A 230,686-nucleotide genomic window follows, 5' to 3' on the forward strand; every position below is an offset into this window, starting at 1 on the left:
TTTTTAAAAAAACCACCATTTTTTTTTAGAAAATGGTGGTTTTTAACATTTTTGCGAATGAAATCAACTAAACTTGTGTTTTCCACGATTTTCTTCTCCTTCGTTATAAGAGTATATCTGCCTGATTATATCAGCATATTTTTTGTAAAGAACTCTTCTGCGTAGTTTCAATGTTGGCGACAATTCTCCCGATTGTGCTGTCCATGCCTCATGAACCAGTCTGAATCTGCTGAGTTGCTCAAATTTCCCAAGCTGTTTGTTATAATGGTCAATTTCCTGTTGGAATCTTTTTTGCACGGCACTGAGTGAAATTAGTTCCATGTTGTCGCGGAAATGTATGCGTCGATCATGCGCCCATAAATGCAGATATTCAAAATTTGGAAGTATCAGTGCACTGGCAAATTTTTCATTCTCACCCACCACCATGGCTTGTTCAATGAAAAATGACTCTTTCAGCATGTTCTCAATAACCTGGGGTGCGATGTATTTTCCACTCGATGTTTTAAACATCTCTTTTTTGCGGTCGGTGATTTTGAGAAATCTGTTATCGATGAGTATTCCAATGTCACCGGTATGCAACCAACCATTCTCATCAATGACTTCGGAAGTGTTTTTTTCGTCCTTGTAGTAGCCTTTCATTATGTGTGGCCCTTTTGTCAGTATTTCCCCGTCTTCATCTATTTTTACTTCAACGTTTTCAATTACAGAGCCAACAGTGCCAATCAACAGGCTGTTTGGTTTGTTAAGATGATTTACTGCAATTACCGGAGAAGTCTCAGTCAGTCCGTAACCTTCCAGTAGCGGAATTCCTGCTGCAAAGAATAGCCTGCTTAGACGAGGCTGAAGCGCTGCCCCTCCGGACACTACAAACCTCAGTTTTCCTCCAAATGCTTTTTGCCACTTCGAGAATACCAGCTTGCGTGCCAGCCACAATCGAAGTCCATACCAAGGGTTGTGTTTCCCGTTATAGCGGTATTTTTCACCAAGTTTTAGCGATTGAAAGAATATGACTTTTTTGAGTCCGGTTAAGTCTTCACCTTTGGATACGATGCGGTCATAAATGCGCTCTATTACCCGCGGAACAGTGGCAAATGCGTTTGCCTGGATTTCCACCATGTTTTGCGCTATGGTTCCCAGATTTTCTGCATAATAAATGGCGCAGCCTTTGTATTGAAACAGGTAGTTTACCATTCGCTCAAAAACATGGCATATTGGCAGAAAGCTAAGAATGCGGTCGCCTGCTCTCAGGTCGAATAGTTCAGCACACGCTTTTACGTTGCTGATGAAGTTATTATGTGTAAGCATTACCCCCTTGGGCATGCCGGTGGTTCCGGAGGTATAAATGATGGAAACGACATCGTCAGGGGATATCTCTTTTCTGATTTTCATAAGCGTTTCCTTAAATTTCACCCGGCTTTCCTCACCTTGCTTGGTAATTGAGCTCCAGTGAGGAATGTCCTGATAGAAATTAAAGGTTAAAACTTCCTCAATATTCTCCAGTTCATCGGCAATGGGCTTCAGCCTGTTGTATAAAGCCAAATCGGACACAATAAGAATTTTGGCATCAGAATGTGCCAAGATGTGTTTGTATTCGTCATCGCCTATGGTTGGGTAAATGGGTACATGAATGACACCGGCCATGGCCATTCCCATATCTGCAATGTTCCATTCCGGCCGGTTGTTGGATACCGTTGCGATTTTGTCCCCCTTGTTAAATCCCCTGGCCAATAAACCGTAGCTGAAATGTTTGGAGGTTCGGTTGTAGTCGTCGGCGCTGAAGTTCACCCACTGTCCTTCGCGTTTGGCCATTAATATGTCCGGCCTGTTGTGGTTTTGCTTGATGTTATCAAGCAAATCAAATGTCCGTTCAATTTGCATATTAAGTTTCTTGTTCAGTAATGGTTTTCAAAACTAAAGGTAAAAAAAGAATATAAAACGTGCGAAAGGATCAGGTATGTTTTAAAACTGCCATCTATTTTTTACAGATTAGGGTGATTCCGTCTCTTACTGGCAATATGGTTTTTTCAACACGCGTGTCTTCTTTAACCATACAGTTAAAGTCCATTATGCCTTTGGTGTAGGCATCATCGGGCATGTTGGGTTTTGCTACTTTGCCATCCCACAAAATATTGTCGGCCAAAATAAATCCGCCTGGTTTTGTTTTAGGCAATACAGCTTTGTAATATTCGGGATATTGTCGTTTGTCCCCATCAATAAATATCAGGTCAAACTCTATGTTTAATCTCTCTATAATTTTTATAGCGTCGCCAATATGAAGTGTGATTTTATTCTCAACTCCTGCTTTCTTATGGAATTTGCGAATGATGTGTTCCAGCTCGTCGTTGATTTCGATGGTGTGTATATGTGCTGAGTCAGCACATCCATATGCCATGCATATGGATGAATATCCGGTGTAGGTGCCAATTTCCAGTATGTTAGCCGGCTTTATCATCCGACAAAGCATTGTTAACAACGAACCCTGTAAATGACCTGACAGCATCCGCGGGCGCAAAACGTGAAGGTACGTGTAACGCTCCAATTCTTTAAGAACCGGATTTTCATCATTAATGTGGTCAAGTATATATTGTTCTAGTTTTTTTTGCATCAACTTTGTCTGTAAATCAGATAGGATAACTGTTCGGGTGCAAATATCTCATTGGCTGTTTCTAAAAGCTTTTCGGCAGTAATGTTGTCTAATTTGTCATATATTTCCTCTATTGTATCCACTTTATTGTACAGCATAAAACTTTTTCCGATGGAAAGCATCAGGTGTTCCCTGTTTTCGTTGGCAATGGTGATCTGGCCTTTCAATTGTCGGCGAGCATTGTGAATCTGGAGTTTGCCAAGCTTTTTCTCGCGCAGTTTTTTAAGCTCTTTGTGCACAATTTTTATGCTGCGTTTAAGATTTTCTTCATCTGTTCCAAAATAGATGCTGAAAACCCCGGTTCCAAAATAGGGGGTGTAGATGGATTCAATGTTATATGCAATTCCATTTTTCTCTCTCAACGACATGTTGAGACGGCTGTTCATTCCCGGCCCTCCAAGAATGTTGTTGAGCAGTAAGAGATTCAGCCTGTTTGGATGATTCAGATCGTAGGCCACGTTGCCAATGGCCACATGGCTTTGAAAAGTATCCATGGTTTTTTCCACTGTTTGTGGCAGGTAGGGTGAAATGGGTTGACGTTTTACTTGACGCAAGTTGGTTGGGATACTTCCAAAATATTGAGTTGCAATTTTCATGATTTTACCGGGAGGAATTTGTCCCACGGTACAAATTACCATTTGGTCGGTATGGTAGTTTTCGGCCATGAATTTTCTAATATCCTTCTGTCCAAATTTTGAGATTGTCTCAGGAGTGCCAAGAATGTTCCTTCCAATGGCATCTTTTGAAAAAACCAACTCTTCAAAGTCGTCCAAAATCAGGTCGGCCGGACTGTCTTTGTAAGAATTTATTTCATCAATAATGACCTCCTTCTCTTTTTCAATCTCCTTAACCGGGAAGGTTGAATTGAATGCAATGTCGTGAATTAACTCCATGGCACGATTGAAATCCTGTTTTAGAAAAGAGGCGTAAATGCAGGTCTCCTCTTTTGTGGTGTAGGCATTAAGTTCTCCGCCAACATCGTCGATTCGGCTGAGGATGTGATAGGTTTTGCGTTTTTTTGTGCCTTTAAAAAATACGTGTTCAATAAAATGAGCCATTCCGTGTTCATTCTCTTTCTCGTCTCTGGATCCGGTGTTGATGATGAGTCCGCAGTGACCCACCGGTGAATCTACAGGATGATGAATCAAACGTATTCCGTTTGGCAATGTATGTGAAAAAAGTAGCATTTCTTGTTTTAAAAATGAGTGCGCAAAATTAGTAAAATAAACGGGGATAAACATGATTACTCTTTGGTAATGCATTGCAATGTGTGCGGATTCTGTAATCGACTGAAAAATATTTTTCAATTTAAAGTTATTGAAATACAGGTTTGTATACGTTTTTGATGGTTTGCCATGTTAATAAAAATTATAGAGTGGTTTTGAAGAAAGAAATCTTTACGTATATTTGCACCGCGTTTTCGCAAGGTACCATAGCTCAGTTGGTAGAGCAACGGACTGAAAATCCGTGTGTCCCTGGTTCGATTCCAGGTGGTACCACAGAATTTAATGTTTTAAAGGTGCATTAAATTTAATTCAGGTTTGATTATTTTGAAAGGTTTTCTACCTGAGGATTTTAAGGGTTAATTGATTTTGGGTATTTGTTATTTTTGCAACAGTAAAAATAACAATCCGGTACCATAGCTCAGTTGGTAGAGCAACGGACTGAAAATCCGTGTGTCCCTGGTTCGATTCCAGGTGGTACCACAAAAAAATAGCCGACCGGTTTGGTCGGCTATTTTTGTTTTCAATTTTCTTATTTAGAATGAATTAACACTTTTCAGTAAAGAGTTAGGGTAAAAATAGGTAATTTTGCATGGTTTGATTAAAACGAGCAAAACACTGAACACAAGTTCTATTCGAACTGTTATTTCTATAAAATATTGTAATACTACTATTTCATGGACAAAAAGACCATACTAATTATTCTTGATGGTTGGGGTTACGGCAACAAGTCGGATTCTGACGTGATATTTAAAGGGGATACACCATATTTTGATTCTTTGGTAGCAAAATATCCCAACTCTCAACTTGCAGCATCCGGCGAAAACGTTGGATTGCCCGACGGACAAATGGGAAATTCCGAAGTTGGTCACCTTAACATTGGTGCGGGACGTGTTGTTTACCAGGATTTGGTTAAAATTAACCTGGCTATTCGTGATAACTCAATTTCTCAGAACCCTGAATTGGTTAAAGCTTTGAATTATGCCAAAGAGAATGGCAAGCAGGTTCATTTTCTGGGTTTGGTTTCAAAAGGAGGCGTTCACAGCAGCCAGGAACATTTATATAAGCTGACTGACGTGGCCACCGAATTTGGTCTGGATAAAATATTTGTTCACGCATTTATGGATGGTCGCGATACCGATCCAAAAAGCGGAAAGGGTTACGTTACCGAATTGCTGGAACATTTGAAAAATAATAACGGAGAAGTCGCTTCAGTTATCGGACGTTATTATGCCATGGATCGCGACAAAAGATGGGAGCGCGTTAAAGAAGCTTATGATTTAATGGTTAAGGGTGTTGGCACACCGGTTACTGATGTGGTTTCTGCAATTCAGGATTCATACAACAATAATGTGACCGATGAATTTATTAAACCCATCGTGAAAGTTGATGCCGACGGAAAGCCTGTTGGAAACATTCAGGAAGGTGATGTCATTATTTTCTTTAATTTCCGCAACGACCGTGCCAGGGAATTAACTGAGGTGCTGACTCAAAGAGACATGCCTGAGTATGATATGAAAACTCTTCCATTGTACTATTGCACCATGACTCCATATGATGCAACATATAAAGGAATGCATGTGTTGTTCGATAAAGATAATGTTACCAATACCATTGGAGAAGTTGTTGCAGCAAACGGATTGTCTCAGTTGCGCATGGCTGAAACAGAAAAGTATGCGCATGTAACATTCTTCTTTTCGGGAGGCCGTGAAGAGGTGTTTGCCAACGAGGAGAGAATTCTTGTTAACAGCCCTAAGGTACCAACTTACGACCATCAGCCTGAAATGAGTGCCTACGAAGTTAGGGATGAGGTTGTGGCAGCATTAAATAAAAAGAAGTTTGACTTTATTTGCCTGAACTATGCCAATGGCGATATGGTTGGACATACCGGCGATTACAATGCCATTTTAAAAGCTGTAAAGGCTGTTGATGAATGCTTGCGTGATACCGTTGAAGCAGCAAAATCCAACGGGTATGAAGCAATTATTATTGCCGACCACGGGAATGCCGATAATGCCGTTAACGAAGATGGTTCGCCCAACACGGCTCACTCTCTGAACCCTGTTCCATTTATTTGGGTAACCGAGCGCAAAGGCAGTGTTACCGATGGGATTTTGGCCGATGTTGCTCCTTCAATTCTTAATATCATGGGAGTTGAAAAGCCGGCAGAGATGACAGGGAAGAACCTGATTACAATCGATTAATTTTCGTGAAAATATTGTTTCTTTGTGCAGCAATTTCCCGATGAAATTGCTGCATTTTTTTGTATGATATGGTACAGATAGATGATAAACTGATCAGCCTGAATTTATTTGAGAAGCATTTTATATGCGATTTGCCAAAATGCCTTGGAGCATGCTGTGTGGAGGGAGAGTCCGGAGCACCATTGGAGGAGGAAGAGACCATCATATTGGAGGAAATTTTGCCTATAGTAAAACCGATGTTGTCGGAGAAGGCGCAAGCCGAGATTGACAAAAAGGGTGCCTGGGAAGTGGATGGCGACGGAGACATGGTAACCCCGATCATTAACGGACGGGAGTGTGTATATGCTCTGTTTGATGAGAATGGGATTTGCAAATGTGCCATAGAGCAAGCGTACAACGAAGGTGAAATTGAGTTCCGGAAACCCGTGTCATGTCATTTATACCCCATCAGAATCAATAAGTATAAGGATTTTGAAGCCATAAATTATCATCAATGGCATATTTGTGAGGTTGCTCGTTTGTTAGGGGAGAAAGAACAGGTTCCTATTTTTCGATTTCTTAAAGATGCCATTACCAGAAAATATGGAGAACTGTTTTATAATGAAATGGAAGAGGCCGCTAAGTTGTTGGAAGAAAATCCTCCGGATTCAATGTAATATTCCGAAATGCTACTGACCGGTTATTTAATTTAGATTTCTCGCTATGCTCGAAATGACAAAGCTTTCAGGAGGTCAAGGTAGGTGAAGGGGTTATTGGGGCGTATTCTCAATTACCCCTTCACCTCTCGAAACGTAAAAGTATGTCATTTAGAGCGAAGCGAGAAATCTATTATATGATTATCATTATAAAAAAAATCTTAGTCGGACAGCAGTGGTTCCGAAACAAGAATTTTAGTTTAAACTAAAAATCTATCAAAACTTTGAAGTTTTGAATTCAATAAATATTTTAAATTTGCAAACCAAATTATTATTTGATTCATCCATTAACACATTAATCTATACTTAAAAATGGGACGCGCTTTTGAATATAGAAAAGCCAGAAAACTCAAGAGATGGGGAACCATGGCTAAAACCTTCACGAAAATAGGACGTGAAATCGTTATTGCTGTAAAAAGTGGAGGTCCCGATCCGGTTGCCAATCCTCGTTTACGCGTATTGATGCAGAATGCCAAAGCGGCAAATATGCCCAAAGATAACGTGGAGCGCGCCATTAAAAAGGCTACTTCAAAAGATCAGGCCGACTACAAGGAGGTGGTTTATGAAGGTTATGGTCCTTATGGTATTGCTGTTATGGTAGAAACAGCTACCGACAATCCAACGCGTACTGTAGCCAATGTGCGGAGTTATTTTAATAAGCACAACGGCTCATTGGGAACTTCAGGAAGTGTTGACTACATGTTCGACCATAAATGCAGCTTTAAAGTGAAAATGAAAGATGGGGTAGATGTTGAAGAACTTGAACTTGAACTGATTGATTTTGGCGTTCAGGAAGTGTTTGTTGAAGAGGAGCACATGATGGTATATGGAGAATTTGAGGCATTTGGACCGGTTCAGAAATACCTCGAAGAGAACGGTTTTGAAATTCTTAACGCAGAGTTTGAAAGAATTCCTCACGATACCAAAACATTAAGCGAAGAACAGGTGGCTGATGTTGAAAAACTTCTGTCAAAATTTGAAGAGGATGATGATGTAACCAATGTGTTTCATAATATGGCTTAGATTGGTTTATAACGTTTTAAAAAGACACCGGCCTGTTCAAATCATGATTTAAACAGGTCGGTGTCTTTTCAGATATTTCAGTTAATGATTATTTGTTACTCTTCTATGGTTAAGGAGTTTATGGCAGCATCCAGCTTGCCTGCCAACTCAGATGTGTTAGATACATACATTGACATTTGCAAGATTGAAGAATTGACATTGTTTGCCTCAGCCGATTGAACCTGAATTGACTGGTTGATTTCTGAGATAGTGGTTACAATTCCGGAAACAACTTTGTTAAGTTGGATGATCTTGTCATTCGCTTCCTGTGACAGAATTTGCCCATGTTCAGATAGTTTTCGAATATTCATGGCCACTTCAGAAGATTGGTCTGCAAGTTTTTTTACCTGAGAAGCAACAACAGCAAAGCTTCTGCCATGTTCTCCGGCTCTTGCGGCCTCAATAGCAGCATTTAATGAAAGCAAGTTAGTCATTCTTGCAAAATCTGAAACAAACCCAATGCTTTCAGAGATGTTATTGATAGAGTTTAGAGTGTTGGAGACAATTTTAACACTTTCTTCAGATTCTCCCTCAACTTGTTTAACCTTTTCAAGCATTTGAAGCATATTGCTTGCATTTTCCGCCATTTCACTGGTGATTTCTTCCATTGAGGCTGAAATTTCTTCTGCCGTAGAAGCCTGACGGTTGCTTGCTTCAAGCAGTTCTTCTGATGCTTTGCCCAATTCGCTTTTAACATCATCCATAATGCGTGTTAGTTTTGTCTGAGCCTCTTGAAGTTTGGAGTTTTGAGCAGTCACCTTATCGGTTGCCTCTTTAACTTTTAATTCAAGCGTTCTTTGATTTTCTTTTAAGCGTTTTGTTTTATAAGAAATAAACCAATAAACAAGTCCGACAATCACTACAATCATCAACAATCTGAACCAGATGGTTGCCCACCAGGGAGGCCGAATAACAATTGTTAATATTGTCCCCTCTTCATTCCATACACCATCATTGTTTGTGGCTCTTACTCTAAACGTATAGGTGCCGGGATTAAGATTGGTGTAGGTTGCGCTTCGATTCATGGTATAAACCCAATCTTCGTCAAGGTTTTCCAGATAATAAGCATACTGATTGCTCGAAGGATTTGCATAGTGTAATCCGGCAAAATGAAGAACAATCATATTGTTCCTATGGGATAGGGAAATGGAGGAGGTCATGTGTATTGGTTTTGAAATAACCACTTCGCCATTTATTTCCTGACCAGGACTTACCGATCTGTTTGAGATTTGGATATCCGTTAAAACTACATCGGGTAAAAACGGGTTAGTCATAATGTTTTCAGGGTAAAACGCGTTAAAACCATTTGGGCCTCCAAAGAAAATTCGTCCTTCGGAGTTAATGAAATATGCATTCTCCCTAAATTCATTGCTTTGTAAGCCATCGCTCTCAAAGTAATTGATGAATGTATTGTCGGAAACATTAAGCCTGCTGATTCCGTTCGTAGTACTCATCCAAAAGTTACCCGTTTTATCCTCAACAACGCCAAGTATCCCGTTAGCGGGTAGGCCATCTTCCATTAAGTAATGGTCAAAATTAAGCATGCTGTTTGTCGTGATATTTTCCAGCAAATTGTTTTCATCAACCATTTTGTTTAAACCTCTGCCTGTTGCTAACCATATGGTTCCGGATGGGTCACAGTATATGGCGTTAACGGTATTATTACTGAGACTATTATTGTCGTCTTGGTTGTGGCGGAAATTTACGAATTGAGGTCGTTCTTTATCCCGTTCCCTGTTGGGTAAAATGCTTAGTCCATTAGAATGTCCCCCCACCCACAAATTTCCATGTTTGTCTTCACCTATTGACCATATGATGTTGTCACATAAGCTGTTTGGATCATTGGGGTCGTTGGTGTAAAAAGTAAACTCCTGAGTAGCCTCGTCAAAGCGCCATAAACCTCCATCCCATGTACCACCCCATAAAATACCTTTACTGTCTTCAAATAGATTAAAAGTCCATACCTGCATTGGGTATCTTGTAACTTGTGGACTTCTAGCTGAGCCAGGTGATTCAGGAATCAGTTTTGTGACATATCCTTGTGAACCAATCCATACTTCACCGTTCCTGCGCTGTAGTAGACTTAGGCAGCTGATGCCAAGAATGTTGTTGGGGTCATTCGGGTTATTGAGGTAATGATATACTTTGGGTTCGTTATTCCCATTGAAAACAAATCTGTTGAGACCTTCTCCATCACGGGTGCCAACCCATAATTCATTTGCATTGATACTGGAAATTCCAGATATGGTATTTCCGCTCATAGAATTTGTGTTACCCGGGATTGATGAGAAGTGGGCGAAATCTTTTCTGTATAAGTCAACTTTATTAAGCCCCTGGCTGTAGGTTCCAACCCATAAAACCCCAGTACGGTCAACATGCATCGAAAATACATTTGCATCGCTGATGGCGTTCGGGTTCAATCTATCAGGCAGGAATCTGTTTAATTCGTCTGTTTCAGGATTGTAGCGAAATAATCCTCTGGTTTCAGTCCCAATCCAAACAATTCCAAAATCATCAATAGCAACAGAACTGCGGTTAGATGGTGCAGGGTTGATTCTTGAATTATCACCAAGTCGATAGCTTGAACTACGTTCGTCCCATTCGAGTTTGAAGACTCCTTGAGCAAATGTACCTACAAGTAGATCTCCGTTTTTATCTTCTGCGTAGGAAATAACACGATTGGCTGGAAGTCCAAAGGCGCGTGCAACGGTCTTCGTTTCTCTGTCGAAATAAAATAGAGAGCTACCCATTAATAGAAAATTACCTTTCGAGTCTTCGTAGGCTCTTGTGAAATTGTGTTCTGGAGGATTGGTAAATCGTTGGAAACTAACTTTGGCTTCTCTGTCTTTACTATCCTGAACGACCAAGTTAAGGGTATTGTCGGCACACACCCAAATGTTGCCCTCATTATCCTGCATTACATGATGTACCGTGTTGCTGCTTATGCTGTTTGGGTCGTCCGGATCATGTCGGATTCGAAGGAAGTTTTCTGTTTGTGGATCAAATCTGTCTAATCCTTCGTTCCCATTGTGCACTATCCAAATAAAGCCATCCCTGTCTTCGAATAATAGCTCATTATTGTTGTTTCCAAGACTTGTATTGTCGTTAACCTCATTTTGATAAACTGTAAAGGAGTATCCATCATATTTATTAAGGCCGCCATAGGTCGCAAACCACATAAATCCATGTCTATCCTGAATAATATAATTTACCGTTGATTGTGAGAGCCCGTCTCTAATTGTAACCTTGTCAAATGCTACACTAGATATTTGAGAATAAGTATGATTAAGATTAACTATTGTTAAGTTAATTGTCCAAGCCAAGTATAATAGAAACTTATGCGTTTTCATAGATTGTAATTAGTGTTTATAGTTGTGTGTAATTTTTGATATCCCTCTATTTGTTTTTATTGGGGAATTCAATGATTTCTTTTTTATATGTACCTCTCTATTATTATTCCAGGCATAGAACTTAATAAAGTCTTTTATATGTGGTCAGTAATTCTGCATTATATCAGATAGATAAGTGCTTTGTGTGTTGACAATGTTATCTTGAAAAACGATAAATTGCTATAAATGTTATTTTAACTTTAATAGTGTTGTTATTTGTTACGAATATTTTAAAAATAAGTTACAAAATTCTTAAACGCTTGATAGGGCTGAGATAGATAGAAATTGAAATATTGGATAATTATGTTTATTAAGAAGTCGAATAAGATTAGATGGTTATAAAACAAATAATAAAAAGCTAAACATACTATTTTGTGTTAAAAAAAATGAAAGAAAAGATTATTTGTAGGAAAAACTTGGATTTAAGGGATATTCATGATTATAACAGAAGTTGTTGATACATATGTTGTATGCTTGGATAAGCTTACTAACTCGATAAAAATGCATTTCTAAATATTGGAGAGCCTTCCCATTTTTCGTAAATTGCATTTTAATCTTTTAATGCAACGTCTTAATGAGACCATATAAAGAAGCCGGTGTTTGGTTATTATCATTAATTCTTTTCTTTCTGATCAGTGGATGTAAAAGTGAACAGCCCGACTATGAAGCGCAGGTTAGGGAAGGGTACAATAGTTTTGTGACACTTGTAGAGGCTGGTGTGAACGCCATGTTAATCTTTCGGTTGGAAGATGACGGAACGTTAACAGCCCGGATAGAGAGACCAACGCAAGATGATCTGGAAAGTTTTTATATTGAGTTTATGGAGCGCCCTTTATGTGAGAGTCTGTCTGAGACTGATGAAATCGTAGCATGTCTTCTGAATCATATCTTGGAACATGGATGCGTAAGAATAACCACTTGCTCATCATGCATGCACGCTTGTCCTGAATGAATTTCTTATTTATACTCCTTAATGTGTTTTGGCAAATCCTTATTTATATCATAAAACGAGGAGATGTTTTTTTGTACCTTTAAATCTTTTAAATTTCAATTTGGTGTTTGAGTATTATAGATTTGGATATTTAAACAGTTACGAAAACATTGTGTTGTTAAGAGGCACTTGCCTAAATGCTTTGAAATTACCTCACTCTTAATTCTATAACTATAATAATTCGTTAATATTTTTTATTTGCCTAATAATCAAATGTTTATAAATCTGTTGCGAGAATATTTAATCAGCTGGTAATAAGAAGCTTACTTGTGTCTTATGTCTAATAATCTAAAAGTCTAACGATCTATTGTATAAGATCTGTATTTAAAAATAAATGAATATTTATGAGCGATTTAAAAGAATATATTTCAGAAAATAAAGAGCGGTTTCTTAGTGAGTTGTTCGAATTGTTACGAATTCCGTCTATCAGCTCACAATCTGAACATAAGGATGACATGCGTCGTGCAGCTGAGTTGTGGAAAAAGCTACTGCTTGAGGCAGGAGCCGATAAGGCAGAAGTGATGGAGACCAATGGTAACCCTGTTACTTTTGCAGAGAAAACAATCGATGAGAAGTTTCCCACAGTTTTGGTTTATGGACACATGGATGTGATGCCGGTTGATCCGGTAAGTTTATGGGACACCCCTCCGTTTGAGCCGGTTATAAAGGATGGAAAAATTTACGGTCGGGGTGCCGATGATGACAAAGGTCAGGGGTTTATTCACGCAAAGGTTTTTGAGTATTTAGTAGCTTCTGGTAAACTAAATTGCAACATCAAGTTCCTTATCGAGGGGGAAGAAGAGATTGGTTCTCCCAATCTTATGGCATTTTGTGAAGAGAATAAAGATCTGCTGAGTTGTGATGTTATACTGGTTTCAGATACTTCTGTGATTTCTCCCGAAATACCTTCAATTACCACCGGTCTGAGGGGGCTTGCTTATTGGGAGGTGGAACTTACCGGGCCTAATCGTGATTTGCATTCCGGGTTGTTTGGCGGAGCTGTGGCTAATCCCATCAATGTATTGTGCAAAATGATTGCTCAAATGACCGATGGCGATGGACGAATCACCATACCCGGATTTTATGATGATGTGCTTGAGGTAAGTCCGGAGGAAAGAACAAAAATGGCAGAGGCTCCGTTTGATGAGACTGCTTATAAAAAGGCGATTGGAGTGAAGGCTTTACAGGGTGAAACGGGCTATTCCACATCTGAACGTACTGGTATTCGACCTTCTTTTGATATATGTGGTATATGGGGAGGTTATACCGGTGAGGGAGCGAAAACTGTATTGCCATCAAAAGCCTATGCTAAAGTTTCCAGCCGATTGGTTCCAAACCAGGATCATGTGAAAATTGCCGTGTTGTTTAAGAATTATTTCGAAGGCATCGCACCTGAAAGCGTTTCGGTAAAAGTTACTCCACTACAGGGTGGTTATGGTTACGTTTGTCCAATAGATATCCCGGCATATAAAGCAGCTGAAGAGGCTTACGAGGCGGTTTTTGGCAAAATTCCGATTCCTGTTCGCAGTGGTGGCTCTATTCCTATTATATCTTCATTTGAGCAGATATTGGGTGTGAAATCCGTGTTGATGGGATTTGGTCTGGAGTCGGATGCCATTCACGGACCCAATGAAAATTTTCCATTAGAGCAATTTTTTAAAGGAATTGAGACGGTGGGGAGGTTTTATGATTATTACAAAGGTTAAGGGTGTCCTATTTTTAAATCAAGCAAAAAATGACGGGATCGTATAGTGTGTTTGGCGTTCCCCCTAGGTAAGAGGTGAGCGAGAGAGATTATTCAGATTTGACACATATATTTAAGATAACAAAAGCCATCGCATCGCGATGGCTTTTGACTTTTAAATAATGAACAATGGCTATCGATTTACTGATAATTTAAAATTTAAAAGAAAACCCGGAACAGAGCAACCAGGTAAAGCTCTGTTTCCGGATTTCTCAGGTTTAGGAACGGATAGGATTAGGTTTGGTTTAGGTTTAACCAGGTATTAGGAAAATTTAGGTATATATAAGTAATTAGGTCTCAGTTTGGCTATTCTCCACTTTTACCATAGTTTGGTAGAATTCTTGCGCTTGGATCGTTTACATTACAATGTTCCCACTCTTTGTTCGGCATCCAGAAGTCTTTAATCAACTCTGCTCTTCCCGGGAAGTGTCCTTCATAAATTTCTCTGTACATCAGAGACTCTTTCGAAATAGGTGGCGCATGTGTGAATTTTTTCTGTGCCAATACCAGATCTTCGTCGGAATACATCTCTTCTGCATAGGCTTTCAGATAATCCACTACACTATGCCCAACTGCATCAGAAAACGCAGCTTTCTCTCGGTATAGAATATCATGAGGCAAATAGTTGTCCTCAAAGGCTTTTCTCAAAAGATACTTGCCAATTCCGGTGAAATTCATTTTTTTCTCGGGAGATATTGCCATGACATATTTTACAAAATCCAAATCCCCGAAAGGAACCCTCGCTTCAAGTCCGTTGGATGAGATGCACCTATCGGCTCTTAATACGTCGTACATGTATATTTCACGAATTCGTTTCTCAGCCTCTTTTTGAAAAGCATCCGGAGTGGGTGCGAAATCGGTGTACTTGTAACCAAATATTTCATCACTGATCTCCCCTGTCAACAGAACTTTTACGTCTGTTTTTTCATGTATATACTTACAAAGTATATACATACCCATGGAGGCACGAATGGTGGTGATATCCCAGGTTTCGGTATTATATATAAGAGTGCTTAAGGAATCAAAGATCTCTTGTCTCGAAAACAGAACCTCGGTATGATCTGTTTTTAAATAATCAGCCACAATTCTTGCATACTTTGTATCAATTGGGCCATCCTCAATACCTACCGCAAAGGTTTTTATTGGTTTGTCGGTAAGTCTGGCTGCAATGGCACAAACAAGACTTGAATCCAATCCTCCGCTGCAAAGAAATCCCACAGGGGCATCAGCATCCATTCTCTTCTCTACTGCTTTTGTAAAAAGGTCATTTATATTTTTAAAAATCTCTTCCTGCTCGTCCTTATGAAATTTTTCTACTTTTGAGATGTCTGCATATTGTACCAGTTTTTCTCCATCATAACAATATCCAGGTGGGAAAGGGTATACTTTGTCACAAATTTTATGGAGGCTTTTCATTTCGCTGGCAAAGCATATTTCACCTGATTCATCATATCCATAAAACATAGGCCTGATTCCAATGGGATCCCTGGCTGCAAAATACTTTTTCTGAATATCGTCATAAATAACACAAACATATTCGGCATCCAATTCTTTTGCCATTCCTACAATTCCTTTTTCCAGAAAAAGGGGCAGCATGACCTCGCAATCACTTTCAGATTGAAATTCAAAACCGGATTCATATTTCTTTTTCAGTTCTCTAAAGTTATAAACCTCTCCATTGCAAACCAGATGGATATTATTATGAGTCAACGGCTGATTTCCTGCATCCGACAGATCCATAATTTTTAATCGGTGGAAACCCATCCATCCTTCTTCTCCAAAATCCCTGATGATGGTGTTGTCGGGTCCCCTGTACTGGATTTTCTCAAATTCGTGGGCTATGTCAAGCTTCAGCTTCTTATCCCCGCCTGTATAAACTGCAAATCCACACATGGTTAAACTTTTTTAATTAGTAATTCGATGATGATTTGATTGTGATTTCGATACAAAAATACGGAATTGTAATTAAAACGCAAACAAAAGTGATAAAATATTGCATAAATTTTATTATTCGTTTTATTTTGATATTTTTGTGGTGTCTAATTGTATAGATTTCACTTTGTCTATAGACTATTAAATGCTGAGTTTAATATTAAGAGGTGAGTATTGTTGATTTGAAACTGTAAGTGTATGTGATTATGTTGCTGAGAGTGTGATGTTGGATGGTTTTTATTGGTTGTAGTAAAAAATGTTAACTGATTAATATATTACGTTGTCAGGTTTCATTTTGAAATAAAAAGAATTAAATTTGTAATGTTTATTAATTCCAAGCCATGAATTAATTCAGTTATGTAACTAAACCGTTCCGAGTGTCAATTGTTACATCACATATACCCTAGAGTTACTACTATAATAATGTAATGTATATAGCTTAGCCGAATTAAATTTCGGAAAAGCCAATAACCTAAATTTTGATCGAATGGAAATGCAACAAAGACTTCCAAAAGCCCAGGGCTTGTATGACCCGGCCAATGAACATGAGAATTGTGGGATAGGATTCGTAGCGAATATTAAGGGTGTAAAGTCCAATGAAATAGTGCGCAGAGGATTAGAGGTGCTTGTGAACATGACCCATCGTGGTGCTGAAAGTTCTGATAATAAATCCGGCGATGGAGCCGGAATTCTGATGCAGGTTCCGCATGATCTGTTTTCTACGTTTGATTTTAATCTTCCTCAGGCCGGTAGGTACGGTACTGGTTTAATCTTTCTTCCACGGAATGAGAAGGAGCAGATGTTTTGTGTGTCTGAGCTAAACCGCTGTTTGCAGGAGGAAGGTTTGGATTTGATAGGATACCGGGATGTTCCTGTGAATAATAAGGTGCTGGGCGAGATAGCAAAGAGCAATGAACCTGTTGTTCGTCAGGTGTTTGTTCAGGGCGATTACGAGCAGGATGTTTTAGAAAGGAAACTGTTTTTGGCTCGAAAGGTTACCGAGAATGCCATCAGAATTTCCTCCCTGAAGCAGAAAGAACATTTTTATATCGTCAGTCTGTCAAGTAAGGTATTTATATATAAAGGAATGTTGACGCCTGACCAACTGGGAGAGTATTTCCTTGATTTGAAGCATCCGGGCATTTCCAGTGCGATCTCACTGGTTCACTCCCGCTTTAGTACCAATACATTTCCTACATGGGATTTGGCACAACCTTTCCGTATGCTTGCGCATAACGGAGAGATCAACACCATAAAGGGGAACCGGCTTTGGATGGAGGCAAGAGAGGGCTTGCTGGAGTCAGATCTTTTTGGTGACGACCTGAAAAAGCTGTTTCCTGTCATTGAGCCTCATAAGAGTGACTCAGCATCGCTGGATAATGTACTGGAGTTCCTGTTTATGACCGGTAGAACGCTCCCTCATGCACTGACGATGCTAATTCCCGAATCGTGGAACGATAAAAACCCGATTCCTCCCAGCTTGAAAGCTTATTACGAATACCATAGTACCATTATGGAACCTTGGGACGGTCCGGCATCCATTGTTTTTTCAGATGGACGATACATTGGTGGTACATTGGATAGAAACGGTTTGCGTCCCTCAAGATATGTCATAACAAAAAATGACATGATTGTGATGGGGTCTGAGGTGGGTGTTCAGACTTTCCCTGCTGAAGAGATTGTTGTTAAGGGACGTTTACGTCCCGGAAAACTTTTGTTGGTAGACACTCAACTTGGCATCATTATTCCTGATGAAGAGATTAAATCTCAATTATCAAGATTACATCCATATGAAAACTGGTTGAAAGAAAACCGAATCAGTCTGAATGATATTGATGTAAAGCAACGAGTTTCATCATCGTTGGGGAATAAATTTGATACTTATTTAAAAGCATTTGGATATAATAAAGAAGATTTTGAACAGATTATTTTCCCGATGGCTAATTCAGCCAATGAACCGGTAGGTTCAATGGGTAATGACACACCTATGGCAGCTTTGTCAGATAAGCCACAGAGGTTGTTCTCTTATTTCCGGCAGCTATTTGCACAGGTAACCAACCCTGCCATCGACCCCATCAGAGAGGGTTTAGTGATGGCCTTAACCAGTTATATCGGGTCTGTTTCAAAAAATCTTCTCATCGAAACTCCAGCACAGTGTCGTTCCATAAAATTTGCTTCTCCAATTGTATCCAATACAGATTTAGGCAAGATAAAGGATTACAGGCGAGAGGAGTTTACGCATGTTACCATTCCTATGACATTTACCGCCGATCAGGGTGGGGAAGGTCTTAAAAAAGCATTGATAACCATATGTAAAACGGCTGAAAAGGCCGTTGATGACGGTAATAATTATGTGATTCTTAGCGATAGAAACATCTCTTCCAAAGAGGTGGCTATTCCTTCATTATTGGCAACAGCAGCTGTTCATCATCATTTGGTGAAAGCCAAAAAACGGATGCAAATCGGGTTGATTGTAGAGACCGGAGAAGCACGTGAAGTGATGCATTTTGCCTTATTGTTGGGTTATGGAGCCAGTGTGATAAACCCATATGTAAGCTTTGCCGTGATTGATGAAATGGTGAAAAAAGGGGTAATAAAAATGGATTATCATGAGGCTCGTGAGAATTATGTGAAATCTATTAATAAGGGGCTCCTAAAAGTACTTTCTAAGATGGGTATTAGTACTCTAAGGAGTTACCATGGTGCACAGATGTTTGAAGCAGTGGGTGTCTCCCAAGAGGTGATATCAACTTATTTCACCGGAACTTCATCACGAATTGGTGGCGTAGGATATGAAGAGCTTGCAAAAGAAGCACTCTTGTTCCACGAAAAAGCGTTTGCAGATGATAAGAGTGAAGGTCCTTTTGACAGCTTTGGAACATACGCTTTCAGAAAATATGGCGAAAAACATGGTTGGAACCCTGAGACCATCGGATTACTTCAATGGGCTACAGCTGAGAACGATTATTCAAAGTTTAAGGAATACTCAAAAAGGGTTGACCATGACAACCAGACACCACTCTTTTTACGTGGATTTTTAAAGGTTAAAACAGGAAAATCCATTGACATAAGTGAAGTAGAGCCGGTAGAGTCTATTATGAAAAGATTTGTAACCGGGGCAATGTCCTACGGTTCTATATCAAAGGAGGCGCACGAGGCTTTGGCTTTAGCCATGAATAAGATTGGCGGACGAAGCAACACAGGAGAAGGAGGAGAGGACGCTTCCCGATTTAAGTCCAATGCACGCAGTGCTATTAAGCAGGTTGCCAGTGGCCGATTTGGTGTAACCAATAATTATCTGGTAAATGCTGATGAACTACAGATTAAAATAGCTCAGGGGGCTAAACCGGGAGAAGGTGGTCAGTTGCCGGGTTATAAAGTTGATAAAGTAATAGCCAAATTACGTAATTCCACTCCGGGAATTACGTTGATATCACCACCACCGCATCACGATATCTACTCCATTGAAGATCTAGCTCAATTAATATTCGACTTGAAATGTACCAATCCATCAGCTAAAATCAGTGTAAAACTGGTTTCTGAAACCGGAGTTGGAACTGTTGCGGCAGGTGTGGCTAAAGCTCATGCCGATCTTATAACCATAAGCGGGACCGAGGGTGGAACCGGTGCTAGTCCGGTTAGTTCAATCAAGCATGCAGGTCTTCCTGTTGAACTTGGATTGGCAGAGGTGCAGCAAACTCTGGTGTTAAACAACCTGCGCGGACGAGTAAAGATTCAGACCGACGGGCAGTTAAAAACAGGGCTTGATGTTATTAAAATGGCGCTTATGGGTGCGGAAGAGTATGGCTTTGCAACTGCCGGTTTGGTTGTGCTTGGTTGTATTATGATGCGTAAATGTCATTTAAATACTTGTCCCGCCGGAATTGCCACTCAGGATGAGGAACTTCGCAAGCGTTTCATAGGAAAGCATAAACATCTGGTTAACTTCTTTACATTTATTGCAACAGAGGTGCGTGAGCATCTTGCTGCAATGGGCGTTAAATCCATGGATGAAATCATAGGTCGTGCTGATCTGTTAGAGCAAAACAAAGAGGTTGGCAACTGGAAAACTTCAGGACTTGACTTATCTGCTTTAACCTACTTCCCTAAAGAGGGACGTAAATATCCCATTCGTCAGACCCTGGTTCAAAAGCACAAGGTTGACCAGGTGCTGGATCATGAATTAATTCGCCAGGCCAGACCTGCCATTCAAAATAAAACCAAGGTCTGGATAGCTCACCCAATTGCTAATACCGACAGAACAGTAGGAGCCATGTTGTCCGGTGAGGTTTCAAAGGTTTATGGTGAAGAGGGTTTACCACCAAGTACCATTAACTGCACATTCACAGGTTCGGCAGGACAAAGTTTGGGAGCTTTTCTAGTAAAAGGTGTCAGCATTCGTTTGGAAGGTGATGCCAACGACTATCTGGGTAAAGGTTTGTCGGGTGGAGAAATCGTGGTTGTACCGCCCAAAGGGTCTTCATTTAAACCTGAGGAAAATATCATTATTGGAAATACTGTATTATATGGTGCTACCTCAGGAAGTCTTTACGTACATGGCGTGGCAGGTGAAAGGTTTGCAGTCAGGAATTCAGGAGCTAATGCTGTAGTTGAAGGAGTTGGAGATCATTGCTGTGAGTATATGACCGGAGGTAGAGTGGTTGTAATTGGACCAACCGGAAGAAATTTTGCTGCCGGAATGAGTGGAGGAATAGCTTATGTGCTGGATGAAAGTGGTAAGCTTGATTATTTCTGTAATAAAGGTTTGGTTGAGCTGAATCCGGTTCACGACTACGATGATGTTAAAGAGCTTCAGGAGCTGTTAAATAACCATCTGTTGCATACAAACAGTGCTAAAGCAAGAGAAGTTCTTGTTAATTGGGATTACTATCTTCCGAAGTTTGTAAAAATAATTCCTTTCGAATATAAAAAGGTTCTTCAACAACAAAAATTAATGGAGCTGGAGCAGAAGCTTAAAGAGACGGAAGATGCTCCTTACATCAGAGAGTAGTTGTTTATTTAACTTAAGTAGTACTTTGGCCATTCCGGTAAAACGCCGGATGGCTGAATAATAAAATAGAATTATGGGAAATCCAAGAGGTTTTATAGAGGTGCCGCAAAAATTCAGTGGAAACAGACCGGTCAATGAGCGAGTTGATGATTATGGTGAAGTAGAGCAGGTGTTGAATGATCAGGATCGCCGGTTACAAGCGTCCCGCTGCATGGATTGCGGCATTCCGTTTTGTCATTGGGCGTGTCCTGTAGGAAGTAAGATTCCAGAGTGGCAGGACGCTTTATATAAAGGTGATTATGATGAGGCGTATAAAATTCTTCACTCAACAAACAGTTTTCCTGAATTTACCGGGAGAGTATGTCCGGCACCATGTGAAAAGTCATGTGTGTTGGCTATCCATGAAGAGGCTGTGACCATTCGGGAGAATGAGTCTTCAACTGTGGAGAAAGCTTTTGAGCTTGGTGTGATCAAGCCACGTATACCAAAGAAGCGCACCGGGAAAAAAGTTGCAGTGATTGGTTCAGGGCCTGCGGGGTTATCTGTGGCTGATTTATTGAATCAGGCCGGACATTCAGTTACTGTATTTGAGCGTGATGATGCTGTCGGCGGTTTATTGCGTTATGGTATTCCGGATTTTAAGCTAAATAAAAAGGTGATAGACCGAAGAATTCAGATTTTTGAAACAGAAGGGATAGAGTTTAAGACGAATACGTCCGTTGGTGAGAATATTACCGGAAAGGAGATACTGAAGAAATATGATGCAGTAGTGTTGGCAATTGGCGCTATGAAACCTAGAGATCTGGCGGTTGAAGGGCGCGAATTGAAAGGTGTCTATTTTGCAATGGAGTATCTGACTCAGCAGAATAAAGTCAACCGGGGTGTTACTTTCAACGGTGAAAGAATTGAAGCGAAAGGGAAAAAGATTCTGGTAATTGGAGGTGGCGATACCGGAAGCGATTGCGTAGGGACAGCAAACCGTCAAAAAGCCTCATGGGTTGGTCAGTTAGAAATTCTTCCAAAACCTCCGGCTAAACGCAGGCCAGGTAACCCTTGGCCATATTGGCCAAATGTACTAAAGACATCCTCATCTCATGAAGAGGGGTGTGAAAGAATGTGGAGTTTGGCCACCCGTAAATTTTTAGGTAAAGATGGGGTTGTTACCGGTGTTGAAGTGGCGGAGGTTGAGTGGGCCAACGAAAATGGAAATTGGAAGATGAACGAAAAGCCTGATACGGTGAGAGTGATTGAGGCTGATATGGTTTTTCTCTCAATGGGTTTTGTTCATCCAGTTCATGAAGGATTAATAAAAGAACTTAATCTGGAGTTGGATCCAAGAGGTAATGTTAAGATAGATGATAACTATTCAACCAGTATGGATGGGGTCTTTGCTGCGGGTGACGCAGCAAACGGAGCCAGTTTGGTGGTGACTGCTATTGCCAAGGGTCGGGAAGCAGCAGAAAAAGTTCATGAATACCTAAGTAAAAAATAAGGGGTAGCTTCCTTTTTTAATGCAAATGGATGCGTTGAGTGTGTTTAAAAAGGGGGTGGAGTTATAAAAAAGAATGTTATTTATATTTTTTAACATGAATATGTAAGGGGGTTTAATAAAAAAGTTACATATTTGTAGTGTCTAACTCTCTAAATAAACAATTTGATATGGCAACATTAAGATTTATGGCATTGAAGGAGCTTCTGAAAAGGAAGCCCATGTACATTGATGAACTGGGTAGAGCTACCTCAGAGTATTATGGCAAGCAGGTTTTCGATAAACCTAAAATGAAAAAATATCTTTCTAAAGATGCCTATGAGCATATAATGGAAGCTATTAATAAAGGTACCCGAATCGATCGTAAAATGGCAGACCAGATTGCTTTGGGAATGAAAGCTTGGGCTACCGAGAACGGGGCTACCCATTATACACACTGGTTTCACCCTCTTACGGATGCCACTGCTGAAAAGCATGATGCATTTATTGTGACTGATTCAGTCAGCAATGGTGTGGTAGAAAGCTTCAGTGGAAAACTTCTGGTTCAACAGGAACCTGATGCATCCAGTCTTCCTTCAGGAGGCTTACGAAACACTTTCGAAGCTCGTGGATATACAGCTTGGGATGTATCCTCCCCTGCGTTTATCGTAGGTACAACATTGTGTCTTCCAACCATCTTTATTTCCTATACCGGAGAGGCTCTGGATTACAAAATGCCATTGTTGAAAGCTCTTGGAGCCGTTGATAAGGCGGCTGTGGATGTTTGTCAGTATTTTGATAAAAACGTAAGCAAAGTATCAAGTAATCTTGGATGGGAGCAGGAGTACTTCTTAGTTGATGAAGGACTCTTTATGGCACGTCCGGATCTTATGTTGACTGAAAGAACCCTTATGGGACACTCCTCGAGTAAAGATCAACAGTTAGAAGATCATTATTTCAGCAGCATTCCTGAAAGAGTTATTGCATACATGGAAGACTTCGAACACGAGGCTTACCTACTTGGAATTCCTGTGAAAACCAGGCACAATGAGGTAGCACCAAACCAGTTTGAGGTAGCTCCTATCTTTGAAGAGTGTAACCTGGCCAACGATCACAACCAGTTAATCATGGATGTGATGAAAAGAATTGCTCGTAAACATGGTTTCCGAATTCTTTTCCATGAAAAACCATTTAAAGGAATTAATGGATCAGGAAAACATAACAACTGGTCGCTAAGCACAGATACAGGTGTTAACCTGTTGTCCCCAGGAAAGAATCCACGTACCAACATGCAGTTTTTGACATTCCTACTGAATGTAATGAAGGCTGTATACGAGCATCAGGATTTGCTACTCGGAAGTATTTTGACTGCTAGTAATATGCACCGATTAGGTGCTAACGAAGCACCTCCGTCAATTATCTCGGTATTCCTTGGTCACGAGTTAAACCGTGTGTTGGACGAGCTTGAGGAAACTGTACCAGATAAGAAGATGACGCCTGATGAAAAGACTTCCATCAAGCTGAATATTGGTAAAATTCCAGAAATTCTTCTCGATAATACCGATCGTAACCGTACATCACCTTTTGCTTTCACAGGAAACAGGTTTGAATACAGAGCTGTTGGTTCTTCTGCAAACTGTGCATCAGCAATGATTGTGCTGAACACCATTGTTGCAGAGCAGCTGAAGAAATTCAAATCAGAGGTAGATGGCTTAATTGAGAAAGGCGTTAAAAAGGATGAGGCCATTCTTCAAACATTGAAACGCTACATCAAAGAGACTAAGAAAATTCGTTTTGATGGAAACGGGTACAGTCCGGAATGGGTTGAGGAAGCAGCTCGAAGAGGTTTATATAACATCTCGAATGCTCCTGAAGCTTTACATGCCTATCTTACTGATAAATCTAAAGCTCTGTTTGCTGCCAACGGTGTGTTTGATCCCAAAGAATTAGAAGCTCGCGTTGAGGTGGAGATGGAGAAATATATGAAAAAGATTCAGATTGAATCTCGTGTGTTGGGTGATATAGCCATCAACCATATCGTTCCTACCGGTGTTAAGTACATGAACACTCTAATCACCAACGTTCAAGGATTGAAAGATGTATTTGGTGATACAGCTGATTTCAATGAACTTGCCGGGGATCGTGTCGATTTGATTAAAAAGACTTCATACCATATTCAGAACATTAAAAACAAAGTTCATGAAATGGTTGAAGCAAGAAAAGTGGCTAATAAAGAAGAGGATGCGCATAAAGCAGCCGAACTTTATGATAAAACTGTTCGTCCATATCTGGATGATATTCGTTACCACATTGATAAGCTTGAGCTTATTGTGGATAATGAAATGTGGCCACTACCTAAATATCGCGAACTCTTGTTTGCACGATAGTTTGATTTTAAGGTTATTAAAGGGGGAAAACGGGTCTGCTTCAAAAGTGAAGCAGGCCCGTTTCGTTTTTAATTTATTTTGTTTGTGAAAGAGGTGCTTTTTTATATCTTTCAAAATCTATTGTTATTGAAGAGATAATTATGGACGATTTTGAACAGGGAAGAGATGGTGTACATATGCCACGGGTAATTGGTCCAATGGCAGGTTTTACTGTGGTTGCAGGCTCCATGTTGGGAGTTGGTATTTTCCTTTTCCCATCTGCAGTTGCTTTTGAAACAGGTTCCCTTCTGATGTTTTTTCTGATTTGGCTTCTGGGTGGATTTTTTGCCTATTCAGGGGCTGTTGCGTGTGGCGAATTGGGAGCAATGCTCCCAAAAGCCGGAGGGGATTATGTTTTCCAGAAAGAAGCTTACGGTGATTCCGTTGCTTTTGCCTCCGGTTGGGTTTTGTTTGTCACCATTTTTGGCGGCTCAATTGCCGGAATGGCTGTGGCGGTTTTTCAGTATCAGATATCTGCTCTATCCGGTTTGGATATGATGGCCAATATTGCACCGGGTATTCCTCTGCCAAAAGCTAATTTTTTCGCAGTATTATTAATTCTTTTGATTACTGCCATAAATTATGCCGGAACTCGAATTGCAGCACGAACACAAATTCTTTTTACCCTTATCCCGATTCTTTTCCTAATCTTTCTTGGTGGTTACGCTGTGTTAAGTGGATGGAGCATCAGGCCGGATCAACCTGTTCAGGTTTGGGATTCATCGCTTTCAGCCGGAGGCGTCATTACTGCTTTTCTATTTGTGAATTTTGCATATTCCGGATGGCTTAATATTATTTATGTTGCAGGTGAAGTAAAAGATCCCGGTCGTAACATCCCAAAATCCATGACCTGGGCTACGGCTGTTGTTACTGTTCTCTATATTTTGATGTGTGCTGCTTTTGTATTGTCTCTTGGTTTTGAGGGATTGTCATCCCTCAAAAATATGGATGCGGGAACTGCCATGGCCAGAGCACTAAACAGTCCAATTATGGCAAATTTGGTTTTAATCACCATCACCATTGCCATTGTAACTTCATTAAATGCCACAATATTGACCAGTGCGCGTGTGGCATTTGCCATGGCAAAAGAGAGGGCTTTTTGGACGGGAGCTGCACGACTTAATAAAATGAAAGTCCCGGGAAGAGCCTTATGGGTTCAGGCAATCTTCGCAGTTTTTTTGGTTCTTACCGGTAGCTTTTATGCCATTATAGAGATGGCCAGTATTGCCATGTTCATAACCGGCTCTTTGACTGTTTTGGCCCTATTTGTTTTAAGAGCAAAGCAACCCAATAGGTTCAGACCTTATAAAGCAACAGGATACCCATGGTTGCCTGTTATTTATCTTCTCTTTTCTGCAATAGCCTTGCTTGGTGCGGTTCGTCAGGCCTTTTGGTCCGATGGGTTTTCAGGGTTTTATTCTTTTATGGGAGTGGCTGTCCTTATACTTGCTTATATCGGTCATCGGTTTATGTCAAATAGAGGGATGGTTTAATCTGTAATTTAGAGTGGTTTTATATAGTGTTTGTACTATTTTATATGCCATTTATCATCTATTTTTATGCTTTCATCATATAATTGAAACCAGTTATGTGAATTGCGTATAAAATAATTAGTTTATAGTTTCTTTGTATGAACCTTCCTAACCCATAACAAAAGCTCATTAAAATTTAAACCAAAAAGCAACTGTTTTATGAAAAAGTTTCTACACTTTGTTGGGGGACGTGCGTCTGTATTATTAGTTCATCTTCTTCTTTTTCTCTCCTTGTCACTGCATGCGCAGGTCTCATTTACTCACACCAGTAATGATGATTTTAATATCGGTAATTTCAATGATTTACTGGTTGGTTCCAATGCCATTGGCTTGCCTTTTCAGGCATTGTCTATGGGCAACTGGGTCACGACTACAGTTATTCCTCAAACGCTGAGTGGTCATCAGGCGGCTACCTGGAATAATCGTTTTGTATATCTATCCGGTGGTTTTAATGGAACCAATAACTCGGCACAAGTTTATCGGGCTGCTTTGCAAGCTTCGGGAATTAGTGGCTGGACAACGGTGTCGGCTCTTCCCAAAGGGGTTAGAAACCATGCCATGGTCATTGGAGACAATACCATTTATGTGTTAGGTGGTGCTACAGACGATGAGGTGAGTGACAGAATTTTTTATGCCTCCATGAGTTTGAATGGAAATATTGGACAATGGCAAGAGATGGAAATTCGTTTGCCATCATCATTGCATGGGCACACTGCTGTGTTTTGTAACGGATATGTCTATGTTACCGGTGGAAGCTCTCAACTTTCAAATGGTAGTGGAACTTCTGAAGTATGGGTGGCACAAGTATTGGCTAACGGTAAATTATCAGAGTTTGAAGTAACAACTGTTCTGCCTGTGGAGGTGAGAAATCATACCATGGTGGTAGATGGTGAAGATGTTATTGTGATAGGCGGTGTTAATAATGATGATGAAAAACTCAATACTGTATTCCGTAATTCTTCTCAGTCAGATGGCAATTTGGGAGGATGGGTTTCTGAAACAAACCTCCCTCAGGCTGTTAGTCATCACTCATCTTTTATTGCCAATGGGCTTTTGGTGGTGATGGGAGGCGAGAATTCGACTTCTATTACCAACAGTGTTGCTTTTGCTGACGTAACAACCACTCCACTGGTTTGGAGTTCCTCTACGGGGATGGTTGATTATGTAAAGGATTTTGTGGCATTTGGAGCAAACGGACAAGTGGTGTATAGCGGAGGAACCAATCTTTCAGGGGTTCCGATTGTAAATGCGAGGTATAGTTTACTAACGCTTTCAACCAATCGAAAAAGTAAAGGTTTGTTTATTTCAACCAAGTTTGATGAGCTTGGTGCCGAGCGTACCATTAGCGAACTCTCCTTCGCAAGAAGCATAGCAGATGGTGCAGGATTGGAAGTATCCTATAGAATTGCCGGTAATGATGGAGTATGGAGTAGTTGGAACACTTATCAGGATATAAGTCCCATTGAAATTGAAGAAACCGCGAGATACCTGCAATACAAAGTTAAGTTTTTCAATGATAAAACAGCTGCGCAGGCTACTTTGAGTAGTGTTACCATGCGAACGCCCGGTAGTCAGTTAAGCGGAAACCTCAGTGGAAATGTTACCTATACTAAAGCTGCAAGCCCATATTGGGTGACCGAAAACATTACTTTTACCGGTGGAACCCATACATTTGAAGCAGGAACACAACTTTTGTTTTTACCTGAGGTAACCATGGAGGTTCGACAGGCTAATATTGTTTGTAACGGACTGGAAGGTGATTCTGTATATTTTACCGGTTATCTTGATGAAGAGGGGCTTTGGGGAGGAATTTGGTTCAGTGCGAACAGTAACAACGGGGTGTCTTCTCAATTTAATTATGTGGTGATATCAAACGCAGGACATGGAACCAATAATGCGAACCTGCGTTGCAGCGACACTACCGAGCCTATGTTGAATAATTCTGTGATCAGGAATTCTACAGGTAGAGGAATTCGTTTGCAAAATGCAAATATTAATATTGAGAATACTCACGTGATAAATAATGCGTCGCATGGGATTAGCTTGCAATCATCTTCTCCAACATTTATCAATACAGACATTAGCAATAATGGAGATGCCGGGGTTATGATGACTGGTTTTGACTCCAACCCAACTTTTACCACTACAACCATTAGTGAAAATAAGTATGGAATATATTACAATACCCCCAATACCAGCATCAGGCAGCCTGGGGGGAGTCCCATACTGGTTGATAACGAGTTTAATGGCATTGTTCTGCCGGAGGGGGATATCACAAACGATCAAACATGGTTTACCATTGATTATGATATTATTCTGTTGGGTCAATTAACAGTTCGAGCTAACAGACGTTTAACCATAGAGCCCGGAAACACCATTAAAGCTTTAGAAGGTGCTAGCATGTATTTTAGCACATCATCTGTTAATTTTGGTGAATTATATGCTGTAGGAACTGAAGAGCAACCCATAAAATTCACCTCCTTTAACGGAGAGCCTGGAGGATGGGATGGTATTCATCTTAGATTAAATATATCTGGGCAAGCTCCTTCAGAATTAGCATATTGTGTTGTAGAGAATGGAAGGCTTTACAATATTTATGCTGAAGGATCAGTTGTTAATATTGTCAATAGTATCATACGAAATTCTGAAGGTGATGGCATTCGCTATAGTAACGGTCGTGGAGAATTAAGCCATTCTCAAGTGTTAAATAATGGAGAGAACGGGGTTGTAATTAGCGGTTCAAATACACCGGTTATAAATAATACCATCTTTTCTAACAATGAAGAGTATCCAATAGTGGTATCAGCATGGAATAGCATTCCAATTATAGAAAATAACAGTTATGAAGGTAATGGATTGCAATTTATATCGCTAAGCGGTGGTAGTTTCACGAGTGATGTTACTTATGTTAACGATGGGATACCTTATCACGTGACAAGTGATATTGTTTTGCGCGGTGACAGGAATAATGTTGATTTAACCATTGAGCCTGGCGTTGAAATGCACTTTAGTCCAGGTGTTTCACTTAATGTGGGAGAGGAAAATAGCACTCGGTATGTAGGAAGTTTATTGGCCGTTGGAACTGAAGATGCTCCAATTGTTTTTACTGCTTATAAAGCTGCTGAAGGCTGGAGTGGCATTAATTTTAATATTGGAAGTGATTTGTATGCGGCTTCTTCAGAGATGAAGCATTGTATTGTTGAGTATGGAACCGAATATAATATATTCTGCGACAGAACAACCACACCTGTATTGGAAAATGTTACAATCAGAAATGCTGCTCAGAGTGGTGTTTATTTAAATGCTGCTTCCCCTGTGATTGAACAATGTCAAATATTGAATAATGGGGAGCACGGGATTTTTGTCACAGGAGCCAGTACGCCATCTATAAGTAATAGTTCCTTTGTTGGAAATGGAGAGTATCCATTGTTCTTAGCTGCATGGAATAGTCTTCCTGTTCTTGAAAGCAACAGTTATGAAGACAATGGAATGCAATTTATATCTTTAAGTGGTGGTAATTTTGCAAGTGATGGGACTTATGTAAACGATGGAATTCCTTATCATGTAACGGGCGATATCGTTTTGCGCGGTGACAGGAATAATGTTGATTTAACCATTGAGCCTGGCGTTGAAATGCACTTTAGTCCAGGTGTTTCACTTAATGTGGGAGAGGAAAATAGCACTCGGTATGTAGGAAGTTTATTGGCCGTTGGAACTGAAGATGCTCCAATTGTTTTTACTGCTTATAAAGCTGCTGAAGGCTGGGGTGGCATTAATTTTAATATTGGAAGTAATTTGTATGAGGCTTCTTCCGAGATGAAATATTGCATTATTGAACATGGAACAGAATACAATATATTCTTTGACAGAACCACCGAGCCCACTTTTAACAACAATACGGTTCGTAATTCAGCAGGTTATGGCATGAGGCTTTGGAACTCACAGCCTGATACGCTACGGAATAATACTTTCGCCAACAATCAGGCATCATCCATCTATTTGGATGGCAACAGCAATGTGGTACTTGGTGGGAAACCTAAATATGTCAATAATTTTTATGGTATTTCCGATTTTGCTGTTTATAATAACACTACGATTGATGTTGATGCCCGCTACAACTTTTGGAGTGCAGCCGATTCGGCCATGATTTCAAATGTGGTATATGATGTTTTTAATCAATCCAATCGGGGTAAAGTTAATTTTGTAGAGTTTGCCCAACTCCCTTGGGTTGAAAGCGACGAGATTGTTCTAACCGGAGAACTGTTTTATGGCAATTCCACTTCAACTCCAATGAGCGAGGCGGTGGTAAGTATTGTTGATTTTGCCGGAGGGGTCATTTCTCAGCAGACAGTTTCTGAAACCGGGGCTTTTGCATTTGCTCCATTTGCAACGGGAGGTTATCGAATGGTGGTTGAGCCTGCTGAACCATGGGGTGGAGTAAATGCAACAGATGCTTTGTTGGTTTTGAATCATTTTACCCGCAAGGAACTACTTACCGGGCTAAGTCTTGCAGCAGCAGATGTAAATCTGAGCGGAAGTGTTAATGGAACCGATGCACTCTTTATGTTGAAACGATATGCCGGATTGATTGACGAGTTTCCATCAGGCGATTTTCTATATCATTACGATGATTATTTAGTGGATGGGAACTCCATTTTAAGTGTTCTGAGAGTTTTATGTTTTGGCGATGTTAACGGTTCATACAGCCTCTTGAAGAGCCTGAAAACAGGACAAGGAATTACCCCTTCGGGAGAAGTGGTTGTAACATCATACAATGAATTTGAATTGCCTTTCGATTTTGATATTGATGAAAATGCTGGTGCCATCTCCTTTGGGTTTTATTATCCTGAGGATATGATGAAAGTGAAAGGCGTGCGTTTTGATGGTGGAAATGGGTTTGTACATAGTGCACAAAACGGATTATTCCGTTTTGCATGGGCAGGAACTGAACCGATTCAAACGAATCAGGGACAACCTCTGCGCATTGTTGTAGAGATGGAAGCATTGGATTTTGCCCCAACTTCTGAATCTGTATTGCCAGAATTGTACGAGCACATTGAAATCGCCAATCAGTGGGGAGAACCTTTAAGAGCTAATATATCTGCTCCCGAGTTAAGAACGGTAGCAACATCTCTGGATAAAAACAATATTAAGACATCATCGCTGGTAGTGTATCCTAATCCGGTAAAAGAGAGTGCAACAGTAAGTTTTGCCCTCGAAAGTGACGCTAAGGTTTCATTTGAGTTGGTTAACGCTGCCGGTACATCGGTTTATCAGTCAGATGAGCAGTCTTTTATGCCTGGCAGTCATCAGTATAGTATGGATGCTTCTTTGTTAGCGAATGGTGTTTATATGCTGAATATGAGGGTTAATACAAATTATAGTGAAAGCATTAAAGTTGTAAAAATTGTTGTGTCCAAATAGATAATTATGAGAAATTGCATTAAAGAATTAATCGTTCTTTCTCTTATTGTACTTTTTGGGCAGCAAGCACTCTTTTCGGAAAACGCAGTTGTCAAAATAGGAACAGTCACCGACTGTTCCTATGAAATCGCAGTGCCGGTAGAAGTTTCTAACTTTAATAATGTAGGAGCCATATCTCTGGTACTTGAGTACAATGAGGAAGAATTTACATATGTCAATTACCAAAACAGACATGCCGATATTGGTAGTGGTATGCTGATTGTTAATGGTGGCAATGGACGTGTGATGATAAGTTGGATTGACACCAATCCAGTAAGTATTGATGACGGTGTGCTGCTTGAATTGGAATTTGAGGTTCTGAAATATGGAAGCAGTTCACTGGGTTGGGATCTTGCAACCCCCGGAAATTGCGAAATAAGCAATGATTCCGGAGAGGTTTTGGATGTATCTTTTCAAGGAGGCTCTGTTACGTTATTGCAGCCACCTTCAATAACTCTTCAGCCCACTACGCAAAGTATTCTGGAAAACGGTACCGCTGTTTTTTCTGTTTCAGCACAGGGTACTCAGTTGAGTTACCAATGGCAGGTGAGCGAAGATGGGGGAGAAACGTTTTCAGATTTATCAAACGCAGCGCCTTATTCCAATGTGACCACTGCCAATCTGAGGGTAACCAATGCGTCAATCGGATTAAGCGGCAACCTTTATCGTTGTCATGTTTCGGGCACATGCTCCCCTTCAGTTTTTTCTAATAATGTTTTGCTGGAAGTTATAAAGCCGGTTATAGCATCTATGCCCTCTTTAAATATTTGTCCGGGAACACATTCAATACCTATTGAAACGGAGGGTTTCATCGATGTATCTTCTTTTTCGTTAGCTATAGGTTTTAATGCGGATGTGGTTGAATTTTTAGATGTTGATAATTTCCATCCTGATTTTAACAATGCCGTTGTAGTAAACCAGGAGGATGGGATTGTTTATCTTTCATGGGCTGCCTTGGAGCCCATGACGATTATTGATGAGCCACTATTTGAATTGTTGGTTAATGTTGAGCCTGGAAACAGCCAATTGCAATGGCAGGTTGAATCAAATGAGTTTTTTAGTTCATTCATGAATGAAATTCCCGGTGTATATAACAACGGCAGTTTGCAAGTAAATTCTTTGCCCCAGATTACGAATCAACCACCCGACAGGGTGATTGCAGAGAATCAAAATGTTACATTCCCGCTATCAGCAACCGGAACCGGCTTGTCATACCGTTGGCAGATAAGCACCGATGGCGGAGAAACTTTCACCGACCTGAATAATGGCAGCGGGTATTCGGGTGTAACAACTGCTACTTTATCAATATCTTCTGTCGGAATAGATCTGGATGAAAACGTTTATCGTTGCCGGATAACAGGAGCTTGCGAGCCAACGTTACATAGTAGGGAAGCCACGCTTACTGTCTTGCCTAACATTTCCACTTCATTGGGTACATCAACTATATGTCCCGGGGAAATTGCAATTCCTGTCAGGGTAAGCAGTTTCTCAAGAGTCGGAGCCTTTTCTCTTGCACTTGAATATAATGATGAGGTATTGGAGTTTACCGGATACAGTAGTTTGCACGAGAGTCTGAGAGACGGCATGTTTGCGGTAAATGCCGATGAGGGGGTGTTATATCTCAGTTGGGTGGGCACCACCGCGGCCTCCATTCCCGATAATGGAGTGTTAGTAGAGTTTGAATTTGATGGTGTTCCTGGGAGTTCTCCTCTTAACTGGAGGGCAGGTTCTGAGTATGTTAATATTAACGGATTAGATATCTTTTCGTCCTATCAAAACGGGAATATTAATGTTCCTCAAAATCCTGTTATAAATTCGCACCCTGAAGATCAAAGTATTTATGGAACCGGAAGCGTGCAGTTTGCTGTGCAGGCTTCAGGGGCAGGGTTGTCGTACCAATGGCAGGAGAGTACAGATAGTGGCGAAAACTGGAGCGATTTATCCAATGGTGGGCATTATAGCGGGGTAACCAGCACTCAATTAACCTTAAGTAATGTGACATCCGAAATGCAAGGCAACTTATATCGATGTAAAATTTCTGGAAGTTGTCCTCCTGTGGTTTTCTCAAATGCAGGTAAGTTGGAGGTCACAACCCCCTTGATTTCTGTCTCGTTTGATCATAACACGGGATTATGTGCTGGGATGCTTTATTTACCTATAAAGGTCACCAATGCCAATAATTTGGGAGCCATATCTCTTGTTGTTGCTTTTGATTCAGATGATGTGGATTTTTATGGGTATGATTGGGTACACAGTGAGATGGAAGATGGCGTATTATCAGTAAATCAAATCGGTGATTTGATTTATATTTCCTGGGCTTCAGCTGAGCCTGCTAATGTTGGTGATGATATGCTTATCGAGTTGCGATTTGATGCTGATCTTGGAGTTTCTACCTCCTTTTCATGGGTGGATGAGGAGGTTGAATTCAGTGATTTCAATGGAAATCAAATTCCTTTTAATCTGGGGAATCAATCAATAAGTATTTCACATGAGCATGAGAATTACTTCGAAACTGATGAAGATGAGCTATGTCAAGGTGATGTTTATTATTTTGGAAGACAAAACCTTACTGAGCCAGGTACCTATACCGAAATGTTTAAGGCCTACAATGGCTGTGATTCCACAGTTTTGTTGACTTTGGTTGTGCTTCCATCTCCTGAAGTTACAATGCCCGATGATGAGGTGTTATGTATTAATGATGTCCCATTAGTGTTATCCGGGGCCTTGCCCGTCGGTGGAGTATTCTCAGGCTCTGGAGTTCAGGAAGGCATTTTTGATCCGCAGGAATCAGGAGTAGGTGTTCATGAGATTGAATACCTTTATACATCTGAAAATGGATGTAAAAGTATTGGGGTGTTTATTGCAGAGGTGTTTCCGCTCTCTGAGATCGTGATGCCGTCTGATCTGCAGTTGTGTTTGAATGATGCGCCGCTGGAACTGCCGGAGGCACTGCCTGTTGGTGGTATCTATTCGGGTTCCGGTGTTTACGAAGGGTTTCTTAATCCACGTGAATCAGGAATAGGTGTTCATGAGATTGAATATCTATACACAGACGAAAATGGTTGTACAAGTACCGGAGTTTTCTCAGCAGAAGTGTTTACATATCCTGAAATCGTAATGCCTCCTGATCTGACCTTATGCACAAATGATTCACCCATAGAGTTGTCGGGTGCGACTCCGGTTGGTGGTCAGTATTCTGGTTTAGGGGTTATGGATGGCTCTTTTGATCCGCAAATATCAGGAGACGGATTGTTTGATGTTGAGTATTTTTACACTGATGGAAATGGTTGTATTGGTGAAGGAGTTATGCAGATAACCGTTGAGGTCTGTACTGGGTTCAATTCTCACGAATTGAAAGATATGAAAGTATGGCCAAATCCCGCAAAAGAAGAGATCTTTATTGATGCCTCTCGATTTTTGAGTGTTATTATTTATGATATTACGGGGCGTGAGGTGATTGTTACTACCGTTGATGTCCTGAATCAGAAAATAGATGTATCCGGCTTGCCAATTGGAGTTTACGTTGTAAACTTATGCTCGGATGAAGGCTGTGAGAGTCTTAAGCTGATCATCCAAAGGTGAACTTGTTGAAAATGTATGTTTTAAAAGTCCTGTGCAGCACGCTGCACAGGACTTTTGATTTTTAATGCCAATAAATGATCAGATAGGTTCTCCAGAATATTCATAGATAAGGAATCATTTCCTCCTTGGCGAAAAGTTTTATTTATGGTTTGATGGTTACACTAGTTTCATCTTTTATTTCTACGAAGCTATTTAAGTGTTCATTTTCGACTTTTGTTAAAATTGACCCAGTCGGTTTGTTTCAAACTATCTAATATGTGTGTGTATGTTGCCAAAACTTTTTTAATTAATAACTAGTCACACTTATTCAGATAAAATGTGACAACTTTTATTCACGTTTTTATAAGATATTTGTGATAAAGAATAATTCGACTATACTTAATATGACATTCTATGAGATTTTATTTATCTGACATTCGGATGAGGTTGGTGCAAAAGTCAAAGTTTGGATTACTTAGCATTATCCTTGTAACTTTTTTTGGAACTGTAGCATGTGCACAGGTGAAACCTGTGGCAACAATTCCTTATGAGATTGCTCCTATTGTGGCGCCATTTGAAATGATTCAATTGGAAAGACCCACGTTTCCTGATCGCGTATTTAATATTGTCGATTTTGGAGCCAAAGAAATGGGAAGCGATAAGTCTTTTAAATCCACAGAGGCCATTCATCGCGCCATTGATGCTGCACATGCAGTTGGTGGAGGAAAAGTATTAATACCTGCCGGAAACTGGTTAACCGGACCGATTCACCTGAGAAGTAATATTCATTTACACATTTCTGAAGGAAGTACAGTGTACTTCAGTGAAGATAAAGAGGACTACCTGCCTGTAGTTATTCAGCGATACGAAGGTGTTGAAGTATATAACTACTCTCCTCTTATTTATGCTTACAGAGTGAGAAATGTTGCAATTACCGGGAAAGGAGTTCTTGACGGACAGGCTGGTCATTGGCTGGCAGACTGGACTGTTCAGCCCAGGGCAGAAGCAACCAAAGTTCCTTTGTCAAGAAGAACAAATTTTGGAAAAGGTTCAGGTACAGAGGGGATGCGACCAAATTTTGTTGTTTTCTGGGAGTCTGAAGATCTGTTGATTGAAGGAATTACCGTTAATAACGGGCCGATGTGGAACCTACATTTGGTTTATTCGCAACGTGCCATCATACGTGATGTCACCATCAATAGCCGGGATTCTCATAATGGTGATGGAATTGTGATTGACTCATCAAGAGACGTTTTGGTTGAGCATACTACCTTAAGTACGGGAGATGACGCCATTGTTATCAAATCTGGTTTTAACGAAGAAGGATTGGAAATCAATATTCCGACAGAAAATGTTGTGATTCGTCATTTCCATGCCTACAGAGTGGTTACCGGTAGTGGAGGTGTAGTGTTTGGAAGTGAAACTTCGGGAGGTATTCGAAACGTTTATGTTCACAATGCATTGTTCGAAGATTGTGATCGTGGGATCCGATTTAAAACTGCCCGTGGTAGGGGAAATGTTACTGAGAATATATATATCAGAGATATAGAGGTGATTAATTCTACATATGAAGCTCTTAACTTCAATACATTTTACACAGGAGCTGGAGTTGGCCCTGCTCCACTGTTAAGAAACATCGACATCAGAAACATACGAATTGACGGAGTCCCCAGAGCAATAGTTTTAAATGGTCTGCCTGAAAAATGGCTTGAGGATATCTATCTGGAGAATATTGAAGTGGTAAATGCCCGCGAAGGAATTCGTCTTCACAGAGTGAAAAACCTCAATATGAGAAATGTTTCGATTCAATCAGAAGAGAGAGCGATGGTAGCACACGATGTGTATGAGCTATATCTTGACAATGTTTCTTTGTCTGATAAAAAAGGAGAAGAGCCCATTCGTTTGGAAGGAAAATATACTGGCGTTGTGGTGATGCCTGACTATGAGCCGGGAATGGTAAGTTTTGACAGGGACGTGAAAGAAGATGTTATCAGAAAGGAACTTCCTACTGCAGCTTGGTAGAGATTAAAACTCTTTGAGTTTATTTTATTGATGAAAGCCATGCAAAACCTATATTGGTTTTGCATGGCTTTTTGTGCAAATATTTCTGTGGAAAATTAAAAGCCTTGAGATATTTACTTTTAATGCTATGCTACATAATTATTTGAGCAGGTTGTTTTTTTTTATTTACTTTTGGCAAATGTATTTGGTAATTATTACATTGTAGGATGTAACGCATGTAAGCGTGTTTTTTTATGGATAGATTAAAACAAATAATTCAAAATATTTCAGAGAATAAACTCATAAGAGTTTATTCAGTTTTGATTTTGTTTGTTTCAGCTCAATTCATAGTAAATGCGGAAACTTTTCGAGTAGGGATATATCCGAATCCTCCAAAACTCTATTTTAATGATGCGGGAGAACCTGTTGGTTTTTTTGTAGATATATTGAATGAGATTGCCAAAAATGAGGGGTGGAAGCTGGATTATGTGGAAGGAGAGTGGGAAGATTTTTATTTAGATATTCAGGGAGGGAAAATAGACATACTTCCTGATGTTGCGTACTCTTCAGGTCGCGATACCATTTTTCACTTTAACCAGATACCAGTTATAGAATCCTGGTTGGAGATTTTTTCAATGGGGGAAATTATCTCATCTGTTGCAGATTTGGATGGGACTAGGATTGGTGTTTTGCGTGGTTCAATACAGGAATTATATTTAAGAGATGATCTGCCAAATTCTTTTCAATTGGAATATGAAGTAATTGGTTACAGAAACTATCCTGAATTGGCTCAGGCTCTGGCTAAGAATGAAGTCGATTTTATTATTGCCGATCGCTTTTTCTATTTTTCCGGACTGTTTGATTCTGATTTTGTCTCTTCTCCGGTAGTTCTTCGTCCTTCTAAGTTACATTTTGTGTTTTCTCCGAATATTGACTTATCAACTATCGAAAAAGTTGATCAACGACTTCGGGTTATGATCAATGATCCACAGTCTGTTTATTTCCGATCTTTGCGTCAATGGCTTGAACGTGATCAGGCCGACGGAATTCCCGGATATGTTTTTTTGTTGATCTATATATTGTTGGGTGTAATCATGTTGTTTGTGGTGTTTACACTATTATTAAGAAGTGCCGTTAAAAGTCACACACAACTTTTAGGAGAAAAGAACTCAGAATTGGAGCAGGTAAAGAACGAGCTGGAAGATCAAATGACTTTTCTAACCAGCGTTGTACAGGCTGTTCCATCAGGTATATACCGGATTAAGATGAAGGCGGGAAGCGTTTATCACGAGTCAGGCATGCCTATTATCAATGTGTTGTACTGCAACGAGCTGTTTGCCAAAATGGTAGGGACAACTGTTGATGAACTCAAGGCTAATCCATATATCCCAATAAATGCCATTCATCCCGAAGATAGACAGAGTTTTCTGGAGGCCAATCAAAGAGCGTACGATAGAAAAGAGAAATTTATTTGGGAAGGACGACTAATAACAAATGAGAACGAGCGATGGCACAGGGACGAGTCTATTCCTTATATTCTTCCAAATGGAGATGTAATCTGGACAGGATCCATGCAGGATATTCATTTTAGAAAAGAAAAGGAAGAAAGACTATTCGAAAGTGAGAAGTTGTTCCATAAATTGGCTGAAATATCTCCGGTGGGAATATTCCGTACCAGGGCAAATGGATATACCACATATGTGAATCCACGTTGGACTGAACTTTCGGGTCTGAGTTTTAGTGAAGCACTTGGAGATGGTTGGTTGAGGGCTGTTCATCCTGAAGATCTCAACAGAGTTGTTTCCGGATGGAAACAACGTACTCTTGACCAGCAGCCTTCATCAGTGGAGTATCGTTTTCTCAAACCTGACAGGACGGTGGTCTGGGTTCTTGGTTTCGCAGTTCCTGAAAAAAATGACGATGTTTTTGAAGGTTACATTGGTACCATCACAGATATCACTGAAAGAAAAATAAATGAACTCATTTTGGAACAAAAAAACAATGAGTTAACCAAAGCAAAGGAAAAGGCAGAGGAGAGTGATCGTTTAAAATCAGCATTTTTGGCAAATATGAGCCACGAGATTCGTACTCCGATGAATGCGATATATGGGTTTTCAGAACTTTTACGCACGGCTGAAGGCGATGCCGAACGTGAGGAGTTTATCACGATAATTAAAGAAAATAGTCATCTGCTTCTGGGTATTATCAGTGATATTCTTGATGTTTCCAGAATTGAGGCGGGTCAAATCACGGTGTCGTTAACAGAATTCTCTCTTAATGAGGTGTTTGATTCGGTTTTTGCACTGTTTAAAACCCGTGTAAAAGCTGGAAAAGCAGAATTGTTAATAGAAAAGGGAGCAGTGACACCATCTGATATGATATATTCTGATGAGGTTAAACTGCGTCAGATTTTGAATAATCTGCTATCGAATGCGGTTAAATTTACCCCGGAGGGAAAGATTATAGCCGGTTACCAATTTAAATCAGACCATATTGAGCTTTATGTGAAAGATACCGGCGTAGGAATTCCTGAAAATTGTTTTTATCAGGTATTTGAACGCTTTCAACAGGTCAATAACTCACTCACTCATTCCTTAAAAGGAACAGGTTTAGGACTGTCAATAGCCAAAGCGTACGTTGAAATGTTAGGTGGGAAGATTTGGTTTGAATCGCAGGAAGGGAGAGGAACGAGTTTTTATTTTACGTTGCCGGTAAAATAAAAACCACTCCGAAGCTTAACTCCGGAGTGGTTAGACAAACCATTTTGAAGGAATGGTTATTTGTTTATGGTGATGATATTATAATCCCATGGTTTCAATGTTAATGACTCAAATGGAAGAGTCATGCTTTTCTTTGAAAAGTATTCCTGATACTCTCCGGAAATTCCAACAGAGGCATCTAGTACAATTTCTTGTGGAGAAAGATTAAAAAGGGCAACAACTTTGTTGTTGTCTTTTTCCCTTTTAAATAGGAAGATCTCTTCCGGATACTCGGTGGTTATGATGGTCATTTCTCCACCGGCTTTACCGTTCCATAAAGCTCTGTTTTCTTTCTTTAACCTGATAAGAGATTGGTAGAACGGCGTCATATTCATAGGATCGCTCCAATCTACTTCATCTTTCTCAAAGAATTCCAGCATGTGATCCATTCCAACTTCCTGACCGGTATAAATCAGAGGCATCCCTTCAATAGCGAAAGTCAGCGTGGCAAAAGTTTTTACTGCGTCACCCATTCTTTCAAACTCGGTTGATGCCCAACTGTTCTCGTCATGGTTTGTGATGAATTGCATGGGGTAAGTCCCTAGAGGATAAGTTTCGTAGAGATTTTCGAAATATTCCACAACATGCGTCACATTCTGCTCTCCGGCTGCCACGGCATTCATGATGTGATGGAACGACCAACCATAATTTGAGTTAAAGGCTTTGTTCAAGAGTGCGGTTTCATCTTCGTCTTCAGCTAAAAGATAAACAGGTTTAATTTTGTCCAGTGCTACCCTTGCATCCTCCCAAAAGTCCACAGGAACCAGCCCGGCCACATCGCAGCGATAGCCATCAATATTTGCCTCCCGTACCCAGAACTCAAGCGCATCAATCATGGCAGCCCTCATTTCATGGTTGTTGTAATCAAGCTGCGCTACGTCTGTCCAGTCGTAAGGAGCAAACATGTTTCCCAATGAGTCACGATCGTACCATTCAGGATGTTTTTCAACCCATGGGTGATCCCACGCTGAATGATTGGCCACCCAGTCGAGAAATACTTTCATTCCCAAATCGTGCGCTTGATTAACAATGGCTTTGAAGTCTTCAAAAGTGCCAAATTCGGGATTGACACCTTTGTAGTCTTTAATGGAGTAGTAGGAACCAAGTGTTCCTTTTCGTTCTTTTTCGCCAATGGGATGGATGGGCATAAACCATAAAAAATCAACTCCCAGTTCATTCAGTCGCGGCAGATGCTCTGCAAATGCCTCAAAAGTACCTTCAGGAGTAAACTGACGTACATTTACCTCGTAAATTACCGCGTTATGACTCCAATCCGGGATTGGAACCTTGCTGACAGGTCTTTGTTTTTTAGATATTTCTTGTTGAGTCTGCGTACCACAGGCCGATATAAGGCCAATCAGGGCAAACAGAAAAATAAATTTCTTCATTTTATTCTATTTTGATGTTTGTATTGTTTTAATTAATTATAAATAGGTCTCTTATGTGGTTTAGTCAAGTCTGAAAGGGTTCAATCCCGTTCGGGATTGAAATTTTTGGGTCTGTTTTAACCGTAAGTTTTACTTACGGTTATTCAGATTTAATCCCTATCGGGATTAATTGAATTTCCCACAATCTTAACTAAACGATCTTAGTCAAACTCTATTCTATTTTTGAGAGCACAGAGTCTTATTTTTTTCTAATACTTATTTTCTTATTACTATTTCTACTTTTTCCGTTCCCCTGTTAAATGGGATGATTAGTTTTGAACCGTTTATATCATACGAGAAGTCTGTTCTTCTTCCGTTTATGTTGACTCTTCTTGGCTCTTTCTCTAAATTGTGTATTGTAACAATATAGTGTCTTTGCTCCGGTTTTCCGTAATAATTGCCCTTGTTGCAATTCATTTCAATTCTTAACTGTCGCCCGGTGTTGGTTGCTTTGTAAGACACCAACTCATACTCATCATTCTCAAGAGATGTCGGATTTTTGCCGTCATCCATGAACATCTGCCCATGTCCATTTTCTGTTTTGGGATGGTGGTAATAACTTACCAAAAGAGTGTCTGTTGAGAAAAAGTCGGTGGACATGATCGGTTTAGCTTTCGTAATGAAACTACCTGCTTTCACAAATACAGGTATGTTCTCAAAGGGCGTTTCAACAGAAATGGTTTGTCCTCCACTGTAAATTTGATTGTTGAAAAGGTGAATCCAGTAGCCTTCAGGCATTGTAACATCGCGGGAACGAATGCCTGGCTCTAGTACCGGCGCAACCAAAAGGTTGTCGCCCCAGTAGTAGGTATCATAAATGTCGAAATAATCAGAATTGTTCGGGTGCTCATAGAAAAGTGGACGGGCAAGAGGGGTCCCCTCTGTTGTTTGTTGCCAACTCATGGTGTATAGGTATGGCAACAGTTCATACCTTAGTTTTATAAACTCCCTGGTAACATCTTGCGATTTCTGACTGAAATAGATGGGCTCTGAAGGAACGCTTTCACCATGGGGACGATAAATGGGGTTGAATACTCCAAATTGCATCCATCTGGTATATAACTCATCATCTTTTTCTCCGGCGGCAAATCCTCCCAAATCGGAGTGCATGTATGGGATTCCACTCACCGACATGCCCAACATAATGGGAAGTTGTGCCCTAAATCCATCCCAACATCTGGATACATCTCCCGACCATGGAAAAACGGAATACCTCTGGCTCCCTGCATATCCTGCCCGGTTTAGGAAAAACAACCTTTGATCGGGATAATGCTCGCGGTATTTATCATGCAGCATTTTACTCCAGTAGTGTCCGTAGATGTTATGTATCTCATCAGACATCCCTGCTTTGTAGTAAATTCCCGATGGATGTTTTTCAGGTTCACCCAAATCACCCCACCATCCAGCGATTCCTTTCTCTATGTGCGGCACATGTTTATTCCAAAACCATTCCATGGCGTCGGGGTTAAATACATCGATTAATGATGCAGGCCCAAACCAAAAATCGTCAATAACAAATGCGTTTCCTGTGCTGTCCTTTCCAAAGTATCCCTTTTGAGCCATTTCATCGTAATGGTCTGAATCAGTCAGGAAAAAAGGCTCTGTGATTAGGATGGTTTTGACTCCGTTATCCAAAAAATGATCAATCATTTTTTGAGGCTCAGGCCAGTTCTCTTTTTCCCATGTTAGATTTCCCATTCTGAAATCGCCAATTCCTTTTCCAAACCAATAGAGATCCATAATCATGGCATCCAATGGAAATCCGGCCATGATGGTGGAGTCGGCTACATTTACCGCGTGTTCCTGCGAAGTATATCCAAATCGACTTTGTAAGTGACCCAGTGCCCAGATAGGGGGGAGTGGCTGAGTGCCTGTCAATAGTGTGTATTCCTTTAAAGTTTCTTTGTGGTTGTTTCCGGTAACAATATATACAGTGAAGTTTTCCATGTTGGATTCCAGTCTGAATATATTTTCATCGCTGTATCCAATATCGGCTGTAGCTCGTTGAGGTGAGTCAAAAAATATTAGATATGGGCGATCGGATACAAAAACAGGAACGGAATAGTTGAGGTTTTCTGCACCCCATGCGTAACCCCAGTGTGGCTCGTTGTTGAGTTTTAACTGGTAGCCTCGTCTATCCATCGGGATGGCGCGACTTCCACCTCCGGTTACTCGCTCTCCAGGCTGCAATTGAATTGAAACACCGGTTGAGTTCCCATTTTGCATACTTCCATGAATCAGAATGGTTTCCTGGTGCTGAGATCCGGTGCGTAAACTTATTTCAAAGGGCTTTTTTTGGATGGTGACTTGATTTTGACCCATTCTGGCCATAATTCTGGAGTCTTGTTCCTGAACAATTAAGGGTTGTGATCCGGGATGTGCAATCAGCGCATCACTTGGATTACTGAAAATTGAATCTCTGCAAAAAGAGATCATGATGCTGTTTGGGGTTACAGCGGCCATTCGTATATGACCTTCGTTGGTGGTTAAGACCAGACAATCCCTGGTTTGGGAGTGGTTAATTAAACTGACTTTGGAGTTATTCCCGGCTGGCGAGCCCCAGAGGGCTGCCAGAGGAATAATCAGGAGAATTTGGGGAATAATAAACCTGAATTTTAACATGGTATAGCTATTTAAGTTCGATAATCAAGGCTGATTTTGCCGGAACGGTTATTTTGTCCAGTTTTTCATATCTCTTTCCTGTGACTATCTCTCTTCCGCCTGAATAGTTGGCCAAAATTTCATTGAAGCGGCTCATGTCCACCTCGGTATTGTTTTCATCATTATTGTTCATCATTACCATGATGGCTTCTCCGTCTAAATATCTGAAATAGACATATACTTCGTTTTGAGGAACAAAATGCAGCGTGTTTCCGTGATGAATGACATGGCTGTTTTTACGGTAGTTGAGCACGGTGGTCAGGTAGTCAAACACCTCGTTTTGCTCTGCTGTTCTTCCTTCGCGGGTAAAGGCGTCCACTTCATCGCCGGGCCATCCTCCCGGATAGTTTTGACGAATGGCACCATGACTTAGACCTCCATCTTCGCCCATCAAAATTTCACTACCATAGTACCATTGAGGAATACCTCTCACTGTACCCAAAAATGCAATGGCCAGTTTCATTTTGTTGATATCGTAGTTAAAGAAGTGCATCATTCTGCCGAAATCATGATTTTCGGCAAATACTACCAGGTGTTTTGGATAACGGTAAAGATGATCGTCAGCTAATACATCGTAAAGACGCTGCAATCCACTGTCCCATCCTTCACCTTCGTTAAATGCACTGCTGATGGCGTAGGCCAATGGGAAATCAAACAGGTTCTTGATGTAGGAATTGTATCCATCCTGATTCGGAAAGTCCTTTTGCCAGTAAGCCAGTTGCGAAGTGTTGCCAATCCATGACTCACCAACAATTGAGAAGTCGGGGTACTCTCTTTTTACGCGAAGAACCCAGTCCGCCATTGCGTCTTTGTCGGGATAAGGATAAGTATCCATTCTGATGCCCTGTAGTCCGGCATACTCAATCCACCAGATGCTTTTTTGGGTCAGATAGTTGAGAACAAGTTCATTTTTCAGGTTCATATCCGGCATGGTTGTGTCGAACCAGCCACGAACGGTCAGATCAAAATCAGCTTTTGATGCATATGGGTCCGAAACCGTGCTCAAACGATAGTTTGAGCGCGTGAACTCAGGGTATTGATGCACCCAGTCTTCCGTTGGTAAATCGTTCATCCACCAATGCTTGCTCCCACAATGGTTGAAAATCATATCCATGATAATTTTGATGCCTCTTTCGCGACTTGCATCCACCAGAGCCTTAAATTCCTCATTGGTTCCCAGTCTGCGATCGATTTTATAATAATCTGTAGTGGCATATCCATGGTAAGATGCTACCGGTTGATCATTTTCAAGAACAGGGTTTAACCAAATGGCAGTAAATCCCATATCGCTAATGAAATCCAGACGCTCTTTAATTCCTTGTAAATCGCCCCCGTGACGTCCATATGGCTCGTCCCGGTTTGGCTTTTCAAGCATTCCGGGAATCATGTCGTTATCGGGGTTGGCATTTGCAAACCTGTCGGGCATAATCAGGTAAATGGCATCCGACTGATTAAACCCTTCCCTTTCGGCTGAGCCTTCTTCGCGGGTTAAGAGTTCAAATGTTCTGGTGGTACGAACTCTGCGTCCGTCTCTGAACCTGATCTCCAATTTTCCGGGATTGGCATCCTTACTGATATTTACATCGATGAAAAGATAGTTTGGATTTTCAACCGCGATGATTCTTTCAATGGAAACACCTGGATAATCAATTTCCGGTCTTAGTAACGCGATGTCTTTACCGTATGCCATTAACTGAACGGTTGGGTTTTGAAATCCAATCCACCAGGAAGCGGGCTCGAGTCTCTCTTTTATGTTTGATGCAAAACTCTGATTTCCGTTCCCAACCAACAATGTGGCCAGGAGCATAAGAATGATAAATCTACTCTTTTTAAGCATAGTATGTAGGTTTTAATGATAGTGTGACAGATTCTGATGGTTTTACGGTTACTTTTTCGTTGTAAACCATTAGGGTTGCTTCATTACTGGCATGAGAGATGATCTCAATATTTTTCTGGCTTACCTTGACCTCCAGATAGTTCCCTCTGAATACCACCATGAATGCATAGGATTTCCATTGTTGCGGAATGATTGGGTTCAAATGGAGTTTTCCATCTTTTACCCGTTTTCCTCCAAAACCTTCTACAATCGACATCCATGTTCCGGCCATACTGGTGATGTGAAGGCCCTCATGAACTTCGTTGTTGTAGTCATCCAAATCCAGGCGGCTGGTGCGCAGATAGAGTTCGTATGCTTTCTCCTGTTTGCCAAGACGTGCTGCAAGCACGACGTGAACGCAAGGCGAGAGCGATGATTCATGCACAGTGCGAGGTTCGTAGAAATCGAAATGTCGACGAATGGTGTCTGTATCAAATTCTTCCTCAAATACATAAATGCCTTGAAGTGTGTCGGCTTGTTTTATGAAGCATGAACGCAGGATTCTGTCCCATGACCAATGCTGGTTGATTGGCCGGGTGGATGCCGGCAGGTCATCTGCCATCATCTGTTCCTTGTCCATGAAACCATCCTGCTGCATAAAGATGTTTAGATCCGTATTAAATGGGAAATGCATCTGCTCACATATTTCTGCCCATTTAGCAGTCTCCTCAGCATATTTAAAATCGATGTTTTCTAAAATGGCCTGATAACGGGAGGGGTTCATGGTTTCCACAATTTTTAGTGCCTTGGCTGCGTAAGTCATACACCAAACGGCCATTTTGTTGGTGTACCAGTTGTTGTTGATGTTGTTTTCGTATTCGTTTGGCCCAGTAACGCCCAAAATGACATATTTCTGTTTTTCTCCCGACCAATTGGCTCGCTGGGCCCAGAATCTTGCAATCCCAATCAAAACCTCCAGGCCATATTCTTCCAGGTATTTTTCATCACCTGTATGGCGGATGTAGTTGTAAATGGCAAATGCTATGGCTCCGTTTCGGTGAATCTCCTCAAAGGTAATTTCCCATTCATTATGGCACTCTTCTCCGTTGATGGTAACCATGGGGTAAAGTGCAGCACCACCTGTGAATCCAAGTTTCTCCGCATTCTCAATGGCTTTCTGAAGGTGTTTGTAACGATACACAAGCAGGTTTCTGGTAACATGCTGCGGTGCAGTAGCCAAAAAGAACGGAATACAATATGCTTCAGTGTCCCAGTAGGTTGTTCCGCCGTATTTTTCGCCTGTGAACCCTTTGGGTCCCACGTTCAGCCTTTCATCATCGCCGGTGTAGGTCTGGTTCAGCTGGAAAATGTTAAAGCGGATTCCCTGCTGGGCTGCTACGTCTCCTTCAATCTTGATGTCGCTGTGTTCCCAAATGGTGGCCCAATGATTGATCTGGATTTTCAGCATTTTGTCAAATCCTACTGTTTTAGCCTGCAACGCTCTTTGTTGAGCCTTGCTAATAAGTTGCTCGTTTTGATGATTTAAAGAACTGGTAACGCCTATGAATTTGTCGAAAACGATGGTTTCGTTTTCAGAGGCTTTAATTTCTACTCTGTTTGATGTTCTAACAGCATTGTGTGAAGAGGAAACTTTGTGATTTCGTGTGTTGATGTCCCAATTCATGGCATATGCAACCCTGAAATCCAGTTTCTTCGTCTGAGCCATCAGTTCACCTTCTCCATCTTTGCTGTTGGTGCTTAAAATGTTCCAGAATTTCTCATCATAGTTGGAGTCTTCGTTTTCCACATCACCATCAATATATGGCTCAAAGGCCACTTGCCCGGTGAAATTGAGAGGAGTTAAAGCGTACCTGATAAATGCACATTCAGGTTCAGACATGCTAAGAAACCGTGTTGCTTCTACTTTAACTTGTTTCCCACTGTTTAAAGTCGCTTTGAATTCTCTGGATAAAATGCCCTTTTGCATATCGAGGGTACGCACAAAACCTTCGGTTTTGCACATAAATAGATCCAGTTGTTCACCTTCAATCTCAACGTTGATTCCTATGTAATTGGGAGAATTCAGGACCTTGGCAAAATACTCAGGGTATCCGTTTTTCCACCATCCAACTCTTGTTTTATCGGGATAGTACACCCCGGCAATATAGCTTCCCTGAAGGGTTGATCCGCTGTATGTTTCTTCAAAGTTGGCTCTTTGTCCCATTTTACCGTTTCCGAGACTGAATATGCTCTCGGAAGCTCGCTGGTAATCAGGATTAAAACCTTCTTCAATTATTCTCCACTCATCGTGCTTCAAATATTGTCTCATCTTACTGTCAGTTATTGGAGTTTAATAATGTCCTGCAATTTAATTTTGTCCAGCCCGCTTACTACCATGTTGGCTTTTGAAAGAATTGAAGGTGAACCAATGCCCACGCATTTCATTCCTGCAGATATGGCTGCTTCCACCCCGGCTTCGGCGTCTTCAAAAACAACGCACGTGCTGGCCGGAACGTTAAGCGCTTCAGCTCCTTTCAGAAATACTTCAGGATCTGGTTTTGCCTTGGTTGTATTGGTTCCATCAATAATGGCGTCAAAATACTTGGTTAGTTCCAGGCGTTCCAAAATGGTCATGGCATTTTTACTTGCCGATCCCAAAGCTGTCGCAATCCCATTTTTCTTACATTCTGTCAGGAACTCTTTTGCTCCCGGTAAAATCTCATCGGGTTTCATTTGCAGTATAAATGAGAGGTAATGCTCATTTTTGCGATCTGCAAGCTCTTCCTTCTCTTGGGTGGATTTAGTTACTCCTCCAATTTCAAGAAGAATATCAAGTGAAGCCATTCGGCTTACACCTTTAAGGCGTTCATTGTGTTCAAGGGTGAATTCAAATCCCATCTCACTTGCCAGTTCCTTCCAGGCGATGTAGTGATACTTGGCGGTATCAACTATCACTCCGTCGAGGTCAAACAAACAGGCTTTTATCATGCTTTTTAGTTTTAATATGTTCTTTCGGTTCCGCTTTGCGGAATTCCATTCACTACACTTCCAGTCTCCTGTTTCCGATTTCCGATTTCCAGTCTCCGGTCTCCGGTTTCCGGTCTCCGTCCTACCCTTCTTTCTCCATTTTATCTTCAACAAATACCACCGAAATAGCAGCGATTAAAAGACTGACTCCGGCAATAATTAAAGCGTAAATGGCCTGTGAGTCGAAAACACGCTTAATGATTGGTCCGCCAAATATTCCGTTTACAATTTGCGGCATGGTAATGAAAAAGTTAAACAGCCCCATGTAAATTCCATATTTGGCTGCCGGTAAAGCGCTGGATAAGATTGCGTAAGGCATTGATAGAATACTTGCCCATGCAATACCAATGGCAATCATTGGAACAATTAGCATGGTAGGACTTTGAATAAAATAGATAGAAATTAATCCAACTGCTCCAATTGCCAATGCAGCAGCATGTGTTCCCTTGCGCGAAATTTTCTTTGCTAAGAATGGTAATGTAAATGCAAAAATTGCGGCAACACCATTATAAACACCAAATAGAACTCCTACCCAGTTAGCTGCATTGTTGTATTCAGCAGATGCAGTGTCGTTTGGCGCCAATCCATAAATATGTTGTGCAATTGCCGGTGTGGTGAAAACCCACATTCCAAAAAGCGCAAGCCATGAGAAGAACTGAACCAGACCAAGTTGCTTCATGGTTTTTGGCATTGCTGCAAAGTCCTTGAAAATTTGCATAAATCCGGCATCTTTCTCCTTCGTGTCATCGGTCTCTTCAGCCACTCCAAACTCTTTAAGCTCTTTTGCCGAGTACTCTTTGGTTGTTACTACCGTCCATATGATGGCTCCTACCAATACGGCGGCACCAACATAAAAGGAGTAGATAACATTGGAAGGTACAATTCCCGGATCGGCGGTTTTGGAAACACCCAACCATTCTGCCAGAACGTAAGTAATAAGTGACCCGACAACTGCACCAATCCCAATTAGTGTTGCTTGCACCGAGAAGCCTCTGGCTCGCTGTTCATTGGGAAGTTTGTCTGCAACCAGAGCTCTAAAAGGTTCCATGGCTACATTGAATGATGCATCCATAACCATCAGCATCCCTGCTCCAATAAGCATAGGCGGAATAAATAATGTTAATGATCCTGAGTTGGGCATAAAAATCAATGCTATGGCAGCGAAGATTGCCCCTGCCAGGAAGAAGGGTCTGCGTCGTCCCAAGCGGGTCCAGGTGCGATCACTGTAATGCCCCACTATGGGTTGTACAAGCATGCCGGTTATTGGAGCTGCAAGCCAAAACCATGAAAGGTGTTCAACATTGGCTCCAAATGTTTGTAAAATACGACTTGCATTGGCATTTTGCAGGGCAAAACCAAACTGGATTCCCAAAAAGCCTACGCTCATGTTCCAAATTTGTGCTGTTGACAGCCGAGGTAATTGCTTCATCTGTTTTAGATATTAATTCGTGTGATTCATGAACCATTCCTTCAAAAGTTCCTCTGCTCACGAAAAGGTTAATTAATAGTTTATAGAATGTTTAATACTTGTTTTATTCAATACGCTAAATAAATTAGCCATGTTCTATATGATTGTACTCTCTCTTGCTTCTAATTCTCTGCGCTGCTTCTTTCTTAAGTGAAAAATATGGGCAACTTCTGTTAGAATATTATAAAAAGAGTACAATATCACCTGCTATTACTCGTGTATCGTTAATCGACACAGTAATTTGTAATAAAAAATGCAATAGTTTGATTTAAGTAAAAGCGAACCTGTCTGGCAGGTAAAAGAAAGTTGTTGTGGTAATTTCTAAATTGTAAATTTCCCGTTTACAAAGACAAATATAGGAGGTTTTTAATCTAATGTAAATAAAGCAAAGATTTTTTTTATTTGTGTTTATTGCAGGTATGCAGTGAGTTGCCTTATTGCAATCGTTTGCGAAGGGTTTGCTCTAATTTGTTAAATTCTAGAAAGATGCTTGATTTACTTTGTTCGCAATCGTTTTCGAAGATTTAAATTCTATGTTGAACTTCTCTTTTTTAATGTTGGGGTAATTATTTTGGTTTGGTAATTGATTGGTGCTGTGGGGTTCTCCAATCGTTGAATAAGCATTCGCACGGCCTCACGTCCCATTTCATATCCTTTTTGTTCTACAGTAGAAAGCGGCGGCGAAGCGATGGTTGCATTGGGTCCGTCTCCAAAACCGATAACTTTAATTTGTTCAGGAATTTTATATCCATTTTGCTGTAATACTTGCATGATAGCAATGGCAGTACTATCATTGACGGCAAAAACGCCGTCAATTTCAGGAGCAATGTCCAGAAGGTGCTGTCGCATGGTAAGAACTTCCTCTCTGGTATCACATTTTAATGTGAACTCTTCTTTTATCTCGATATTATGACTTTTTAAAGCATGGCAATACCCTTCATATCTTTTCTTCCCAATTAACAGATGTTTGGGAGCTGCCAGATGGAGAATTTTTTTGCATCCGCATTCTATAAGGTGTTCGGTTGCTACGCGGGCACCTTCAAAATCATCGGTAATGACTCTGTCGGTTTCAATTTCGTCGCATATTCTGTCAAAAAACACGACTGGTGTTCCATTGTCAATAGCTGTTTGCAGATGGTTGAACTCTTTCGTTGTTTTGCTTATGGAAACCAGCAACCCGTCTACTCTGTGATCCAAAAGTGCTTGGGTATTGATCACTTCCCGATAATAATTTTCGTTGGATTGGCATATCATCATATGGTAACCTTCTCCATAGGCCAGATCTTCCATCCCACTAATGACCGATGAGAAAAAGTGGTGAACGATTTCGGGAATAATCAGGCCTAAAGTATTGGTTTTTTGTTTTCGAAGACTTAGTGCTAAAGCATTTGGCCGGTATTTTACTTTTTCTGCAAATGTTTTTACCAGGTTACGGGTCTCTTCACTGATGTCCGGATGGTCTTTTAATGCTCTTGAAACAGTAGAAGGGGAAACCCCTAAAATTCGTGCAATATCTTTTATGGTGATGTGTGAAGGTTTCATATACTCTAAGTTCTGTGGTGTTTTTTTGTTACTGATTTAAAATTAATAAAAAAAAGGAATGTCTTGTTAAAAGATCCCGCAAAATGCTCTTTTTAGTGCTTGAAGAGTAAGTTGTCAGGTTAACTAAAATAGTTGATGTAATTATATGTGGTTTTAAATTGAAAGTTAGGATTGCTTAATGTTTATATGGAGTTTGGTGATTGTATATTCGTATAGAGTAAGAATTACTTATAAAAATTTAAATCGTTTGCGGAAGATGTCTAAAACATGTTATAAAACATATGGGATTTTCGCAATCGTAACCGCAAACGTTTGCGGTTACGATTGCGAAAAATATCCTGCAAAAAACTGGCTATCAATGTTAAAACATGTTTACAATTCTTTCTGTTTGCTCTATATTTGTTGCAATGATTTTTGATTTCAGATTGAAGCGAAAAGTTGTTAATTCATTTTTATTTCCCCGTTTATAAGATTTTGTCATGCTAACGAGCATCAGAATCTTACGCCAAAAACTTTTATAAAAATTAACTAAATCATGTTTTTATGAAGAAGATGTTATTAAAACAAAAATTCCTGATGCTTTTATTGGGCTGCCTTATTCCCTTGGGAGTATCTGCTCAGCAGGTAAACGTTACGGGTCGGGTCACAGATAGTGCTAATGGAGAACCTGTTCCAGGAGTAACTATTGTGATTGCCGGAACGCCAACAGGAACAATTACTTCTATTGATGGAACCTATTCAATTAATGCCAATGTAGGGGATATGTTACAATTTTCTTTTATTGGCTACGATACAGAAAGACGAAATGTTTCTGCCGACGCAGCAGTTCTTAACGTTGTTATGCAGCCGAGTGTATTTGGAGTAGATGAGGTGGTCGTTATTGGATATGGACAAATACGTAAGTCTGACGCTACTGGTTCAGTGAATGTAATTGGAGCGGATGACTTCAACCGCGGTCCAATTACCACGCCACAAGGATTGATTACGGGACGTATTCCTGGTGTAATGGTTACACAAGGCAGTGGAGCACCCGGATCCGGATCAACGATCCGAATCAGGGGAGGGTCTTCATTATCAGCCTCAAATGATCCGCTTATTGTTATTGATGGGTTCCCCGTTGATAATAGCGGAGTAGAAGGATTGGCTAACCCCCTTTCTACCATAAATCCTAATGATATCGAGTCAATGACTGTTCTAAAGGATGCTTCTGCAACTGCCATTTACGGATCACGGGCTTCGAATGGTGTAATTATTATTACAACCAAAAGGGGAACAAAGGACGGTCTGAATATTAACTATACCGGAAATGTTTCAGTTGGACAATTGGTTAAATATCATGATGTTTTTGACGGGAATGAGTTTCGTGATTTAGTTGCCGATCGCGTTGCCAATCATGGCATGGATCCTGTAGCATTAACCAGATTGGGACAAGCTAATACTGATTGGCAGGATGAAATTTACAGAACTGCAGTTTCTACAGACCACAACGTGAGTTTTTACGGACGCTACAATGATATTCCATTTAGAGCTTCTATTGGACACACCATAGAAAATGGTATTCTTAAGGAATCAAGTTTGTCAAGAACAACTCTTGCTGTGACTGCAAATCCTTCTTTCTTTGATGATCAACTTAGGGTTACCATTAACCTGAAAGGGATGGACATTCATAATAATTTCTCTAATCAGGATGCGATTTCTTCAGCCTTTCAGTTTGACCCATCGCAGCCAATCAGAAATGATAACACCAGATATGGTGGTTATTTTACATGGATTGAATTGGCTCAGGCTGATCAATTGAATGGAAACCCCATAAATATTGCGACTCACAACCCATTGGCCCGCTTAGCCTATAGGGATGACCAATCAGATGTTCAGTCAGCAATTGGTAATATTCAGTTCGATTATGCTGTTCCATTTTTGGAAGGGCTAAGAGCTAATTTGAACATGGGTATGGAAATTTCTGAGGGAGAGGGTAACAATAATACCGATCCACGAGCTTCATGGAGTTTACGTGAACCTTCATTTAACGTGCAAAGTTACAGAGGAACACGCAAGAATCAATTGCTTGATTTTTATCTGAATTACATGGCCGAAGTTGGAGACCACAGATTTGATGCTACAGCTGGTTATGGATGGCAGTATTTTTACCGCTCAGGCAGTTCACGCAACAGATCCTGGGAAATGGGTGATGATGGCGAGTACATCGGAGCCGGTTCTCGTTCTTATAAGAATGAAAACTATTTGGTGTCTTTCTTTGGACGTTTGAATTATGCTTTTATGGACAGATACCTGGTAACTGCTACATTAAGAAATGACGGTTCTTCCAGATTTGGAAAAGACAATCGTTGGGGATTGTTCCCCGCTTTTGCTTTGGCATGGAAGATAAATGAAGAGTCTTTCCTTGAGAACGCTGATTTCCTTTCTGAATTAAAGTTGCGTTTAGGTTATGGAGTGACAGGCCAGCAGGATATTGGTACAAATTATTACCCATATATCCCAATTTACAGGGAAAGTGAGCAAGGTGCCTATTATCGATTTGGCGATACCTATTATTCAACTCTGAGACCAAATCCATATGATGCTAATCTTAAGTGGGAAGAGACAACGACCTATAACCTTGGTTTAGATTTCGGATTCCTGAATAACCGGTTCCAGGGTTCAGTAGATGTTTATCACCGAGAAACAGTTGATCTTATAAGTAATGTTCCAATTGCAGCAGGTACTAATTTTTCTAACTATCTGACTACTAATGTTGGCTCTCTTGAAAATCAGGGGGTTGAAATCGGTTTGACCTATCGTGCCATATCAAGATTGGATTTGAGTTGGAGTATAGGAGCAAATTTTGCTGCCAACAGAAATGAAATTACTTCTCTTTCTAATCTTGACACAGAAGATGCAGGTGTAGGATATCCTCTTGGAGGTATTTCAGGAGGAACAGGAAACACAGTTATGTGGAACCGTGTAGGGCAAGCAGCCAATACTTTCTTCCTGTTCCAGCAGGTTTATGATACCAACGGAATGCCGATTGAAGGATTGTATGTAGATAAAACCGGAGAAGGTGGTAATGTTGCCGGAAATAATGACAACAAATACTTTATGGGAACGCCAACTCCCGATTTCTTGATTGGTATTTCTTCTGACCTCAAATACAGAAACTGGGACTTTTCGTTTGCCGGAAGATTAAGTATTGGAAATGAGGTGTATAACAATAACTGGTCAGACAGAGCTATTTATCAGGAGCTTTACAACCAGTCTGGTTACCTTTCAAACATTCCAAAGGCTGTGCAGAGAACCAATTTCACAAATGCACAATATTGGTCTAGCGTTTATTTAGAAGATGCTTCATTTTTCAGAATGGATCATATCACGCTGGGATATTCATTCGAAAGATTGTTGACTGAGAGATTAAGTGGTCGTGTTACTGCTTCGGTACAGAATGCATTTGTTATTACTGATTATTCCGGATTAGATCCTGAGGTTTCCGGAGGAATTGATAACAATATTTATCCCAGACCAAGGACATTTATGTTGGGAGTGAATGTAAACTTCTAAAATGATCACTTCTTAAAAGATTATAGAATATGAGACATATTAAATTTCTATCAATATTTGCAATTGCTGTGATGGTAGCCTTTACAGCATGCATAAACGATTTGGATGTAGAGCCTATTGACCCTAATGAGGCAACTGCAACAAATGTATTTTCTGATGAGTTATCATATAAACGTGCATTGGCACGTGTATATGCAACCTATGCCATCAGTGGTCAACGTGGTGGAGGTGGTGGTCTGCCTGATATCGAAGGGATTGATGAAGGCTTTGGTAACTACCTGCGTTTATACTGGAATTTACAACAGTTGCCAACAGATGAGACCGTGATGGCTTGGGATGATGCCAGTATTAAAGATTTTCATTGGCACACCTGGTCTCCAAATGATGTGTTTATTGGTGCTATGTACTCACGTATATTTTATGCCATTACATTGGCAAATGAATTCATCAGGACTTCTGAAGAAGCTATGGGTAGTGCAACAGGTGATTTTCTTGAAGATCTTAGACTATATCAGGCAGAATCTCGTTTCTTAAGAGCTTTTTCTTATTGGCATGCCATTGATATGTTTGGAAACGTATCTTTTGTAACAGAAGAAGATCCGATTGGGGCATTTTTCCCTCAACGAATCACACGTGCCGATCTTTTCGATTACATCGAGCAGGAGCTTATTGATTTAGAAGGCGAGCTTGCCGCGCCTGGTACCAATGAATATGCTCGTGTTGATAGAGTTGCTGCGTGGATGTTGCTTTCTAAATTGTATCTTAATGCACAGGTTTATATTGGAGAATCAAAATATACTGAAGCGTTAACCTACCTCAATAAAGTGATTAATGAAGGAGGTTATTCAATTGATCCAAACTACATCAGAATGTTTAGGGTAGATAATGACCAGAGTCCGGAAATCATTTTCCCAATTTCTTTTAATGCTCAAAATACTCAGCAATATGGTGGTATGACATTTATTACCAATGCATCAAGAGGTGGAAATATGTTGCCAAATGGTGTTGGTGCATGGGGTGGAATCAGAGGAATCAAAGAGCTTGTAGAGATTTTTGGGTTTAATGAAAGCGATTTTACTACTGAAGATCCTGTATTTAGTGCCAGAGAAGATCAGCGAGCTCAGTTCTTCTTCGATCCTGAAAGTTGGTCATGGGAAGTAGAAAATGTTGGTTTGTTCACTCATGGTATTGGTGTCTCCAAGTTCACAAATTTAAGATCTGACGGGGAACCAGACCCAATGGCAGAGGGAGACTTTGCCAGCACTGACTTCCCAATGTTCCGTTTAGGCGATGCTTATCTTATGTATGCCGAAGCTGTGCTAAGAGGAGGACAAGGTGGAAGCAGAGCTACTGCTCTACAATTGGTTAATGAACTACGTGACCGTGCTTTCGGAAACACCAACCATCGAATCACTGATTCTGAACTTACTTTGGATTTTATTTTGGATGAACGTGCAAGAGAACTTTATTGGGAAGCACATAGAAGAACTGACCTGATTCGTTTTGGTAAACTCACAGGTGGCGATTATATCTGGACATGGAAAGGAAACGTTCCCGAGGGACGTTCTACAGGAGCGTTTAGAGACTTATATCCAATTCCGGTGAATGATTTGGATACAAATCCTAATTTGATACAAAATACCGGTTATTCAAATTAATCTGTTCGGTTTTTGCCCAAAGGCACTCTTTAAAGTGCCTTTGGTAAAAATTCAAAAACTGTTTAAATAATTATCTCTATGAAGAAGTTAAGATTTTTAATAATAGCTATTCTGGGTCTGGCTGTTTTTGCTGCTTGCGAAGACGAGTTTAAACCCACATTGGATTTGGATGCGTCAACACCCCCTGCTTTGACAAGTCCAACTCATGATCAATCTTTTCAATTGCTGGAAGAGGATGCCTCACAACCTATGGTGTTTTCATTCTCAAAGGCTCTGTTTGATGTAAATGTTTCAGAGGAATATTTGATTGAAGTTTCTAAGGCGGCTGATTTTTCTGCTCCACGCACTTTGTCAGGCACTGAAAACCGGACTGAGGGAACATTTACCTCGACTGTATTAACGTTTAATCAAACGTTGATTGCTCTGGGATATGAAGTTGGCGAAGATGCTTATGCATACATCAGAGTCAGAGCCAGACTTATTGGTACCAGTATTAATGTTCCTTCTGAGATTGTCAGAATTGTTGTAAACCCATTTATGTCTGATGGGCCAGCGGCAGAAAGATGGACCGTTATTGGTAGCGCTGTAGGCGGATGGACCGATGCTGATGAGAGAACAATGAGTTATAATGCAGAAACAGGATTATATTCTCTTACTGTTGATATGACCCCTGGAGATTTCAAATTCCGTGCTCCTGAGAAAGACCCGTCTAATGCGTGGGCGCACAACTTAGGTTTGGTTGGTGATAAGCGTACTGTTGTAGAGGAGGCCAATGTTGCACTGGAAGCTGATGGAGCAGATATTAATACCCCGGGAGGAAACTACACAATTACTCTGGATGTTGAAAATCTGAGATTTACAATTGTTCAAAATGAAGCAGCTGATTTAACCGATTGGGATGGCGTTGTAGTAGAATTGGTTGGTGCTGCCATCAGTTCAGAAAACGAAGGTGCAGAACCAGATCAGGCATGGATTTGGGGTAATGTATTGTTGGCAGATAATGCAGGTGTTCCTTCGCATTCTGAAGGTAAATATACCTGGACTTGGGAGAAAGTGGTCATTGATGCAGACGCAGGGTTTAAAATCCGTACGCTAAATGGCGTGGCTGCACCTCAGAACGATATCAATTTCGATGCTGGATATGATAATCTTGATGCAGCCAATAGTTCAAGTCTGGTCATTAATGATGATGGCAATTTGATGGTAACCGAAACAGGTGAATTCACCATTGTGTTTATGATTGATGCTGTTAATGCAAATGAAATGACCATTACCATCCAAGAATACAAAGAGTTTCCAGAAAATGTTTACATGATTGGAACCGATTTTGGAGATTGGAATTGGGAGTCTGATGGTATAGTGGAGATGCTTCCATTCCCGGGACAAGAGGGAGAATTCTGGATCATTCGTCATTTTAATGCTGCTAATGGATTCAAATGGAACACCGAAAAAGGTTGGGGCGGTGACTTTGAACAACTAGGTGAATCTGTTGGATTTACGACTGATGCTGGTAATGCTTTTGTCCCTGAGGACGGTCTTTATATGGTTCGCATTAACTATGCTGAAGATAGAATTACAATAGAACCTTTTAGTGAATTGTATTTAACCGGATCGGCAACGCACGGATGGAGCTGGGATGAGCCTGTTACCACAATTACCTGGACCAGTGAAAATAGATTGGAAGGTGAAATCAACTTTAATAAAAATGAGCATTTCCGATTGTTTGCGCAAAAGGATTGGGGTCCACTTAGCATGGGGCACGACATCATTACAGATTTTGATACTTCGGTAATTATCGTTGCTGAAGGTCATGGAGATCCAAACTGGGAGTTTGTTGCCGAAAGCGGTACATATCATTTTGTTCTTGATTTGGGAAGTAGTTCTATTGTAATTACACCAATTGAAGACTAGAACCAAACATACCAGTTTATAATTTATACACTTTACACTCACCCGATGATTTTTTCATCGGGTGAGTATTTGCTTGTTTATTAAAACATCATCTGATGCTGTTGTATGAGTTGTTCATATAGAGATGAATCTTATTCGTTATGAACGAATAAGGAGAATTGAGAATGACTCACGAGGAAATATCATGCCAGATATTTGTTTATTTTTTTAAAAAAAACTCTAAGGGTTTTAGCGTATGAAGTATTTACTACAAATAATTCTTCTTTTCATATTCATAGGTGGAGTGCAATCTCAGGTTGTTACTACAGAGCCGGTTATAGTTACAGAAGATGAGTCGGTTACAATAACATTTTATGCCGACAGGGGATCAAGAGGATTGGTGAATTTTACCGGAGAAATCTACGCACACACAGGAGTCATAACCAATGAGAGTACGGGAAGCTCAGATTGGCGATATGTGATTGCTGAGTGGGGCGAAAATATCCCCAAAGCAAAATTAACCATGGTTGCCTACAACAGGCATCAACTGGTTATCGATAACATCAGGGAATACTACGGTGTTCCTGCCGAAGAAGAGATTCTTCAAATGGCCTTTGTTTTCAGAAGTGCCACACAAATAAACGGAAGTTGGAGAGAAGGCAAAGATACCGATGGCAGCGACATTTTTATAGATGTATTTAAGCCTGAACTTGCAGTTGTTTTTCAGTCGCCACAGGACGATATGCTTGTTTTGGCCAATGAGGAGATTACTGTTGTGGGACATTCTATGAATGCAGATGGAATGAAACTGTACCTGAATGAGGATGTCATACACGAAACATCTTCTTCAACATTGGAGCACACTTTTGCGGCACCAGCCTCTGGAGTACATGAATTAAAACTTGAAGCATTTGATCAGGACAACTCAGTTTTCCAAACCCGGTCTTTATTCATTCGGCAGGAAACGGTAGAGGAACCAAAGCCAGAAGGATTACGTTTGGGAGCCAATGTCATTGATGAAGAAACAGTAACGTTTGTTCTGCAGGCACCCTTTAAGGAATATGTATATCTTATAGGTGATTTCAATGATTGGGAGCCAAATCCAGATTCTCAAATGAAGCGGGATGGTGAGTTCTACTGGTTAACCATCAATGATCTTGAGCCAGGGGTGGAATATGCTTACCAATATTTTATAGACGGTTCTCTTCGGCTTGCCGATGCATATACAAACAAGGTGCTTGATCCATGGAATGATCATTATATCCCGGATAGAATTTACCCAAATTTAAAACCATTTCCGGCCGATAAAACAACCGGTTTGGCTGCGGTGGTAAATACTGCTCCCGAAGTTTACCCGTGGCAGGTAGTAGATTTTTCACCCCCTGCAAACGAAGATCTTGTGATTTATGAGGTTCTGATCAGGGACTTTACAAGCAATCAGGACATTAAAACCATTACAGATACGCTTGATTATTTTGTGAGATTAGGTGTGAATGCCATTCAATTAATGCCTTTTAATCAATTTGAAGGAAATGAGAGTTGGGGATATAATCCTTCTTTCTTTTTTGCCACCGATAAGGCTTATGGAACAGCCAATGACTATAAGGCATTTATAGATGCATGCCACGAACGTGGCATTGCAGTGATCATGGACATTGTTCTGAATCATACATTTAGTCAGTCACCTCTTTTGCAAATGTATTTTCAGGGTGGACGAGCTGCTTCTAATAACCCATGGTATTTAAGAGATAATAACATTCAGAATCCGCATTTACAATGGGGGTTCCCTCTAAATCACGAAAGTGAGTATACCCAGGCTTTGGTTGATAGTGTTCTCTCTTTTTGGGTAACGGAGTTTAATATTGATGGATACCGGTTCGATTTTACCAAAGGATTTACGAACACGCCATACGGACCCAACTCATGGGCCAGCGAGTATGATGCCAGCCGGGTCGCTATTTTAAAGAGAATGGTTGATAATCTTCGTGAAGTTAAGGATGATGCCATCATTATTTTTGAGCATTTGGCCGATAACTCTGAAGAGACAGTTCTGGCAGACTACGGTATTCTACTCTGGGGAAATATGAATTACTCTTTTAGTGAGGCTGTAATGGGCTATCATGATGGTGGAAAATCAGATTTCTCCTGGGCGTCATATTCCAACAGGGGCTGGAGCAATCCAAACCTTATAGCCTACATGGAAAGCCATGATGAAGAGCGGGTTATGTTCCGTGCACTGAACTATGGAGCAGAAGTTCCTGGTTATTCAGTTAAAAATCTCCGGAACGCACTGAACAGGAAAAAGGCTGCGGCAGCATTTTTATTTTCTATCCCGGGGCCTAAAATGATCTGGCAGTTCGGGGAATTAGGATTTGACTACAGCATTGATGATTTTGGTGGCCGTTTGGCACCAAAACCGCCAAAATGGGATTATCTTGAAAACGCTGATCGTAAACGTTTATGGAATGTTTATTCGCAAATGATTCATTTGAAAAGGGAAGAGGCTGTCTTTTCTACCACTGATTATAATATGAATGTTGCAGGAGCTGTTAAGCATATAGCACTTAACCACGAGAGCAACGACATTCGTCTTGTCGGTAATTTTGACACTCAAACACGGACTGTCGCACCACAGTTTAGTTCAACCGGTTGGTGGTACAATCACTTTAAAGGTGACAGTATTTATGTTGAAGATCTGTCATTGGAAGTTGAGCTGGCTCCGGGAGCATTTACTCTGTTTTCTTCCACCAAAATGTTTGGATTTGATCCGACAACTTCTATACGTGATTTGCAGAAATCGGCGGTAAATATAGAGATGTATCCGATTCCGGTAAATGATAAGCTTTATGTGCAGTCACCTTATGTGATTTCATCTGTGTATGTTTTTGATGCCAATGGACGACAATTATTGCAACGTATAGTCGATGATCATGATCTTGAATTAGAAACATCCCATCTGTCTGCCGGTTTTTACTTTATTCAAGTGGTGCATCAGAATGGAATTGTGAGTAGGAGAAAGTTCTTGAAATAGAAATATATTAACTCAATATTTCAATTAGGTGGTATTTGCCTTTTGGGTAAGTACCACCGTTTTTTATATATCACACTTTGATACTGGCTGATGATTCGTTTGGATCTATTATTTGTTCAGGTATTTTTAAGTTGATGGTTTCTGGTTGAAACGATTTCGTACAACCTGTCTGAAGAAAATCTTTTTCAAAATATAGACAAATGTACTTCCGATAATTTTTAGATCGGCGATGATTGAAAGGTTATTTATGTATATGACATCGTAAATCAGTCTTTCTGTCATTTCATTCACATTGTGAGCATACCCATATTTTATCATACCTAACGATGTTAGTCCGGGCTTTACCTGTAAAATGAATTTATAGTATGGAGTCTCTTTTTCCAACTGAGATGCAAAGTAAGCCCTTTCGGGACGAGGTCCCACCAGGGACATTTCACCTTTAAGAATATTCCAGAATTGAGGAAGTTCGTCCATATGAGTTTGTCTTAAAAAGCGCCCTATTTCGGTAATTCTTCTGTCATCGCCTTTGGCAGCCAGCTGAGGGCCGTTTTCTTCAGCATTTACATGCATTGTACGAAACTTGTACATGGTAAATTGTTTCCCGTTTTTCCCCAACCTTTGCTGCTTAAAAAGAACCGGGCCTGGCGAGTTTCTTCTGATTTTCCATGAGAGAAAGGGATAGGTAATAGCGGTAAATATTAACCCTGGTATAGCCACCGAAATATCCAGTATTCTCTTAATCAGTTTATATCCCAAGTTGATGCTCCGTGGTCGTATACAAACAACCGGGATTTCAGTCAGATGTGATAGCCCAATCTGAATCGGAATGGATTCTATTGAGCCTGGCGCCAGTCTTACTAAAACCTCTTCTGTGTTTATTTCTGTCAGTATTTTTTCTGTTTGCCTGGTTTTCTGGGAGTGGTTGAATATGATTACTTCATCAATAGAGTATTCTTTAACAATGTCAGGTGCATTGTAAAATCTTCCAAGACAGGGAATTTCAGGGTGAAAATCGGGTTTTATTTTTTCTGTTCCACAATAACCTGACAAAGTCAGGTTATTCACGCTTATGTAGCGTAAAAACTCTTTAAAATAAGCGTTGCTTGGAAAATTATGAAATACAAGTAGTACTTTGTGCGATAATATATTTGTTTTAAGCAACATGGTAAATATCAGATGAATCAGCAACCTGTTAATTGAGATGGTTGCGGCATAAATAAGTGTTACCACGAGAACCTTCAGCAAAAAACGCGAAGGAACACCACTTGTTGGTTCAAAATATGTAATGGCTACAAGAGTTGTGAGATAAAAGAGACCGAGGATCACCAATGGGCGTTTGATGGAAACTTGTCCTACAATGGAAGTGTCGGTTTTATAACTCCCAAAAATTGAGAAGACAACAATAAAGGTAAATGGTATCCATATTTTAGGACTTACATCAATTGGCAGACTATTGTCTGTGAGATTTGTAGATATAACCAGGGCAGTGAAAATGTTGAGAATTAAAACCCCGGTCAGAAAGTCTGTTACCAGCGTTATTAAACCTGGTAATCCCCGTTTGATGAATTTTTTTGAGAACATTTAAATCTTGTAAATCTTGTCAATAATATTGGCTTTAATGTGTTTGCAGGGTTAATTGTGCTGTGGTCTGTTTTTCAAAGATGTAACAGCAAACTGATACGTTAAGTTGTTGTCTTAAAAATGAACTTTCGGGATGTAATATATCTTGAAAATAACAATAATGTACTATTATTGGTCGAAGATATCACAAATTTAAACGTTGTTTTTTGATTAATATTATACTAAATAGCTGTTTAAATTTACCTTTTTAATTAGGAAGATATCCAGCATATTTTCTCTTAAAGCCGAAATAAAGTTTTCGCAAAAAAACTTTATTCTTTTTGATGGGATTAGCTTTTCAAATCAATTGTTCTTTATCTACCTTATATCAATAAATTCTATTAAGTTTTACCAAAATGAATATCCTCTGGTGCTATATCCTTCATGGAACAAGGTGTTGAGGGGGTGCTGTTGATGTTGGTTTTATGAAGGTTGGGTTCGCAGTGTGGCGTTATTTTTAGTCGATGTAAGATTAGATTGATGTGCAATCATTCATCTTTGATGAATTATTCATGGTAGTTCTAAAAAGTCGATTAATTTTGTCCTTATGCTAGAAGATTCATTCCGACATAAAGGGTTGCGTGCTCGTCTGGTTGACGAAGTCCGAAAAAAGGGGATTTCTGATGAAAAAGTCCTGGAAGCCATTGGTTCGGTGCCCAGGCATGTTTTTCTTGATAGTTCCTTTGTAAAATATGCCTACAAAGATATGGCTTTCCCAATCGGAGCTGGCCAAACCATTTCGCAACCTTCCACCGTTGCACTTCAAACAAGTTTATTAAAAGTAAAACCCGGACAAAAAATACTGGAGGTTGGCACAGGCTCAGGATATCAGGCGGCTGTGCTTTGCGAGATGGGAGTTCACCTTTTTTCTATTGAGCGTCAGCCCGAATTATATAGCAAAACAAAGATTGCATTGACCGGTTTTAAGTATCGAAAATTGCGACTTTATTTGGGCGATGGATACGAGGGATTGCCCGCATTTGCTCCATTTGACGGCATACTTGTAACTGCAGGTGCTTCAGAAGTACCTCCTTCGCTTCTGATGCAATTAAAAACCGGAGGGATTATGGTTATCCCTGTTGGAACAAGTACTCAGGTCATGTCCAGAATCATACGTATCAGTGATCAGGAATTTGAAAAGGAGGAATTTGGAAAATGTGCATTTGTACCAATGTTAAGTGGCGTTGCACAAAAACAATTATAGGCTATTATCGTTAGAAATTAGAAAAACTTAAACAGGAAGATATGATACAAGTAAAGAATTTAGTTTATAATCCGTTTCAGGAAAATACCTATATCGTTTATGACGAAAGCAAGGAGTGCGTAATCTTTGACCCGGGTATGTTGAGTGACCAGGAGTGTCAGCATTTTTCTGATGAAATTGAGAGTCTCGGTGTTAAACCGGTAAAGCTGTTGCAAACTCATTTGCATTTGGATCATGTGTTTGGAACATCATATGTGTCCAAAACTTATGAACTTGATCCGGTTTCACATAAAGATGATCTTTTTTTTCTGGAACAAACCCAGGATTATGCGTTGCAATTTGGTTTGGAAGTTAAAGAAAAGCCTCCTGTACCAAAGGAATTCCTGACGGAAGGTGATGAGGTTCGATTTGGAAATACTGTTTTTAAAGTCATTCATATTCCCGGTCACTCTCCTGGTGGAATTCTGTTTTATAATGAAGAAAGCAAAACTCTGTTTTCAGGAGATGTGCTTTTTCAGGGAAGTGTTGGGCGTAGTGACTTGCCGGGAGGCAATCACGAGAGTTTAATAAAAGGTATTCAAGAGAAATTGATGGTTTTACCCGATGATGTGGTTGTATACAGTGGTCACGGCCCTTCCACAACCATCGGTAAAGAGCGCTATAATAATCCCTTTTTGTAATTGATAAATATCATCCTGATATTGGATGGATAATTGACATATTTGTGTTAATTTGAGTACCTGAATAATGAAGGTTTATTAATTTTCTGCCCTATGAGTTTTTCCCCGTTTGTAGCCAGACATATTGGCCCCCAAAATCAAGATGTTGAAAAGATGCTCTCGGAACTGGGAGTGGAGTCACTTGATGAATTGCTTTCACTTTCGGTTCCTGATTCTATTAGAACTCACGAGGAGTTAAGCATAGGTAGGGGAATTAGTGAGTCAGATTATCTTGATAAAATTCGCAAAATAGCATCAAAAAACAGGCTGCTCAAAACATATATCGGCATGGGGTATTATAACACACATACGCCATCTGTAATAGTTCGCAATGTGCTGGAAAACCCGGTTTGGTATACTTCTTATACTCCCTATCAGGCTGAAATTTCTCAGGGGCGTCTGGAAGCTTTACTCAACTTCCAGACCATGGTTTCAGAGCTCACTTCAATGGAGGTAGCAAATGCCTCTCTACTTGATGAGGCCTCTGCTGTGGCTGAAGCCATGATTATGATGTTTAACACCCGTTCCAGAGACCAGGTGAAAACTGGTGTAAATGTTTGCGTCGTGGATAATGCAATTTGGCCACAAACCCGGTCGGTGATTGAAACACGAGCATTAGGATTAGGAATAGAACTTGAATTTGTTGATTTTAATGAAATAAATTATTCAGGTGAAAAGCATTTTGGTGCCATTTTTCAATATCCAAATGCATTGGGAGAAATCAATGATTATGAATCACTGGTTACAGTGATTCATCAGCAAGAGGGGAAAGTTGCCGTAGCATCAGATCTTTTGTCGCTCACCTTGTTAAAGCCTCCCGGCGAATGGGGTGCTGATATTGTTGTGGGGTCAACACAGCGAATGGGCGTTCCTATGGCTTATGGCGGACCACACGCAGGTTATTTCGCCACTCGTGAAGAGTTCAAAAGATTTGTGCCTGGTAGAATCATTGGAGTTACCCGCGATGTGAAAGGAAAGCGTGCCTTGCGCATGGCTTTGCAAACCAGAGAGCAGCATATAAAACGAGAAAAAGCCACCTCTAATATTTGTACTGCACAGGCTTTGCTTGCTACAATGGCAGGTTTTTACGCTGTTTATCATGGTCCTGATGGATTAAAAACAAAGGCTTTAAGAATTCACGATCTGACAACATCATTGGGTTTAACTTTAAAAAAAATAGGAGTTAGCCCGCTTAATAAATCTTGGTTTGATACCTTGCGGTTTCGTTTACCCGATGGGGTAAACTGTGAAAAGTTGAGAGCAGTTGCACTTCAAAACGGGGTAAATTTTCTTTACAGAGGGGTGCGGGATTTTGGAATAAGTCTGGATGAAACCACTACAACTCCGGATATAAAGAAAATCGTTGAAATAGTTGCCACAGCGATTGGTGTTTCCACAATCGAAGTTGAAAAGCGCGGAAGTGATGTCATTCCCCAATCATTGAAGCGTTCATCGGAGTTTATGAAACAGGAAGTGTTTCATAAATACAGGTCGGAAACAGAGATGATGCGTTACATAAAACTTCTGGAGAGAAAGGATATTTCCCTGGCGCATTCTATGATTTCTCTGGGTTCATGCACCATGAAGCTTAATGCTGCTTCTGAAATGTTTCCTATTACATGGCCTGAATTTGCAGGTTTACACCCATTTGTTCCTACGGAACAGGCGGCCGGATATCATGAAATGATGAATGAATTGCGCTCTGATTTAGCAAAAGTAACAGGATTTGCAGACGTGAGTCTGCAACCCAATTCAGGAGCGTCAGGAGAGTATGCCGGGTTAATGGTTATTCGAGCATATCATGAAAGCAAAGGTGAAGGACACCGTAATGTAGCCTTGATTCCCTCATCAGCTCACGGAACCAATCCGGCAAGTGCAGTTATGGCGGGGTTAAAGGTGATTGTAGTTAAATGCGATGAAAATGGAAATATTGATGTTGCCGATCTTAAAGAAAAAGCTAAGGAGCACCGAAATAATTTATCCTGTTTAATGGTTACCTATCCTTCAACTCATGGGGTTTTTGAGGCAAGCATAAAAGATGTTTGCAAAATAATACATGACAATGGCGGTCAGGTTTACATGGATGGAGCAAATATGAATGCTCAGGTTGGTATTACCAATCCCGGAATTATTGGTGCTGATGTTTGTCATTTGAATCTACATAAAACCTTCGCCATTCCCCATGGTGGAGGAGGTCCTGGTGTTGGCCCCATTGGTGTGGCAAAGCATTTGATCGAATTTTTGCCCGGCCATCCGGTTATTGATAATAAACGCCATGGTGTTATGACCATTTCGGCGGCTCCCTGGGGAAGCGCCGGTGTGCTGCCTATCACTTACGGGTATATTAAAATGATGGGAGCAGAAGGATTAACATATGCGACCAAAATTGCCATTCTAAATGCCAACTACATTGCTAAAAAACTCGAAGAAGATTACAATATTCTTTATAAAGGAGAAAAAGGCTATGTAGCGCATGAGTTGATTCTGGAGTGCAGAAACTTTAAGAACAGTTCGGGTGTTACTGAGACGGATATTGCAAAGCGTTTAATAGATTACGGCTTCCATGCGCCAACACTCTCCTTCCCGGTATCCGGCACTTTAATGGTTGAACCCACCGAAAGTGAATCTTTGGCGGAACTGGACAGGTTTATCGAGGCCATGAAGGCAATTAGGGATGAAATTAAAGAGATAGAAAAAGGTGAGACTGACAAAGAAGACAACTTATTAAAAAACTCTCCGCATGCCGACTATGAGCTCACCTCAGATGATTGGACTCATCCCTATTCACGGGAACGTGCAGGCTTTCCATTAAGCTGGGTGAGGGAACGAAAATTTTGGATCTCCGTTGGAAGGGTTGACAATGCCTGGGGCGACAGAAACCTGATTTGTACCTGTGACCCGGTGGATGCGTATCAATAGTGCTTATTTCTTTTTCAGCCTGTAAAGGCACTGTTTTTCGCTGATGTCCATTTCCAGGATGTTCATCACCAGTAAATTAATGATGATTTTTTCAGCTGACCAGCGATTGATTCCGGCAATTTTTTGAAAACCCGGTAAAGAGATGCTTTCGTTTGTCTCAAAATACTTTAAAAGAGTATTCTCGGCTTGGGTTAATTTGAGAAATGTTCCGGTTTTTCTTTTTTGTCGGGCCCATACTTTTAATAAAACACCATTGGCCAGGATGTTTTGGTCGTTTACACGAACATAGACTTTGTAATCACCATCTTTTGTAGGTGCCTTGTGGGGTTTCTTACTGCTCTTGGGAACAATTACCTCAAGTACGGTTTTAGAATCTTCTTCCCATATTTTTGTTTCGAAAGAGACCGGAGGCTTACAGTACATGTTTGCTGCCGCCTCAACCATATAATACTCTTCATCAGAAGCCACGCCCGCAATTCTCCCGTTATCTTTTACACCAACCAACAAGCTGCCACCATCTGTATTAGCAAAAGCAGCCAATGAACGGGCTATCTTTTTTGAATCGGTAATGGCGTATTTAAAATCCTGGGTTTGGTGTTCTCCCTCTGCAATGATATCTCTTAGCTTTTTCTTCACTGTTCTGTTTTTTCGTAATACAAATTAAAGAAATATCCGTGATTTTGGAAACTTAGACTGAGAATGATAATCTCGATTTGAATTGTCGTGGATTTATGATTTGTGATGTTAGATTGTCCTACAAAATCGAATAAAATCAACACAGGTTGGGGTTGTTTTTTTAATATCTTTAAACAATAGTTTGAATGTTTTGGTATTTGAAGATTGATAAAAAGAATTTTGATTATGGATAGAAGAAAATTTTTAGCAAGTACAGGTTTGGCCGCCGGATCATTATTAATGAATCCGGTGAACAGTTCCGCTGCCCGCCGTTCGCGTGGAAAAAAAAGAAAAATGGCTCTAGTAGGCACAGGCATCCGTGGTGTAAATATGTTTGGTCGTGATCTGCTTAGGCAATATGGTGAATATGTTGAATTGGTAGGTCTTTGTGATATTAACCCCGGGCGACTCAGGTATGCCGATGGTTATATTGGCGCTAATTGTCCCACCTTTACCGATTTAGAGGAGATGATTCGGAAGCAAAAACCCGAAGTTATCATTGTTACTTCTGAAGATTCATCTCACCATACTGTAATTATCAAAGCCATGGAAATGGGATGTGATATCATCACAGAAAAACCACTTACCATTGATGAAGATAAAGCACAGGAAATTCTTGACGCACAGAAACGTACCGGGCGTGAAATAATAGTGACGTTCAACTATCGTTATCCACCCTACAGAGCCAAGATGAAACAACTGATAAATGATGGTCTCATTGGAGATATCAATACAGTTGAGTTTCATTGGAATATTGACCACAGCCATTTAACCCGGTATATGCAAAGATGGCATGGGTATAAAGACCATGGAGGAACGTTGTGGGTTCATAAATCAACACACCATTTCGATATGGTAAACTGGTTCCTGGACTCTGAACCTAAGGAAGTTTTCGCCTACGCTTCACTGGATCGATATGGAAAGAATGGTAATTTCCGGGGAGAGAATTGTCGGAATTGTGCGCATACCGCCAAATGTCCCTATTACTGGGATATAAATAAAAACCCTCACCTTAAGGCTTTGTATGCTGACAATGAGCACCACGATGGTTATATTCGTGACAATTGCGTATTCCGCGAAGATATTGATATATATGAGCATCACTCTGCGGTTGTTAAATATATGAATGGCACTGTTTTAAACTATTCTCTTACAGGGGATACCGATTATGAAGGGTATTGGATTGCCTTTAATGGTACAAAGGGGCGATTGGAAGCCCGCATTGAAGGCTATCCGCAAAAAGATTATGCTGAGATTACATTTACTCCAATTGACAGATACACTGATGATAAACCAAGAATTTTCAGAGTGGATTATACACGTTCCGGTCATTGGGGGGGTGATGTTTTAATGATGGATAAATTGTTCAAAGATCCTGATATGCCGGATCCACTTCGACAACAAGCTACTTTGCGCGATGGTGTCATGTCAATACTGACCGGTGTGGCGGCTCGTCAAAGTGCCGAATCGGGAAAATCAGTTCAGATTAAAGATCTTACTACTTTAAAGCCTCAAGCGAAGGTAGGATAGTAATTTTTCGAAATAGTATATCAAAAAAGCCGGTGAAAGCCGGCTTTTTTTGTTTTATTAGTCGATACTACTATTTTTGCGGGCTTCAAACTTCTACCTTCGTTTGTTCCCAAAATGATAAAATACTTGAGTTGTCGGGTTGTAAATTTTTTTGATACGTTTAATCTTAAGAAAAAATGAGCAAAAAGTATAGGATTGATGTCGTTGATGCGTTGCGGGGTTTCGCAATAATGGCCATTTTATTTGTTCATGCAGTAGAACATTTTCATTTTTTTGTATACCCAGATTCGGCTGCCAATCCAAATTGGTTGAACGTATTGAACCAGGGTGTATCCAAGATTACATTTAATTTATTCGCAGGTAAGGCATATGCAATCTTTGCTCTTTTATTTGGGTTTTCATTTTTTATACAATTTTATAATCGTCAGAAAGAAGGAGAGGACTATGGGTATCGGTTTTTGTGGCGTCTTCTAATATTGGTTCTTTTTGCCACTCTTAACGCAATTCTGTATCCGGCAGGAGATATTTTATTACTATATGCTATTGTCGGATTATTTCTCTTTGTTGTGCGACATTGGAGCAATAAAGCTATTTTTTGTACAGCACTATTCTTTCTTCTTCAACCAGCAGAGTGGTTTCATTATATAGCCAGTCTTTTTAATCCTGACTATAAATTGCCTGACTTCCGCATAGGACAATTGTTTGGAGAGGTTTTTAGATATATCTCAGGAGGTAACTTGCGAGAGTTTATTATAGGAAATTTAACTGTGGGACAAAAGGCTAGCCTTTCATGGGCTATAGGAGCCGGACGTTTTTCTCAAACAATAGGACTTTTCTTGCTGGGATATTATATCGGGAGAAAACAGTATTTTAACGATACTCCCCAAAACTATAATTTTTGGGTGAAGGTTCTTGTATTCAGTGCCGTGTTATTTGCTCCTTTATATATGTTAAAAGTAGAGCTATACGATAATGCTTCAGTTGCGTTAATAAGAAACACGGTAGGGACGGCTTTCGATATGTGGCAAAAGTTCGTTTTTATGATGGTTTTGATTGCCGCATTTGTATTACTTTACAGATTCCCCAAAACTCTGAAAATACTATCTAAGCTTCGGAATTACGGAAAAATGAGCTTAACAAATTATATTTCTCAGTCTTTAATTGGTGCCTTGATTTTTTTTCCAATAGGGCTTAACCTTGCTCAATATTCCGGGTACGCATTGAGTTTTATGATCGGGATATGTGTTTTTATTTTTCAGTTGGCTTTTAGTAATTGGTGGATGTCGAAGTATAAGAAAGGCCCTTTGGAACAGTTATGGCGTAATCTGGTCTGGATAGGCAGGAACAAATAAGTTTAAATCTTTTTTTATCCAAACTACAAAAGCAGGAATGCTTTTTAGTTCTGTTTTTGGTTTTCCATTTTCTAAAGTCCTTCTTAAATTTTATATAAAGATAAAAGAGTCTTTATATGTGTTTTATTCGTAAATTGCTCAAAATATTTAAACCATATAGATTCAGATTGTAAGCAATTGCAAGTTGTAATAAAATCACTAACTTGTATAATGTATTTGTGCCAAGATCTTTAGGAGAGTCTTGATTCTGCTTTGTCACTCAAAAAAACATACATAAAACTTTCATCTATGAGCGAATTAATAAATAATTCTGAAAAGAGAAAAGAGATGCTCAAGCACATGATTCTTGAGCTGCATAGCGGACAGGCTCCTGAACAGGTTAAGAAACGACTGGCCGAACTTTTGAAAAACATCCCTTACGACGAAGTGGTTGAAGTTGAACAGGAATTGATTTCTGAAGGCTTACCTGTGGAAGAGGTTTTAAAGTTGTGTGATGTTCATACTCAGGTATTGGACGGACATATTGATCAAAGCGCAGCCAAACCGGTGCCTGCAGGTCACCCGGTTGATCTGTTTAAGCAGGAAAACAGGGAATTGGAAAAGGTGACGGATGATTTGAAAAAAATGTTTCAGGAATCATCAGGCATCAAATCCGAAGAGATGGAAAAATGGCTCATTGGTGCGCATCGCCATTTTAACAGTCTGATGGATGTTGACAAACACTATTTGCGCAAAGAGTATCTTCTATTTCCTTTTCTTGAAAGCCACGGCATTACGGGGCCTCCGAAAGTAATGTGGGGAAAACACGACGAAACCAGGGAGTTGCTGAAAACAGCTATAGATGCAGTCAGTTCTCATGCAGGTATCAGTCCTGATGAACTTCCACTGTTGATTGATGGAGTTTTGCAGCCTGCTGCACAATCGGTTTTGGATATGATTATGAAGGAGGAGGAGATTCTGCTACCCATGAGTATGGATACACTCACCGATGAAGAGTGGTATCAGGTGCATCAGCAAACCCCTGAGTATGGATTCTGCCTGGTTGATCCGGATGTGGATTGGAAACCCGAAGGCGTTAATATCAGTGAGGTGGAGTATGGTGTGGATAACAGCGTGAGACTGCCAACCGGAGCATTCAATATAGATGAATTGGCCGCACTTTTTACCACCCTGCCAATTGATCTTACCTATGTTGACAAGGACGACAAGGTAAAGTTCTTTTCCCATGGACCAAACAGGATTTTTGCACGCAATCGTGCCATATTGGGGCGCGATGTTCGCATGTGTCACCCACCGGGAAGCGTTCATATTGTGGATCAGATTGTGGAAGATTTTAAAAGTGGAAAAGAGAGCAGTGCTGCCTTTTGGATAAATTTTCAGGAGAGATTTATTTATATCGAGTACTTCGCGGTAAGGGGAAAAGATGGTGAATACCTCGGTGTGGTTGAATTTACTCAGGATTTAACCAAACTTAGAAAACTTGAAGGAGAACAGCGATTACTGAATTACTCGAAAGAGTAATTCAGTGCGTTACAAATATTTATTTTGCTGTAAATATGGACAATAAACAGTTGGTTATCACTCCAAAAACAAAGGTGGGGGAGTTGCTTGATATATATCCGCAATTAGAGGATATTCTGATTGGAATGGCTCCTGCTTTTGAAAAACTTAAAAATCCCATTCTTAGACGAACTGTTGCCAAAGTTGCCACATTACATCAGGTTGCCGGTATTGGCAACCTGGATGTTGATGTGGTGGTCAATAATCTTCGAAAAGCAGTCGGACAAAGTACCGACTCATTTTCCAATGGCGATTCAGAGTATATTCAAAATAAATTGCCCGATTGGGTTAGTGAAGGTCAAATCGTACAGCGATTTGACGCTACAATCATGATAAATGCCGGAGAGAATCCCATGCAAGCCATTCTTAAATACACAAACGAATTAAATGCGGGTGAAATTTTTGAATTGACAACACCCTTTATTCCGGCTCCAATACTCGATATTTTAAAAGAGAAGGGATTTACTGCGTGTTCTGTAAAGTGCGAAGATGGGTTTAGGAATTATTTTGTGAAATAGGTTTATTGGTTGTTTCTCAACCGGATGCTTGTTTGCGTTAGTTTCAAAAATGTGGTAAGTTTATGGAAGACTCTTAATAACGTACCCTTAAATTTAAAACATTAATTGTTTAACACATGAAACGAGCCATGTTGAATACTTCGACACACAGGAGAATGATTATTGGCGAGTTCCATCTATCCTATAAAAAACAAATTATAAACAGATGAAACAAGCTTTTGAAGTACTGAATCCGGATTTTGAATTAAGCCCTTTAACAGGGATGACCCGCCAGCACTACATTGAATGTGCGAAATATCTGCTTGAGCGTGCTTTTACGCATATAAATTCTATTGATGAGCATCTGACATTCCCAAGGGTTCCGGGTAAAACATATCCGCAACCCAATGCACCGGAGTGGCGCTATCGTTCGGCTGATTTTGAAGCGTTGGAACGAACTTTTACCTTAGCAGGACCGCTTATACTCAACGATCCGGATGTGACTATTAAAGGTATTAAGCTTAGAGATTACTACAGTTTACATTTCTATAGAGCATTCACGCCTGGGCATGCCAATTCTTTACCTTTACCCGAAGATTTGCCCGATTCAAATTATCAGTTTACATGTGAATTTGGCGGATTGTTTAAGACTCTTTTATTGATGCCTGATACCATTTGGTCTCAATACACAGAAGAGCAAAAAAATGAAATGGTTAAAACCATTTCAAAATGGGGACACCACCGTACAACACAAAACAATTGGCGCATTTTTAATATCACCACCCTTTCTTTTCTTAAAAAACATGGATATGAGATTGATGATGAGTTATTGAAAAGTCATCTTTTATGGGTCGCTTCTTACCATTCCGGCAACGGTTGGTATCTTGAACAGACTTATAATTATTACTCAATAAGTCTCTTCATCGTTTATACCACCATTTGGAATCGGGCTTTTGGAGACGAGTATTATCCTGAAATTGCCGATATAATTGAGCGCTCAGCTCAAAAATTGATGGAGTCTTTGCCCAGTTTTTTTGGCCGTGATGGATACATTAATATGTGGTCGCGAAGTATTTGTTATCGTACTTGGGTTTCCGGTGCATTCCCGGTTGCTTTTATGCTCAAAAAGCAAAATTTATTAGATGCAGGATGGGCTCGGAGGTTGTGCTCCGGTTCTTTATTGCAATTTGTAACTCGTGAAGATTTTTATGATAATGAAATCCCAAGTCTTGGCTTTTATGGTACACGCGAATACATGGTTCAAAACTACAGCTGTCCCGGAAGTCCGTATCTGATGTTTTTGCCGTTTATCTGTCTTGCCCTACCTGAGGACTCTCCATTTTGGACAGCTAAAGAAAACGATGGATTTTGGGAGAATCTTGGAAACGATTCAAAGAAAGTCATTTTGGACAATCCCGGTTTGGTTCTCGTCAACCATGGAAAAACAGGAACCTCAGAAATCATCCCCGGAAAGGTTTATTACGATGATCCAAATTATTCGAAGCTGGCATACAACACTCATTTCCCTTGGGAAGATCACGATCCCGATGGCGGAACCTCTATGGAGTATAGTTTCCGGAGTCTCGATCCGAGAGATTTAAGGGGCGATGATGTTAATTTTTATCTGACAGGACTTACGGTTGATAACGATGCTTTAATAAATCAAAAGTTCACCATTTCGCAAAGCATGCTCTACAATGGTGTAATTGATGACGTGCTATACCGACAAGCCATAATGAGGAACCCCCCTAATAATGGAGTTGGTTATATTATTGATTTGGCCGAAATAACCTTGCCGGCCGGAGTCATTCGCATAGACCGAACCCGTTTGGCTTTTGAGTATGAAATTACTCTGGGGCACTTTGGTTTGCCTCATTATAATGGTAAGAGTGCTGTGATAGAGCAATTTGAAGAGGGTGAGAAGATGGTTATAACCGCTTCCATTCCCGGACGTAGTGTGGCTTTAATAGCCTATAAAGGCTGGGATCAGTTGGAGAGTAAAGTTCATTCCAATATGAATGCCGAAACAGATGATAGCACGGTGATTTTTGCTCGTAAAATGAGGCTGGAAAAGAACCCTCCAATGGAGTTGCTTATTTCGGTAATGCTTCATAAAATGGATGATAAACCCTGGACTAAAGCGGAGTTGGATCCTGTGAAAAAGATTGAGATCGTTGAAGTTACATCTACCTATTCAACTCTTGGTGCGGTCTTGACTTTGGCAGACAACCGAAAGTTTACCGTTGACTTTAAAGATATTGACGGGCGAAGAAGTTGTTGATTATTCGTTTTTCTTAGTGAGCTAAAGATAAAAGGGGGGCAGAATTTAAGTTCTGCACCCCTTTTGTATTTCATCTTAAAGTTTTATTGTTCTGTTTTTTGAGATTTTATAGAGTTTAATCAGGGGTTCTAAGTAGCATATAAACAATAGTTAATATGTTTATGAAGTACGAAAGAAGTAGGCGTGGTTTTGGATGACGAAACTTAGGAGTAACACTTTTCTTTGTTCCGGATTGGGTTTGGATTTATTTTGCTTTCACACAATTTTGCTGTTGTTAACATTTTGCAGTTGATTAAGATTATGAGCATCATTGGCATTTGTTAATAGGAAATTAGGTAAGGTGAATTTCAAACTAAATTTTTATGGAAGAAATGAAAAAAAAATGGTTAACCAAAAGCTCAATTAAGAGCACTGTTTTATCCTGTATGCTATTTATGGGCGGCCTTTTCGGTCTTTTTGCACAGGATGTAACTGTAAGGGGGACGGTTACGGATTCGTTTTCTGAACCTCTTCCCGGTGCATCGGTATTAGTGAAAGGAACTACTCAGGGTATTGTAACCGATATTAACGGGGAGTTTGTTTTAAATGCTCCTGTAAATGCAATTCTGGTTTTCTCCTTTATAGGGATGGAAACAGTTGAGGTTGAGGTAGGTGGTAGGAGTGTGGTTGATGTTGTATTGCATGAAGAATATTCAATCCTTGAAGAATTAGTGGTCGTCGGTTACGGATCAGTTGCAAGAAGAGATGTTACCACATCAATATCCTCAGTTTCGACTGATGATTTAGAAAGAACACCTGTTACGAATATTGCACAGGCTATGCAAGGACGCGCTGCCGGGGTGTCTGTTATCCGACCAAGCGGGTCTCCAGATACTGATATGGTTGTGCGAATAAGGGGTACAACTTCCATGAACGCGAGTAATGACCCTCTATACGTGGTGGATGGGGTGCCAATGACAGATATTCGGTTTTTGTCGGCCAACGATATTGAAAGCATTCAAATTTTGAAAGACGCTTCATCTGCTGCAATTTATGGTTCTCGTGCCGCAAATGGCGTTGTAATGATTACTACCAAATCGGGAACTGCAGGCCATTCAAGAATTTCGTTTAACGGACATGTAGGTGTTACAGAGCTAACGAACAGAATAAGACCGCTAAATATGTCTCAATACCGTGAATATATTGATGACCTGGGTGTTAATATTACTTTGCCTGATCATCTCACTGACCAAACGGACTGGTATGATGAAACATATAGAGCCGGGGTTGTACAAAGCTATCAGCTTTCTGCTTCTAACTCTGTGGATAATTTGAGTTATTACATATCTGGGGGATATACCCGCGAAACCGGTGTTATTCAGGTCTCGTTTTTTGAGCGTTATAATTTTCGTGCCAATGTGGAAAATCAAATCCGACCCTGGTTAAACCTGAGTACCAATGTTGCTTACTCAGATTATACAGGCAATGGAATTATCTCCGGACAGGGGTCAAACAGAGCCGGCGTTGTTTTGTCTGTTGTTAATACGCCTACCTATGCACCGGTTTGGGACGAGAATAACCCGGGACAATATTACAATAATTTCTATGGTGTAAACATTACGCACCCTGTTGAAAATATGTCCCGTAGTGAAGACAACAGAAACAACAACCAAAGGTTGTTGGCTACCGGAAAGACAGTTGTTTCATTTTCTGATAACTTGAATTTGTCTTCCTCAGTGACTTTAGATCGGCATCATAACCATAACACATCTTTTCTTGATCCCATAAAAACATCTTACGGAAGATCCAATTATGGTCAGGCCAGTGATAACCGTTCAACCGGCACTGTAATGATATATGATAATGTTTTGGATTATAACACCTCAAGAGGTTTTCACCGATTTGACGTAATGGCAGGGAGTTCCGGAACGACATCTTTTTGGACACAAAGCTATCAAAGTGCGTCTCACTTTCGTGATGGAAAAATTCAGACACTAAATGCAGCGAATCGGATATCTCCAGGTAATGGAACCTTTGAGTCTGATTGGTCCATTATGTCCTATTTTGGACGGGTTGCATACAATTATGACAGCCGATATCTGATCACAGCAAACATGCGTGCGGATGGATCTTCAAAGTTGCATCCTGATCATCGTTGGGGATACTTTCCTTCTGTTTCAGGTGCTTGGCGATTATCATCTGAACCTTTTTTGGCAGATGTGTTTTGGATGGATGATTTTAAAATCCGGGGAGGCTGGGGACAAACCGGAAATCAATCCGGGCTGGGAGATTACGCTTACCTTGAAAGATATAATATACAACGCCAAAATTGGTGGGAACCTGGAAATGCCAATGCCTTGATAATGTTAAACCAGGCAAATCTTAGAGCAACCGATTTGAAATGGGAAACCACAACTCAGACCAATATTGGGATAGACCTGACTGTTTTAAACAACAGAATAACCATGGCCATGGATTGGTATTACAAACTCACAACTGATATGCTCATGCATGTTACTTTGCCATCGGGATCTGCTGCTGCCAACTCAATCCAGAGAAATGAAGGTGAGATGGTTAATAAAGGATTTGAATTTATGATTGATTCACGTAATATTAGAAACCGACAGTTAACGTGGGATACTAATTTTAATATATCCTTTAACAGAAATGAGCTTAAGTCTCTTGAACTTACCAAAGTGTATTACCACGCCAATACCAGCGACCACGTAAACCAATATATCGTTCGCAATGAGCCCGGACGTCCCTTGGGAGGTTTTTACGGATATGTTAGTGATGGTGTTGATCCTGAAACCGGAGACTTGATATATCGTGATTTTGATGATAAAGGTTTTGTGTCCACATCAGACCGAAGATATATTGGCGACCCGAATCCTGACTTTATTTTTGGGCTAAGGAATTCTTTCTCATACAGAGGTTTTTCTCTTAATGTGTTGATTCAGGGAAGTTATGGTAATGATATTTTCAATGCGTCACGCATTGAAACTGAAGGGATGTATGATGCCAAAAATCAGAGCCGGGCAGTGTTGGATCGTTGGAGAATTCCGGGACAAATTACAGACATGCCACGAGCAGGGTTTGAAATCCTCCCTTCGTCATACTTTATTGAAGATGGTAGCTATCTGAGGGTAAAAGACGTCTCTCTTTCATACAGCATAAATCCAAATGTTCTGAGTCGGTGGGGGATTGCAAGACTGGAACCGTATGTCACAGCATCCAATCTTCTTACATGGACAAACTACTCCGGGATGGATCCGGAAGTCAACCAATGGGGTGGCAGTGGTGCCGTTCAGGGAATTGATTGGGGAACCTACCCGCAGACCAAATCTTTCATTTTCGGGGTAAATGTTGAATTCTAAAGGTAATAATATGAGATTAAATATGAAAAATACAGTTTTATCATTGTTGATGCTTGGCGTGTTGGCTGCCTGCTCACTGGATAAAGACCCTTTGTCTGAATATTCTGAGGTAATACTTGGAAGAACCGATGAGGATGGAGATCGAATAAGATTTGAAAATCGTGGTGAAGTGCTTGCGCAGTACGAAAGTATGTATAATCGATTTCGCGATAGACAGGAGCACTGGTATCTCGACTATCTTCTTATCAATGAAGCTAGAGCCGATAATGCGTATGCCGGAACCACCGGTGCCGAAGTGGTTCCATTTGAGAATAATTCCCTCAATGCAGGTAACAGCGTGATCAGCAGAGACTGGAATAACTATATGGCTGATATGGCTCATGCTACCCAAATCATTGAAAATATTGATTTGGTTCCGGATCCCGGATTTTCTCAGTCAGAGAGAGCTCAATGGAAAGCTGAAGCAAAAATTTTCAGAGCCATGATTATGTTGGATATGGCGCGGTTGTGGGGTAACTTTCCGGTAATTACAAAAGTTCCTGAGGATATTACATCAGAGAATATCACAGAAGTGTGGCCGGCTTATTTTCCACCACAAAGTTCTCAGGAGGAAGCTTTTCTGCAAATAGTAGAAGATTTAAAGGCAGCAATACCTCATGCTCCTGCTGCAGGTAGTGATAAAACCCGTTTAACCAAAGCGGTAGCGCGATCTTTGCTGGCTAAAGCTTATGCAGAGAAGCCGATACAGGATTACGCCAAAGTTATTGAGTATAGCGATGCTGTTATTAATGACGGATTTTCGCTGGTTGAGGATTATTCCATGCTTTTTGGAATGAATGAGGCCGTAACCGACATCATGGCTAGAAATACTTCTGAGTCTATTTTTGAAACTCACTTTTATACTGGAAGTGGAAACTGGGTGTCATGGATGTTTGGAAGGGATTTGCTTAATTGGGATACACAGTTTTCTTGGGCTAAATGGGTTACCCCGTCACGCGACTTAATTTCTGCCTTTCAGGCTGAGGGAGATGATATCAGGTACAGTGAATCAATTGTCTATTATGAGGCAGGTTGGAGCAATTATTACCCCGCTGATAATTATCCTTTCATGTTTAAAATGAGATCTGCAAATAACAGTATCATCAGGTTGAGATTGGCCGATATCATGTTGCTAAAAGCAGAAGCGTTAGCATGGACTGGAGATTTAAACGGCGCCGCTGACATTGTTGATCAGATCCGGGCGAGAGTAAACCTTTCTCCACTACCTGCTTCTGTAAGAGGATCCCAGGATCAGATGATTGATGCGGTGTTGCATGAAAGAAGGCTTGAGCTTGCTTTTGAGGGGCAGCGTTTGTTTGATCTAATTCGGAACAACAAACTTCAGGAGGTAATGAACACCATTAATCAAAGAGATAGTGGCCGTTTGCCACAAGTGCGTCCATTTGATGAAAATTCGGAATTGTTACCGATTCCTCAAACTGTTTTAGATGCGAACAGTAACCTGATTCAGAATCCGGGATATTAATATGGTTAAAACCTGCGGCCTCGCTTGAGGCCGCAGAAATATAGGAATTTTAAAAAATATGAATATGATTAAAAGAGTGATTTATTCAGTGATGTTGGGTTTCCTGTCTTTTTCTTGTGTTGCATCATGCAGCAAAGACAGCGGATTAAAAGAGGAGGTAATTAAGGATATACCCGAAGGTGATGTAACGGTGTTTGTAACATCCTCAAATCGTGCATATGATTTTGAAAGGATGGCATTGGACTTCAGTTCAACTTCAAACATGTCCCCTACCACCATAACTCTTAATCCTGAGGTACGTTATCAGCAGATTCACGGTTTTGGTGCTGCGGTTACTGGTTCATCAAGCTATAATTTATTGCAAATGACCCGGGAAGATCGAGCCAGATTTTTAACAGAAACATTTTGCCACGATAAAGGAATGGGTTTCAGCTATACCAGAATCTCAATCGGCGCATCTGACTTTTCTTTAAGTGAATATACGCTTTGCGATACTCCGGGTATTGAAAATTTTAGTCTTCAGCATGAAGAACTGGAGTACATTATTCCTGTTTTGAAAGAGATTCTGGAAATCAATCCAGGTTTGAAAATTATGGGTTCACCCTGGACTCCTCCGCGCTGGATGAAAGTGAATAACCTGAATGATTTGCAACCTCATAACTCATGGACTGGTGGCAGATTGAATCCAGTCTATTATGAGGATTATGCTGCATATTTTGTGAAATGGATTCAGGCCTTTGCCGATCACGGTATCGAAATTACCTCAGTTACACCGCAAAACGAACCTCTCCATCCTGGTAATTCAGTATCTCTGTATATGACATGGCAGGAGCAACGGGAGTTTGTGAAATATATGGGCAGAGCATTCCAGGAAGCCGGATTGAGTACCAAAATTTATGTGTTTGATCACAACTATAACTATGACAATATTGCTGATCAGGTTAATTATCCCATACATATATACAGCGATGAAGAAGCCCGCCAGTTTGTAGCAGGTGCTGCTTATCATGATTATGGAGGTCATCACGATGAATTATTAAATATTCATTCACAAGCTCCTGATATGGAGTTGGTATTTACTGAATCCTCAATCGGAACCTGGAATGATGGGCGTAATCTTTCTCACCGTTTAATGGCAGATGTTGAAAACATAGGGCTTTCTGTGGTAAATAAATGGGGTAGAGCAGTAATTGTGTGGAACTTAATGTTAGATATGAACCGAGGGCCCAACAGACCTGGTGGTTGCACCACTTGTTTTGGAACTGTAGACATCAGCAATGACTACAGTTCAATCACCCGAAATTCCCATTACTATATGCTTGGACATTTATCTTCTGTTATTAAACCGGGTGCAACACGTATAGGTACGTCAGGTTTTTCTGATGCCGGTATAAATTATACTGCCGTAGAGAATATTGATGGAACCTATGGTTTTGTAATTAAAAATGATACGGCAGAGGCTCGTTCAATAACAATCAGTGATGGTGAAAAACACTTTACATACAGGATTCCTGCACGTTCAGTGGCCTCATATCGTTGGGAAAAGTAGGTTTGATGGCTATAAATAAGCCTTAATAATGCTTTTGTTTGATTTTTGATATTTGCGATGGCAAATATCACGGTAGTTAATCAATTTAAAACAAATCAATATGATACGAAACATATTAAAAGCCGGAGCTTTATTCTTCTCATTAATGATTTTAACATCATGTGATGATGATAAGGAAGTGGCAGGAAATCCGGAGCTTACTGTCAATACTGAAATAGTCTCGGCTCATTTTGGTGACAGTATTCAATTTAATGTTACTGTAAATGATGATGAGGTGCCCCTTTCAACGGTTAAGGCTCAACTCTTTTTCGGTGACGAGATGGTTGAAGAAACCGTCATTAGAACAAAGGAAAATGGTCAATACCACGGGGTGATTTTTGTTCCGTTTTTAAAGAATATTCCAAATGGCACAGCAACCATGCGTTTTGTTTTACAGAATATTCGGTTTGCAGTGGCGCAACAATCATTTGACGTGGCATTAACACGGGCAGATTATCCCTATCTTACTCTGATAACTGATGATCAGGAGTACGAGATGTCACGTGTTGGCCTATATCAATATGCTGCCAGCGCTTCTTTTCCCCAAAAGGTGAGTGGGTATATTAAAGCCCCGGTGGTGTCAGAATGGGGTAATGAAATTACTTTTGGGTGGAGCAATGGAGAAATCTCCGAAGGAGTGACTAATCTGATTCATTTTTCAAATTATGCTGCAGGAGAATATGATATTGAATTCAATACCTTTACTTATGCTGCTGCTCCATTTATCTCACTCGAATTTGCCGGTATTGAAATGGCTATGATAGATGAGGATAATTATCGTGTTGAGTTAAATCTTGACCAGAATCAGGATATTGAATTAGGCGGTATTGCAGATATCGAGGAGTGGTGGATTGATGAGGATTTCTTTACTCTGAATTCAGACAATACGCTTACATTTTTGCCGGTGTCCGGTCGATACCGTGTGACGGCTAATTTTAACCGTCGGTATTTCATTGTTGAAGCCATGACTGGAAACAATCTTTCAACCTTACAAGCTGATGGAGGCGGAGCTATTTGGATAATTGGAACTGATATTGGCAAGCCGTCATTGTCTAATGAAGTTGGATGGAATACCGATAAAGCTTTGTGTATGGCTCAGGTTTCACCTAATGTTTATCAAGTAACTGTAGTTGCTGGTGAATCTATGAATAATGAGAGCATTAATTTCAAGTTTTTCCATCAAAAGGGATGGGGAGGTGAGTTTTCCAATACTACCCTTACAACTGAAAGTGACATCATTTTTGTAGGTGATGGTGAAAATGGCAGAGACCCTGGGAATCTTGGATTGATGGAAGGGGTGATTTTGCCATCTGGAAACACTTATGTTATTACAATTGATGTAAATGAAGGGATTGAAAATGCTGTTATGTACGTAACAGAGAAGTAATAAGGTTTTTCACACCTGACAACCATCATGCAGGTAGATTGGAAACAGGTTCCTTTACTACCTGCATGATTTTTTGAAGTTTTGTTTTTGCAAATTTTAGAGATTTATACAATCGTCAAATATGGCCTCTGGCCAATAATATCGAAAATAGTAAGGAGTATGAAGTATACGTTAATGACTGTTAAAGCAGTTCTGTTCGGCTTGGTTATGTCAATCTCAGCTCAGGAGATACCAATATATTTAGATGATTCATTTCCAATAGAAGAAAGGGTGGAAGATGCGTTATCTCGGCTAACTACACAAGAGAAAGTCGCACTTCTCCATGCACAATCAAAATTTAGCTCTGCAGGTGTTGCGCGTCTGGGAATCCCTGAAGTATGGATGACCGATGGACCACATGGTATTCGACCAGAGGTGTTATGGGATGAATGGTCTCAGGCCGAATGGACTAACGATTCATGCATCGCTTTCCCGGCACTTACAGCACTGGCTGCTACCTGGAATTTGGAAATGAGCAGGAAGTACGGTGAAGCCATTGGTGCAGAGGCTCGGTATCGCAAAAAAACAGTCCTCTTAGGACCCGGTGTGAACATCTACCGCACACCCCTAAATGGGCGGAACTTTGAGTATATGGGAGAAGACCCGTTTCTTGCCTCTAAAATGGTGGTGCCCTACATTCAGGGCGTTCAATCCAATGGTGTAGCCGCTTGTGTTAAGCACTTTGCTGTAAACAACCAGGAAGTCGAACGTGGTACTATAGATGTCCAAGTGGATGAACGTACCCTTAGAGAGATTTATCTTCCAGCATTTAAAGCAGCTGTGCAGGAAGGAAATGTCTGGGCCATTATGGGTGCATATAACAAATTCAGAGGCGAACATTGCTGCCACAATGACTATCTTCTCAATAAGATTTTACGGGAAGAGTGGGGTTTTGATGGCGTGGTAGTTTCAGACTGGGGTGGTGTTCACGATACCCGGGAGGCAATTTTTAAAGGCTTGGATATGGAATTTGGCACATGGACTGATGGCCTTTCATGGGGAGCCAGTAATGCTTACGCCAATTACTATCTGGCACAACCCTATCTTAAGTTGATCAAATCCGGAGAAGTAGGAACAGAGGAATTGGATGCGAAGGCCAGAAATGTACTACGTTTGATTTTTCGTACCGAAATGGATCGCAACCGACCATTTGGCTCTTTTGGTACTGAGGAACACGGCATGATTGCCCGTGAAATAGCACAGGAAGGTATTGTGCTTCTTAAAAATGATGGCAATATTCTGCCCATCAATCCTGGCAGAACAAATAGAATTGCGGTTATTGGCGAAAATGCCATCAAAATGATGACTGTAGGAGGTGGTAGCTCATCGCTTAAAGCTAAATATGAAATCTCTCCTTTGGATGGTTTGCGTCAGCGTTTAGAACCCAACGTGGAAGTGGTTTACGCACGGGGCTATGTAGGAGACGTGGGTGGTACTTATAACAACGTTTCAACAGGTCAGGATTTGAATGATGACCGCTCTGAGGAGGAGCTGATGGCCGAAGCCATTCAGGTAGCCCAAGAAGCCGACTATGTTATTTTCATTGGAGGACTCAATAAAAGTGAACATCAGGATAGTGAGGGTACAGACCGATTAAGTATGGATCTTCCCTATAACCAGGATGTTCTTATAGCTGAACTGGCCAAAGTAAATGCTAATTTTGTTGTTGTAAATGTTTCAGGTAATGCTGTAACTATGCCCTGGATAAATGATACACCTGCTGTTGTGCAGAGTTGGTATCTGGGTTCAGAAACAGGTACTGCATTAGCCGCCATATTGGTCGGCGATGTGAACCCTTCTGGTAAACTACCCTTTTCATATCCGGTTAAGCTTTCAGACAATTCGGCTCATGCTTTTGGCGAATATCCAGGTAGCAATGGCGTTGTGAGGTATAACGAAGGTTTATTGGTGGGTTATCGATGGCACGATAAAATGAGTGTAGAACCTCTTTTTAGTTTTGGGCATGGGTTAAGTTATACCACTTTTGCTTATGGCAAGGCTCAACTTAGTGACAAAACCTTGTTGAGAGATGGAAAGATAACTTGTTCAGTAGCGATTACCAATACCGGGGATAGAGCTGGAAGCGAAATTGTTCAACTTTATATTTCGGATAAGAAATCATCTCTTCCCCGTCCGGTTAAGGAACTTAAAGGGTTTAAAAAAGTTAAAGTTGAGCCAGGCGAAACTGTTGTAGTTGATTTTTTAATTGATGTTTCTCTGCTGCAATTTTATGATGATCGAAAGTCTCAATGGGTTGCAGAATCCGGAAAGTTTGATGTTTTAATTGGAGCATCCTCTTCTGATATTCAAACCACAACCTCATTTACTTTGAAATAAATAACCATTCTTAAAAAAGTTAGTTGTTTTATTAACTCCAAATACGAGACTTTGTCTCGTGTTTGGAGTTTTAATTTAATAATAGGGAGCTTCTTTTGTGACAAAGCTCTCTCTCATTTTTTTATGCTTAATCTCTTACGGGTGTATAAATTGCCTGTCCTGGTGTAACTATAGAATATATCCTTACAACTTTGTTTAAAAGAAATATCATGTGTATTAAGAGACTGTTTAAATTTATAATTAATCTGCATTGAAGACTTTTAGATGTTAGACATCTAGACTGATAGACAAGATTAAATTGAAAATAAGATAAATCTAATCATCTTTCTAAACTACTCTATCTGTCTTATCCCGAAGCCTCGGGATAAAGATCTATAATCTATAGAATTCTTATAACCTAAATTTAAACAGTTACTAATACAAATGTATTATTCTGTCTAGGACATATTTTTGCTCTTTTCTATCAATTCATCTATTTCAGGATAGTTCTTTCTCAATCTGTAACGAGCAGTCTCCAATCCCCTAACCGAGATGTTAAGGACACTAGCCATTTCCTTGTTTGTTAATTCCATTTTAATAAATGCACAAAGTCTTAGATCCTTAGATGACATGTCAGGGTAATGGCTTTTTATCAGGTCAAATAAGTCTTTATGCACTCGCTCCAAATTTGAGTCGAAAAGTTTAAACTGTTGTTGGTTATTAAGATTAACTGAGATGGTTCTGGTTAAATTTAATATTTTTGAACGAATATTGTCGCTTTTAGCCTGTTGCCTTATATTGTTTAGCTCATCTTGTAATTCTATCAGCAATTCTTGCTTTTTAGCTATAAACATAGTGTAATTGGCTAAGTCCTTACTCTTTTCTACTACATCAGACTCTAATTGCTCCTTGTCTTTTAGAATCTCTTTTCGTTCCTGTTCAAGTTTTATTTTCTCCAGTTCTATCTCTAATATCCTTTGGTGTTTTTTCTCTTCAAGTTGAGTTTTTGCTTTCTCTTTTTTGACGATAATTCGCACCCATAAAACAATCAGGTAGATGACGGTTATGCCACTTAATGTCCAGATAATAAGGAAGATTCTTGACGCATACCACACCGGCTCCACTAAAAGTGAAATGACAGCGGTGTTGGTTATTTCTCCTGATAAGCTCCGCCCTTTTACATGAAACAGGTATTCCCCACTTTTTAAATGAGGGTATATAACCGAAGCTTCACTTTGCCAGTTTGTCCATTGATGTGATTGCCCCTCAAGCCAATACGAGTATTGGATGGTTGCTTTATCACGGATAAAAGGAGCGTTAAAAAAGAACTGTATGTTTGTGGCCTTATGCGGAATTGTTATTGTGTTTAAGGGGTCAGGAATATGGTGAATTATTAATGAATCTTCAATTTGAAATATTAATCTGGATATGGTTATTCCTGGTTGAATGGTGGTTGTTTTCTCATATTTCTCTATGTCAAATGAATAGAGGCCGAATGAGGTTCCGATTAAGACCCCTTTGTTTGAGTATGGAACGAGGCATTCCATACTCTGGTTGAGTGTGCCTTTAAGCGACAAAAATGGGTCTCGAATCACACTATCCATCTTCTCTGTTTTGAAGAATGCAATCTCATCATCAATTACACACCAAGAAATACCATCTTTATCGATGATTTGTCTGATGTTAAGATCATCGCCGAGCAGGGCATTTAGTTTTTCGTGTCTTTTAAATCTGTTTGTTTCTTTGTCAAAAAAATAAATGCCATGATTAGTCGTAAAAACAACCTGATTATTCCACCAATGAGCATTAATGTTAAAGGTTGAAGGTAATCCATCTTGTTCAGAAAAATGTTCAACTCCTACAATTCTTCTATTGTTTGAACTTGTTTTTATTCGATATACCCCTTTGTAGCCATGGCAAACCCAGTATGAATGAGATTCGTCAGTCAGAATGTCTCTTGTGGACTCCTCAAAACCCGGTAACTGAAATTCAATGGGATTTATTTCCCCGTCGATAATGGATATTAATCCCATTCCATTGTAGAGATTCACGAAGTATTCATTTTTACTGTTCACTACCGGGTAGAGTTTCCAAACACCTGAAAATCCCGGGATTTTCTGTGCAATCCCGTTTGAGATGGTATATAATCCATTATCGTGACCACATAGTAATATGCCATTAACGACTTGCAGACTCCATGCCTGGCCTTCAGTGTTCGCAACTTTTTTGAACTGAATTTGATTAATGGAGTTGTTGCTCTGTTTTTCCGAAGACCTAAAAACACCTTCATTTGTGGCGAGATACATTCTGTTTTCAAAAATTACAACGTCATACACTGAGGAACCCTTGAAAATGTTTGTTAAGAATGAATTAGGGTCAAAATAGTCCAGTCCTTTATCCAGTAATGCCCATATTGTTTCTTCCTTGCTTTCAAAAATTGACAATACGGTATTGTCCTGAAGGTTTGAGTAATGTCTTGCCGGGGTGTAATATTCCCCATTCGGTATCCATGAGTGCATTTTATGACTTAAAGACCCGATGAATAATTTGCCATTTTTGGATTGAACGGCACTGATGTAGGGCGGTTGAAAAGTTTGAGTGGCTAATTTCTGGATAAATGAACTGTTATTGAATTTGAGATTAACCAAGTAAAGAGATCCCTGCCGGGTTAAAAGATGGATTTCTGTGGTTTGTGATGTGGGCAGAATTTTGAGAATTTCTTCATTGTTTATTTCCGAGAGGGATAGTACGATCTCCGTTTGTAGGGTGTTTATATTTATTATTTGTAGTTGATTACTGTCAACTACAAATAATAAATCATTGCAAATTCCACCAAATTGAAATTGGTCATCAGCTTCAATAATTGCCATTCTTCCTTCTTGGTAAATAAAAAGATAAGAAAAGCTTCTGAAAATAAAGGTGTTGTTTATTTCATGAATGCCCCATAAATTGCCAAAGTTTCTGTATTCTGCCGGAATCAATTCCATCATTGATTCGTAGTAATATCCCTTACTATTGTGGCGTATATTACCTATTTCGTTAAAAGCACCTGCAAAAATACGATGATCAGATGTAGCTAGCAGACTTCTTACCCCACTGTGATTTGGAATTTTCACATGATCCCATCTGGCTCCGTCAAAAATTAAAATCCCATTGTTGTTGCCAAAAAAAACATTTCCATTCTGATCCTGACAGGCATCCCAAAATTGTGATGCATTTTTATAATCGTTTCTTGTAAAATGAGTGATAGGTGGGTTGCCTAATATGTCATAAGAGTTTGTGGAAATGGCAATGATTATTGATGTCAGTATAAAATTTACTATAAGCCTATGCTTCATTATTTTATCTTTTTGATCTTGCAGCCAGATATATTTTAAGGTTAAATGCAATGGGTGTATGATATAATTGTATCTGTTAAATTATTAAACAAATGTAGCTATAAAATTTGTGCTGTGGCGATTCTTACTTTCTAATTTATTGTTTTCTGTCTATTTTATTGGCAGGGTTTCATAGTTGAATATCAGATTTATATGACTTTTTGACGTAAAAAAGAAGTACTCCCCAACAGCTAGGGATGTAGTTTAGGAGTGCCCATATATTTGAGTAATGTTGTTAATAACTATTAATTCGTAGTGGTTGAAATTACTTTTTATTAACAACTCAGGTTGATTTTTTGCTATTGTTTAACTTAAATTTTAAAAGATGAAAAAGAACTACTTTTTTGCTGTTGCAATTGCGATGGTTAGTATGTACACCACTGCTCAGGTAAATATCTTGTCCGGCAGCACCATGGAAGCAGACGATGAGAATGCCTGGAACTTTTCTACTCTAAACACAGATGCAGGCAACACTTCTGATTACGTTTTTGGTTACACTGACGAGATACCTGATGGAGGTGAGGCTGGTGCTCTTAAAATGACTGTTACAAATACTGGTGGAGGCGTTCAGCTTATGGTTTATCAGGCAGTTACAGTGAAACCTGGTGTTAATTACGCGATTGATTTTGATATTAAGTCGCTTGATGGTACTACTTTGCATCAATTTTGGGTTGAAACCTACGTTGGTCTTGTTGAACCAGCTGCTGGAGCTGATTACTCCGGTAACGAAACTACCTACATGTTAGGCGGATTTAAGTATCAGGGATGGGCAGGGGACTGTCCGACGGAATTAAATACTTCCTTATTAGCAAATGAGAGCTGCATATCAGGTGATGTAACCGATGGTAAAGATGCCTCTTCATTTTCTATTGATTTTATTAGTGAAGAGACCACTGTGTATGTTGGTTTGAAAGTTGGTTCATGGGATGGTGGCGGAACCATGAGTCTTGTCATTGATAACTTTGTAATGATGGAACTTAGTGCGTCCTCTTTGTTTTCGGGACAGGCTTCACCGATTTCAAAAATTGATGTATGGCCAAATCCTGTTAAGGATGTGCTAAACCTGACAAGTGATATTATTATTAACGATGTTAGTATATTCAATGTTATGGGACAAGAAATGACAGCTCCTCGTTTTAATGATAGCATGATAGAGGTGTCTTCACTCGGTAAAGGTGTATACTTTGTAAAGGTAATTGATGCCAATGGCAATGCCTACGTCAGTAAGTTTACTAAAGAGTAGCGGATAAATAAACAAATATTAAGTTTTATATTAATTGCAGGCACTTTGTATTTATACGAAGTGCCTGCTTTTTTATTTAGATCCGACTAGTTCATTCAAACCATCAATATTGGAATACTCTTTCTTAGGACTAAAAGGGACTGTTTCTAAGAACTATTTATATTTCTACGGTAATGGTTAGGAAATGAGTATTATGGAATTTCGGAAACTGTATCATGACACAACTTAACGATTCTGATATTTTTACCCGAACCTTATTCCTTCCTCCGGGTAGAGTAATTGGTCATAAATTTTTTAATGGAGACATTACAGGGAATCAGTGGGATGGAAATGAAGAACTGGAGGGGATGGAATGTGTTGATGAATAGAATAACAGAGTACTGTTGCTTCCTGAAAGTGAATATTCGGCTAAACATATTTTTAACAGTTGTGAGGTTCCAACATCATTAATTATTCCATCTGCTCCTGGAATTCGTGTGTCCCCTAATCCATTTGTTGAGATGGTATTTATTGAAGGGGGTGATTCTTTGAATAAGATTGAAGTAATTAAACTTAAGTGGTGTTGTTATGGGTTCATATAATGATGCTGCAAACGCTATTGATTTGGGATATCTCAGCAGCTGAGTATATTGGTTGAGAATTCATTCAGCAACAGAGGTTGCTGTTGTCCCAATTTTAAAGAAATAAGAGGTTTTCTATTTTCTGTCATTATTTAAAAGCAAAAGTCAGGTAAATATTTTACCTGACTTTTTGCTTATTCTATCAGTTTGTCACAATCACAGTCGCCAACGACTGTTTTTTGTTATTGATTCTTACAATACAACCGGCTTCGCACCTTTTTACATGCTCATAGTCAATTCTTATTTTTTCTCCGTGATCCACTACGTGTGAAAAATTTGCTATGGGGCGACTGAATGTGTCAAATATTTCAATGTCGACCAATCCTGTGATATTTCCCGCTACATAAAGAGGCTGACCAGGCTTTATCGGGTTAGGATATATTTTAATTTCTGAGAAGTTATCGAAACTTTTATTTTCAGTGGTCTTAAGTTCGACAGTCGTTTTTAATCCGTTGTTGTTAATATAATCTGATGAAAGAACATAAATGGCATAACTTCTTGCAGGAGCCTCAACCCATACGCGACCATCTCCATAAACCTGGGTAGAAATGTTGTTGTTAAAAGCGTTAACCAGTGTTTGGTTGCTCCAGTTTGACCATCCACTTGGCGTTGCATCTACCCAAAGCCCTTTGGTTGTATTTGAATTGTTTAGAACGATGATGGCTCCGTCTTTTACTCCATTTCCCTGACGACGTGCGACATAGACATCGTTGGTGTTAGATGCGGGATATGGGTTTCCGGTTTGACTCAATACGGATATGACGCCATCCAAATAGGTTTTTCTGACGTCAATCAGTTTAATAATTTCGTCCTGTACCCACGCAGGAGTGGTTACCTGCTTTGAGGCATCGTCTTTGTCTAAAAGTGTAACGCCATACAGGTGAGGATAAAACAGGCAGGGACGTCCTTCGTGGGTCAGAATATAAGCATAACCTAAATGCCAATCTTTGGTTACCCATTTATCGTGTTCTTTCCCGGTGTCATGATTCTCTAAAAAGGTCACGACAGATGTCCCGGGTAGATGGTTCCCATCGTTGTTTCTGACTATGCCTGCATGGTTTAACCAGTTCATGTTGAAGCTTGCATCTCCGTTACACATGTCTGTTAAAGTCGCTTTAAGGGGAAAGTCAAACGCATCGGTGGCAGCTCCATATGAACCTACGTTATTTACCCAACTGTTTATGGCTGCTGCCGATCCCCAATACTCGCCTACAATGTATCTCTGCTCACCGTTCAGTAGCGGTAGACTATTAATCCACGATGCCACATACGACTCCTGAAAACCCCTCACAAAATCAAGCCTGAAACCATCAAAATTTATTACATCAGCCATCCATGCTCCCCATTCATTCATCCGTTGCTGTATGGCCGGATCAAAGGTGTTCAAATCGTTTCCAAACCCTTTTGTGTTTGTTATAATCTCATCACCCATGCCCCAATCTCCCAACCAGTCGAATTCATCAACCGGATGAAAATGAGTATAATTCCAAGTCCAGTTTTGTTCGCCAACTCCGGTTTTGTGAGGAAAAGATAGGCCGGTGTTGGTTACAGCCTGAAGTTGTGTTGATGCAATGTTTTGACCGTTAAACCAAATCTCAAAAGGGTAGTAACCTCTTGTCTGGTCTCCCCAGTACCAGTTTTCACCTGATTGAATCCGGGACGTTAGTTTTATGATAATGTCTTTGTTTCCCGGCGCAGTTACTCTGAATTCGTCAATATCACCTTCATAATTTATAAAAGCTCGAACAGTATTACCCGAACCCGGAAATACATTGAAATCACCACCGCCATTATTGGGTTCAGTTTCCCAGCTATAGTTGTTGTTGAATCCACTGTCGTTGTAATCAATTTGGATGTCATACGCACGATTTTGATATGAAGTGTTGTAATTCAGATAATAACCTTTGATTTTAATGTAGTAGTCTCCAGCCTGTGCGTTTGGAATTACCCAGGTAATTTCATTGGTTGGATAGGGGACGTATTGTTGCCCGTTTCTATAAGCTTCATCAAACACATACTGTTTAACAGCCGGGTTTACCTCGGCATCATCATCGCCGGAGTATATATGGTTAAGAATGATGTCTGCATATACATCAACCTTTGGCAATCCATTGGATGTATCATGCATAGTAGCAATCATGTTTTCAAGTTCAGCACGACTCCCGAAACGGGTCTCCACTGAACCCTTTTGATAATAGTTGCCCAAATCATAATGATCATAAATGCCGTACCCCATATCAATAATGCCCCAGTTGCCTTTGGATGGTGAAGGCACCCATATACCGGTAATTCCCCAATTTTTAAAATCGATGGATTTATTGCTGAGATTGTTCCACCATAGTCCTTTTTTTTTCTCTGCGTCGACCGGCACATCCCAATAAAAAGCCTGAAGCATAACATCATTTTGTGCCGCCAATGGCTTTACCATAGAAACAAGAAGCAGTGAAAACATAATATAGACACCTGCTTTTTGCATTTTCTGAATGAATGATTTTTTCTTCGATTTCATTTTGTCAGATTTTTTGAATTTAGTTAAAGAATAATTTTGGAGATTAAAATCGAAGCAATATTCATAAATAGAGGCACAAAAAGCGACCTGCTTTTTGTTTTAGGACTTTTTTATTTTCAAGTATTGGTCTGGATTTTTAAAATAGGACTTTGTAAATAATATAAAATCAGTCATTAAATTGGTTTTGTTTGAAATACTCTCTGGGAGATAAACCTGTACTTTTTTTAAATGCTAAATTAAAAGTAGATTTTGAATTAAATCCGGCCTCATGTGCCAGGGATAGATAAGTGAGATTTTTATTCCGGTTTTTATTTATCATGTTTATAAAATCACTGATTCGGAATTGATTTATAAAATCTCTAAAGTTATGATGAAAGCCTTCATTTATTGCTTTCGATAGGATGTGTGGTTTTGAATTGAGTAATTCTGAAAAATGAGACAATGTGAGTTCCGGATTTTTATAGGGTTTTTGGCTGTTCATAATCTCTTTGATATTTTCAAGCAGCAATATGTCATTGCTGCTTAATGTGCTGAATTGTTCTGTTTTAGTTGTGAAGAGAATCGACTTCTGATTTATGATATAGTAAAATGCCCAAAATATTTGTAAGGGTAAAAAAATGAAAAGTGCGCTTATAAGATATTCCTGTGAGACAAATTTTCCATAAAAATATAAAGCCACTGCAACAATGGCCTTTATTACCAATATCAGGTTAAAACAAACAAGAATAAGAATGAATGTTTTTGCATAATTGTTCTTGTGTTTTAATTCGTTTACTCCACTCATAATAATATTCATTTCAGGAAAAAGTTTGTTCCAATAATAGTTGGAATATGCTTGCTGATTCCATCTCTTTATTATGATTTTTATGAGTGTAAAAATCAGGTATATAAGCAATGAGCTGGTAGTTATCATCAAAAGTGAAAAGTCGAAATAGTAGAGAAAGAGATCAACATCTCTTTCTGGAAAAAGTATTGGAAACAGGTTTGTAATTCTAATGGCAATAACAACGATCAAGATTAAAGGAAACCAAAAATGATTGGTTATGCTTTTCTCGGTGATGTCCATGAAACGGTGTGCAAGATTCATTATTAAAGGACCCGCCAAAGAAAATATAACAGGCAAAAGAAGGGATATTCGCAATCTCTGGACTGGATCTGAAAATTCATAGATGATGGTGCCTGTAAATGTCAGAATGAGAAAAGTTTCCCAGATTATGATATTCATGACTTTTTGTTGATCAGTTATTTTTATTCTCAGGAGAATAAAAATAAGTAGCAGCCCATTTAATATTCCGGCTGAAAGAACAAAAATATAAAGAGGGATGGCTTTCCTGCCTCCAACATCCTGCCAGTTTATAATTGAGACAAATTCAGAGTCCTGATTCCTGTTAATTATAGTTCGGTTCGGCAGATATGTATTGTCGGAGCCAGTTTCAATTTTCATCCAGCTTCCTCTGGAAAACTTATATTCTAAAGTATCTGACATGAACGGAATTTTTACAACCAACTTTCCATTGGTTCGGGGACGTAGAATATAATCAGGGTCATTAATCTGCCAATTGTTAAAGTTCCCGCAAATGTAAATGGAGTCTTTTTTAGGAGTATTAACAGGAAGAGATTCAACGATTATGTTTATATATGAAATTTCCTCAGAATATACATTGTTCCAGCCAAATGATATAAATAGCGTAAGCTGGAAGACGTGTTTTAGTTTGGCTCGAAATAACTGCCCTATTGGATTAGTACATACCATTGGTGTCCGGTTGAAATTTACATGACGATTAATTGCAAGATTCCTATTGGATCAAACCTTGCTTTCGCTGAATCCCAAAAAGTGATAATCAAAAGAATATTTTCCCCGGAGAATAATCTATACGAAGATAATAAAATGATTTGGTATTTAAGAGAGTGTGTCGATGTTAATGTTTTTTGCACGGCCAAAGGAATGTATCTAAGTAGAATAATTATAAATAGAACATAGGTGCACAAAACATGACAAAAGTCATAAAAAGGAAATTTAGGATTATTGTAACTTATATAAAGAAAAAAGTCTCTAATTGTATCACCTTAAATCTCAGTGCTTATGTCACCAATCCAGGAAATAATTCAAAAGGTTTCTGCCAGTCATGGAACTGAGAGGATAGCATTGCTTCCCATTTTACAGGCTATTTATAAAAATAACCACGTTCTCACAGAAGAGGATATGATTGAAGTAGCCCGGGAATTGGATATCTCTGCTGCACATGTATATGGAACTGCTACATTTTACAGTTTTCTTGAAACCCAAAAAAGTGGAAAATATATCATACGGTTGTGCAAAACCATTACCTGTATGATGCATGGAAAAAATATCATCTTGCAAGAACTGGAACGGTTACTGAAAATCAAACCAGGACAAACAACCCCTGACGGTATTTTCACCCTCACCGAAACCAACTGTTTAGGTCAGTGCCATAAAGGGCCTGCCATGCTGGTTAACGATACTCCTCATACAGACCTGACTCCTGAAAACATCAGGGAGATAATAGATAAATACAGACGAGAAGCATTGCAGTAATTTATGTTGTTGCAAATGAAATATTTTTTGAGTTGATTCTCACAGTTTTAAAACCAGATCATTATGACAAAAAATCTGAAACGACTCGACTTAATATTCAAAAACGAAGGGGACTCTGAAGTTATCCTGGGTAAAACATTAGCCAGGAGCAATGAAGAGTTGATTAGCGATTTAATTGCTTCGGGTTTAAAGGGCAGAGGTGGAGCCGGTTTTCCAACCGGTTTAAAATGGAGATTGGCTGCTGATGATAAGGCTGATGAAAAGTTTATTATTTGTAATGCCGATGAAGGCGAGCCCGGTACCTTTAAAGACAGAGAAATACTGACAAGTGTTCCACACAAGGTGCTTACCGGGATGGCCGTTTGTGCACGCATTATAAATTGTAGGCAGGGATTTATTTATCTCAGGCAGGAATATACTTACCTGATTCCCCATCTTAACAATGCCATTGAAGAGTTTCATCAGCTGATGAAGAAATTCAAAGTGGATTTTGAGGTTAAGATTTTTATGGGTTCGGGCGCATACATCTGTGGTGAAGAAACGGCTCTATTTGAAAGTATGGAAGGAAAACGGGGAGAACCTCGCAACAAACCTCCTTATCCAACCAATTTTGGATACAAAGGAAAACCCACAGTCATAAATAATGTTGAAACCCTGGCCCATACCTACTCCATATTTAAGTATGGTCCTGAAAAATTCAGAGATTTAGGAGTTAAGGACAGCAGGGGAAGCAAAGTGTTTTCTGTTTCAGGGGACACACCCATACCGGGGATTTACGAACTGGAATTTGGTATGACGCTTCAAAAGTTTGTGGATGATTTTGGGGATGGAGATGCTAAAGCGGTACAGGTTGGCGGTGCTGCCGGTTTTTGCGTTCCCCGCAAAAAATTCGAAAAAACAATCATTGGTTACCAAGGAAAGCTTACAGGAGTATCTCTACCAACGGGAGGTTCCATGATGATTTTTAACTCCTCAAGATCTATGTACAATGTTCTGCATAATTACCTCGATTTCTTTGTGGAGGAGAGTTGCGGACAATGTACTCCCTGCAGGGTTGGGACTCAACAGTTGTTAATGGGAATTCAAGCCGTAAAACGAGGAGAGCGACCCTCTACATATCTCGATAAACTATTGGAACTTACAGAGGTGATGCGGGTAACAGCCAAATGCGGACTTGGACAGTCGGTAGCAAATTCTTTTTCTTCAATAGTTGAGAATTTTAAGGAAGAGATGATCTATTGATTATGTGAGAGGCATTTAAGTCTCTGTTTAAATTTAGTTTATAAAGAATTCTATAGATTATAGATCGATAGAAATTAGACAGATAGAATAGTTAAGAAAGATGAAACTCGTCCCGAGACCTCGGGAGCCTATAAAAACAATTTATAAACAGATGAAACATCCATGTTGAGGAATCTTATCACACAGGCGGATGATTATTCATGGATGTTCTCCCGAGTACTCGGGAGCAACTTAAAGACAAATTATAAACAGATGAATAGGCACAACTGGTTTTCTAATTTGTCTTGTCTATCGGTCTAGCATCTAATATCTAAAAATCTATTTAATTTATCTGATATGGATTAAATAGTCTCTAAGTTCAGTTATTTGCTTTGTTTGAGAGTTGAATCGGTATAGCCAAATCTGTTAAAAATTAAAATTTTATAAGCATATGAGTAGCCAGGTAACTTTAAAAATCGACAGCATATCTGTTAGTGTTAAGCAGGGTACTTCATTGCTTGATGCAGCACGATCAATTAATATTAAAATTCCCACACTATGTCATCACGAAGATTTGTGTGTGGCAGGTAACTGCCGGGTTTGCGTGGTTGAGCAAACAGGTTCTGACCGCTTGTTGCCGGCATGTGCCATTCCGGCATCAGATGGGATGGAAATCCATACCAACAGCATGAAGGTTCGTAGTTCCCGAAAGCAAATTCTTGAACTTTTGGTTTCCGAGCATCGCGCTGAATGTACCACTTGCTACAAAAGTGGTAATTGTGAATTACAGGAATTGTCACATGAATACATTCTCGGGGAGAATGCATTCATAAATCTGGTCCCATTTAAGGAATATACCATCGATTATTATTCTCCTTCCATCATTAAAGACGATAGTAAATGTATTCGTTGTCAGAGATGTGTCCGCACCTGTGATCAGCTGCAGAATATTGGTGCCTTAACAGTCTCCAAAAAAGGAAGTGAAATGAAAATTTCCACATTCTTTGAGAAGCCTATTTACCAGGTTGTGTGTACCAATTGCGGACAGTGTGTTAATCGTTGCCCAACAGGGGCACTCACTGAGAAAAACTATGTTGAGGAGGTTTGGTCGGCTATTAATGATGTTAAAAAATATGTGGTGGTGCAAACAGCTCCCGCTGTTCGCATTGCACTGGGCGAAGCTCTTGGAGTTGATCCCGGAGAAATTGTTACTGGGAAAATGGTGGCTGCTCTGCGGCGGTTGGGTTTTAATTCGGTTCTGGATACCGATTTTACTGCCGATTTAACCATAATTGAAGAGGGGCATGAGCTTCTTCAGCGCCTTAAAAAAGCGCTGAAAGAGAAGGATAAGAATGTTCGGTTGCCTATGACAACCAGCTGTTCGCCGGGGTGGATTAAATTTATTGAGCATATATTCCCTGATTTTCTGCCAAATCTTTCTTCCGCAAAATCTCCACAGCAAATGTTTGGCGCATTGGCTAAAACGTTTTTCGCCAATAAAATCGGGGTTGATCCCGCTTCCATGGTCAGTGTATCGGTAATGCCATGTACGGCTAAAAAATTTGAAGCCAACAGGCCGGAGATGTTTTCAAGCGGATATCAGGATGTGGACTATGTTTTAACCACTCGGGAGTTGGCGCTTATGATTAAACAGGCCGGCATAGATTTTAAATCATTGGCCGATGATACCTACGACAGTATTATGGGAGAGAGTTCAGGAGCAGCTGTAATATTCGGAGCCACCGGTGGTGTAATGGAGGCCGCTTTAAGGACAGTTTATGAAGTAGTTACCGGTAGGGAGGTCCCGTTTGAAGGACTAAACATTACTCCGGTCAGGGGAATGGAAGGCGTTCGAGAAGCTACCGTCAAAATTGAGAAAACTCTGCCGGAATGGGATTTCCTTGAAGGGGTGGAGGTGAAAACCTGTGTGGCGCATGGACTCGCCAACGCAAAAAAAGTAATGGAGTCGGTAAAAGATGGTTCTGCAAACTATCATTTTATTGAGATCATGGCTTGTCCCGGTGGATGTCTTGGGGGAGGCGGACAACCAATCCCAACCTCTCCAGAAATCAGGAAGGTTAGATCTTCTGCCATTTATCGGGAAGATACGCATAAAACCATCAGGAAATCCCATGAAAACCCGGAAGTGGTTAAGGTTTATAAGGAGTTTCTTGGCGAACCGTTGGGGCACGAGTCGCATCGGCTACTCCATACACATTATACACCAAGAGAGCGGTATTGAATCTATTTGCATAAAACATAAGCATTTTTGACCGGATTAACGCATAAAACCGGGATTGCTGATTTGTTTTTAATGATGTGGAGTTCATCAGGTCCGGTTATATAATGACCTGCACCATAATGCTTGGTGGTGCTTAGCACCACCAAACTGTTTCCGGATTCATCAGCAAGTTTGATGGCCTCCTTTGGTAATCGTCCTGATCCGGTACTGCTCTCATGCAATACGTATTGTGTGCCGGTTTCTTTAAATAATTTATCAACAAAGCGAATGTTTAAGTCTGTATTGTTCTTTGCCCATTGTTCTTTTTCATTTGCTTTGAGCACAATAATGCGACTGCCTGAAAATCTACCAAAATATGAAGCCCAAATGGCAGTCTCTTTATCCGTACGATCATAGCCAATTGGTATAATGACTGTGCTGGGAAACCAGTTGTCATAAGCAAATTTGGGTAAAATCATATAGGGAAGCCTTAACTTTCGGGTTTTCAACATAAATCTGAGTTCTTTCAATGGCCTTGGAAAACCGCTTGGAAGCTCAGGGAATATTATCATAATCGCCTCCTCATTATGGCTGTTCTTTCCCATTAGCTGGTTGTAATTGAAGTTGTATGGGAATGAGATAAATCTGAATGCCGGAAGTGATCTGAGAGTAGATTTTTTAGTTGTTAAGCTTTTCTCAACATATTCTGTTGAGAATTGGTCGTTCATTAACAGAAACGTGACAGATGCTCCGAATACCTTTGCAATTGGGAATACTATACCTCTCAATGTTTGTAAATCTGGAGGTTTAGCACAAGCCACTATGATGGTGGTTTGAATGTTTGGAAGCATTTTGTTTATTGATTTAGTTCTGAAAAATACAATATTTTTTAAATTTTGAGTTATTTTGTTTAAATTCATACCAAATCATAGGTGAAATTAATTCGGATACCCAATGAATCAGGAGCATAGAGTTACTATTTGTCTTGGAAGTTCTTGTTTTTCAAGAGGGAACAAACATGTTTTAGAGATTGTGAAGAGTTATTTAAAGGAGCACAATCTTGAGCCAACTGTTTTTTTTAGTGGGGAGTTATGTACCGGTTTGTGTGAGGAGGGTCCTGTACTTAAAATTGATGGTAATTTATATAAAGCGGTGTCATCTGAGAATATTTACGAAATACTCGATGAGTATTTCGGTCATTCGTAGTGTTTTCGGAAATTACCAAAGGAAATAAGCATTATTATGAGGCAATTGGTCGTAGTTGATCCGGAAAAGTGTAATCTTAGTCTGGCATGTATCAGAACATGCCCCACCAAAGCGATAAAAATTGAGGAGACCCATGCAACCATCGTTCCGGGTCGCTGTATTGGTTGTGGACATTGCGTGATGGTTTGTTCTCAAAATGCCATTTCCTATAGGGATGAGAAGCAGATAGTAAAGGATTTTCTTGCTTCGGGCTCCAAAGTCGCTATTATTTGCGATCCCTCCATTTCCGGAGAGTTTGTAGATATTACTGACCATCGCAAATTTGTTGCAATGATTCGCGGATTGGGTTTTAATTATGTGCTTGAAATGGCCTTCGGGATTGATTTACTTGCTTTCAGATACCGCGATTTACTTCATAATTTCCATGGAAAATACTACATACACACTGTTTGTCCACCCGTAGCAGCTTATGTGGAAAAGTTTGAGCCGGAGCTGGTTGAAAACCTGGCGCGAATGGTTCCGCCATACGTGGTGATGGCTAAAGTGGTTCGAGAGTATTACGGAGATGATTTAAAACTTGTGTATGCCACGGCTTGTGTGGCAGCCAAAGACGATGCCCGCATGCATAAGGATGATGGTCGGATTGATGGCGTCCTTACTTTTATTGAGTTGCGTGAACTTTTTAAGGAGTTTAAAATTACAGAGAACAATGTTGAATACAGTGAGTTTGATCCCCCAATTGGCCGCAAAGGGGGACTCTATCCCATTCGTCGGGGAATGCTTCAGGCAGTGGACATCAACCAGGAATTACTTTCCGGAGATATCATCAGTGCCAACGGACAATTTGACTTTAAGGAGTCTCTGTCAGAATTTAAAAGTCAGACAGGCTTGAAACAGCACCTTGACCTGTTTTATTGTGAGGGCTGCGTGATGGGCCCCGGAATGAGTCCGGGAGGTAAGAAGTTTATGCGACGATCAGAGGTTATCAAATATGTAAACAAGCGTTTGAAGGGTTTGGATTTGGTCAACTGGCATGAACAAATTGAGCAGTTTAAGGATCTGGATGTTTCCCGGACATTTAAAGCTCAGGACAGACGACTTCCCATGCCACCCGATAGCGAAATCCGGCGAGTGTTGCACGAAATGGGCAAAAGTAAAGCTGAGGACCAACTGGGGTGCGGTGCCTGCGGTTACCCATCATGTCGAGAGTTTGCCATCGCATATTGTCAAGGGCTCACCAACTATGAGATGTGCTATAGTTATTCAATTAACAAACTTCATACTTTTATCAATAAAGTAAATGCCACGAATGAAAAGCTGAAAAAAACCAAGGAGGCTCTTAAAGATAGTGAAGAAAAAGCCAGAGCAGGCGAAATGGCAGCACTTGAAGCAGCTGAAGTTACCACAATCATGTTGGACAAAATAAATGCCGGAGTTGTAGTCGTAGATGAAAACCTGAAAATTATGGAGTCAAATCATGTATTTGTTGAGATGTTGGGTGAGGATGCTCAAACCATAAACGATACCATTCCAGGCTTGAAAGGGGCAGAACTTTCTGCTCTTGTTCCGTTCCATCGTCTGTTTGCCTCTGTTTTACAATCCGGACAGGACATGTTAAATCGCGATACACCTTTTGGTAATTCAATTTTCAATGTCTCTGTATTCACCATTAAAAAACATAAAGCGGTTGGTGGTATCATTCGTGATCTCACCTCTCCAAATGTACGGAGGGAAGAGGTAATTAACCGGGCAAGAACCGTTATCCGTGAAAACCTTGAAACAGTTCAGCAAATTGCCTTTTTGTTGGGAGAAAGTGCATCAAAAACCGAAAAAATACTTTCCTCCATCATCGACGCTCAAAAATTAGGAACAGATACCACTAGTTCTGAAGAAAAAACAGACTCATAAAGAAATAGAATGCTGGTACCCGAAAGTCATATATACATCGATATTTTTTGTCATCAGGCCAATCATGTGGGCGAGGAGATTTGTGGTGATGTGTTTTTATCCAGAAGAATAAAGGAAGAGGGACGCACCATTGTGGTGCTTTCCGATGGCATGGGGTCAGGTATTAAAGCAAACGTGCTGGCTTCATTAACAGCCTCAATGGCTGTTAATTTTACCATGGAACACCGTGAAGTTAAGAAAAGTGCAGAAATCATCATGAATACCCTTCCGGTTTGTTCTGTCCGCAAAATCAGCTATTCAACCTTTACCATCATCGACATAGAAGATGACGGTTTTACAACCATTGTTGAGTATGATAATCCGGATTGTGTTATTCTGAGAGGGGAGGAGGTATTTGATCCACTATGGGAAACCATTCAGTTGGATGACGAGAAGTATAAGGATAAAGAGATCAGAACCTGCAGCTTCAGGGCAGAAATGGAAGATCGAATTCTCTTTTTGAGCGATGGGGTTGTGCAGTCCGGAATGGGAACCAGAGCCTTCCCATTTGGATGGGGACGGGACGGAGTGATTGAACAGGTTAAAAAACTATTACAAAACACTCCTTTTATATCCTCTGCAAAGTTGGCAAGAAAGATAGTCAGTTTATCAATGAAACACGATGGAGGAATCGCAAAAGATGATACCTCCTTTGGAGTTATTTACTTCAGAGAACCACGCAAAATGCTGTTGGTCTCCGGCCCTCCATTTGATGAGCGTAATGATTTGGATTTTGCACTAAAAGTGCAGCGTTTTTCTGGTAAAAAGATCATCTCAGGAGGCACCACTGCAGAAATTATTGCGAGGGAATTGGCTTTGCGTTTCGATGCAGGTATGGATCAGTCTGATCCTGAGCTTCCACCAGCCTCATACGTGGAAGGGATGAATTTGGTCACTGAAGGAATTCTTACGTTAGGAAAAGCTGCCCGCATCCTTGAAAATCTCAAAAAGGATGAGAAAATTGGCACCGGACCTGCAGATCTCATAGTTAAATATCTTTTGGAGAGCGACCGCATTCATATCATCAATGGAACACGAATCAATGTGGCGCATCAGGATCCCAATCTGCCGGTTGAACTAGAAATACGCAGGTCGGTTGTGAAAAGAATAGTAAGGGTTCTGGAAGATAAATTCCTCAAGGAAGTGACCGTGGAATACATATAATCCTTCAGGCATTATCGCATGTCATTATGGATAGATCATGTTTTTTGTAGAATATTTTAACAAATTCGACACAAATTGCGCGCTTGTTAATTTAGACTGTTTATATATTACTGTAAGCCACGTCAATAAACCCTTTTAATATTTTTAAGGATTGTACTTTCCGTGTATCTTAACATCTGAAAATCCATGCGATTATTCTGATTTGTTTATATGTTTGATATTTAGTAATATAATATTTTTATGAATATAAGTACGGTTGTGGAACTTTTGGAGGCCAGGTTGATTTGTGGCGATGTAAATCAGGAAAGGGAATTTTTGTATGGATTTGCCAGCGATTTAATGAGCGATGTTTTAACTCTGGATTCTGACAACCTGATTCTGATAACAGGTCTGACCAATACGCAGGTTATAAGAACTGCTGAAATGGCTGACATCCATTGTGTTGTCCTGGTTAGAGGGAAGAAAGTGTCAGCCGAAATGATAAATTTAGCTGAAGAAAACCACATTACCTTAATTGAAACCCCGTTTTCTATGTTTAGAACAGTTTCTGTTCTTTACGAAGCGGGTTTAAAACCGGTTTACTAACCGCGAAAACCCTATTGAAAATGGAGTTCAGGTACGAAGTAGAAGGTGGAAATTTTTCCCGGGCCGGCCATGCCAGCAGTGCGGTAAAAAAAATATTGAAGCAATTAAATGTCGACAATCGCATCATTAAAAGAATTGTGGTAGCGCTTTATGAAGGAGAAGTAAATGTGGTGGCACATGCGCATAAGGGAAACATATTGGTTTACATTGATGAGCAAAAAATAAATATTAAGATAGAAGACGAAGGACCCGGTATTCCCGATATAGATCTTGCTATGCAGGCCGGATACTCTACCGCATCTGCCGCAGTGCGCGAAATGGGGTTTGGAGCTGGGATGGGACTTCCGAATATTAAAAAGAACACCGATGAGTTAAAAATTGCCTCAGACGTGGGAAAAGGAACAACGTTGGAAATGATCACTTATTTGCAATAAAATCAGGTTGTAAACATGGCAAATGACCAGTTTTATCATGCTTTAAAAGTTGACGAATCGCTCTGCTACGGATGTACTCATTGTATGAATGTATGTCCTACCGGGGCTATCCGAATCCGGAATGGTAAGGCTTCCATTCGTAAAAACTGGTGTGTTGACTGTGGTGATTGTATGAAGGTATGTCCTGTAAATGCTTTTTATGTTGAACAGGACGATTTCGATAAAATATATGATTATAAATATAGGGTGGCGCTGGTGCCTGCCGTCATGATAGGTCAGTTTCCGTCAAATATTTCTGAATCTCAAATATTCTCCGTGATGCGGGAACTGGGGTTCACGCACGTGTTTCAGACGGAACATACTGTGGACATCATCAATGATGCCATGATTGAAGCTGCCCGGAAGCAGACAGAGAAACCCTTAATTTCTTCTTTTTGTCCGGCAGTTGTTAGATTGATACAGGTGAAATTTCCGGCTTTGGTTGATCAGATTCTTTTGGTGAAACCACCCATCGATGCGTCTGCCATTTTCTTTAGAAAGAAGTTGCAGGATGAAGGTATCCCCGACGAGGAGATAGGCATTTTCTTTGTTACCCCATGTGCGGCCAAAATTGCTGCGGTTAAAAGTCCGGTTGGTGAAACCAAATCTCCTGTTAACGGGGTCATTAACATGGATTTTATGTACAATAAAGTGTATCACGGAATCAAAAATCGCAGCGGTTCCGGAGTCCGTTCACCCGGTGAAAATCTGCCCAACTTAGGGCCTAAACATATTAAATGGACGCTTACAAATGGTGAGGCTACGCATATGCGGGGCCGTTGTCTGGCAATTGATGAAATACATAATGTAATAGACATACTTGAAAAGGTAGAGAATGATGAGATTCCGGATTTGGATTTTCTTGAACTCAGAGCATGTGACGAGAGTTGCGCAGGAGGCGTTCTGGTAGTAGGAAATCGTTTTCTAACCGTTGAACGGTTAAGAAAACGAGCTGAACTTTTCAAGGACATACATGGGATACCCGAAGATTTGGCATCGTATGTGGATTTTATGAAAACCCGCCTGCCACTTAAGCCATTGGAGCCACGGTCTATGTTGAAACTTGATGAGGATATGACCGTTGCTCTCAGAAAGATGCAGCAGGTAAGGAAGTTGATGTGTTATCTGCCCGGAATTGATTGCGGAGCCTGTGGCGCACCAAACTGCCTGAGCCTTGCACAGGATATTGTTCAAAAGGAGGCTCAACTCTCCAGTTGCGTGTTTATTCAGAGAACGATGGAAAAACATAAGAAGCTTCACAGCGACCATGCCATCAGGATTATTGATAAAGTTTGGGGTAAAGACAGATTAGATAAAGATTGTACAAAATTAGGAGCTAAAGATGAAGGTACGTGATATGGTTCAAAAATTGGGGCTGAAGGTTTTTTCAGGAGAATCTGGCCTCGAAAATGAGATAGCCGGGGGCTATGTTTCCGATTTGTTGAGTGATGTCATGGGAAATACAGATGAAAATTTTGTGTGGATGACTCTTCAAACCCATAAGAACATTATGGCCGTGGCATCACTGAAAGAACTTGCGGCAATTATCATTGTAAAGGGATTGCAACCAGATGAGGATACCATCGCCCACAGCAACGAGGAGGGGGTTCCTTTGCTTGGGACTGATATGGAAACCTTTGAAATTTCAGGTAAATTGTATGGTTTTCTAAACAATTGAAATGGATTAACAACCGGAAATGATGAAGTGGTATCGGGCTGATTTGCATATTCACACCGTTCTTTCACCTTGTGGAGGTCTGGATATGACGCCCGAACGGATTGTTCATGAGGCGCTCAAAAAAAAGCTGGACATCATTGCAATAACCGACCATAACTCTACCAAACAATGCATAGAAGTCATGGAAGTAGGTGAAGAGAAGGGATTGGTGGTCATCGGCGGATCAGAAATCAACAGCCGGGAGGAGGTTCATTGTGTAACGCTCTTTGAATCGATTGAAAATCTTAAAGAATTTCAGGTGTTTCTGGATGCCAAATTGCCTGAGATTCTGAATAAGCCTGAAAAGTTTGGTCATCAGGTATGGGTCAACAGGCATGAAGAGATTATAGGAGAGGAGCCCAGATTGCTATGGAGTGCATTAAATGCATCCATAGATGAGATTGCAAGCGAAGTACATCGGCTCAACGGACTGTTTTTCCCGGCACACATTGATCGTATGATCAATGGGATGTTGCGTCAGCTGGGGTTTGTTCCGCCTGATTTACAGGCCGATGCTCTTGAAGTTTTGTTTCTTAATGAGCCAAGAATTGCAGAGGTTAAAAATCAGAATAGTAGTTTCTCAATCATAACCAATTCTGATGCCCACGAACCTGAACATATTGGAAGGCGGTTCACATGGCTCAAGATGAAGGAGCTCACATTTGAAGAGATCAGGATGGCTTTGAATCATCAGGATGGCAGAGAAGCTAAAGCCGGGAATGATTAATTATGAAGGACATCTCTATGCATATGATGGATATAGCACGAAACTCTGTGAGAGCCGGAGCAAAAGTCGTGGAAATATCCTTGAATTTTCACTCAATTGATAATTCCATGGAATTATCAATATTGGATGATGGATGTGGCATGGATCAGGAAACGGTTAGCAAGGTAACAGATCCGTTTGTCTCCTCCAGAACCAAACGAAAAGTGGGGTTGGGACTGCCTTTTTTGAAGATGAATGCTGAACAAACCGGAGGATCAATATCGATTGATTCTGAAACCGGAAAAGGAACCCTGGTAAAGGCCGGGTTTTTACGTGGACACATTGATTGCATTCCATTGGGAGATATCGCAGGCACTGTGGCTCTTCTTATTTGTGGTACGCCCGATGTGGATTTCATTATCCACATCACACAGGATGAAAAGAGATTCAATCTGAATTCAAAAGAGGTGAAGGAAGAACTGGGGGATGTTGGTGTATACAATCCTGAAGTAGTCAATTTTTTGCGCGAAATGGTAAAAGAGAATATGGACGAGATGAATATTAAATAAAAAACCCAAAATATTAAAACATCCAATAACTATGGCAAAAGTTAAGACATTGGCCGACCTTCGGAAAATGAAGGACGAACTCAGGAGCAAAATTTCGCTCAGAGAAAATAGTGACAATCCTGAGAGTATGGTGCAGATAAAGGTCTCAATGGCTACCTGTGGTATAGCTTCAGGTGCAAAAGAGGTGATGAACCATCTCATTAATGAGTTGGACAGCGAGAACATCCCCTCTGTTGTTACGCAAACGGGATGTATGGGATACTGCTATGCAGAGCCTACCATCGAGGTGATTAAGCCCGGTGAACAACCGCTGGTGTTTGGTGATGTAACTCTCAAAAAAGCATCCGAAATCATAGAAAAATATATTAAGGGTGGTGAGCTGGTTGATGGCATCATCCCTGATAGTTACGAAACAATAGAGTAATAAACTGATAACCCTCTTGAATGTTATGGGAAAATATAAAAGTCATATTTTAGTATGTGCAGGCACAGGATGTCGCGCCTCAGACTGCGAAGGCATTGTGTCTAACCTTGAATCTGCGCTGGAAGAGAACAACCTCAATGAAGATGTGCAGGTTGTACGAACCGGGTGTTTTGGTTTTTGCGAAAAGGGGCCGGTTGTAAAAATGGTGCCGGATAACACTTTTTATGTAGAAGTGACTCCTGATGACGCTGGCGAACTTGTTTTGGAACATCTGGTAAAAGGACGAAAAGTTGAGAGACTTCTTTACATTGATCCTGATACCAAGGAGCGCATTTCCGACTCCAAACACATGGGATTTTATAAGAAGCAGTACCGCATTGCCTTGCGCAATTGCGGATTCATCGATCCTGAGAATATTGATGAATACATTGCCCGTGATGGTTATGCTGCTATGGGGAAAATTCTGGAAAGCATGACGCCCGAAGAAGCAACTGCAATCATAAAGGAGTCCGGACTGAGAGGTCGGGGTGGAGGTGGGTTCCCCACCGGCCTTAAGTGGGAGTTTACCAGAAAAGCTCAGGCTGACAAAAAATACGTGGTATGTAATGCCGATGAGGGTGACCCGGGTGCGTTTATGGACAGGTCGATTCTTGAAGGTGACCCACACTCGGTACTTGAAGCAATGGCTATATGCGGATTTTGCATCGGAGCCGATACTGGTTTGATCTACATCAGAGCAGAGTACCCGCTGGCCATCAACAGATTGAAGACGGCCATAAATCAGGCTCGGGAATATGGCCTTATCGGGAAAGATATTTTAGGAACAGGATTTAACTTTGATGTAGAAATACGGCTGGGTGCGGGCGCTTTTGTATGCGGAGAGGAAACAGCACTGATTCACTCCATGGAGGGACTCAGAGGTGAGCCCACCGTTAAGCCACCTTTTCCAGCGGAAAAAGGTTACAATGGAAAACCAACCAACGTTAACAATGTAGAGACTTTTGCCAATATACCTCCCATTATTCTCAAAGGAAGTAAGTGGTTTTCAGAAATTGGCACAGAGAAAAGCAAGGGAACCAAAGTGTTTGCTCTGGCCGGAAAGGTCAACAATGTTGGACTCATTGAAGTGCCAATGGGGATTACCTTGCGCGAAGTCATATTTGATATCGGTGGAGGAATAAAGGGTGGTAAAAAGTTTAAAGCCGTTCAAACCGGTGGTCCTTCCGGTGGTTGTCTTACCGAAAAACATCTGGATATACCCATCGACTACGAAAACCTTCTGCAATGTGGTTCCATGATGGGGTCGGGAGGGATGATTGTTATGGACGAGGACGATTGTATGGTTTCTGTGGCCAAGTTCTACCTTGATTTTACTGTGGAAGAGAGCTGTGGTAAATGTGCTCCGTGTCGTATCGGGAACAAAAGATTGTATGAGATGCTCGATAAAATTTCATTGGGCAAATCAAGTGAGGAAGACTTGGGGATGCTGCGAAACCTTGCCAACGTAATTAAAGACACCTCCTTGTGTGGACTGGGTCAAACATCACCAAACCCGGTGTTATCAACCATGGATAATTTTCATGAAGAGTATCTGGCTCATGTTGCAGATGGCAAGTGTCCGGCCGGACAATGTAAAGCGCTGATGCATTATATCATTGACTCTCATCTCTGTGTGGGATGTACGTTGTGCAACAGAGTGTGTCCGGTGGATGCCATATCAGGTGAAAAAAAGACTCCGCATGTCATTGATAGCAGTATCTGTATAAAATGTGGAGCTTGTCTGGAAAAATGCAAGTTTGGAGCCATTAGTGTACAGTAATTCCAAATTGTTGGTAACCAAAAAATCTTAAAAGAATGGATATTGTAAAATTAACCATAGATGATAAGCCGGTAGTGGTTGAGAGGGGAACAACTCTTTTGGAAGCTGCCAAATCAATAGGGATTAATATTCCCACACTTTGTTATATGAAGCTGGAAGATCTCAACTTCGAGAACAAACCCGGCGGATGCCGTGTTTGCGTTGTCGAAGTAGAGGGACGCAGGAATTTGGCTCCGGCCTGTAAAACTGAGTGCAGTGAAGGCATGGTGGTTCATTCTCACACGGTGAGGGTAATCAACGCTCGTCGCACAGTTATGGAGTTGATTCTCTCTGATCATCCGGCAGAGTGTCTAACCTGTGCAAAATCCGGGAATTGCGATCTGCAATCCATGGCTCAGAAGCTTGGTATTCGCGAACTGCACTATAAAGGTGAGCAATCCCGATATAAAGGAGATAAGTCACCAGCCATCATTCGCGAAATGGATAAGTGTATCATGTGCCGTAGGTGCGAAACAGCTTGTAATGATGTTCAAACGGTTGGCGTTTTATCTGCCATCAACCGGGGGTTTGAATCGGTTGTAGCACCGGCATTTGAAATGGATCTGGATAAATCTTCCTGTACTTACTGCGGCCAATGTGTGGCTGTTTGTCCAACTGCTGCACTTACCGAAAGGGACTCTACCTGGAAAGTGGTGGAGGCCATTGTGAATCCTCAAAAAACCGTGATAGTTCAAACGGCTCCTGCTGTTCGGGCTGCATTGGGTGAGGCTTTTGGTATGGAGCCTGGAACCCTGGTGACCGGTAAAATGGTTGCAGCCCTTAAAAAACTCGGGTTTGATTATGTGTTTGATACCGATTTTGCTGCCGACCTTACCATCATGGAAGAGGGAGCTGAGATCCTCGATCGTTTGTCGCGCCATCTTAATGGCGATAAAGAGGTTAAGTTGCCTATTTTAACCAGTTGCTGCCCGGGTTGGGTGAAGTTTTTTGAACATCATTTCCCTGAAATGATTGATATTCCTTCCACAGCCAAATCACCGCAGCAGATGTTCGGAGCCATTGCCAAATCTTATTTTGCGCAGCAATTAAAGAAAAAGCGTGAAGATTTGGTTGTCGTTTCTGTTATGCCATGTCTGGCGAAAAAGTATGAATGCACCCGTGAAGAGTTTCAGGTTAATGGCGATCCGGATGTCAATTTGTCTATTTCTACCCGTGAGTTGGCAAATCTCATTCGAAATGCCAATCTCGATTTTGGTAAACTGACGGATGAGGATTTTGATAATCCGCTTGGTGAATCCACAGGTGCATCGGTGATTTTTGGAACTACTGGTGGTGTTATTGAAGCAGCAGTGAGAAGTGCTTATGAAATGTTTACCGAAAAGAAACTCGAAAAGGTAGATTTCATGGAATTGCGTGGAATGGACGGCATCCGAAAGGCCTCTGTTGATTTTGACGGCCTGCCCATCAACATTGGAATTGCTCATGGATTAGGGAATGCCAGAAAACTCCTTGAGGATATAAAGGCCGGAAAGTCAGAGTTTCATGCCATCGAGATTATGGCATGTCCCGGTGGATGTATCGGCGGAGGAGGCCAGCCTTACCATCACGGTGACGTGGAAATATTAAAGAAAAGACAAAAAGCCATATATGCAGAAGATGCAGGGAAGCCCATCAGGAAATCACATGAAAATCCTTATATCCAAAAATTGTATAAGGAGTTTCTGGGCAAACCTCTCAGCGATAAGTCTCATGAACTTTTGCATACACATTATTTCGATAGAAAAAGTAAGATTGAGATTAATCAAGAATAATCCTGATACTCTATCGATCCAATTATTAACAGATATTAAACAACAAAGATATGGCAAGTGTCAAATTACCTGAGAGTAAGATTCAGGAGTTAAAAGAGGTCTGTCAGAAATATGACAACAAGGGCAGTGAACTGATCAATGTTTTGCATGGAGCGCAGGAGTTGTTCGGCTATCTGCCGGCAGAAGTGCAGGAAATTATTGCCGATGAGTTGAACGTTTCTGTGGCTCATGTATACGGTGTGGTGACTTTCTACTCTTTCTTTAGTATGTTGCCCAAGGGACGGAACCCTATTTCTATTTGTATGGGGACGGCATGTTACGTGAGAGGTGCCGAAAAGGTGCTGGATGAGTTTAAGCGTATTTTAAATGTAAAAGTAGGCGAAACTACAGGAGATGGAAAATTCTCTCTTAGTTGCCTCAGATGTGTTGGCGCATGCGGACTTGCTCCGGTAGTCACCATCGGTGAGCGGGTTTATGGAAGGGTCTCTGCCGACGATGTAAAGAAAATATTATCGGAATACGCCTGAATGAGACTGTCTCAAAAGTCGAATTATATATATTAAATACATATAATTCGTAAGCAATCACAATTTCACCTCTCCAAACCTCCCCCAAGTGGGAGGCTTAAAGTCCTCCAAGGATTCAGGAGGAGAATTTTAATACGGATTTTTTGATTTGATAGAGAAGGATTGTTGAAATTTTATTTTGAGACAACCTCATAAGAAAATTAACCACAAAGTTCACAAAGTTTTTTTGCGTGTTTTAACAATTCTCTTTGTGTACGTTGTGAAAACTTTGTGAGCCTTGTGGTTTTGTTTTACCGTTTATTTGATAAGTTTCTTGATCCTGTTTTTCTATTGGTTTTCGAACAGAGCCATAACCTGAAATGCAACCTTCCGGTTGTATTCCGTTGCCAGAGATTTATGGTTAATTAGGTCAACAATGGTTCCAATAAAACAGAATCCCATGGTGAAAAAGTATAACACCCCCATCCCAATCTGATTTATTAGGAACCTTTGAATGCCGGCAAAACCTAAAAATCCAATCAAGGTTGTGAGTAAAATAATTTGCGGATCGCGTCGTCTCGAACGATAGATGTACAGAATATTTCTGAACTCCTCGTCCGGTTTGTCTTTTAAGAGTGAGTTTAGAAACTGAGCTTCTTCCAGTTCTGCTTCAGGTAAATAGTTGAAGATTTTTTGCATGGTGTCTGATTTAGTAGCGATTATTCAATAAAGTATATATTCTGTGTGTTAATATTATCATTGTAGGGATTCCTAATGGATGGCTGTGAATCGACTTTATAATCTCTCCCCTGAAAAGCCATGATATTGAGCGTCCCAAACCGCAACCGGGACAAAACCCCATATCTAAATTATGCAACAGACATAATGAAAAATGTGCATGACTGGTTGGATTGTTAATGGCCAATAAAAATAACGCCAGCAACCATGTTGCGGCTTCAAAATATTTGGCTTTATAGCTCAAGATAGACCTAAATGAGATCATTTATGAATTGATTATCAATGTCGTTTAGTTAAGCGAAATAAACTGACAGGTTTTTTCCGGTCACTATTGATATTATTTCTTTTATCATCCTGTCCTAATAAGAATATCGAAACCTGTCAGATCTTAACTAAACGATATTGAATTGATTATGTATGTATAAATTTAATTCTTTTTGATTAGAAATAAGCATTTTATTTTTATCATTGTATAAAAAATACGAATCAATTAAGTCATCAAAATTGTATGATACCTTTCAAATTGTATCCGTCGCTTGTTGCCATTTTATTGATGGCTCTTTTTTCGAATGTAAATGGTCAGGCATTAACAGTCCGCGACAGCACACGAATTGAGCGTGCAGAGATAAAAGTTGAGCGTGCACTGGCTTCGCATAAACGGCATGAAAACAGGATTGTAGAAGGGGATTCGCTGATACAGGTGGGGTTGGAGATAAATGAAGCAGCAGTGGCGAAAATTGACAGTCTTTCATTGGAGATGCAAAAGCGAATGGATGAGTATCATGCCAAAGAGAGACAACTGAGGCGACAAATGCGTAATTCAAGTGAGGCAGAGAGCAGAACTATTCGAAATACATTGCGTGATATGGACCGAGATCACAGAGCTACAGTGAGAGAAGACGATGCGAAAATCAGAAACTGGCTAAGGGATGCCACTCAGGGGGCACGGCTGGTTGAAAGAGGAGAGAAGATGAAAAAGGATGCCAACAAGGCAATGAGATCTACCCAACGCAATCTGAACCGTGCAAAAAAAGAACATTCCGATCTGCTCAACGAGCTAAATCTTGACGCTGCATTCACCGTCCGGTAATATATCCCAATTTCAAACCCCTCCACCTTCTCACCCTTCTACCATTTGACCTTTCTACCTTTCCACCATCTTTCATGACTATTGTTATGGTTTTTCAATGCATACTTTATTAACTTTAAGAAAAAGGAGCATTATGACAAGACCATTCATCAAACCCGAATCTCTTATGCAGTCTCATGGCTACGATTCCAGAGACTACTCAGGTGCAGTTAAGTGTCCCTTGTTTCAAACATCCACTTTCGCCTTTCATTCATCCGAAGAGGGAAAGTCTTTCTTTGAGTTGGCCTATGGGTTAAGAGAACCAAAACCCGGAGAGGAGCAGAAAATGATTTACAGTCGTTTGAATCATCCCAATCTTGAACTTATAGAAAAACGTCTTGCCGCATTGGAAAAATGTGACGATGCCGCATTTTTTACCAGCGGAATGGCTGCTATTTCAGCGGTGATGTTTGCTTGGCTGCGTCCCGGAGATTTATTGCTATATGGTGCTCCGGTTTATGGCGGAACGGATCATCTCATCAACCATGTTCTGCCACTTTTCGGAATCAATTCAGTTAGGTTTACAGCAAGTGATTCTATGGATAGGATAATGAGTATTATAAGAGAGTGTTATCCCGGGAAAGTGCCATCTGTAATTTTTATAGAAGTGCCGGGAAACCCCGTAAACTCTCTGATAGACATAGAAATGTGCAGTTCAATGGCTGCGAAACTTGAGCGACTTGGGAAAAAACCGGTGCTGGTTGTTGATAACACTTTTTTAGGGCCTGTTTATCAAAAACCATTAGAATTCGGCGCTGATATTTCCCTCTATTCGGCAACCAAATTTATAGGCGGGCACAGTGATTTAATCGCCGGAGCTTGTGCAGGCAGTTCACAATTGATTGCTCAACTCAAGCAACTGCGCACGTTTTTTGGATCAACACTTGATTCTCACACCTGTTGGATGATCTCAAGAAGCCTTGAAACGCTGCATGTAAGAGTGAAGCAGCAGGTTGAAAATGCTGTTCAGGTGGCTCATTATCTTAAAAATGAGCCGAAGATTCAAAGAGTTAATTATCCCGGGCTTTTGGAAGATGATCACCCCCAGCGGGAGATTTATAATCGTCAGTGTTTATCTCCCGGATCAATGATTGCCTTTGAAATTAAAGGAGGGGAGGAAGAAGCGTTCAGGTTTTTAAATAACTTACGGCTATTTAAAATAGCCGTAAGTCTTGGTTCCACTGAAAGTCTTGCTGAGCATCCTGCCACCATGACACATGTGGACGTGGCCTATGATGATCGGATTTTGTATGGCATCAGCGATCAGCTTATTCGCCTTAGTATTGGTCTGGAAAACTCTGAAGACCTTATAAATGATATCAAACAGGCGCTTGATCAAGCAGTTCTGGATTAAAAACTGAATGGTTATTTTTTATGACCAACAGATTGCCCGTACAATGGTCGTTTCATTTGATCAAGTTCCAGGAATTCGTGAATTTCATCGGCATCTATCCAGGCTCTGATAACACTTCCCAGCCCTTTGGATGCAGCTACCAGGTATACATTTTGTGCCATGAAGCCTGAGTTGGCATGCGATGGAATCAGACTCTCTGGTGTGATCTCATCGGGTGAATCCAGACCAGCTTTTTTCATGTCAGCAACAAAAACAAGATTTACTGCTGCATCAGCAACAAAATCCTGTAAACCTGCAACGCTTCTGTGATCTCCTTTTTTTATCAGTTGCAGTTTATGCTCTTCAGCATTATATAGATATACTCCCTTCTTTAGAAAAACGTACAACAACATCTCCTGTTTGTTCATCGATGAGGGGGCAGTTCTTTTATCTTCACGATTAAAACCCCAGGCAGCCCAACAGATATCGGATAAATCCTGAAGAGACAAATCTTTATCTGCAAACTCCCGTGTTGTCTGACGATCATTTAATGCCTGCATTAATGGTATTCCACCTGTTTTGTCGGGGGATGGAAGTTGTATGTCCTGAGCGCAAGCGCCATTGAAAATGGAAATAAATAAAAGTGGTAAGATAATACGTTGCATACTAAATGGTTTTAGTTGATTAATAGATATCCAAAAATAACAAAAAGCAAATTAAGAGATCAGCAACAGAGAAGAATTTTATTCTTGTTTTTAATGTCTGATGTCAGATGTCTTGTTGTTATTGGGGTTTCTGGATTGGCATGGTTGATTTGGGATTAGTAATGAGGTGATTGTGCGTTCGTCAGGTATATTTTTACGTTCGTCATAAAAAATTAACCATTTATCACATATTAGTAACCAATTGACTGTTATCTGTTCAGCTATATATATCTTAGTTGCATTCAAACCTAAACAGCCATTAGACATGAAAAATGTAACATTCAAATTCCGAAAAGAATTCCTTCTTGTTTTAGTCGTTCTGTTTGTGTTACCGGTTGCATTGATTGCCGGGACTTCTAGTTCTGAAAACAATCCAACGGACAGACGCATTCAAAATGTTAAACAACAGCATGAAAGATATCAGTCGAGACTTGAAATGGCAGATTCTTTAATTACCACAGGCGATACCATCAGAGAGAGAACTTCTATTGAAATAAGGATAGCTACAGACAGAATGCACGAAAGAGCAAGAGCATATACTCAGGAAAGACGTGAATTGGAGAAATTGATGAGAAATGCAACCCGAGAAGAGTTAACCGAACTGAGACTTCAGTTAAGAAATTTTGATCAGGCCTACCGTCAGGAGTTGAATGCTTATGATGAGTTTATGCGAGAGGTTATTCGCGAATCCGAAATAGGAACCCGAGATTTTGAGCGGGGACGTGAATTAAAGCGTGAAGCAGAAAGAGGGTTACGTGAAGCCACCAGATTGTTGGCAGAATTGCAACAAGAGATTGGGGGCGGTGAAAGTAGAGAGGTTGATGTGGCGACTAATTAATGACTGAAAGGATTTAAAGATGTCTTTCAATTTCTTATGAGACCCAATTAAATTATGATAGAACGAGCTATCTGCTTATGCAGATAGCTTTTTTTATATCTCTCTGGAATTGACGTCCAACTTGATTTATTCTCATTTTATTACCTTTGTACAATAGGGTGCTGTTTTCTGTATTTTAAAATTGAGTTTTTATTTATGGAGGAGAAGAATAAACAAGAAAATATATATGAGGAAGTATCCATCCCTGTTGAGGAGGCTGCGCGATGGGTTATGCGTAATGTAATTCCTTTCTCACTGATTGCTTTGGTTCCTTTTTTTATGGTTTTTGGATTTGGCGTGTTTAGCGGAGTTTCTTTGGTAAGTGTTATCCTATTTATCGTGTTGGTATTGTTTGGCCTGGTTTTTCATGAACTCCTACATGCTTTAGTTTTTGTGATTTTTTCCAGAAATGGAATTCGTAACGTTTCTTTTGGTATTGAACCGAAAACTCGCTCTCCATGGTGTCATTTTAAAGGGGAAATGTCAGTTCTGTTGTATCGTGTAGGGGCATTAACTCCATTTTTTGTTATGGGTTTGTTCCCATTAATTTATGCCTGGTTCAATCAGTCTCCCGGATGGCTCTTTTTTGGATACATTTTTAGTGTAGGAGGTGGTGGCGACTGGGTCTCATTTTTTCTTACACGAAACCTAAAATGGAGTGACAAGATTAAGGATCATCCCTCAAAATTGGGTTTTTATATTGTGAAATCCTCAGAAAGATAAATTGTTACATTTTTTTTGTTGTCTAAAAAAACTTCTTTATTTTTAATTGAGATGCGATTTAATTTGTTTTAGACCATGATTTATCCGCTTTGTGAGTTTTTTTTTAGTTTTTTTTCAACAGTTTAATAAATTTGTTGAGAATGTTAATTATTAAGGGTTTCCATCGGTTATTTAGAATGTGTTTATATAAGATTCGATGGTGTACGCTGTTCATTTTCTTGTACAGCTTCTAGGAATAGTTTATTTTTACGTGTTTGGTTGAAGAAAATCAAGGCAATATATTTATGAGAAATGCTTTACCGGTATCGGTTAAACTGCACATACACTAAAGAGGGTTTACAGGCGATAACATCGTCTGTAAACCCTTTTTTTATATCAATTTTTAACAAAATAAACAATTAAATACTTGCAACAGCGTCAAAAATGAAATGTTATGCAAACAAAAATTCAGGAGTTAACTGAAAAAATTTATAATGAGGGCGTTGAGAAGGCCCGGCAGGAGGCAGAAGCCATCATTAATGAGGCAAAAGAAAAAGCTGCTTCTCTCGAAAAGGATGCCCGAAAAAGTGCTGAATCCATTGTTAAGGAGGCTGAGGAGAAAGCTGAAACACTTAAAAAGCATGTGGAATCTGAACTTAAAATGTCCATTAATCAGGCTGTAGCTGCATTAAAGCAGGATTTGGCATCGCTGGTCACCATGAAAGCTGTTCAACCAGGAGTAAAAGAACTGTTCAATAATATTGACTTTCTTCAGGAGGTGGTTGTACAGATGGTTAAAGGCTGGGCTGAAAAAGAAAGTCTGGATATCAAGGTGGTGTTGTCCGAAAAGAATCAAAAGGAGTTGGAGAAACATTTCAAAAACCAGTTGGCCGATGAATTAAACAAAGGTTTGGAACTTGCATTTTCTGATGGTGTAAAATCCGGATTTAAGGTTGGTCCTGCTGACGGAAGTTATCAAATCAGCTTTAGTGATCAGGATTTTATCAACTTCTTTAAAACCTATTTGCGTCCCAAAACCAGTGAACTTCTTTTTGAGGAGAAGAAATGATGCAAAAAAACTATTATGCTTTAGTGGCCGGACTTCCTGATATTGCACTTGATGATAAAAAAGTGCTTATATCATCGTCCGATATGCGTGAATTGCTCAGAGACGAGGTGAATCAAAAGGACTTTGCTCTGGTGGAATTGATGTTTTTGCCATACGATCATATAAACCTTCTTAATATTTTATTCAAAAAAGAGAAGGATTGGGATGAACGCGGTAACATCTCAAAAGATGTTATGGAGAAATTGCAGGATAGAAAAAGCATTGAAGCAGCTGATCCAGATTTTGTGCCTGCCTACATGATCGAATTTCTTGAAAGGTTTCATGGGGAGGAACTGGTGGAGAACTATCATCAGGCAGAGCAAATGCTCACGGAAGGTTATTTTAATTTCCTTTTGGATAGCTCAAATGAGTTTGTCCGCGAGGTATCTATGTACCAAAAAAATATTGGAAATTTAATGATGACTCTCAACGCCCGCAAGTATAACATGAAGTTTGATGAGCATCTGGTTGGAGATGATGAAGTTACTTCAGCATTAAAAAAGAGCAGAACACGGGACTTCGGGCTCTATAATCAAATAACAGATATCGAGCTGCTGATTCAGATTTTCGAGTCTGAAAATATGGTCGACAGGGAACTAAAATTAGATAACCATAAATGGCAATTTTTAGATGAGATCACGTTCTTCAACTATTTCACCATCGAAAAAGTGCTTGCCTTTTTGCTTAAGTTGTTCATAGTGGAGCGATGGATGAGTCTTGACAGCGAAAAAGGGAAAGAGATGTTTAATCAATTGCTGAAAGATCTTGAATCAGACTTTCAGATTCCGGAAGAATTTACATTAGCATATGGAAAGAAAAAATAAAACCACAGGAAAAGTTGCCGGAATTGTGGCCAACCTGGTGACCGTAAAAGTCGACGGCCCGGTGGCGCAGAATGAGATCTGCTTCATTTACCACAACGATGAGCGGCTCATGGCAGAGGTTATTAAAGTGATAGGCGTTAATGCTTATGTCCAGGTGTTTGAAAGTACCCGTGGCGTTAGAGTAGGCTCTGATGTTGAGTTTGAGGGGCACATGCTTGAAGTAACTTTGGGGCCGGGAATCTTATCCCGCAACTACGACGGTTTGCAGAACGACCTGGATAAAATGGATGGCGTTTTCCTCACAAGGGGTGAATATACCGACCCACTAAACCGAGAAGTAAAATGGGAATTTAAACCATTGGCAAAAGCAGGAGAGACTGTCTCTGCAGGTAGCTGGCTTGGTGAAGTGATGGAAAACAGCATTCCGCACAGAATTATGGTGCCATTTAAAATGGAAAAACGATACGAGGTGAAGTCGGTGGTGGATGAAGGAGAATACACCGTTGATGAAACCATTGCCGTAGTTGTGGATGAGGATGGAAAGGAGATTCCTCTGACCATGGTTCAGAAGTGGCCTGTTAAAATGCCTGTTAAGGTTTATAAACATAAACCTCGTCCTTTTAAATTGCTGGAGACAGGAGTCCGTTGTATTGATACATTGAATCCCATAACTGAAGGAGGTACAGGTTTTATTCCCGGTCCCTTCGGTACCGGAAAAACCGTGTTGCAGCATGCCATCTCAAAACAGGCGGAAGCAGATATCGTGATTATCGCAGCTTGTGGAGAGCGTGCCAACGAGGTTGTGGAAATCTTTACGGAATTTCCCGAACTTGATGACCCACGTACAGGAAGAAAACTGATTGAACGTACAACCATTATTGCAAATACTTCAAACATGCCTGTGGCAGCGCGTGAAGCGTCTGTTTACACAGCCATGACTTTGGCGGAGTATTATCGTACTATGGGATTGAAGGTGTTGCTTATGGCCGACTCAACATCACGATGGGCTCAGGCTTTGCGTGAAATGTCAAACCGTTTGGAAGAACTTCCGGGACCCGATGCTTTCCCAATGGATCTTTCAGCAGTTATTTCCAATTTCTATGCCCGTGCAGGCTTTGTTTATCTTCCAAACGGAGAGACCGGATCCATTACATTCATTGGAACCGTATCACCAGCCGGAGGAAACCTGAAAGAACCAGTTACCGAAAGTACACGTAAGGCTGCGCGTTGTTTCTACGGGCTTTCTCAAGCTCGTGCAGACAGCAAGCGATATCCGGCCATTGATCCTATCGATAGCTACTCAAAATATCTTGAATATCCTGAAGTACAGGAAAACCTGGTAGAAGTGGTAGGGGAAGAGTGGTTGGGCGAAGTACTTAAAGCCAAAGATGTTTTGCTGCGTGGAAAAGAAGCCATGGAGCAGATCAATATTCTGGGTGATGATGGAGTACCCATCTCTTTCCACGACAGATTCTGGAAATCTGAACTGGTGGACTTCGTTATTCTTCAGCAGGATGCTTTTGACTCGATTGATGCTTCAACCCCTATGAAACGCCAAAAATATATGTTGGCAAAAGTGCTTAAGGTGGCCGATTCTGAATTTGAGTTTGCACATTTTGAGGAGGTATCCGGTTTCTTTAAAGAGATCATTAATTTCTTTAAGCAGATGAACTATTCTGAATTTGAATCAGAAGAGTTTAAAAAGCATGAGAACAGGCTGGAAGATCTAATAAAGGAACGGAGAAATTAATTTGTAACCTGAAAATTATTGATAATGGAAAGTCAGGCATTTCAAAAAATATATACCAAACTGAACAACATCACCAAGGCAACTGTAACATTAAAGGCGGCTGATGTAGGCTATGATGAAATAGCCACTGTTCATGGCCGCATGGCACAGGTAGTAAAGTTGATGGGCGATGAGGTAACCTTGCAGGTGTTTTCCGGAACTGAAGGAATTCCTACCAATGCAGAGGTTACATTCATGGGACGCCCACCACAGCTTAAGGTTAGTGATGATTTGGGCGGACGTTTTTTTAACGCCTTTGGAGATCCCATTGATGGCGGTCCCCATGTGGAAGGCGAAGTTCGGGATATCGGTAGCCCTTCGGTAAACCCGGTACGCCGTAAACAGCCTTCGCAGTTAATTGCTACAGGTATTGCCGGTATCGATCTCAATAACAGTCTTGTTTCGGGGCAGAAGATCCCATTCTTTGCCGATCCCGACCAACCTTATAATCAGGTGATGGCAAGTGTGGCATTACGTGCTAAAGCTGATAAAATTATTCTTGGTGGTATGGGATTGACCAACGACGACTACCTCTTTTTTAAAAATATATTTGAAAATGCAGGAGAACTGGATCGCATCGTGAGTTTCGTTAATACCACAGACGATCCGCCGGTGGAGCGTCTTTTGGTGCCGGATATGGCTCTTACAGCAGCAGAATATTTTGCCGTTGATAAAAACGAGAGTGTGTTGGTGCTTCTTACGGATATGACCCTCTTTGCCGATGCATTGAGTATTGTATCCAACCGTATGGATCAAATTCCATCAAAAGATAGTATGCCGGGATCTCTTTACTCTGATTTGGCTCGTATATACGAAAAAGCGGTTCAATTCCCATCGGGAGGATCAATTACGATCATTGCTGTTACAACGCTGTCGGGTGGTGACATTACCCACGCTATTCCAGATAATACAGGTTATATCACGGAGGGTCAGTTGTTCTTGCGTCGCGATACAGACATTGGTAAAGTAATTGTTGACCCATTCCGCTCATTGTCACGATTAAAGCAATTGGTTATCGGAAAACAGACTCGCGAAGATCACCCTCAAGTGATGAATGCAGCTATTCGTCTTTATGCAGATGCAGCCAACGCCCGTACAAAGTTAGAAAATGGTTTCGATCTCACCGATTACGATGAACGTACTCTGGAGTTTGCCAAATCTTATTCAGATAAACTTCTGGCTATTGATGTGAATGTGGATACTGATACCATGCTGAACATCGCATGGGAACTGTTCTCTAAGCATTTCAATAAGGCTGAGGTAGGTGTCAAAGGGGAGTTTACTGAAAAATACTGGCAAAAATAGATGTTTGATAGATTTGTCTAATCATCTTATATCTATTTGTCTGATATCTAGCAGTCTAATGTCTTATAGTCTAAATATCTGTTTTTAAGATGGCAATAAAATTTCAATATAATAAAACATCGCTTCAAATCCTTGACAAGCAGTTGAAGGTGCGTCAGCGAGCTTTACCAACGCTTAAAAACAAGGAGTCGGCGTTGCGAAGCGAGGTAAAGCGCGCCAAAGACATGGCTATCAAACTTGAAAAGGAGCTGGAACAGGAACTTAAGCGCTATGACAACATGGTGAGGCTTTGGGGAGAGTTTGATGCATCGCTTTTAAGGGTTGAGGATGTAAATCTGACGGTAAAGAAAATTGCCGGCGTCCAGACGCCTGTGCTTGATGAGGTAAAGTTTGATATTGCTCCGTATAATCCTTTTAATAAACCGGTTTGGTTTCCCGATGGGATTGACATCCTGAGAAAACTGGCCGAAATTAGCATCAACCGGGAGGTGTGGCTCCGAAAAATGGAACTGCTAGAACATGCTCGGAAGAAAACCACCCAAAAAGTGAACCTGTATGAAAAAGTTCAGATTCCGGGATTTGAGGATGCTATGAGGAAAATCAAACGATTCCTGGAGGATGAGGAGAATTTGTCCAAATCGGCGCAGAAGATTGTCAAAACCCGACAGGAACAGGAGGTGCAGTTATGATAGTACCAATGCTTAAATATTCGTTTCTGGTATATCATGCCGACTATAAATCATTTCTAAAAGATTTGAAACGCCTGGGTGTGTTACACATAGAAACCAAGCGAAAGGAGCCTACATCTGAAATGCAGGAACTTTTTCGTTCACACACCGATCTGACCCGTACCATTGGTCAGATGCGCGACAGGGTTAAAGATAAGCAGGTGGAAGGAGACAAACCGGCTTTGAAGAGTGGGGAAGAGGTGTTGAATCGTATTCGGGAAGTGGAAGGTACACTCGAACAGTTGAATCAACAGGTGGGGCATCTAGATAAAGAAGCCCAGCAGTTATTGCCTTGGGGCGACTTCTCCATTGATCGGGTGAAGGAACTTGAAAATTCCGGAGTTTATTTCCGATTTTTGGTTTGTCGGACAAAACAATACGACCCGGCCTGGGAGGATGAGTTTTTCATTCAGGTAATCAGTGATCAGGGCGATTATCGCTATTTTTTAATGATTGATAAGAGCGTGAATAGAACTGAGGATGCCATTGAACTTCCCGGAGCAGAGGAGTTGCAATTACCCGATAAATCTTTAGGGACAATTCGCAAGGAGCAGGAAGAGATTAAAAAGGAGATAGCGGTTGTCAACTCAGAGTTGGATCTTATTGCCGCACATTGCATGGATGAATTACTTGAGCATGCCAATGTTGTGAAAGGAGACCTGGATGAGAGCAATGCCTGGCATCAAACTGAGAAAGAAGTAGAAGATCAGGTGATGTTAATTGAAGGCTGGGTGCCGAAACCGAAAGTCGAAGAGTTAAACAGTTACCTGGATAAGCAGAACATCCTTTATATCGCTAAAAATAGTCGTGATGACGAAAAGGTGCCTGTTTTGTTGAAAAATAATCGTTTTGCGCGGTTGTTTGAGCCAATTGGCAACATGTATGAGCTGCCAAATAGTAAGGAGTTGGACTTAGTTCCTTTCTTTGCTCCATTTTATATGCTGTTTTTTGGATTTGCGTTGGGCGACGCCGGCTATGGATTGTTGATCATCGCCATTGCCTTTTGGTTGAAATATGCCAAAGTAAAAGATGAAAAATTCAGACGTATTCTTACTCTGGCGCAATGGTTGGGGTTATCCACGGTGGTTTTTGGTGTTTTTACCGGAACTTTCCTAGGAATCAATCTGATGGAGACCGAAGTGGCTTGGCTCGAGAAGTTTAAACAGTATATGATTGACCCCAGTTACATGTTCTATCTGGCACTATCTCTGGGTGTGATTCAGATACTCTTTGCAATGGTGCTGAAGATTATAAATATTTCCATTGCACGCAGTTTTAGATATGCATACAGTACCGTTGGGTGGCTCATATTGCTTATTGGAAGTGGCGTAACCTATCTGCTTAAAATAACAGGAGCATTTGATGAAACAGTTGCATCATACAGTCAGAATGGGGTGCTTATTGGTTCGGGAGCATTGATCTTGTTATTTAATAATCCCAAAAGAAACATTCTAATGAACTTTCTGGCCGGATTATGGGATGTTTACGGAATGCTCACCGGGTTAGTAGGAGATATACTTTCATACATTCGTCTGTTTGCCCTGGGAATTTCCAGCGCCATTCTTGGTTTTGTGTTTAACCAGTTGGCCTTTAGCTTAAAGCCTGATAACATTATTTTAGGCCCTCTTGTGATGGTTCTTGTATTAGTTATAGGGCACAGTATGACCATTTTTATGGCAGGTTTGGGTGCATTTGTCCATCCCATTCGTTTGACATTTGTGGAATTTTATAAAAATGCCGGTTTCACCGGAGGCGGAAAGGCCTATGCGCCTTTTGCCGAAAACAGTGTAGAATAAATAATCGTTGATTTCAAATTAAAACAAAAAAAATGGAACCTATTGTATTAGCTTACATCGGAATCGGTTTAATGGTTGGATTAGCCGGAACAGGAAGTGCATTTGGATGTTCAATTGCCGGAAGTGCTGCTGTTGGAGCATTGAAAAAGAAGCCTGATGGATTGGGTACTTTTCTATTATTAACGGCTTTGCCCGGTAGTCAGGGATTATATGGTTTTGCCGGTTATTTCTTGATGAGTAATTTTTTCGGACTCCTTACTGACCCAACCTGGTTGCAAGGTGCTGCTGTTTTAGGAGCCGGAATGGCTGTTGGAGTAGCTGGTTTGTTCTCTTCTTATGGTCAGGGGACTATTTGTGCCAACGGTATTGCTGCAGTTAGTTCAGGTCATGATGTTGGAGGTAAAACCATCGTTTTGGCTGTATTTCCTGAGCTATATTCAATCATTGCTTTGGCAGCAGCATTCCTTATTGGTCAATCTGTTGCTTAATTTTTGGCCATCAATAAAGTGAAGGAATGTCATAACTTTGATGTTTTTTGAGCATTTTAAAGCTTGACAGTTTAATAATTATGAGTTTATTGAATAGAAGATGTCTTACATGAGAGGTTAACAAAAACGCATAGTGTTGTTGTTTTAGCATTTTTCTCTACGTGTTACCTGTAAAATTTTTGGTTAGCGTTAACTATCTTTATTATCAGACAGTCGCTCTTCTAATTATCAATATTGAGCCTTATAGCCAGACAGCTTTTTTTTAACAAAAAAAATCGCTTTCTGGCTATTTTTATTATATTTGAAAACTGTTTTTGCCCGAATGGTCAAAAACTATTAATCCTTATTTACTTGCCCTTATGTATCATTCTATTATGCTAAAATGCCCTTTCTGTAGTTATGAAGGGACTCCCGTTTTCGAAAAAAGAATCTCTTCAACAGGCTGGGTTCTGTTTGTGGTTCTTTTGTTTTTTTGCCTCCCGTTATTCTGGATTCCTTTTGTGGTTGACGGTACAAAGGAAGAGGTGAGAAAGTGTGCTCGATGTGGCAGCAGACTTGGGTAAACATATAGCGCTTGATAGGGAGGGAATTCTTAGCCAAACAGGAAAAATCATATATTTGCTGATCCTTTTTACCTGCTCAGCTACTTTGTTGTACCCTTTTGTTACTTGTTCAGGTGAATTTGGAATAAGTTGTCTTTTTCGCTCATTGACCGCGGTTCCGTGTCCTACATGCGGTTATTCGCGCGCAGTTTGTCATGCTGTTTCCGGAGATTTGGGTCGAAGTCTTAATTTGAATCCTTTGTGGTTGGTTCTTGTTATTTACCAGATTTTTATGATCTTCATCTCTGTAAAGGCGATTATTAAGAACCGGATGATTACAATCCCTAAAGGGATTGTAATTGCCTTCTTTGTTGTGCTTGGCGTAAATTGGTTGATCATCCTGACTTTGGGGTATGACTTTTGGTGATTATAATTATTGCTACGTCACTATAATTGTTTTGCTAATTCTTAGTCCGTTTCGTCTGGATCATTGCATCACCTAGCGAGAACGTGCAGTTGGGCGCAGTATATTGGTAGAGATGAATTGCGCGCATTTTCCCGTGTCCTGTGGGGAAACCTCATTTGTCATTTTGCCTGAGATTTTATCGGACAGTCTCGATTTTATAAATTAAACAACTTCCTTTTCTAAAAGATCTCATCTATCTTTATTCTTTTGAAAGGAATGTGATTTTATGTCATTACATTAAATAACTATGTTTAAAGTATTATTGTTAGCCATTGCATTAATGGCCGTTGTAGCCGTTTTATTTTCGGTTGGTGTGTTCCTGAAGAAGAAAGGCGGCATGGTAAACACCCATGTTGGAGGTAACAAGGAACTGACTAAGCGAGGGATCAGTTGTGCCACATCTCAGGATAGGGAGGAGAGGAAAAAGAAAAATGGAGCACAGTAGCCGTGAATTCATTTCTAATTTGCCTTAAGCATGTCTTATGATGTGTTTATTCATCCTGGTGCATTCTGAATTATACGAATAGAATAGTTCGATGAATTTTAAATAAACAGAATCTGACTGAATATTTCTATTGTATGAAATAAAACAGGGTTGTCGGAAACGACAACCCTGTTTTGTATATAAATCTTAATCTCCTATTTTTTAAGGATTCTACTCAAAACTACCTCTCCATCAATATTGGTGATTTTTACCAGGTAAATACCACTTGGTAAATCACTTATATTAATGTTGTGATTTGATGAATTTGCAGTTTCAGATCGTACCAATGAACCTGTAATGTTATATAGCTTTATTGAGCTTATAACATCCGGTGAATGAATGGTTAAAACATCCTTTGTCGGGTTGGGTGTTAGACTGTAACCATGAGCCTCAGCGGAGTTTAATCCTGATTCAATCACCTCTTCAAAATCAGCCCAAGCGCGTGGAACCAATTGTATGTCGTCTCTGAATTGCAGAATTACCCCTGTTATATGATATTTCTTGTCAGTAATTTCCATATCAATATAATCGAGATCTGCGTATGCTGTGCGTAATATTAGGCTGTAATCCTCAGCATCAGTCAGAGCATAGCTGGTACCTGCTTCAAAAATAGATTCTTCTGTGTCAATGGTCAGATCTTTGACTATTACAAGCCTGGCTTGATAATCGGAAGTGTCATTGGTTAATGCAGTGATTAAAGTCAGCAGCGAAACTTCCTGAGGAACTATCGTATTCTCATTAGAAGTCGCTGCACCCGGATCGGTAGACGGAACAAACTGAAGCATTCCTTCATAACCTGTTAGCTGTCCGGTTAAACCTGTTATTCCGTCATAAAGATCATAATCACCGGTAATAATACCACTGTTATCATCAATTAAAATGGCGGCCTCACCATCTTTATCCTGAATGTATTTTTGATTACGGTTTGATGTGAAGAAGGTAAATACCACTTCACCTGTAATTCTGTAGTAATCATTGTTACGCTCAACTTTTCTGAGGTCTTCAATAGATGCGACTTCTATTGGGAAGGTAAAGGTGGCAGACGCTACTTCGCTGTCCTCCATTTCGTCTTTCCCTGCGTAAGCCCATATGGTTGTGTTCTCAGATACGAAAATCTCTTCCTCGTAAAGAACCCAATCTCCATCCTCTGTTGTTTTGTACCAAATGGTGGCATCTGTTGTTGACGTCTCAATGGCAACCGGCGTGGGCTCAAAAAGAACTCCTCCGTTTGGAGTTATTGATGGAGTTGCAACAACATTGCTTTCTTCCAGTGCTTCGAAAGCGCCTATGCGCATTCGGTTATTATTGTTTGTATCACCATAAAAAACAACAACAATTTGCTCTGCTGAGAAACTTTGTGCACCATCCTGGAAATAGTATGTGAAAGGATAAAAGTCATCCTCATCCTGAGCCCAATTGGCATCAATTACATCAATCATGGTGAAGTTTTCTCCTCCGTCGAAACTGATATGAATTTCGCGATCGGCTTTGGGAGAATTTCTCCAATCTCTTAGCCAAAGTCTGAAACCTCCCAGTCCGTCAATAGGCAACAGATTTGTGATGGTTAAGTCATCACGGTTTCTTAAAGAATAGTTAGATTCCTCAAATGTAATATCTGTATCACGAATAGAATTTTCAGCCGTAAAGTACCAGCCTCCCTCTTCATAATGTTTTTGTCCGTAGGAGGTCGCACCAGAAACCAAATCCCAGTATTCCGCTACAGAGAACTTTGTCATAAATGGCACAACCATAGGATCCGGGAAGTCGAAATATGCATGGGCAAGAGGACTGTCATTCATTCCCTCTTTTTTAGTTTTGGCCCAAATGTTCGAAGATTCAGTAATGGTAATGGTTCCGGTGTATTCAATCCATTCAGATTCATCTGAATCGGGTGCAGTGAAATTATACCATATGGTACCATCTTCGGTTTCTGTTGTGATGCTTACATCTACGGGTTCGATGAAATAGCCTCCGGCAGGATCAATTGCCGGCATGGCTGCAAGATCATCATTGATGTCAGATTCTTCAAAATCACTTAAAAATCTTGGAATAAAAATGACCAGGTCGTCTTCCTGAAGAATTACACCTGTCAGATTTTGCCATCTGCCCGGGATGGACTCTTCCAGATAATCTTTATCGGGGTATGGGGTGCGCATAGTGAGGGTTTGGCCATGGAAATCGCGCAATTGATAGGCCGCTCCTAGTGCGAACTCTTCTGCCTCGGTAACGATAAGTACATTTTCCAGTTTTATCAATTGACCCTGATAATCGGCTGTATCATTGGTGAATGATGTGTTTAGATCTTCTATGGAAACCGTCTGGGGAGTCATTTCATTGTTTTGCGAGGCAGCATTGCCTGGGTCAACCGCAGGAACAAATTGCATCATTCTGCGGAAACCGGTGATTTGTCCGGTTAGACCTGAAATGCCATCATACAACTCATATTCAGTGGTGATGGTACCACTGCTATCATCAATCAGAAGAGCTTCGCTGCCATCCTTATCCTGAATGTAAACCTGATTCCTGCTATTTTCGGTAAAGTATGTAATGACTACCTCTCCCGCAATGGTGTAGAAATTGTTGTTTCTTTCAGCGTTCCTCAGTTCTGCTATGCTGGCAACTTCAATGGGGAAAAGGTAAGAGGCACTCACCACATCACTGTCTTCCATATCTTCTTTTTCAGCATAAGCCCAGATGGTGGTGTTTTCAGAAACCATGATGGCTCCTTCGTAAAGAATCCAATCCCCCTCTTCCGATGTTTTGTAATAAACATCAGCATCGGCGGTTGATGTGGTGATGGAAACCTCTGTGGGTTCAAATAGGTTGCCTGATGCCGGAGAAAAGGTCGGATTGGCAACTATTTGTGGTGCATCGGGGTCGAAGGCGGTCATTGTAATATCATCAATGTTTAACCGCCTGTTAGCTGTACCTGATTCCGTTGCTCGTTTAATTCGTATTCTTACGTTTCCTTCAATATTTACAGTTTCTGAGAATAGTTGAACGTCATCTGATGATGGCGCAGTAAAGTCACTGCCAATTTGTGTCCAGCTATCTCCTGCATCTGTACTATATTCAACTATCCAGTCAACCTGAGCATCAGTTCCATACCTTCTGTAATAAAAAGAAATTGTACCTAATCCATCCTCCAAGTCTTCAAGCATAGTCATCGAAGAAATGCCATATCCTCTCATCCTGGCTGATCGTTCTCCGTTTTTCCAATCGGCAGGTTCGTTTCCTCCAATTAATGCTTCGGTCATATTCCAATCAATGCCATTGAGGTTTACTGTTCCAGAACCGTAGCTTCCTTTGGTTGCGTCTTCAAAATCTACAACATACTGTCCGTTTAATTGGTTAATCCAAAAAACAGAAAGAAAACTAAGTAGAAAAGATTTGAGTATAAAGTTCTTCATAACAACATGGTTTTTAATATTTGTATTTATTTGACCATAAATTTAGTTTTTAATTTTCGGTTGTTCAAGTTGATCTTAGTCAATTATTTGTTAATTGTAAGCGCGACTTTCTCTGAAGTGAAAAACTAAACCTCAAAGTTTACTAAGTTTTATGCAAAGAGCGCAAAGGCTATAAAACCTTTGCGCTCCTTGTGTGTTCTTCGTGTTCTTTGTGGTTAACTTCTCTTGCAAGAAAATGAGTCTGAATTAACCGTTTAATATTTACTGTTTAACAACTTTCTGCACTGCGATGGTTCCATCTGTATAGGTTAGTTTAACTAAATAAATTCCACCGGGCAAGTTGCTCATGTTCAGTGTAACATCTGTGGCGTTTTTAGCTGAAGAGAGAACCAAACTGCCAACAGCATTGTAAACCTCCACCAATCTGATGGCCTCAGCTGAGTTGATGCTCAGAACATCCTTTACAGGGTTGGGGAAGATGGAAAAGCTACCGGTTTCATTCAAAGGAATGTTGACGGTTGATGATGGGGTTATATCTGCTGCGAATCGAGGAACCAGTCTTAGTACTGCAAATCTTTGGTGAATGACTCCTGTAATATCCTGTGCCGCTGTTGGGATAGCTTCGCCAATAAAATCCAGATCATTGGCATAAACCCTTAAGGATCCAGACCCGGAGTCATCTGAGATACTGTATGTTTCGGGTTCGGCAAAAGTTTCATCCCCGGCAGGATCGATGGTTGCTTTAAGGATTGTAACGAGCATTCCTTGATGAGCAGAGGTTAAGTCCTCTAATGTAACTACTTCAGGCGTAATGCTGTTGTTTACGCTATTCGCTTCAGGAGTGTTTTTAGCGGGTATTAATTGTAGCATATCCTGAAACACGCTAAGTGTTCCAACAATATCTTTAATACCATCATATAGATCGTATTGGGTTGTAATAATTCCTTCATCATCATCTATTAAAACTGCACCGGTTGCGTCTTGAACAAATTTTTGATTGCGGTTGCTTGTGGCGAATGTAAGGAATACTTCACTTGTTAGATGGTAATATGTCCCGTCGGTATTTCCATCACGCAGTTCAGCAATGGAACTGACTTCAATGGGGAATTGGAACGTAGCAGAAGAAACATCACTATCGTCCATGTCTTCCATTTCGGCATAAGCCCAAACGGTGGTGGTTTCAGATATGGTAAAAGCTTCGGTGTATGTTTCCCACTCATCCTCTTCATTGGTTTTATAGAAAACTGTTGCTCCATCAGTAGCACTGCTGATGGTTACTTCTACTTCCTCAAAAAAGTTCCCGCCGTTGGGGGTGAAGGTGGGGGCTGAGACTTTTGTTATTTCTAGTGCTTTGGTATCTAGAACATCATTAAGCACGGATCTTAACTCAAGATGTGCTAATACTGTACCTGCTTCATAAACAAGGGTGAAGTTGCCTTCATCATCAGTTGACGTAGCAGAAATCAAATTACTTGCAGCATCAAACGCTAAAACGACATGTTTTTCAGAATAGTCTGAATGATCAAAAACTATATCATTTTGAGTTATATAAACAGGGTTCGTTATTTCTTGGGCTGCTGGTAGGGCTTGTGTTTGATAGTTTGAGCCATAATTAGGGCCGAGTCTGTCTCTATAAGTCGCCGCAGTGCTAATGTTATTTCCTCTTTCAAACAAAATCCAGAAGGTTGTTGATGAAGAGGGGGTTCCTAGTACAAGTGGTGCATCAGCATAACTGGTGGATGTGATATATCGGCTTGATTCACTATCCCAACATCTATATTGGTTTGAACTGTTAAAGAGCCGATAACGTGCATCATCCCTCTCGTAGTCCGTTAATGTTACCAGAATTGCACTTTTGGAGGTTGGCGTCGAAATGTCTATCTGTGCAGGTCTCATTTCAATTGTAACTGATTGAGAAAAAGATAAGGCAGGAATCAATACAAATAAAATAAGGATGGCTTTTTTGAGTAAAATTCGTTTCATAATTTCATTTTTATATTAAACATTTATAACTGTGATTATTTTCTTTAGATAATAAGTTAAAAATCATATTTGTCTATAGGATTTCTAATCATAATGCAGGCCGGATCTCTATAGCGCTTATGCGTTATGCCAATAGCTGTTTCATAAAAATAACAAAATAACTCTTTATTCCAAATGACAGATGTCGGCTAAAACCTTGAATTAAATCTTTTTGAAACTTGAATCAGCAATAAAAAGACCTTTGCGTCTCCCTGTCTCTGCGTTTATCTTCTTAAAATTACCATCAATAAATCAAATTTTCAATGAATTCATGTAAAGATTTTGTTGCCAGCTCATCTTTATCAATTATTTGCCGGATTCTTTAAGCATCAACTGATAGTTCTCCTCATCAAAGCATACGAAAACGACCTTTTTGATGGCGGGTGTTTGCGAGAGTGTTTGCTTTACCGTATGGTATGCAATTTTCGCTGCATCTTTCTTTGGGTATCCATAAACCCCTGCGCTGATGTTGGGAAAAGCAATGGAGGTGCAGCCATGCTCTTGGGCTAGAAACAAGGAGTTTCGGTAGCAGTTGGCAAGTTTTTCAGGTTCGCTTTGGGTACCACCTTCCCAAACGGGGCCAACGGTATGAATTACATATTTGGCAGGAAGCTTACCGGCTGAGGTAATGACGGCTTCGCCGGTTGGACATTCACCCGATTGAGCGACAATTAGTTTGCACTCATCTAAAATAGTCGAGCCGCCGGCTTTGTGAATGGCTCCATCTACACCACCACCTCCAGTCAGACTGCTTTTGGCTGCATTAACAATGGCATCGCATTTAATTTTGGTGATGTCACCCATCACGATTTCAATGGTTGATTGCATGAGAATGGAGATTTTTGGTAATTCCTATTTACAATAGATAGTTAGTCCCGAATATCTCGGAATTAGATTTAAGACGCAAGTAAGTATCACATAGTCAGCTAATTAAGTGTTGTTGCGGTAGATTCATAAACGTTTGATAATTAGGTAAATAAAAAAGATTAACAACTGTTGTATTTAAAACGAACCTTTAAGTTAGTCTATTTAGTGGCATTAATGAAATAATTCACTGCTTTCCGACTAGGTTTTTACACGATAATAATCGCGTAGCAGATTTCTCGGTTTGCTCGTCTTGGCCTCCTGAAGGTTTTGTCATTTCGGGCAGAGCGAGAAATCTATCTTAATTAGTCGGTCAGTTGTATTTTTATTGCCTTATGTTATAGATTGTCCACCGATGGAACGATCTCGAATTCATTTTTACAACCATGGCTGAACCCCCTGATTTTGTCGAGAAAGAATGTTTTAATCTGTCAGTGTAGAATGAAAGTCTTGATTGTCTATAGTGTAAATAAAACACTATAAACGATTGTGGTTTATCACAGATGTATTATCTTGCAACTCTATCCTTGCCACTTAATCACAAAAACCTGAATGATATGCGAAAGATTACAATTTGTTTATTGTTTTCTGCATTGCTGTTCCATGTTTGGGGGCAGGATGCAAACCGTTTTTTTCCCGAGGATAGATTGTTGATTCCCGGTGCATTTTATTATCCCGAGCACTGGCCTGAACATCAGTGGGAGAGAGATTTTGAGAAGATGGCCGAGATGGGTTTTGAGTTTGTGCACATGGCAGAGTTTGCCTGGGCATTTCTGGAGCCAAGTGAGGGTGTTTATGATTTTGATTGGCTTGACCGAGCCATTGAACTGGCTGCGAAAAACGGTCTTAAAGTCATGCTCTGTACTCCCACTGCAACCATTCCTGTTTGGATGGGCATTAAATATCCCGATGTTTATCTCATGAATAACCAGTATCGGCGGGCTGAGCATGGATCCAGACAGAACAACTCCTTAGTAAGTGCTAAATACATTGAATTGTCGGAGAAAATCATCCGTGAAATGGGCAGGCGTTATGGAGATAACCCGCACGTATGGGGCTGGCAGCTTGACAATGAACCTTATGCCAAGGACGATTACAGTCCTGCAGCGCAAGAAGCTTTTCGTCAATGGCTGAAGGATCGTTATGAAACCATCGATGCACTTAATTATGCATGGGGAACTGCGTTTTGGAGTATTACCTACAGCAGTTTTGATGAGGTGCGGATTCATAATACAGCATCCATTGACTGGTGGGGGAATAATCCGCATGCAGTTTTGGATTTCAGAAGGTTTACAGCGTGGGTACAAGCCAACGATCTCGATCGGCAGGCCTTGATCTTACGGGAGTATATTAATCCCAATCAGTTTATCACAACCAACTACGTGGCTGTACCTGGCAATGCCGACCCCCGTTTAACCCGGAATCTTGATTTTATCTCTTATACTTCATACCCGAATAATGGCAGTCCCAATTTGGGAGAAAATGGATTCAGGTTGGGCAATCATACTTCCTTAATGCTGGCCAACGATTATTTCAGACCTATTAACGGAGTTACCGGAGTTCTGGAAATTCAACCTGGGCAGGTAAATTGGGCCAACTCAAACTCCATGTTGATGCCGGGAACGGTTCATATGTGGTTGTATCATTGTTTTGGTGCCGGCTCCAGATTGGCCAGTTCATATCGTTTCAGGCAAAAAATATATGGCGTTGAGCAATATCACGATGGCATGTTGAGAACAGACGGTGTTACTCCTTCTCAGGGAGGAGAGGAGTACATCAGGTTTATAGAAGAAGTTAAGATGCTTGAGGGTATGGATGTTAATGCTGAAATGCCGAAAGATTATGCAGCGAAAGCGACGGCAATTTTATGGAGTCACGATAATATGTGGGATCATAATCGTCAGCCCCAAAATCATCGATGGAACATCTGGGATCATACCCTTAAGTATCATCAGATTCTCAAATCTATTGATGCCCCCGTAGATTACGTTTCAGAAACCTGCGATTGGAAACGCTATCCAACATTGATAGTTCCTGCCTATCAGGCGGTAGATTCTGCCTTGATTGAAAAACTTTCGAATTACGCATACCAGGGTGGAAACCTTATTGTTACATGTCGTACAGCCAAGAAAAATCGGTTTGGACATTTCTGGGAAGCTGGCTGGAGTGCCCCAATTTACGACCTTATTGGGGCAGAAATATCCGGTTATGATATGTTACCTGGCTATCGCCACGCAACTGTGGAGATGAATGGCAATAAGTATCAGTGGAATGTGTGGGGTGAGTTATTAAACCCTTATAAAGAAGAGTATGCAATAGCCAGGTACGCCGACCAGTTCTATGCAGGTAAAAGCGCTGTTACCCATCGTGTAGCCGGAAGTGGAACTGTTACTTACATTGGAGTGGATACTGAATCGGGCGAATTGGAAAAAGAGCTGATACGTTCGCTATTTGAAAAACGAGGCTTGCCTGTATCTGACCTTCCGCAGGGAGTATTCTCATACTGGAGAGATGGATTTCGAGTGGCAGTAAATTATAGTTCTGAAACTTTTGAAATGCCACTGCCTGAGAATGCGAAAATCATAATCGGGGAGAGAAAACTAGCATCTCCTGGTGTTTTGGTTTGGATTGAGTAAGAAGATTTAGTTGAATTTTTTGGTGGCGGCCAACGAATATAATCACTTTGAAAGCAAAGCCAGAAAAGATTTATCTTTTCTGGCTTTGTGGTTGTACATGGTTTGATTATCTGGTTTTTAATTTAAAGCTTCTTCATTTTTAATCTCAGGCTGTTACTAACCACCGATACCGAACTCAACGCCATGGCTGCACCGGCTACCATCGGGTCTAGCAGAAATCCTGTAAATGGATAGAGTAGGCCGGCTGCCACCGGAATGGCAATGACATTATAAATAAATGCCCAAAAGAGATTCTCCTTAATGGTTTTTACTGTATGTTTTGAGAGTTGAATGGCTTTTGGAATCTGTTCCAGATCCGACGACATCAACGTGATTTTTGCCACGTCCATAGCTATATCGGTGCCTTGCCCCATGGCAATGCTTACGTCTGCCAAAGCCAAAGCCTCGCTGTCGTTAATGCCATCGCCCACCATGGCCACTTTTTTCCCTTTTTGGCGAAGTTCTTTTACAAAATCTCCTTTTTGTGATGGAAGAACTTCTGCTTTGAAATGTTCAATTCCGGCTCTTTGAGCAATTACTTTTGCTGTTTCATGGTTGTCGCCGGTGAGCATATAAACTTCAATGCCGCTGGCATGAAGTTTCTCAACGGCTTTGGCCGAAGTGGGCTTTATCTCGTCGGTAATGGCTATAACAGCCATTACCTGCATGCTGTTTGCAAAGTAAATCACAGTTTTGGCTTCATCGTGAAATTGCTCAATCTGTTGTTCCCAATCAGGAGAAAGTTCGATATTATTTTCATCCATCAATAGGCGGTTTCCCACAAGCCACTTTTGATCATCTACGATGGCCTTCGCTCCCCTTCCCGTAATGCTTGAGAAGTTCGAAATTGTAACATCTACTGTTTGTGAGTTTTGCAGAGACTTGCAGACGGCCTCTGCCAGAGGATGTTCCGATTGCGATTCTATGGCCAACAGGATGGAGCGGAGTTTTGATTCTTCTTCCGGTTTCCAAATCTCATCGGTGACTTCAGGTTTGCCAATGGTTATGGTTCCTGTTTTGTCCAACACTACTGTGTCGATGTTGTGAGCCAACTCCAAACTTTCTGCATCTTTAATCAGAATGCCGTTTTCGGCCCCTTTGCCCACTCCAACCATGATGGCCGTTGGTGTGGCAAGCCCCAAAGCACACGGACAGGCAATGATCAACACCGTAATAAAAGCGAGCAATGCCTGAGTAAAGGCATTTTGTTCTGACAGAAAAATCCATGCAATGAAACTGATGAGTGCAATGACGATGACCACCGGCACAAAAACAGAAGCAATTTTATCCACCAGTTTTTGCACAGGCGCTTTGCTGGCCTGTGCTTTCTGTACCATCTCAATGATTTGCGAAAGCATGGTCTCTTTGCCAACTTTTTGGGCCACAATTCTCAAACTTCCTTTTTGGTTTACCGTGCCGGCAAGAACCTGGTCGCCCTTCTGTTTCTCCACAGGAATAGGTTCTCCCGAAATCATGCTTTCATCGACAAAGGATTCGCCAAAAATCACTTTTGCATCCACAGGAATTTTATCACCGGGGCGCACCAGAAGAATTTCTCCTTTGCTGATTTCGGAGATATCAGCAATCTGTGTTTTTCCGTTTTTATCAATTTTAATCACCTGTTTTGGCTGCAGTCCCATCAGTTTCCGGATGGCCGATGAGGTGTTTGATTTGGCCTTCTCTTCAAGAAAGCGCCCAACTAAAATAAAGGCGACGATCACTGCAGCGGCTTCAAACCACACGTGTGCATGAAGTCCCTGGTGGTGCCAAAACTGCGGATAAACGGTGTTGAAAACACTGAAAATGTAGGCAATACCTGTACTCAGAGCTACCAGAGTGTCCATATTGGCCGTGAAATGTCGTGCCTGTTTCCATCCATTTATGAAAAACTGCCGGCCAAATACCATCAAAACAGGAGTCGTTAACGCCCACATGATATAATTGGCATAAGGTATGTTCATGAAGAACATACCTATGACCATCACCGGCATGGAAAATGCGATGGCCCACCACATATTTTTACGCGCTTTATTGTGAGCCTCCTTATAGATGTCTTCCTGCTCAACGGATTCATCAATGAGAATATCGTAACCAATTGAATTAAGAGCTTCCTTAAAATCGGCGGGTGAAACAATTGCATCGTCATATTCAATATGTGCCGATGCATCTGCAAAATTTACCGAAGCACTATTTACGCCATTTTGTTTATTGAGTGTTTTTTCGGCATTGATGGCGCACGAGGCACAGGAAAGTCCTGTGATGGCATATCTTTTATTGGTAACTGAAGATTGGGTTTTCATTGTACTGTCTTTTTATTGTTGTTATTAACAACAAAATTGCAAAAACATGGGGGGAGACGTGTTATACTTTTTCGTAAATGATTTACAATATTTACAGATAGTCCAGAGAATTTCTTTTTTTCTCTTTTATTTTTTTAAAATGCGATGGAGTTAATCCTGTCATTTTTTTGAACTGACTGCTGAGATACGCCACGCTGGAATAGTTTAGTTTATCAGCAATCTGACTTAGACTAAGTTCATCATATACCAATAACTCCTTTGCCTTTTCAATTTTTTGCGTGATGTAGAACTTCTCAATTGGTTTTCCTTCGGTTTCGCTAAATATGTTGCTGATGTAGTTGTAGTCGTAATTTACCAGATTTGTGAGATATGCGGAAAGGTTGATGTTCGGAGCTTCTTCAGAATGGTGAATAAGTTTGATGATGGATGTTTTTATCTTTTCTATGATTTGTGCCTTTCTATTCCCGATTAAGTTAAAACCCAATGGTTTTAACTTGCTTTCAATGAGTTTTATCTGTTCAGGATTTAGTTCTTCCATAATCTCAACCTCACCCAGTTCAGTTTTTATTACATGAAAGCCGGAATCCTTAACCAGATTTTCAATCACCAGAATACAACGGTTGCAAACCATGTTTTTAATATACAACTTCATATATTTTGTTTAAAAAATAACAATCAAATTACTGATGGGTTGTTAAATGTTTTCAATTTTTATACATTTATTTCATTTTAATAGTTTGTTGAGCTTTTTTATTTACCTAATTATCAAACGTTTATGAATTTGCTGCAATGATATCTAATTAGCTGATAATAATAAGCTTACTTGTGTTTAATATCTAATAATCTATAAGTCTAACGATCTATTGTAATTTATTAAAAATAAATATAATGATTCTGACTCGCTTCTGTCTTGTTTTAATGGTGTTAAGTTTGGTTTCCTGTGCCGTAGAGAAGCCAATTGACCGTTACAGCCTTGTTAACCGACATAATATTGAGCATTCAGATCCTGATATTTTTAACAGCCTGACCATTGGTAATGGTGGATTTGCTTTTACAGTGGATATTACCGGTTTACAAACTTTTCCGGATAAATATGAGGCTGGTGTACCATTGGGAACGTTCTCTGATTGGGGGTGGCACTCATTTCCCAATGCCGGAAATTATTCTTTTTCTGATGTAACTCGCTACTATCAGGTTGGCGACGATTCCATCCCCTATTTTTATCAGTTTGAAGACGGAGAGGATAACCGTGAAAACAGAGCCACGGCCTGGTTGAGGGAGAGCCCACATCGGATTCATTTAGGAATCATTGGCCTTGAATTGACAAAATCAGATGGCAGTCCGGTTTCGCCGGAAGATATTGTTAACCCGCAACAGAAACTGAACTTGTGGACTGGTGAAATATCCAGCAAATTCTACTTCGATGGCGTGCCGGTGGAAGTTATTACCATGTGCGATCAAAAGGTAGATCGTGTTGCTGTGAAGATAAACTCTCCTTTAATTAAGACGGGTCAATTGGCAGTTAATTTCCGTTTTTCATATCCGCGTTCAGAAAAATTTAACTCTGGTAACGACTTTTCGAGACCTAAGGATCATTCTACGACATTGCGATGGGAGGGGGATGAAAAAGTTTTATTTACAAGAGAACTGGGTGAAATCGTTTATCATACATCCCTCCAATGGGAAGGTGCGGCATCAATCAACAAAAAAGAGGATCATTACTTTGTGCTTCGACCGGATAAAAATAGCAATACACTTACTTTTGGTGCATTATTTTCAGAAGAGCAAAGCGACATTATGTTTGATTTTAATGACGTAAGGTGCACTAATCGTCAGGCCTGGAGTGAGTTTTGGAACATTGGTGGCGCTGTGGATTTTTCCGGTTCAAAAGATGAAAGAGCTTTTGAACTGGAGCGGCGGGTGATTCTTTCTCAGTATTTAACCAAAATTCAATGCACCGGATCATATCCGCCGCAAGAGACTGGTCTTACCTACAACAGCTGGCATGGAAAGTTTCACCTGGAAATGCATTGGTGGCATGGCATTCACTTTATTCTTTGGGGACGAGAGGATTTAATTCTTCAACAGCTTGATTTTTATTATGATATCAAGGATAAGGCACGTGAAATGGCTCAATTGCAAGGATATGAGGGTGTGCGTTGGCAAAAGATGACAGATCCTTCAGGATTAGAAAGTCCCAGTTCCATAGGTGTATTCCTTATTTGGCAACAACCCCATATCATCTATTTTGCCGACCTTTTATATCGTTCGATGGGAAATGATTCTTCTGTAGTTGAGAGGTTCATTCCTTTGGTTATGGAAACGGCGGAATTTATGGCCAGTTATGCGCGATACGACACAGCCAGAGATGAATATTTACTAGGGCCAGCGTTAATTCCTGCTCAGGAGAGATTTACTCCTGAGATAACCATTAATCCTGCATTTGAACTGGCTTATTGGCATTGGGGATTGGAAACAGCGCAACGGTGGCGCGAAAAAAGCGGGCTTGAGCGAAATCCGCAATGGCAGGATGTGATTGATAAATTGTCCCCTCTCCCGATGAAGGACGGACTTTATCTTTTTACCGAGTCTGCTCCCGATTCATATTCAAATGAAAACTACCTGACCGACCATCCGATGGTGTTGGGGCTTTTAGGAATTTTACCAGAAACACCCATGGTTGATCATGATTATTTAAACAATACTTTAGATGCCATTATGGAAAAATGGCACTGGGAGACTTGTTGGGGATGGGATTTTCCAATGGCTGCGATGAATGCCGCCAAATTGGGACGACAGCATTTGGCGGTGGATTTGTTATTAATGGAAACACAAAAGAACACCTATCTTCTTAATGGGCATAACTATCAGGATGATGACCTTTCATTGTATTTGCCGGGAAATGGGGGATTGCTTACCGCTGTTGCCATGATGTGTACCATGCAAAACACAAAGGCTAAATCCGGATTTCCTAACGATGGTACATGGAAGGTGAGGTATGAAGGTCTTAAGCCACTTCATTAAACCGACAGATTAAGAGGGCGTTTCAGGCAAAGAGAAGGAGAATCGTGAGCCTTTACCAGGTTCCGATTCTAATTTTATTTTGCCGCCCAATAGTTCAACATAGGCTTTGGAAATGGCAAGTCCAAGTCCTGAGCCGCCTGCGCGTATGGTGTGGTCTCCTTCCACTTGTCTGAAGCGCTTGAAAATCAGCTTGTGATGAATTTTATTGATACCAATTCCTGTATCTTCAACAAAAAAACAGAACTGGTTATCTTTTGATTCATAGCCAAAATTTACTTTGCCGGCTTCAGTGAACTTAATAGCATTGCTTATAAGGTTTGAGAGTATTTGGCGCAGTTTTACTTCGTCTGTAACCATTAATTGATGACTTTTTGCTGCGGGAGTTGAGAGCTGAAATTCAAAACCGGCATCATCTGGTATGGTGCGTAAAAAACTGTTGTATATATCTGTCATTAATTCTTTTAAATTGACAGGCGTTGTCCTCACTTTGGTGTGGCCACTTTCAATCCCCGAAAACTCGATCATGTTATTGATAATTGCCAAAAGATGATAACCACTTTTTTTAATAACATTAGAATAGAAATGTTGATCTTTACTATGGATGTTTGGTAATTGGAATAATTCCGCAAATCCAATGATTGCATTCATAGGGGTTCGTATTTCATGCGATAAGTTTGCAAGAAAGGCAGATTTAAGTCTGTCGCTTTCTTCTGCTCTGTTTTTGGCTTCAATCAATTCCTGAGTTGCCATAACCCTTTCAGTAATATCCATTACCAACCCGGTAGAACGGACGACATTACGTTGTTCATCAAAAACATTCTCGCACTTTTCCAATACATGTCGTATTTCTCCGGTATCTCCTTTAATAATTCGGTGCTCAAATTCATAATTTGGTTGTTTGTCTATTACCGATTTGTTGTATGCAGATATTACCATTTCACCATCATGGGGGTGAATAAACTGCACGAAGTCATCAACAGTCGTTATTGGATTGTCCGGATTAGCTCCAAAAATCTCGTAAACTTCCGGCGACCATGTAAGTGTTTTGGTTGATTGGTCTAAATCCCAATTCCCCATTCTAGCGAGGTTTTGAGATTTTTTTAACCTGTCAGCACTTTCCGAAAGTTTTTGCTCGGTTTGAAGTCGGGATTCTGCAAACTGAAAGAGTATTATTGAGACTGTAAATCCGCTGAATAACAAAATCCAAAGAGCAAGAGAGTAATAATGCTCATATTGATGATGCATGGTTTTTATGAATGTGGAATCAAGAATGATAAAAAGCCCCCATATACTAAATGCAGTAACAACCGCACCGGAGAGGATTTTCTTATTGTATCGCATATAATTTGTAACAGGCAGATTATATATTTTACGCACTACTGGGATTCTCAATAAAGCAGAACCGGCAATGATGAGAAATAAGGCATTTATTGAATCCTTCACCACAATGCTTGTAATGATGTTTCCTGCGAGAAACTTGACGGTGTTTCCAGCCCAGAATGGAGGATTAAAGGATAAAAGGTAATTGAAAAATAGAAAATAGCTGGTTGAGAGACTGATTATGAATATTATGTATTGTCTTGTAAGTGCTTTATAGTATAGACCTTTGTTTGCTGTTTTGAATTCTGGCGATGTTCGTCCTAAAAGCAGCAACAGAAAAGTTAAGACCGTTATGCTGAGTATGCTTGCATACCCATTGGTAGGCCATAATAGAAGAGGGTATAGAGCACCTCCGGAAGTGGCACAAATTAAAGCATATTTCCATCCCAAAACCAAGGATGTCATCACAGAGAACAAAAGAGACCATGGCAATGTCAGATTAATTTGCCCAATGTCAACTGTAATGCTTGCTTTGGCGAACAGAAATGTTAAAACTCCGGAAATTACGGCAATCTGCACCTTTCTGGTTGTAGAAAGAAAATCGCTGCTGTAATTCTCCTGGTTATAACTATCCGGTTCTGGCCGCATTCAGATAAATCTTGGTCGTTGCTTAAGTTTTAATAACGTAAATATACCAATTTTAGATAATTTATCTTCCTGTGTGAATTAAAAAAGATACGGAACGTCAATGTTTTTGCGTTTGTCCTCCTGAATTAACTGGCGACACATTTGTCAGCAAATTCGGCTAGTTTGAAGTCCTTTTCGGTTATCCCTCCTTTATCATGTGTGGTAAGAGAAATTTTTACCTTATTATAGGAGTTGCTCCAGTCGGGATGATGATCCATTTTTTCTGCTTCAAGGGCAATGGCAGTCATAAATGAAAACGCCTCAATAAAGGTCGAGAATTTAAATTCTTTATGGAGTGCTTTATCGTTTACAGCCCAATCTTGCAACTGTTCTTTTAACATTTTACGTGCTTCGTCTTCTGAATAAGTTTTCATAGTAGTTGGTATTGAATTAGTTGATATTACAGTTTATTGAACATGTTTGTGTGAGGTTTTTTCCTTTAAATGGAAGTGACCTCCGAAGAGCATTACAAGTTATGCTTGTCATTTCATGATGTCAAGAAAATCTTCATATTTCCATGACTACTTTATTTTTTTCCGGCTTAATCGATAAAGGATAACTTGTAAGAGTGTATTGTTATTTTATTCACTCCCCTTACCTCTCATGACGTAAGAGTTAGTCATTCAGAGCGAAGCGATAAGTCTATTTTATGAATGTCATTATTAGAAAAACTTAGTCGGACAGTCGTGTCTTTTATTATTAGTTTTCCTGATTTTAAAGCGTGTAAGTTTTTGATGTGTCAAACATGCATAAAATCAGAGATATAGAACCTGTATTGTCTGATGGTATAATAATCTCGCGTTCTGTTGTTTTATCAAACATAATCAAAATTGTATATTTGATTATCGGTATTAAGTTGTCTTATTGAAAATAGGGTATATGTATCGTCTAATTATACTGATATTGCTGTTTTTGGTTTTCTCAGGGTTGTTTCCTTGTAAAGGTGATGATTTGGGAAACAGCTACGTTGTGTATGTTGTTCAAAACCGTTGGCACACCGGACTGGTTTTTCGGGTAGATGATCTGAATGCCGATATTTGGCAGGAAGCAGAAAGTTTTACAGATCGCAGATGGGTTGACATTGGTTGGGGAGATGAGCGTTTTTATCAAGCAGACGGGAGTCCTGTTCACTTGGCAGCACGTGCTGTTTTATGGCCAACCTCAAGTGTTTTACAAGTTTTCCCATTCAGCAATCCATTGCGGTTGGCTTATGGAGAAAACGCTCGAATATTGAGAATTCCGGTTAATGAATCGCAATTAACAGCTTTAATGCAGTATGTTGCCGATAGTTATCTGCGGAATAAGGAAGGCAAAGCTCAGCCAAGCAGTGTTTATGGTGAGAGCCGGCATTTTTTTAGAGCAACCCGTAAATATCATCTGTTTAGAACATGTAATACATGGGTGGTAAATGGATTTAAGGAGGCAGGTTTGCCTGTTCGATCCTTTTGCGTTTTAAATGCCAATCAGTTGTTCCGGCGTTTATCTAAAATTCCGGGTGCTGAATTTGAATAATTACTTTTATTTATCCTTATCCAAAATGAAAAAAGCTACAATTTTATCCATTGATGGAGGAGGCATTCGGGGCATCCTTCCGGGAGTCGTTATTGCTTATATTGAGCAACAACTTCAGAAAAGAGATGGAGAAGATGCCCGTTTGTCCGATTATTTTGATCTGATTGCCGGAACCAGTACCGGGGGCATTCTCTCATGTTTATATCTTACACCAAAAGATGATGGCAGGCCGAAGTTTACTGCTTCCGAAGCGGTTTCTCTCTATCTTGAGAATGGAGCATCCATTTTCAGACGTCCTTGGTATAAAAGAATGTCTAATCCGGCGGCTCTTCTCAAGGCGAAATACGACGTCAGTGAACTTGAAAAGATAATTCTTTCCTATTTGGGTGATACCAGGTTGAGTCAATCTCTTAAGCCTTGCCTAATTACTGCATATGATTTCTTTCAGCGCCGAAGTATCTTTTTTAATAAAAAAGATACCATGAAAGGGGATATTTATGATTACTATTTGAAAGATATTGCCCGATCCACTTCTGCTGCTCCAACCTATTTTAAGCCATCGCGTATTTATTCAGTTTTTAATGCACCTTTGTCTCTGGTAGATGGAGGAGTGTTTGCTAATAATCCGGCTATGTGTGCATATGCAGAAGCAAGAACTTCTGATTTTTCATCCTTGTTAAAAAGGGAGGATAAGCCGGTTTTTCCAGGAGTGGATGATATGCTGATGATTTCAATTGGGACAGGATCAAAGGGAGAGCCATACACTTTTAATAAAGCTAAAAAGTGGGGTGTGGCAGGATGGCTACCTGCTTTAATTGATATATTGATGTCGGGAAGCTCGGAAACAGTTCATTATCAGTTAAAACAGTTGTTTGCTACTTCTAAAAATGAAGAACGCGGTGGATATTACAGGTTAGAGCCTTCCGTGGGTGAGGCTTGTACAAAAATGGACGACGCTTCCAATAAAAACATGAAACTACTCGAAGAGGCGGGCCGAAGTTTTGTGGCAGAAAATCGAGAGACTTTAGAAAAAATTGTTGATTTATTAATATTGAATAAATAAATCACTTATTGAAAGGTTGTTTGAAATTGCTTAAGAAGAGATTGTATAACTTTTTGATTTTTGAAAAAATCAAATGGTTATTGCGTATTTCGGTAAATATTTAGATACCATCTAAGCATTGATCTTATCAGTGAAAATACCATTTTTATAACCTGAATTATTCAGGTTATAAAACAGATGATTCAAAAATGTCCAAGCATCAAAATAATAGACAAAAATTGCAGGAAGGGTTTCCCGGCCAACGAATGATTGTCCTACCTGATAAACTGATTGAAGATGTTGCCATCAGTGATTTGACATCTGCCTTATTTCTGACCGATGCCGGCTTTTATCCTCGTGCCCGATTTCATTTCAGGGAACGTGAATCGGGGTGCCGGGAGTATATCCTGATCTATTGCATTGAAGGTAGAGGAGTCATTGAAACACCTAAAAACAGCCTTAAAATCACACCCAACACCTTTTGTATCATTCCTCCTGACACACCTCATACCTACTTTTCGGATTCGAATGATCCCTGGAGCATTTATTGGATCCATTTTCAGGGGTTATATGCTCCTCATTTTTTTTCTAAATATGCACCTTTGGGTGAGATACATAACAGAGAAGTTTTTTTTGATGAGCGCAGACTTAAATTAATAAACTCTGTCCTGTTTGCATTGGAAGATGGATTCGCCAGCCATAACATTGAATTCGTAAATTTAAATATGTGGCAAATATTAACCTCTTTTCTTTACCAGGATCTTTATAGCGGAAATGTTTCCGGAAAAGACAGTAAAGTTTCGGATGTTATAGATTTGATGAAAGCTTCGATTGATCAATCATTAACCATCCAGGATATAGCTGAAAAAGTAAATTGTTCTCCTTCTCATTTGTATGCTCTTTTTAAAGAGCATACCGGTTATTCTCCTCTTCAATATTTTACTCAGTTAAAAATTCAGAGAAGTTGCTACCTGCTGAGTTTTTCCGATCTAAGCATCAAAGAAATTTGTTGTAAAATAGGCATTGCTGATCCTTTTTATTTTAGCCGATTGTTTAAAAAGGTGATGGGTCTATCACCTTCTCAATACAGAAGAAAACACAAAGGATAGATTGATGGCATATGCTTAAGTCTCTAATATTAAGGATGGGGGCTTCGTATAAGGTTTTAGGAATAATCATAGTTTTGTCCATATGATTTAAAAAATGTCCATTTCTATTTATAAATGTTATTGGGATATTTGTAATTGATTTGAATTATTTATCTGTAATAATTTAACCATCTGCGATTGGATATGAAAAAATCAAGTTGTTCCAGAGAGTTGTTATGACCTTATTTCAATATTTTAAGTTTTTGATCACAATAATTTTATATGGAGCAAGAAACTACTCCCGAAGCTTCGGGAGCCATTGAATAGCAAGTTATAGTATATGAAAAATAAGCTTTTAATCATCCTGTTTTTATTCCTGCTTTCATTTCCGGCATGGCTGATGTCAGGAGGTAAATATCACATTGATTTGTCGGGTGTAAACACAGAAGTTTTACGTGGGCACCTCGATTTGGGTGGCCGAAGTATATCCGGAGAAATCATCGATGTAAATAGCTTTTACATCGAGCGCAACGGAGAACCTTATATTCCTGTAATTGCGGAGTTTCATTATAGTCGTTATCCCCGGGAGTATTGGGATGAACAGATAAAAAAAATCAAAGCTGGTGGTGTCACCGTTGTAGCTTCTTATGTGTTTTGGAATCTTCATGAATTTAAGGAGGGGGAGTTTGACTGGAGCGGAAATCTTGATTTGAGACACTTCGTAGAGTTATGTGGAAAAAATGGATTGGATGTGATCGTGCGAATAGGTCCATTTGCGCATGGAGAAATGCGCAACGGAGGCTTGCCAGACTGGCTATACGGCAGGCCTATCGAGGTACGTAGCAACGATCCGGCTTATCTTTATTACGTTAATCGGCTCTACCATCAGATTGGAGATCAACTATCCGGACTTATGTTTAAGGATAATGGACCCATCATAGGAATTCAGATTGAGAATGAATATCAGCATTCGGCAGCTCCATGGGCTTTTACATACCAAGGAGCTCCCAGAGAAAATACAGTAGCCCGACGCGATGTGGATATTACCCAAATTGGTGTAGGAGTAAACGAGTTTGGAAATGAATTTGCCGGTCTTGGCCGTGACCACATGAAAACTCTGAAGATGTTTGCCATCGAAGCAGGCATGGAAACTCCTATTTATACTGCTACTGGGTGGGGTTATGCCACCATCGTTGAGAAAGGCTCCATTCCTGTTATGGCCGGTTATGCTTATCCATTCTGGGTGCCTGATAATCGACCTTCGCCATTCTATCTTTTTAAAAACATTCATAAAAATCCTGATTACTCCCCTGTAAGTTATGATGTGAATCTATATCCATCGATGGCTGCAGAACTGGGAACCGGAATTGCTGTTACTTATTCCCGTCGTCCGAGAGTTCCCGGTGAGAGTTTTCTTCCCATGATGGTGCGAACTGTGGGAAGTGGAACCAATGGTTTGGGATTTTATATGTACCATGGAGGCACTACTCCCTCAATAGGCAATTTTTTTATGACGGAAGGGTTTGGTCTTGCCAATAAATCTTATGATTATCAGTCTCCCATCGGAGAGTTTGGAAAGACAAGTAAGGGATATTACCCTCTTAAGCTGATTAATTATTTTCTGCAAGGGTATGGAAATGTTCTTGCCCCTTTTTATCCTGTTTTACCTGAATCAAATGAATCAATTTCGCCAGATAACACCGAGACTTTACGCTATGCAATAAGGACAGACGGAATGTCCGGTTTTATCTTTATGCATAATTTTCAGGACAGAATTGCTATGCCAGATCATCGGGATCTGCATATTAATGTGAATACAATTGAAGGTACTTTCCGATTCCCCCATAATGGAACTTTTACATTGAAATCTGAAGCTTCCGGGATTTTTCCGTTTAATCTGGATTTTGATGGTGTTTTTATTCATCAGGCAACAGCACAGCCATTTATGCGCTTTGAAAACGATGGCCGCGTTTATCATGTGATGGTAGCTATTGAGGGTTTTCATCCTCAATTGGTTTTAAATGGAGATACAGATGTTTCAGGAACCGGAATAAAAACTGAACTCATTAATGGTCGTAAAGTGGTATCATTTCCTGATGACCGACTTTCGGAAATGGTTTCCAATGATGTTTCTTTTCTGGTTATTCCCTATGAAATGGCTTTGAAGGCCTGGCTGACAGGAAAGGCAGGTAATCAGCATCTGATTATTAGCAATGCTCTCGTGCTTGAAGATGAGAAAAGTCTTTCGCTTATCAGCGATCATCAAACAGAGATATGTGTGCGGGTTTATCCTGCCATTAGGGATTTACGATCTGGTGAGGCAAACGTTAATAAACTCGAGCAGGAACTTGCTTCTGTTTCGGGTTGGATATTGTCTATTGATCCAAAAGAGCCAGTTCTTCAGTTGATTCCCTCGGGTGATCGTCATTTTGTATTGAGAGCTGAGCAGTTGGATATGAATGGGTTCAATGATGTGTTTATAACTTTCGACTATCGTGGTGACAGAGCTGTATGCATGATGAATGGAGAACTGATGACCGATCACCTATATACCAGTGCTCCGTGGACCATTGGATTAAAGAGGTATGTAGAGATGCTGAAAGACCATGAAATGTATTTTTATTTCATTCCCATGAGAAGCGATGCTCCTTATTTGAGCTGGCTCGATGAAGAAGTGATCCCTGATTTTGGCGAAAGACGTGAGTTTTTGGAAATCAAAGAGCCTGAAATATCAGTTGAGTACCGCATAGATATTATGATTGAAAAGGATTAATTAGTCATGAATAAGATCAATTCAAAATATGTGTTGGGTCTGTCGCTGGTTTCTGCCATGGGAGGATTGCTTTTTGGATACGATTGGGTAGTGATAGGTGGAGCCAAGCCTTTTTATGAGAGTTATTTCGGAATAGCGCATTCGCCAGGCCTTCAGGGATGGGCTATGAGTAGTGCTTTGGTGGGATGCATCGTTGGCGCACTGGTAGCCGGTCGCACCAGCGACCGATTGGGCAGAAGAAAACTGTTGATGCTTGCAGCAGGGTTGTTTGTCATTTCGGCATTAGGTACTGGTGCTTCTAACTCTTTTACTTTTTTTATTTTATATCGCCTCATAGGAGGAGTGGGAATAGGAATCGCGTCCACCATTTCTCCCATTTATATCGCTGAAATTGCACCGGCAGGGAAACGTGGCATGTTTGTTTCGATCAATCAAATGACCATTGTTATTGGTATTTTGGCTGCACAAATTGTGAATATGCTCATCGCTCAACCAGTTCCGGAGTTATTTTCAGCTGAGGAAACACTTGCTTCGTGGAATGTCCAATGGGGCTGGCGAATGATGTTTTGGGCAGAGCTGATTCCAGCCGGATTATTCTTTGCTTTAATGTTTTTGGTACCTGAAACACCTCGTTTCCTTGCAAAGATTGATCGCTACGATAAGGCCCAAAAAATATTATATAAAATTGGTGGATCAGAATATGCCAATTCAGCGTTGGAGCAAATTAGGGATACATTAAAGGAGAGCAGTTCCAAAGTATCACTAAAACCTCTTATGGACAAACGAGTTGCTCCGGTAATTCTGATTGGAGTTGTTTTGGCTGCTTTTCAGCAATGGTGCGGTATTAATGTGATATTTAATTACGCAGAGGAGGTGTTCACATCAGCTGGTTATTCAGTTAATGACATGTTTATAAATATTGTGATAACCGGAAGTGTAAATTTGGTTTTTACCATTGTGGCTATGGGAACGGTGGATAGATGGGGAAGACGAAAACTGATGTTGCTTGGCTCCGGAGCTCTTGCATTAATATACATGGTTTTAGGAGCTTTTTATTTCTTTGGTGTTACGGGTTGGGCGGTTTTGCTCATAGTGGTAATGGCCATTGCTGTGTATGCCATGTCATTGGCTCCAATCACGTGGGTGGTTTTATCCGAGATCTTTCCAAACAGAATCAGGGGTGTAGCCATGGCTGTAGCCACCTTGTCCTTATGGACTGCGTCAGCTCTGCTCGTGCTAACTTTTCCGTTTCTGAATAGTGCTTTTGGAGCATCCGGAACATTCTGGATCTATGGGGTGATTTGTGTTGCGGGGTTTATATACATCTATCGCGTTTTACCAGAAACAAAAGGTAAAACCCTGGAGGAAATTGAAAAGGACTTGAATAAGGATAAGAAATTGAAGAATTAAATATGTCAATCAAAAAAGCTAAAGCCTGGAAAGAAAAGGTGGTTATCCCTACCTACGAAACGGGGCTTCCCGAAAAAAATCCGATGTTTCTCGAAAAGCGTGTTTATCAGGGGAGTTCCGGTGTGGTGTATCCTTATCCGGTAATTGAAAAGATTTTTGATAAAAAAAAGGACAAAGTTTGGCAGGCACTTTTTCTTGAGAATGATTTTGTGAAGATTATGATTTTACCAGAGTTGGGAGGTAGAATACAAATGGCTTATGACAAAACGAAGGAGCGCCATTTTGTTTATTATAACCAAGTGATAAAGCCTGCTTTGGTCGGATTAACGGGTCCTTGGATATCAGGTGGTATTGAGTTCAACTGGCCTCAACATCATCGTCCGACAACTTTCGATCCTGTCGATTTTTCCATTGAAGAGAATCAAGATGGGAGTGTTACGGTATGGTGCAGCGAACTGGAACGAATGTTTCGAACCAAAGGGATGGCTGGTTTTACTCTCTACCCCGATAAATCATATCTTGAAATCAGAGTTCAAATATATAATCCCACCCCCTTGCCACAAACATTTCTTTGGTGGGCCAACCCTGCCGTAAAAGTAAATGATCATTACCAATCGGTGTTTCCTCCGGATGTAAATGCTGTATTTGATCATGGCAAGCGGGATGTTTCTTCTTTTCCTGTGGCCACGGGAACTTATTATAAAATAGATTATTCTCCCGGCACGGATATTTCCAGATATAAGAATATACCTGTTCCTACTTCTTACATGGCCATTGTTTCCAAATATGATTTTGTGGGAGGTTATGAAAATGATTCAAAAGGAGGACTGCTTCATGTGGCTAATCATCATGTTTCGCCAGGAAAAAAGCAGTGGACATGGGGGAATGGTGAGTTCGGAAAGGCCTGGGATCGACATCTTACGGATGAAGACGGCCCATACATTGAGCTGATGTGTGGGGTCTTTACCGATAATCAGCCCGATTTTACATGGTTGGCACCCCATGAAGAGAAGTCTTTTGTTCAGTATTTTATGCCGTATCGAGATTTAGGCGTGGTTAAAAATGCAACAAAGGATGCAATGCTTAATATGGAGATCGTTAACGATCGACTTGTTTTAAAGGTTTATACGACTGGGATTTATCCAAATGCAACAATAGAATTAAATGCGAAAGGAGAGCGCATTTTTGTAGATAGCTATAGTGCTTCACCTTTAAATTCATACGAAAAGAGCATCGAGCTACCTGAAGACACCGTTGAGGAAGACTTGTATCTAAAGGTTACCAAAAGCGATGGAACGTTATTGGTGAGTTGGCAACCCGAAGGTTGCCGGCAGAATGAAAACCCAGATCCTGCAAAACCTGCCAAATTGCCGGAACAAATTGACTGCATTGAACAGTTGTTTTTAACCGGACATCATCTCGAACAGTACCGACATGCCACTTATCAGCCAAAGGATTATTACGAAGAAGCTTTGAAAAGGGATTCTGGAGATGTACGTTGCAACAATGCAATGGGTTTGTGGCTTCTGCGAAAAGGCAGATTTGCTGATGCTGAAGGATTCTTTAGGAGAGCGATTAAAACTTTAACAGATCGAAATCCAAATCCATATGATGGAGAACCATATTACAATTTGGGCCTTTCTTTGAGATTTCAAGGGAAATGTATGGAAGCTTACTCTGCATTTTACAAATCCACGTGGATGGCTGCCTGGCAAAATTGCGGCTATTTTCAATTGGCAAGGCTGGATACGCTGAATGGAGAGTTTGGCAAAGCTTTGGAACATATTGATAAATCCATTTCAAGAAACAGCTACGACCATAAGGCGTTACATCTTAAATGTGCAATTCTGAGACATACAAATAAGATTAATGAAGCGCTTCAGTTGACCGAACATGCTCTTACCATCGATCGGTTCAATTTTGGTGTTCTTTATGAGAAAACGCTGATTTCCGACGACAATAAGACACAGCAAGAGTTTAGTACACTCATTCGCAAAAACATACATAATTACATTGAATATGCATTGGATTATGCTGCTGCCGGAATGTGGAATGAAGCCATTGCTTTATTGAGAACAGGTCTTGAAGAATCAGCTACATATCCAATGGGATGGTATTATCTGGGCTGGTTTTTCTATAACATAGGAGATCATAAAGAGGCATTTTCAGCATTTCAATATGCTGAAAATGCATTACCTGACTATTGCTTTCCCAATCAGTTGGAGTCTCTGATTGCTTTAAATAAGGCAATTGATATCAACCCGGAAGGTTCAAAAGCATATTACTACCTGGGAAATTACTGGTATAATGCACGACACTACGAAATTGCTGCAAAATGCTGGGAAAAATCCGCACAATTGGACGTAACTTTTCCGACGGTTTTCAGAAACCTTGCATTAAATTATTTTAATAAACAGAAAAATGCAGAATACGCATTAAACTGCATGGAAAAAGCTTTTCGGCTTGATCCCGGCGATGCTAGAGTGTTGATGGAATTAGATCAATTATCCAGGCGTTTAAATCATTCGATTGAGAATCGTTTAAGGAGGCTTTACAATTTTCCCGAACTTATAGAGCAGCGTGATGACCTTTATCTTGAAGTTGTCACTTTATTAAATCTTCAGGGGAACCATGAACAGGCACTTGATATGCTTATGAAACGGAAATTCCATCCGTGGGAAGGGGGTGAAGGAAAAGTGACGAATCAATATGTGAGTTGTTTGGTTGAAATGGCAAAAAAAGCCATAATGCAAAAGAATTTTGATTTGGCATTGGATTATCTTAAACGATCGATGGATTATCCCGAAAACCTGGGAGAAGGCAAACTTGCTGGTGCTCAGGAAAACGATATCTGGTATTGGATGGGGTGTGTTTTTGACGAAATGAACCAAGTATCAGAGGCTAATGAATGTTGGGAGAAAGCTACAAAAGGGATAAGTGAACCAGCTGCTGCGATTTTTTATAACGACCAGTCGCCCGACAAAATTTTTTACCAGGGATTGGCATTACTGAAGCTTCAAAGGAGAAGTGAAGCCGATGATCGTTTCTCCCGCTTGATTGAATATGGTAATAAACATCTAAATGATGAGGTGAGAATCGATTATTTTGCAGTTTCTCTGCCAGATTTACTTATATGGGACGATGACCTGAATATCCGAAACCGAATTCATTGCATGTATATTAAAGGATTGGGGTTATTGGGACTTGGCCGGGTAGATGAAGCGGAAACGTTATTTAAAGAAGTGAGCTCGATGGAGTGCACACATGCAGGTGTTAAAATACATCAGAGCATGATAGAATCAATTTGAAAAACATTATAAATCGCAACCTGATCAGCAAAGTGTTTGCTTTAAAAGTGAATTAGAACAAAATTAAACCATTTCGATATGAAAAACTTATTATTTAATCTGTTTCTTGTGTTACTGGTTGCTTCCTGTTCAAGCAGGAATGCAATGGAAATTGATCTGTCCGGAAATTGGAATTTCAGAATTGATGTTGATGATGAAGGAGTTGAAGGACGTTGGTTTGAGTCCCTATTGCCGGATCTGATGGTGTTGCCTGGTTCTATGATGGAACAGGGTCTTGGACTGGAAATAACTTTGGAAACACAGTGGACAGGGAGTATTTACGACAGCTCCTGGTTTTTTAACCCACACACTGAGCCTTATCGTCAGCCGGGCAACTTGATGTTCCCTTTTTGGCTCACACCGGAGAAGTACTATGCTGGTGCAGCTTGGTATCAGAGGGTTGTAGAGAAACCTTCGAATTGGGATGGGGAACGGGTGTTTTTGCATCTGGAACGACCACATTGGGAAACCACGGTTTGGATAAATGAATCTAAGGCTGGTATGCAGAACTCTCTCTCAGTGCCTCATGTATATGATATTACAGATTTGATGTCAAAAGGAGAAAATGTGATTACCATACGAGTTGATAATCGAATTAAGGATATCAATGTGGGACCCGATTCTCACAGTGTAACCGATCATACCCAAGGAAACTGGAATGGAATTGTGGGTGATATTAAACTTATAGCTCGTCCAAATAGTTATATCCAAAATGTACAGGTCTATCCCGATGTGCCATCTAACAAGGTGAAACTAATTGGCAATTTAGTTAATAAATCAGATAGAAAATATCATGGTGAGATTGAAGTTTCAGCCATTCTTGCCAATGTAAACGTTTCAGTACCTCCTGTATTAGCATCTTTTCCTGTAACAATAGAGTCAGGAGAACAGTTGGTTGAGTTGGAGTTTGATATGGGTGAAAAGGTGCAGTTGTGGGATGAGTTTCATCCTGCCTTTTATCGGCTCGAAGTAAGTCTTAAGATTGATGCAGGTGCCACTGATGTGTTTAGAACGCAATTTGGTATGCGCACATTTACAGCTGAGGGTACGAGGTTTGCCATAAACGGACGTCCTGTTTGGCTTCGGGGTACAGTAGAGTGCGCTGCGCACCCGCTTACCGGTTATGCACCAATGGATAAGGAATACTGGAAAGAAATCTATCAAAAGGCCATGGCTTTTGGAATCAATCATTTTCGTTTCCATTCCTGGTGTCCTCCTCGTGCAGCTTTTGAAGCCGCTGACGAACTAGGCGTATACCTGCAACCTGAAGGGCCATTTTGGACCAATCATGGAACATGGGTGGGTGATGGACTCCCAGTCGATCAATACATCATTGATGAATGCGATCGAATTCTGGAGGAATATGGCAATCATCCTTCCTTTGTTATGTTTGCATATGGAAATGAACCAGCAGGTCGGAATCAGATCCCGTTCCTTAACGAATTGGTGGAATACTGGATGGAAAAGGACAATCGAAGATTGTATACCCATGCTGCCATTGGACGCAGTTGGCCTTTGGCTCCATCCAATGAATTCATAATAAGAGCTGAGTCCAGAGGGCTTCCATGGGATCAACGCCCCCAGAGTTTGTTCGATTATGCCGAACGCATTGCTCCTTATGATGTACCGTACGTAGCTCATGAAATGGGTCAATATTGTGTTTTTCCTGATTTTAGCGAAATACCTAAGTATACCGGGGTATATCAACCAAGGAATTTCATGATGTTCCAGGCCGAACTGGAACGGAAACGAATGGGTGATCAAGCTCGTGATTTTTTTATGGCTTCGGGACATTTTCAGGTGATTTGTTATAAAAGCGAAATAGAAGCTTCCCTTAGAACTCCAGGGAATGCCGGTACTCAATTGCTGGCTCTTAATGATTTTCCGGGACAGGGGAGTGCCATTGTTGGGGTGACCGATGTGTTTTGGGATGCAAAAGATTATGTGAAACCTCATGAGTTCAGACGTTTTTTTGGGACGACTGTACCTCTCACACGTTTTCCAAAATTTGTTTATACCAACAAAGAAGTGTTGCTTGTAGAAGCTGAAGTTGCTCATTTTGGTGAATCTCCATTACTAAATGTAACGCCTGTTTGGAAAATCACTGATGAAAATGGCCGGGTAATAAATGAAGGAACACTCCCACCTACAAATATTTTATTTGGGAATTCTGAATTAGGAGCCATTCGTTTTCCTCTGAATTTTAGCATGGAAGCGGGTAAATATAATCTGGAGTTATCGTTTATGGGATTTGCAAATGATTGGGATTTCTGGGTTTACCCGGCTGAATTGCCAGAGGTGGCAGATAATGAGATATTTATAACGGATGATTATAACGATGTAGCAGTCGAAATACTTAATAACGGAGGTGATGTTTTGTTGTTGGCTGCCGGGAAAGTGGAGAAGGGAAAGGACGTGGTTCAGTATTTTCGCCCGGTATTCTGGAATACTTCGTGGTTTCAGATGCGTCCTCCTCATACGTTAGGCATTTTAACCAACCCGAACCATCCGGCTATGGCTGATTTTCCTACAGATTTTCACAGTAATTTACAATGGTGGGAATTGCTACACAATCAACAGGTAATGAACCTGGATAATTTCCCGGCTGAATTCAAACCCATTGTACAACCCATTGATACGTGGTTTATTAATCGAAAACTTGGGTTGATTTTTGAAGTCAGGGTGGGTGAGGGTCGTTTATTGGTTTGCAGTGCTGATCTCGAAAGTGATATGGAGAATCGAATTGTGGCCAGACAAATGCGACATTCTCTAATAAATTACATGCTGAGCGATGATTTTAGCCCTGCATTCACTGTTGACTCTGATCTTGTAGCAGAAATTTTTACCGAAGGGGATTATGATATTTATGATGTCCATACAGCCGGAAGTCCCATGGATTTAATCCCTGAGCAGTGACCAGGGAGATTATTCAGAGAATTGATTATTACCAATCTTACATTTCAGATTATAGAATAGCGTTAGAGACACAACACTTTGTGTCTCTAACGCTATTCTAAGTTTTAAAAGGATTACATTACAATCTGGCAAATTTATTATTTCTGAAATTCAAGTTTTTATTAGCAAATTTGTTTATCCCAGACTTAAAACTATTGGTTTAAATTGATGTTTTGGGAAGCGCTTCATTATATCCCATTATTTGCAGGTGCCTTATTTGGCTACAAATAACAGGACAAAATTGAGATTCCTATTGTTGTTTTGGGAAGTTTCTTTTTATGTAATAGTTCGCTAAGATTTTTTATTTGCCTAATTATCAAATGTTTAAGAATTTGTTGCAGTGATTTTTAATTATCAGATAATAAGAAGCTTACTTGTGTCTTATATCTAATAATCTATGAGTCTAACGATCTATTGTTTATGGAAATGCTTCTAATAAATTCAAAATTAATGAACAGAAATATCCGAAGTAATGCATATAAGACGCCCAATATCTTTTATTATTGATCAGGTTCCCAAAATTTATATGTAGTTTGTTTGCCCTGGATCCCGGAGTTATCATTAATAGAATAACCATTAATTGTGGTGGGTTGATTGCGACATATTCAGTTTTGGATGAGACCTTAGTGTTTGATTAATCTATAGAAGTAAAATAATTTGCAAGATAATATATTATAACTGTTTTATTATGAGTAAATAATTGCACCTTTTTAACCTGCTTTATTGACATAGGTCGAACTTCGTTTCATGAATTGTCGTAATGAGATGATCAAATACCAATAAATATGGACAACCGCAACGAAAATTGATGAAGGGAATAATGAATTATTTTCAAATCAATTTTATTGAGGACGTCCAGATTTAGTAGGTAGTTGAGCATCGTAATAGATAATTTGTGAATAATGCAGGTTAAGGACTATGGGGTAAAAGTAAACTCTTATATTATTAAAACAGTCATAAATGACAAATTGTCATTTATGACTGTTTTTTTATGAAAAATTGACTCGCATTACCTGGTGGTATGTAGTTTGTTAGTGACTATAATGGATAGAGTAAATTAAAGTTTAACTAAAAAATGGAGGACAAAGCTATGACACTAGCAAGATTTTCTGGTCATCTTCCCTCGTTGTTCGACCATTTTTTTGACAATGAGTTGTTTGACTGGTCGAACCGGAACTTCTCAACCACCAATACCACACTGCCATCAGTAAACATTAAGGATACCGATGAAGCATACAAGGTTGAGATGGCTGCTCCCGGACTCTCAAAGGAGGACTTTAAAGTGGAGTTAAACCAAAACACCCTCACCATCTCCTCAGAGAAGAAATCTGAGAAAGACCAACAAGAGGATGAACAATTTACCCGCAGAGAGTTTAGTTATCAATCATTTACCCGCAGTTTTACCCTGCCCGATATTGTGGATGCAGATAAAATTGAGGCACGCTACGAAAACGGTGTTTTGTTGCTCAGCATCCCGAAAAAGGAGGAGGCTAAGCCAAAGCCCGCTAAAATGATTGAGATCAAGTAAAATCTTAGGGATATGGGGTTGTCTCTGATTGCATTTGTAATTTACTTCCTTTAATTATAAATCGGGGATAACCCCTATTTTTCTCACAAGGTGGTTTTTATTATTACTGGTGAAATTCATTAAATCACAAGGTTATGGAAATAGCAAAATGGACATCAGATATAAAACCTAAAATTTCAGGTTTTTTGGGGAAAATGTTTGGCAAGGGTGATGATGGCTTGCCTGCGAACGTTTTAGACAGCAATAAAGCCTTTAACATTGAGGTTGCACTTCCAGGTTTAGATAAGAAAGATGTTAAGATAGAAGTGATAAACAATTATCTGGTCATATCATCTCAAAAAGATTACTCAAACGAGGAGAAAAATGCCAACTGGATTCGTAGGGAATATGGATACAGCTCATTTACACGATCTTTTCGTTTGCCCGAATCTGCTGATCAGGATAGAATAGATGCCAATATGAAGAATGGCATACTTTCTATTTCAGTTGGAAAGAAAAAGGGATACGAAAGTAACATCAGGAGAATTGCGATTGCATGATTTAAATGAGAATTGTAAATGGTTAGATGGTATAGAATTAAAGTGGTTAGGGGGATACAACTGAAATAAAAGAGACGATGAGTCTCTTTTATTTTTTTATTTTCAAGAATGTTGAAAACGACATGTTTTGTAACAAAAGCCTTTTTTTTGCGTAAAAGTATAGGGGTTATTTATACTCATCATTTTTGCATTAGTAAAATACAACTCATCTATATTTAAACCAAAACTCAGAGTCATGCTCAAATCTACGATTTTTTTATTCTCCTTTCTTTTGTTTGTTTATTCAAATGCCCAATCCTATGAAAATCCTCATGATTACTTTGATGGAATGGGTTGGCAGAACGATCCGTTTTTGATTCAAAGCGTGGAAGATTTAAACAATCTCCGGTTATTTGCCAATTCCGAATGGGATGATATCTTTTATGAGCAAACAAACGATATTGATCTGGATATTGCACCCTACAATTCAGGTCTAGGGTGGGAGCCTATTGGCCGTCCTATAGGAAATGACTATGATGGTCAGGGCTTTCAGGCAAATTTTAATGGGAATGGTTATCAAATTACGGGGCTCTACATCAACCGACCCGGTGAAGATTATGTAGGGCTGTTTGGATATATAGCCAATAGTGCTATCCTGAAAAATGTAAGGATTGTAAATGGCGATGTTACTGGAAGGGATCATGTTGGTGGCGTGTTGGGATATAACTCCGGCGGATCAACCATTGAAGATTCTTTTTTTGAAGGCTTTGTTAATGGTCGCGAGTATGTAGGAGGATTGGTAGGCCGAAATACAGGAGCTTATGTTTTTGGCTCTTTTAGCCTGGGGTTGGTTCAGGGGGAGCAGAGAGTTGGAGGTCTAGTTGGATTTAACTCTTTTGCTAGTTTTCCTCAAGGTGTAAGAAGTTGCTACAGCAACGCTTCTGTAATTGCAGATTCTTTTGGCGGCGGTCTAATCGGGCACAGTCTTAATGCTGCTGTCTCCAACAACTATAGCACGGGAATGATTGTATGTGAAATTTTCGGTGATGGTTTAGTTGGTTTAGCTGAAGGGACAACCTCTCAAAATGCATGGAATAAAGAGACTTCCGGGCTTGATTGGATCAATCCTGAAGGGGCAGGGACGCCATATACAACAGCTGAGCTTCTGGATCCAGATGTGATGCATTCTATTCTTGCTGCAGGAATGACACTCCCAAATGGTGAGGCCTATGGATATGCAACTTGGCAGCAAGAACCATGGCCACATAATTATCCCGGGAAAATCATGCTTAGTTTGGAGAGTAGCCCGGAGAATTCGGCAGAACTATCAGGTGCCGGAGAATACCATAATAGTACAATTGCTTTTGTAAAATCTGAGGCTCAACCTGGTTTTGAATTTCTATATTGGAAGAATCAACATGATCAGGTCGTCAGCCATGCGGATAGCTTTGTTTTTGTAATACCCTATGAGAATGCTTTATTAACAGCGCATCATGATTATGTGGACTTTAATCTTTCTGCGGAAGCTTACCCCGAAGGAGCGGGAGAGGTATCTATTGACCCTGATAAGGAGCATTATCATGTAGGAGATCAGGTTACTCTTAATGCTACATCCAGCGGTGAGTATCTTTTTGCAAACTGGACTGATGAAAATGGGACTGTTTTAAGTGAAGATGCGGAGTTTGTATATACAATGCCGGCAGATGATGTTGTTGTTACAGCTAATTTCGGAGTTTATACTTTGCAGGTTAATGTATCGGATACCGATAAAGGAGTGGTTGAAATAGTTCCTGACCGGCCTTATTTTAACCCGGGAGAAGAAATCAAAATCATCTCTGTTCCAGTTGAAGGATGCTTTATCGCAAATTGGGAAGATGATGATGAAAACGAATTAGGAAACAGCACCGTCCTTATTTATACAATGCCCGAATCGAATGCGGTGATTACAGCTGTTTTTAAAAGATATTTTGATGTGGGATATGGTACGGAGGAGAATCCCTGGTTGATTGAGAATGCTGAACAACTTGATAATGTTCGTAGGTTCACCGGGAAGGAACATGGGGATAAGCATTTCACCCAAATCAATGATATTGATTTAGGGGTTGCCCCCTGGAATGTGGATAATGGTTGGAAGCCCATAGGAGGTCCTCTTTATGCTAATGCCTTTAACGGAGTATATGATGGAAATGGTCATAGCATTTCAAACTTGTATATCAACAGGCCCGAAGAGGATGCTGTTGGTTTATTCGGAATGCTTGCTTATTCTGTAATCAAAAATGTGCATTTAAAAGATGTTGCCATTACTGGAAGTAATTCGGTTGGAGGGTTAGTAGGAGTTAATAGAAGCGTAAACAGTGGATTATTTATTGAAAATTCTTCTGTTTCCGGAATTGTGCAAGGTGGTGCTGCGATAGGCGGAATGGTTGGGGAGAGTACACATCTAAGTACTATTTCTGATTGCATTACTGATGTTATGGTTTCGGGTCAATCGTCTGTGGGTGGTTTTGCCGGATATGCATCTAATTTTACGAGCATATCTCGATCTTCTGCCTACGGAGATGTTTCCGGAACTAGCAGTTATACAGGAGGATTTATAGGAAGAGCCCTAAGTTACACAATCATTGAGGATTGTTATTCAAAAGGTAGTGTAACTGGCAATTTGTATTGTGGTGGCTTTGTAGGGTTTATATCTTCCAATCGGCATCTGCAGATTATTAACAGTTTCTCAACCGGAAATGTTGTGGGGGAGAACCATCTTGGAGGTTTGATGGGAGTTGCTGAGGGTAATTGTACAATATTGAATTCATATTACAACATTGATGAGGTTACCATCAATGGAGAAAACACCATTACTCTTGGTGGGATTTTTGGAAGTCAGTTTGACCATTGGATTTCTAATGATTTACATATGAGTATCTCCGATTATGATGAAACACTAGTGCTTGATGGCGATTATTATAATATAAGTTCTCTTGATGGGATGAGGGATGTGTTAGCATTTATTGCCGATGAGGATAAGCGTTTTAGGTTGACAAATGATGTTGATGTACAAAGCATTCCCGGGTACAACATGCCTTATTTTAAAGCTGCTGAATTTAACGGGAATGGACATGCTATTTTAGGAGTTGATATCAATGTTGATTCATGGTTTAACGTTGGTTTTTTCGGAATAGTAAGAGGCTCTGTAATTCGGGAATTGGGTCTTTATGAGGCCAAAGTATCCGGGACTAATCACGTAGGTGGTTTCGTAGGGTCAGGACAAGACCTTATTATTGAAAATTCCTGGATGTCGGGTGAGGTCACCGGGACTCGTGCTGTCGGTGGATTGGTTGGAAATTCCAGAAATGTTGATATTAGTGAATCTCTGTTTACAGGAAAAATACAAGGAGATTATACTGTTGGAGGATTAATTGGAGAGAATAGTATCGGTAGTAGTATTGTGAACTCTTATGCATCATCTTCAATATACGGAGAAGTTTCTAGTGGAGGTTTAATTGGAATTGGACGAAACATTAGCATTGAAAATTCTTATGCAGTCTCCCTTACATCAAATGAAAACATAGGCGGTGTTATTGGGTCAATAGTAACCAATCCTGATGATGTCGTTGGTAATTATTGGGATGAAGAGGCCTCAAGTCAGGAAGACTGTGCAGGTAAAGGGCAGGGAACTTATGGAAGAACCACTACAGAGATGTTATCTCAATCCACTTTTGCAAACTGGGATTTTGATGAGATTTGGCGCATTGAGGAGGGCGTGTCTTATCCTTATTTAAGTTGGCAAATTGAACCAGACACCCATAACTTCCCTCCGGAGCGTTTCCAATTAACCCTGGAGGTCTCGCCGGAAGAGGGGGGCACAGTGACTGGTGGAGGCGAATTCTCGGCAGGTACTATGGTTCGATTATTCACACAAAGCGCAATTGAACATGATTTCATCGGATGGAGGGATGAGAGTGACCAGATTATAAGTACTGATGATCTCTTTTATTATGAAATGCCTTCGGCAAATACGGTTTTGGTTGCAGAATACTCTCGTAGAGATTATCTGTTAACAGTTAACATTTCCCCTGATGATGCCGGAACCGTTCACGTTGACTCGGAAAAGGATTCTTTTTATTTTAACGAACGGGTTCTTTTAACCGCTGATCCCGCCGAAGGCTACAGGTTTGTCAAATGGACAAATGCCCAAGGTAACGACCTCGGTTGGGATGAAATATATGAAGTTGTGATGCCTGCCGGAGATTATGTAATTAATGCCAACTTTGAACTCATAGATTTCTCTTTTGGAGTAAATATTGTCCCTCCTCATACGGGTTTAGTGACCATGGATTTGGAGCAGACATGGTATAATATAGGAGATGAAATCACTCTGTTTGCTGCTCCTATTCAAGGTTATGTGTTTGTTAATTGGCAGGACGCAGACGGAAATATTCTCGGAACAGATCAGGAGGTGTTGTTTACTATGCCTGCAGGAAATGTTCAGCTTTTTGCCAATTTTACAACAGCTAACAATTTGGATGAGTTCGGATTAAATGGTATTAAAGTGTATCCGAATCCAGTTGTTGATGTTTTGATGGTTGAGTCTGAAAAGTTCATGCATCAGTTGGTTCTGTTCGCAACTACAGGTGAATTGTTGTTAAGGAAAAATGATGCAGCATTTAAAGCTGAAATCAATATGAGAGGATTATCGTCTGGTATATACCTCTTAAAAATAGTAACGGATGATGGTGTTGAAGTTATGCCCGTTTTAGTTAATCTATAGTTTTTTTTGCTCCGGCTATGATCACATCCCCTTTTTGAGGTTAAATGTGTTTAGTTTAATTCAGAAAGTATAAAGGGTTTTACTATTAAATGTCAATTAAACAGATTTTTAATAGTAAAACCTTACTCTTCTTATTAGAGTTAAATGACCTGGCTGTCGTTAGGCCTAAGCATCCACTCGGTTCATACATGGATTATATATGAGCCACCTCAAGAAGTCGATAGGGAAGGTGAAAAAGCTGGTACCCATTACGGTTGAGGGTTTGTTATAACTTAATCGGACGTTGGAAAATTCCCAATAAAATTCTGAACAATACAGAGTCTGGCTGTTATTAGTCATATTCAGATTCAATTGTATACGAATTAATAATAGTATATTGTATACTTTTGCTTATTTTAGCCATTGTTTAACAATTAGTGCTTGGTGAGATGTTGGCTTTTTGTATAATATTTTTTTATTGTATCCATATTCTTTTTTGGGGATGTTTCAGAAACATATCTGGATGCGTGTTTGAAACAAGTAAGGACTCCTAATTGCGAATTGTCCCCCTTGATAATTGAGAGTTTTATAAAGTTTTTCAGCCAAAGTAAACTATGTTTTTTTGAGAAAATCAATAAAAGTAAAAAGAACTACAATTTTAGGGCGCATAGAATATTGTCTCTCTATTTTGGAACCAAAAAATACAAAACTATAAATCTATGAAAAGGAATCTTGTACATTTTTATTATTGCTTTATTTCAGTATTGTTGTTGGGAGCATTCTCCAATAATGATTTACAAGCATCTTATCCTAATGAGGTACGCCAGGAAGGCGATAGTTATATCTGGAGAATTGATGGAATAGACAGGGGCACAACATCAAGTTTTACTCAGGCTCTGAACAATGTAATCTGGAGTAATGTAGCTCCTGTAGAGGGACGTGAAATTCATGTCCTTTGCTCCGGTGCATTGACCAGTTCAATATCAATGGCTAATGGACAGAAATGGTTTTTCCATGGCAATACGTTAACACGGAGTAACAATGATACTCAAATGATTAATGCCAGGAATGTAAATGATATAGAGATTCATGACTTAATAGTTAAAGGGGGAGGGACCTACGGAATTCGGTTAACAGCAAGTAACAACATTGTTGTAAACAATGTTGCTGTTTCCAATGCACACATCGGGATTAGGATTGATAGCCGAGCCAGCAATCCGTGGGAAGCTCGTATCCACAACGTAACAGTAACCAATTGCCGTTTTGAGAACACTGGATCTCATGGACTCGAAACATATGGAGTGGTAGGTATTCATGTTGATAACATTATTGCAAGAAACACGGGAGGTTCCGGAGTTCAATTTAATGCAACGTCAAATGGAACAGTTGGCACAGTAGACGCCTACCGATGCAGTTATTTGGGTGGTTATGCCGGCATGCGTTTTGCAAATGGCTCTCACGATATGGTTGCAGATACATTGTTTGCCCGAGAGTGTGGAAGGGGGCTTTTTGTGCTGTCTGATAGTTACAATATAACAGTAAAGTATGTTGAAGCAATAGATTGCATCGACCAATGGGGAGCCGGACGCGGTGTTTGGCTACAAGATGTTTCAAACGTGCGGGTTGAGTCGGGGTGTAGCAATACCGGTTGGAGTACTTCAGGAGCAGGGACTTATGCTAATCTAAGCAGATACTGTAGCGATGCTGACCGACCTGTTACCTATAAAATTAGAAACGTAGAAACCGGTATGTACCTTAACGGAATGGGACGTACTGCTAATGGATCACTAGGTGGGCAAACCATTGAAGGTACAAGTCTTAATGCACAATGGGAAATGGAGAGGTTTCCCGGAGGGGATTTTGGTTTACGGAACCGTGGGACAGGCTTATTTCTGGATGCAATGGGTGGTGATGGATTTGGAAATGGATCGAACTGTGCACAGTGGAGTGAAAGTGGACATGTAAACCAACAGTGGGACACAACAAGGGTCGATGAACAAATTTTTACCATCAGAAATATTGGGACTGGATTTTTTCTTGACGGAATGGGGAGGGATAACAATGGCGATAATGTAGGAATGTGGCAAGATGATAGCCGGGAAAGTGCAAAGTGGGAATTGATTGGTGTTCCGCCTGCTGCACCAACCGGACTTAGCATGAATTACATTAAGCACAACGGCTTTTCTTTAAGTTGGGATGGATTGGAGACCAATGGGAGTTATGGGGTTTATATTAATGGCGAATTGATTTATAATACAACTGAAACGACTGCTGTAATTGATGGTCTGATCTTTAATACAACTTACTTAATAACTGTCAGAGCATTGGATGTTGCAGGTAATGTTTCTGAGGACAGCGAGGCTCTTGAAGTAACCACACTACCCGACCCGGGAATTGATGATGAAGAACCTCCAACCCCACCAACAGGTCTTACAGTTGTTGAAAAAACTGATACATCTATATCATTAACCTGGAATGAATCAACTGATAATATATATGTGGAAGTTTACAAAGTTTATGTTGATGATATCCTTAAGGTGATAACAAACGATAATTCAGCTATAATTTCTGACCTTGTACAGGGGACTGAGTATTCAATTATTATTGTAGCCGTAGATCCATCCGGCAACTCATCCGAGAGTGAGTTGTTTACAGTGATGACTGTCGACATTGAAGCACCTACAACTCCCACAGGCCTTATAGCAGAATTTACCGAAACAACAATTTTGATGTCATGGGCCGCTTCAACTGACAATGTTGGGGTTGTTGGTTATAGGATATTTGTTAACAACAACTTTGTGGAAACAATATCAATTACATCGTATGACCTTAGTGAATTTGAAGATTTATCAACTTTTACATTTGGTGTTAGTGCAATAGATGCTGCAGGAAATGAATCAGGAAGAGCGTCTTTAATTGTTAGTAATGAGCCACCTTCTTTAATGAATCATTACGAATTTGAAGGAAACGTCAGGGATAGTAAAGGAACTAAGCATGGAACGGCTTTCGGTTCTCCAACATATCCAGATGGCTTAATCGGGAGAGGAATTAATTTTAGTGGGAATAACGACTATGTAAAGTTGCCAAATGGAATAGTTACCTATTCGCAACTAACCATTGCGACTTGGATTAAGTGGAATGGGGGAGGTGATTGGCAGCGAATTTTTGATTTTGGAGATAATACCAGTAAATATATGTTTTTAACACCAAAAACAGGAAGCTCATTGCGTTTTGCTATACGCACGGAGGATGTAGGCGAACAAATTTTAAACGGACCGTCTCTTCCTGTTGGCGAATGGAAGCATGTTGCCGTAACTATGGAAGGGGAAACTGCCAGATTATATGTCGATGGTTTTATGGTTGCAGAGAATACCGAGATGACTTTACTACCAAATTATTTGGGTATTACGCAAAATAATTTAATCGGGAGATCTCAATTCCCGGACCCTTATCTTAATGGACAATTAGATGATTTTAGAATATATAATTATCCGTTAAGTTCAGAGGAAATCAATGCACTAATAACCGAAGCTTCTGAAGGAAACGGAACGAGTATATCAAATTTATATTCAAAAAATCAGGATGTAGCTGTTTATCCGAACCCATCGTCTGGTAAATTTACTTTAGAATTAGCAGACTTTAATCCAGGTGAAATAAATATTTCAGTTTATGATATCAATGGACGGATTCTTTTGCATAAGAAAACGGATTTATCTGGGGGGATTAAAACTATCAATTGTGACTTCCAGGAACTGGAATCCGGATTATATTACCTTCAGGTTAGCGATAACATAAGTATGAAAACATTAAAATTAATCATAAGAAGATAGTATTTCTTTAATCATTTTGTTGTAGTTGTAAGTAATTGACAATGCAGTGGGTTTACATAAAAGGGGTTGAGTTAAAACTCAATCCCTTTTCTTGCTTCTACACCATTGGCGTAGTAATGTTTTATCTCCTTCATTTCAGTTACTAAATCGGCAAAGTCCATCAATTCCTGCGGTGCATATCTTCCGGTTATCACCACTTCGGTGGCTGGATGTTTTTGTCTGAGAATCTCAATCAAATCATCGGTCTGAAAGAGATTGTAATATAATGCAATATTAGCTTCATCAAGCACAATCAGATCGTATTTATTTGATTTCACAATTTCTGAAATCTCTCGTAAGCCTTCCTTTGCCGCTTCAATATCGGCCTGTTCAGGTTTTTTATAGATAAAACAACCACGACCGTACTGTTTTAAAGTGATGTTGGGAAGATATTGCCGAATGGCATCTATTTCTGAATAGATTTTTCCTTTTACAAACTGGCAAAAAAACACTTTTTTGCCGGCTCCCACTGCTCTGAGCGAAAGCCCGAAGGCAGCAGTGCTTTTTCCTTTGCCATTGCCTGTATATACTTGAATGTATCCTTTTTCTGAAGTTGGATGAGTCATGATTAATTTTTTAATTTGTTGGGTAAAGTTAGCAATAAGTCACAATTTTGGAGGAACTAAACAGCCAATGTTTCATAGTGATTTATAAAACTGCATTCGATTCAAATTTCCTTCTGATTATCAGTATGGTTGTAAGATTTATTAAACATTCCGTTCTGTTGTCTGTTTGAATTGTGGCTGCATATTCCATTTTACCGGTACAGACTGGCGGGTTAGTACTGATATTTTAATAAATTTGTATGCATTCAAGAGAAAACTATATGGAGATGGCAGAAACATCCGATATCGATCTAAGTTTCGAGGATTTTAAAAATGAGGTGTTAAACGATTATAAAACAGCACATCTGAGCAGGCAGATGAGCCTGATAGCCCGAAAAGAGGTGCTGACCGGTAAAGCCAAATTCGGTATTTTTGGTGATGGCAAAGAGGTGGTTCAAATTGCCATGGCTAAACAATTTCGTAATGGCGACTGGCGTTCCGGCTATTATCGTGACCAAACTTTTATGCTGGCTACCGGAATGACGACGCCTCACCATTTCTTTGCACTTTTATACGGAGAAACCAGTACAGAACTGAATCCCGATAATGGCGGACGCTCCTTCAATAACCATTATGCTACTCGTTTTATCGATGAGGATGGTAACTGGCGCAATCAGATGGAAGGCGGGAATACTGCTTCTGACATCAGCCCAACGGCTGGGCAAATGCCCCGTTCGGTAGGATTGGCGCTGGCTTCCAAGTTTTATCGCAACAATGAAGAGTTGCATCAACTCACACAGTTCAGCAACAAAGGCAACGAAGTTGTTTTTGTTACCATTGGAGATGGCAGTACTTCCGAAGGCCACTTTTTTGAAACCATGAATGCTGCCGGTGTTTTGCAAGTTCCAATGGCCGTTTCTGTATGGGATGATGGATTTGCTATTTCTGTCCCAACCGAAAAGCAAACCGTTAAGGGAAGCATTTCCAAAGCCCTGCAAGGCTTTGAAAAAGGAGCACGTGATAAAAATGGTGTTTTAATTTACCGCGCTAAAGGGTGGGATTACGCAGGTCTGTGCCAGATGTACGAAGAGGGTATCGCCCGTTGTCGTGCAGAGCATGTTCCCGTGTTGTTTCATGTTGATGAAATAACTCAGCCCATGGGGCACTCTACTTCCGGATCACATGAGAGATATAAATCTCAAGAGAGAATGAAATGGGAGAGGGAAAACGATTGTTTGGTTCGTATGCGTGAGTGGATTGTGGAGTCGGGGCTGGCCGTTGATACAGAGTTAGATAAAATTGAAGAGGAGGCTTTAAAAGAGATCAAAGAGATTCGAAACGAGGTTTACCAAAAATTTATGCAACCGCTGGAGCATGAGCGCGATGAGCTTATTCACCTGGTAACTTCAAAACATTGTGTGTGTAATCTGGCACGTCAGAATCAGATCGATGAAGCCATACATCAACTGCAGACGGCTCATACGCTCAATCGCAAAGAGATTTTAAGTGCAGCCCGCAAGGTGTTGCGCAATGTTTGTGCCAACTGCGACATTCCCGGCGGATTGAAAAACGAGCTGAAGCAGTGGGTGGTGGACTACCGGAAAATGGGACATGAAAAATACAATACCTCTCTATATGATGAGTCGCCTCGATCTGTGTTGAAAGTTGTGCCTGTAGAGCCTGAGTATGTTTCTGACTCTGAGATGATTCATGGCCGTGAGATCCTTTTGCAAAACTTTGATGCCATGCTTTCCCGTGATCCCCGACTGATGATTTTTGGAGAAGATACCGGTAAACTTGGAGGTGTTAATCAGACTCTGGAGGGGATGCAGGAGAAGTATGGTGAAAATCGTGTTTTTGATACAGGGATTCGAGAAACCACCATCATAGGTAAAGGCATTGGTTTGGCTTTGAGAGGACTGCGACCAATTGCCGAAATCCAATATTTTGATTACTTGTTGTACGCACTTCAAACATTAAGCGATGATGCAGCAACGCTGCATTACCGTACCAAAGGCGGACAAAAAGTCCCATTAATCATCAGCACACGCGGCCATCGTCTGGAGGGCCCATGGCATGCCGGTTCCCCATTAAGTATGGTCATCAACTCCATACGCGGGGTTTATGTTTGCGTTCCGCGCGACATGACACGAGCTGCCGGGTTTTACAACACTCTCTTACAAGGAGACGATCCGGCATTGGTCATTGAGCCGTTAAATGGGTATCGTTTAAGGGAAAAAAGGCCAGAGAACCCTGGTGAGTTCAGAATCCCGTTAGGAATTCCGGAGGTATTGAAGGAGGGACGTGATGTCACTCTTGTAACTTATGGTTCGTGTGTTCGCATTGGATTGGAAGCTGCTCGTCAACTGGAAGAAGTTGGCATCTCCGTTGAATTGATTGATGTACAGACACTGTTGCCTTTCGATATTCATCATGTCATTGTGGAGTCGGTTAAAAAGACCAATCGCGTGGTCTTTTTCGATGAGGATGTTCCGGGAGGAGCTACGGCATATATGATGCAAAAAGTGGTGGAAGAGCAGGGAGGTTTTTATCATCTGGATGCTGCCCCCGTTACTGTTTCGGCCAAAGATCACCGGCCGGCCTATGGCACCGATGGCGACTATTTCAGCAAACCAAATGCCGAAGATGTTTACGAAGCCATTTATGAATTGATGAATGATGCCAGTCCGGGTAAATTTCCGCCTATTTACTCATGACATGCTCTAAATAACGGGAATGGTAACCACAAAAGTGGTTCCCTTTCCGGTTTCACTGGTTACGCTGATGCTCCCTTTGTGCAGCGAGATAATTTTATGAGCCAGTGGCAGCCCAATTCCGTTTCCTTCGGTGTATGAACGGTTGCTGCCGCGGAAAAATGGCTGAAATATCTCTGTTATCTCATCTTCCGGAATCCCAATTCCGTTATCCTTTATGGTGATGGTTATGTCTTTTTTGAATTGATGGATGAATGTTTCGCATCTGTTGTCGGGGCTAAATTTACAACCATTCTCCATGATTTTTGTGAAGGCTGTTTTTAGAAGGTATTCGTTACCGAATACCTCTGCGGCTTCATCATTTTCCTCAAAGTCCTCAAAATGGATGTTGACTGCATACCCGGGATGATGTTTCATCACGGTCTGCATAGCGTCCAAAAGAACTTCATCCATGCGGATTGCCTTGTAGCTGATTTCCTGGGGGTCGTAGCCGGCCTTTGCCAAATCAAGCAGGTTGTTCGATAAAGCAGCCAGTCGTTTGGAATCGAATAAGGCATTTTTTATGATTTTCTGATACTCTGATACAGAACGCTCTTTCTGAATGGCCAGGTCAAGTTCCGTGGTCATGGCGGCCAACGGAGTTCTTAGTTCATGGGAGATGTTGCTCACAAACTCCTTTTGAGAGTTAAACGAATCCTCCAACCGATTGAGCATTTTATTAAAGGTGTCTGCCATTTGCGAAAGTTCATCGCGGTTTTCTGTTGACGGAAGCCTTAAATCCAGGTTGGAGGCTGTGATGGACTCTGCTTTTCGAATCATGGCTTTTACCGGGTCAAACGCCTTTTTTGAAAAATAGCGCCCGGCCAGAATAATCACAGCCATTGCCATGATTAAAACCGTAAGAATGGTGTTTCGCAAGTCAAACAGCTTACTGAAGCCGTAGCGGTCGTATGCCGCTGCGGTAACGGCGTATGCCGTTCCGTTTGCCTCGTAACGAAGCCCGATGACCTGCCAGTCGTTCTGAAAGAAGCGAATTTCTCCTTTGTTGATGATGTCATCAATCATTTCTCGTGTTTCCTGCACATGGTCAATATCTGCTGCATCGTGATATAACAAGTTAAAATCGGCATCATAAATGGCCACTTCTACTTCGTTAATCACTTCAATATTGCTTCGGTAAATGGTTTGCAAGGTTGTGGTATCCACCTTGGCAATAAAAAAGAGGTTGGCTTTGGTAATGGCTTCCTGCTCCAGTGCGGTAAAGAATTCACTTTGGCGGCTTTTATGAGCAGAATAATAAACAACTGCGGAAAAGGCCAGCAAAATGGCCGTGCTTAAAATGCTATATATCAGTGTGAGTTTTGTGCGAATTTTCATGATATATTATCCTTTAACATAAACCCCATGCCCGATTTGGTATGAATCAGTTTGGTTGAAAATTTCTTGTCAATTTTATTTCTCAGGTAGTTGATATAGACATCTATGAAGTTTGTGCCGGTGTCAAAATGTGTCTCCCACACATTTTGTGCTATTTCCGTTCGTGACAGTACCCGTTCTTTGTTTCTCAACATGTACTCAAGCAACTTAAATTCCTTCGGAGTGAGGTGTATCTCCTGGTTGTCGCGTTTCACCAGTTTGGTGTGGATGTTTAGTTCCAGGTCTGCATAACTGAGTATGGCCTGGTTGTTATTATCAATCTGGTTATATCGTTTCAGCAGGGTACGTATTCTTGCAAAGAGTTCCCTGAAATCGAAAGGCTTAACCAGGTAATCATCGGCACCTGCATCAAAGCCTTCCACTTTGTCGTCGGTGGTTCCCAGTGCGGTGAGCATGATGATTGGTGTATTGGGAATTTGCTCCCGAAGCTCCCGGCATAGGTCTATCCCGTTTATTTTTGGCAGGATGATATCGGTGATGATGAGGTCGTAAGAGCCGCGTAATGCCAGCTTTTTGCCTGTTTCTCCGTCGTAGGCAACATCTGCCTGACAGCTGTTTTCTTCCAGGCCACGCTTTATAAGCGTGGCAATGCGCTGTTCGTCCTCTATTACCAGAATTTTATACATGTTTTCTGAAATCAAATATCAAAGATAAAAGTGTATTTCATCAACAGCATATTTTCGTGGTAAATTTTTTCCCCATAATGCTGATACTCTAATCTTAATCTGTGATTTGTGTATGGAAACCAGGAAATTCCTGAAATAATTGACTTTTCGTTTATGGTTCCCACACCATCTGTCGCAAGAGGCAGTTTTAGTTGCTGGTACATGATGCTTGCACTCCAATTTTCAGATGGCGAATATACCAGGAAAGCATAAGCACCGGGGTAATTGCTGCTTCCATATTTGCGGTTCATCCACTCGGTGGTAAACAGCAGCGATTGATTGCTTCGTATGTTGTGGCTGATGGTCAGGCTGCCGCCCCATCCATTCTTTTTTAGTCCGGTTCGTAGCTCTCGCATTTTAAAGTTTTCTTCATCTTGTAGAGCCAAAAATGGATGGTTGGTTGTTTGATGTTCCCAATATCCAAAAATGCGGGGATTAATGGTTGTGCGTTCGTTTGTATGCTTGTAGCTTAAGGTGTTGGTGAATAGAGTGTTCTCTTTTTCAATGCCGTTTTTTGCAAATTCCGTTTTTAGTGCTAACTCTGAATTGTCGGTTGAATAATGCAGTTTGGTTCCTATACCGTCAATGGCCATTCCGTGATTACTTCCCCAATAAGATGTAAATATCCGTGGTTTCATGTTAAACTGAAAATCGGCCAAATGCAACTGGTTTACCGGCGAGATGCGTGAGAACCAACGTCCGGCAGTAACTGTAAGAAATCTGGTCGCATTCCAGGTTAGGTAGAACTCTTCCACTTCCAGTTCTATATCGTATGGCGATGATTCAGTCATGCGTGTTTGACGAGTTTCGTTGAGTAAATCGTGCCATGGAGAGGAGTCGAAGTGAAATGCTCCAAACAGGGAAACCTTTTCATTAAAAACCAAATCAATATCAATCATTACTGCTGCTACACCCATCATATAGTTACCCGATTCTGTGGTTTGCTTTGCAAACAGCTCTCCACCAATCTCCAAATCAACTTGAGGAATAGCCATGGAGTTTTGAGAATTCATAACAGTGGAGTTTAGTAAAGTGAGAATGACTATCTGGATGGTAAAAAGACGAATTGAGATGACTTGCATAAGATGTAGTCTTAAATGAAATGTGGGTTTTTAAATTGCTGTTGCAAAGTTAGTAAGTGTGGTTGGTTATATGATTAGAATACACTTAAAATAAAATTAGAAAAACATTAGAGATGTTTTGGTGGTGTTGGTTTAAAGTGCACATATATAGGATTATATGATTTTTTTTCTTTTTGGGCTGGGGTTTTAATTTGCAGTAAAACAGTTAGATATAATTCTAATTTTATTTTAATTTATTTCTAAAAGTCCTCTAACGACAGGTTACAAGGGGGTGGCGTAGTTTTGCGGTTAGAAATTAACAACCAAAAAATAATAACCATGACTACTTTAAGATTCAAAAGAAAAGCAAGAAGCAATTTTACCTTTCTGACTCTCTTTCTTTATAGCATTGGCATCATTGCATTTGCCGGTGAAAGAGATTCAGAGAGCTCTGCTCAAACAGGCTTCCCCGTGAAAGGGTTCGTAATTGACGGAGGGAATGAGAGAGAGCGTTTGCCTGGGGCAACGGTTTATATCCCTGAGTTAAGTATGGGGGTTGTAACATCAGAGGATGGAATGTTTACTTTGGACGGTCTTCCGGCTGGTCGCTACGAAATGATTGTCAGTTTTATCGGGTATCCTCAGCAACGGATGAATATCAATGTCCCTGCCGGGCAAGATGTTCTGCGAATTTTTATGGAGCCGGGAGGCGTCCGCATGGACGAAGTGGTGGTTACTGCATCGCCAACCAGAAGTCCTGTTAATTATCAATCTGTGCAGGCATTCAATACAGCTGATCTCATTCGAAAAACTTCGGTGTCTTTGGGAGAGATGCTTGATGGAGAGCCTGGTTTAAGCTCACGTTCGTTTGGTGGAGGCCCTGCACGTCCTGTAATCAGGGGGTTCGATGGAGAGCGTTTGGTCGTACTTGAAAATGGTGAAAGGATGGGCGATATTCAGTCAACGGCGCCAGATCATGCCATTACTTTGGATCCATTAGGAATGAGTCGGGTTGAAGTGGTGCGTGGCCCTGCAAGTCTTCTGTATGGTTCAAGTGCATTAGGAGGTGTAATAAATCTCTTTACCGAAGATGCCCCAACACACTGGGATGAAGGTTTTAGTGGTGGCGCCGCATTTCATGGAGCTACCGTCAATAACTTGATGACTCAGTCAGTTGGTCTTAGAAAAGGGACAAAAGATCAGGCTTTGGCGTTGCGATTTATCAGAAGAACTGCCGGAGAGACAAATACTCCGGATGGAGTATTACCCAACACGCAAATAGATAGTTACACTGCTTCTGCAGGATGGAGCTTCCGCAGCAATCGTTTTAAAGGAGGCATTTCCGGACGCTATTATGAGAATCATTATGGAGTGCCTGAGTTTGCATCATTGAGTGACCCGGCAAACCCGGGAATGTATATAGAAGAAGAGCCGGAGATGGAGATTCGTATCAATAGATTTAATGTTCAGGCTCATGCCAGTTTAACTCTAAATACATTCATTGATGAGATTGAAGGCCGGTTAAGTTATTCATCATCTTTGCAGGAAGAGGGAGAGCCAGATCCACTTCCCGAGGAGTTGGAATTGGAAATACAAACACAGACCGTTAGTACTTCTCTACTGTTTTTACACAGGCCATTTGCTTTTTTCGACAGGGGTACTTTTGGCTTTAATCTGCATCGTCGTTATCAGGAAGTGGATGGTGTAGAGGCATATCATCCGGGAGAAGATATTTATAATCTCGCATTTTTCACCTTCCAGGAAGTTCCTCTTAACCAATCTCTGAGGATGCAATTTGGTATAAGGGCTGAACAGGAGTGGTTGTCATCCACTCAAAATCGCTGGTTCCCTGAAGATGAAAAAACCACGGATGAAACATTCAATGTGGTAGGGTCGGTAGGCTTTAATATTCGTCCTGCATCAATCGAAGGGTGGGAGACAGGAATTCAAATAGCTCGTGCCCACCGCAATCCAACCATTTTAGAAAAATATGCTGATGGATGGCATGCCGGTGCAACCAGAGTTGAACTTGGTGATCCTACATTAAAAAGTGAATATGGATATGGAATCGACCTTTTCTCAAAATATGCCAATGAAAAATTCCAAATTGAAGTCAGCGGGTTTGTAAATCGCATTGATAATTACGTGGCTTTGCGAACTCTTGATCCTGTTGAGGCGGTTAATATTCCTTACAGAGTTCGACCCGATCGGGAATTTCCAAACACTGTTCAGTTCTTTGGGGCTGATGCTTTGTTAGCCGGATTCGACTTGAGAGGAAGCTACTTTGTTTTTGATAATTTGAGAGTCGACATGGGTGTGGATTATGTACAAGGAACTCGACGTGACGGAGACAAAGATCCTCTTCCATTTATGCCCCCATTAAGAACAAACATAGGATTAAATTATGTATTAAACCAATTTACAGCAGGGAGCAATTTTAGGTATGTTTCGGCTCAAAGCCGAGTGCCTTCAGATGAGTTGCCGACTGATGGTTATGCACTTGTACGACTGGAAACCGGATATCGCTTCTCAATAAGAAATGCCGGAACACATTCAATCAACTTTAGAGTTGATAATGCTTTAAACACAAGCTATCAAGATCACCTATCTGTTGTCAGAAGATTTCCTAACCCACAATTAGGTCCTGCGGCACCTGAGCGTTTTAATATGCCAGGGCGAAATTTCAATCTTGTTTATAGAATTGTTTTTGGATGATTCCGGATTATGTTACTGTGTAAGCTGTGCTTACCCAGTAACATGATTATTCAAGGGGAATTGAAATTATTCTTAAACAATAACTTTTGATAAATTTTAAAAATATATGAAACATCCATGTCAAAGGAAATTAACACACAGGCGATGTACTGAGCGTAGTCGAAGTAAGGTTGATTATTCATGGATGTTCTCCCGAGTACTCGGGAACCTTAAAATACAAATTATAGAGTATATGAAAGTTCCATAAGAGAGAAACTCACAACAAGCATACGCATACAAATGCCTGTGGCACTCTCATAATACCAATGAATTAACTTAATTATATGCGAATGGAAATATCTTAACGACAACAGATGGTTTATGACCTCCTGTTTTAAGGGGCGTAGCCCTGTTATCTTCGTAGAATTAAGTATCAAGCGTAGAAAACAGAGGGGCGTTAGCCCTGAAATCTAATAAATAATATGCATCTGGAATGGAGGTGATAGATTAAATATGAATCTAACAGATTCTGGAGAGTTGTAGTTTATGCAGTAAGATGCCAGGGCTAACGCCCCTTGGATCCTGGTTTGATGCTTATCTGCTAAGAAGATGTTAGCGCTACGCCCCTACATTAAACAAAAATTATCTAACGCGAATCATAGAGTTAGGACGCTCAAGGCTTTAGGAAATCAGGTCCAATTTGTATCTTCGGCCTCAAAAATCATCTCAAAAACAAGATAGTGCTCTATATCATATTCTTTACCCCAATTTTCGATTTCAGTTTCACTATTTAAAACAGTACACCAATATAAAACTTCATCTTTTTTATAGGGCAACATGTAGGTAAGGAAATAGAATTTCTTTCCTGGTTCAATCTTTGAATGCTTGCCCTCAACCATGTTTCTCAGACTGTAATTTTCAGAATTGACGGCATCAAACTGCCTTTCCACTGTAACACCCGGAAATGCAAACCTCATTTTTAGTTTGTTGTTTGATGTAAGTTTTGAAATGATGTCTATTGTAAAAATAGTATCGTTAATTCTTTTAATATTACGAACAGGAAAATCAGCTGAATTAATTAAATCGGATTCTGATTTTATCTTGCCATTCCATATCTCTTTTACTGTAATACGGTAACTTTTGTTGATTAATTCATCTCCATTATATCGAATTTTTAGAAATTCGATTCCTTCAAATGCAAGTAACCTTCTTATATCAGAATCATTAACAGTTTCATCGGTTGTAAGAACAATTCCACTAACCGGTTTCTGTCCGAAAGAATGAATTGATGTTATTAATATTAATAACACCAGAAAATATTTTTTTATTTCCATCTGTTTATGGTTTTGTTTTTCCGTTGATTCTTGTGTTTTGGGAGAACTCGTTCCGATGCTTCGGTACGAGCTCTCACTAGACTTCGTGTACAAATTAATAACAAATTATTAACAGATGAAACATTAAAGATAGACAGTGCTTTTGGTATTAATTTTTAGAAATTATTAATTTGTCTTCAACTCGATAAGAGTCGTTATAGATCACGATGTTGTATAAACCTCCGGGTAAATGTTCCATTGATATTTGGGTTTTACCTTCATGTATTTCTGATGAATGAACCAATTGACCTGAAATATTAAAAACCCTGACACTGCTTTTTTGACTCACTTCAATGGTGTAAATCCCATTACTTGGATTAGGATAAATGTTATATTTGTTGTTTTGCTTTAGACTGTTAACACTGGTTTGGACGCTTCCAACAACTTCAAATATGTATGGTAATGAAATATTGGTTTCAGTATGGAGCACCAAGCTATATAAGCCATTATTGATAGGAAATGAATGATTTTTTGGGGCACCTTCTGAGTCGAACAAATCGTCTTGATGAATGGTTATGGGGGTTGAAAAGTCTGTTCTGTCATCCCTGGAACCACTTACTTGATAGAACTGTATGGTTCTAATATCATCACCCGGCCACCAATAGACGCCCGTGTTGTTATCTGATATGGGAAATTCATCAAAAATAAACTCCATCCATTCAAAAATATCTCCAAAGTCTGAGTTCCCACCTACATTCGGGGGTGGAATAAAATCAATTGCCTTTTTATACATCGACATCCAGTTTCCTGTGCTTCCCACATCCCAATCTGTTGGAGGATTGTCATATCCCGTTCCATTACAGGTAATAGCCGGATCCAAATCTAACCAGGTGTTAGCATGATTATTGAAAAGACCAATTTCAACGTCGGGGTTTTGGCTCACCAATTCTCCACAAACGCTCTCGGCAGAAACCTGAATAATGGCTACCATTTCCTGGTAGTCTTTGTAATGACCTAAGGCTTTTTGTATTGCATAAACATCATCAACGATCCACTGGTTGTTCATATCTCTATAATTTCCGGTGGTACTGTTGGGGATTTTCATAAGTTTTACCCCATCCAGTTGCTGGTTGTTCTGATTAAATACCGACCAACTGACATCATAATGCGCAAAGGTATTCCAGTTAAGATAAGCATTGGGGTCATGTTGGGTACTTTGGCTGTTCGCTTTAAGCGACTCCCATTCGGTAAAATTCATGTATCTATATAATGGGCTGTAAATATTATCATCTTCATCGTAAGTATAAGTTCCATAACTCCCGTTTATCCTTACAGCAGAATATCCATTATTCAGAGGCTGTCCGGTATTCATGTTATACTCTTCTAAAATTTCAATTTTGTAAGCGTATGTTCGTCCATTACAAATAGAATAGCATACCGGAACCCATTCTGTGGCCGGATACATAGCTTTTTCAATCCATTGATCCTCTGCAATGGTTTCACCTGAAGAGTTTTGTCCATATACTTTGAATAATTTTTGAGTTGAGGGGTCTTCAAACCTCTGCGGGTTAATTCTGAGATAATTTTCTCCATCTCTACTGAATTGGCTTTCTACTAACTCATAGTTTTCAGAATCGCCTTCTCTTATGATTTTGTAAATATCAACCCTCCAGTTTAATATTTCAGGGTGGTCGCCGGAATTAAAAACAAAGTAATTTTGGTAGGCATCGGGAGTTCCGTAAATGATGGGGTTTTGAATTCGGTCTTCAGCGTAAAGACTGAAAGCAATATTTACAAAAATCGCTATAAACGAATGTTTTAGTAAAGAACTCATAGCTTATAAGTTTTGTGGCAGGCTCTATTTGTTAGGTCAAATAAAAAAAAAACTCTGAAAAAGCAGAACCTGTTAACAGTTTTCAGAATTTATAGAATGATTAGATTTTAAATCAATCATAAATAAGTATAAATGGTTGTTTAGTAGATGTTTCTGGTTTTTAACAAACCGAAACTATTTTGCACTGTTTAATAATTTAACAGCTAAAGAAGCAGAAAGGTTTAACCAATTTTGATTAAAAAAGGATATAAACATCCTTGATTTTGCTAAAATCGAAAATTGTTTTGTCTATGGTGGTTGTATGTTGTTTTTCAGCAGTGTTTTTACATAAGTAAAAACAGATGATGGTTGTTGTATTTTACTTGTTTTTTCTATGTGTACACGTGGCACTTGCTTGATTTGTTGGCATCAGCAACATATCATTCACATTTACATGTGGCGGACGAGTAATTATAAATTCAATAGCCTCTGCCACATCGTTTGCGTATAAAGGTGTCAGGTCTTTATAAACGTCATCGGCTTTTTTCTTATCACCGTGGAATCTTACCGTGGAAAATTCTGTATCGACCATTCCCGGAGAAATGCTTGACACTTTAATGCTATATGGAAGCAGGTCAATTCTCATTCCCTTGGTTAGAGCCTGTACGGCGTGTTTTGATGCGCAATATACATTCCCATTGGCATAAACTTCAACGCCCGCTATGGAACTAACATTGATAATGTGTCCTGATCTTCTCTCAACCATTCCGGGAGATACAAGACGACTAATATAGAGAAGTCCTTTAAGATTGGTATCAATCATTGCTTCCCAATCATCCAGTTTTCCATTATGAATTGGATCAAGGCCGGAGGCAAGTCCTGCGTTGTTAACCAGGATATCTATCTTTAACTCCTCAGCAGATAATTGGTTCCATGCATCCTCAACCTCTTGCTTTTTACGTATGTCAAAAGCGAGAGTAGTAATGGATACGCCTTTTAATTCTAATTTCTTTTGTAAAGTTGTCAGTCGTTCCCTTCTTCGTCCTGTAATGATTAGGTTGTAGCCCAAATCGGCCAGTTTTATTGCTGTGGCTTCGCCAATTCCGGAGGTCGCTCCGGTAACGAGTGCTCTTTTTCTCATAAACGTATATTTGATGAATGCATTTGTATTGTGACCGAATTTTATTATTTTCAACTACGAATTTAGTTGCATTTATATTATTGTCAAAGCAACATTGCTTACATTTGTGACTGGAATACTATTTTTAAAACATCAGCTATGTCCATTCAGGAAACAACAATTCATGATGCCGAATCCTTTAATTTAACATCTGAGGAATTCGCACAAATAAAATCAATATTGGGTAGAACTCCGAACATAATCGAATTGGAGATTTTTTCAATTCTCTGGTCTGAGCATGCCAGTTATAAAAACTCCTTGAAGTGGCTTGAGATTCTTCCTGTAAAAGGAGACGGGGTTGTTGTTGAGGCAGGAAAAGAGAGTGCAGGAGCAATTGATATAGGAGACGGACAGGTATGTGTCTTTAAAGTAGAGTCTCATAACCATCCATGTGCTGTACAACCAAGACTTGGCGCTTCTACCGGATTAAGAGTGGTTACCCGGGATATTTTTACCATGGGAGCAAAGCCTTTGGCTTTTCTTGATTCTTTGCGATTTGGAAATGGCGTGAGGGACACTGCCCGATGGTTGTTTGAAGAGGTGATTACCGGACTTGCTGATTTTGAAAAAGGGTTTGGTGTACCTGTTGTGGGAGGAGAGGTGTTCTTCTGCGATGCCTTTAATTCAAGCCCCATTGTCAATAACATGGTGGTAGGTGTTGCCAACAAGGAAGACCTAATCTCTGCTGTTGCTAAAGGTAAAGGAAATTTGATTGCTGTAGTAGGCGTTTCAACAGGAGATGATGGCATTGATGGAGATGCATTTGCTGCTGATTTTATCACCGACAATGGAGTTAAAGGGTTATCACTGGACAGATTGAAGAATGTTGAAGTTGAAAAATCACTTTATAAAATTATTCGAAAACTGATAGAAAAGAAACTGGCAATCGGCGTTCAACCGATTGGTGCACAGGGTATTGCGGGTGCTGTGACTGAGATGGCTGCTCGCGGAAAGTCAGGGGTTAAAGTGACCACCGCCAACATTCCTTTGCAGAACCCCGGGTTATCTCCCCGTGATATCCTGATCTCCGAAACATGGGGAAGAATGTTGGTGTGTTTTGAGCCGGAGCATAAAGAACAGATTGAATCAATTGCCAGAAAGGCCGGAGTTGAATTTGGAGTTATTGGAGAAGTAACGGATGACGGACTATTCAATCTTGTTGAAGATAGTGAGTCTCTAATAAGTATTCCTGTGGATTATTTAGGTCTTGGAGGAAAGGCACCAATATATGAGCCCGAATATGAACTTGATGGGAAAGAGGTCGTTATTTGTGATTTGGAAGAACTTCCTGAGCCTGATCACTATCCGGCTGTGGTAAAACAAATGATGAGTTCGTTAAACCTGGTGTCAAAAAAATGGTTGAGTAAGAAATTTTCGAAATCTCTTCGTCCACAGGCAATGAGTAGCAAATATCCTTCCGATGCATCTATTATTGAAGTGGAGCATAATGGTAAGGCATTGGTAGCCACTATGGATTGTAATCCTGGTTACATGACAACTGATGCATACAAGGGTGCACAGATTGCTGTTGCTGAAGCTGCAAGAAATATAGTTTGTGCCGGAGGAAAACCATTGGCCGTATCTGATTGTTTGAATTTTGGTAACCCAAACGAGCCAAAGGCTTATGGAGCCTTTGTTGCTTCTGTGAAAGGAATAGCCGAAGCCTGCAAACTGTTCAATGTTCCGGTTATAAGTGGGAATGTGAGTTTTTACAACCAAAGATCCATCGATGGGCAAATTGTTCCCATCACCCCATCACCAATTATCGGAATGGTAGGGCTCTTAAAGGATTCAGCAAAGCACACCACATTAACGTTCAGACATAAAGGGGACATGATCTTTTTGGTAGGGCGGTCACGAAATGATGTAAACGGATCGGAATACATCAGGAAAGTTCACCGAGTTAATGTTTCGCTACCTCCTTATTACGATCCCGAAGAGGAGCGAGAATTGCATCAGGTTGTTTCAGGGATGATAGAGGCCGATCTGGTTCGGTCTGTACATGATGTTTCAAATGGCGGACTTTTCTTTACCCTTTTGGAGTGCGCTACTCCATTGGAGTTTGGGTTTGATATAACCACTGATGCAGAAATCAGAAAGGATGCGTTTCTTTTTGGAGAATCTCAAAGCAGGGTAATTGTTTCTGTTTCTGCCGAAAAGCAGGATATGTTTGTGGATTACATGGTTGAGCAGGAGTTTCCGTTTTCAATTCTCGGGCATGTAACAAAGGGAGAGGTTCGTATTGATGATGAGTCGTACGGATATGTAGATGAGTTGAAAAAAGTGTTTGAAAGCCAGTTGAAAAGCTGGGTAGAAGGGAAATAGAAAAGAAATGGATATAGTTCCGTATACTCAACAAAGGGGCACAAAAAAAGAACAGGTTACATACATGTTCAATAAAATAGCCCCTCAATACGACTTGTTGAATCATTTATTCTCATTTGGAATTGATAAAGACTGGCGTCGAAAGGTTGTTGACGAGGTAAAAAAAACTAAAAATCCAGTTATCCTTGATGTAGCAACTGGTACCGGTGATTTGGCTTTAGCTCTTGCTGCCAGTCGTCCTACAGCCATTCATGCCATCGATATTTCTCCGGGGATGCTTAATATTGCCAGGAAAAAGGTGTTAAGCCGAGGTTTACAAAACACCATTATGCTAACCGAAGCCGATTCAGAAGCCATCCCCTTTCCGAATGGTAAATTTGATGTGGCCACAGTGGCTTTTGGTGTCAGAAATTTTGGTAACTTGAATCTTGGATTGATTGAGATTAACCGGGTACTTAAACCCGGCGGAAAAATCATCGTATTGGAGTTCTCCAGGCCAAATGTTTTTCCCATGAAGCAATTTTACCGATGTTATTTCAATCGACTGATTCCGTTTTGCGGAGCTCTTTTTTCCAAAGACAGAGAGGCTTATTCATACTTGTCGGCCTCCGTTATGGCCTTCCCCGAGGGTGCAGAGTTTGAACAGGAATTGATGATGGCTGGTTTTGATGACATAAAGACTCATAGACTGAGTTTAGGTATTGCTTCAATTTATATTGCAACGAAGTCTTTGCAATAATATCAGTGATTATTCGTTTTATTCGCTAAACCATTATGTTTTTTTGATATCCGACTTCAGATGAAGAAAGTTGTTTCCATAATCCTGTTTATCCTGGTGTGTTTCGCATTGGCTGCGCAGCCATCAAAAAGAAGGGTGCCAAACTTGCCTTCTTTTGATGATCGTCATCTGAACTTTGGATTTCTGATCGGGTTAAACACTATGGATTTTAGAGTGGTTCATGCAAATCCATCTGATGTGACAGGAACGGAGATGAGATATGCCGATGTAGTAAATCTCAACCCGGGAATTAATATCGGTATGGTTACAAGCTTCAGGCTCAATCAGTACCTGAACTTGCGATTGTTGCCGGGAATCAGTTTTGGTCAGCGAGATTTACACTTTATCAGCAATGATGGAGAAGAAGACAGATGGCCCCTTGAGGTTAAGTCAACTTTCATTGAATGCCCCATTCTCATAAAGTTCAATGGTGCCAGAATGACCAATGCAAAACCATATCTGGTGGCCGGCGTTAATCCCCGTTTCGACCTTGCCAAAAGTAAAAAGGACGGGATATTAATGCGTCCTTTCGACCTCTACTGGGAATTAGGTGCGGGAATCGACTCCTATATGAGCTACTTCAGATTTTCTACCGAATTGAAAATTTCTGTGGGCATGTTGAATGTATTAAGTCCGGAAGGAACCGGAGAGCCTGAAGATGTTCTATACACAAATGTTTTGGACAGGCTAACATCCCGCATTTTTGTTCTCACCTTTTATTTCGAGTAAACCATCAGTTTTTTGATGTCTTAACGGTTATTTAGTAAAGACGCTGATATATTTATAAGGATAAATCAATCCGATATGATATATTTGCAAAAATGTCGTTTTTTAGTTTATCACTTCTGATTCTTCATAATTTGAAGATCAGCATCAATCCCTGAGAGGATTGACTCGATGATCTAACGCTCTGTAGTTAATGAAAAAAGAGGTTGTACTCAGAATTACTCCCCAGGAGGCTTATGATGATGCTAAGGTGTTATCACTTATCGCATCTGCTTTGAAGGTGAAGCCTTCAAAAGTAACAGGATATTACATTCGTAAACGTTCAATTGATGCACGACGTGCGCCAGTCATGATACAACTTCATATCATGGCCTGGGCCAATGCGCCAATGATAAAACCAGAAATGGCCTCTTTTGATTACCCTGATGTCAGCCGTTCGCCTGAGGTGATTATTGCAGGAGCCGGCCCGGGAGGGCTTTTTGCTGCGTTGAGGTTGATTGAACACGGTTTAAAACCAATCATACTTGAAAGGGGAAAGTCCGTAAGCGATCGAAAAAGGGATGTCGCCTTGCTCAACCGCAACCATCCGGTTAATCCTGATTCCAACTATGCTTTTGGCGAAGGTGGTGCAGGAACTTTTTCTGATGGAAAACTTTATACCCGAAGCACTAAGCGAGGAGACTTTAAGCGTTTTTTGGAAATATTATGTTTTCATGGTGCTCATCAGGATATTTTAATAGACGCTCATCCTCACATCGGTACAGATAAATTGCCAGGAGTTATTAAAAACATCAGGGAAACAATTATTAATGCAGGGGGCGAAGTTCGTTTCGAAACCAAAGTAAAAGACCTCATCATTGATGGTGATACGGTGTGTGGAGTGGTTACTTCTAACGATGAGAAAATTTTTGGGGAAGCTCTTATTTTGGCCACCGGACATTCAGCTCGCGATGTTTATGAGATGCTGCATTACAGAGCAATTAAACTGGAAGCAAAAACTTGGGCAATGGGCGTCAGGGTGGAGCATCCTCAGCATCTGATTGATCAGATACAGTACCATTCACCCGAGGGAAGAGGAGAGTATCTGCCAGCTGCATCATACAACTTTTCCTGTCAGGTTGAAAATCGTGGTGTTTATTCGTTTTGCATGTGTCCGGGTGGAATTATTGTCCCTGCAATGACAGGAGAACAGGAGATGGTCGTTAACGGGATGTCGGCATCGGGACGAAATTCTCCTTTTGCCAACAGTGGAATGGTCGTGGAGATTCATTCTCAGGATCTGGACGGATATAAAAAGCACGGTGATTTGGCCGGGCTGGTTTTTCAAAAGGAGGTTGAAAAACTGTGCTTTGTGAACGGAGGAAAGAATAATGTTGCTCCGGCGCAGGGATTGGTGGACTTTGTGAATGGAAAACTATCATTTGATCTTCCTGAAACATCATACATTCCGGGTGTGATTAGTGCTCCGCTGCACTTCATTCTTCCAGAAATAATCTCAGCAAGGTTGCGTGAAGGATTCAAAATGTTTGGTAAATGGGCCAAAGGGTTTCTCACTGACGAAGCCATTGTTTTGGGGACAGAAAGCCGCACATCTTCGCCTGTCAGAATTCCGAGAGACTCTTCAACTCTCGAACACATACAGATCAAGAAACTTTACCCATGCGGAGAAGGTGCCGGTTATGCCGGAGGTATTGCTTCTTCTGCACTTGATGGCGAGCGCTGTGCCGACATGGTTGCGCGCTCTTTGGGACTTGTTAAGGATTAGGCATCATAAGTCGCCTTCTGAATTCGGAACAGATAATTGCTGTGGCAACTCCTGCATTTAACGATTCGGATGTTTTTTCCCCTCCGGGATATGATGGAATGGATATTCTACCGGTTACCAGATGGTCAACCTCCGGACGAATGCCATTTCCTTCGTTACCAATGATGATCAGGCACCCCTCGGATAACTCCGAGTGATAAAGATTGTTGCATCCCGGATAAGTTCCATAAACGGGGTTTTGCGTCTCATTTTTATATCTGACAATAAACTCCGGCAAGTCAGTGTAGTGAACGGGAACCCTGACGGCAGAACCCATAGTGGCTTGTACCACTTTGGGATTGTAAAAGTCGGCAGTGTCGATACTGCAAACAATATGCTCTATCCCAAACCAGTCTGCAATTCGTATGATGGTGCCAAGGTTTCCTGGGTCTTGTATCCCGTCGAGAATTAAAACTGTTTTATTTTGAATGGCACTATTATTGAGATGATATTTAAACTGAGGAAACAGAGCTAAAACGCCTTTGGGCGTTTTTAGAAACGAAACAGATGATAGTTCATTGCGTGAAACGTGAATTAAATTCTCCGTTATCAATTCGGGATTATCAGGTAACCAATCGTCTGACACAATAAGTAAATGAGGAACTATACCCGCTGATATGAATTCGTTCACGGTTTTGTTTCCTTCAGCCAAAAAAAGTCCATGGAGGTCACGGTATTTTTTTTGCCCCATAGAGGCAATCAGTTTCTTTTGGGATTTACTTAGCATCATCATTTTTTTTACCTTTGTTTGCAAAAGTAATAAACTGTAAATGATATTCAGAACAGATAGAGCAAACCTGCTTGTTTTTTTTATTTTTATTTTGTTTGTGCTTCTGCCGGGATGTCGCAGCACGAAGTACGTTCCCGAGGGGGAACGTTTACTTACGCGCGTACAAATCAGAAATGATGCCAGGGATATTTCCCGTGATGATCTGCGGGGATACATCAGGCAACAGGAAAATCTGCGAATTCTCGGATTTTGGAAATTGCACCTTGGTATTTATAATTTGTCAGGGCGCGATGATTCAAAGGGGTTTAACAGATGGTTACGCCGCATTGGAGAAGCCCCGGTTATTTATGACTCAACATTGGTTGATCGTTCAGTTGATCAAATGCAATTGTTTTTAAGAAACAGGGGGTACTATCTTGCAGAGGTTTCTGATACCGTAACTTTTCCAACCCGTAGACGTGCCAGAGTAAAGTACACGGTTGAATCTGGTCCGCGCTATCGGTTAAACAATGTTTACTACAGAATTGATGATGACAGCATCCGTCCATACGTTTTAAGCGATACTACAAACACCTTTTTGCGTCGGGGGCGCGGTTTTACAGTTCAGATGCATAATCAGGAAAGAGACCGAATAACTGAAAACCTAAGGAATAACGGGTTCTTCAATTTTTCCAGAGAATTTATCTATTTTTTAGCGGACAGTTCAGTTGGGAACCACAGAGTGAATGACACATTGGTTATTATACCTCCTCCTCAAAATATGTCAGGTAGAACAGAGTCGGGAAACCATGCCCGATATTCCATCAGAAATGTATTTTTTCAGGTTGGTATAGACCCCCAGGAGAGATCAATTGATGGAATTCGTCCTGATTTTCAGGCTGACACTTTGTTTTACCAAGGGTTCTATTTCGTGTTTGAAGATGAACTGGACTTTAAGCCGGAAGTTCTCCTAAACAGTAACAGCATCATGCCGGGAGGGTTATTTCGCAGTAGTCAGGTTGAAAGAACTCAAATATTGCTGAGCGATTTGCGCATATTCAGATATATCAATATCCGTTTTAGGGAGCTTGAAGGGGAGTTTGACGAGCATGGGAATAAAATTCTGGATTGTGTAATACATGTGGTACCTGGTAAATATCAGTCATACGCTCTTGAGGTTGAAGGAACCAACTCATCAGGAAATCTCGGTGCTGCGGGTAATATCAAGTACCAACATAAAAATATTTTTAATGGAGCCGAACTATTTACTCTCAATACCAGGGTAGCCAGGCAAAATCAGTTCGTAATGCGCAGCGGTAGCAAAGAGCAGTTCAATACCATGGAGTTTGGAGCAGAGGGTTCGGTCGTATTCCCGCAGTTTTTGCTTCCTGTCAGGATTGAAAGGTTCAGACAAAGATACAATCCGAAAACAACCATTGCCGCTGCATATAACTATCAGCGACGACCAGATTATACACGCACAATTGTAAATGCTCGTATGGGTTACACATGGCGTGCTTCCAGGTATAGTACACATTCATTCTTCCCATTGGACTTCAATCTTGTTAATATTCCCAGTGTCAGCGATGCTTTTAAAGCCATTATTGATGAGTCGTTTCTGCGTTATGCATATGAAGATCACCTCATTGCCAACCTCAACTATACCTATATCTTTAATCAGCAGGAAATTGGTCAACGATGGCGCAATTTCTGGTATTTGAGATTGTCACTTGAATCTGCAGGGAATATCCTTGATCTGATGGCTCCTTTATGGTCTGAAAATATGCAGGATGGGTATAATACCATTCTCGGGATAAGGTATGCACAATATTTGAAAGCGGACATAGACGTCCGCTACCACAGTCCCATTGACAGATACACATCTCTTACCTACAGGTTTTTTGGAGGAGTAGGAATTCCTTACGGAAACCTTAATGTACTGCCATTCGAAAAAAGATACTTTTCCGGAGGAGCCAATAGCATAAGGGCCTGGCCCGTAAGGGGTCTGGGGCCTGGTTCTTCGTCCGATGACCGATTAACATGGTACAACCAGACCGCTGATATTAAACTAGAGGCCAATGTGGAATATCGTTTCCCATTATTTTGGCTTCTGGAAGGAGCATTGTTTGTTGATGTGGGAAACATCTGGGGCATTCGTCCTGAAGGTAGTATGGAGGATGGCCTTTTTGAGTTTGACCGTTTTTATCGTCAACTTGCTGTCGGCACAGGGTTTGGTACGCGATTTGACTTTAACTACTTTATTTTCAGAATTGATACTGGTCTGAAACTTCGGGATCCGGCAGAGCTTTCTGGTGACAGATGGATTCCTTTTTCCAGAAGCTATAATTGGAATGATGTCGCATTTAATTTTGCCATTGGATATCCTTTCTGAAAATGGGACGATTTTATGCCATTGGTTTAGTCAGTGGACTTTAATTTTGGGGAAATCTCAGTCGAACGGGGCTAGGGGTAAGCGAGGGAGATAATTCAGATTTGAATTGACACTAGTTAAGAAACAAAAAGGAGTTTCCATAACGGAAACTCCTTTTTATATTTTCTAAAATGATTTGATTAAGCTTTTCCGGCTGAACCTAAAACATTTTTGTTTTTGTGCATATATAACTCCTTTAAAGCATCACGAGCAGGTCCAAGATATTTTCTGGGGTCAAACTCACCTGGATTTTCTGCCATTACTTTGCGAACGGCAGCAGTCATTGCTAAACGGCCGTCTGAGTCGATGTTGATTTTGCAAACGGCTGATTTTGCCGCCTTACGCAATTGCTCCTCAGGAATTCCAACTGCAGCTTTAATGGCTCCACCGTTTTCATTAATGGTATTCACATGCTCCACTGGAACTGAAGATGCTCCATGAAGTACAATTGGGAATCCGGGGATTCTTTTTTCTATCTCTTCAAGAATCTCGAACTTCAATGGGGGAGGAACCAAAACTCCATCTTCGTTTTTGGTACACTGCTCTGGTGTAAATTTGTGAGCTCCGTGAGAAGTTCCGATAGAAATAGCCAGTGAGTCAACTCCGGTACGTTTAACGAAATCTTCAACCTCTTCAGGGCGTGTATAAGTAGACTCTTCTGCAACAACGTCGTCTTCAACGCCGGCAAGAATTCCTAGCTCTCCCTCAACGGTTACACCTTTAGAATGAGCGTACTCAACTACTTTTTTGGTTAACGCTATGTTCTCTTCGTATGAGTGGTGTGAACCATCAATCATAACAGAAGAGAATCCGCTGTCGATACACTCTTTGCAAAGCTCAAAAGTATCGCCGTGGTCTAGATGCAAAACGATAGGAATTTCACATCCAAGCTCTTTTACATATTCAACCGCTCCTTTAGCCATGTTTCTGAGTAAAGTTGCATTGGCGTATTTACGGGCACCTGACGATACCTGAAGAATAACCGGTGATTTGGTCTCTACACAAGCCATTAAAATTGACTGAAGCTGCTCGAGGTTATTGAAGTTATATGCCGGGATGGCATAACCTCCGGCAACGGCTTTTGCAAAAAGCTCTTTGCTATTTACAAGACCTAATTCTTTGTAACTTATTGCCATTTTTCTATTGTTTAATTATTGGTTTTACGTGTGATATCAATGGTCTTATACCCAATGATAATTCTACCGCAAAAGTAGTGAAACCTTCTCACTTTTACAATTTTTCTTCTAAAACTGAAAGTTTCTTGAGATTTTATAACTAAAATTTAACTTTGCACGAGAAATTTTAACCTGTAACACCATACAATTTTCTTTTTTTGAAATTAAATTTGGCTCACAAAGTCAAATCTAGAATATTATTGTACCATATAAAGATATTATGACAAAGCTTGATCAGACCAACAAACGGGATAATTTTACGGGGCTATTTGGAGTCATCGCTGCTGCAGCAGGATCTGCAATCGGGTTAGGGAACATTTGGCGGTTTCCATATGTTTTGGGCGACAATGGGGGAGGTGCTTTTCTTTTACTCTATCTGGGATTTATCATTACCATATGTGTTCCTGTTATGTTGTCTGAGTTGCTCATTGGCCGAAAGGCTCAATTGAGTATTTTTGGAGCATTTCGAAAGCTCGCTCCCGGATCTTTGTGGTGGATTATTGGTTTAATGGGGGTTGCTGCTTCCTTTATGATTCTTTCTTTCTATGCGGTTGTGGCAGGGTGGACTCTGGAGTATGCTTTTTTTGCACTAAAAAACCACTTTGCAGGAATGACCCCTGCCGAACTTAAACATACTTTTGATTATCTCACAGGATCTACTTGGCGGCCGGTTGTTTTTATGCTCATTTTTATGTTTATAACTGCCATTATTGTCCAGTCCGGGATAAAAAAAGGAATAGAGCGCTACACCAAAATTTTAATGCCGCTTTTACTCGTTATTATTCTCGTATTGTGTGTTAGGTCGCTAACTTTGGATGGAGCCTCTGCCGGATTGGAATTTTTGTTTAAGCCTGATTTTAGCGCTATAACCACAAATACGGTCATGATGGCACTGGGGCAAGCATTTTTCTCTCTGAGTCTTGGAATGGGTGTCATGGCAACATATGGTTCTTACATAAAAAAAAGGGAGAGCCTTGGTAAAACTGCTGTTTTTGTAACCATTACCGATGTATTCATTGCAATTCTTGCCGGAATTGCCATATTCCCCGCTGTTTTTGCTTTTGGTTTGCAGCCGGGACAAGAGTCGTTGGAAGGTCCCGGCCTGGTTTTTATGATTCTACCCGGAATTTTTAATCAAATGGCCGGAGGTTATTTTTTCTCTGTTTTGTTTTTCTTCTTACTGGTAATAGCAGCACTAACCTCCTCTATTTCGCTTATGGAAGTGGTTGTGGCTTACTTTGTGGAAGAACTTAAAATTAAACGGGTAAAAGCCACGTGGATTGCTGCTGCCAGCATGTCTTTTCTGTCTGCATTGTCAGCTGTTGATGGTCGCATATTTAACTTCTTTGAAAATACTTCGTCTAACATCCTGTTACCATTGGGTGGTTTATTAATCGTGATTTTTGTAGGGTGGTTCCTTGGGAAAAAGATTGTACGGGAGGAGCTTGAAGCTGATGGAAGAGTAGCATTTTACTTCAGGTTATTTGTACCTGCCATTCGTTTTTTAGCTCCCATTGCAATAGCCATGGTGTTTTTGAATGCTTTGGGAATAATAAGATTTTAAAAAATTGACTTTTTGCAGGGCACTTTATATTTTGCATCTAAAAAAAGATGTGGAAAGATTACCTGTCCCTAACTCGGAATGAACAACGTGGATTTATTATCCTGGTAGCAATAATCCTTATCCTTCTGGTATTTAGGATTTCAATGCCTTTGTTATATAAACCCAATACCAGTTTATTAGTTGTATCAGATTCAATCCCGCTGAAAGTTATTTCGATTATACCTCATGCTTTTGATGAGCAAATTGAACGAGCCTATTTTGCTTTTAACCCAAATGAGATTGACATTGACGACTTATTGCGTCTGGGGGTAGATCGTCGGACTGCAAACAATTGGGTCAGATTTCTGGAAAGAGGTGGCAGGTTTAATGAGCCTACCGATGTTGGGCGGGTGTATGGAGTGGAAGAGGATCTGTTAAACTCTCTTTTACCTTATATCGAAATTCCAGCTCCTTTGATGCCTCAACAACAATCTTTAAGTGAGAATATTAATTCTATACGCACATTGGATCTGAATCGAACTGCACCCGAATTATTGGAGGAAATAGGATGGAGCCAATCCATGATTGACTCCTTTACCAATTGGCAATCCAGCCACTGGTTTCCGACCAGATACGAGCTTCAAAGAGTGGAGTCCTGGACCATTGATTCCTTAATTATTCTAATACACCCCACATTAATTGCAAAACAGGAACGACACACTTCCGTAATGGATGATTTACGAATCAGCATCAATCTCGCCGATACAGCTCATTGGCAGTTGCTGCGAGGAATTGGGCCGGTTTTGAGCCGCCGCATCGTAGCCTATCGCCGTGCATTGGGTGGGTTTGTGGACATTAATCAGATATCTGAGGTGTACGGCATTTCACCCGTTTTATTTAGCGACATCAAACCCTATCTTGTTTTAGATACCATTGTTGTTAACCCAATAAACATTAACACAGCATCGGTTCGACAACTCAGGGAGCATCCCTATCTCAGTTTTTTTCATGCCAAAGAGATTGTCGATTACAGACAGAAAAACGGAAACATCCGAAATTTAAACGAAATTGAGACATTGAAAGAGTTGAGTGATTTGTCCTGGGAAAGGATGCGTTTTTATTTATGTTTAGGTGTTGATAATGAGTGATTATAAAAAAATATGCAGAAATATTTGCCGCAATGCGGAAACTTCCTTTTCTTTGCATTCTGAAAAAACGCACGTAGGTGCATTTTTTTTCAAATAACAGATTGAACTATTACATATTAATCGTATCTTTGCAAGCCAAAAAAATTAAAAACAAATTGCTATGATAGTAGTACCTATTAAAGAAGGTGAAAACATTGAGAGAGCTTTGAAGAAATTCAAAAGAAAGTTTGAAAAAACCGGTACCATGCGTGAACTGCGTTCACGTCAGGCTTTCACCAAACCTTCTATTGTAAAAAGAGAACAAAAAAAGAAAGCAATTTACATCCAGCAATTGCAGCGCGAGGAAGAATAGAGATTGCAACATATTTTTTTGCATGAGATGTCTTATTTTTCTCCTTTTTTTTCCTTATATTCGTAAGGAGAGAGGGGACAAATAAGACATTTTTTGTAAATGCAACATATAGAGGGTTTTCTACATTATCTGGAGTTTGAGAAGCGCTGCTCACGACATACATTAACCGCTTACCATGGCGACCTGAAGCAGTTTTTTAGCTTTATGGGCGGCTCAGATATTCACTTGCTCTCAAATGCCGGACGTGCCCATATCCGAAAATGGATCGTGGAGATGCATGAATCCGGAATGTCTTCTAAAACCATACATCGTAAAATTTCGTCCATCAAATCTTTCTACAAGCATTTGCAAATAGAAGGACTGGTAGAGAACAATCCAGCGTTAACTGTTAATCTTCCAAAGATTCCCAAAAAGTTGCCTGTGTTTGTTAAAGAAACCGAGATGACAACCCTTCTTGATATGGTCGATTTCGGATCAGATTATGAAGGTGTGCGAAACAAGTTGGTGTTAGAATTGTTTTATGGTACAGGGATGCGTCTAACGGAACTAACCGAATTGAAAGTGCGCGATGTTAATCTGAAAACCGGTTTGGTAAAGGTGCTTGGGAAGCGTAGTAAAGAACGATTAATCCCTCTCACAAATGAATCCATATCGCTGTTTAATACGTATTATAAAATAAGGAATGAAACTTTTGGAGAGAATTATTCTCCATGGTTGTTTCTGACTGCCAAAGGAGAAAAAATCTATAGCAAACTTGTTTATCGAATTGTTAATAGTTCTCTGAAATTGGTTACAACCATAGACAAGAAAAGTCCGCATGTTTTGCGACATACATTTGCCACGATTTTATTAAATCGTGGTGCCGATTTAAATGCCATAAAAGAACTTCTGGGTCATGCCAACCTGAATGCAACCCAGATTTATGCACATAATACTTTTGAGAAGTTGAATGCTATTTATAAACAAGCTCATCCGCGAGCTTAAAACTAAGGAGGAGTAATTATGAACATTACTATTCAATCAGTACACTTTGACACTGCCGATCATCTTGAGCAGTTCATTCACCAGAAAGTAGGTAAACTGGAACAGTTTTTTGACGGGATTCTGGGGGCAGAAGTCGTATTGCGTCTGGACAAATCAGAAACGCTTGAAAACAAATTGGCGGAGATAACCCTCGACATTCCGGGGAATAATTTGTTTGCCAAAAAGCAAAGCAAATCTTTCGAAGAATCTGTTGATTCTGCCTGCGAGGCGCTTCGTAAGCAATTGGTAAAAAGAAAAGAAAAAATTAAAGCCAAATAAGCACTAAAAGAAAATTAAAAAAGAAGACAATATTTTGTGTTGTTTGAAAAATATTTTACATTTGCACACCATTTTTAGTGTGTAATCTGAAATGTAAGTTATACAATAGGCTGGTTATCAAAGGTGATCAGCCTATTGGAATGAAATAACGGTTGGTTTTTGTGAAAATTTATCAGGGGATAACATTCAGTTAACCAATGATATAATTAGAATTCATAAGAAATCAACGAAAATGAGCAAAGCCTGTTAAATAATTTATAATGCTCTTTTAGAGATTTTTTCCTATAAATGCATTAACTTTGTAGGCTTTGAAATTATTGCGGGAATAGCTCAGTTGATAGAGCATTAGCCTTCCAAGCTAAGGGTCGCGGGTTTGAGTCCCGTTTCCCGCTCAAAATTTCGCCGATGTAGCTCAGGGGTAGAGCGCTTCCTTGGTAAGGAAGAGGTCATGGGTTCAATTCCCATCATTGGCTCATTTAAATAGTTTATATTTATACGGTTTAAATATTGTTCTAATTGTCTTAAATAATTTCGTACTATGGCTAAAGAAACATTTCAAAGGACGAAGCCTCACGTTAACGTAGGTACCATCGGTCACGTAGACCATGGTAAAACTACCCTTACTGCTGCTATTACAACTGTACTGGCAAAAAAAGGTTTTTGTGAAGTAAAAAGCTTCGATTCTATTGACAACGCTCCTGAAGAGAAAGAGCGTGGTATTACCATTAATACCGCACACGTAGAATATCAGACAGAAAACCGTCACTATGCACACGTTGACTGTCCTGGTCACGCCGACTATGTTAAGAACATGGTTACTGGTGCTGCTCAGATGGATGGTGCTATTCTTGTTTGTGCTGCTACCGACGGTCCTATGCCTCAGACTCGTGAGCACATCCTGTTGGCGCGTCAGGTAAACGTTCCAAAAATCGTTGTTTTCCTTAACAAAGTTGATATGGTTGACGACGAGGAGCTTTTGGAACTTGTTGAAATGGAAGTACGTGACCTGTTGAGTTTCTATGACTTTGACGGTGACAACACTCCAATCATTAAAGGTTCTGCTCTTGGTGGTCTTAACGGAGAAGCTGAGTGGGAAGAAAAAATTATGGAGTTAATGAACGCCGTTGATGAGTGGATTCCACTTCCTCCACGTGACGTTGAAAAGCCATTCCTTATGCCAGTTGAAGACGTGTTTTCTATTACAGGTCGTGGTACTGTTGCTACTGGTCGTATCGAAACTGGTATCATCAAAACCGGAGAAGAGATGCAGATCATTGGTCTTGGAGCAGCTGGTAAGAAAACTGTTTGTACCGGAGTTGAGATGTTCCGTAAAATTCTTGATGAAGGACAAGCTGGTGACAACGTAGGTTTGTTGATGCGTGGTATTGATAAGAATGAGATCAAGCGTGGTATGGTTTTGGCTAAGCCAGGATCAATCAATCCTCATACTAAAATCAAAGCTGAGATCTACGTATTGAAGAAAGAAGAAGGTGGTCGTCACACTCCTTTCCATAACAAATATCGTCCTCAGTTCTACTTGCGTACTCTTGACGTAACTGGTGAGATTACTCTTCCAGAAGGAACTGAAATGGTAATGCCAGGTGACAACGTAACTATCACTGTTGATCTTATCTACCCTGTTGCTGTTAACGTAGGTCTTCGTTTCGCTATTCGCGAAGGTGGACGTACTGTTGGAGCTGGTCAGGTTACTGAGATTGTAGAATAATACGTTTGTATACATAGAACACAATGGTTGAAAGCGGCATAATTGTTGTTTTCAACCATTTACACGGGTGTAGCTCAGTTGGTAGAGCACTGGTCTCCAAAACCAGGTGTCGGGAGTTCGAGTCTCTCCTCCCGTGCTTATTGAAAGAAAATGTCAGATTTCCATAAGGTTACCTGAATGATTGATATTAATAAATTATCTGAAAATGAACAAGGTAAAGGCGTATTTTAAAGAAGTTCATAACGAATTGATCAACAAAACTTCATGGCCTACCTGGGCTGAATTGCAGAATAGTGCAATTGTTGTTATGGTAGCTTCTGTAATTATTGCAGCAATTGTATTTGCCATGGATATGTCTTTTGATACTTTACTGGAGTGGTTCTACGAAAAGTTGTACTAATTACCTGAGAAACAATTTGTAATGGGTGATATAGAAAAAAAATGGTACGTACTCCGTGCGATTGGTGGTAAAGAAAAGAAGGTTAAGGAGTATATCGAAAGTGAAATTTCCGGGCTGAAAATGCAGGATTATGTCTCACAGGTATTAATTCCAACCGAAAAGGTTTACCAGATCAGAAACGGAAAAAAAATCAGCAAGGAAAGAAACTACTTTCCGGGGTATGTTTTGGTTGAAGCAGCACTAATTGGAGAAGTTCCGCACATACTCCGTAATATTCCAAATGTTATTGGGTTTTTAGCTGATCGAAACGATGTGCCGACACCCCTAAGAATGAGCGAGGTCAATCGCATATTGGGTAAAGTAGATGAACTTTCTGAAACTGCTGAAGAATTAAACATTCCTTATGTGGTTGGTGAAACAGTGAAAGTTACAGATGGTCCGTTTAACGGGTTCTCTGGTATCATTGAAGAAATCAACGAGGAAAAAAGAAAATTAAAGGTTATGGTCAAAATTTTTGGCCGTAAAACTCCACTTGAATTAAGTTTTTTACAGGTTGAAAAGGAGTAGTATTTTCATTTAGTAGCGGGGCTTCCAGGGTCGTTAACGGCCTCTACAAATGAGATGAACAACCTGATTAGATCTGAATTTTTATAACTAACACGAATTGCTACAATGGCTAAAGAAGTAGAAACTTTTATTAAGCTTCAAATCAAGGGCGGTGCAGCTAATCCGTCACCTCCGGTGGGTCCCGCATTGGGAGCTAAAGGGGTGAACATCATGGAGTTCTGCAAGCAATTCAATGCCAGAACTCAGGAGAAAGCCGGAAAAGTACTACCGGTTGTTATTTCAGTTTATAAGGACAAATCATTTGATTTTGTTATTAAAACTCCTCCTGCAGCGGTACAGCTGTTAGATGTATCTAAAGCAAAAAAAGGTTCTGCCGAACCCAACAGGGTTAAGGTGGCATCTGTTACCTGGGATCAGGTAAAAGGAATTGCTGAAGATAAAATGGCTGATTTGAATTGTTTTACAGTGGAATCTGCGATGAAGATGGTCGCCGGGACTGCCAGAAGTATGGGAATCACCGTTGATGGTGAGTTTCCGGGTAACAATTAAAACTTGTTTGCAAAAATGACAAAACTAACAAAGAATAAGAAGTTAGCTTTAGAAAAGATCGATTCCGACAAGTCGTATACCATTCAGGAGGCAGCCAATCTTGTTAAAGACATCACCTTTACTAAGTTTGATGCATCTGTGGATATCGACATCCGTTTAGGCGTAGATCCCCGGAAAGCTAATCAGATGGTTCGTGGTGTTGTTACGCTTCCTAACGGAACCGGAAAAGAGACCAAAGTATTGGTGCTTTGTACGCCGGATAAGGAAGATGAAGCAAAAAATGCCGGTGCTGATTTTGTTGGGCTTGATGACTATATTGAGAAAATCAAAGGTGGTTGGACCGATGTGGATGTTATCATCACTATGCCTAGCGTTATGGGTAAAGTTGGGGCTCTTGGACGTATCCTTGGACCTCGTGGCTTAATGCCAAACCCTAAAAGCGGTACCGTTACCATGGATATTGGAAAAGCTGTTGCCGAGGTGAAAGCTGGTAAGATTGATTTCAAAGTAGATCGCTATGGAATTATTCATACCACAGTCGGTAAAGTCTCTTTTACTCCTGAAAAACTAGTAGAAAACGTTAAGGAGTTTGTAGGAATGGTTCAAAAGTTGAAGCCTTCTTCAGCTAAAGGTACTTATATCAAGAGCATTTATCTGTCAAGTACCATGAGTCCCGGAATTCGGATTGAAACCAAATCTTTGGAGGTTTAATTTTTAATTTTAGAAATCTGGAAACATGAAAAAGACAGAAAAAGCTACGATAATTAACGAACTTGTAAACATCATCGGTGAGTATAGCCATTTTTATATTGCAGATACTCAAGGATTAAATGCAGGTTCTACAAGTGATCTTCGTCGTCTCTGTTTTAACAAGGAAGTTAAAATGATGGTTGTGAAAAATTCACTTTTTCAAAAAGCCATCGAGCAGAGTGAGAAAAATATAGAAGGCCTTGATGAGGCTTTAAAAGGCACATCGGCTGTACTTTTCTCCAATACAGGAAATTTACCTGCTAAATTGATTAAAGAATTCCGCAAAAAAGCAACCATTCCAATTTTTAAAGGTGCTTTTGTCGAAGAATCAGTTTATATTGGAGAGAGTCAATTGGATACATTATCCAATATTAAGTCTAAAGAGGAGTTGCTGGGCGATGTTATTGGCCTGTTGCAATCACCAATGAAAAATGTTGTTTCGGCACTTCAATCTGGTGGATCAACTATTTCAGGAATCCTCAAGACACTAGAAGAGAGAAAATAAAAAATTACTAACAGAAATTTATTAACACTTACAAAAATGGCAGATATTAAAAAGCTTGCAGAAGAATTAGTTAATTTAACTGTAAAAGAAGTTACTGAACTGGCTGACGTATTAAAAGAAGAATATGGTATCGAACCTGCTGCTGCTGCTGTTGCAGTTGCTGGTCCTGCTGCTGCCGCTGGTGGCGAAGAAGCTGCTGCTCAAACTGAATTTGATGTAATTCTTAAGTCTGCAGGTGGTTCAAAATTAGCCATCGTTAAACTGGTTAAAGAAATGACCGGTGTAGGTCTTAAGGAAGCTAAGGAATTAGTTGACAAAGCACCGGCTCCGATCAAAGAAAAAATTACTAAAGAAGAAGCTGAAGCACTAAAATCTCAATTAGAAGAAGCTGGAGCAGAAGTTGAACTTAAGTAATCAGATACTCCCGATTTAGGGAACGGTTTAGGAACCCAATGGTTTGGGATCCTAAACCTTTTTATGCTTATATGTTTTAAGTTCAATTAATTAGTTGATAAATGACTCCAAATACTGCCGAAAGAATTAACTTCGCAACCATCAAGAATCAGTTGCCATACCCTGATTTTCTTGAGGTTCAATTAAAATCTTTCCGTGAATTTTTCCAGTTGGCATCTACGCCTGAAGAAAGGAAAATGGAAGGGTTAAACAAGGTGTTTTGGGAGAATTTCCCTATTACTGATACCCGTAATAATTTTGTACTCGAGTTTCTCGATTACAGCATTGATCCGCCCCGATACTCCATACAGGAATGTATCGAGAGAGGATTATCATATAGTGTTCCGTTAAAGGCTAAACTAAAATTATATTGCACCGATCCCGAACATGAGGATTTTGATACCGTGGTTCAGGATGTTTACCTGGGTACAGTACCATACATGACCGATAAAGGCAGTTTCATTATTAATGGTGCCGAACGGGTTGTGGTATCACAGCTGCATCGTTCACCTGGTGTCTTTTTCGGGCAAAGCATTCATGCCAACGGAACTAAGTTGTATTCGGCACGAATTATTCCTCTAAAAGGATCATGGATTGAATTTGCAACAGACATCAACAATGTCATGTTTGCATATATAGACCGGAAAAAGAAGCTTCCGGTTACTACTTTGCTGCGTGCAATTGGTTACGAGAGTGACAAGGACATTCTTGAAATCTTCAACTTGGCCGACGAAATTAAAGTTTCAAAAGCAACACTTAAAAAGGTTGTGGGCAGAAGGTTAGCTGCACGTGTGCTGAAATCATGGATAGAAGACTTTGTGGATGAAGATACCGGAGAAGTTGTATCCATTGAACGTAACGAGGTGATCATAGACAGGGAGACAATTCTTGAAAATGAACACATAGATGAAATTGTAGATTCGGGTGCAAAAACAATTTTGTTGCATAAGGAAATGACCAATGCAAGTGATTTTGCAATCATCTACAATACTTTACAAAAAGACCCATGTAACTCTGAGAAAGAGGCAGTTGTTCATATTTACCGTCAGCTAAGAAATGCTGAGCCACCTGATGAAGCTACTGCAAGAGATGTCATAGACAAATTGTTTTTCTCAGATAAAAGATATGACCTTGGAGATGTAGGTCGTTACAGGATTAATAAAAAGCTAAATCTTGAAACTGATCTTGATACCAAAGTATTAACCAGAGATGATATTATTGCCATTATCGGTTATTTGATTGAATTGGTAAATTCAAAAACTGATGTGGATGATATTGACCACTTGAGTAACCGTCGTGTTCGTACTGTAGGAGAACAGCTTGCCAATCAGTTTGGAGTCGGGTTGGCACGGATGGCCAGAACCATTCGCGAGAGAATGAATGTACGTGACAATGAGGTTTTCACCCCAATTGATCTGATTAATAGCAAAACGTTATCGTCTGTTATTAACAGTTTCTTTGGAACCAATGCGCTGTCGCAGTTTATGGATCAAACCAATCCATTGGCTGAGATCACTCATAAACGCAGAATGTCGGCATTGGGACCAGGTGGTTTGTCGCGTGAGCGTGCCGGTTTTGAAGTGCGCGACGTTCACTATACACATTACGGCCGACTTTGTCCGATTGAAACACCAGAAGGACCAAACATTGGTTTGATCTCTTCTCTTTGTGTGTTTGCCAAGATTAACGATCTTGGATTCATTGAAACCCCATATCGTAAGGTTACTGAAAAGAAAGTGGATTTAACCAATGAAGGGGTGGTTTACCTGAGTGCAGAAGAAGAGGAAGCACGAACCATTGCTCAGGCTAATGCACCGCTCAATGAGGAGGGATTTTTTGTAAATCCAAGAGTAAAAGCACGTTTGGAAGGTGACTTCCCTGTTGTTGAGCCTGAGGAAGTTGGTCTGATGGATGTGGCACCGAACCAAATTGCTTCGGTAGCAGCTTCTCTGATTCCATTCCTTGAGCATGATGATGCAAACCGTGCTTTGATGGGGTCTAACATGATGCGTCAGGCAGTGCCTCTTTTACGTCCTGAATCGCCTGTTGTAGGAACAGGATTGGAGAGTGTTCTAACGCGTGACTCAAGAACTCAGATTGTTTCTGAGGGAGAAGGAGTTGTTGAGTATGTGGATGCTGATGAAATCATCATCCGCTATGACCTGACAGAAGATGAGCGATTTGTAAGCTTTGAAACTGAGACCAAAAGATATAAACTGACCAAATTCCTCAAAACCAACCAGAATACCAGCGTTAACCTTAAGCCAATGGTTGAAAAAGGGCAGAGGGTTACTAAGGGACAAATTCTTACAGAAGGTTATGCCACTGAAAAAGGTGAATTGGCATTAGGCCGTAATTTGCGTGTTGCATTTATGCCTTGGAAAGGATACAACTTTGAGGATGCTATTGTATTGAATGAGCGTCTTGTAAAAGATGATGTGTTTACTTCGGTACATATAGATGAATACTCTCTTGAGGTAAGGGATACCAAACGTGGTTTGGAGGAACTAACTTCTGATATTCCGAACGTAAGTGAGGAAGCTACCAGAGATCTTGATGAGAATGGGTTGATCCGCATTGGAGCTCATGTTAAACCTGGTGATATTCTTATCGGAAAAATCACCCCGAAAGGTGAAAGTGATCCAACCCCTGAAGAGAAACTTTTACGTGCGATCTTTGGCGAAAAAGCAGGAGATGTAAAAGATGCTTCTCTTAAGGCAACTCCTTCACTGTCAGGAATTGTTGTTAATAAAAAGCTTTTCTCAAGGGTAATGAAGGATAAAAAGTCCAGAACTTCAGATAAACCTTTATTGGCCAAAATTGACGAGGAGTTTAACAGATCTGTAGCAGACCTTACAAATCGATTGGTTGACAAACTTTTCTCGTTGATAAACGGAAAAACAAGTCAGGGAGTTAAAGATTATCTGGGAGTTGATGTTATTGCCAAAGGTACTAAGTTTACTCAGAAGATACTTCAGGACACTGATTATCTGAACGTCAATCCCAATAAGTGGACAACTGACAAAGAGAAGAACGAACTGGTTCAGCGTGTAATTCACAACTATCGTTTGAAATACAAGGAGTTGGAAGCATCTGAGAAACGTAAGAAATACAATGTTACAATAGGTGATGAACTGCCCGCAGGAATTGTTCAGTTAGCGAAAGTATATATTGCTAAAAAGAGAAAAATTACTGTAGGTGATAAAATGGCAGGTCGCCATGGTAATAAAGGTATTGTTTCTCGTATTGTACGTCAGGAAGATATGCCTTTCCTTGCAGATGGTTCGCCTGTAGATATCGTTCTAAACCCGCTTGGTGTACCATCAAGGATGAACCTAGGACAGATATATGAAACTGTTTTGGGTTGGGCTGGAGATGTATTGGGCATTAAATTTGCCACTCCAATTTTTGATGGAGCATCAGAGGACGATCTTGAGTATTATACAACAAAAGCCGGAGTTCCAAAATTCGGTAAAACCTATTTGTACGATGGTGGTACCGGTGAGCGTTTCCACCAACCTGCAACTGTAGGGGTTATATATATGCTTAAACTTGGTCACATGATTGAGGATAAGATGCACGCCCGGTCAATTGGACCATATTCGCTTATTACGCAACAACCACTGGGTGGTAAGGCTCAGTTTGGAGGTCAGCGTTTTGGAGAGATGGAAGTTTGGGCGCTTGAAGCATTTGGTGCAGCCAATATTCTTCAGGAGATTCTTACAGTTAAATCGGATGATGTACTTGGACGCGCTAAAGCATACGAGTGCATTGTTAAGGGTGATCCGTTACCAACACCTGGTATTCCTGAATCGCTCAACGTACTTCTGCATGAAATGCGTGGTTTAGGATTGAGCGTAAATCTTGAGTAGTATATCACCGGATGGTTAGCCGGTAACGGCTAACCAATTCGGATATTAATTTTAATTACTTAATACTCTACTATATATGGCATTCAGGAGAGAACAGAAAGTCAAGAGTAATTTTACCCAAATCTCAATAGGTTTGGCATCTCCCGAAGAGATACTCGAACGCTCAAGCGGCGAAGTACTTAAACCGGAGACCATCAACTATAGAACTTATAAACCCGAAAGGGATGGATTATTCTGTGAAAGAATATTCGGACCTGTAAAGGATTATGAGTGTCATTGCGGAAAATACAAGCGCATTCGTTACAGAGGTATTGTTTGTGACCGATGTGGTGTGGAAGTAACCGAAAAGAAAGTAAGACGTGAACGCATGGGACATATTTCCCTTGTGGTTCCTGTTGCTCATATTTGGTATTTCCGTTCATTACCCAATAAAATTGGTTACCTGTTAGGGTTGCCAACAAAAAAGCTTGATTCAATCATCTACTACGAGCGCTACGTTGTTATTAACGCAGGAGTAAAGGAGGCAGATGGTGTAAAATACATGGATTTTCTTACTGAAGAAGAATATCTGGATATTCTAGATTCACTTCCAAAAGGAAATCAGCAATTGGATGATGAAGATCCAAATAAGTTTATAGCAAAGATGGGGGCAGAAGCATTACACATGATTCTTTCGCGCCTCGATTTGGATGATCTTTCTTATGACTTACGTCATAAGGCCAATACTGAAACTTCACAACAGAGAAAGAATGAAGCACTTAAGAGACTTCAGGTTGTTGAGTCATTCAGGGAGTCAAAAGGCGTAAATCGTCCTGAGTGGATGGTTGTAAAGGTTGTACCTGTTACTCCGCCTGAGTTGCGTCCGTTGGTGCCGTTGGATGGTGGTCGTTTTGCTACATCTGACTTGAACGACCTTTATCGTCGCGTGATTATACGTAATAATCGTCTTAAGCGATTGATCGAGATCAAAGCTCCGGAGGTAATTCTTCGTAATGAGAAGAGGATGCTACAGGAATCAGTTGATTCACTCTTTGACAACTCACGTAAGTCAAACGCGGTTAAAACTGATGCCAACCGTCCGTTAAAATCTCTTTCCGATAGTTTGAAAGGAAAGCAGGGACGTTTCCGTCAAAACCTTTTAGGTAAAAGGGTGGATTACTCAGCTCGTTCGGTCATTGTTATCGGTCCAGAATTGAGAATGCACGAATGTGGTCTGCCAAAAGACATGGCTGCTGAACTGTATAAGCCATTTATCATTCGTAAATTGATAGAAAGAGGCATCGTTAAAACGGTTAAATCAGCTAAGAAAATTGTAGATCGTAAAGATCCTGTGGTTTGGGATATTCTTGAGAATGTATTGAAAGGACATCCTGTTTTGCTGAATCGTGCTCCAACTCTTCACCGTTTAGGTATTCAGGCATTCCAGCCTAAATTAATAGAGGGGAAGGCAATTCAATTACATCCATTGGCATGTGCGGCTTTTAACGCCGACTTCGACGGTGACCAGATGGCTGTTCACCTTCCATTGGGTAATGCTGCAATTCTTGAAGCTCAAATGTTGATGCTTGGTTCACAGAATATTCTAAACCCTGCAAACGGAGCTCCTATTACAGTGCCTTCACAGGATATGGTTCTTGGTCTTTATTACATGACCAAAATGAGACCTGGAGCCAGAGGTGAAAACCTCGTGTTCTACTCTCCTGAAGAGGCAAAAATTGCATATAATGAGAAGAAAGTAGAGCTTCATGCCAAAGTTAAGGTTAAAACCGTTGACCTGAACGATAAAGGTGAACTTGAATTGATGTTTGTTGAAACAACCATTGGGCGGATACTCTTTAATGAGGTTGTTCCTAAAGAGGTTGGGTTTATCAATGAACTTTTAACCAAGAAGGCTTTACGTGATATTATTGGTGTTGTACATAAGCGTTGTGGAACGCCAGTAACAGCTGATTTCCTTGATAACATCAAGAACCTTGGTTATAAAATGGCCTTTGAAGGTGGTCTCTCCTTTAACCTTGAAGATGTTATTATTCCTGAAGAGAAAGCTACTTTGGTAGAGTCAGGATATCAGGAGGTTGAAGAGGTTTTGAATAACTATAATATGGGATTCATCACCAATAATGAGCGCTATAACGCCATCATTGATATCTGGACGCACATTAATGCGCGTTTAACGCATATTCTGATGGAACAGCTTAGTTCCGACCAGCAAGGATTCAACTCAGTATATATGATGCTTGACTCTGGTGCGAGGGGATCAAAAGAGCAGATTCGTCAGTTATCAGGTATGAGGGGATTGATGGCGAAACCTCAGAAGAGTGGGGCAGAAGGAGGTCAGATTATTGAAAACCCGATCTTGTCAAATTTTAAAGAGGGATTGTCAGTACTGGAGTACTTTATTTCAACTCACGGTGCTCGTAAAGGTTTGGCCGATACCGCTCTTAAAACAGCTGATGCCGGTTACCTTACTCGTCGTCTTGTTGATGTGTCTCAAGATGTCATCATTACAGAGGAAGACTGTGGTACTTTGCGAGGATTAACCGCAACAGCACTTAAAAACAATGAAGAGATCGTAGCTTCTCTTTACGAACGTATTCTGGGAAGGGTTTCTGTTCATGATGTATATAATCCTTCAACAGGAGAAATAATTGTAAAATCTGGTGAGGAAATTACCGAATCAGAGGCTAAATTAATTGACTCATCTCCTATTGAGCGCGTTGAAATACGTTCAGTTTTGACTTGTGAATCAAAAAAAGGAGTATGTTCCAAATGTTACGGGCGTAACCTTGCCAATGGACGTTTGGTTCATAATGGAGAAGCTGTAGGTGTTATTGCAGCCCAATCCATTGGTGAGCCAGGTACTCAGTTAACACTTCGAACATTCCACGTTGGGGGTACTGCTTCCAACATTACATCTGAGAGCAGTATGTTGGCACGTTACGATGGTGTTGCTGAAATTGATGAGTTGCGAACAGTTCCATTTACCACGGAAGAAGGTGTCGAGGTTGATGTTGTAATTGGTCGTTTGGCTGAAATGAGAATTGTGGATAAGAACACAGGTATTGCTTTAACAACGCAGCCTATTCCATATGGAGCAAAGCTTCACATCAAAAACGGTGCTACCATTGCTAAAGGTGATTTGGTATGTGAGTGGGATCCATGGAATGCATTGATTATTACAGAGAAATCTGGTACCATATCATTTGAAAACCTGATAGAGGGTGTAACTTACAAGGAAGAGTCTGATGAACAAACAGGTTTCCGTGAAAAAGTTATTATTGAAACCAGGGATAAGACAAAGAACCCAAGTGTTCGAATCGTTGATGGAAAAGGAGAGGTGCTGAGGGTTTATAACTTGCCAGTAGGTGCTCACATATCGGTTGACGAAGGAGAGTCGGTAAGTCAGGGACAGATTCTTTCTAAAATTCCAAGGGCTATGGGACGTTCCGGAGATATCACCGGAGGTTTGCCTCGAATCACGGAGTTGTTCGAGGCCAGAAATCCATCAAACCCATCGGTTGTTGCCGAAATTGACGGAGAAGTTACTTTTGGAAAAATCAAAAGAGGTAACCGTGAGATCATTGTAACCACTAAAAGTGGAGAAGTTAAAAAGTATCTGGTACCGCTTTCGAAGCAAATCCTTGTACAGGAGAATGATTACGTGCGTGCAGGTACTCCACTGTCAGATGGAGCAATTACCCCGGCTGACATTCTTGCAATTAAAGGACCCACAGCCGTTCAAGAGTACATCGTAAATGAGGTTCAGGATGTTTATCGCCTGCAGGGAGTGAAGATTAACGATAAGCACTTTGAGATCATCGTACGTCAGATGATGCGTAAAGTTGACATTGACGATCCAGGTGATACGAAGTTCCTTGAAAAGCAAATTGTGGATAAGATTGAATTCATGGAAGAGAATGATGAAATCTTTGGCAAAATGGTTGTGGTAGACAGAGGCGACTCACAATCATTACGTCCGGGACAAATCATAACTGCCAGACGATTGAGAGATGAAAACTCTCAATTAAAGAGAAGGGATTTAAAATTGGTTCAGGCTCGTGAAGCTGTTGCAGCTACCTCAAGTCAGGTGTTGCAAGGGATTACCAGAGCAGCTCTGCAAACCAAGAGCTTTATGTCTGCAGCTTCGTTCCAGGAAACAACAAAAGTTCTTAATGAGGCCGCAATCCAAGGAAAGATCGATCGCTTGGAAGGTCTTAAAGAGAATGTTATTTGTGGACACCTCATTCCAGCGGGAACCGGTTTGCGTGAGTACGATAAACTTGTTGTAGGATCAAAGGAAGAGTACGACAAGCTTGTTGGAGGCAAAAAGGATTCTGAGAAGGTATATCAGTAAAACGATAAACTTTGATATATAACAAAGGCTGCCTGCTAAAGGCAGCCTTTGTTTTTATGCATTATCAAGTGCTGATTTTAATTTCTCTGTTACCTCTTCAGCTATTTGTTGTACTTGTTTGTTTTTGATGGGTAGCATCGCCGCATTGGCATTGATGATGGCGACTTCAATGGTGCCTTCATCCAACTGCTGAACGATGACATTACATGGTAGAATGGTGCCTATTTTGTTATCAGCTTTGAGAGCTTCAAATGTGTATTTGGCGTTACACGCTCCAAATACAATATACTTTTTAAAAGTAATATCCAATTTCTCTTTTAGCACTTCATGAAATTTAATCTCAAAAAGGAACTCAAATCCTTCATCTTTTAAAGAACTTCTGATCCTTTCTTTTGTATGATCAAATGAAGTGGCAAATATTCTGCTAAAATAGTAGCCCATGGGTTAATAGAGTTTTGATTAGAGAATTACTAAGCCTACTAAAAGGGGGAACATGTCATAAACAGAACGGAAATAGCTGTGAACTATGAAAAAATGAATATATTTATACCAGTTAATGCAACATAAATACCGGCAAACGCCTGAAATATTATTATAATGGAAGATACAAAAAAGAAACCACAATTGAAAATTGAGTTGAATGAGGAAATTGGACAAGGAATCTATTCCAATTTAGCCATAATCAGTCACTCACCTTCTGAATTCGTTTTGGATTTTGTACGTGTCATGCCCGGGGTACCTAAAGCCCAGGTAAAGTCCAGAATTGTTCTCACGCCGGAACACGCTAAGCGTCTCTTACACGCTTTGAAAGATAACATCAATAGATTTGAGCAGCAGCATGGCCCAATAAAGAATATTGAACCACAGGGAGGTGTTAATCCCATGGGATTTGGCGGCCCTGTTGGTCAGGCATAATGTAAAGAGTAGCGTTCTTTTTTTAGTTTTCTTAGAAGAAACCGATGACTCAACATTAGAGGTGTAACTGAGTTTCGGTTATTTATTTGATAATCTTTGACCAATAGCTCTCCAGTCTTTTCCTTTTACCCTCTATTTTAAGCCCTGGATTTTTTCAATTTGCAGGGAAGTGTCATTATGAGACCTTTGCTAAGACGCATTTAATAATGCGTTTAATTATTTGTTGTAATAGAGGAATGTATGTTGTTAGAATGCGTACATCATATTGGGGTAAGGCATGCAAAGTTTGTTCTATATGGTTGAATTATTCAGGAATCTTTTTTTATAATCTTAAATGATCGTAATTTTGAAAGAGTTTGGTTGGCAAACCAAGCTCTTTCTTTGATTATACCTTGATTCTGATTAATTTAAAGTCAAATGGTTTTTGTGAAATTGCATAAATATAAAATCTCCGGGTTCATTTTTTTTCTGTTTTTTTTGACTCTGCTATCTCTTAATTGTGGAGAAGCCTATACAGAAAAGAGCAATACCTCTGATGTTTGTTTCTGGGAAAAACTTAAATCCGAGAGCCGATACTGGGTTGATTCGGTGTACAATTCTCTTACACTTGAAGAACGCATCGCGCAGCTTTTCTGGATTGCAGTGGAAAATCCAACCAATGCAACAGCCTTTCGAAGAGCGATTTCCGAAACTGAAACATATCAACCCGGAGGAATTCTGCTTTTCAGGATGTCTCCAGAGACTGCTCTGGAGGTGATTGATGAATTTCAGAAAGTCTCCAATACTCCGTTGTTTGTTTCCATTGATGGGGAATGGGGGTTGGCTATGCGGTTTCCCGGTGTTGAGCCTTATCCATTTGCCATGACTTTAGGAGCCATTCATAATGACTCGCTCATTTACAGAATGGGAAGAAAAATGGCTCATCAATTCCGGTTGTGCGGAATTCATGTAAACATGGCTCCCGTTGCCGATGTAAACAGCAATCCTGCAAATCCGGTCATCGGATTTCGTTCATTTGGCGAAGACCCCAAAAATGTGGCACGGAAATCCATTGCCTATATGCAAGGGCTACAGGATGGGGGAGTTATGGCAGTTGGGAAACACTTTCCCGGACATGGTGATACTTCAACCGATTCGCATAAAACACTTCCACTCGTCGCACATTCACGCCAGCGGCTTGATTCCATGGAGATTTATCCTTTCAAAAGAATGATTGATGAGGGTTTGTGGGCTGTAATGTCTGCACACATTGAGATTCCTGAATTGGAGAGTGAACCTGGATTACCGGTAAGTTTTTCTCAAAAAGTTTTGAAAGATTTGTTGAGAGATGAAATGGGATTCAGGGGTTTGGTAATTACTGATGCTCTGAACATGGAAGGCGCCAGGGTGATGGGGAAACCCGGAGAACGGGACGTGCTTGCGCTTTCTGCCGGAAACGATATCGTTGAATTTACAGAAGATCTGCCTGCTGCCATCAAAGCTGTTAAAGAAGCCATTAAAAATGAAACTTTATCTTTTGAGGCGATTGAAGATAAATGTCGGCGTTCGCTGGCATTTAAATATTGGCTGATTGAAAGAAAATCATTGGATGTGGATGCCATCGATGATGATTCAGATTCATTAATGGAGATGACATCTACAGAAAATATTCTGGAACTACTCAATAATGAACAAGTTACTGAATTAAACAGAGAATTGTATGAGGCAGCCCTTACTCTGCTTAGGAATGAGAATGATGTTATAAGCTGGTTTGAAAACCAGCAATATGAAGGGGCATTTGTTTTATTGGGAGAAGCGCCTGCTTTACTGAATAAAATCAGCAACCGGTTTGATTGTCCTGTTTATCAGCTCCCACTGAATAACCCTTCTTTGTTTAGCCAAAGAGTCCGCCAATTAGAAAAATATCAACAAAAGGTCATTGTGATATCTGACACCCGTTGGGGAAGCAGGGCGGGTAATGCAATACAGTTGTCTGAGATTGGTGTTTTGGCCGATGAAAACAGTGTCGTTTTCTTTTTAGGGAACCCCTATCACCTGATAAACTATGAGGTCTTAACCAATGCCGCAGGGTTAATTGTGGCATATCAGAACAATGAGCAGGCTCAGCTGGCAGTGATTAATGCGTTATCGGGGCATATTAATTTCAGCGGAAGGCTTCCGGTTTCGGTGGGTGAATTGTTTGATGCCGGCGATGGAATAAAACGTTAGCCTGCTATTTCTTTCTTTTCACACCTCTTGTGGCTTTTTCATTCCATGGGTCGTCGGGCCAAACATGCTTTGGATAGCGGCTTTTCAACTCTTTTTTTACTTCAAAGTAGGCGTTGTTCCAAAAACTTTTCAAATCGGATGTAACCTGTACGGGCTTAAATCCGGGCGATAAAAGGTGAAGCAAAACTTTGGTGTTGCCGTTGTTTACTTTCGGTGTTTCTGCCAGGCCAAACATCTTCTGAAGCCTGACTGACAATACCGGTGGTGAACCATCTGAATTGTATTTCAGCTTTATTTCCGACCCGGATGGTACTTGTATGGTTCGTGGTGCGAGTCTCTCCAACTCTTTTTGTTTCTCCGGCTCCAGATGATAGTGCAGCGCATTTATTAAATCAATTTTAGCTAAATCATCGTTGCGCTTGATGTTGATTAGATATGGCTCTATCCAGTTTTCACAGTTTTTTAGCAACGCTGAAGTGGATACATCCGGCCAATTCTCTTGCGGATTCCATATTTTCAGACTTAAAACGCGATTTTGCCACTGTTGTACATCGGGGTTAAAGTCCAAAAGGCGTTCGCCTTCTTTTTTTAACGCCTCCACAATAGCTTTTAAAATCAGTTCAGAATCGGGGTTCTCCAGAGGCACTGACTGAAGGGTTATGCTGCCTATTTTCAGGTCTTTTGAAGCAACGAGGCCACCTTTCCGAACGTCCCATGTCACGGTTTCGGTTGTTTTTACCATGGACGCCAAATCCTTTGGATTAACCGGCGCTGCCAGAAAAATCTTTCCGTCACCTTGTCGTGCATCCATGCTGGCAACCACCAGCCAGGGTTCGTGGGTCAAATCGTCGGTGTGTGAGGCAATGGCGTAAGTTCCGTTGGAGAGTTGAAACCGTGCGTTGTTTCCCGATCGCGCTGAGGCTATGCGTTCCGGGTAGGCGAATACCAACAAAAGCCCGGTATCGTATGGGTCGAATAGAGAGTTGGAAGCATCAATATTAAACATTTTTCGGTAGGAAGATGCTACTTTATCAATTCGACTCCATATTCTGTTTCCGGATTTTTGGCTTCGGTATCTGCGAAGTGCTTCAATTCTAAGATTGATATCAATTCCCGAATCTCTGCCTAAAGGGTCTCGCTCTTCAAGAACGGCTGCCAAATCAGTTGCCAATGGCAACTGATTTTCTTCTTCAGCTTTTAATAACATGTGTGCAATACGCGGATGGCAAGGCAATGCAGCCATCTTTTTTCCATGGGATGTGATTTTTTCATCCTCCAAAGCTCCAAGTTGAGTCAGTGTGTCAATAGCCTGTTGCAAGTGTGAGCGGGGCGGAGGTGTTAGCCATGTTAATTCATTGATGTTGAGATTTCCCCACTGAGCCAAGTCCAAAACCAACGAACTCAGGTCCGACTCTTCAATCTCTGGAATTCTGTGAGCCTTCATTCGGTTTTGGTCAGCTTTGCTCCACATTCTGTAGCACTTTCCGGGGCCTAAACGGCCGGCTCGCCCGGCACGCTGGTCGGCTGTGTCTCTTGTTATTTCAACCGTTGTAAGTCTGGATAGTCCGTTTCCCGGGTTGAATTGCATGGTTCGGCCATAGCCACTGTCCACCACCACCGAGATGCCTTCAATGGTTAAGCTGGTTTCGGCAATGGAGGTGGCAATCACCACTTTGCGTTTTCCATGTTTGTTTGGCATGATGGCTGCCATTTGAGCGGCGAAAGGCATTTGGCCGTAGAGTGGATGAATGTTGATTTCCGGTAATGATTTTTTCAAAATCTCTTCACATTGCCTGATTTCTGCCTCTCCGGGCAGAAATACAAGAACATCTCCTTTCTCTTTTTGTATGGCTTCACTAACTGTTATGGCTGTTTGTTGGGGCAAGAGAGTCAGGTCTCTTACACCGGTATAAATCGTTTCTACAGGGAACTGGCGTCCATGAGCTGAAACCAGGGGAGCATTGAGTGTTTTGGTGAGTATTTCGGTGTTTAGCGTGGCAGACATGACGACCAACCTGAGGTCGGGGCGGATAATTTGTTGAGCCTCGCGGCAAATGGCAAGTGCCACATCTGCAAATAGGCTTCTCTCGTGAAATTCGTCGAAGATAACGAGTCCTGCGTTTTCCAAACTGTTATCAGACTGAAGCATACGGGTAAGAATTCCTTCAGTCACCACTTCAATGCGGGTTTTTTCCGATGTTTTGTTTTCAAAGCGAATGCGGTAACCAACCGTTTCACCTATGTTTTCACCTAGCAAATTTGCCATTCGTGCAGCAATGGAACGTGCAGCAAGCCGCCGTGGCTCAAGCATAATGATTTTTTTGCCATCCAGCCATTTTTCTTTAAGCAACGTAAGAGGTAGCATGGTACTTTTACCTGCGCCGGGAGGTGCATGTAAAATAAGCGTGTTCTGTTTGTTTAATTCCTCTTTTACCTTTGGAATTATTTCATGAATAGGAAGTTTCTGCAGTTCCTGTTGAAAAAGTTGATTGCTCACGTTATTGGTGTATTCTGATTAAGTACATCACTTAAAAATTAAATTTGGCTACTTGTGTGTATAAAACAACTAAAATCAGTTGATTCTACTATAGAAATCATACTAATAGCGAGATGGATAGTCAATTGTAGCTACCCAAGTTCCCTTTTGGGTTGGCAGAATGGTTTCAAGTCCTGGTAGTTTTGTCATGAAGAGCCTAGTAATTGTCGAGATTCGCCCATTTCGATACTCCTGGAGAAGGGTTTAGGGGAGGGACTCTTTTTTACCTGCTCGAATTATTATCAAGTTTCGGAAGCCCACCTCTTTTCAACATTTCAATAGCCTTTTCTAATTTTTAGGAAAAAGAATTTTATCGTTGAAAAGGTCCAGTGACTTGTCCACCAACACTAGGGGTTTCTTTTTTGTATTAATGTCTTTTGATCCCATTATAGATTTAACGGTCATATATATGAAATGTTTGGGATTGCGGGTGTTATTACTGTCTGTCGTTACAAAAGTTGATGAGGGGCAGTCCCGCATGTGCGAGATCAAGTGTCTACTTAACCCCCAATGCTTAATACATGATATTAGCGAACGTAGTCAATTAAATTTAATATCATGACATTTGTAAGTCGAAGTCTTTTTTTGTCAGCTTTATTTTGTTGTTAGACAGTGACTCCAATGTCTTTTTAATATGGGTCGCTCTTTCTTGTTGTATAAATGTAGGAATTAAATCTTCGAGTTTAATTTTAAATAATCGGTTGATTATAACTAAATCTTCTTTAGAAAAAGGTCTTAGTCCATTAATCAACTCCGACATATATCCTTTTCTATGTCCAAGAATTTTCGCCAAGTCATTTTGTTTTAATCCAGTAGCTTGTAGTTTTGTTTTAATTAGTTCTTTTCTTTTTTGATAAAACAGATTTTCTGCTTGAACAATTGCTTCGGCTAAGTCACTCTCCTTTATTTGATTATCTGTGATTTTATCTTCGTCTGCCCAATTGTTTTGTTCATAATCTTTAATCAATCCACGTAAATGTCTGCGAATAGGTTCATATGATTTATCTTCTTTTACTAAAACTCGAAGATTTAAATACAAAGATGATGCTTTTTCATATTCAAGTTCACTTGTCAGCGAGTTAATCTTTTCTATGTTTTGTATTGAAAATTTATCCATTTTATATTAGTTTTTGAACACGTAACCATTTCTCAATTGTTGTCTTATTGCCCTTGAAAGTTTTATCATACTCACTATGTGAGCCTGCCCAGATAACTGTTGCCTCGTTTTCCTCAAATACTATCAAAATCATGGTACGGTGAATGTTTATGTCAAAAAAATAAAATCCATCGCTATGTACACAATCGGCATCTAATCGAGTTTCCTTAATATCAGTCTGTTTTGTCCAGTTGGCATTTTCAATATCTGAGATTAATTTATCAATCGCTTTGTTCAATTTAGTATTGCCTCGATTCTTGGATTTGAGTTTAAATAGTATGTGTTTTCTTAATAATTCCAAATTTGTAGTTTTAATCAATACAAAGCTAAGAAATAAGTTTCATATATTATGGAACATCGGTTCATTTCTTTGTAATGGATCTTGTCTGTTTTTTAGCTAACTCATACTTATCAATCATCATTTCTAACCATGTTTTTACAAAAATCGCAATTTAATCACTAAACTTCTATATTTCCATGAGTCTTCTAGTTTATTGATTTAGTGTTAGTATTTTATAATTTGCTGTTTTTGTAAATGTGTAAAACGCACAACAGAATGAGCAAATATTTATAAAAAAGCTCAATAAAAAGCGCATTTGTCTGTTTTTTTGCTTGCGAAATTATGTTTTAGAAAGTCAAGTAAGTAGAAGTAATACAGACCCTCTATTTGGATTATTAAGTTAAATCTAAATTGCCTCCCTCCCTCACACTTAAAAAGCCAAACGCACCAGTTTACCAGTTCATTTTATACTTGACTTTACACTAGCATCAAATTTTACTATCTGATTCCAATAAAACCATTCCTCAATTCTTATTGATTAATCCACTCCTTAAAACTTCTTGCTCTTTCCCTGCTTACCACAATTTTTTCAGGGGTTTCGGGTCTGGTTTTAACTATGAGCTTGCCATTGAACCAATTTTCAATTTTATGAATTATTTCAATGTTGATGATGTATTGCCTGTTGGCACGATAAAAATAGGAAGGATTTAGTTCGTCTTCAAGTTTTTCCAGCGGAAGGTCAATGATGTGGTGAGTTCCATCAAAAGTTACGGCTGTGGTAACTTTTTGAGAGCTGTGAAACCACGCCACATCTGCAATTTTTAGTTTGGTATATCCATCTATGGCAGGAACAAGAATTCTCGATCTGAAAGTTTTTTTTCCTTCTGTGAGTGCATAAGCAAGGTCTTTGATATCGGTAATGTTGGTGGTATGTATTTGAGAAGCTTTCAGCTTCTCAAACTTTTCTATGGCACTTTTTAAATTTTCCGGTCGCACCGGTTTTAATAAATAATCTATGCTGTTTACCTTAAACGCCTGAATGGCATATTCATCATAAGCCGTTGTGAATATAATCATTGAATTCACCTCCGTTTGGTCAAAAATCTCGAAGCTGATGCCATCCGATAACTGAATATCCAAAAACATCAAATCCGGATGTGGATGGCTTTGCAGCCATTCCACGGTTTCTTCCACTGCGGTTGTGGCGATGACAATCTCCCAATCGGGTCTGATTTTTTCTATCATCCCTTTTAAAAGCCTTTGTGTAGGAATTTCGTCTTCTGCTATTAATACGGTTGTTTTTATTGTTTGCATGATGCTTTGTTATTTCTCGTTTCCCAATAACGGTAAAGTCACAATGAACTGTTTCTCGTTATGAATGATATCCACCTCCTTGTCTGATAGGAATTTATATCTTTTTATGATGTTCTCAAGACCTGTTCCAGTGGAGTAAGTTGTGGTTTTAGGGTTTATGTTGTTGGTTACGCTTAATGTCTGGTTATTGTTGCTGGTTATTTCAATAACTAACGGGTCTTTTTCGCTCGCACGATTGTGTTTTATAGCGTTTTCAATCAGTATTTGAAGGGTCATGGGCGGCACGTACAAGGTGAGATGACCGGATTCGATATTGGTTTGCATCTGTAATGCATTTCCCATCCTGATATTATGAAGATACCTGAAATCATCGAGAAAATCCAGTTCTTCTTTGAGTGTGGTGGTGAGATTGTTCCGTTGCTGAAGTACGTAACGATAAACATCGGACATTTTTTGTGCAAACTCAACAGCACCCGGTGGATTGTATTGAATTTCAGAAATTAAAACACTAAAACTATTGAACAGAAAATGCGGATTCAGCTGGTTTTGCAGAGCCATATAGTCCGATTTCAGCTTGGCCTGTTTCAGTTCCTCATTTTCAATGAGCGACTGTCGCCAATTGTAGGCAAAGCTACGCATAATCAATACGCTGTTGAAACCAAGAATAAAGATTGTTCCAAAAATAAAGGTGATGATGGCATCTTTGGACAGAGAGCGGGGTGCCAGCAGTGAAAAAATAACGGTTACAGCAATCAGCCACAGCACACTGATGAATACCTGAATTCTGATTCGTTTGGTGATTTGTGAGAACCAAGGCACTCTTTGGTTTAGTATTCTGTTGATGATGATGTTGCCTTCGCTCAGCATGTTGATGCCTACCACCGCTAAGATAATAGAGAGTGGCTTGCTGTAGATGTCATCCACATCCAGAACCGCACCTAAAAAAAGCATTGAAACAATACCCAAAGCTGAAACATAAGCCATTCTCCTGATGGTTGCCATCAATCCGGGATTCATGATTTGATCCTGAAGTTTTTTGAAATCGTGGGTATTGAATTTTTCTGCTGTATTCATTGATTGTGGTTATTCAGATATTTTATTGCAAATGTAGTTCTTTCGTAAAGAAAACCATTGCTGAGAATAACCGTAACGGATTAATCACAGATTAAACCGTTTGTAAATGAGAGCGGATTAAAGAGTTAATCAAACCAATATGGATAATCTGCATCTCCAATGAACTTTTTTCTTCGCGAACCATCGGGATTCATCATTTTAATGGAACCTATTGCTGTAGTGGAGTTGGATCTGTTTGTGAAAACAATATGGCCTCCATTGGGTGAATACATTGCATTTAAGTCATTGGTTCCACTGGATTTTCCCTGTGAAAGATTGGTCAGTTGCCCCGAATTTGTGTTCATTCGATATATTTTGGCATCCAGCATTCTTCCCACAGGAGAGTCTGTTCCGCTCATGTCCATAGAGAACAATATGTGGACATTGTCAGGATGAACTGCCAAGCCTTGTATGGCATAATCACTGTTTTTATAAACTTGTTGCATGTTACTGCCATTGGCGTTGAAGGAGTATATTTGTCTGTTTTTAATGGTGTTACCAATGATCATGACAAACAATCCTGAACCATCAGGTTTATATATGACTTCCCTGAAATGAGAACCTTCAGGAGCGACTGCCAGAACTTGCATGCCGGTACCGTCCGGGTTGATTCTGTACAATTTATCGAAACTTGTAAACACCAGATGGGAACCGTTTGGAGCCCAGTCATATTCAATTTTTTGGTGAAAGTAGCTTCCGATTGGGACTGTCGTTAACCTTTTTACATCTGAACCATCCAGGTTCATGGTATAGAGTTGTGGAGCGATGTTTTGAGTAGATTCAAATGCAATTCTTGTTCGCTGATTGTTTATTTTGGCATTCCAGATATGGTGTTTGCTGTTTGTAATTTGAATTATATTGGCTCCTAGTGTGTCTGTTACAAACAGCTGAGATAATTCATTCTCAACTCTTGAAAACAAGATCTGATTTTTAGGGAATGATTGAGTTTTGAACTGACGAATTTCTGAAAACACTCGTCCTGCTTCGTTATAGGCCTGAACTTGCCAGTAGTACCAGGTCTCAAACTTGAGGTTGTTGATGTGATAGAACGTGTCTTCCAAATTTGTATAAATCATTGGATTGCCGAAATGGCCTGATTCATAAACAAGAAGGTCGTAGAATGTAGAGTCTGTATTCTCTGCTTGCCATGAAATGGTTATTTTTGTGCTGTTTTGGTTACTGTTATTCAGTGGCCAGTGTTTTGACGTGAAAGCAGGTGCATGCTCTGCCGTGAGATTCTTTTCTATCATAATCTCTACATCCGTTGTTTGGTTATGAAGCACACTAATGGTTACGCTTTGGGATTTAAACCCGCTTTTCCCGGCAATGACATTGTATTCCCCTTCATGGATGTTTTCAATATAAAACATCCCTGTTTCATCTGTTCTGACACTTTCACTGTATGGATGGGTTGTGACTCTGACATCAGGAATGGGATCAAAATTGACGTTGTCAATGACATATCCTTTCAGTTTTCCGGTTAGAGGTGTCTCCAATCTTTCTTCACATCCTGAAAATATAATCATTGTCAGGAAAATTATTACGTACCAGTTATGAGTGGATTCTATTTTCATTGTTTCTTTTTTTAGTTGCCAGATTGAATTCGTCGGGTATAATTTCTAATTAATCTTGTTGGCTAAACCAGTAATGCGAAATGTCAGATTTCTGATCGAACATTGGATAGACTCAGTTGATTCTGGGATTCTCATGGCTCGAATTATGGCCTTTATTTATCGTCCGTTTGAATTGTTAATTATTCGTTTTTAAAAAGATTGAATCTGTATGCTATCCCAAGGCTAAACCCCCATATTCGATCGTTGTATTTTCCATGAACCATTCCATCAAATTCATCATTTAAAAAATAGTGACAATCTGCCGAGACTCTAATGAACAGTGGTAGTTCCTGCAACTTCCATTGATACCCTGCGCCAAAATGAATAAACTGAAATATGTTGTTGTTAAAGGAAGGGTCATCGTAAAACCATTTTTCTCCATGTTGGTAGTTGATTCCATATCCGGCTTTCAGAAATGGCGAGTTTCTATAATGAGGGAAAATGGGGAGGTTCAACGTTAAACTCGACCAGCTTACATTTGAATTGAAATTTCTTTTTGCAGCTACCTTGCCGCTCCCTATATTTAATGAGAGATTAATGGGTTTGTTTTCAAAGAAACCCAGGCTCACTTCCGATCCCGGCTTAACAACTCCGGAGGCTACGTCGCTGTCAAGAATCAATCCTCCCATATTTAAACCAACGCAAAACATCTTGTCGTTTTGCATGGAGATATTTCCAAGATGGTCGGTAGCGTAGCTCATCTCCTTTTCTTGTCTGTAACTCTCAAAAACAGGCATGTTTATATGATCCGGATCCAGAAGCTCCCACAGGTTGTCTTCTATGCCTTCAACAATTAATGCCAGCACGGCTTTGTCTATGGCCTCCTGAACCGCAACAAATGAAGGCTCGTTATATGTATAGCCGGTTTCAGCCTCCAGAAGTTTTTTTAGCGAAACAAACCTGAAAACGCCCATGTCCATTTTTTGTGAAAGGATTGTTTTGGAGGCATGTACTGTTTTAAGGATTCTGCCGGTGCTGGTTGACACCGCTCTTAAATAGACTGTAACCTGATCTTCCCGATATTGGCCGGAAGCACCGGTTCCGAAGTATCTGGCTCCAACTCCTCCTGTACGAATGTTGGTCTCATAAGCAATGATTCCACCTTCAATAATGACTCCTGCGTAGAGTAATGGCGGAAGGTTTCCGCTCCCCTGAAACTGCTCTTGAGTCTGACGAATGATGCGACGTTCATTCAACAGATTCGATAAACCTTCGCGTTCTATTGTAATGAACCAGTTGGACTCTTCCAGAGATTGTATGAGTACAGAAGTGGCTCCCTGAGTGACAACCGTTGACCAGCTTGAGGAGTGTTCTGTTAATTTGTACTGTCCCGTTTGATCTCTGAAGCTATAAACTGCTGCATAAATTCGTTCACGGGGAGGAGGCAGTTCACTGATCTCTTTGTGATGTACCCTGGAGAATTCTCCAAACCTCGCCGGCATTGTTTTAAGTGGGTGTTTAAAAGTACCGGCACAGCCCGTTAGAATATAAATGGTGATTAGGGAAAGCGTGGCAAATAGTGCACTCCTTTCGTATTTGTGGTGTAGGAACATAAGTCAATTCGTATAGTTTTGGGTTGTGTACTCCGGTTGCCGCTTTGTTTAAAAATATGGAACCGTCACGGTGGTTTTATCACCTGTTGCCGTATCTAGTATTTCTATTTCCAGACCGCCTAATCCTGGTGTTATTTCTATTTCATAACTACCAACATTGTAATGTCCTTCGTTAAAACCTTCACTAAAATAGTTGCGCATCAGGTTTCGGCTTAACTGGCTCAGTATTTGTCGATTCAGATTCTCTTCAAAGTCCTTGAGTGGATCCCGGGTCGCTCTTTCTGCTGGCTTTGCTTCGTGGGTATTCTGCACTTGTGCTGAACTTAAAAGCCATTGATAGTTCAGATAGTTTCCACCGAATGCCGGATTTACCGGCTGATATACGAAGTTTTGCGCCAATGATGGTCCGGTTGAAACCAAAATCGTTGCGAAAATGGCAAATGCGCGAATCAACTTCCTGGATGGAGATGATGGTTGTGACATAATTGAAATATTATTTAGGTTTTGCAGATTTCGTTTTAAAACAGTCCGGTTCCGCTGAAATCATCGCTTTCAAGCTCTTTTTGAATGAGATCATAATTTATGAAATATGACTCAGCCTGTTGTAAAGCTTTTTCAACGCTTTGTCTTAATTGTTCCTGGTTTGGCCTTACAAAAGATCGGAAAATATACCGATCTTCGACTCTTATCCATATTTGAGTACCCATACCGGGCATGGGTTGCTCTCCTATAAACATATTTACACCTCTTACATTAGATGGGTTTTCCCACTCCGAATCAAACATCCGGAAAAAGTCCCCACCGATTTTTGTAATGGTTTCATCAAAAACAAAATTCATGAACTCAACGGCCTCTATGGAGTTTTCGTTGTTGTTTCCATTCTGATCACTATTACCAGAAAATAATTGTTTCAGAAGTTCAAGTGTTGCATTGTTTTGGATGGAATCATTTTTCTCCTGTGACTCCTGATTCTGACCTGTGGCATTTATGCGCATTGCTGTTATACAAAGCATCGTAAGGTAAAATGCAATCAATTTGGTGGAAACAACTATGTTCATCTCTCTATTAAAATATCCTGACTGTCTGATCTGATATAAATTTCCAAATTTATTTCAGACCAAATGATGAATATTGGTAAACAGCAATTAATTAAGGGTAAACGGTAAAAAATGATTATCGCATTTCCTTGTTGCGAATGGTGTCGCCTGCCACCATTTGATGCTTGTAGTAGATCAGCAATATGGCTTCCCACTTTTCGTCCTTGTTGCAGTTGATGGAACTGTATGACAATTGCGTAACCATTCCGGGTAGTGCAGTAACACTTCCTGCCTGGTTGCTTTGGCTGGTTCCTGAAGAACTCTGTCTTACAACTTTGAGGCGATAATCAAAGGGAAGTTCTAACTCTTCATAATTAATGAGTTTCCCTGTAAAAGTATATTGATCTGAAATCTCTCTGATTTCTATCCACGACTTTATGCGCACAGGAGCTTCCGGACTTCCTTGAGCTGAGAGAGAGATGAGGGATCCGGAAAATGCGACAAAGAAAAGAGACCCCATCATTAATTGTGGATTAATAATGAATTTGAGAAGCATGTTGTTTAGACTTTTGGTTGATCAGGGATAGGCTTTTTGATGCTCAATAATTATTCTCATGCCACTACTGCCGTGTTGGTGAATCTGGTAGGCAGGAGATGTTCCATCTTTTTCGATCTGGATTACTTCGTGGTTGTTCCCTTCCTGGATAATGTCCAGCTTCATTCCATTGCCTTCCAAATCCTGTATGACTCGGTTGTCATTCCCCAGTTGTAAAACCCTGATCAGATTCTCCTCTCCAACCAGAACACCCTGGTAGAAATTAGCATCACCATATTGCAATAGTCCAAAACTGTTGCGATCGCCGGTTTGTTCCCATGTGGCGGTATTGTTATGTCCTTCCTGAATGACAATGCTATGATTATTGGCTGCAGGAATTGCTCCCGGAAATATCAATTGATACTCCTTGTTTTGAATAAACTCATTGATGTTTACAATGGAGCCTTCGCTTTCGGACTGAATTATTCCATTGAGCAAGCCGAGTTGTCGCAATTCAACAACCTCTTCCAGCTGTTCATCTTTTTCGGTTTGCTGGGCAGTTAGCGTGGTTGTAGCTAACATACACATAAGTAGTGTGAAGAAAATCAGAAGTGGATTTTGCATTGTTGAATTATTAAGGAGTTGTTGAATGAATTCCCGCAAGCAATTTTGCTTGCGGGAATCTCTCTTAATTAACGCCCATTATAACAGAAAATTAACATTTCTCTTAAAATTGAGTTTGTACGATTGTTGAACTGTTTCCAAATCCATTTTGAGTGGAAGATGCAAAGTTAGCAACGCCGGTTTGTGTTTGTTTAGCTATGTTAGCTGTACCAAATTGTTCAATTAGTGCCGTATTGCCTGCTCCATCTTGAGTTTGGAATGCTTTGTTGCAATCTCCATTCTGAAGAATTGTAGCTTCATTACCCATACCCCATGCACCGGAATGGTTTTGTGTTTGTTCAGCAAGGTTTCCAGCACCACCCTCTTGGGTAATGGTTGCTACATTTCTGTACTGTCCAACGATAAAACCTAATCCTGAAGTTTGTGTTTGAATAGCTTCGTTATTGGATGATGATGCCAATTGATTAATTGTGGCATTGTTTTTTGCGCCAATCTGAGTTTGTAATGCATAATCATCAGCTCCGCTTTGATTAATTAATGCAACACTGTATGTGCTTCTCATTTGCTGGTTTTGTATTGCTTCGTTACCAGTAGCTCCATCATTTTGGTTTATGGTGGCAAGGTTTCCGGAGCCATCCTGAACCTGAAGAGCTGAATTATTATGTCCTGCCTGCATAATAAATGCAGTATTGAAGCTGTTTTCATAATTCTCAGCATCTCTTAGGTCTTGCTTTTGGATAGCTGTATTTCTGTTCCCTATTTGATCAATTGTTGCATTATTACCTAGTCGCTCCTGATATTGTTCGGCTACGTTTTTAGAACCACTTTGATCAATAGAAGCTTCGTTACCTCCATATAATCGATCAACTACGTTTTGCTCCTGTAAAGCAGAGTTTAAGCTTCCACTTTGATCAATATCAGCAAGATTACCTTCTGCATATTGAGTTTGTGTTGCTACGTTAACATCTCCTGATTGAAATATTATCGCTTCATTGTCTTTTCCATCCTGATATTGTTCTGCTTTATTGTAGTCCCCAGTCTGAGTAATCAAAGCATCGTTTTCCTCACCATGCTGAGTTTGTTTAGCATCATTAACATACCAAAAACTAGGACTTGATTGCTGATTAATGACAGCTATATTTTTATCTCCTTCCTGGTATTGAACAGCAGTGTTTTTACCATGGATATCTTGATTTATGAATGCTTCATTCTCATCACCTTTTTGAGTCTGAGTAGCTCTGTTAAGGATGGTTGCGTCCCCTTCAGTATCCTCATTTGCTCCCTTTTGAATAATTGAAGCCTCATTACCATCTCCTCTCTGATATTGTGTCGCACTGTTTCTCCATCCCAGTTGATCAATAACCGCACTGTTTCCTTGTCCAATCTGCTCTTGCGTGGCTATCACATTCTGAACCCCATATTGTGTAATGGTAGCAGTGTTTACGGCTGGTCCACTTTCGTTGGTTTGCTTTTGATCTGCTACATTGAGTTTTCCGGTTTGAACAACCTCAGCGTTATTGTGCGAACCGTTCTGAGCAGTTGTCGCTTCATTTGATGTTCCCTCTTGGGTATGAGTTGCTTCATTGTTATATTGAGCAAATAGCAATCCTGAGCATAGGAATGTTGCTGCTGTAAATAAAAATAACTTTTTCATGATACTTGAGTTTAAAGTTTAGTAGATGAGTTGCCTCTGGGCAACGAATGAAATAAAATTGTTTTTCGTAGGTTTTGATTGGTTTAAGGCTTTGCTTTTGGGTTTTTCTAGCCAGGTTCGAGTTTTCTGTTGAATTGTTTTTGTCTTTCCATAATTATATTGTTTTGGTGAACAATTATGAATTTATTTACATGAAATTTAGAGCGACTTTACAGCGATTGCATCTTTAATTTGTTAACAACCGAAATCTGTTTGTGAATTGCATTTTTTATTTTTTTTGGAAGATGTTGAGCAATGTGGAAGTTGATATTTAGTGAAAAATTCCGGTTATCCTCAATTTATTATACACATCTTAAACCATTATATCTCTTTGTTTTATGTGTTCTTTAAATTTATTCAGGTAGGTTCTTCCAATGGGAATGTTGGTTGAGTTAATGTGTATGCTTTCCCTGGAAAAAAAATCGATTTTTGAAACCGCCACGATAAATGATTTATGAACCCTTATGAATTCATGACTGTCGAGTTTTTTCCCTAGGTACTTAAGATTTTGATGCGTGATGTGGCTTCTCTCTTTGGTGTGTATTTTGGCATAATTATCTAATGCTTCAATAAAGAGTATTTCTGAAGTTTCTATTTTTATGTTTTTGTACTCAGATTTCACAACAATGTACTCCTGACTGCCATTGATTATTTGTTGTTTTAGCTTTTTATATTCAATGATTTCCCTGGCTTTGCAAACTGCTTGTTGAAATCTCTTAAAACCGTACGGTTTTAAGAGATAGTCTGTGATGTTGAGTTCGAATCCATCAAAAGCATAATGTTTATATGAAGTAGTGAAAATGATCATGCTTTCATTGGAAAACTCCCTTGCAATTGCCAATCCGGAAATCTCCGGCATTCCAATATCAAGAAAAATAATATCCGGTTTATTGTTTTTTAAATGTACCAGCGCATCCCATGGATTGTTAAATGCTTCTGTGAGTTCAATAAAGGAGATTTTTTTGCAGAATTTTTCCAGAATAGATAATGAAAGGTTATCGTCGTCTATGGCGATGCAAATCAAATTCATTTCTCTTTAGCTTTATTGAGTTTTGGCCTGTAATAATTGGTCTGTAGATTGTTTTTCGTCAACGGGTTGATTTATGACGATTTTAAAATCAATCATAAGTTATGGCGAAATTTGACCAGCGTTGGAGAAATAGTTGTTAACTACCGGAAATTGAAGGTGAATAACATTTTCTGAAATGGTTCGATGGGATAGATGATTTGGCGTACTTTTTAGATAGGATGGTTTCGGTTTTTCCAGATTGAGAATGTCTGGATTTAAAGTACATGGTTGATTTTCTCAGTTTTGATTATTGGCAGAACAAGTACGAGATATTTCAAAGAAGAGGGGTGAAGAAAGCATGAATGAGGACTAAAAAAGTCCTCATTCCATAGTGTCGTTCGCATTTATATGGTGTTACTTTACTTTTTCATGAAAATTTTGAGCATATGATCGGCCTATTGGAATTTCCCGTCCATTAATGCGGAGTTGATCACGTGAAAAGTACTCAATTTTTGAAACCGCTACGATGTATGATTTATGTACCCTTACAAAATCTCCATTTAATCTTTTGCTGAAGTGTTTAAGATTTTGAAGCGTCAGGTAATTTCGTTTTGCGGTGTGAATTTTTACATAATTATCAAGGGCTTCAATATATTGTATTTGTGAAAGCTTTAGTTTTATGTTTTTGTACCCCGATTTAATTATCACATGATTGTTGTCTTCAAAGGATAGCTTTTTCAAAGCCTTGAATTCAATACGATCCTTTGCCTTACATACCGCCTGAAAAAACCTTTCAAAATTAAGAGGCTTTAAAAGATAGTCGGCTGCATTCAGTTCAAAACCTTCAAGAGCAAAATCTTTATGGGAAGTGGTAAAAATAATGGTGGTCTTATGATTGTAAATTTCAGCAATTCTAATGCCTGATATCTCAGGCATATTGATGTCCAGAAAAACAATGTCCGGATTTATTCTGTCCAGGTGAGGCAATGCATCTGTAGGGTTTTCATAAGCTCCTCTTAGCCGCAAACTTGGAACTTTTTGGCAATACTTCTTTAAAATTGATAAACAAAGGGGATCATCATCAATGGCAACACATTTCAGTAACATACGCTTTTGGTTTGATAACAGTGAATAATCTCTTTATCAAAATTCTATTAGGTTTAATAGTGGTGGTGATGTTGATTTTTAATAGTTTGTTAATATTTCCTATTAACTAGATATATTAGGTGTATAATAATTTGCTTAAACTGAAAAACTTTCTTAAAAAAGTGTTTCCTCTTATCTAATATCTGATCCCGAGATATTCGGGACCGACGATCTGTTTTTTAATACATAGAATTCCTGTTTCCCGATTTAAATCGGGAAAAATTTAGAGAATCATTTGAATAGTATCTCATCAAATGCTTCAAAAGAAATAGTCTGGTTTTAAATTTAAATTTCGAACTAAATTGTTCTGTTGTCAACTAGATATTTTTTTGATTTGATTAAGTGTGATTTTTAAGTGATGAATTGCCCGTTTTATTTGACAACTGAATATAAGGCGAGTAAGCACGAAAATACTATAATGCTTTTTTCACAACAATTATATAACCTTAACCGTTATTTTCTTGTAGAAATGGATGATGTTGTAATTTTGCAACGTTATATTTTAAGTATGATATTATCTCATAATATTATGCAGAATTAAGAAGGGAAAGAGATGCATTATCAAAGTGGCCTGATTTACCTGATGATTTTTTTAGTTTTAGCCATTGATGTTTTTTTATTCTGGCGATGGAAAAAAGGAGGTTTAAACAGGCATATTCCCGGCCGTACTTTGGCCATTTTACTATTTGCGGTTCTACCGCTGTTTTCAATTGCAGGTTTTATTTACATTGGTTACCGCCTGCCTCATGTTGACAACTCACTTATTTATCGCAATTTTGGATGGATTCTGTTTACTTTTCTAAGTATATACTCTTTTAAACTTATTTACTCTGCTTTTCATGGGGGAGGATTGTTGATTTTTAAAAGATCAAGCGAAGAAAAAGCTAATAAACGCCATTATCCCCGAATTACCCGTCGTAAGTTTTTAAGTCAGGTTGGCATCATCATGGCAACAGCGCCGTTTGTGTCATTGATGTTTGGTGCTTTCAGAGGGCGATTTGCATTTTACACCCGCCATGTCAGACTCTCATTTCCAAACCTGCCGGAGGGTTTCGATGGGGTGAGAATTGCTCATATTTCCGATCTGCATTTGGGCAGTTTTGGTAACAACCGGGAGCCTCTTCGCGAAGCTGTAAAGTTGATTAACGCAGAGCATCCCGATTTGATTCTGTTTACCGGAGATATGGTGAACAATTTTGCCGGAGAAATGGATGGTTGGGAAAGCATCTTCTCAAAACTGAAAGCTCCTATGGGGAAATTCTCAGTGTTGGGAAATCATGATTATGGCAATTACAGCCGATGGCAATCGAAAGCTGAGAAGGCAGCAAACTTTGATGGCATCATTGCAGGTCAGGAACGGATGGGGTTTAAGGTACTCAAAAATGAGTCGGTCATTCTTACACGCAACGGTGATTCAATCGGATTAGGCGGTGTGGAAAATTGGGGGACTGCCTCATATCCCAGAAATGGAGATTTGGATAAAACATCACAAGATATTAAAGGACAATCTTTTAGTGTGCTGATGTCTCACGATCCTGACCATTG

General features: G+C 40.2%; 151 protein-coding genes and 5 tRNA genes (1 of these 156 only partly in view). 104 read left to right on the forward strand and 52 right to left on the reverse strand.

Annotated features, from left to right (window positions below; genetic code table 11):
- Positions 1 to 63: 63 nt before the first annotated feature.
- The 3 genes from EV194_RS04015 to EV194_RS04025 form a co-directional block, all read right to left on the reverse strand.
- The gene (locus EV194_RS04015) at positions 64 to 1,878 is read right to left on the reverse strand and encodes an AMP-dependent synthetase/ligase (RefSeq protein ID WP_132432380.1); all 1,815 of its coding nucleotides are present in this window, start codon (positions 1,876 to 1,878) and stop codon (positions 64 to 66) included.
- Between the two features lie 94 nt (positions 1,879 to 1,972).
- Positions 1,973 to 2,605, reverse strand: coding sequence for an O-methyltransferase (locus EV194_RS04020; protein WP_132432382.1), 633 nt, complete (start codon positions 2,603 to 2,605; stop codon positions 1,973 to 1,975).
- Positions 2,605 to 3,831 (reverse strand): M16 family metallopeptidase, encoded by a 1,227-nt coding sequence (locus EV194_RS04025; RefSeq protein WP_132432384.1) that lies wholly within the window; start codon positions 3,829 to 3,831, stop codon positions 2,605 to 2,607. The genes EV194_RS04020 and EV194_RS04025 overlap by 1 nt, the downstream gene beginning before the upstream one ends.
- A 239-nt stretch (positions 3,832 to 4,070) precedes the next feature.
- On the opposite strand from EV194_RS04025, the gene EV194_RS04030 reads away from it, so the two are divergent.
- The 5 genes from EV194_RS04030 to EV194_RS04050 all read left to right on the forward strand — a co-directional run bounded on the left by EV194_RS04030 (position 4,071) and on the right by EV194_RS04050 (position 7,789).
- Positions 4,071 to 4,143: transfer RNA gene (locus EV194_RS04030), tRNA-Phe, on the forward strand.
- A gap of 134 nt (positions 4,144 to 4,277) precedes the next feature.
- Positions 4,278 to 4,350: transfer RNA gene (locus tag EV194_RS04035), tRNA-Phe, on the forward strand.
- A gap of 194 nt (positions 4,351 to 4,544) precedes the next feature.
- Positions 4,545 to 6,071, forward strand: coding sequence for a 2,3-bisphosphoglycerate-independent phosphoglycerate mutase (gpmI, locus tag EV194_RS04040; protein WP_132432386.1), 1,527 nt, complete (start codon positions 4,545 to 4,547; stop codon positions 6,069 to 6,071).
- Positions 6,072 to 6,139: 68 nt separating this feature from the next.
- The gene (locus EV194_RS04045; RefSeq protein WP_132432388.1) at positions 6,140 to 6,727 is read left to right on the forward strand and encodes a DUF3109 family protein; all 588 of its coding nucleotides are present in this window, start codon (positions 6,140 to 6,142) and stop codon (positions 6,725 to 6,727) included.
- Positions 6,728 to 7,078: 351 nt separating this feature from the next.
- Positions 7,079 to 7,789: a YebC/PmpR family DNA-binding transcriptional regulator gene (locus tag EV194_RS04050; RefSeq protein WP_132432390.1), complete on the forward strand. Its 711-nt coding sequence runs from the start codon at positions 7,079 to 7,081 to the stop codon at positions 7,787 to 7,789.
- A 95-nt stretch (positions 7,790 to 7,884) separates the two neighbouring features.
- On the opposite strand, the gene EV194_RS04055 is transcribed toward EV194_RS04050, so the two are convergent.
- The gene (locus EV194_RS04055; RefSeq protein ID WP_132432392.1) at positions 7,885 to 11,178 is read right to left on the reverse strand and encodes a ligand-binding sensor domain-containing protein; all 3,294 of its coding nucleotides are present in this window, start codon (positions 11,176 to 11,178) and stop codon (positions 7,885 to 7,887) included.
- Between the two features lie 613 nt (positions 11,179 to 11,791).
- Here EV194_RS04055 and EV194_RS04060 point away from each other — a divergent pair.
- Both EV194_RS04060 and EV194_RS04065 read left to right on the forward strand, forming a co-directional pair.
- Complete coding sequence (locus EV194_RS04060; RefSeq protein WP_132432394.1) at positions 11,792 to 12,169, forward strand: hypothetical protein; 378 nt, start codon at positions 11,792 to 11,794, stop codon at positions 12,167 to 12,169.
- A 383-nt stretch (positions 12,170 to 12,552) separates the two neighbouring features.
- Positions 12,553 to 13,914, forward strand: coding sequence for a dipeptidase (locus EV194_RS04065; protein ID WP_132432396.1), 1,362 nt, complete (start codon positions 12,553 to 12,555; stop codon positions 13,912 to 13,914).
- Positions 13,915 to 14,258: 344 nt separating this feature from the next.
- Here EV194_RS04065 and asnB read toward each other — a convergent pair whose 3' ends face one another.
- Positions 14,259 to 15,845 carry an asparagine synthase B gene (gene asnB, locus EV194_RS04070; RefSeq protein WP_132432398.1) on the reverse strand — a complete coding sequence of 529 codons (1,587 nt, stop codon included), beginning with the start codon at positions 15,843 to 15,845 and terminating at the stop codon, positions 14,259 to 14,261.
- 532 nt (positions 15,846 to 16,377) lie between these two features.
- Here asnB and gltB point away from each other — a divergent pair.
- The 8 genes from gltB to EV194_RS04110 all read left to right on the forward strand — a co-directional run bounded on the left by gltB (position 16,378) and on the right by EV194_RS04110 (position 40,066).
- Entirely contained in the window at positions 16,378 to 20,895 is a 4,518-nt protein-coding gene (gltB, locus tag EV194_RS04075) for a glutamate synthase large subunit (protein WP_132432807.1), read from the forward strand.
- 73 nt (positions 20,896 to 20,968) lie between these two features.
- On the forward strand, positions 20,969 to 22,387 hold the full coding sequence (locus tag EV194_RS04080) for a glutamate synthase subunit beta (RefSeq protein WP_132432400.1): 1,419 nt from the start codon (positions 20,969 to 20,971) through the stop codon (positions 22,385 to 22,387).
- 167 nt (positions 22,388 to 22,554) lie between these two features.
- A complete protein-coding gene (locus tag EV194_RS04085; protein WP_132432402.1) occupies positions 22,555 to 24,750 on the forward strand; it encodes a glutamine synthetase III family protein in 2,196 nt (731 codons plus the stop codon).
- Between the two features lie 140 nt (positions 24,751 to 24,890).
- Positions 24,891 to 26,282, forward strand: a complete 1,392-nt coding sequence (locus tag EV194_RS04090; RefSeq protein WP_132432404.1) for an APC family permease — start codon at positions 24,891 to 24,893, stop codon at positions 26,280 to 26,282.
- A 198-nt stretch (positions 26,283 to 26,480) separates the two neighbouring features.
- A complete protein-coding gene (locus EV194_RS04095; protein WP_132432406.1) occupies positions 26,481 to 31,745 on the forward strand; it encodes a right-handed parallel beta-helix repeat-containing protein in 5,265 nt (1,754 codons plus the stop codon).
- Positions 31,746 to 31,751: 6 nt separating this feature from the next.
- The gene (locus EV194_RS04100; RefSeq protein WP_132432408.1) at positions 31,752 to 35,366 is read left to right on the forward strand and encodes a cohesin domain-containing protein; all 3,615 of its coding nucleotides are present in this window, start codon (positions 31,752 to 31,754) and stop codon (positions 35,364 to 35,366) included.
- Positions 35,367 to 35,759: 393 nt separating this feature from the next.
- On the forward strand, positions 35,760 to 37,367 hold the full coding sequence (locus EV194_RS04105; RefSeq protein ID WP_243699323.1) for a glycoside hydrolase family 28 protein: 1,608 nt from the start codon (positions 35,760 to 35,762) through the stop codon (positions 37,365 to 37,367).
- A gap of 233 nt (positions 37,368 to 37,600) precedes the next feature.
- Complete coding sequence (locus EV194_RS04110) at positions 37,601 to 40,066, forward strand: ATP-binding protein (RefSeq protein WP_132432410.1); 2,466 nt, start codon at positions 37,601 to 37,603, stop codon at positions 40,064 to 40,066.
- A gap of 56 nt (positions 40,067 to 40,122) precedes the next feature.
- Here the strand turns inward: EV194_RS04110 and EV194_RS04115 are convergent, their stop codons facing one another.
- The 7 genes from EV194_RS04115 to EV194_RS04145 all read right to left on the reverse strand — a co-directional run bounded on the left by EV194_RS04115 (position 40,123) and on the right by EV194_RS04145 (position 52,046).
- Positions 40,123 to 41,493, reverse strand: coding sequence for an alpha-amylase family glycosyl hydrolase (locus EV194_RS04115; RefSeq protein WP_132432412.1), 1,371 nt, complete (start codon positions 41,491 to 41,493; stop codon positions 40,123 to 40,125).
- A 255-nt stretch (positions 41,494 to 41,748) separates the two neighbouring features.
- Complete coding sequence (locus tag EV194_RS04120) at positions 41,749 to 44,154, reverse strand: TIM-barrel domain-containing protein (protein ID WP_132432414.1); 2,406 nt, start codon at positions 44,152 to 44,154, stop codon at positions 41,749 to 41,751.
- A gap of 7 nt (positions 44,155 to 44,161) precedes the next feature.
- Complete coding sequence (locus EV194_RS04125; protein WP_132432416.1) at positions 44,162 to 46,030, reverse strand: glycoside hydrolase family 13 protein; 1,869 nt, start codon at positions 46,028 to 46,030, stop codon at positions 44,162 to 44,164.
- The gene (locus EV194_RS04130; protein WP_132432418.1) at positions 46,023 to 48,338 is read right to left on the reverse strand and encodes a family 65 glycosyl hydrolase domain-containing protein; all 2,316 of its coding nucleotides are present in this window, start codon (positions 48,336 to 48,338) and stop codon (positions 46,023 to 46,025) included. The genes EV194_RS04125 and EV194_RS04130 overlap by 8 nt, the downstream gene beginning before the upstream one ends.
- An 11-nt stretch (positions 48,339 to 48,349) precedes the next feature.
- Positions 48,350 to 48,997 (reverse strand): beta-phosphoglucomutase, encoded by a 648-nt coding sequence (pgmB, locus tag EV194_RS04135; RefSeq protein ID WP_132432420.1) that lies wholly within the window; start codon positions 48,995 to 48,997, stop codon positions 48,350 to 48,352.
- Positions 48,998 to 49,118: 121 nt separating this feature from the next.
- Positions 49,119 to 50,465, reverse strand: coding sequence for an MFS transporter (locus EV194_RS04140; protein WP_243699324.1), 1,347 nt, complete (start codon positions 50,463 to 50,465; stop codon positions 49,119 to 49,121).
- A 570-nt stretch (positions 50,466 to 51,035) separates the two neighbouring features.
- On the reverse strand, positions 51,036 to 52,046 hold the full coding sequence (locus tag EV194_RS04145) for a LacI family DNA-binding transcriptional regulator (protein ID WP_132432422.1): 1,011 nt from the start codon (positions 52,044 to 52,046) through the stop codon (positions 51,036 to 51,038).
- A 543-nt stretch (positions 52,047 to 52,589) separates the two neighbouring features.
- Here EV194_RS04145 and EV194_RS04150 point away from each other — a divergent pair.
- From EV194_RS04150 to EV194_RS04165, 4 genes are all read left to right on the forward strand, one after another.
- Positions 52,590 to 55,598, forward strand: coding sequence for a SusC/RagA family TonB-linked outer membrane protein (locus EV194_RS04150; RefSeq protein WP_132432424.1), 3,009 nt, complete (start codon positions 52,590 to 52,592; stop codon positions 55,596 to 55,598).
- Between the two features lie 29 nt (positions 55,599 to 55,627).
- Positions 55,628 to 57,256, forward strand: a complete 1,629-nt coding sequence (locus EV194_RS04155; RefSeq protein WP_132432426.1) for a RagB/SusD family nutrient uptake outer membrane protein — start codon at positions 55,628 to 55,630, stop codon at positions 57,254 to 57,256.
- Positions 57,257 to 57,334: 78 nt separating this feature from the next.
- Complete coding sequence (locus EV194_RS04160; RefSeq protein ID WP_132432428.1) at positions 57,335 to 59,167, forward strand: SusF/SusE family outer membrane protein; 1,833 nt, start codon at positions 57,335 to 57,337, stop codon at positions 59,165 to 59,167.
- Between the two features lie 235 nt (positions 59,168 to 59,402).
- Complete coding sequence (locus tag EV194_RS04165) at positions 59,403 to 62,177, forward strand: alpha-amylase family glycosyl hydrolase (protein ID WP_132432430.1); 2,775 nt, start codon at positions 59,403 to 59,405, stop codon at positions 62,175 to 62,177.
- 126 nt (positions 62,178 to 62,303) lie between these two features.
- Here the strand turns inward: EV194_RS04165 and EV194_RS04170 are convergent, their stop codons facing one another.
- On the reverse strand, positions 62,304 to 63,758 hold the full coding sequence (locus EV194_RS04170; protein ID WP_132432432.1) for an exopolysaccharide biosynthesis polyprenyl glycosylphosphotransferase: 1,455 nt from the start codon (positions 63,756 to 63,758) through the stop codon (positions 62,304 to 62,306).
- Between the two features lie 586 nt (positions 63,759 to 64,344).
- Between EV194_RS04170 and EV194_RS04175 the strand changes: the two genes are divergently transcribed.
- From EV194_RS04175 to gcvP, 3 genes are all read left to right on the forward strand, one after another.
- Positions 64,345 to 65,001: a protein-L-isoaspartate(D-aspartate) O-methyltransferase gene (locus EV194_RS04175; RefSeq protein WP_132432434.1), complete on the forward strand. Its 657-nt coding sequence runs from the start codon at positions 64,345 to 64,347 to the stop codon at positions 64,999 to 65,001.
- A 41-nt stretch (positions 65,002 to 65,042) separates the two neighbouring features.
- Positions 65,043 to 65,681, forward strand: a complete 639-nt coding sequence (locus EV194_RS04180; protein ID WP_132432436.1) for an MBL fold metallo-hydrolase — start codon at positions 65,043 to 65,045, stop codon at positions 65,679 to 65,681.
- 93 nt (positions 65,682 to 65,774) lie between these two features.
- Positions 65,775 to 68,639: an aminomethyl-transferring glycine dehydrogenase gene (gcvP, locus tag EV194_RS04185; protein ID WP_132432438.1), complete on the forward strand. Its 2,865-nt coding sequence runs from the start codon at positions 65,775 to 65,777 to the stop codon at positions 68,637 to 68,639.
- Between the two features lie 3 nt (positions 68,640 to 68,642).
- Here gcvP and EV194_RS04190 read toward each other — a convergent pair whose 3' ends face one another.
- Positions 68,643 to 69,275 (reverse strand): AlbA family DNA-binding domain-containing protein, encoded by a 633-nt coding sequence (locus EV194_RS04190; protein ID WP_132432440.1) that lies wholly within the window; start codon positions 69,273 to 69,275, stop codon positions 68,643 to 68,645.
- A 225-nt stretch (positions 69,276 to 69,500) separates the two neighbouring features.
- Between EV194_RS04190 and EV194_RS04195 the strand changes: the two genes are divergently transcribed.
- From EV194_RS04195 to EV194_RS04240, 10 genes are all read left to right on the forward strand, one after another.
- Positions 69,501 to 70,844 carry a Gfo/Idh/MocA family protein gene (locus EV194_RS04195; protein WP_207915898.1) on the forward strand — a complete coding sequence of 448 codons (1,344 nt, stop codon included), beginning with the start codon at positions 69,501 to 69,503 and terminating at the stop codon, positions 70,842 to 70,844.
- A gap of 176 nt (positions 70,845 to 71,020) precedes the next feature.
- Complete coding sequence (locus tag EV194_RS04200) at positions 71,021 to 72,196, forward strand: DUF418 domain-containing protein (protein ID WP_132432442.1); 1,176 nt, start codon at positions 71,021 to 71,023, stop codon at positions 72,194 to 72,196.
- A gap of 288 nt (positions 72,197 to 72,484) precedes the next feature.
- Positions 72,485 to 73,717, forward strand: a complete 1,233-nt coding sequence (locus EV194_RS04205) for a DUF438 domain-containing protein (protein WP_132432444.1) — start codon at positions 72,485 to 72,487, stop codon at positions 73,715 to 73,717.
- 35 nt (positions 73,718 to 73,752) lie between these two features.
- Positions 73,753 to 74,274, forward strand: a complete 522-nt coding sequence (locus tag EV194_RS04210; protein ID WP_207915900.1) for a DUF1858 domain-containing protein — start codon at positions 73,753 to 73,755, stop codon at positions 74,272 to 74,274.
- 205 nt (positions 74,275 to 74,479) lie between these two features.
- Positions 74,480 to 76,534, forward strand: coding sequence for a DUF2264 domain-containing protein (locus EV194_RS04215; RefSeq protein ID WP_132432446.1), 2,055 nt, complete (start codon positions 74,480 to 74,482; stop codon positions 76,532 to 76,534).
- Positions 76,535 to 76,896: 362 nt separating this feature from the next.
- Positions 76,897 to 79,890, forward strand: a complete 2,994-nt coding sequence (locus EV194_RS04220) for a SusC/RagA family TonB-linked outer membrane protein (RefSeq protein WP_243699325.1) — start codon at positions 76,897 to 76,899, stop codon at positions 79,888 to 79,890.
- Positions 79,891 to 79,912: 22 nt separating this feature from the next.
- Positions 79,913 to 81,415 (forward strand): RagB/SusD family nutrient uptake outer membrane protein, encoded by a 1,503-nt coding sequence (locus EV194_RS04225; RefSeq protein WP_243699326.1) that lies wholly within the window; start codon positions 79,913 to 79,915, stop codon positions 81,413 to 81,415.
- A 64-nt stretch (positions 81,416 to 81,479) separates the two neighbouring features.
- The gene (locus EV194_RS04230; RefSeq protein ID WP_132432448.1) at positions 81,480 to 82,964 is read left to right on the forward strand and encodes a glycoside hydrolase family 30 protein; all 1,485 of its coding nucleotides are present in this window, start codon (positions 81,480 to 81,482) and stop codon (positions 82,962 to 82,964) included.
- A gap of 100 nt (positions 82,965 to 83,064) precedes the next feature.
- Positions 83,065 to 84,390 carry a DUF5125 domain-containing protein gene (locus tag EV194_RS04235; protein ID WP_132432450.1) on the forward strand — a complete coding sequence of 442 codons (1,326 nt, stop codon included), beginning with the start codon at positions 83,065 to 83,067 and terminating at the stop codon, positions 84,388 to 84,390.
- A 159-nt stretch (positions 84,391 to 84,549) separates the two neighbouring features.
- A complete protein-coding gene (locus EV194_RS04240) occupies positions 84,550 to 86,766 on the forward strand; it encodes a glycoside hydrolase family 3 C-terminal domain-containing protein (protein WP_207915902.1) in 2,217 nt (738 codons plus the stop codon).
- Between the two features lie 437 nt (positions 86,767 to 87,203).
- Here EV194_RS04240 and EV194_RS04245 read toward each other — a convergent pair whose 3' ends face one another.
- Positions 87,204 to 90,083 (reverse strand): triple tyrosine motif-containing protein, encoded by a 2,880-nt coding sequence (locus tag EV194_RS04245; RefSeq protein WP_132432452.1) that lies wholly within the window; start codon positions 90,081 to 90,083, stop codon positions 87,204 to 87,206.
- A gap of 364 nt (positions 90,084 to 90,447) precedes the next feature.
- Here EV194_RS04245 and EV194_RS04250 point away from each other — a divergent pair, with 364 nt between their 5' ends.
- Positions 90,448 to 91,365 (forward strand): T9SS type A sorting domain-containing protein, encoded by a 918-nt coding sequence (locus tag EV194_RS04250; RefSeq protein WP_132432454.1) that lies wholly within the window; start codon positions 90,448 to 90,450, stop codon positions 91,363 to 91,365.
- Positions 91,366 to 91,580: 215 nt separating this feature from the next.
- On the forward strand, positions 91,581 to 91,733 hold the full coding sequence (locus tag EV194_RS16865; RefSeq protein WP_165921798.1) for a hypothetical protein: 153 nt from the start codon (positions 91,581 to 91,583) through the stop codon (positions 91,731 to 91,733).
- A gap of 394 nt (positions 91,734 to 92,127) precedes the next feature.
- Here EV194_RS16865 and EV194_RS04255 read toward each other — a convergent pair whose 3' ends face one another.
- Both EV194_RS04255 and EV194_RS04260 read right to left on the reverse strand, forming a co-directional pair.
- Complete coding sequence (locus EV194_RS04255) at positions 92,128 to 94,494, reverse strand: alpha-amylase family protein (protein ID WP_207915904.1); 2,367 nt, start codon at positions 94,492 to 94,494, stop codon at positions 92,128 to 92,130.
- A 166-nt stretch (positions 94,495 to 94,660) separates the two neighbouring features.
- A complete protein-coding gene (locus EV194_RS04260; RefSeq protein ID WP_132432456.1) occupies positions 94,661 to 96,247 on the reverse strand; it encodes a helix-turn-helix domain-containing protein in 1,587 nt (528 codons plus the stop codon).
- Between the two features lie 330 nt (positions 96,248 to 96,577).
- On the opposite strand from EV194_RS04260, the gene EV194_RS04265 reads away from it, so the two are divergent.
- From EV194_RS04265 to EV194_RS04275, 3 genes are all read left to right on the forward strand, one after another.
- Entirely contained in the window at positions 96,578 to 97,051 is a 474-nt protein-coding gene (locus EV194_RS04265) for an NADH-quinone oxidoreductase subunit NuoE family protein (protein ID WP_132432458.1), read from the forward strand.
- A gap of 63 nt (positions 97,052 to 97,114) precedes the next feature.
- On the forward strand, positions 97,115 to 98,293 hold the full coding sequence (locus EV194_RS04270; RefSeq protein ID WP_132432460.1) for an NADH-ubiquinone oxidoreductase-F iron-sulfur binding region domain-containing protein: 1,179 nt from the start codon (positions 97,115 to 97,117) through the stop codon (positions 98,291 to 98,293).
- Between the two features lie 430 nt (positions 98,294 to 98,723).
- Positions 98,724 to 100,514 (forward strand): NADH-dependent [FeFe] hydrogenase, group A6, encoded by a 1,791-nt coding sequence (locus EV194_RS04275; RefSeq protein WP_132432462.1) that lies wholly within the window; start codon positions 98,724 to 98,726, stop codon positions 100,512 to 100,514.
- Positions 100,515 to 100,516: 2 nt separating this feature from the next.
- Here the strand turns inward: EV194_RS04275 and EV194_RS04280 are convergent, their stop codons facing one another.
- Complete coding sequence (locus EV194_RS04280; RefSeq protein ID WP_132432464.1) at positions 100,517 to 101,344, reverse strand: hypothetical protein; 828 nt, start codon at positions 101,342 to 101,344, stop codon at positions 100,517 to 100,519.
- 103 nt (positions 101,345 to 101,447) lie between these two features.
- Between EV194_RS04280 and EV194_RS04285 the strand changes: the two genes are divergently transcribed.
- The 13 genes from EV194_RS04285 (at position 101,448) to EV194_RS04345 (ending at position 113,441) form a co-directional block, all read left to right on the forward strand.
- Positions 101,448 to 101,699 (forward strand): (2Fe-2S) ferredoxin domain-containing protein, encoded by a 252-nt coding sequence (locus EV194_RS04285; protein ID WP_132432466.1) that lies wholly within the window; start codon positions 101,448 to 101,450, stop codon positions 101,697 to 101,699.
- Positions 101,700 to 101,735: 36 nt separating this feature from the next.
- Complete coding sequence (locus EV194_RS04290) at positions 101,736 to 103,607, forward strand: [Fe-Fe] hydrogenase large subunit C-terminal domain-containing protein (protein WP_132432468.1); 1,872 nt, start codon at positions 101,736 to 101,738, stop codon at positions 103,605 to 103,607.
- Positions 103,608 to 103,616: 9 nt separating this feature from the next.
- Complete coding sequence (locus EV194_RS04295; protein ID WP_132432470.1) at positions 103,617 to 104,810, forward strand: SpoIIE family protein phosphatase; 1,194 nt, start codon at positions 103,617 to 103,619, stop codon at positions 104,808 to 104,810.
- 240 nt (positions 104,811 to 105,050) lie between these two features.
- The gene (locus tag EV194_RS04300) at positions 105,051 to 105,395 is read left to right on the forward strand and encodes a DRTGG domain-containing protein (protein WP_132432472.1); all 345 of its coding nucleotides are present in this window, start codon (positions 105,051 to 105,053) and stop codon (positions 105,393 to 105,395) included.
- A 20-nt stretch (positions 105,396 to 105,415) separates the two neighbouring features.
- Positions 105,416 to 105,829, forward strand: coding sequence for an ATP-binding protein (locus EV194_RS04305; RefSeq protein ID WP_132432474.1), 414 nt, complete (start codon positions 105,416 to 105,418; stop codon positions 105,827 to 105,829).
- 15 nt (positions 105,830 to 105,844) lie between these two features.
- Positions 105,845 to 107,224, forward strand: a complete 1,380-nt coding sequence (locus tag EV194_RS04310; protein ID WP_132432476.1) for a [Fe-Fe] hydrogenase large subunit C-terminal domain-containing protein — start codon at positions 105,845 to 105,847, stop codon at positions 107,222 to 107,224.
- Entirely contained in the window at positions 107,211 to 107,546 is a 336-nt protein-coding gene (locus EV194_RS04315) for a serine kinase (protein ID WP_132432478.1), read from the forward strand. Before EV194_RS04310 ends, EV194_RS04315 begins: the two co-directional genes overlap by 14 nt.
- A 19-nt stretch (positions 107,547 to 107,565) precedes the next feature.
- Positions 107,566 to 108,312 carry a PHP domain-containing protein gene (locus EV194_RS04320; RefSeq protein ID WP_132432480.1) on the forward strand — a complete coding sequence of 249 codons (747 nt, stop codon included), beginning with the start codon at positions 107,566 to 107,568 and terminating at the stop codon, positions 108,310 to 108,312.
- A gap of 2 nt (positions 108,313 to 108,314) precedes the next feature.
- On the forward strand, positions 108,315 to 108,860 hold the full coding sequence (locus EV194_RS04325) for an ATP-binding protein (RefSeq protein WP_243699327.1): 546 nt from the start codon (positions 108,315 to 108,317) through the stop codon (positions 108,858 to 108,860).
- Between the two features lie 31 nt (positions 108,861 to 108,891).
- On the forward strand, positions 108,892 to 109,284 hold the full coding sequence (locus EV194_RS04330) for a (2Fe-2S) ferredoxin domain-containing protein (protein ID WP_132432481.1): 393 nt from the start codon (positions 108,892 to 108,894) through the stop codon (positions 109,282 to 109,284).
- Between the two features lie 25 nt (positions 109,285 to 109,309).
- Positions 109,310 to 111,103 carry an NADH-quinone oxidoreductase subunit NuoF gene (locus EV194_RS04335; RefSeq protein ID WP_132432483.1) on the forward strand — a complete coding sequence of 598 codons (1,794 nt, stop codon included), beginning with the start codon at positions 109,310 to 109,312 and terminating at the stop codon, positions 111,101 to 111,103.
- Between the two features lie 35 nt (positions 111,104 to 111,138).
- Positions 111,139 to 112,914, forward strand: a complete 1,776-nt coding sequence (locus EV194_RS04340; protein WP_132432485.1) for an NADH-dependent [FeFe] hydrogenase, group A6 — start codon at positions 111,139 to 111,141, stop codon at positions 112,912 to 112,914.
- A gap of 50 nt (positions 112,915 to 112,964) precedes the next feature.
- Entirely contained in the window at positions 112,965 to 113,441 is a 477-nt protein-coding gene (locus EV194_RS04345; RefSeq protein ID WP_079556263.1) for an NADH-quinone oxidoreductase subunit NuoE family protein, read from the forward strand.
- Positions 113,442 to 113,768: 327 nt separating this feature from the next.
- Here EV194_RS04345 and EV194_RS04350 read toward each other — a convergent pair whose 3' ends face one another.
- Both EV194_RS04350 and EV194_RS04355 read right to left on the reverse strand, forming a co-directional pair.
- Positions 113,769 to 114,119 (reverse strand): TM2 domain-containing protein, encoded by a 351-nt coding sequence (locus EV194_RS04350; protein WP_132432487.1) that lies wholly within the window; start codon positions 114,117 to 114,119, stop codon positions 113,769 to 113,771.
- 10 nt (positions 114,120 to 114,129) lie between these two features.
- A complete protein-coding gene (locus EV194_RS04355; RefSeq protein WP_132432489.1) occupies positions 114,130 to 114,423 on the reverse strand; it encodes a DUF2752 domain-containing protein in 294 nt (97 codons plus the stop codon).
- Between the two features lie 243 nt (positions 114,424 to 114,666).
- On the opposite strand from EV194_RS04355, the gene EV194_RS04360 reads away from it, so the two are divergent.
- A complete protein-coding gene (locus tag EV194_RS04360; protein WP_132432491.1) occupies positions 114,667 to 115,248 on the forward strand; it encodes a hypothetical protein in 582 nt (193 codons plus the stop codon).
- A gap of 133 nt (positions 115,249 to 115,381) precedes the next feature.
- A complete protein-coding gene (locus EV194_RS04365; RefSeq protein ID WP_207915906.1) occupies positions 115,382 to 116,641 on the forward strand; it encodes a cystathionine gamma-synthase family protein in 1,260 nt (419 codons plus the stop codon).
- A gap of 11 nt (positions 116,642 to 116,652) precedes the next feature.
- Here the strand turns inward: EV194_RS04365 and EV194_RS04370 are convergent, their stop codons facing one another.
- Positions 116,653 to 117,285, reverse strand: coding sequence for a SagB/ThcOx family dehydrogenase (locus tag EV194_RS04370; RefSeq protein ID WP_132432495.1), 633 nt, complete (start codon positions 117,283 to 117,285; stop codon positions 116,653 to 116,655).
- Between the two features lie 304 nt (positions 117,286 to 117,589).
- On the opposite strand from EV194_RS04370, the gene EV194_RS04375 reads away from it, so the two are divergent.
- The 12 genes from EV194_RS04375 (at position 117,590) to EV194_RS04430 (ending at position 128,394) form a co-directional block, all read left to right on the forward strand.
- A complete protein-coding gene (locus tag EV194_RS04375) occupies positions 117,590 to 118,162 on the forward strand; it encodes a hypothetical protein (protein WP_132432497.1) in 573 nt (190 codons plus the stop codon).
- Between the two features lie 195 nt (positions 118,163 to 118,357).
- Complete coding sequence (locus EV194_RS04380) at positions 118,358 to 118,924, forward strand: DUF3267 domain-containing protein (RefSeq protein ID WP_132432499.1); 567 nt, start codon at positions 118,358 to 118,360, stop codon at positions 118,922 to 118,924.
- A gap of 433 nt (positions 118,925 to 119,357) precedes the next feature.
- Entirely contained in the window at positions 119,358 to 119,972 is a 615-nt protein-coding gene (locus EV194_RS04385; RefSeq protein WP_132432501.1) for a V-type ATP synthase subunit E, read from the forward strand.
- Positions 119,969 to 120,835, forward strand: a complete 867-nt coding sequence (locus EV194_RS04390) for a DUF2764 family protein (RefSeq protein WP_243699328.1) — start codon at positions 119,969 to 119,971, stop codon at positions 120,833 to 120,835. The genes EV194_RS04385 and EV194_RS04390 overlap by 4 nt, the downstream gene beginning before the upstream one ends.
- Positions 120,819 to 122,585, forward strand: coding sequence for a V-type ATP synthase subunit A (locus EV194_RS04395; protein ID WP_132432503.1), 1,767 nt, complete (start codon positions 120,819 to 120,821; stop codon positions 122,583 to 122,585). The genes EV194_RS04390 and EV194_RS04395 overlap by 17 nt, the downstream gene beginning before the upstream one ends.
- Before the next feature lie 24 nt (positions 122,586 to 122,609).
- Entirely contained in the window at positions 122,610 to 123,929 is a 1,320-nt protein-coding gene (locus tag EV194_RS04400; RefSeq protein WP_132432505.1) for a V-type ATP synthase subunit B, read from the forward strand.
- An 89-nt stretch (positions 123,930 to 124,018) separates the two neighbouring features.
- Entirely contained in the window at positions 124,019 to 124,618 is a 600-nt protein-coding gene (locus tag EV194_RS04405) for a V-type ATP synthase subunit D (protein WP_132432507.1), read from the forward strand.
- An 8-nt stretch (positions 124,619 to 124,626) separates the two neighbouring features.
- Complete coding sequence (locus EV194_RS04410) at positions 124,627 to 126,453, forward strand: V-type ATP synthase subunit I (RefSeq protein ID WP_243699329.1); 1,827 nt, start codon at positions 124,627 to 124,629, stop codon at positions 126,451 to 126,453.
- A 32-nt stretch (positions 126,454 to 126,485) separates the two neighbouring features.
- Complete coding sequence (locus EV194_RS04415; protein ID WP_079556250.1) at positions 126,486 to 126,941, forward strand: V-type ATP synthase subunit K; 456 nt, start codon at positions 126,486 to 126,488, stop codon at positions 126,939 to 126,941.
- 374 nt (positions 126,942 to 127,315) lie between these two features.
- Entirely contained in the window at positions 127,316 to 127,504 is a 189-nt protein-coding gene (locus EV194_RS17195) for an LITAF-like zinc ribbon domain-containing protein (RefSeq protein WP_207915907.1), read from the forward strand.
- Positions 127,485 to 127,910 carry a DUF2752 domain-containing protein gene (locus EV194_RS04425; RefSeq protein ID WP_165921799.1) on the forward strand — a complete coding sequence of 142 codons (426 nt, stop codon included), beginning with the start codon at positions 127,485 to 127,487 and terminating at the stop codon, positions 127,908 to 127,910. Before EV194_RS17195 ends, EV194_RS04425 begins: the two co-directional genes overlap by 20 nt.
- A 286-nt stretch (positions 127,911 to 128,196) precedes the next feature.
- Positions 128,197 to 128,394 (forward strand): hypothetical protein, encoded by a 198-nt coding sequence (locus EV194_RS04430; RefSeq protein ID WP_132432515.1) that lies wholly within the window; start codon positions 128,197 to 128,199, stop codon positions 128,392 to 128,394.
- A gap of 194 nt (positions 128,395 to 128,588) precedes the next feature.
- Here the strand turns inward: EV194_RS04430 and EV194_RS04435 are convergent, their stop codons facing one another.
- The 3 genes from EV194_RS04435 to EV194_RS04445 form a co-directional block, all read right to left on the reverse strand.
- Positions 128,589 to 131,843 (reverse strand): chitobiase/beta-hexosaminidase C-terminal domain-containing protein, encoded by a 3,255-nt coding sequence (locus EV194_RS04435; RefSeq protein ID WP_132432517.1) that lies wholly within the window; start codon positions 131,841 to 131,843, stop codon positions 128,589 to 128,591.
- Positions 131,844 to 132,104: 261 nt separating this feature from the next.
- Positions 132,105 to 133,826, reverse strand: coding sequence for a T9SS type A sorting domain-containing protein (locus tag EV194_RS04440; RefSeq protein WP_132432519.1), 1,722 nt, complete (start codon positions 133,824 to 133,826; stop codon positions 132,105 to 132,107).
- 345 nt (positions 133,827 to 134,171) lie between these two features.
- Positions 134,172 to 134,693: an O-acetyl-ADP-ribose deacetylase gene (locus EV194_RS04445; RefSeq protein WP_132432521.1), complete on the reverse strand. Its 522-nt coding sequence runs from the start codon at positions 134,691 to 134,693 to the stop codon at positions 134,172 to 134,174.
- A gap of 593 nt (positions 134,694 to 135,286) precedes the next feature.
- Here EV194_RS04445 and EV194_RS04450 point away from each other — a divergent pair.
- Positions 135,287 to 137,365, forward strand: coding sequence for a beta-galactosidase (locus tag EV194_RS04450; RefSeq protein WP_132432523.1), 2,079 nt, complete (start codon positions 135,287 to 135,289; stop codon positions 137,363 to 137,365).
- 122 nt (positions 137,366 to 137,487) lie between these two features.
- On the opposite strand, the gene EV194_RS04455 is transcribed toward EV194_RS04450, so the two are convergent.
- Positions 137,488 to 139,704: a heavy metal translocating P-type ATPase gene (locus EV194_RS04455; RefSeq protein ID WP_132432525.1), complete on the reverse strand. Its 2,217-nt coding sequence runs from the start codon at positions 139,702 to 139,704 to the stop codon at positions 137,488 to 137,490.
- Positions 139,705 to 139,795: 91 nt separating this feature from the next.
- Positions 139,796 to 140,356 carry a helix-turn-helix domain-containing protein gene (locus EV194_RS04460; RefSeq protein WP_132432527.1) on the reverse strand — a complete coding sequence of 187 codons (561 nt, stop codon included), beginning with the start codon at positions 140,354 to 140,356 and terminating at the stop codon, positions 139,796 to 139,798.
- 236 nt (positions 140,357 to 140,592) lie between these two features.
- Between EV194_RS04460 and EV194_RS04465 the strand changes: the two genes are divergently transcribed.
- Entirely contained in the window at positions 140,593 to 142,728 is a 2,136-nt protein-coding gene (locus tag EV194_RS04465; RefSeq protein WP_132432529.1) for a hypothetical protein, read from the forward strand.
- Between the two features lie 9 nt (positions 142,729 to 142,737).
- Here EV194_RS04465 and EV194_RS04470 read toward each other — a convergent pair whose 3' ends face one another.
- Positions 142,738 to 144,696 (reverse strand): sensor histidine kinase, encoded by a 1,959-nt coding sequence (locus tag EV194_RS04470; RefSeq protein WP_132432531.1) that lies wholly within the window; start codon positions 144,694 to 144,696, stop codon positions 142,738 to 142,740.
- Between the two features lie 125 nt (positions 144,697 to 144,821).
- Positions 144,822 to 145,109 (reverse strand): 4a-hydroxytetrahydrobiopterin dehydratase, encoded by a 288-nt coding sequence (locus EV194_RS04475; RefSeq protein WP_132432532.1) that lies wholly within the window; start codon positions 145,107 to 145,109, stop codon positions 144,822 to 144,824.
- Positions 145,110 to 145,614: 505 nt separating this feature from the next.
- Here EV194_RS04475 and EV194_RS04480 point away from each other — a divergent pair.
- The 11 genes from EV194_RS04480 (at position 145,615) to EV194_RS04530 (ending at position 169,479) form a co-directional block, all read left to right on the forward strand.
- The gene (locus EV194_RS04480) at positions 145,615 to 146,247 is read left to right on the forward strand and encodes a DUF2459 domain-containing protein (protein WP_132432534.1); all 633 of its coding nucleotides are present in this window, start codon (positions 145,615 to 145,617) and stop codon (positions 146,245 to 146,247) included.
- Between the two features lie 25 nt (positions 146,248 to 146,272).
- Positions 146,273 to 147,310 (forward strand): patatin-like phospholipase family protein, encoded by a 1,038-nt coding sequence (locus tag EV194_RS04485; protein WP_132432536.1) that lies wholly within the window; start codon positions 146,273 to 146,275, stop codon positions 147,308 to 147,310.
- A 188-nt stretch (positions 147,311 to 147,498) separates the two neighbouring features.
- On the forward strand, positions 147,499 to 148,398 hold the full coding sequence (locus tag EV194_RS04490) for a helix-turn-helix domain-containing protein (protein ID WP_132432538.1): 900 nt from the start codon (positions 147,499 to 147,501) through the stop codon (positions 148,396 to 148,398).
- A gap of 319 nt (positions 148,399 to 148,717) precedes the next feature.
- Entirely contained in the window at positions 148,718 to 151,150 is a 2,433-nt protein-coding gene (locus EV194_RS04495; protein WP_132432539.1) for a beta-galactosidase, read from the forward strand.
- A gap of 6 nt (positions 151,151 to 151,156) precedes the next feature.
- Complete coding sequence (locus EV194_RS04500) at positions 151,157 to 152,560, forward strand: sugar porter family MFS transporter (RefSeq protein ID WP_132432541.1); 1,404 nt, start codon at positions 151,157 to 151,159, stop codon at positions 152,558 to 152,560.
- Positions 152,561 to 152,562: 2 nt separating this feature from the next.
- Positions 152,563 to 155,868: a tetratricopeptide repeat protein gene (locus EV194_RS04505; RefSeq protein ID WP_132432543.1), complete on the forward strand. Its 3,306-nt coding sequence runs from the start codon at positions 152,563 to 152,565 to the stop codon at positions 155,866 to 155,868.
- Positions 155,869 to 155,946: 78 nt separating this feature from the next.
- The gene (locus tag EV194_RS04510) at positions 155,947 to 158,823 is read left to right on the forward strand and encodes a sugar-binding domain-containing protein (RefSeq protein ID WP_132432544.1); all 2,877 of its coding nucleotides are present in this window, start codon (positions 155,947 to 155,949) and stop codon (positions 158,821 to 158,823) included.
- Positions 158,824 to 159,952: 1,129 nt separating this feature from the next.
- Complete coding sequence (locus EV194_RS04515) at positions 159,953 to 160,390, forward strand: Hsp20/alpha crystallin family protein (protein WP_132432826.1); 438 nt, start codon at positions 159,953 to 159,955, stop codon at positions 160,388 to 160,390.
- 134 nt (positions 160,391 to 160,524) lie between these two features.
- A complete protein-coding gene (locus EV194_RS04520) occupies positions 160,525 to 160,929 on the forward strand; it encodes an Hsp20/alpha crystallin family protein (protein WP_132432546.1) in 405 nt (134 codons plus the stop codon).
- A 235-nt stretch (positions 160,930 to 161,164) separates the two neighbouring features.
- Positions 161,165 to 165,670, forward strand: a complete 4,506-nt coding sequence (locus EV194_RS04525; protein WP_132432548.1) for an InlB B-repeat-containing protein — start codon at positions 161,165 to 161,167, stop codon at positions 165,668 to 165,670.
- Between the two features lie 698 nt (positions 165,671 to 166,368).
- Positions 166,369 to 169,479, forward strand: a complete 3,111-nt coding sequence (locus EV194_RS04530) for a LamG-like jellyroll fold domain-containing protein (RefSeq protein ID WP_132432549.1) — start codon at positions 166,369 to 166,371, stop codon at positions 169,477 to 169,479.
- A gap of 71 nt (positions 169,480 to 169,550) precedes the next feature.
- Here the strand turns inward: EV194_RS04530 and cobO are convergent, their stop codons facing one another.
- Positions 169,551 to 170,084, reverse strand: a complete 534-nt coding sequence (cobO, locus tag EV194_RS04535) for a cob(I)yrinic acid a,c-diamide adenosyltransferase (RefSeq protein ID WP_132432551.1) — start codon at positions 170,082 to 170,084, stop codon at positions 169,551 to 169,553.
- Positions 170,085 to 170,323: 239 nt separating this feature from the next.
- Here cobO and EV194_RS04540 point away from each other — a divergent pair, with 239 nt between their 5' ends.
- Positions 170,324 to 172,780: an alpha-ketoacid dehydrogenase subunit alpha/beta gene (locus EV194_RS04540; RefSeq protein WP_207915909.1), complete on the forward strand. Its 2,457-nt coding sequence runs from the start codon at positions 170,324 to 170,326 to the stop codon at positions 172,778 to 172,780.
- Positions 172,781 to 172,786: 6 nt separating this feature from the next.
- Here EV194_RS04540 and EV194_RS04545 read toward each other — a convergent pair whose 3' ends face one another.
- Genes EV194_RS04545 through EV194_RS04555 form a run of 3 tightly spaced genes read right to left on the reverse strand, consistent with a single transcriptional unit; the run spans position 172,787 to position 175,961 of the window.
- On the reverse strand, positions 172,787 to 174,154 hold the full coding sequence (locus tag EV194_RS04545; RefSeq protein WP_132432553.1) for a HAMP domain-containing sensor histidine kinase: 1,368 nt from the start codon (positions 174,152 to 174,154) through the stop codon (positions 172,787 to 172,789).
- On the reverse strand, positions 174,151 to 174,840 hold the full coding sequence (locus EV194_RS04550; protein WP_132432555.1) for a response regulator transcription factor: 690 nt from the start codon (positions 174,838 to 174,840) through the stop codon (positions 174,151 to 174,153). Before EV194_RS04550 ends, EV194_RS04545 begins: the two co-directional genes overlap by 4 nt.
- 11 nt (positions 174,841 to 174,851) lie before the next feature.
- A complete protein-coding gene (locus tag EV194_RS04555; RefSeq protein WP_132432556.1) occupies positions 174,852 to 175,961 on the reverse strand; it encodes a hypothetical protein in 1,110 nt (369 codons plus the stop codon).
- A 318-nt stretch (positions 175,962 to 176,279) separates the two neighbouring features.
- Between EV194_RS04555 and EV194_RS04560 the strand changes: the two genes are divergently transcribed.
- On the forward strand, positions 176,280 to 178,655 hold the full coding sequence (locus tag EV194_RS04560) for a TonB-dependent receptor (RefSeq protein ID WP_132432558.1): 2,376 nt from the start codon (positions 176,280 to 176,282) through the stop codon (positions 178,653 to 178,655).
- A 668-nt stretch (positions 178,656 to 179,323) separates the two neighbouring features.
- Here the strand turns inward: EV194_RS04560 and EV194_RS04565 are convergent.
- From EV194_RS04565 to EV194_RS04575, 3 genes are all read right to left on the reverse strand, one after another.
- On the reverse strand, positions 179,324 to 179,968 hold the full coding sequence (locus EV194_RS04565) for a hypothetical protein (protein WP_132432560.1): 645 nt from the start codon (positions 179,966 to 179,968) through the stop codon (positions 179,324 to 179,326).
- 148 nt (positions 179,969 to 180,116) lie between these two features.
- Positions 180,117 to 181,781, reverse strand: a complete 1,665-nt coding sequence (locus EV194_RS04570; protein WP_132432562.1) for a T9SS type A sorting domain-containing protein — start codon at positions 181,779 to 181,781, stop codon at positions 180,117 to 180,119.
- 358 nt (positions 181,782 to 182,139) lie between these two features.
- Positions 182,140 to 182,901 carry an SDR family NAD(P)-dependent oxidoreductase gene (locus EV194_RS04575; protein WP_132432564.1) on the reverse strand — a complete coding sequence of 254 codons (762 nt, stop codon included), beginning with the start codon at positions 182,899 to 182,901 and terminating at the stop codon, positions 182,140 to 182,142.
- 138 nt (positions 182,902 to 183,039) lie between these two features.
- Here EV194_RS04575 and purL point away from each other — a divergent pair, with 138 nt between their 5' ends.
- From purL to EV194_RS04595, 4 genes are all read left to right on the forward strand, one after another.
- On the forward strand, positions 183,040 to 185,265 hold the full coding sequence (gene purL / locus EV194_RS04580; RefSeq protein ID WP_132432566.1) for a phosphoribosylformylglycinamidine synthase subunit PurL: 2,226 nt from the start codon (positions 183,040 to 183,042) through the stop codon (positions 185,263 to 185,265).
- A gap of 7 nt (positions 185,266 to 185,272) precedes the next feature.
- Positions 185,273 to 186,004 carry a bifunctional demethylmenaquinone methyltransferase/2-methoxy-6-polyprenyl-1,4-benzoquinol methylase UbiE gene (gene ubiE / locus EV194_RS04585; protein ID WP_132432568.1) on the forward strand — a complete coding sequence of 244 codons (732 nt, stop codon included), beginning with the start codon at positions 185,273 to 185,275 and terminating at the stop codon, positions 186,002 to 186,004.
- A gap of 60 nt (positions 186,005 to 186,064) precedes the next feature.
- Positions 186,065 to 186,772: a type IX secretion/gliding motility protein PorT/SprT gene (gene porT, locus EV194_RS04590; RefSeq protein WP_132432570.1), complete on the forward strand. Its 708-nt coding sequence runs from the start codon at positions 186,065 to 186,067 to the stop codon at positions 186,770 to 186,772.
- Positions 186,773 to 186,962: 190 nt separating this feature from the next.
- Positions 186,963 to 188,534 (forward strand): NAD(P)/FAD-dependent oxidoreductase, encoded by a 1,572-nt coding sequence (locus EV194_RS04595; protein ID WP_132432572.1) that lies wholly within the window; start codon positions 186,963 to 186,965, stop codon positions 188,532 to 188,534.
- Here EV194_RS04595 and EV194_RS04600 read toward each other — a convergent pair.
- Complete coding sequence (locus EV194_RS04600) at positions 188,524 to 189,300, reverse strand: TrmH family RNA methyltransferase (RefSeq protein ID WP_132432830.1); 777 nt, start codon at positions 189,298 to 189,300, stop codon at positions 188,524 to 188,526. The genes EV194_RS04595 and EV194_RS04600 overlap by 11 nt on opposite strands.
- Before the next feature lie 43 nt (positions 189,301 to 189,343).
- Here EV194_RS04600 and tamL point away from each other — a divergent pair, with 43 nt between their 5' ends.
- Entirely contained in the window at positions 189,344 to 191,674 is a 2,331-nt protein-coding gene (gene tamL, locus EV194_RS04605) for a translocation and assembly module lipoprotein TamL (RefSeq protein WP_132432574.1), read from the forward strand.
- Between the two features lie 179 nt (positions 191,675 to 191,853).
- Here the strand turns inward: tamL and EV194_RS04610 are convergent, their stop codons facing one another.
- The gene (locus EV194_RS04610) at positions 191,854 to 192,849 is read right to left on the reverse strand and encodes a class II fructose-bisphosphate aldolase (RefSeq protein ID WP_132432576.1); all 996 of its coding nucleotides are present in this window, start codon (positions 192,847 to 192,849) and stop codon (positions 191,854 to 191,856) included.
- A 259-nt stretch (positions 192,850 to 193,108) separates the two neighbouring features.
- Between EV194_RS04610 and EV194_RS04615 the strand changes: the two genes are divergently transcribed.
- The 17 genes from EV194_RS04615 (at position 193,109) to rpoC (ending at position 210,409) form a co-directional block, all read left to right on the forward strand.
- Entirely contained in the window at positions 193,109 to 194,452 is a 1,344-nt protein-coding gene (locus tag EV194_RS04615) for a sodium-dependent transporter (protein WP_132432578.1), read from the forward strand.
- A 47-nt stretch (positions 194,453 to 194,499) separates the two neighbouring features.
- A complete protein-coding gene (locus tag EV194_RS04620; protein WP_132432580.1) occupies positions 194,500 to 195,579 on the forward strand; it encodes a helix-hairpin-helix domain-containing protein in 1,080 nt (359 codons plus the stop codon).
- A gap of 160 nt (positions 195,580 to 195,739) precedes the next feature.
- On the forward strand, positions 195,740 to 195,931 hold the full coding sequence (rpsU, locus tag EV194_RS04625) for a 30S ribosomal protein S21 (protein WP_079556524.1): 192 nt from the start codon (positions 195,740 to 195,742) through the stop codon (positions 195,929 to 195,931).
- A gap of 99 nt (positions 195,932 to 196,030) precedes the next feature.
- Positions 196,031 to 196,915, forward strand: a complete 885-nt coding sequence (locus tag EV194_RS04630) for a tyrosine-type recombinase/integrase (protein ID WP_132432581.1) — start codon at positions 196,031 to 196,033, stop codon at positions 196,913 to 196,915.
- Positions 196,916 to 196,933: 18 nt separating this feature from the next.
- A complete protein-coding gene (gene hpf, locus EV194_RS04635) occupies positions 196,934 to 197,233 on the forward strand; it encodes a ribosome hibernation-promoting factor, HPF/YfiA family (RefSeq protein ID WP_132432583.1) in 300 nt (99 codons plus the stop codon).
- A gap of 319 nt (positions 197,234 to 197,552) precedes the next feature.
- A tRNA-Gly gene (locus EV194_RS04640) sits at positions 197,553 to 197,625 on the forward strand.
- Positions 197,626 to 197,634: 9 nt separating this feature from the next.
- Positions 197,635 to 197,706 (forward strand) — tRNA-Thr (locus EV194_RS04645).
- A 65-nt stretch (positions 197,707 to 197,771) separates the two neighbouring features.
- A complete protein-coding gene (gene tuf / locus EV194_RS04650) occupies positions 197,772 to 198,959 on the forward strand; it encodes an elongation factor Tu (RefSeq protein ID WP_132432585.1) in 1,188 nt (395 codons plus the stop codon).
- A gap of 63 nt (positions 198,960 to 199,022) precedes the next feature.
- A tRNA-Trp gene (locus EV194_RS04655) sits at positions 199,023 to 199,095 on the forward strand.
- Positions 199,096 to 199,164: 69 nt separating this feature from the next.
- The gene (gene secE / locus EV194_RS04660) at positions 199,165 to 199,359 is read left to right on the forward strand and encodes a preprotein translocase subunit SecE (RefSeq protein ID WP_079556528.1); all 195 of its coding nucleotides are present in this window, start codon (positions 199,165 to 199,167) and stop codon (positions 199,357 to 199,359) included.
- A 21-nt stretch (positions 199,360 to 199,380) separates the two neighbouring features.
- Positions 199,381 to 199,926, forward strand: coding sequence for a transcription termination/antitermination protein NusG (gene nusG / locus EV194_RS04665; RefSeq protein WP_079556529.1), 546 nt, complete (start codon positions 199,381 to 199,383; stop codon positions 199,924 to 199,926).
- A gap of 105 nt (positions 199,927 to 200,031) precedes the next feature.
- The gene (gene rplK / locus EV194_RS04670; protein ID WP_079556530.1) at positions 200,032 to 200,475 is read left to right on the forward strand and encodes a 50S ribosomal protein L11; all 444 of its coding nucleotides are present in this window, start codon (positions 200,032 to 200,034) and stop codon (positions 200,473 to 200,475) included.
- Between the two features lie 15 nt (positions 200,476 to 200,490).
- A complete protein-coding gene (gene rplA / locus EV194_RS04675; RefSeq protein WP_079556531.1) occupies positions 200,491 to 201,186 on the forward strand; it encodes a 50S ribosomal protein L1 in 696 nt (231 codons plus the stop codon).
- Positions 201,187 to 201,211: 25 nt separating this feature from the next.
- Positions 201,212 to 201,730, forward strand: coding sequence for a 50S ribosomal protein L10 (gene rplJ / locus EV194_RS04680; RefSeq protein WP_132432586.1), 519 nt, complete (start codon positions 201,212 to 201,214; stop codon positions 201,728 to 201,730).
- Positions 201,731 to 201,766: 36 nt separating this feature from the next.
- Entirely contained in the window at positions 201,767 to 202,144 is a 378-nt protein-coding gene (rplL, locus tag EV194_RS04685) for a 50S ribosomal protein L7/L12 (RefSeq protein ID WP_132432588.1), read from the forward strand.
- Between the two features lie 101 nt (positions 202,145 to 202,245).
- Positions 202,246 to 206,055, forward strand: a complete 3,810-nt coding sequence (gene rpoB, locus EV194_RS04690) for a DNA-directed RNA polymerase subunit beta (protein WP_132432590.1) — start codon at positions 202,246 to 202,248, stop codon at positions 206,053 to 206,055.
- Positions 206,056 to 206,131: 76 nt separating this feature from the next.
- Positions 206,132 to 210,409 (forward strand): DNA-directed RNA polymerase subunit beta', encoded by a 4,278-nt coding sequence (gene rpoC / locus EV194_RS04695; RefSeq protein ID WP_132432591.1) that lies wholly within the window; start codon positions 206,132 to 206,134, stop codon positions 210,407 to 210,409.
- Positions 210,410 to 210,463: 54 nt separating this feature from the next.
- Here the strand turns inward: rpoC and EV194_RS04700 are convergent, their stop codons facing one another.
- Positions 210,464 to 210,850: a DUF302 domain-containing protein gene (locus EV194_RS04700; protein WP_132432593.1), complete on the reverse strand. Its 387-nt coding sequence runs from the start codon at positions 210,848 to 210,850 to the stop codon at positions 210,464 to 210,466.
- A 156-nt stretch (positions 210,851 to 211,006) separates the two neighbouring features.
- Between EV194_RS04700 and EV194_RS04705 the strand changes: the two genes are divergently transcribed.
- Together EV194_RS04705 and EV194_RS04710 are read left to right on the forward strand one after the other, a co-directional pair.
- Positions 211,007 to 211,324: a DUF3467 domain-containing protein gene (locus EV194_RS04705; RefSeq protein ID WP_079556537.1), complete on the forward strand. Its 318-nt coding sequence runs from the start codon at positions 211,007 to 211,009 to the stop codon at positions 211,322 to 211,324.
- Between the two features lie 417 nt (positions 211,325 to 211,741).
- Positions 211,742 to 213,532, forward strand: a complete 1,791-nt coding sequence (locus tag EV194_RS04710) for a glycoside hydrolase family 3 protein (protein WP_132432594.1) — start codon at positions 211,742 to 211,744, stop codon at positions 213,530 to 213,532.
- 4 nt (positions 213,533 to 213,536) lie between these two features.
- On the opposite strand, the gene hrpB is transcribed toward EV194_RS04710, so the two are convergent.
- The 14 genes from hrpB to EV194_RS04780 form a co-directional block, all read right to left on the reverse strand.
- A complete protein-coding gene (gene hrpB, locus EV194_RS04715; RefSeq protein WP_132432596.1) occupies positions 213,537 to 216,029 on the reverse strand; it encodes an ATP-dependent helicase HrpB in 2,493 nt (830 codons plus the stop codon).
- A gap of 595 nt (positions 216,030 to 216,624) precedes the next feature.
- Positions 216,625 to 217,185 carry a helix-turn-helix domain-containing protein gene (locus tag EV194_RS04720; protein ID WP_132432597.1) on the reverse strand — a complete coding sequence of 187 codons (561 nt, stop codon included), beginning with the start codon at positions 217,183 to 217,185 and terminating at the stop codon, positions 216,625 to 216,627.
- A 1-nt stretch (position 217,186) separates the two neighbouring features.
- Entirely contained in the window at positions 217,187 to 217,525 is a 339-nt protein-coding gene (locus EV194_RS04725) for a type II toxin-antitoxin system HigB family toxin (RefSeq protein WP_132432599.1), read from the reverse strand.
- 510 nt (positions 217,526 to 218,035) lie between these two features.
- Positions 218,036 to 218,818, reverse strand: a complete 783-nt coding sequence (locus tag EV194_RS04730) for a LytR/AlgR family response regulator transcription factor (RefSeq protein ID WP_132432601.1) — start codon at positions 218,816 to 218,818, stop codon at positions 218,036 to 218,038.
- 9 nt (positions 218,819 to 218,827) lie between these two features.
- The gene (locus EV194_RS04735) at positions 218,828 to 219,892 is read right to left on the reverse strand and encodes a sensor histidine kinase (protein WP_132432602.1); all 1,065 of its coding nucleotides are present in this window, start codon (positions 219,890 to 219,892) and stop codon (positions 218,828 to 218,830) included.
- 125 nt (positions 219,893 to 220,017) lie between these two features.
- A complete protein-coding gene (locus EV194_RS04740) occupies positions 220,018 to 221,505 on the reverse strand; it encodes a carboxypeptidase-like regulatory domain-containing protein (RefSeq protein WP_132432604.1) in 1,488 nt (495 codons plus the stop codon).
- 179 nt (positions 221,506 to 221,684) lie between these two features.
- Positions 221,685 to 223,097, reverse strand: a complete 1,413-nt coding sequence (locus EV194_RS04745; protein WP_132432605.1) for a CsgG/HfaB family protein — start codon at positions 223,095 to 223,097, stop codon at positions 221,685 to 221,687.
- Positions 223,098 to 223,145: 48 nt separating this feature from the next.
- Positions 223,146 to 223,580, reverse strand: coding sequence for a curli production assembly/transport component CsgF (locus tag EV194_RS04750; protein WP_132432607.1), 435 nt, complete (start codon positions 223,578 to 223,580; stop codon positions 223,146 to 223,148).
- A 35-nt stretch (positions 223,581 to 223,615) separates the two neighbouring features.
- Positions 223,616 to 224,155: a CsgE family curli-type amyloid fiber assembly protein gene (locus EV194_RS04755; RefSeq protein WP_132432609.1), complete on the reverse strand. Its 540-nt coding sequence runs from the start codon at positions 224,153 to 224,155 to the stop codon at positions 223,616 to 223,618.
- A 115-nt stretch (positions 224,156 to 224,270) separates the two neighbouring features.
- Positions 224,271 to 224,690 (reverse strand): hypothetical protein, encoded by a 420-nt coding sequence (locus tag EV194_RS04760; protein ID WP_132432610.1) that lies wholly within the window; start codon positions 224,688 to 224,690, stop codon positions 224,271 to 224,273.
- Between the two features lie 21 nt (positions 224,691 to 224,711).
- Complete coding sequence (locus EV194_RS04765; protein WP_132432612.1) at positions 224,712 to 225,293, reverse strand: hypothetical protein; 582 nt, start codon at positions 225,291 to 225,293, stop codon at positions 224,712 to 224,714.
- A gap of 103 nt (positions 225,294 to 225,396) precedes the next feature.
- Positions 225,397 to 226,947, reverse strand: coding sequence for a hypothetical protein (locus EV194_RS04770; RefSeq protein ID WP_132432614.1), 1,551 nt, complete (start codon positions 226,945 to 226,947; stop codon positions 225,397 to 225,399).
- Positions 226,948 to 227,299: 352 nt separating this feature from the next.
- A complete protein-coding gene (locus EV194_RS04775) occupies positions 227,300 to 228,016 on the reverse strand; it encodes a LytR/AlgR family response regulator transcription factor (protein ID WP_132432616.1) in 717 nt (238 codons plus the stop codon).
- A gap of 393 nt (positions 228,017 to 228,409) precedes the next feature.
- Entirely contained in the window at positions 228,410 to 229,102 is a 693-nt protein-coding gene (locus tag EV194_RS04780; RefSeq protein WP_132432618.1) for a LytR/AlgR family response regulator transcription factor, read from the reverse strand.
- Between the two features lie 592 nt (positions 229,103 to 229,694).
- Between EV194_RS04780 and EV194_RS04785 the strand changes: the two genes are divergently transcribed.
- Positions 229,695 to 230,686 carry the 5' portion of a metallophosphoesterase gene (locus EV194_RS04785; protein ID WP_132432619.1) on the forward strand. The gene runs 271 nt beyond the window's last position, so the window shows 992 of its 1,263 coding nt (coding positions 1–992); it begins with the start codon at positions 229,695 to 229,697; its stop codon lies off the right edge, out of view.

Origin of the sequence: Natronoflexus pectinivorans (assembly GCF_004345615.1) — a bacterium.
Classification (GTDB): domain Bacteria; phylum Bacteroidota; class Bacteroidia; order Bacteroidales; family Marinilabiliaceae; genus Natronoflexus; species Natronoflexus pectinivorans.

Bases quoted from the DNA above. Each gene is read 5' to 3' on its own strand.
- EV194_RS04745 (WP_132432605.1), bottom strand. From the start codon at position 223,097: ATGTTCCTACACCACAAATACGAAAGGAGTGCACTATTTGCCACGCTT.
- EV194_RS04720 (WP_132432597.1), bottom strand. From the start codon at position 217,185: ATGGATAAATTTTCAATACAAAACATAGAAAAGATTAACTCGCTGACA.
- EV194_RS04600 (WP_132432830.1), bottom strand. From the start codon at position 189,300: ATGCTAAGTAAATCCCAAAAGAAACTGATTGCCTCTATGGGGCAAAAA.
- EV194_RS04735 (WP_132432602.1), bottom strand. From the start codon at position 219,892: ATGAATACAGCAGAAAAATTCAATACCCACGATTTCAAAAAACTTCAG.
- EV194_RS04705 (WP_079556537.1), top strand. From the start codon at position 211,007: ATGGAAGATACAAAAAAGAAACCACAATTGAAAATTGAGTTGAATGAG.
- EV194_RS04530 (WP_132432549.1), top strand. From the start codon at position 166,369: ATGAAAAGGAATCTTGTACATTTTTATTATTGCTTTATTTCAGTATTG.
- EV194_RS04365 (WP_207915906.1), top strand. From the start codon at position 115,382: ATGACAAGACCATTCATCAAACCCGAATCTCTTATGCAGTCTCATGGC.
- EV194_RS04170 (WP_132432432.1), bottom strand. From the start codon at position 63,758: ATGTTCTCAAAAAAATTCATCAAACGGGGATTACCAGGTTTAATAACG.
- EV194_RS04470 (WP_132432531.1), bottom strand. From the start codon at position 144,696: ATGCGGCCAGAACCGGATAGTTATAACCAGGAGAATTACAGCAGCGAT.
- EV194_RS04065 (WP_132432396.1), top strand. From the start codon at position 12,553: ATGAGCGATTTAAAAGAATATATTTCAGAAAATAAAGAGCGGTTTCTT.
- EV194_RS04380 (WP_132432499.1), top strand. From the start codon at position 118,358: ATGGAGGAGAAGAATAAACAAGAAAATATATATGAGGAAGTATCCATC.
- EV194_RS04175 (WP_132432434.1), top strand. From the start codon at position 64,345: ATGCTAGAAGATTCATTCCGACATAAAGGGTTGCGTGCTCGTCTGGTT.
- EV194_RS04200 (WP_132432442.1), top strand. From the start codon at position 71,021: ATGAGCAAAAAGTATAGGATTGATGTCGTTGATGCGTTGCGGGGTTTC.
- EV194_RS04615 (WP_132432578.1), top strand. From the start codon at position 193,109: ATGACAAAGCTTGATCAGACCAACAAACGGGATAATTTTACGGGGCTA.
- EV194_RS04350 (WP_132432487.1), bottom strand. From the start codon at position 114,119: ATGCAAAAAATCTTCAACTATTTACCTGAAGCAGAACTGGAAGAAGCT.
- EV194_RS04370 (WP_132432495.1), bottom strand. From the start codon at position 117,285: ATGCAACGTATTATCTTACCACTTTTATTTATTTCCATTTTCAATGGC.
- porT (WP_132432570.1), top strand. From the start codon at position 186,065: ATGAAGAAAGTTGTTTCCATAATCCTGTTTATCCTGGTGTGTTTCGCA.
- EV194_RS04290 (WP_132432468.1), top strand. From the start codon at position 101,736: ATGAGGCAATTGGTCGTAGTTGATCCGGAAAAGTGTAATCTTAGTCTG.
- EV194_RS04245 (WP_132432452.1), bottom strand. From the start codon at position 90,083: ATGAAGCATAGGCTTATAGTAAATTTTATACTGACATCAATAATCATT.
- EV194_RS04090 (WP_132432404.1), top strand. From the start codon at position 24,891: ATGGACGATTTTGAACAGGGAAGAGATGGTGTACATATGCCACGGGTA.
- rpoB (WP_132432590.1), top strand. From the start codon at position 202,246: ATGACTCCAAATACTGCCGAAAGAATTAACTTCGCAACCATCAAGAAT.
- EV194_RS04355 (WP_132432489.1), bottom strand. From the start codon at position 114,423: ATGATCTCATTTAGGTCTATCTTGAGCTATAAAGCCAAATATTTTGAA.
- EV194_RS04505 (WP_132432543.1), top strand. From the start codon at position 152,563: ATGTCAATCAAAAAAGCTAAAGCCTGGAAAGAAAAGGTGGTTATCCCT.
- hpf (WP_132432583.1), top strand. From the start codon at position 196,934: ATGAACATTACTATTCAATCAGTACACTTTGACACTGCCGATCATCTT.
- EV194_RS04775 (WP_132432616.1), bottom strand. From the start codon at position 228,016: ATGAATTTGATTTGCATCGCCATAGACGACGATAACCTTTCATTATCT.
- EV194_RS04460 (WP_132432527.1), bottom strand. From the start codon at position 140,356: ATGAAGTTGTATATTAAAAACATGGTTTGCAACCGTTGTATTCTGGTG.
- EV194_RS04565 (WP_132432560.1), bottom strand. From the start codon at position 179,968: ATGGAAATAAAAAAATATTTTCTGGTGTTATTAATATTAATAACATCA.
- EV194_RS04730 (WP_132432601.1), bottom strand. From the start codon at position 218,818: ATGCAAACAATAAAAACAACCGTATTAATAGCAGAAGACGAAATTCCT.
- gcvP (WP_132432438.1), top strand. From the start codon at position 65,775: ATGAGTTTTTCCCCGTTTGTAGCCAGACATATTGGCCCCCAAAATCAA.
- secE (WP_079556528.1), top strand. From the start codon at position 199,165: ATGAACAAGGTAAAGGCGTATTTTAAAGAAGTTCATAACGAATTGATC.
- EV194_RS04480 (WP_132432534.1), top strand. From the start codon at position 145,615: ATGTATCGTCTAATTATACTGATATTGCTGTTTTTGGTTTTCTCAGGG.
- EV194_RS04475 (WP_132432532.1), bottom strand. From the start codon at position 145,109: ATGAAAACTTATTCAGAAGACGAAGCACGTAAAATGTTAAAAGAACAG.
- EV194_RS04340 (WP_132432485.1), top strand. From the start codon at position 111,139: ATGGATATTGTAAAATTAACCATAGATGATAAGCCGGTAGTGGTTGAG.
- EV194_RS04165 (WP_132432430.1), top strand. From the start codon at position 59,403: ATGAAGTATTTACTACAAATAATTCTTCTTTTCATATTCATAGGTGGA.
- EV194_RS04550 (WP_132432555.1), bottom strand. From the start codon at position 174,840: ATGTATAAAATTCTGGTAATAGAGGACGAACAGCGCATTGCCACGCTT.
- EV194_RS04755 (WP_132432609.1), bottom strand. From the start codon at position 224,155: ATGAACATAGTTGTTTCCACCAAATTGATTGCATTTTACCTTACGATG.
- ubiE (WP_132432568.1), top strand. From the start codon at position 185,273: ATGGATATAGTTCCGTATACTCAACAAAGGGGCACAAAAAAAGAACAG.
- EV194_RS04430 (WP_132432515.1), top strand. From the start codon at position 128,197: ATGTTTAAAGTATTATTGTTAGCCATTGCATTAATGGCCGTTGTAGCC.
- EV194_RS04095 (WP_132432406.1), top strand. From the start codon at position 26,481: ATGAAAAAGTTTCTACACTTTGTTGGGGGACGTGCGTCTGTATTATTA.
- rpsU (WP_079556524.1), top strand. From the start codon at position 195,740: ATGATAGTAGTACCTATTAAAGAAGGTGAAAACATTGAGAGAGCTTTG.
- EV194_RS04235 (WP_132432450.1), top strand. From the start codon at position 83,065: ATGATACGAAACATATTAAAAGCCGGAGCTTTATTCTTCTCATTAATG.
- EV194_RS04195 (WP_207915898.1), top strand. From the start codon at position 69,501: ATGGATAGAAGAAAATTTTTAGCAAGTACAGGTTTGGCCGCCGGATCA.
- EV194_RS04215 (WP_132432446.1), top strand. From the start codon at position 74,480: ATGAAACAAGCTTTTGAAGTACTGAATCCGGATTTTGAATTAAGCCCT.
- purL (WP_132432566.1), top strand. From the start codon at position 183,040: ATGTCCATTCAGGAAACAACAATTCATGATGCCGAATCCTTTAATTTA.
- EV194_RS04270 (WP_132432460.1), top strand. From the start codon at position 97,115: ATGACAAAAAATCTGAAACGACTCGACTTAATATTCAAAAACGAAGGG.
- EV194_RS04740 (WP_132432604.1), bottom strand. From the start codon at position 221,505: ATGAAAATAGAATCCACTCATAACTGGTACGTAATAATTTTCCTGACA.
- pgmB (WP_132432420.1), bottom strand. From the start codon at position 48,997: ATGATAAAAGCCTGTTTGTTTGACCTCGACGGAGTGATAGTTGATACC.
- EV194_RS04525 (WP_132432548.1), top strand. From the start codon at position 161,165: ATGCTCAAATCTACGATTTTTTTATTCTCCTTTCTTTTGTTTGTTTAT.
- EV194_RS04050 (WP_132432390.1), top strand. From the start codon at position 7,079: ATGGGACGCGCTTTTGAATATAGAAAAGCCAGAAAACTCAAGAGATGG.
- EV194_RS04610 (WP_132432576.1), bottom strand. From the start codon at position 192,849: ATGGCAATAAGTTACAAAGAATTAGGTCTTGTAAATAGCAAAGAGCTT.
- EV194_RS04295 (WP_132432470.1), top strand. From the start codon at position 103,617: ATGCTGGTACCCGAAAGTCATATATACATCGATATTTTTTGTCATCAG.
- EV194_RS04465 (WP_132432529.1), top strand. From the start codon at position 140,593: ATGATTCTGACTCGCTTCTGTCTTGTTTTAATGGTGTTAAGTTTGGTT.
- EV194_RS04595 (WP_132432572.1), top strand. From the start codon at position 186,963: ATGAAAAAAGAGGTTGTACTCAGAATTACTCCCCAGGAGGCTTATGAT.
- EV194_RS04140 (WP_243699324.1), bottom strand. From the start codon at position 50,465: ATGAAGCAATTACCTCGGCTGTCAACAGCACAAATTTGGAACATGAGC.
- EV194_RS04410 (WP_243699329.1), top strand. From the start codon at position 124,627: ATGCTTAAATATTCGTTTCTGGTATATCATGCCGACTATAAATCATTT.
- EV194_RS04515 (WP_132432826.1), top strand. From the start codon at position 159,953: ATGACACTAGCAAGATTTTCTGGTCATCTTCCCTCGTTGTTCGACCAT.
- EV194_RS04100 (WP_132432408.1), top strand. From the start codon at position 31,752: ATGAGAAATTGCATTAAAGAATTAATCGTTCTTTCTCTTATTGTACTT.
- EV194_RS04450 (WP_132432523.1), top strand. From the start codon at position 135,287: ATGCGAAAGATTACAATTTGTTTATTGTTTTCTGCATTGCTGTTCCAT.
- rplA (WP_079556531.1), top strand. From the start codon at position 200,491: ATGACAAAACTAACAAAGAATAAGAAGTTAGCTTTAGAAAAGATCGAT.
- EV194_RS04120 (WP_132432414.1), bottom strand. From the start codon at position 44,154: ATGTTAAAATTCAGGTTTATTATTCCCCAAATTCTCCTGATTATTCCT.
- EV194_RS04025 (WP_132432384.1), bottom strand. From the start codon at position 3,831: ATGCTACTTTTTTCACATACATTGCCAAACGGAATACGTTTGATTCAT.
- EV194_RS04275 (WP_132432462.1), top strand. From the start codon at position 98,724: ATGAGTAGCCAGGTAACTTTAAAAATCGACAGCATATCTGTTAGTGTT.
- rpoC (WP_132432591.1), top strand. From the start codon at position 206,132: ATGGCATTCAGGAGAGAACAGAAAGTCAAGAGTAATTTTACCCAAATC.
- EV194_RS04435 (WP_132432517.1), bottom strand. From the start codon at position 131,843: ATGAAGAACTTTATACTCAAATCTTTTCTACTTAGTTTTCTTTCTGTT.
- EV194_RS04255 (WP_207915904.1), bottom strand. From the start codon at position 94,494: ATGAAATCGAAGAAAAAATCATTCATTCAGAAAATGCAAAAAGCAGGT.
- EV194_RS04055 (WP_132432392.1), bottom strand. From the start codon at position 11,178: ATGAAAACGCATAAGTTTCTATTATACTTGGCTTGGACAATTAACTTA.
- EV194_RS04575 (WP_132432564.1), bottom strand. From the start codon at position 182,901: ATGAGAAAAAGAGCACTCGTTACCGGAGCGACCTCCGGAATTGGCGAA.
- EV194_RS04220 (WP_243699325.1), top strand. From the start codon at position 76,897: ATGGAAGAAATGAAAAAAAAATGGTTAACCAAAAGCTCAATTAAGAGC.
- EV194_RS17195 (WP_207915907.1), top strand. From the start codon at position 127,316: ATGCTAAAATGCCCTTTCTGTAGTTATGAAGGGACTCCCGTTTTCGAA.
- EV194_RS04260 (WP_132432456.1), bottom strand. From the start codon at position 96,247: ATGGTATGTACTAATCCAATAGGGCAGTTATTTCGAGCCAAACTAAAA.
- EV194_RS04250 (WP_132432454.1), top strand. From the start codon at position 90,448: ATGAAAAAGAACTACTTTTTTGCTGTTGCAATTGCGATGGTTAGTATG.
- EV194_RS04405 (WP_132432507.1), top strand. From the start codon at position 124,019: ATGGCAATAAAATTTCAATATAATAAAACATCGCTTCAAATCCTTGAC.
- EV194_RS04760 (WP_132432610.1), bottom strand. From the start codon at position 224,690: ATGCTTCTCAAATTCATTATTAATCCACAATTAATGATGGGGTCTCTT.
- EV194_RS04180 (WP_132432436.1), top strand. From the start codon at position 65,043: ATGATACAAGTAAAGAATTTAGTTTATAATCCGTTTCAGGAAAATACC.
- EV194_RS04280 (WP_132432464.1), bottom strand. From the start codon at position 101,344: ATGCTTCCAAACATTCAAACCACCATCATAGTGGCTTGTGCTAAACCT.
- EV194_RS04440 (WP_132432519.1), bottom strand. From the start codon at position 133,826: ATGAAACGAATTTTACTCAAAAAAGCCATCCTTATTTTATTTGTATTG.
- EV194_RS04060 (WP_132432394.1), top strand. From the start codon at position 11,792: ATGAGACCATATAAAGAAGCCGGTGTTTGGTTATTATCATTAATTCTT.
- rplL (WP_132432588.1), top strand. From the start codon at position 201,767: ATGGCAGATATTAAAAAGCTTGCAGAAGAATTAGTTAATTTAACTGTA.
- EV194_RS04315 (WP_132432478.1), top strand. From the start codon at position 107,211: ATGAAGGTACGTGATATGGTTCAAAAATTGGGGCTGAAGGTTTTTTCA.
- EV194_RS04325 (WP_243699327.1), top strand. From the start codon at position 108,315: ATGAAGGACATCTCTATGCATATGATGGATATAGCACGAAACTCTGTG.
- EV194_RS04205 (WP_132432444.1), top strand. From the start codon at position 72,485: ATGAGCGAATTAATAAATAATTCTGAAAAGAGAAAAGAGATGCTCAAG.
- EV194_RS04305 (WP_132432474.1), top strand. From the start codon at position 105,416: ATGGAGTTCAGGTACGAAGTAGAAGGTGGAAATTTTTCCCGGGCCGGC.
- EV194_RS04510 (WP_132432544.1), top strand. From the start codon at position 155,947: ATGAAAAACTTATTATTTAATCTGTTTCTTGTGTTACTGGTTGCTTCC.
- EV194_RS04555 (WP_132432556.1), bottom strand. From the start codon at position 175,961: ATGCAAGTCATCTCAATTCGTCTTTTTACCATCCAGATAGTCATTCTC.
- EV194_RS04265 (WP_132432458.1), top strand. From the start codon at position 96,578: ATGTCACCAATCCAGGAAATAATTCAAAAGGTTTCTGCCAGTCATGGA.
- EV194_RS04360 (WP_132432491.1), top strand. From the start codon at position 114,667: ATGATACCTTTCAAATTGTATCCGTCGCTTGTTGCCATTTTATTGATG.
- EV194_RS04500 (WP_132432541.1), top strand. From the start codon at position 151,157: ATGAATAAGATCAATTCAAAATATGTGTTGGGTCTGTCGCTGGTTTCT.
- EV194_RS04545 (WP_132432553.1), bottom strand. From the start codon at position 174,154: ATGAAAATTCGCACAAAACTCACACTGATATATAGCATTTTAAGCACG.
- EV194_RS04540 (WP_207915909.1), top strand. From the start codon at position 170,324: ATGCATTCAAGAGAAAACTATATGGAGATGGCAGAAACATCCGATATC.
- EV194_RS04020 (WP_132432382.1), bottom strand. From the start codon at position 2,605: ATGCAAAAAAAACTAGAACAATATATACTTGACCACATTAATGATGAA.
- EV194_RS04390 (WP_243699328.1), top strand. From the start codon at position 119,969: ATGATGCAAAAAAACTATTATGCTTTAGTGGCCGGACTTCCTGATATT.
- EV194_RS04045 (WP_132432388.1), top strand. From the start codon at position 6,140: ATGGTACAGATAGATGATAAACTGATCAGCCTGAATTTATTTGAGAAG.
- EV194_RS04105 (WP_243699323.1), top strand. From the start codon at position 35,760: ATGAGATTTTATTTATCTGACATTCGGATGAGGTTGGTGCAAAAGTCA.
- EV194_RS04485 (WP_132432536.1), top strand. From the start codon at position 146,273: ATGAAAAAAGCTACAATTTTATCCATTGATGGAGGAGGCATTCGGGGC.
- rplK (WP_079556530.1), top strand. From the start codon at position 200,032: ATGGCTAAAGAAGTAGAAACTTTTATTAAGCTTCAAATCAAGGGCGGT.
- EV194_RS04125 (WP_132432416.1), bottom strand. From the start codon at position 46,030: ATGCTTAAAAAGAGTAGATTTATCATTCTTATGCTCCTGGCCACATTG.
- EV194_RS04750 (WP_132432607.1), bottom strand. From the start codon at position 223,580: ATGTCACAACCATCATCTCCATCCAGGAAGTTGATTCGCGCATTTGCC.
- EV194_RS04700 (WP_132432593.1), bottom strand. From the start codon at position 210,850: ATGGGCTACTATTTTAGCAGAATATTTGCCACTTCATTTGATCATACA.
- EV194_RS04455 (WP_132432525.1), bottom strand. From the start codon at position 139,704: ATGAAAACCCAATCTTCAGTTACCAATAAAAGATATGCCATCACAGGA.
- EV194_RS04115 (WP_132432412.1), bottom strand. From the start codon at position 41,493: ATGAAGAAATTTATTTTTCTGTTTGCCCTGATTGGCCTTATATCGGCC.
- EV194_RS04330 (WP_132432481.1), top strand. From the start codon at position 108,892: ATGGCAAAAGTTAAGACATTGGCCGACCTTCGGAAAATGAAGGACGAA.
- cobO (WP_132432551.1), bottom strand. From the start codon at position 170,084: ATGACTCATCCAACTTCAGAAAAAGGATACATTCAAGTATATACAGGC.
- EV194_RS04630 (WP_132432581.1), top strand. From the start codon at position 196,031: ATGCAACATATAGAGGGTTTTCTACATTATCTGGAGTTTGAGAAGCGC.
- EV194_RS16865 (WP_165921798.1), top strand. From the start codon at position 91,581: ATGACACAACTTAACGATTCTGATATTTTTACCCGAACCTTATTCCTT.
- EV194_RS04560 (WP_132432558.1), top strand. From the start codon at position 176,280: ATGACTACTTTAAGATTCAAAAGAAAAGCAAGAAGCAATTTTACCTTT.
- EV194_RS04445 (WP_132432521.1), bottom strand. From the start codon at position 134,693: ATGCAATCAACCATTGAAATCGTGATGGGTGACATCACCAAAATTAAA.
- gpmI (WP_132432386.1), top strand. From the start codon at position 4,545: ATGGACAAAAAGACCATACTAATTATTCTTGATGGTTGGGGTTACGGC.
- EV194_RS04320 (WP_132432480.1), top strand. From the start codon at position 107,566: ATGATGAAGTGGTATCGGGCTGATTTGCATATTCACACCGTTCTTTCA.
- EV194_RS04385 (WP_132432501.1), top strand. From the start codon at position 119,358: ATGCAAACAAAAATTCAGGAGTTAACTGAAAAAATTTATAATGAGGGC.
- nusG (WP_079556529.1), top strand. From the start codon at position 199,381: ATGGGTGATATAGAAAAAAAATGGTACGTACTCCGTGCGATTGGTGGT.
- EV194_RS04495 (WP_132432539.1), top strand. From the start codon at position 148,718: ATGAAAAATAAGCTTTTAATCATCCTGTTTTTATTCCTGCTTTCATTT.
- tamL (WP_132432574.1), top strand. From the start codon at position 189,344: ATGATATTCAGAACAGATAGAGCAAACCTGCTTGTTTTTTTTATTTTT.
- EV194_RS04395 (WP_132432503.1), top strand. From the start codon at position 120,819: ATGGAAAGAAAAAATAAAACCACAGGAAAAGTTGCCGGAATTGTGGCC.
- EV194_RS04780 (WP_132432618.1), bottom strand. From the start codon at position 229,102: ATGTTACTGAAATGTGTTGCCATTGATGATGATCCCCTTTGTTTATCA.
- EV194_RS04210 (WP_207915900.1), top strand. From the start codon at position 73,753: ATGGACAATAAACAGTTGGTTATCACTCCAAAAACAAAGGTGGGGGAG.
- EV194_RS04570 (WP_132432562.1), bottom strand. From the start codon at position 181,781: ATGAGTTCTTTACTAAAACATTCGTTTATAGCGATTTTTGTAAATATT.
- EV194_RS04710 (WP_132432594.1), top strand. From the start codon at position 211,742: ATGGTTTTTGTGAAATTGCATAAATATAAAATCTCCGGGTTCATTTTT.
- EV194_RS04490 (WP_132432538.1), top strand. From the start codon at position 147,499: ATGTCCAAGCATCAAAATAATAGACAAAAATTGCAGGAAGGGTTTCCC.
- EV194_RS04765 (WP_132432612.1), bottom strand. From the start codon at position 225,293: ATGCAAAATCCACTTCTGATTTTCTTCACACTACTTATGTGTATGTTA.
- EV194_RS04225 (WP_243699326.1), top strand. From the start codon at position 79,913: ATGAAAAATACAGTTTTATCATTGTTGATGCTTGGCGTGTTGGCTGCC.
- EV194_RS04770 (WP_132432614.1), bottom strand. From the start codon at position 226,947: ATGAAAAAGTTATTTTTATTTACAGCAGCAACATTCCTATGCTCAGGA.
- EV194_RS04130 (WP_132432418.1), bottom strand. From the start codon at position 48,338: ATGAGACAATATTTGAAGCACGATGAGTGGAGAATAATTGAAGAAGGT.
- EV194_RS04160 (WP_132432428.1), top strand. From the start codon at position 57,335: ATGAAGAAGTTAAGATTTTTAATAATAGCTATTCTGGGTCTGGCTGTT.
- EV194_RS04080 (WP_132432400.1), top strand. From the start codon at position 20,969: ATGGGAAATCCAAGAGGTTTTATAGAGGTGCCGCAAAAATTCAGTGGA.
- EV194_RS04285 (WP_132432466.1), top strand. From the start codon at position 101,448: ATGAATCAGGAGCATAGAGTTACTATTTGTCTTGGAAGTTCTTGTTTT.
- gltB (WP_132432807.1), top strand. From the start codon at position 16,378: ATGCAACAAAGACTTCCAAAAGCCCAGGGCTTGTATGACCCGGCCAAT.
- EV194_RS04110 (WP_132432410.1), top strand. From the start codon at position 37,601: ATGGATAGATTAAAACAAATAATTCAAAATATTTCAGAGAATAAACTC.
- EV194_RS04230 (WP_132432448.1), top strand. From the start codon at position 81,480: ATGATTAAAAGAGTGATTTATTCAGTGATGTTGGGTTTCCTGTCTTTT.
- EV194_RS04345 (WP_079556263.1), top strand. From the start codon at position 112,965: ATGGCAAGTGTCAAATTACCTGAGAGTAAGATTCAGGAGTTAAAAGAG.
- EV194_RS04155 (WP_132432426.1), top strand. From the start codon at position 55,628: ATGAGACATATTAAATTTCTATCAATATTTGCAATTGCTGTGATGGTA.
- EV194_RS04415 (WP_079556250.1), top strand. From the start codon at position 126,486: ATGGAACCTATTGTATTAGCTTACATCGGAATCGGTTTAATGGTTGGA.
- EV194_RS04400 (WP_132432505.1), top strand. From the start codon at position 122,610: ATGGAAAGTCAGGCATTTCAAAAAATATATACCAAACTGAACAACATC.
- EV194_RS04335 (WP_132432483.1), top strand. From the start codon at position 109,310: ATGGGAAAATATAAAAGTCATATTTTAGTATGTGCAGGCACAGGATGT.
- EV194_RS04150 (WP_132432424.1), top strand. From the start codon at position 52,590: ATGAAGAAGATGTTATTAAAACAAAAATTCCTGATGCTTTTATTGGGC.
- rplJ (WP_132432586.1), top strand. From the start codon at position 201,212: ATGAAAAAGACAGAAAAAGCTACGATAATTAACGAACTTGTAAACATC.
- EV194_RS04015 (WP_132432380.1), bottom strand. From the start codon at position 1,878: ATGCAAATTGAACGGACATTTGATTTGCTTGATAACATCAAGCAAAAC.
- EV194_RS04300 (WP_132432472.1), top strand. From the start codon at position 105,051: ATGAATATAAGTACGGTTGTGGAACTTTTGGAGGCCAGGTTGATTTGT.
- EV194_RS04620 (WP_132432580.1), top strand. From the start codon at position 194,500: ATGTGGAAAGATTACCTGTCCCTAACTCGGAATGAACAACGTGGATTT.
- asnB (WP_132432398.1), bottom strand. From the start codon at position 15,845: ATGTGTGGATTTGCAGTTTATACAGGCGGGGATAAGAAGCTGAAGCTT.
- EV194_RS04310 (WP_132432476.1), top strand. From the start codon at position 105,845: ATGGCAAATGACCAGTTTTATCATGCTTTAAAAGTTGACGAATCGCTC.
- EV194_RS04240 (WP_207915902.1), top strand. From the start codon at position 84,550: ATGAAGTATACGTTAATGACTGTTAAAGCAGTTCTGTTCGGCTTGGTT.
- EV194_RS04085 (WP_132432402.1), top strand. From the start codon at position 22,555: ATGGCAACATTAAGATTTATGGCATTGAAGGAGCTTCTGAAAAGGAAG.
- tuf (WP_132432585.1), top strand. From the start codon at position 197,772: ATGGCTAAAGAAACATTTCAAAGGACGAAGCCTCACGTTAACGTAGGT.
- EV194_RS04520 (WP_132432546.1), top strand. From the start codon at position 160,525: ATGGAAATAGCAAAATGGACATCAGATATAAAACCTAAAATTTCAGGT.
- EV194_RS04145 (WP_132432422.1), bottom strand. From the start codon at position 52,046: ATGAAACCTTCACACATCACCATAAAAGATATTGCACGAATTTTAGGG.
- EV194_RS04375 (WP_132432497.1), top strand. From the start codon at position 117,590: ATGAAAAATGTAACATTCAAATTCCGAAAAGAATTCCTTCTTGTTTTA.